This is a genomic window from Streptomyces sp. NPDC107471 (assembly GCF_055582845.1).
In genome coordinates this window covers 57,672-287,807 of sequence record NZ_JBVJPC010000004.1, presented here as the reverse complement: position 1 = coordinate 287,807, position 230,136 = coordinate 57,672, and the positions used below count along the sequence as shown (strand labels likewise).

General features: G+C 71.1%; 190 protein-coding genes, 1 pseudogene and 1 riboswitch (2 of these 192 running past the window's edge). Of the genes and pseudogenes, 64 read left to right on the top strand and 127 right to left on the bottom strand.

Annotation, left to right across the window (positions count from 1 at the left end; translation table 11 throughout):
- Both ACZ66S_RS15115 and ACZ66S_RS15110 read left to right on the top strand, forming a co-directional pair.
- A protein-coding gene (locus ACZ66S_RS15115) for a TIGR04222 domain-containing membrane protein (RefSeq protein ID WP_469901959.1) crosses the window boundary here: on the top strand, positions 1–411 show its 3' end. The gene continues 432 nt to the left of window position 1, outside the view; the window shows 411 of its 843 coding nt (coding positions 433–843); its start codon lies off the left edge, out of view; it ends in the stop codon at positions 409–411.
- A 116-nt stretch (positions 412–527) separates the two neighbouring features.
- Positions 528–2,138 (top strand): alpha/beta hydrolase, encoded by a 1,611-nt coding sequence (locus tag ACZ66S_RS15110; RefSeq protein WP_469901958.1) that lies wholly within the window; start codon positions 528–530, stop codon positions 2,136–2,138.
- Here the strand turns inward: ACZ66S_RS15110 and hemQ are convergent, their stop codons facing one another.
- On the bottom strand, positions 2,139–2,870 hold the full coding sequence (gene hemQ / locus ACZ66S_RS15105; RefSeq protein ID WP_469901957.1) for a hydrogen peroxide-dependent heme synthase: 732 nt from the start codon (positions 2,868–2,870) through the stop codon (positions 2,139–2,141).
- 5 nt (positions 2,871–2,875) lie between these two features.
- Positions 2,876–4,315, bottom strand: coding sequence for a protoporphyrinogen oxidase (hemG, locus tag ACZ66S_RS15100; RefSeq protein WP_469901956.1), 1,440 nt, complete (start codon positions 4,313–4,315; stop codon positions 2,876–2,878).
- Between the two features lie 157 nt (positions 4,316–4,472).
- Between hemG and ACZ66S_RS15095 the strand changes: the two genes are divergently transcribed.
- Both ACZ66S_RS15095 and ACZ66S_RS15090 read left to right on the top strand, forming a co-directional pair.
- Positions 4,473–5,528 carry a DUF4349 domain-containing protein gene (locus tag ACZ66S_RS15095; protein WP_469901955.1) on the top strand — a complete coding sequence of 352 codons (1,056 nt, stop codon included), beginning with the start codon at positions 4,473–4,475 and terminating at the stop codon, positions 5,526–5,528.
- Positions 5,529–5,627: 99 nt separating this feature from the next.
- Positions 5,628–7,025: an FAD-dependent oxidoreductase gene (locus tag ACZ66S_RS15090; RefSeq protein WP_469901954.1), complete on the top strand. Its 1,398-nt coding sequence runs from the start codon at positions 5,628–5,630 to the stop codon at positions 7,023–7,025.
- A gap of 3 nt (positions 7,026–7,028) precedes the next feature.
- On the opposite strand, the gene ACZ66S_RS15085 is transcribed toward ACZ66S_RS15090, so the two are convergent.
- Positions 7,029–7,349 carry a hypothetical protein gene (locus tag ACZ66S_RS15085; protein WP_469901953.1) on the bottom strand — a complete coding sequence of 107 codons (321 nt, stop codon included), beginning with the start codon at positions 7,347–7,349 and terminating at the stop codon, positions 7,029–7,031.
- Between the two features lie 135 nt (positions 7,350–7,484).
- Between ACZ66S_RS15085 and ACZ66S_RS15080 the strand changes: the two genes are divergently transcribed.
- Complete coding sequence (locus ACZ66S_RS15080) at positions 7,485–8,312, top strand: rhomboid family intramembrane serine protease (protein WP_469902398.1); 828 nt, start codon at positions 7,485–7,487, stop codon at positions 8,310–8,312.
- A gap of 1 nt (position 8,313) precedes the next feature.
- Here ACZ66S_RS15080 and hemE read toward each other — a convergent pair whose 3' ends face one another.
- The gene (gene hemE / locus ACZ66S_RS15075; protein ID WP_469901952.1) at positions 8,314–9,369 is read right to left on the bottom strand and encodes a uroporphyrinogen decarboxylase; all 1,056 of its coding nucleotides are present in this window, start codon (positions 9,367–9,369) and stop codon (positions 8,314–8,316) included.
- A gap of 116 nt (positions 9,370–9,485) precedes the next feature.
- Here hemE and ACZ66S_RS15070 point away from each other — a divergent pair, with 116 nt between their 5' ends.
- The 3 genes from ACZ66S_RS15070 (at position 9,486) to ACZ66S_RS15060 (ending at position 12,463) form a co-directional block, all read left to right on the top strand.
- The gene (locus ACZ66S_RS15070) at positions 9,486–10,154 is read left to right on the top strand and encodes a DUF3000 domain-containing protein (protein WP_469901951.1); all 669 of its coding nucleotides are present in this window, start codon (positions 9,486–9,488) and stop codon (positions 10,152–10,154) included.
- A 233-nt stretch (positions 10,155–10,387) separates the two neighbouring features.
- Positions 10,388–11,050: a response regulator transcription factor gene (locus tag ACZ66S_RS15065; RefSeq protein ID WP_007385400.1), complete on the top strand. Its 663-nt coding sequence runs from the start codon at positions 10,388–10,390 to the stop codon at positions 11,048–11,050.
- A gap of 132 nt (positions 11,051–11,182) precedes the next feature.
- Positions 11,183–12,463, top strand: a complete 1,281-nt coding sequence (locus ACZ66S_RS15060) for a ribonuclease D (RefSeq protein WP_469901950.1) — start codon at positions 11,183–11,185, stop codon at positions 12,461–12,463.
- Positions 12,464–12,508: 45 nt separating this feature from the next.
- On the opposite strand, the gene ACZ66S_RS15055 is transcribed toward ACZ66S_RS15060, so the two are convergent.
- Genes ACZ66S_RS15055 through ACZ66S_RS15045 form a run of 3 tightly spaced genes read right to left on the bottom strand, consistent with a single transcriptional unit; the run spans position 12,509 to position 15,590 of the window.
- Positions 12,509–13,339, bottom strand: coding sequence for a carbohydrate ABC transporter permease (locus tag ACZ66S_RS15055; RefSeq protein WP_469901949.1), 831 nt, complete (start codon positions 13,337–13,339; stop codon positions 12,509–12,511).
- The gene (locus ACZ66S_RS15050) at positions 13,336–14,277 is read right to left on the bottom strand and encodes a carbohydrate ABC transporter permease (protein WP_469901948.1); all 942 of its coding nucleotides are present in this window, start codon (positions 14,275–14,277) and stop codon (positions 13,336–13,338) included. The genes ACZ66S_RS15055 and ACZ66S_RS15050 overlap by 4 nt, the downstream gene beginning before the upstream one ends.
- Positions 14,277–15,590, bottom strand: coding sequence for an ABC transporter substrate-binding protein (locus ACZ66S_RS15045; protein ID WP_469901947.1), 1,314 nt, complete (start codon positions 15,588–15,590; stop codon positions 14,277–14,279). Before ACZ66S_RS15045 ends, ACZ66S_RS15050 begins: the two co-directional genes overlap by 1 nt.
- 154 nt (positions 15,591–15,744) lie before the next feature.
- On the opposite strand from ACZ66S_RS15045, the gene ACZ66S_RS15040 reads away from it, so the two are divergent.
- The 4 genes from ACZ66S_RS15040 to ACZ66S_RS15025 all read left to right on the top strand — a co-directional run bounded on the left by ACZ66S_RS15040 (position 15,745) and on the right by ACZ66S_RS15025 (position 22,595).
- Positions 15,745–18,102 (top strand): glycoside hydrolase family 2 protein, encoded by a 2,358-nt coding sequence (locus tag ACZ66S_RS15040; protein ID WP_469901946.1) that lies wholly within the window; start codon positions 15,745–15,747, stop codon positions 18,100–18,102.
- Complete coding sequence (locus ACZ66S_RS15035) at positions 18,099–19,127, top strand: LacI family DNA-binding transcriptional regulator (RefSeq protein ID WP_469901945.1); 1,029 nt, start codon at positions 18,099–18,101, stop codon at positions 19,125–19,127. Before ACZ66S_RS15040 ends, ACZ66S_RS15035 begins: the two co-directional genes overlap by 4 nt.
- Positions 19,128–19,245: 118 nt before the next feature.
- Positions 19,246–20,472, top strand: coding sequence for a thiolase family protein (locus ACZ66S_RS15030; protein WP_469901944.1), 1,227 nt, complete (start codon positions 19,246–19,248; stop codon positions 20,470–20,472).
- Positions 20,469–22,595, top strand: a complete 2,127-nt coding sequence (locus ACZ66S_RS15025) for a 3-hydroxyacyl-CoA dehydrogenase NAD-binding domain-containing protein (protein ID WP_469901943.1) — start codon at positions 20,469–20,471, stop codon at positions 22,593–22,595. Before ACZ66S_RS15030 ends, ACZ66S_RS15025 begins: the two co-directional genes overlap by 4 nt.
- Before the next feature lie 282 nt (positions 22,596–22,877).
- Here ACZ66S_RS15025 and ACZ66S_RS15020 read toward each other — a convergent pair whose 3' ends face one another.
- Positions 22,878–23,906 carry a DUF8189 domain-containing protein gene (locus tag ACZ66S_RS15020; RefSeq protein WP_469902397.1) on the bottom strand — a complete coding sequence of 343 codons (1,029 nt, stop codon included), beginning with the start codon at positions 23,904–23,906 and terminating at the stop codon, positions 22,878–22,880.
- Positions 23,907–23,976: 70 nt separating this feature from the next.
- Between ACZ66S_RS15020 and ACZ66S_RS15015 the strand changes: the two genes are divergently transcribed.
- On the top strand, positions 23,977–24,345 hold the full coding sequence (locus ACZ66S_RS15015) for an NTP pyrophosphohydrolase (protein ID WP_469901942.1): 369 nt from the start codon (positions 23,977–23,979) through the stop codon (positions 24,343–24,345).
- 155 nt (positions 24,346–24,500) lie between these two features.
- Here the strand turns inward: ACZ66S_RS15015 and ACZ66S_RS15010 are convergent, their stop codons facing one another.
- From ACZ66S_RS15010 to ngcE, 10 genes are all read right to left on the bottom strand, one after another.
- Entirely contained in the window at positions 24,501–25,931 is a 1,431-nt protein-coding gene (locus ACZ66S_RS15010; RefSeq protein ID WP_469901941.1) for an ArnT family glycosyltransferase, read from the bottom strand.
- A 72-nt stretch (positions 25,932–26,003) separates the two neighbouring features.
- Positions 26,004–27,503 (bottom strand): amino acid permease, encoded by a 1,500-nt coding sequence (locus ACZ66S_RS15005; RefSeq protein WP_469901940.1) that lies wholly within the window; start codon positions 27,501–27,503, stop codon positions 26,004–26,006.
- Between the two features lie 225 nt (positions 27,504–27,728).
- Positions 27,729–29,648: a 1-deoxy-D-xylulose-5-phosphate synthase gene (gene dxs, locus ACZ66S_RS15000; RefSeq protein WP_469901939.1), complete on the bottom strand. Its 1,920-nt coding sequence runs from the start codon at positions 29,646–29,648 to the stop codon at positions 27,729–27,731.
- A 135-nt stretch (positions 29,649–29,783) separates the two neighbouring features.
- Positions 29,784–31,106, bottom strand: coding sequence for a sugar ABC transporter permease (locus ACZ66S_RS14995; RefSeq protein WP_469901938.1), 1,323 nt, complete (start codon positions 31,104–31,106; stop codon positions 29,784–29,786).
- The gene (locus tag ACZ66S_RS14990; RefSeq protein WP_469901937.1) at positions 31,103–31,894 is read right to left on the bottom strand and encodes an ATP-binding cassette domain-containing protein; all 792 of its coding nucleotides are present in this window, start codon (positions 31,892–31,894) and stop codon (positions 31,103–31,105) included. Before ACZ66S_RS14990 ends, ACZ66S_RS14995 begins: the two co-directional genes overlap by 4 nt.
- Before the next feature lie 292 nt (positions 31,895–32,186).
- The gene (locus ACZ66S_RS14985) at positions 32,187–33,278 is read right to left on the bottom strand and encodes a sugar ABC transporter substrate-binding protein (protein ID WP_469902396.1); all 1,092 of its coding nucleotides are present in this window, start codon (positions 33,276–33,278) and stop codon (positions 32,187–32,189) included.
- Positions 33,279–33,411: 133 nt separating this feature from the next.
- Entirely contained in the window at positions 33,412–34,611 is a 1,200-nt protein-coding gene (locus tag ACZ66S_RS14980; protein ID WP_469901936.1) for an ROK family transcriptional regulator, read from the bottom strand.
- A 183-nt stretch (positions 34,612–34,794) separates the two neighbouring features.
- A complete protein-coding gene (locus ACZ66S_RS14975) occupies positions 34,795–35,718 on the bottom strand; it encodes a carbohydrate ABC transporter permease (RefSeq protein ID WP_469901935.1) in 924 nt (307 codons plus the stop codon).
- Between the two features lie 17 nt (positions 35,719–35,735).
- Positions 35,736–36,671, bottom strand: coding sequence for a carbohydrate ABC transporter permease (locus tag ACZ66S_RS14970; RefSeq protein ID WP_469901934.1), 936 nt, complete (start codon positions 36,669–36,671; stop codon positions 35,736–35,738).
- Between the two features lie 67 nt (positions 36,672–36,738).
- Positions 36,739–38,184, bottom strand: a complete 1,446-nt coding sequence (gene ngcE / locus ACZ66S_RS14965) for an N-acetylglucosamine/diacetylchitobiose ABC transporter substrate-binding protein (protein WP_469901933.1) — start codon at positions 38,182–38,184, stop codon at positions 36,739–36,741.
- Between the two features lie 408 nt (positions 38,185–38,592).
- On the opposite strand from ngcE, the gene ACZ66S_RS14960 reads away from it, so the two are divergent.
- Both ACZ66S_RS14960 and ACZ66S_RS14955 read left to right on the top strand, forming a co-directional pair.
- On the top strand, positions 38,593–42,324 hold the full coding sequence (locus tag ACZ66S_RS14960) for a GH92 family glycosyl hydrolase (RefSeq protein ID WP_469902395.1): 3,732 nt from the start codon (positions 38,593–38,595) through the stop codon (positions 42,322–42,324).
- 20 nt (positions 42,325–42,344) lie between these two features.
- Positions 42,345–44,288: an alpha-glucuronidase gene (locus ACZ66S_RS14955; RefSeq protein ID WP_469901932.1), complete on the top strand. Its 1,944-nt coding sequence runs from the start codon at positions 42,345–42,347 to the stop codon at positions 44,286–44,288.
- Here ACZ66S_RS14955 and ACZ66S_RS14950 read toward each other — a convergent pair.
- The 6 genes from ACZ66S_RS14950 to ACZ66S_RS14925 form a co-directional block, all read right to left on the bottom strand.
- The gene (locus ACZ66S_RS14950) at positions 44,282–46,291 is read right to left on the bottom strand and encodes a beta-galactosidase (protein ID WP_469901931.1); all 2,010 of its coding nucleotides are present in this window, start codon (positions 46,289–46,291) and stop codon (positions 44,282–44,284) included. The genes ACZ66S_RS14955 and ACZ66S_RS14950 overlap by 7 nt on opposite strands.
- On the bottom strand, positions 46,288–46,914 hold the full coding sequence (locus ACZ66S_RS14945) for a YesL family protein (RefSeq protein ID WP_469902394.1): 627 nt from the start codon (positions 46,912–46,914) through the stop codon (positions 46,288–46,290). Before ACZ66S_RS14945 ends, ACZ66S_RS14950 begins: the two co-directional genes overlap by 4 nt.
- 344 nt (positions 46,915–47,258) lie before the next feature.
- Positions 47,259–48,773 (bottom strand): GH39 family glycosyl hydrolase, encoded by a 1,515-nt coding sequence (locus tag ACZ66S_RS14940; protein WP_469902393.1) that lies wholly within the window; start codon positions 48,771–48,773, stop codon positions 47,259–47,261.
- Entirely contained in the window at positions 48,773–50,428 is a 1,656-nt protein-coding gene (locus tag ACZ66S_RS14935) for an ABC transporter substrate-binding protein (protein WP_469901930.1), read from the bottom strand. The genes ACZ66S_RS14940 and ACZ66S_RS14935 overlap by 1 nt, the downstream gene beginning before the upstream one ends.
- Before the next feature lie 36 nt (positions 50,429–50,464).
- A complete protein-coding gene (locus tag ACZ66S_RS14930; RefSeq protein ID WP_469901929.1) occupies positions 50,465–51,337 on the bottom strand; it encodes a carbohydrate ABC transporter permease in 873 nt (290 codons plus the stop codon).
- On the bottom strand, positions 51,331–52,311 hold the full coding sequence (locus ACZ66S_RS14925; protein ID WP_469901928.1) for an ABC transporter permease: 981 nt from the start codon (positions 52,309–52,311) through the stop codon (positions 51,331–51,333). The genes ACZ66S_RS14930 and ACZ66S_RS14925 overlap by 7 nt, the downstream gene beginning before the upstream one ends.
- Positions 52,312–52,514: 203 nt before the next feature.
- Between ACZ66S_RS14925 and ACZ66S_RS14920 the strand changes: the two genes are divergently transcribed.
- Positions 52,515–53,519, top strand: coding sequence for an acetylxylan esterase (locus ACZ66S_RS14920; RefSeq protein ID WP_469901927.1), 1,005 nt, complete (start codon positions 52,515–52,517; stop codon positions 53,517–53,519).
- On the opposite strand, the gene ACZ66S_RS14915 is transcribed toward ACZ66S_RS14920, so the two are convergent.
- The 8 genes and pseudogenes from ACZ66S_RS14915 to ACZ66S_RS14880 all read right to left on the bottom strand — a co-directional run bounded on the left by ACZ66S_RS14915 (position 53,500) and on the right by ACZ66S_RS14880 (position 65,331).
- A complete protein-coding gene (locus ACZ66S_RS14915; protein ID WP_469901926.1) occupies positions 53,500–56,772 on the bottom strand; it encodes a GH92 family glycosyl hydrolase in 3,273 nt (1,090 codons plus the stop codon). The two genes, ACZ66S_RS14920 and ACZ66S_RS14915, sit on opposite strands and share 20 nt — an antisense overlap.
- Before the next feature lie 376 nt (positions 56,773–57,148).
- Entirely contained in the window at positions 57,149–58,213 is a 1,065-nt protein-coding gene (locus ACZ66S_RS14910; protein ID WP_469901925.1) for a lytic polysaccharide monooxygenase auxiliary activity family 9 protein, read from the bottom strand.
- Positions 58,214–58,515: 302 nt separating this feature from the next.
- Positions 58,516–59,064, bottom strand: a complete 549-nt coding sequence (locus ACZ66S_RS14905) for a DUF1062 domain-containing protein (protein ID WP_469901924.1) — start codon at positions 59,062–59,064, stop codon at positions 58,516–58,518.
- Between the two features lie 89 nt (positions 59,065–59,153).
- A pseudogene (locus ACZ66S_RS14900) lies at positions 59,154–59,575 on the bottom strand (hypothetical protein); the annotation flags it as partial.
- An 82-nt stretch (positions 59,576–59,657) separates the two neighbouring features.
- Positions 59,658–61,184 (bottom strand): sensor histidine kinase, encoded by a 1,527-nt coding sequence (locus tag ACZ66S_RS14895; protein WP_469901923.1) that lies wholly within the window; start codon positions 61,182–61,184, stop codon positions 59,658–59,660.
- Positions 61,181–61,906 carry a response regulator transcription factor gene (locus tag ACZ66S_RS14890; RefSeq protein ID WP_469901922.1) on the bottom strand — a complete coding sequence of 242 codons (726 nt, stop codon included), beginning with the start codon at positions 61,904–61,906 and terminating at the stop codon, positions 61,181–61,183. Before ACZ66S_RS14890 ends, ACZ66S_RS14895 begins: the two co-directional genes overlap by 4 nt.
- 166 nt (positions 61,907–62,072) lie before the next feature.
- Complete coding sequence (acnA, locus tag ACZ66S_RS14885) at positions 62,073–64,790, bottom strand: aconitate hydratase AcnA (RefSeq protein ID WP_469901921.1); 2,718 nt, start codon at positions 64,788–64,790, stop codon at positions 62,073–62,075.
- A gap of 313 nt (positions 64,791–65,103) precedes the next feature.
- Positions 65,104–65,331 carry a winged helix-turn-helix transcriptional regulator gene (locus ACZ66S_RS14880; protein WP_469902392.1) on the bottom strand — a complete coding sequence of 76 codons (228 nt, stop codon included), beginning with the start codon at positions 65,329–65,331 and terminating at the stop codon, positions 65,104–65,106.
- 313 nt (positions 65,332–65,644) lie between these two features.
- Between ACZ66S_RS14880 and ACZ66S_RS14875 the strand changes: the two genes are divergently transcribed.
- The 7 genes from ACZ66S_RS14875 to ACZ66S_RS14845 all read left to right on the top strand — a co-directional run bounded on the left by ACZ66S_RS14875 (position 65,645) and on the right by ACZ66S_RS14845 (position 72,229).
- Entirely contained in the window at positions 65,645–65,845 is a 201-nt protein-coding gene (locus tag ACZ66S_RS14875) for a DUF4236 domain-containing protein (RefSeq protein WP_469901920.1), read from the top strand.
- 82 nt (positions 65,846–65,927) lie between these two features.
- On the top strand, positions 65,928–67,457 hold the full coding sequence (locus ACZ66S_RS14870) for a helix-turn-helix domain-containing protein (protein WP_469901919.1): 1,530 nt from the start codon (positions 65,928–65,930) through the stop codon (positions 67,455–67,457).
- Between the two features lie 263 nt (positions 67,458–67,720).
- The gene (locus tag ACZ66S_RS14865) at positions 67,721–68,116 is read left to right on the top strand and encodes a TOBE domain-containing protein (protein WP_469901918.1); all 396 of its coding nucleotides are present in this window, start codon (positions 67,721–67,723) and stop codon (positions 68,114–68,116) included.
- A gap of 189 nt (positions 68,117–68,305) precedes the next feature.
- Positions 68,306–69,127, top strand: a complete 822-nt coding sequence (gene modA / locus ACZ66S_RS14860) for a molybdate ABC transporter substrate-binding protein (RefSeq protein WP_469901917.1) — start codon at positions 68,306–68,308, stop codon at positions 69,125–69,127.
- Positions 69,124–69,987, top strand: a complete 864-nt coding sequence (gene modB / locus ACZ66S_RS14855; protein WP_469901916.1) for a molybdate ABC transporter permease subunit — start codon at positions 69,124–69,126, stop codon at positions 69,985–69,987. Before modA ends, modB begins: the two co-directional genes overlap by 4 nt.
- 551 nt (positions 69,988–70,538) lie before the next feature.
- Positions 70,539–71,666: an ABC transporter ATP-binding protein gene (locus tag ACZ66S_RS14850; protein WP_469902391.1), complete on the top strand. Its 1,128-nt coding sequence runs from the start codon at positions 70,539–70,541 to the stop codon at positions 71,664–71,666.
- A gap of 362 nt (positions 71,667–72,028) precedes the next feature.
- Positions 72,029–72,229, top strand: coding sequence for a hypothetical protein (locus ACZ66S_RS14845; protein WP_469901915.1), 201 nt, complete (start codon positions 72,029–72,031; stop codon positions 72,227–72,229).
- 70 nt (positions 72,230–72,299) lie between these two features.
- Here the strand turns inward: ACZ66S_RS14845 and ACZ66S_RS14840 are convergent, their stop codons facing one another.
- Positions 72,300–72,737: a DUF6299 family protein gene (locus ACZ66S_RS14840; protein WP_469901914.1), complete on the bottom strand. Its 438-nt coding sequence runs from the start codon at positions 72,735–72,737 to the stop codon at positions 72,300–72,302.
- Positions 72,738–72,980: 243 nt separating this feature from the next.
- Between ACZ66S_RS14840 and ACZ66S_RS14835 the strand changes: the two genes are divergently transcribed.
- A complete protein-coding gene (locus ACZ66S_RS14835; RefSeq protein WP_469901913.1) occupies positions 72,981–73,175 on the top strand; it encodes a DUF5999 family protein in 195 nt (64 codons plus the stop codon).
- A gap of 42 nt (positions 73,176–73,217) precedes the next feature.
- On the opposite strand, the gene ACZ66S_RS14830 is transcribed toward ACZ66S_RS14835, so the two are convergent.
- Positions 73,218–73,616 carry a RidA family protein gene (locus ACZ66S_RS14830; protein WP_469901912.1) on the bottom strand — a complete coding sequence of 133 codons (399 nt, stop codon included), beginning with the start codon at positions 73,614–73,616 and terminating at the stop codon, positions 73,218–73,220.
- Positions 73,613–74,929: an acyl-CoA dehydrogenase family protein gene (locus ACZ66S_RS14825; protein WP_469901911.1), complete on the bottom strand. Its 1,317-nt coding sequence runs from the start codon at positions 74,927–74,929 to the stop codon at positions 73,613–73,615. Before ACZ66S_RS14825 ends, ACZ66S_RS14830 begins: the two co-directional genes overlap by 4 nt.
- 147 nt (positions 74,930–75,076) lie before the next feature.
- On the opposite strand from ACZ66S_RS14825, the gene ACZ66S_RS14820 reads away from it, so the two are divergent.
- The 5 genes from ACZ66S_RS14820 (at position 75,077) to ACZ66S_RS14800 (ending at position 80,266) form a co-directional block, all read left to right on the top strand.
- The gene (locus tag ACZ66S_RS14820; RefSeq protein WP_469902390.1) at positions 75,077–76,669 is read left to right on the top strand and encodes an AMP-binding protein; all 1,593 of its coding nucleotides are present in this window, start codon (positions 75,077–75,079) and stop codon (positions 76,667–76,669) included.
- Between the two features lie 15 nt (positions 76,670–76,684).
- On the top strand, positions 76,685–77,497 hold the full coding sequence (locus tag ACZ66S_RS14815; RefSeq protein ID WP_469901910.1) for a PaaX family transcriptional regulator: 813 nt from the start codon (positions 76,685–76,687) through the stop codon (positions 77,495–77,497).
- Positions 77,498–77,610: 113 nt separating this feature from the next.
- Positions 77,611–78,162, top strand: a complete 552-nt coding sequence (gene cysC, locus ACZ66S_RS14810) for an adenylyl-sulfate kinase (protein WP_469901909.1) — start codon at positions 77,611–77,613, stop codon at positions 78,160–78,162.
- On the top strand, positions 78,159–79,061 hold the full coding sequence (gene cysD, locus ACZ66S_RS14805; RefSeq protein WP_469901908.1) for a sulfate adenylyltransferase subunit CysD: 903 nt from the start codon (positions 78,159–78,161) through the stop codon (positions 79,059–79,061). Before cysC ends, cysD begins: the two co-directional genes overlap by 4 nt.
- A gap of 2 nt (positions 79,062–79,063) precedes the next feature.
- Positions 79,064–80,266 (top strand): sulfate adenylyltransferase subunit 1, encoded by a 1,203-nt coding sequence (locus ACZ66S_RS14800; RefSeq protein ID WP_469901907.1) that lies wholly within the window; start codon positions 79,064–79,066, stop codon positions 80,264–80,266.
- Between the two features lie 11 nt (positions 80,267–80,277).
- Here the strand turns inward: ACZ66S_RS14800 and ACZ66S_RS14795 are convergent, their stop codons facing one another.
- Together ACZ66S_RS14795 and ACZ66S_RS14790 are read right to left on the bottom strand one after the other, a co-directional pair.
- Positions 80,278–82,554, bottom strand: coding sequence for a bifunctional salicylyl-CoA 5-hydroxylase/oxidoreductase (locus tag ACZ66S_RS14795; RefSeq protein WP_469901906.1), 2,277 nt, complete (start codon positions 82,552–82,554; stop codon positions 80,278–80,280).
- A 2-nt stretch (positions 82,555–82,556) separates the two neighbouring features.
- Complete coding sequence (locus ACZ66S_RS14790; RefSeq protein WP_469901905.1) at positions 82,557–83,384, bottom strand: enoyl-CoA hydratase family protein; 828 nt, start codon at positions 83,382–83,384, stop codon at positions 82,557–82,559.
- 306 nt (positions 83,385–83,690) lie between these two features.
- Here ACZ66S_RS14790 and ACZ66S_RS14785 point away from each other — a divergent pair, with 306 nt between their 5' ends.
- Positions 83,691–84,143, top strand: coding sequence for an ATP-binding protein (locus tag ACZ66S_RS14785; RefSeq protein WP_469901904.1), 453 nt, complete (start codon positions 83,691–83,693; stop codon positions 84,141–84,143).
- A 3-nt stretch (positions 84,144–84,146) separates the two neighbouring features.
- Here ACZ66S_RS14785 and argF read toward each other — a convergent pair whose 3' ends face one another.
- Positions 84,147–85,154: an ornithine carbamoyltransferase gene (gene argF / locus ACZ66S_RS14780; RefSeq protein ID WP_469901903.1), complete on the bottom strand. Its 1,008-nt coding sequence runs from the start codon at positions 85,152–85,154 to the stop codon at positions 84,147–84,149.
- A gap of 59 nt (positions 85,155–85,213) precedes the next feature.
- Complete coding sequence (locus ACZ66S_RS14775; protein WP_469901902.1) at positions 85,214–86,437, bottom strand: arginine deiminase; 1,224 nt, start codon at positions 86,435–86,437, stop codon at positions 85,214–85,216.
- A 122-nt stretch (positions 86,438–86,559) separates the two neighbouring features.
- On the opposite strand from ACZ66S_RS14775, the gene ACZ66S_RS14770 reads away from it, so the two are divergent.
- Positions 86,560–87,564 carry an SPFH domain-containing protein gene (locus ACZ66S_RS14770; protein WP_469901901.1) on the top strand — a complete coding sequence of 335 codons (1,005 nt, stop codon included), beginning with the start codon at positions 86,560–86,562 and terminating at the stop codon, positions 87,562–87,564.
- The gene (locus ACZ66S_RS14765; RefSeq protein ID WP_469901900.1) at positions 87,561–88,451 is read left to right on the top strand and encodes a hypothetical protein; all 891 of its coding nucleotides are present in this window, start codon (positions 87,561–87,563) and stop codon (positions 88,449–88,451) included. The genes ACZ66S_RS14770 and ACZ66S_RS14765 overlap by 4 nt, the downstream gene beginning before the upstream one ends.
- A gap of 49 nt (positions 88,452–88,500) precedes the next feature.
- On the opposite strand, the gene ACZ66S_RS14760 is transcribed toward ACZ66S_RS14765, so the two are convergent.
- From ACZ66S_RS14760 to ACZ66S_RS14750, 3 genes are all read right to left on the bottom strand, one after another.
- Entirely contained in the window at positions 88,501–91,047 is a 2,547-nt protein-coding gene (locus tag ACZ66S_RS14760; protein WP_469901899.1) for a polynucleotide kinase-phosphatase, read from the bottom strand.
- A complete protein-coding gene (locus tag ACZ66S_RS14755) occupies positions 91,044–92,522 on the bottom strand; it encodes a 3' terminal RNA ribose 2'-O-methyltransferase Hen1 (protein WP_469901898.1) in 1,479 nt (492 codons plus the stop codon). Before ACZ66S_RS14755 ends, ACZ66S_RS14760 begins: the two co-directional genes overlap by 4 nt.
- 144 nt (positions 92,523–92,666) lie before the next feature.
- The gene (locus ACZ66S_RS14750) at positions 92,667–93,590 is read right to left on the bottom strand and encodes an LLM class F420-dependent oxidoreductase (protein WP_469901897.1); all 924 of its coding nucleotides are present in this window, start codon (positions 93,588–93,590) and stop codon (positions 92,667–92,669) included.
- A gap of 216 nt (positions 93,591–93,806) precedes the next feature.
- Between ACZ66S_RS14750 and ACZ66S_RS14745 the strand changes: the two genes are divergently transcribed.
- The gene (locus ACZ66S_RS14745; RefSeq protein ID WP_469901896.1) at positions 93,807–93,977 is read left to right on the top strand and encodes a hypothetical protein; all 171 of its coding nucleotides are present in this window, start codon (positions 93,807–93,809) and stop codon (positions 93,975–93,977) included.
- Positions 93,978–94,171: 194 nt separating this feature from the next.
- On the opposite strand, the gene ACZ66S_RS14740 is transcribed toward ACZ66S_RS14745, so the two are convergent.
- The 4 genes from ACZ66S_RS14740 to ACZ66S_RS14725 form a co-directional block, all read right to left on the bottom strand.
- Entirely contained in the window at positions 94,172–94,636 is a 465-nt protein-coding gene (locus ACZ66S_RS14740) for a DUF6099 family protein (RefSeq protein WP_469901895.1), read from the bottom strand.
- 176 nt (positions 94,637–94,812) lie between these two features.
- The gene (locus ACZ66S_RS14735; RefSeq protein WP_469901894.1) at positions 94,813–95,139 is read right to left on the bottom strand and encodes a nucleotide pyrophosphohydrolase; all 327 of its coding nucleotides are present in this window, start codon (positions 95,137–95,139) and stop codon (positions 94,813–94,815) included.
- On the bottom strand, positions 95,136–96,332 hold the full coding sequence (locus tag ACZ66S_RS14730; RefSeq protein WP_469901893.1) for an AAA family ATPase: 1,197 nt from the start codon (positions 96,330–96,332) through the stop codon (positions 95,136–95,138). The genes ACZ66S_RS14735 and ACZ66S_RS14730 overlap by 4 nt, the downstream gene beginning before the upstream one ends.
- A gap of 81 nt (positions 96,333–96,413) precedes the next feature.
- Positions 96,414–96,803 (bottom strand): cell division protein SepF, encoded by a 390-nt coding sequence (locus ACZ66S_RS14725; protein ID WP_469901892.1) that lies wholly within the window; start codon positions 96,801–96,803, stop codon positions 96,414–96,416.
- Positions 96,804–97,070: 267 nt separating this feature from the next.
- On the opposite strand from ACZ66S_RS14725, the gene ACZ66S_RS14720 reads away from it, so the two are divergent.
- Entirely contained in the window at positions 97,071–98,741 is a 1,671-nt protein-coding gene (locus ACZ66S_RS14720; RefSeq protein WP_469902389.1) for a hypothetical protein, read from the top strand.
- Here the strand turns inward: ACZ66S_RS14720 and ACZ66S_RS14715 are convergent.
- A complete protein-coding gene (locus ACZ66S_RS14715; RefSeq protein ID WP_469901891.1) occupies positions 98,722–99,237 on the bottom strand; it encodes a YceI family protein in 516 nt (171 codons plus the stop codon). The genes ACZ66S_RS14720 and ACZ66S_RS14715 overlap by 20 nt on opposite strands.
- An 82-nt stretch (positions 99,238–99,319) precedes the next feature.
- On the opposite strand from ACZ66S_RS14715, the gene ACZ66S_RS14710 reads away from it, so the two are divergent.
- Positions 99,320–99,799, top strand: a complete 480-nt coding sequence (locus ACZ66S_RS14710) for a MarR family winged helix-turn-helix transcriptional regulator (protein ID WP_469901890.1) — start codon at positions 99,320–99,322, stop codon at positions 99,797–99,799.
- Between the two features lie 154 nt (positions 99,800–99,953).
- Here ACZ66S_RS14710 and ACZ66S_RS14705 read toward each other — a convergent pair whose 3' ends face one another.
- The 5 genes from ACZ66S_RS14705 to ACZ66S_RS14685 all read right to left on the bottom strand — a co-directional run bounded on the left by ACZ66S_RS14705 (position 99,954) and on the right by ACZ66S_RS14685 (position 107,290).
- On the bottom strand, positions 99,954–100,538 hold the full coding sequence (locus tag ACZ66S_RS14705) for a sigma-70 family RNA polymerase sigma factor (protein WP_469901889.1): 585 nt from the start codon (positions 100,536–100,538) through the stop codon (positions 99,954–99,956).
- Positions 100,539–100,700: 162 nt separating this feature from the next.
- Positions 100,701–101,357, bottom strand: coding sequence for a hypothetical protein (locus ACZ66S_RS14700; RefSeq protein WP_469901888.1), 657 nt, complete (start codon positions 101,355–101,357; stop codon positions 100,701–100,703).
- A gap of 66 nt (positions 101,358–101,423) precedes the next feature.
- On the bottom strand, positions 101,424–102,125 hold the full coding sequence (locus ACZ66S_RS14695) for a YcnI family copper-binding membrane protein (RefSeq protein ID WP_469901887.1): 702 nt from the start codon (positions 102,123–102,125) through the stop codon (positions 101,424–101,426).
- Positions 102,126–102,178: 53 nt separating this feature from the next.
- Positions 102,179–102,814, bottom strand: coding sequence for a hypothetical protein (locus ACZ66S_RS14690; RefSeq protein ID WP_469901886.1), 636 nt, complete (start codon positions 102,812–102,814; stop codon positions 102,179–102,181).
- Positions 102,815–102,862: 48 nt separating this feature from the next.
- The gene (locus tag ACZ66S_RS14685; protein WP_469901885.1) at positions 102,863–107,290 is read right to left on the bottom strand and encodes a molybdopterin-dependent oxidoreductase; all 4,428 of its coding nucleotides are present in this window, start codon (positions 107,288–107,290) and stop codon (positions 102,863–102,865) included.
- A 170-nt stretch (positions 107,291–107,460) separates the two neighbouring features.
- Between ACZ66S_RS14685 and ACZ66S_RS14680 the strand changes: the two genes are divergently transcribed.
- On the top strand, positions 107,461–107,907 hold the full coding sequence (locus ACZ66S_RS14680) for a Fur family transcriptional regulator (RefSeq protein ID WP_469901884.1): 447 nt from the start codon (positions 107,461–107,463) through the stop codon (positions 107,905–107,907).
- A 24-nt stretch (positions 107,908–107,931) separates the two neighbouring features.
- On the top strand, positions 107,932–110,145 hold the full coding sequence (gene katG / locus ACZ66S_RS14675) for a catalase/peroxidase HPI (protein ID WP_469901883.1): 2,214 nt from the start codon (positions 107,932–107,934) through the stop codon (positions 110,143–110,145).
- A gap of 46 nt (positions 110,146–110,191) precedes the next feature.
- Here katG and ACZ66S_RS14670 read toward each other — a convergent pair whose 3' ends face one another.
- A complete protein-coding gene (locus tag ACZ66S_RS14670) occupies positions 110,192–111,373 on the bottom strand; it encodes a pyridoxal phosphate-dependent aminotransferase (RefSeq protein WP_469901882.1) in 1,182 nt (393 codons plus the stop codon).
- Positions 111,374–111,591: 218 nt separating this feature from the next.
- Here ACZ66S_RS14670 and ACZ66S_RS14665 point away from each other — a divergent pair, with 218 nt between their 5' ends.
- Positions 111,592–112,800 (top strand): phospholipase D-like domain-containing protein, encoded by a 1,209-nt coding sequence (locus tag ACZ66S_RS14665; protein ID WP_469901881.1) that lies wholly within the window; start codon positions 111,592–111,594, stop codon positions 112,798–112,800.
- 124 nt (positions 112,801–112,924) lie between these two features.
- Here ACZ66S_RS14665 and ACZ66S_RS14660 read toward each other — a convergent pair whose 3' ends face one another.
- Positions 112,925–114,253, bottom strand: a complete 1,329-nt coding sequence (locus ACZ66S_RS14660; protein WP_469901880.1) for a class I SAM-dependent RNA methyltransferase — start codon at positions 114,251–114,253, stop codon at positions 112,925–112,927.
- Between the two features lie 69 nt (positions 114,254–114,322).
- Positions 114,323–116,368 (bottom strand): APC family permease, encoded by a 2,046-nt coding sequence (locus ACZ66S_RS14655; protein WP_469901879.1) that lies wholly within the window; start codon positions 116,366–116,368, stop codon positions 114,323–114,325.
- 383 nt (positions 116,369–116,751) lie between these two features.
- Between ACZ66S_RS14655 and ACZ66S_RS14650 the strand changes: the two genes are divergently transcribed.
- Both ACZ66S_RS14650 and ACZ66S_RS14645 read left to right on the top strand, forming a co-directional pair.
- Positions 116,752–117,423, top strand: coding sequence for a potassium channel family protein (locus ACZ66S_RS14650; RefSeq protein ID WP_359037182.1), 672 nt, complete (start codon positions 116,752–116,754; stop codon positions 117,421–117,423).
- The gene (locus ACZ66S_RS14645; protein ID WP_053848507.1) at positions 117,423–118,097 is read left to right on the top strand and encodes a potassium channel family protein; all 675 of its coding nucleotides are present in this window, start codon (positions 117,423–117,425) and stop codon (positions 118,095–118,097) included. Before ACZ66S_RS14650 ends, ACZ66S_RS14645 begins: the two co-directional genes overlap by 1 nt.
- Before the next feature lie 89 nt (positions 118,098–118,186).
- Here ACZ66S_RS14645 and ACZ66S_RS14640 read toward each other — a convergent pair whose 3' ends face one another.
- The 9 genes from ACZ66S_RS14640 to ACZ66S_RS14600 form a co-directional block, all read right to left on the bottom strand.
- The gene (locus tag ACZ66S_RS14640; RefSeq protein ID WP_469901878.1) at positions 118,187–118,960 is read right to left on the bottom strand and encodes a DUF3159 domain-containing protein; all 774 of its coding nucleotides are present in this window, start codon (positions 118,958–118,960) and stop codon (positions 118,187–118,189) included.
- 3 nt (positions 118,961–118,963) lie between these two features.
- Complete coding sequence (locus tag ACZ66S_RS14635; RefSeq protein ID WP_469901877.1) at positions 118,964–119,362, bottom strand: OB-fold nucleic acid binding domain-containing protein; 399 nt, start codon at positions 119,360–119,362, stop codon at positions 118,964–118,966.
- A gap of 46 nt (positions 119,363–119,408) precedes the next feature.
- Entirely contained in the window at positions 119,409–120,092 is a 684-nt protein-coding gene (locus ACZ66S_RS14630; RefSeq protein WP_469901876.1) for a response regulator, read from the bottom strand.
- Entirely contained in the window at positions 120,089–122,632 is a 2,544-nt protein-coding gene (locus tag ACZ66S_RS14625) for an ATP-binding protein (protein WP_469901875.1), read from the bottom strand. Before ACZ66S_RS14625 ends, ACZ66S_RS14630 begins: the two co-directional genes overlap by 4 nt.
- 869 nt (positions 122,633–123,501) lie before the next feature.
- Positions 123,502–124,194 (bottom strand): ABC transporter ATP-binding protein, encoded by a 693-nt coding sequence (locus ACZ66S_RS14620; RefSeq protein ID WP_469901874.1) that lies wholly within the window; start codon positions 124,192–124,194, stop codon positions 123,502–123,504.
- Positions 124,195–124,288: 94 nt separating this feature from the next.
- Complete coding sequence (locus ACZ66S_RS14615; protein ID WP_469901873.1) at positions 124,289–125,455, bottom strand: alginate lyase family protein; 1,167 nt, start codon at positions 125,453–125,455, stop codon at positions 124,289–124,291.
- A gap of 176 nt (positions 125,456–125,631) precedes the next feature.
- On the bottom strand, positions 125,632–126,390 hold the full coding sequence (locus ACZ66S_RS14610; protein ID WP_469901872.1) for a DUF3710 domain-containing protein: 759 nt from the start codon (positions 126,388–126,390) through the stop codon (positions 125,632–125,634).
- A 1-nt stretch (position 126,391) separates the two neighbouring features.
- Entirely contained in the window at positions 126,392–126,943 is a 552-nt protein-coding gene (gene dut, locus ACZ66S_RS14605) for a dUTP diphosphatase (RefSeq protein WP_469901871.1), read from the bottom strand.
- On the bottom strand, positions 126,940–127,524 hold the full coding sequence (locus ACZ66S_RS14600) for a PaaI family thioesterase (protein ID WP_469901870.1): 585 nt from the start codon (positions 127,522–127,524) through the stop codon (positions 126,940–126,942). The genes dut and ACZ66S_RS14600 overlap by 4 nt, the downstream gene beginning before the upstream one ends.
- Before the next feature lie 113 nt (positions 127,525–127,637).
- On the opposite strand from ACZ66S_RS14600, the gene ACZ66S_RS14595 reads away from it, so the two are divergent.
- On the top strand, positions 127,638–128,102 hold the full coding sequence (locus ACZ66S_RS14595) for a DUF3093 domain-containing protein (protein WP_469901869.1): 465 nt from the start codon (positions 127,638–127,640) through the stop codon (positions 128,100–128,102).
- A 64-nt stretch (positions 128,103–128,166) separates the two neighbouring features.
- On the opposite strand, the gene ACZ66S_RS14590 is transcribed toward ACZ66S_RS14595, so the two are convergent.
- The 4 genes from ACZ66S_RS14590 to ACZ66S_RS14575 form a co-directional block, all read right to left on the bottom strand.
- Positions 128,167–129,057, bottom strand: coding sequence for a hypothetical protein (locus ACZ66S_RS14590; protein WP_469901868.1), 891 nt, complete (start codon positions 129,055–129,057; stop codon positions 128,167–128,169).
- 13 nt (positions 129,058–129,070) lie between these two features.
- Entirely contained in the window at positions 129,071–129,367 is a 297-nt protein-coding gene (locus tag ACZ66S_RS14585) for a DUF4193 domain-containing protein (protein ID WP_314200918.1), read from the bottom strand.
- Positions 129,368–129,772: 405 nt separating this feature from the next.
- Positions 129,773–131,011 carry a sensor histidine kinase gene (locus ACZ66S_RS14580; protein ID WP_469901867.1) on the bottom strand — a complete coding sequence of 413 codons (1,239 nt, stop codon included), beginning with the start codon at positions 131,009–131,011 and terminating at the stop codon, positions 129,773–129,775.
- Positions 131,012–131,016: 5 nt separating this feature from the next.
- A complete protein-coding gene (locus ACZ66S_RS14575) occupies positions 131,017–131,670 on the bottom strand; it encodes a response regulator transcription factor (protein WP_007385219.1) in 654 nt (217 codons plus the stop codon).
- 414 nt (positions 131,671–132,084) lie between these two features.
- On the opposite strand from ACZ66S_RS14575, the gene ACZ66S_RS14570 reads away from it, so the two are divergent.
- The gene (locus tag ACZ66S_RS14570) at positions 132,085–132,249 is read left to right on the top strand and encodes a hypothetical protein (protein ID WP_176729907.1); all 165 of its coding nucleotides are present in this window, start codon (positions 132,085–132,087) and stop codon (positions 132,247–132,249) included.
- Between the two features lie 141 nt (positions 132,250–132,390).
- Here the strand turns inward: ACZ66S_RS14570 and ACZ66S_RS14565 are convergent, their stop codons facing one another.
- The gene (locus ACZ66S_RS14565; RefSeq protein ID WP_469901866.1) at positions 132,391–133,206 is read right to left on the bottom strand and encodes an inositol monophosphatase family protein; all 816 of its coding nucleotides are present in this window, start codon (positions 133,204–133,206) and stop codon (positions 132,391–132,393) included.
- A gap of 8 nt (positions 133,207–133,214) precedes the next feature.
- Positions 133,215–134,342, bottom strand: coding sequence for a ferrochelatase (locus tag ACZ66S_RS14560; RefSeq protein ID WP_469901865.1), 1,128 nt, complete (start codon positions 134,340–134,342; stop codon positions 133,215–133,217).
- A 168-nt stretch (positions 134,343–134,510) separates the two neighbouring features.
- On the opposite strand from ACZ66S_RS14560, the gene ACZ66S_RS14555 reads away from it, so the two are divergent.
- From ACZ66S_RS14555 to sepH, 3 genes are all read left to right on the top strand, one after another.
- Positions 134,511–135,749, top strand: a complete 1,239-nt coding sequence (locus ACZ66S_RS14555; RefSeq protein ID WP_469901864.1) for an MFS transporter — start codon at positions 134,511–134,513, stop codon at positions 135,747–135,749.
- Positions 135,709–137,028 carry a D-arabinono-1,4-lactone oxidase gene (locus tag ACZ66S_RS14550; protein ID WP_469901863.1) on the top strand — a complete coding sequence of 440 codons (1,320 nt, stop codon included), beginning with the start codon at positions 135,709–135,711 and terminating at the stop codon, positions 137,026–137,028. Before ACZ66S_RS14555 ends, ACZ66S_RS14550 begins: the two co-directional genes overlap by 41 nt.
- A gap of 430 nt (positions 137,029–137,458) precedes the next feature.
- The gene (gene sepH / locus ACZ66S_RS14545) at positions 137,459–138,493 is read left to right on the top strand and encodes a septation protein SepH (protein WP_469901862.1); all 1,035 of its coding nucleotides are present in this window, start codon (positions 137,459–137,461) and stop codon (positions 138,491–138,493) included.
- 59 nt (positions 138,494–138,552) lie between these two features.
- Here sepH and ACZ66S_RS14540 read toward each other — a convergent pair whose 3' ends face one another.
- A complete protein-coding gene (locus tag ACZ66S_RS14540; RefSeq protein WP_469901861.1) occupies positions 138,553–139,410 on the bottom strand; it encodes a sulfurtransferase in 858 nt (285 codons plus the stop codon).
- Positions 139,411–139,706: 296 nt separating this feature from the next.
- Here ACZ66S_RS14540 and ACZ66S_RS14535 point away from each other — a divergent pair, with 296 nt between their 5' ends.
- Positions 139,707–140,498, top strand: a complete 792-nt coding sequence (locus ACZ66S_RS14535) for a VOC family protein (RefSeq protein WP_469901860.1) — start codon at positions 139,707–139,709, stop codon at positions 140,496–140,498.
- 18 nt (positions 140,499–140,516) lie between these two features.
- Here ACZ66S_RS14535 and ACZ66S_RS14530 read toward each other — a convergent pair whose 3' ends face one another.
- The 4 genes from ACZ66S_RS14530 to ACZ66S_RS14515 are packed head-to-tail and all read right to left on the bottom strand — an operon-like array spanning position 140,517 to position 145,898.
- A complete protein-coding gene (locus tag ACZ66S_RS14530; RefSeq protein WP_469901859.1) occupies positions 140,517–141,176 on the bottom strand; it encodes a thymidine kinase in 660 nt (219 codons plus the stop codon).
- 52 nt (positions 141,177–141,228) lie between these two features.
- On the bottom strand, positions 141,229–142,422 hold the full coding sequence (locus ACZ66S_RS14525; protein ID WP_469901858.1) for an alkaline phosphatase family protein: 1,194 nt from the start codon (positions 142,420–142,422) through the stop codon (positions 141,229–141,231).
- Complete coding sequence (locus tag ACZ66S_RS14520) at positions 142,422–143,018, bottom strand: DUF5998 family protein (RefSeq protein WP_469902388.1); 597 nt, start codon at positions 143,016–143,018, stop codon at positions 142,422–142,424. The genes ACZ66S_RS14525 and ACZ66S_RS14520 overlap by 1 nt, the downstream gene beginning before the upstream one ends.
- 42 nt (positions 143,019–143,060) lie before the next feature.
- Positions 143,061–145,898, bottom strand: a complete 2,838-nt coding sequence (locus ACZ66S_RS14515; RefSeq protein WP_469901857.1) for a bifunctional acetate--CoA ligase family protein/GNAT family N-acetyltransferase — start codon at positions 145,896–145,898, stop codon at positions 143,061–143,063.
- A 197-nt stretch (positions 145,899–146,095) separates the two neighbouring features.
- Between ACZ66S_RS14515 and ACZ66S_RS14510 the strand changes: the two genes are divergently transcribed.
- On the top strand, positions 146,096–146,377 hold the full coding sequence (locus tag ACZ66S_RS14510) for an HPr family phosphocarrier protein (protein ID WP_007385204.1): 282 nt from the start codon (positions 146,096–146,098) through the stop codon (positions 146,375–146,377).
- Positions 146,378–146,504: 127 nt separating this feature from the next.
- Here the strand turns inward: ACZ66S_RS14510 and ACZ66S_RS14505 are convergent, their stop codons facing one another.
- From ACZ66S_RS14505 to ACZ66S_RS14490, 4 genes are all read right to left on the bottom strand, one after another.
- On the bottom strand, positions 146,505–147,200 hold the full coding sequence (locus ACZ66S_RS14505) for a GntR family transcriptional regulator (protein ID WP_469901856.1): 696 nt from the start codon (positions 147,198–147,200) through the stop codon (positions 146,505–146,507).
- A gap of 190 nt (positions 147,201–147,390) precedes the next feature.
- Positions 147,391–148,143, bottom strand: coding sequence for a M23 family metallopeptidase (locus tag ACZ66S_RS14500; protein WP_469901855.1), 753 nt, complete (start codon positions 148,141–148,143; stop codon positions 147,391–147,393).
- A 13-nt stretch (positions 148,144–148,156) separates the two neighbouring features.
- Positions 148,157–148,318: riboswitch (cyclic di-AMP (ydaO/yuaA leader) on the bottom strand.
- A 199-nt stretch (positions 148,319–148,517) separates the two neighbouring features.
- On the bottom strand, positions 148,518–149,906 hold the full coding sequence (locus ACZ66S_RS14495; protein ID WP_469901854.1) for a M16 family metallopeptidase: 1,389 nt from the start codon (positions 149,904–149,906) through the stop codon (positions 148,518–148,520).
- Positions 149,903–151,303, bottom strand: a complete 1,401-nt coding sequence (locus tag ACZ66S_RS14490; protein WP_469901853.1) for a M16 family metallopeptidase — start codon at positions 151,301–151,303, stop codon at positions 149,903–149,905. Before ACZ66S_RS14490 ends, ACZ66S_RS14495 begins: the two co-directional genes overlap by 4 nt.
- A gap of 320 nt (positions 151,304–151,623) precedes the next feature.
- Here ACZ66S_RS14490 and ACZ66S_RS14485 point away from each other — a divergent pair, with 320 nt between their 5' ends.
- Positions 151,624–154,077, top strand: coding sequence for a DNA gyrase/topoisomerase IV subunit A (locus tag ACZ66S_RS14485; RefSeq protein ID WP_469901852.1), 2,454 nt, complete (start codon positions 151,624–151,626; stop codon positions 154,075–154,077).
- Here the strand turns inward: ACZ66S_RS14485 and ACZ66S_RS14480 are convergent.
- Complete coding sequence (locus ACZ66S_RS14480; protein WP_469901851.1) at positions 154,074–155,162, bottom strand: CobW family GTP-binding protein; 1,089 nt, start codon at positions 155,160–155,162, stop codon at positions 154,074–154,076. The genes ACZ66S_RS14485 and ACZ66S_RS14480 overlap by 4 nt on opposite strands.
- Before the next feature lie 321 nt (positions 155,163–155,483).
- On the opposite strand from ACZ66S_RS14480, the gene ACZ66S_RS14475 reads away from it, so the two are divergent.
- Both ACZ66S_RS14475 and ACZ66S_RS14470 read left to right on the top strand, forming a co-directional pair.
- A complete protein-coding gene (locus ACZ66S_RS14475; RefSeq protein ID WP_469901850.1) occupies positions 155,484–156,035 on the top strand; it encodes a DUF6082 family protein in 552 nt (183 codons plus the stop codon).
- A gap of 150 nt (positions 156,036–156,185) precedes the next feature.
- Complete coding sequence (locus tag ACZ66S_RS14470; RefSeq protein WP_402649195.1) at positions 156,186–156,422, top strand: hypothetical protein; 237 nt, start codon at positions 156,186–156,188, stop codon at positions 156,420–156,422.
- 170 nt (positions 156,423–156,592) lie between these two features.
- Here the strand turns inward: ACZ66S_RS14470 and ACZ66S_RS14465 are convergent, their stop codons facing one another.
- Positions 156,593–157,759 (bottom strand): citrate synthase, encoded by a 1,167-nt coding sequence (locus tag ACZ66S_RS14465; RefSeq protein WP_469901849.1) that lies wholly within the window; start codon positions 157,757–157,759, stop codon positions 156,593–156,595.
- 121 nt (positions 157,760–157,880) lie between these two features.
- Between ACZ66S_RS14465 and ACZ66S_RS14460 the strand changes: the two genes are divergently transcribed.
- From ACZ66S_RS14460 to ACZ66S_RS14445, 4 genes are all read left to right on the top strand, one after another.
- Positions 157,881–159,143 carry a citrate synthase gene (locus ACZ66S_RS14460; protein WP_469901848.1) on the top strand — a complete coding sequence of 421 codons (1,263 nt, stop codon included), beginning with the start codon at positions 157,881–157,883 and terminating at the stop codon, positions 159,141–159,143.
- A gap of 52 nt (positions 159,144–159,195) precedes the next feature.
- A complete protein-coding gene (locus tag ACZ66S_RS14455; protein ID WP_469901847.1) occupies positions 159,196–160,140 on the top strand; it encodes a sucrase ferredoxin in 945 nt (314 codons plus the stop codon).
- Between the two features lie 126 nt (positions 160,141–160,266).
- Positions 160,267–161,934 carry an ATP-binding protein gene (locus tag ACZ66S_RS14450; RefSeq protein WP_469901846.1) on the top strand — a complete coding sequence of 556 codons (1,668 nt, stop codon included), beginning with the start codon at positions 160,267–160,269 and terminating at the stop codon, positions 161,932–161,934.
- The gene (locus ACZ66S_RS14445; protein WP_469902387.1) at positions 161,934–162,614 is read left to right on the top strand and encodes a response regulator; all 681 of its coding nucleotides are present in this window, start codon (positions 161,934–161,936) and stop codon (positions 162,612–162,614) included. The genes ACZ66S_RS14450 and ACZ66S_RS14445 overlap by 1 nt, the downstream gene beginning before the upstream one ends.
- A gap of 6 nt (positions 162,615–162,620) precedes the next feature.
- Here ACZ66S_RS14445 and ACZ66S_RS14440 read toward each other — a convergent pair whose 3' ends face one another.
- The 3 genes from ACZ66S_RS14440 to ACZ66S_RS14430 all read right to left on the bottom strand — a co-directional run bounded on the left by ACZ66S_RS14440 (position 162,621) and on the right by ACZ66S_RS14430 (position 165,592).
- Complete coding sequence (locus ACZ66S_RS14440) at positions 162,621–163,691, bottom strand: ABC transporter substrate-binding protein (protein WP_469901845.1); 1,071 nt, start codon at positions 163,689–163,691, stop codon at positions 162,621–162,623.
- A gap of 217 nt (positions 163,692–163,908) precedes the next feature.
- Complete coding sequence (locus tag ACZ66S_RS14435) at positions 163,909–164,787, bottom strand: ABC transporter permease (RefSeq protein WP_469901844.1); 879 nt, start codon at positions 164,785–164,787, stop codon at positions 163,909–163,911.
- Positions 164,777–165,592: an ABC transporter ATP-binding protein gene (locus ACZ66S_RS14430; RefSeq protein ID WP_469901843.1), complete on the bottom strand. Its 816-nt coding sequence runs from the start codon at positions 165,590–165,592 to the stop codon at positions 164,777–164,779. The genes ACZ66S_RS14435 and ACZ66S_RS14430 overlap by 11 nt, the downstream gene beginning before the upstream one ends.
- A gap of 161 nt (positions 165,593–165,753) precedes the next feature.
- On the opposite strand from ACZ66S_RS14430, the gene ACZ66S_RS14425 reads away from it, so the two are divergent.
- A complete protein-coding gene (locus ACZ66S_RS14425) occupies positions 165,754–166,446 on the top strand; it encodes a response regulator (protein ID WP_469901842.1) in 693 nt (230 codons plus the stop codon).
- Between the two features lie 128 nt (positions 166,447–166,574).
- On the opposite strand, the gene ACZ66S_RS14420 is transcribed toward ACZ66S_RS14425, so the two are convergent.
- The 6 genes from ACZ66S_RS14420 to ACZ66S_RS14395 form a co-directional block, all read right to left on the bottom strand.
- Complete coding sequence (locus ACZ66S_RS14420; protein WP_469901841.1) at positions 166,575–168,167, bottom strand: solute symporter family protein; 1,593 nt, start codon at positions 168,165–168,167, stop codon at positions 166,575–166,577.
- Positions 168,164–168,727 (bottom strand): DUF485 domain-containing protein, encoded by a 564-nt coding sequence (locus ACZ66S_RS14415; RefSeq protein WP_469901840.1) that lies wholly within the window; start codon positions 168,725–168,727, stop codon positions 168,164–168,166. The genes ACZ66S_RS14420 and ACZ66S_RS14415 overlap by 4 nt, the downstream gene beginning before the upstream one ends.
- Before the next feature lie 60 nt (positions 168,728–168,787).
- Positions 168,788–169,480: a response regulator transcription factor gene (locus tag ACZ66S_RS14410; RefSeq protein WP_469901839.1), complete on the bottom strand. Its 693-nt coding sequence runs from the start codon at positions 169,478–169,480 to the stop codon at positions 168,788–168,790.
- Positions 169,477–170,628 (bottom strand): sensor histidine kinase, encoded by a 1,152-nt coding sequence (locus tag ACZ66S_RS14405; protein WP_469901838.1) that lies wholly within the window; start codon positions 170,626–170,628, stop codon positions 169,477–169,479. The genes ACZ66S_RS14410 and ACZ66S_RS14405 overlap by 4 nt, the downstream gene beginning before the upstream one ends.
- Complete coding sequence (locus ACZ66S_RS14400; protein WP_469901837.1) at positions 170,625–171,149, bottom strand: DUF1453 domain-containing protein; 525 nt, start codon at positions 171,147–171,149, stop codon at positions 170,625–170,627. Before ACZ66S_RS14400 ends, ACZ66S_RS14405 begins: the two co-directional genes overlap by 4 nt.
- 746 nt (positions 171,150–171,895) lie before the next feature.
- On the bottom strand, positions 171,896–174,019 hold the full coding sequence (locus ACZ66S_RS14395; protein ID WP_469901836.1) for a DNA gyrase/topoisomerase IV subunit B: 2,124 nt from the start codon (positions 174,017–174,019) through the stop codon (positions 171,896–171,898).
- A gap of 443 nt (positions 174,020–174,462) precedes the next feature.
- Here ACZ66S_RS14395 and ACZ66S_RS14390 point away from each other — a divergent pair, with 443 nt between their 5' ends.
- The gene (locus ACZ66S_RS14390; RefSeq protein ID WP_053848812.1) at positions 174,463–174,693 is read left to right on the top strand and encodes a DUF7455 domain-containing protein; all 231 of its coding nucleotides are present in this window, start codon (positions 174,463–174,465) and stop codon (positions 174,691–174,693) included.
- Positions 174,694–174,842: 149 nt separating this feature from the next.
- On the opposite strand, the gene ACZ66S_RS14385 is transcribed toward ACZ66S_RS14390, so the two are convergent.
- The 7 genes from ACZ66S_RS14385 to ACZ66S_RS14355 all read right to left on the bottom strand — a co-directional run bounded on the left by ACZ66S_RS14385 (position 174,843) and on the right by ACZ66S_RS14355 (position 186,275).
- The gene (locus ACZ66S_RS14385; RefSeq protein WP_469901835.1) at positions 174,843–175,706 is read right to left on the bottom strand and encodes a serine protease; all 864 of its coding nucleotides are present in this window, start codon (positions 175,704–175,706) and stop codon (positions 174,843–174,845) included.
- Between the two features lie 120 nt (positions 175,707–175,826).
- Positions 175,827–177,365: an RNA polymerase sigma factor gene (locus ACZ66S_RS14380; RefSeq protein WP_469901834.1), complete on the bottom strand. Its 1,539-nt coding sequence runs from the start codon at positions 177,363–177,365 to the stop codon at positions 175,827–175,829.
- Between the two features lie 426 nt (positions 177,366–177,791).
- Entirely contained in the window at positions 177,792–178,679 is an 888-nt protein-coding gene (locus ACZ66S_RS14375) for a FadR/GntR family transcriptional regulator (RefSeq protein WP_469901833.1), read from the bottom strand.
- Between the two features lie 162 nt (positions 178,680–178,841).
- Positions 178,842–180,809, bottom strand: a complete 1,968-nt coding sequence (locus ACZ66S_RS14370; RefSeq protein WP_469901832.1) for an ABC transporter ATP-binding protein — start codon at positions 180,807–180,809, stop codon at positions 178,842–178,844.
- 40 nt (positions 180,810–180,849) lie between these two features.
- Positions 180,850–181,608, bottom strand: coding sequence for an NUDIX hydrolase (locus ACZ66S_RS14365; RefSeq protein ID WP_469901831.1), 759 nt, complete (start codon positions 181,606–181,608; stop codon positions 180,850–180,852).
- 141 nt (positions 181,609–181,749) lie between these two features.
- Positions 181,750–183,660: a glycogen debranching N-terminal domain-containing protein gene (locus tag ACZ66S_RS14360; protein ID WP_469901830.1), complete on the bottom strand. Its 1,911-nt coding sequence runs from the start codon at positions 183,658–183,660 to the stop codon at positions 181,750–181,752.
- A gap of 665 nt (positions 183,661–184,325) precedes the next feature.
- Complete coding sequence (locus tag ACZ66S_RS14355) at positions 184,326–186,275, bottom strand: DUF4192 domain-containing protein (protein ID WP_469901829.1); 1,950 nt, start codon at positions 186,273–186,275, stop codon at positions 184,326–184,328.
- A 151-nt stretch (positions 186,276–186,426) separates the two neighbouring features.
- Between ACZ66S_RS14355 and ACZ66S_RS14350 the strand changes: the two genes are divergently transcribed.
- The gene (locus ACZ66S_RS14350) at positions 186,427–188,598 is read left to right on the top strand and encodes a RecQ family ATP-dependent DNA helicase (RefSeq protein WP_469901828.1); all 2,172 of its coding nucleotides are present in this window, start codon (positions 186,427–186,429) and stop codon (positions 188,596–188,598) included.
- Between the two features lie 293 nt (positions 188,599–188,891).
- On the top strand, positions 188,892–189,524 hold the full coding sequence (locus ACZ66S_RS14345; RefSeq protein ID WP_469901827.1) for a hypothetical protein: 633 nt from the start codon (positions 188,892–188,894) through the stop codon (positions 189,522–189,524).
- A gap of 275 nt (positions 189,525–189,799) precedes the next feature.
- On the opposite strand, the gene ACZ66S_RS14340 is transcribed toward ACZ66S_RS14345, so the two are convergent.
- The 3 genes from ACZ66S_RS14340 to ACZ66S_RS14330 all read right to left on the bottom strand — a co-directional run bounded on the left by ACZ66S_RS14340 (position 189,800) and on the right by ACZ66S_RS14330 (position 191,928).
- A complete protein-coding gene (locus ACZ66S_RS14340) occupies positions 189,800–190,453 on the bottom strand; it encodes a hypothetical protein (RefSeq protein WP_469901826.1) in 654 nt (217 codons plus the stop codon).
- A gap of 68 nt (positions 190,454–190,521) precedes the next feature.
- Positions 190,522–191,223, bottom strand: coding sequence for a ribonuclease HII (locus ACZ66S_RS14335; protein WP_469901825.1), 702 nt, complete (start codon positions 191,221–191,223; stop codon positions 190,522–190,524).
- 81 nt (positions 191,224–191,304) lie between these two features.
- Positions 191,305–191,928 carry a TetR/AcrR family transcriptional regulator gene (locus ACZ66S_RS14330; protein ID WP_469901824.1) on the bottom strand — a complete coding sequence of 208 codons (624 nt, stop codon included), beginning with the start codon at positions 191,926–191,928 and terminating at the stop codon, positions 191,305–191,307.
- A 186-nt stretch (positions 191,929–192,114) separates the two neighbouring features.
- Between ACZ66S_RS14330 and ACZ66S_RS14325 the strand changes: the two genes are divergently transcribed.
- Positions 192,115–193,662 (top strand): MFS transporter, encoded by a 1,548-nt coding sequence (locus ACZ66S_RS14325; RefSeq protein WP_469901823.1) that lies wholly within the window; start codon positions 192,115–192,117, stop codon positions 193,660–193,662.
- Positions 193,663–193,951: 289 nt separating this feature from the next.
- Here the strand turns inward: ACZ66S_RS14325 and ACZ66S_RS14320 are convergent, their stop codons facing one another.
- The 3 genes from ACZ66S_RS14320 to ACZ66S_RS14310 form a co-directional block, all read right to left on the bottom strand.
- On the bottom strand, positions 193,952–194,857 hold the full coding sequence (locus tag ACZ66S_RS14320) for an ADP-ribosylglycohydrolase family protein (protein ID WP_469901822.1): 906 nt from the start codon (positions 194,855–194,857) through the stop codon (positions 193,952–193,954).
- 12 nt (positions 194,858–194,869) lie between these two features.
- The gene (locus tag ACZ66S_RS14315; protein ID WP_469901821.1) at positions 194,870–195,529 is read right to left on the bottom strand and encodes a histidine phosphatase family protein; all 660 of its coding nucleotides are present in this window, start codon (positions 195,527–195,529) and stop codon (positions 194,870–194,872) included.
- 119 nt (positions 195,530–195,648) lie between these two features.
- Positions 195,649–196,254 (bottom strand): YdbC family protein, encoded by a 606-nt coding sequence (locus ACZ66S_RS14310; protein ID WP_351990707.1) that lies wholly within the window; start codon positions 196,252–196,254, stop codon positions 195,649–195,651.
- Positions 196,255–196,402: 148 nt separating this feature from the next.
- Here ACZ66S_RS14310 and ACZ66S_RS14305 point away from each other — a divergent pair, with 148 nt between their 5' ends.
- Complete coding sequence (locus ACZ66S_RS14305; protein WP_469901820.1) at positions 196,403–196,927, top strand: TerD family protein; 525 nt, start codon at positions 196,403–196,405, stop codon at positions 196,925–196,927.
- 4 nt (positions 196,928–196,931) lie between these two features.
- Here ACZ66S_RS14305 and ACZ66S_RS14300 read toward each other — a convergent pair whose 3' ends face one another.
- The 3 genes from ACZ66S_RS14300 to nrdR form a co-directional block, all read right to left on the bottom strand.
- Positions 196,932–197,639: a DUF6215 domain-containing protein gene (locus tag ACZ66S_RS14300; RefSeq protein WP_469901819.1), complete on the bottom strand. Its 708-nt coding sequence runs from the start codon at positions 197,637–197,639 to the stop codon at positions 196,932–196,934.
- Positions 197,640–197,779: 140 nt separating this feature from the next.
- A complete protein-coding gene (locus ACZ66S_RS14295; RefSeq protein ID WP_469901818.1) occupies positions 197,780–200,680 on the bottom strand; it encodes a vitamin B12-dependent ribonucleotide reductase in 2,901 nt (966 codons plus the stop codon).
- Positions 200,681–200,842: 162 nt separating this feature from the next.
- Positions 200,843–201,421 carry a transcriptional regulator NrdR gene (gene nrdR, locus ACZ66S_RS14290; protein ID WP_469901817.1) on the bottom strand — a complete coding sequence of 193 codons (579 nt, stop codon included), beginning with the start codon at positions 201,419–201,421 and terminating at the stop codon, positions 200,843–200,845.
- A 563-nt stretch (positions 201,422–201,984) separates the two neighbouring features.
- Between nrdR and lexA the strand changes: the two genes are divergently transcribed.
- Entirely contained in the window at positions 201,985–202,764 is a 780-nt protein-coding gene (gene lexA, locus ACZ66S_RS14285; RefSeq protein ID WP_469901816.1) for a transcriptional repressor LexA, read from the top strand.
- A 150-nt stretch (positions 202,765–202,914) separates the two neighbouring features.
- On the opposite strand, the gene ACZ66S_RS14280 is transcribed toward lexA, so the two are convergent.
- The 4 genes from ACZ66S_RS14280 to ACZ66S_RS14265 form a co-directional block, all read right to left on the bottom strand.
- Positions 202,915–204,957 (bottom strand): ATP-dependent DNA helicase, encoded by a 2,043-nt coding sequence (locus ACZ66S_RS14280; RefSeq protein ID WP_469901815.1) that lies wholly within the window; start codon positions 204,955–204,957, stop codon positions 202,915–202,917.
- A 332-nt stretch (positions 204,958–205,289) separates the two neighbouring features.
- Complete coding sequence (locus ACZ66S_RS14275) at positions 205,290–206,243, bottom strand: GNAT family N-acetyltransferase (protein WP_469901814.1); 954 nt, start codon at positions 206,241–206,243, stop codon at positions 205,290–205,292.
- Positions 206,244–206,282: 39 nt separating this feature from the next.
- Positions 206,283–208,301 (bottom strand): IucA/IucC family protein, encoded by a 2,019-nt coding sequence (locus ACZ66S_RS14270; protein WP_469901813.1) that lies wholly within the window; start codon positions 208,299–208,301, stop codon positions 206,283–206,285.
- 379 nt (positions 208,302–208,680) lie between these two features.
- The gene (locus ACZ66S_RS14265; RefSeq protein WP_469901812.1) at positions 208,681–210,336 is read right to left on the bottom strand and encodes a diaminobutyrate--2-oxoglutarate transaminase family protein; all 1,656 of its coding nucleotides are present in this window, start codon (positions 210,334–210,336) and stop codon (positions 208,681–208,683) included.
- Between the two features lie 393 nt (positions 210,337–210,729).
- On the opposite strand from ACZ66S_RS14265, the gene ACZ66S_RS14260 reads away from it, so the two are divergent.
- A complete protein-coding gene (locus ACZ66S_RS14260) occupies positions 210,730–211,959 on the top strand; it encodes a trypsin-like serine peptidase (RefSeq protein ID WP_469901811.1) in 1,230 nt (409 codons plus the stop codon).
- A gap of 166 nt (positions 211,960–212,125) precedes the next feature.
- Here ACZ66S_RS14260 and ACZ66S_RS14255 read toward each other — a convergent pair whose 3' ends face one another.
- From ACZ66S_RS14255 to miaA, 8 genes are all read right to left on the bottom strand, one after another.
- Positions 212,126–212,275: a hypothetical protein gene (locus tag ACZ66S_RS14255; protein ID WP_469901810.1), complete on the bottom strand. Its 150-nt coding sequence runs from the start codon at positions 212,273–212,275 to the stop codon at positions 212,126–212,128.
- 127 nt (positions 212,276–212,402) lie between these two features.
- On the bottom strand, positions 212,403–213,899 hold the full coding sequence (gene hflX / locus ACZ66S_RS14250; RefSeq protein ID WP_469901809.1) for a GTPase HflX: 1,497 nt from the start codon (positions 213,897–213,899) through the stop codon (positions 212,403–212,405).
- A gap of 140 nt (positions 213,900–214,039) precedes the next feature.
- Positions 214,040–215,578 (bottom strand): M1 family metallopeptidase, encoded by a 1,539-nt coding sequence (locus ACZ66S_RS14245; protein WP_469901808.1) that lies wholly within the window; start codon positions 215,576–215,578, stop codon positions 214,040–214,042.
- Positions 215,579–215,964: 386 nt separating this feature from the next.
- Positions 215,965–218,148, bottom strand: a complete 2,184-nt coding sequence (locus ACZ66S_RS14240; RefSeq protein WP_469901807.1) for a RelA/SpoT family protein — start codon at positions 218,146–218,148, stop codon at positions 215,965–215,967.
- A gap of 287 nt (positions 218,149–218,435) precedes the next feature.
- Positions 218,436–219,305 (bottom strand): diaminopimelate epimerase, encoded by an 870-nt coding sequence (gene dapF, locus ACZ66S_RS14235; RefSeq protein ID WP_469901806.1) that lies wholly within the window; start codon positions 219,303–219,305, stop codon positions 218,436–218,438.
- A 77-nt stretch (positions 219,306–219,382) separates the two neighbouring features.
- Positions 219,383–219,772, bottom strand: coding sequence for a hypothetical protein (locus tag ACZ66S_RS14230; RefSeq protein WP_469901805.1), 390 nt, complete (start codon positions 219,770–219,772; stop codon positions 219,383–219,385).
- A 161-nt stretch (positions 219,773–219,933) separates the two neighbouring features.
- On the bottom strand, positions 219,934–220,437 hold the full coding sequence (locus ACZ66S_RS14225; RefSeq protein WP_469902386.1) for a hypothetical protein: 504 nt from the start codon (positions 220,435–220,437) through the stop codon (positions 219,934–219,936).
- A gap of 108 nt (positions 220,438–220,545) precedes the next feature.
- Entirely contained in the window at positions 220,546–221,484 is a 939-nt protein-coding gene (gene miaA / locus ACZ66S_RS14220) for a tRNA (adenosine(37)-N6)-dimethylallyltransferase MiaA (RefSeq protein WP_469901804.1), read from the bottom strand.
- A 183-nt stretch (positions 221,485–221,667) separates the two neighbouring features.
- Here miaA and ACZ66S_RS14215 point away from each other — a divergent pair, with 183 nt between their 5' ends.
- Positions 221,668–222,012: a hypothetical protein gene (locus tag ACZ66S_RS14215; RefSeq protein ID WP_469901803.1), complete on the top strand. Its 345-nt coding sequence runs from the start codon at positions 221,668–221,670 to the stop codon at positions 222,010–222,012.
- 24 nt (positions 222,013–222,036) lie between these two features.
- Entirely contained in the window at positions 222,037–222,318 is a 282-nt protein-coding gene (locus tag ACZ66S_RS14210) for an antitoxin (protein WP_469901802.1), read from the top strand.
- An 85-nt stretch (positions 222,319–222,403) separates the two neighbouring features.
- Here ACZ66S_RS14210 and ACZ66S_RS14205 read toward each other — a convergent pair whose 3' ends face one another.
- The 9 genes from ACZ66S_RS14205 to ACZ66S_RS14165 all read right to left on the bottom strand — a co-directional run.
- The gene (locus ACZ66S_RS14205; protein ID WP_469901801.1) at positions 222,404–223,111 is read right to left on the bottom strand and encodes a class III extradiol dioxygenase subunit B-like domain-containing protein; all 708 of its coding nucleotides are present in this window, start codon (positions 223,109–223,111) and stop codon (positions 222,404–222,406) included.
- Between the two features lie 10 nt (positions 223,112–223,121).
- A complete protein-coding gene (locus tag ACZ66S_RS14200) occupies positions 223,122–223,421 on the bottom strand; it encodes a hypothetical protein (RefSeq protein ID WP_469901800.1) in 300 nt (99 codons plus the stop codon).
- A gap of 24 nt (positions 223,422–223,445) precedes the next feature.
- The gene (gene miaB / locus ACZ66S_RS14195) at positions 223,446–224,972 is read right to left on the bottom strand and encodes a tRNA (N6-isopentenyl adenosine(37)-C2)-methylthiotransferase MiaB (protein ID WP_469901799.1); all 1,527 of its coding nucleotides are present in this window, start codon (positions 224,970–224,972) and stop codon (positions 223,446–223,448) included.
- Positions 224,973–225,029: 57 nt separating this feature from the next.
- Positions 225,030–225,704: a response regulator gene (locus ACZ66S_RS14190; protein WP_469901798.1), complete on the bottom strand. Its 675-nt coding sequence runs from the start codon at positions 225,702–225,704 to the stop codon at positions 225,030–225,032.
- Positions 225,705–225,799: 95 nt separating this feature from the next.
- A complete protein-coding gene (gene mslH / locus ACZ66S_RS14185; protein WP_469901797.1) occupies positions 225,800–227,122 on the bottom strand; it encodes a lasso peptide C-terminal Trp epimerase in 1,323 nt (440 codons plus the stop codon).
- Positions 227,119–227,850: a DsbA family protein gene (locus ACZ66S_RS14180; protein WP_469901796.1), complete on the bottom strand. Its 732-nt coding sequence runs from the start codon at positions 227,848–227,850 to the stop codon at positions 227,119–227,121. Before ACZ66S_RS14180 ends, mslH begins: the two co-directional genes overlap by 4 nt.
- Positions 227,847–228,401 carry a MauE/DoxX family redox-associated membrane protein gene (locus ACZ66S_RS14175; RefSeq protein ID WP_469901795.1) on the bottom strand — a complete coding sequence of 185 codons (555 nt, stop codon included), beginning with the start codon at positions 228,399–228,401 and terminating at the stop codon, positions 227,847–227,849. The genes ACZ66S_RS14180 and ACZ66S_RS14175 overlap by 4 nt, the downstream gene beginning before the upstream one ends.
- The gene (locus tag ACZ66S_RS14170; RefSeq protein ID WP_469901794.1) at positions 228,398–229,267 is read right to left on the bottom strand and encodes an ABC transporter permease; all 870 of its coding nucleotides are present in this window, start codon (positions 229,265–229,267) and stop codon (positions 228,398–228,400) included. The genes ACZ66S_RS14175 and ACZ66S_RS14170 overlap by 4 nt, the downstream gene beginning before the upstream one ends.
- Positions 229,264–230,136, bottom strand: the 3' portion of a protein-coding gene (locus ACZ66S_RS14165; protein WP_469901793.1) for an ATP-binding cassette domain-containing protein. 93 nt of this gene lie beyond the right edge of the window; only the last 873 of its 966 coding nucleotides appear in the window; its start codon lies beyond the right edge, outside the window; the stop codon is at positions 229,264–229,266. Before ACZ66S_RS14165 ends, ACZ66S_RS14170 begins: the two co-directional genes overlap by 4 nt.

The following is a 230,136-nucleotide window of genomic DNA, read 5'->3' as shown; positions in this document are numbered from 1 at the left end:
CAGGTGCGGCTCGCCACGCTGGCCGTCGTCGTGCTGGGCGCGCTCGCCCTGCTGATGCCCGCCCCGTCGGCGATGCCGCGGCACCTGGTCGCCCTCTGGTTCGCGCTGCCGCTCGCGCTGACCGTGAGCTGTCTGGCCATCGCGCGGATGGAGGTCCACCCGTACTCGCGCTGGGCGTCCCCGGCGGGCCAGCGACTGCTCGGCGCCCTGACCCGGCACCCCGCCGGCACGGACGAGCGGACGTATCTCACCTCGGTCGCGGTACGCGGCATCAGCGCGGTCGGCGAACCGGACCTGCGCGCCGCCTTCGCCCACCGCGAGCAGCACCACGGCCCGCACCGCGAGGAAGGGCGGGGAGAGCGGCCCGGCGGGGACGGCGCGGAGCACCGCCGCCCGGACCGGCGCGACTGAGCCCGCCCGGGGGCGCACGGAGGCATTGAGGCCGACACCGGCGGGGCGGTGCTTGCCTTCCCCCACAGCCGAACGAAACATCCCTTTTGTCGCTGACGCGCACCGAAGGGATACCGATGAGAGCTCCCGCCCTGTACACGGCCGCCGGGTCCTTGCTCCTGACCGCCCTCGCCGCCGCACCTGCCGGGGGCGCACCGGCCGCCCCGGGCGCGGCCGAACTCCACGGCACCGCCGTCGCCGCGGCCCGCGCCGGTGCGGCCGGCGTCCGCTTCGGCGCCTGCCCCGCGGCGGAGGACCTGCCCGACGGCGTCCAGTGCGGCACGGTCTCCGTCCCGCTCGACTACGCGCGCCCCGACGGCCGGCAGATCAGACTGACCGTCAGCCGGGTGCGGGCCACCCAGAAGGACCCGCGCAACAGCAAGCGCCGGGTGCCCCGGCAGGGTGCCCTGGTCTACAACCCGGGCGGCCCCGGCGCCTCCGGCATGTACTTCCCGCTGGTCGGCGCGCTGCCCGAGTGGAAGGGGCTCGCCGCGGCCTACGACCTGGTCGGCTACGCCCCGCGCGGGGTGGGCCGTTCGGCGCCGCTGTCCTGCACGGACCCGAAGCAGTTCTTCAAGGCGCCCACGCAGGCACCCACGCACCCCTCGGAGTCGTACAAGAAGGAACGCATCGCGCAGGCCAAGGCGTACGCGCGCGGGTGCGCGCAGCGGGCGGGCGCGGCCCTCCCGTACTACACCTCCCTGAACAACGCCCGGGACCTGGACGTCCTGCGGGCAGCGCTGGGCGAGCAGCGGCTGACGTTCATGGGGGCGTCGTACGGGACGTACTTCGGCGCGCTGTACGCGACGCTCTTCCCCTCCCACGTGCGGCGGATGGTGCTCGACGCGGCGGTGAACCCGGACCCGGAGCAGGTCTGGTACCGCAACAACCTGGACCAGTCGGCCGCCTTCGAGGGGCGGTGGGCGGACTTCCGGGAGTGGGTCGCCAGGCACGACGACGTGTACGGGCTCGGGACCACGGCCGACGAGGTGCTGCACAGCTACGAGAAGGCGGCCGCGCGGCTGGCCGCCGAACCGGCCGGCGGCAAGGTCGGGCCGGGACAGCTCCAGGGGGCGTTCCTGTCGGCCGGTTACTACGACGACCTCTGGCCGCACCGGGCGAAGGCCCTGTCGGCGTACCTCAAGGGCGATCCGAAGCCGCTGGTCCAGCAGGCGGGACCGCACCAGGAGGCGGCGAAGGAGGCGGAGAACGCGAACGCGGTCTACACGGCCGTCGAGTGCAACGACGCGTCCTGGCCGACGGACTGGAAGGTGTGGGACCGGGACAACACCCGGCTGGCACGGGTGGCGCCGTTCGAGACGTGGGACAACGTGTGGATGAACCTGCCGTGCGCGTACTGGCCCGCGGCCCGGCAGCAGCCGCTGGATGTGCGCACCGGGCCCGGTGAACTGCCCCCGACGCTGATCCTGGCCGCCGAGCGGGACGCGGCCACCCCGTACGACGGCGCCCTGGAGATGCACCGGCGGCTGTCCGGCTCGGTCCTTGTGACCGAGCGGGACGCGGGCACGCACGGCATCGCGGGCGGCCCGAACGCCTGCGTCAACGGGCACCTGGACGCCTACCTGCTGGAGGGCCGCCTCCCGGTGCGGCGCGCCGCCTGCGCCCCGCACCCCGAGCCGACGCCGAGGGCCGGCTCCCGGAAGGCGCCCGTCACACCCGCCCGCTGATCAGGCGAGACCCGCCACGAGGTCGCCGAGGTCCTTGCGGCGGCCCGTGTAGAACGGGACCTCCTCGCGGACGTGCATCCGGGCCTCGGACGCCCGCAGGTGGCGCATGAGGTCGACGATGCGGTAGAGCTCGTCGGCCTCGAACGCCAGGATCCACTCGTAGTCGCCCAGCGAGAAGGAGGCGACCGTGTTGGCGCGGACGTCCGGGTAGCCGCGGGCCATCTTGCCGTGGTCGGCGAGCATGCGGCGGCGGTCCTCGTCGGGCAGGAGGTACCAGTCGTAGGAGCGGACGAACGGGTACACGCTGACGTAGTCGCGAGCTTGCTCGTCCGCCAGGAACGCCGGGATGTGCGAGCGGTTGAACTCGGCGGGGCGGTGCAGCGCCATGTTCGACCAGACCGGCTCCAGGGCGCGGCCCAGCCTGGTGCGGCGGAAGAGGTTGTACGCCTCCTGCAACTGGTCGCTGGTCTCCGCGTGCCACCAGATCATGACGTCGGCGTCGGCGCGCAGCCCGGACACGTCGTAGGTGCCGCGGATCGTGACGTCCTTGGCGGCGAGCTGGTCGAACAGCTCCTGGACCTCGTCGGCGTAGCCGGTGCGGTCCTCGGGCAGCACGTCCTTCAGCCTGAAGACGGACCAGAGCGTGTAACGGATGACCTCGTTGAGGTCCTTGGCCAGCTTGCCCTTGTTCGGGACCCTGCCGGACTCGGGGGTGGGGGCGTCGTTGCTCATGGCCCCTATTCTCCCGCTCCGCCGTGCAGACTCTGCACCGGGTTGGCCGTGAGCTCCCGCACCGCGGTCAGGTCGCCCTGGATCTGGTCCACTGCCGCCCGGGCGCTCGCGATACAGGCCGGGATGCCGACGCCGTCGTACTGCGCGCCGCACACCGCGAGGCCGGGGAGCTTGGCGACGTGCTCGCGGATCCGGGCCACGCGCGCGTGGTGGCCGACCGGGTACTGGGGCAGGCCGTCGGTCCAGCGGGTGACGCGGGTCTCGAGCGGGGTGGCGTCCAGACCGGTGGCCGCGCCGAGGTCGCGGCGGGAGACGTCGACCAGGTCGGCGTCGTCGCGCTCCAGGATCTCGGTCTCGCCGTAGCGGCCGACGGAGGTGCGCAGGACCACGACGTCCGGGTTCCCTTCGGCGATCCAGCCCCACTTCTGGGAGGCGAAGGTGGAGGCCTTGATGGTGCGGCCGTCGACCGGTGGGACGAGGAAGCCGCTGCCGGCCGGCAGCGCGGTGTCGGAGCGGCGGTAGGCGAGCGTGACCAGGGCCATGGAGGCGTACTCCACGGCGTCGAGCTCGCCGGCGGCCTCGGGGGCCTCGGCCCGCAGCAGGTTCGCGGCGGCCGGGGCGGGGACGGCGACGATCACGGCGTCGGCGTGCAGGACGCGGTCCCCGGTGACGACCTTCCAGCCGCCGGACACCTCGCGACGCAGCTCGCTCACGGGGGCGCCGGTGACGATCTCGGCGCCGCACGCGCGGACCGCGTCGGCGACGGCGAGCGGGAGAGTGCCCACGCCGCCCTCGATGCCCATGAACACCGGGCCGGTCTGCTGGTTCGCGGCCGCCCTCGCCTGGATCTCGCGGACCCCCTCCGTCAGCGAGGTGTGGGTCTGCGCGACCTGGAAGAGCTGCGGGACCGCCGAGCGCATCGAGATGCGGTACGCGTCGCCCGCGTACACCCCGCCGAGGAGGGGTTCGACGAGACGGTCGACGACCTCCCTGCCCAGGCGCGCCGCCACGAACTCACCGACCGCCACGTCGTCGCCGACCTCCGTGCGGGGCAGCTCGGCGTCCTGCCCGATACGGGCGAGGCCCTCCTCGGACAACACCCCGGCGAGGGCCTCGGCGGTGCCGGGGACGCCCATGACGTGGCCCTTGGGCATGGGGCGCAGGGCCCCGCGGGTCCAGATCGAGGCGGTGGCGGTGGCGGGCGGCTGGAGGAGCTCGCCGAGGCCCACCTCACGCGCCAGTGCCACCGCCTCCGGCCTGCGGGCCAGCATCGACTCGGCGCCGAGGTCGACGCGCGCGCCCGCGATCTCGCCGGGCAGCAGCTTGCCGCCGACCCGGTCCGACGCCTCCAGCACGGTGACCTGCGCCCCGCGCTGCACCAGCCGGTGGGCGGCGGCCAGTCCCGCGATGCCGGCTCCGATGACGACGACCTGTGATCCGCTCATGGCCCCAGCCTCTCAGACCCCACCGACAGTCCACCGGCGGCCCGGTGTCCTGCACGAGTCCTGACCGTGACCGCATCGGGACCGCCCGCGTCCAACGTTCACGCCCTCTCCGGCGTCGAAGGAGCGTCAGTTGTTCACGACCCTCGGGGGGACGCCCATGCGCGCACCACGTTCACGCCGTTCACGCAGCTCCGCACGGCCCGTCCAGGCCCTGGCCGGGCTCCTGCTGGCCGCGGCCCTCGCGCTGACCGGGTGCAGCGGGGCCGGAGGCGGTGACGCCGACAGCGGCAGCCTCTCCCAGGAGGACCGGCCCGCCTCGCAGGCCGACGCGAAGGGCGCGGCCGGCGCCGAGGACGGCGCGGGCGGCGGGCGGGCCACCACGGCGCCCCAGCCGGCCACGAGCCACATCATCCGCACCGCCACCCTCACCGTGCAGGTCAAGAACGTGCCCAAGGCACTCGCCGCGGCCCGTGCCGGCACCGAGAACGCGGGCGGGTTCGTCGGCAAGGAGACCACCTCCCGGGACGAGGAGGGCCGCGAGCAGACGGAGGTGGTGCTGCGGGTGCCGGTCGCGAGGTACGACGAGGTCCTCGCCGACCTGGAGGGCGCGGGCAAGCTCCTGGAGCGCACCGCGAACGCGCAGGACGTCACCGACCAGGTCGTCGACACGGAGAGCCGGATCGCGACCCAGCGCGCGAGTGTGGCGCGGATCCGGGAGCTGATGGACAAGGCGACCAGGCTGAGCGACGTGGTGACCCTGGAGGGCGAGCTGAGCAGCCGTCAGGCCGACCTGGAGTCGCTGCTCGCGCGTCAGGCGTCCCTGAAGGACCGCACCAGCCTGGCCACCATCACGCTGTCCCTGTCCGAGTCGCCGGTCGCCAAGGCCGAGGAGGACGACGACCCCGGGGTCGTGGACGCGCTGGCGGGCGGCTGGGACGCGTTCGTGACCGTGCTGCGCTGGATCGTGGTGGCGCTGGCCGCGGTGCTGCCGTTCGTGGTGGGGATCGCGCTGCTCGTGCTGGTGTGGCTGCGGCTGATCCGGCCCCGGCTGCCGCGCCGGCCGGCCCCCGCGGGCGTCCCGACCGCCCTGGGCCCGCTGCCGACGGCCCGTCCGGTCCCCGACCCGGGACGACCACAGGACCCCGGGCTCGCTCGGGAGCCGGGACGCCCGCAGGAGCCGGGACACCCGCGGGAGCCGGGCGAGCGGGAGTGACACGCGCGGGGTGACGCACGGAGGCGACGCGGGCGCGCGGGCGACGCGAAGGGGCGGGGCGCGCGGGGCTGAAATGCCCCGCCCTCGTAGCGTGTTCGCATGAACATGAGCCGTACGCAGGGCACGAGGGAACGTCTGGTCGTGATCGGCGGCGACGCCGCGGGGATGTCCGCGGCGTCGCAGGCCCGCCGTATGAAGGGCCCCGACGAGCTGGAGATCGTGGCGTTCGAGCGGGGCCACTTCACCTCCTACTCGGCGTGCGGCATCCCGTACTGGGTGGGCGGGGACGTCGACGGGCCGGACGGGTTGATCGCCCGTACGCCCGCGGAGCACCGGGACCGGGGCATCGATCTGCGCATGCGCACCGAGGTCACGGAGATCGACGTCGCCGGGCAGCGGGTACGCGCGCGTGACCTCGACTCGGGGGCCGAGTCCTGGACGTCGTACGACAAGCTCGTGATCGCGACCGGCGCCCGCCCGATCCGCCCGGACATGCCGGGGGCCGACGCGCGCGGGGTGCACGGGGTGCAGACCCTGGACGACGGGCAGGCGCTCATCGACACGCTGGCACACACGCGTGGCCGCAGGGCGGTGGTGGTGGGCGCCGGGTACATCGGCGTGGAGATGGCCGAGGCCCTGATCAACCGCGACTACGAGGTGACGGTCGTCAACCGGGGCAGCGAGCCCATGGCCACGCTCGACCCGGACATGGGCCGCCTGGTGCACGAGGCGATGGAGGGCCTCGGCATCACCATGGTCAACGACGCCGCCGTGACCAAGGTGCTCACGGACGAGGACGGCCGGGTGCGCGCGGTGGCCACGGAGGACGCGGAGTACCCGGCGGACGTGGTGGTGCTCGGCATCGGCGTCCGCCCGGAGACGACGCTCGCGAAGGCGGCCGGCCTGCCGCTGGGCAGCCACGGCGGGCTGCTGACGGACCTCGCGATGCGGGTGCGCGGCCACGAGAACATCTGGGCCGGCGGTGACTGCGTGGAGGTCCTCGACCTGGTGTCCGGACAGGAACGCCACATCGCGCTCGGCACCCACGCCAACAAGCACGGCCAGGTCATCGGCACGGGCGTCGGCGGCGGCTACGCCACCTTCCCCGGGGTCGTCGGCACGGCCGTCAGCAAGGTCTGCGACCTGGAGATCGCCCGCACCGGGCTGCGCGAGAAGGACGCCCGTCGGGTGGGCCTCCAGTTCGTGTCGGTCACGATCGAGTCCACCAGCCGGGCCGGCTACTACCCGGGCGCCTCCCCCATGACGGTGAAGATGCTCGCCGAGCGCCGCACGGGGCGGCTGCTCGGCGTGCAGATCGTCGGCAGGGAGGGCGCGGGCAAGCGGGTCGACATCGCCGCGGTGGCGCTGACGGCGGGGATGACGGTGGAGCGGATGACGGCCCTGGACCTGGGGTACGCGCCGCCGTTCAGCCCGGTGTGGGACCCGGTGCTGGTGGCGGCCAGGAAGGCCGTGGCGAAGGTGCGGGACGGCTCCTGAGGGCTAGGCGGTCCCGTTGATCCGTTCGATGGCCTGGCGGGCCTGGTCGGCGGGCGGCCGCGGGGGCAGCGAGGAGACGGAGGCGCTCGCGGGCATCGCGGCCGGCTGCTCACCGGCCGGCTTCGCGTGCGCGGCGGGCCGAGTGGACCTGAGCCGGTTGCTCACCGCCTCGTCGAGCGTCACCGGCCGCTGCATCTGGGACGCCAGCCGCCCGGCCTCCTGACCGAGCCTGGCCACGTCCTCCCACGGCAGTCGCACCACCAGGGACAGCTCGGCCTCACCGTCGGGAAGAGCGTGCATCGGCTGCGCAGTACGGTCGTTCATCGCTGTTCCTCACGTAGTCCCCGCGGCCCGCCTTCCCCGTGCCGCGGGCGGTTGAGGAGACATACGCACGCGTGCGTGCGGGTGTTCACCGGGGCACCACCGATTCGCCGGGCCCATCGCGGGCAGTACTTCCTTGTGGTCATCCCCGTCCATGACGTGAACCCCGTGCGCCGCACCCCCGTGGTGACGTACGCGCTCATCGCCGTGAACGTCTTCGTGTTCCTGTTCACGCCCGGCCTGGCCGGCTCCATGGCGGGCGACAGCAGCCTGTCCCAGCTCTGCCATCTCCAGGCGTTCCTGGACCACTGGGCGGCGGTACCGCAGGAGTTGATCCACCATCAGATGCCGCGACTCGTCCCCACGGGCGACGTCGGCACGAGCGCGCAGGGCGCGGCGGGCTGCGTGGTGGCCCCGCCGGACTACGACAAGTCCCCCGCGCTGTCGGTCCTGACGGCGATGTTCCTGCACGGCGGCTGGCTGCACCTGCTGGGCAACATGCTCTTCCTGCTGATCTTCGGCAACAACGTCGAGGACCGCATGGGCCATGTGCGCTTCGCGCTGTTCTACGGCGTCTGCGGCTACGCGGCGTCGTACGGCTTCGCGCTCCTCAACGCCGACTCGGGCGACCCGCTGATCGGCGCCTCCGGGGCCATCGCCGGTGTCCTGGGCGCCTACCTGGTGCTGTACCCGAAGGCCAGGGTGTGGGTCCTGGTGCCGTTCCTGGTGTTCCTGCCGCTGCGGCTGCCGGCCTGGCTGGTGCTGGGCTTCTGGTTCGTGCTCCAGGCGTTCTACTCGTCCGGCGAGGGCGTCTCCGCGGCGGGCACGGTGGCGTACGCCGCGCACGTCGTCGGTTTCCTCGCCGGGATGCTGCTCGCCTGGCCGCTGAAGCCGGGCACTCCCCCGCCGCCGGAACCGCGCGGCCTGCTGTTCGGCAGGAAGGCGCGGCCCCGGCACACGTGGTGACTCAGCGGGCGGTGTGCGTGTGGACGTAGTCCACGAGGCGGGTCAGCGCGTCCGGGTCGGTGGTCGGCATGACGCCGTGACCGAGGTTGAAGACATGGCCCTCCAGGTTCGCCGCGGAGTCCAGGACCTCGCGGGTCTTGGCCTCGACCGCCGCCGTGGAGGAGAACAGGACGGTCGGGTCGAGGTTGCCCTGGAGCGCCTTGCCGGGGCCGACCCGGCGGGCGGCCTCGTCGAGCGGGACCCGCCAGTCGACGCCGACGACGTCCGCGCCGGCCTCGCCCATGAGCTTCAGCAGCTCACCGGTGCCGACGCCGAAGTGGATGCGGGGGACGCCGTACCCGGCGACCGCCTCGAAGACCTTCGCGGAGGCCGGCAGGACCGAGCGGCGGTAGTCGGCGGGGGCCAGGGCGCCGGCCCACGAGTCGAAGAGCTGCACCGCGGAGGCGCCGGCCTCGATCTGGACCTTCAGGAAGGCGGCGGTGATCTCGGCGAGACGGTCGAGGAGGTCGGCCCACAGCTCGGGGTCGCCGTACATCATCGACTTGGCGTTCTCGTACGTGCGGGACGGGCCGCCCTCGACGAGGTAACTCGCGAGGGTGAAAGGCGCGCCCGCGAAACCGATGAGGGGGGTCGGGCCGAGCTCGCGGGTCAGCAGGCCGATGGCCTCGGTGACGTAGGAGACGTCCTCGGGGGTGAGGTCGCGGAGCTGGGCCAGGTCGGCGCGGCTGCGGATCGGGCGCTCGACGACCGGGCCGACGCCCGGCTTGATGTCGAGGTCGACGCCGATGGCCTTGAGCGGGACCACGATGTCGCTGTAGTAGATCGCCGCGTCCACGTTGTGGCGGCGCACCGGCTGGAGGGTGATCTCGGCGACCAGCTCGGGCCGGGTGCAGGACTCGAGCATCGGGATGCCCTCGCGGACCTTGCGGTACTCCGGCAGTGAGCGTCCCGCCTGTCGCATGAACCAGACCGGGGTGTGCGGCACGGGTTCGCGCCGGCATGCCTTGAGGAAGGCGGATTCGTACGTGGCTGACGGCGGCGTCTCGAGTGCACTCACGTCGGAAAGTCTCGCACGGTGCGACGAGTGCCGAGTGCGCGGTGTCTGTGTGGGCATGGGGCCGAGTCAGGGTGTCTAGGCCCGCAGCACGCCCTCCTTCCCCTTAACCTTCCCGCATGGCTGCGGCACAAGGACGACTGTCGGACGACACGGGCGGAATGGACGACGCGAAGGGGAGTGACCGGGATGGGAGCGGGGCGGCTCCGCCGGCCTTCCAGGCGGCGGTGCAGGCCCTGCGCGGCAGTCGGCTGCGGCCGCAGATCGAGATCGAGCCGACACGGGCGCCCCAGCGGCTCGCCCCGCACGCGTACGCGCTGGAGGCGACCGTCGTCGACGGCGACCAGGACCTCGCCGACGGGCGGCTCGTGCTGCTGCACGACCCCGACGGCCACGACGCCTGGCGGGGCACCTTCCGGCTGGTGACGCTGGTGCGCGCGGAGCTGGAGCCGGAGATGGCCGCCGACCCGCTGCTGCCCGAGGTGTGCTGGTCCTGGCTGACCGGCGCGCTCGCGGCGCGCGGACTGTCGTACGGCGAACCGAGCGGCACCGTCACGCGGGCGAGCTCGCACTACTTCGGCGGCCTGTCGGAGCGGCCCGCGGCCTCGCAGATCGAGATCCGGGCCTCCTGGACCCCCCGTGAGGGCCTGGGCGGGGTGCCGGACACGGCGGGGCACCTCGCCGCCTGGTGCGATCTGCTGGCCCAGGTCGCGGGCCTGCCGCCGGCCGGGCCGGGCGACGCCTCCGTGGTCACGCTCCCCCAGCGGCGGGACCCCCAGGCACGCTGACCGTCCGCATCCGGGGCGGCACCCACCCACATGGAGCATCAATTTGTCGATACGGCCACTTTCAGTCAGGAGTGGCCCCTCGAACGAACCGATCCGCTCACCGAACGATCGACCGTACGTCCGAATTGCACTAATTGTTACTCACTAGATCGTGATCATTCTCTAAAGGACGCCGGGTTCGGTGCCGAAGACGTCTGTGACCTTCCAAGCCGTCCCGCACCCCAGGAGGCCCGGTGTCCGTTCTCCTCGAGCAGCCCGCAAGCCTGGTCGCCTACCGCCCGAACAAGCCCACCGCCATGGTGGTCGTGGCCGACCCGCGTGTCCGCTCCACCGTCACCCGTCACCTCTGGGCGCTCGGTGTGCGCGATGTCATCGAGGCCTCGTCCGTGGCGGAGGCCCGTCCCCGTATCGGCAGTCCCAGAGACATCTGCGTCGCCGACGTCCATCTCCCCGACGGCTCCGGCCTGACGCTGCTGTCGGAAACCCGCGCCGCGGGCTGGCCCAACGGGCTCGCCCTCTCCGCGGCCGACGACATCGGCGCCGTGCGCAACGCCCTCGCGGGCGGCGTCAAGGGCTACGTCGTCACCGGCACCCGGACCAACCTCGGGCTCCCCACCCGACCGGGAGCCGCCCCCATCGGCGCCGCCGCCGCCCGTATGCACCGCCGCCCCCCGGGCGCCCCGAGCCACCCGGGCGGCTACCGCGAGCTCTCCGGCCGTGAGGTCGAGGTCCTGCGGCTGGTGGCCGAAGGGCAGTCGAACAAGGCGATCGGCGTCTCGATGGGCCTGTCCGCCCTGACCGTCAAGAGCCATCTCGCCCGCATCGCCCGCAAGCTCGGCACGGGAGACCGCGCCGGCATGGTGGCGGTGGCCCTCCGTACCGGCATCATCCACTGAGGCTCTGCACGCCTCACAGTTCACGGACGTGAACCAGGCCTTTCACCGGGCTGACTGGTTTACGACCCCCAGGCGCCTGCCGACGGAACGTTCCGTCGGCAGGCGCTGTCCATACACGGATACCCTTGACAGGTGACCGACGCCCAAGAGACCGCAGCAGACGTTTCACTGCGAACCACCGGAGGCGCCCCTCCGGACGACGGCGGATCTTCTGTCGCGGAGGCTCCGATCCCTCTGCTGGAGCCGCGTGAGGGCATTCCGCCCGTGATCGCCGACGAGGACGCGCTCGCCGAGGTGATCGCCGCGTTCGCCGCCGGCTCCGGCCCCGTCGCCGTCGACGCCGAGCGGGCGTCCGGCTACCGCTACGGCCAGCGCGCCTACCTCGTGCAGCTCCGCCGCGCGGGCGCCGGGACCGCGCTGATCGACCCCGTGGCCTGTCCGGATCTCTCGGGTCTCGGCGAGGCTCTGTCCGGCGTGGAGTGGGTGCTGCACGCCGCCACCCAGGATCTTCCGTGCCTGCGCGAGATAGGCATGATCCCCTCACGCCTCTTCGACACCGAGCTGGCCGGGCGGATCGCCGGGTTCCCCCGGGTCGGGCTCGGCGCCATGGTCGAGGGAGTGCTGGGCTTCACCCTGGAGAAGGGGCACTCGGCCGTCGACTGGTCGACCCGCCCGCTGCCCGAGCCCTGGCTGCGGTACGCCGCCCTCGACGTGGAGCTCCTCGTCGACCTGCGGGACGCGCTGGAGAAGGAGCTCGACCGGCAGGGGAAGCTGGAGTGGGCGCTGCAGGAGTTCGACGCGATCGCCTCGGCCCCGCCGGCCGAGCCGCGCAAGGACCCCTGGCGCCGGACCTCCGGGATGCACAAGGTACGGCGGCGCCGGCAGTTGGCCGTCGTGCGGGAGCTGTGGGAGGCGCGGGACCGGATCGCCCAGCGGCGGGACGTGTCGCCGGGCAAGGTGCTCTCCGACGCGGCGATCGTCGAGGCGGCGCTCGCCCTGCCCGCCAACGTGCACGCGCTGGCCGCGCTGAACGGCTTCGGGCACCGCACGGGCCGGCGGCAACTGGAGCAGTGGCAGGCCGCCGTCGACCGGGCCAGAGCCCTGCCCGAGGTGCGGTTGCCGCAGCCCGGACAGCCGGTGACGGGGCCCCCGCCGCCGCGCGCCTGGGCCGACAAGGACCCCGCCGCGGCGGCCCGGCTGACCAGGGCGCGGGCCGCGGTGTCCGCGCTGGCCGAGACGCTGAACATGCCGCAGGAGAACCTGATCACGCCCGACACCGTGCGGCGGGTCTGCTGGGAGCCGCCCACGCAGGTCGACGCCGAGTCCGTAGGGGCCGCGTTGGCGGGGTTCGGGGCTCGGGCCTGGCAGGTGGAGCAGGTCACGCCGGTGCTGGTCGCCGCACTGTCCGCCTAGGCGACGTGAAGCCTCCTGGCGTACGGCTGGGGGTCGTTCGGGGAGTCACCTGGTCGCGCCTCTCATGAAGCCGTTGTAGATGAAGCGCTGCAAGGACAGGAAGACGATCAGCGTGGGGAGGATGACCAGGACCGCTCCCGCCGAGATCACCTCCCAGTGGGCGGCGTACGGGCCCTTGAAGCGGAACAGCGACGTCGAGATCACGCCAAGATCCTCCGAGGGCATGTAGAGGAACGGGATGTAGAAGTCGTTGTAGACGGTGATCCCCTTCACGATCACCACGGTCGCCGTCGCCGGCTTCAGCAGCGGAAAGATGATCTTCCGGTAGATCGTGAAGGCGTTGGCGCCGTCCAGGCGGGCCGATTCGTCCAGGGAGATCGGGATCGAGCGGACGAACTGCAGGAAGATGTAGATCGAGACGATGTCCGTGCCCATGTAGAGGACGATCGGCGCCCACAGCGAGTCGAACATGCCGAAGCTGTTGACGATCTGGAAGGTCGCCACCTGGGTGGTGACCCCGGGGACCAGCGCGGCCGTCAGGAAGAGCGCCACCACCAGCTTCTTGAAGCGGAAGGTGAAGCGGTCGATGGCGTAGGCGGTCATCGAGCCGATGAGGACCGTGCCGCCGACCGAGACCAGCAGGATGATCGCCGTGTTGGTGAAGGCGGAGAGCATCCCGCCGTCCTGGAAGGCCGCCGCGTAGTTGTGGAGGTTCAGCGGGTCGTCCGGGAGTTCCAGGGCGCCGCCGGTGTCCGCCATCTCCTTCTCCGACTTGAGGGAGGTCAGCAGGACGACCACGAGCGGGAGCAGGACGATTACCGTCGCCGCGATCAGCGACAGGTGGACCAGGGCGCGGGTGAGCGTGCGGCGGGTCATACGAGGTCCACCTTGTCGTCGGGGACCAGGCGTCGCTGCACCCAGGTCACCAGCAGGATGATCAGCAGGAGGACGACGGCGGCCGCCGAGGCCAGGCCCGTCTTGTTGAAGCGGAAGGCCAGGTTGACCGTCTGGATCACGAAGGTCTCGGTGCCGGTCGCGCCGCCGGTCATGATGTACGGGATCTCGAAGACGGAGAGCGAGCCGGAGATCGACAGGATCACCGTCAGCGTCAGGACCGGTTTGATGCCCGGCGCGATGATGTACCGGAACTGGTGCCAGCGGCCCGCCCCGTCCAGTTCCGCTGCCTCGTACAGCTCCCCCGGGACGGACTGGATCGCGCCCAGGAACAGGACGAAATTCAGGCCCAGGTAGCGCCAGACCGAGACGCCGGCCAGCGAGGTGTTCGCGGAGGCCGGGCTGCCGAGCCAGGCATGGTCGGTGTGCACCCCGAACAGGCTCAGCACCGAGTCCAGGGTGCCGCCGTCCTGGAAGAAGTAGAGGAACACGAACCCGATCGCGACCCCGTTGATCAGGTACGGGAAGAAGAGCACGCCCTTGAAGAAGTTCCGGAAGCGGACGTCGAAGCTCAGGACCGTGGCGAAGTAGAGCGCGAGGACGATCTGGACCGCGGAGGCGGCGAGGTAGTAGCCGCTGACCCAGAAGACCTCGAAGAGGTCGGGGCGGGTGAAGACCTCCCGGTAGTTCTCCGCGCCCGTGTAGTGCAGGACGGGGCTGACGCCGTCCCAGTCGGTGAAGCTGTAGGCCAGCATGTTGACGATCGGCGCGTAGGTGAAGGTGATCAGCAGGGCGAGCGGGGCGATCAGGAACAGCCAGGGGGTGACGCCCCGCCGGACACGGGTCCGGCGGGTGACGGAGGCCGGGGCGGGGGCGGCCGGGATCACCTCCACGGCCGCCTTCTGCGTGGTGTCCGTCATCAGGACCCCAGGTTCTTCTGGGCGTCCGTCCAGCGCTTGCTGAGGTCGTCGAGGAAGCCGTCGAGGCTGCCCTTGCGGGCCCCGCGGGCGAGGTCGACGAGGTTCTGGCGGTACTCGGGGGCGTAGATGCCCACCTCCGAGTCGCTGTCGAGCTGCTTGACCCGGGCGCCCTCGGCGTCGTCGAGCTCGATGAGCTTCACGCCCCGCTCCTCGTACGGCTTGAGCACCTCGGGCAGGGCGGCGTTCTTCAGCGGGGAGACGGCCAGGTTGTCGCGCCCGTACGTGGACTTGTCGGTGAACCAGTCGATCCAGGCGCGGGCGGCCTCCTTGTACTGGGAGTGGACGTTGACGGCCTGGTTGTAGTCCGGGGCGACGGTCGCGCAGAACTTGCCGTCGGTCTGGGCTGGGAAGGGCATGAAGCCGATGTCGTCGGGGTTCGCCCCGGCTTTCCTCGCCGCGTCCTGGAACTGGACGATCGCCCACGTGCCGAGCCACTGGGTGGCGATCTCGCCCTTGGCGGTACGGGGCTTGGACTCCTCCCAGTTGCTGGTCGTGGGGTCCTTCTCGACCAGGCCGGCCTTCACGATGTCGTGCAGCAGGGTGTCGCCGACGCGCAGGTCGGCGCCCTTCGCCCACGGGTCGCCCTCGGCGAGCTCGGTGGTGGCCCGCGGGTCGCAGTGGACGGCCCCGTCGACGTACGTCCACGAGGTGAGCGTCCAGCCGGCCGCGAAGTTGGTGTAGTACGGGATCGCGTCGGTCTTCGCCTTGATCGCCTTGAGGTCGGCGACGAACTCGGCCGGGGTGGTGGGCCATTCGGTGACCCCGGCCTCCTTCCAGATCCGCTTGTTGTAGACGAACCCCGGGGCCACACCGGCCGGGCTCTGGCCGTAGACCTTGCCGTCGACCGTGGTGTAGTCGGTGAAGCGGTACTTCCTGGCGCGCTCGGCCCGGGTGCCCAGCGAGGCGAAGAACCTCGGGTAGTCGGCCTTCTTGATGACCGCGGGGATCAGCAGGACGTCACCGTAGTTCTCGGTGTTCATCCGGATCTTGACCTCGGCCTCGTAGTTGGTGAGGGCCTCGAACTCGACCTTGACCTTCGGGTACGTCTTGTTGAACTCGGCGGCGTACTTCTTCATCGTGCCGTCCTGCACGAGGTCGGTGCGGACGGTGAGGACCTTGATGGTGCCGGTGACCTTCGACGGATCGTCGGGCGCCTCGGCGTCGGCGCCCTTCGAGGATCCGCCGGTGCCGGTGCAGCCCGGGATCAGCAGGGCGGCTCCGACGGTGAGGGCCAGGACTGTACGGCGGTTCATGTGCATCAGCTCCGTTCACGGGACGGACGAGCACGAGCGGGTTGGCTGGTTCGGAACTCTGACAACGTTTTCTTAACCGGTAAAGTCCCTATCTCGCCAACGATGCCAAAAAGCTTTCGCAGCACTGGACTTGATCGGTTTAGGGAGTGCGTTCATGCTTCAGGCCACACCGCTCACCGAGGGCTGGATCCTGCGGCACGAGGGGGGCGCCTTGCCGGCCGTCGTGCCGGGTTGTGTGCACACCGACCTGCTGGCGGCCGGGGTGATCCCGGACCCCTTCCTCGGGCGCAACGAGAGCGAGGTCGCGTGGGTGGGGCGGCGGGAGTGGACCTACGAGAGGGACCTCGCGCCCACGAACGGGCACGAGCAGACCGACCTCGTCCTCGACGGCCTCGACACCGCGGCGGAGATCCTGCTCGACGGCCGACTCCTGGGCCGGACACGGAACATGCACCGCTCCCACCGCTTCGACGTGACGGGGATGTCCGGACGGCTCGCGGTGCGGTTCGGGTCCGCCTACGCCGAGGCCGAGGCGGTGCGCGGGAAGGTGGGCGAGCGGCCGGCCGCGTATGCCGAGCCCTATCAGTACATCCGCAAGATGGCCTGCTCGTTCGGCTGGGACTGGGGGCCCACGCTGGTGACGGCCGGGATCTGGCGGCCGGTACGTCTGGAGCGGTGGTCGACGGCCCGGATCGCGCGTGTGCGGCCTCTTGTGACGGTCGAACAGGGCGCGGGCGTCGTCGAGTTGGCGGTGGACGTGGAGCGGGCGAGGGTCGAGGCGCCGCTGACGGTGGAGGCCTCCGTGGGCGGGGTGCGGGTGCGCGCCGCGATCGATGGGACCTCGGGGAGGGTACGGCTGGAGGTGCCGGACGTGCGGCTTTGGTGGCCGCGGGGATACGGTGAACAGCCGCTGTACGACGTCGAGTTGCTGCTTCTGCACGAGGGCGCGGTGCTGGACGTGTGGCGGCGCCGGGTGGGCTTTCGGACCGTCGGGCTGGACCGGTCGGCCGACGAGCACGGCACGGGGTTCACGCTCGTGCTGAACGGCGAGCGGCTCTTCGCGCGCGGCGTGAACTGGATCCCGGACGACGTGTTCCCGTCCCGGATCACGCGCGAGCGGTACCGGGAGCGGCTCGAGCAGGCGGCCGACGCGGGCGTCGATCTCGTCCGGGTCTGGGGCGGGGGGATCTACGAGAGCGAGGACTTCTACGACGCCTGCGACGAACTGGGGCTGCTGGTGTGGCAGGACTTCCCGTTCGCGTGCGCGGCCTATCCGGAGGAGCAGCCGCTCAGGGGCGAGGTGGAGGCGGAGGCCCGGGAGAACGTCGTACGGCTGATGCCGCACCCCTCGCTGGTGCTGTGGAACGGCAACAACGAGAACCTGTGGGGCTTCCGGGACTGGGGCTGGGAGGCGCGGCTCGCCGGGGACTCCTGGGGCGAGGGGTACTACCTGGGCCTACTGCCGCGGGTGGTGGCCGAGTTGGACCCCACGCGGCCGTACACCGCGGGCAGTCCCTGGTCGGGTTCGTGGGACCACCACCCCAACGACCCCGCGCACGGGACGCACCACTCCTGGGAGGTGTGGAACCGTCTCGACTACGCCCGGTACCGCGACGACGTCCCGCGTTTCGTGGCCGAGTTCGGCTGGCAGGCGCCGCCCGCGTACGCAACCCTCGCGCGGGCGCTGCCCGGGGAGGAGCTCGCGGCGGACTCCCCCGGGATGCTGCACCACCAGAAGGCGGACGACGGCAACGGTAAGCTCCGGCGGGGCCTGGAACGCCATGTCGCCTTCCCCGAGGGGGACTTCGACCGCTGGCACTACCTCACGCAGGTCAACCAGGCGCGGGCCGTGGCCGCCGGGATCGAGCACTGGCGCTCGCACTGGCCGGTGTGCGCGGGGACGGTGGTGTGGCAGCTCAACGACTGCTGGCCGGTGACGAGTTGGGCGGCGATCGACGGGGACGGACGGGAGAAGCCGCTGTACCACGAGCTGCGACGGGTCTACGCGGACCGGCTGTTGACGCTCAGGGAGGGTGTGCTGGCCGTCGTCAACCAGGCCGCCGAGGAGTGGACGGGGGCGGTGCGGCTGCGGCGGATGTCGGTCGAGGGGGCGGTGATCGGGGAAGCCCACGTGGAGTTCCGGGCGGGGCGGCGGGCCGTCGCCGAGGTGGCGGTACCGGGCGAGCTGGAGGCGGCGGGTCCGAAGGAGTTCCTGGTGGCCGACGCGGACGGGCTGCGGGCCCTGCGCTTCTCCTCCCCCGACCGTGACATCCCCTACCCCAGACCCGAGTTCAGCGTGACGGTGGCGCCGGGCGCGGTGACGGTGACGGCCCGCACCCTGGTACGGGACCTGCTGTTGCAGGCCGACCGGCTGGATCCGGCGGCCCGGGCCGATCGGGGGCTGGTGACGTTGCTGCCCGGCGAGCGGGTGACCATCGGGGTCAGCGGCTGGCAGACTCCCGACCCGGACGCCGCCCGGTCCGCCCTGTACTGCATGGAGCCCACTTCATGACGACCTCCCGCGTCACCATCAAGGACGTCGCCGCGCGCGCGGGGGTGTCCAAGGGGGCCGTGTCGCTCGCCTTCAACCACAAGCCGGGGCTGTCGGAGGCGACCCGGGACCGGATCTTCCGGGCCGCGCGGGAGCTGGGCTGGGCGCCGAACCTCACGGCACGCACGCTGGCCGGGTCGCGGGTGGACGTGGTGGGCCTGGCGATCTGCCGGCCGGCGCGGCTGCTGGGGCTGGAACCCTTCTACATGGAGTTCGTGTCGGGCGTGGAGAGCGTGCTGATCGAGCGGAACTGCTCGCTGCTGCTGCGCCTGGTGCGCACCGTGGAGGAGGAGGTCGGCCTCCAGGAGTCCTGGTGGCGGGGACGGCAGGTCGGCGGGTCGATCCTGGTCGACTTCCGGGCCGACGACCCGCGGGTGGCGGCGATCCGGACGCTGGGGATGCCGGTGGTGGCCGTGGGGCATCCGTCGTTCACCGGGGACCTCACCTCCGTGTGGACCGACGACGCCACCGCCGTGACGGAGGCCGTGCGGTACCTCGCGGCGCTGGGGCACCGGCGGATCGCCCGGGTGGGGGGCGCGGCGGCGCTCGGGCACACGGCGACCCGGACGGCCGCGTTCGACGACACGGCACGCGGGCTCGGCCTCGCGGGGGCCTGGCAGGTGACCACCGACTACTCGGGGGAGGCCGGCGGGCGGGCCACCCGGTCCCTGCTGACCGCGCCCGCGGAGGACCGGCCGACGGCGATCGTCTACGACAACGACATCATGGCGGTGGCCGGGCTGTCGGTCGCCGCGGAGATGGGGCTGCACGTCCCGCGTGACGTCTCCCTGCTCGCCTGGGACGACTCCCAGCTCTGCCGGCTCACCCATCCGACGCTCTCCGCGATGAGCCACGACGTGCACGGATTCGGCGCGGACGCGGCCCGGACACTCTTCGGGGTGATCACCGGCGAGGGGCCGGGGTCGCACCCGGTGCCCACTCCGGTCCTGACCCCACGGGGTTCCACGGCGCCTCCCGCGATGTGACCTTCGCCGCTCCCGCCTCCAGGGGTGGGCAGTCACGTTACTCATAAGTAGCATGGGTCCTGAGCGCGCGCTCAGCGCATCGCAGCAGTGCAGATCCCGCATCTGGAGGAGAGCCATCGTGCCTCGTACCGTCAGGGACGTCGTCTTCGTCGACGGCGTCCGCACCCCGTTCGGCAAGGCGGGCCCGAAGGGCATCTACCACGAGACCCGCGCCGACGACCTCGTCGTGAAGGCGATCCGGGAGCTGCTGCGCCGCAACCCCGGTCTCGACCCCAAGAAGATCGACGAGGTTGCCATCGCCGCGACCACGCAGATCGGTGACCAGGGCCTCACCATCGGCCGCACCGCGGGCATCCTGGCCGGTCTGCCGCAGTCGGTGCCCGGTTACTCCATCGACCGCATGTGCGCCGGCGCGCTGACCGCCGTCACCACGGTGGCCGGTTCGGTGGCGTTCGGGGCGTACGACATCGCCGTCGCCGGCGGTGTCGAGCACATGGGCCGTCACCCGATGGGCGAGGGCGTGGACCCGAACCCGCGGTTCGTGAGCGAGAAGCTGGTCGACGAGTCGGCCCTGTTCATGGGCATGACCGCCGAGAACCTGCACGACCGGTACCCGACGATCACCAAGCAGCGCGCCGACGAGTACGCCGTGCGCTCCCAGGAGAAGGCCGCCAAGGCGTACGCCAATGGCAAGATCCAGGCCGACCTGGTGCCGATCTCGGTGCGCCGCACCAACCCGGAGGCCGGTGAGACGGGCTGGGGCCTGGTCACCGCCGACGAGCCGATGCGTCCGGGCACGACCCTGGAGAACCTCTCCGGTCTCAAGACGCCGTTCCGCGTCCACGGCCGGGTCACCGCCGGCAACGCGGCCGGTCTGAACGACGGCGCCACCGCCTCGCTGATCGCCTCCGAGGACTTCGCGCGGGAGAACGACCTCCCGGTCAAGATGCGTCTGGTCGCGTACTCCTTCGCGGGTGTCGAGCCGGAGGTCATGGGCTACGGCCCGATCCCGGCCACGGAGAAGGCGCTCGCGCAGGCGGGTCTGTCGATCTCCGACATCGGTCTCTTCGAGATCAACGAGGCCTTCGCGGTCCAGGTCCTGGCCTTCCTGGAGCACTACGGCATCGCGGACGACGACGAGCGCGTCAACCAGTACGGCGGCGCGATCGCCTTCGGTCACCCGCTGGCCTCCTCCGGTGTGCGTCTGATGACCCAGCTCGCCCGCCAGTTCGAGGAGCAGCCCGAGGTCCGCTACGGCCTGACCACCATGTGCGTCGGCTTCGGCATGGGCGCGACGGTCATCTGGGAGAACCCGAACCACAAGGACGCCGGAGGCAGCAAGTGAGCACCACTGAGCTCTTGAAGGGTGCGGCCGAGCTGTTCCCGGACGAGGTCGTCACCCAGGCGCACGTACGCCACCTGGACCTGCCGTTCAACGCGGGGCGCTTCGCGCTCATCACGCTGGACAACGGCTTCGACCACACCAAGCCGACCACCTTCGGCCCGGCGTCGCTGGCGAACCTGAACACCGCCGTCGACCAGGTCGAGAAGGAGGCCTCGGCCGGCGAGATCGTCGGTGTCGGCATCACCGGCAAGCCGTTCATCTTCGCCGTCGGCGCCGACCTCAAGGGCGTCGAGCTGCTCAAGGAGCACAAGGACGCGCTGGCCATCGGCAAGGGCGGCCACGAGGTCTTCAAGCGCCTCGCGGGCATCGCGGTGCCGACGTTCGCGTACTACAACGGCGCGGCCATGGGCGGTGGCGTCGAGGTCGGTCTGCACTGCACCTACCGCACGGTGTCCGCGGCCCTGCCCGCCTTCTCGCTCCCCGAGGTCTTCCTCGGTCTGGTCCCCGGCTGGGGCGGCTGCACCCTGCTGCCGAACCTGATCGGCGCCGAGAAGGCCGTCTCGGTCATCATCGAGAACAGCCTCAACCAGAACAAGCAGCTCAAGGGCGCCCAGGTCTACGAACTGGGCATCGCCGACGCACTGTTCGAGGGCGCGGACTTCCTGGAGCAGTCCCTGCTGTGGACGGCGTCCGTCCTCAAGGGCGAGATCGTCATCGAGCGCCCGGCGATCGACCGCGGTGAGGCCTGGGACCAGGCCGTCGCCAAGGGCCGTTTCATCGCGGACTCCAAGGTGCACGGCGCCGCTCCGGCCGCCTACCGCGCCCTGGACATCATCGAGGCCGCGAAGAACGGTGACCTCCAGCAGGGCTTCGACGCCGAGGACCAGGCCCTCGCCGACCTGATCATGGGTGGCGAACTGCGCTCCGGCATCTACGCGTTCAACCTGGTGCAGAAGCGCGGCAAGCGTCCGGCCGGTGCGCCGGACAAGTCGCTCGCGCGTCCCGTCACCAAGGTGGGCGTCGTGGGCGCGGGCCTCATGGCCTCCCAGCTCGCGCTGCTCTTCCTGCGCCGCCTGGAGGTGCCGGTCGTGCTGACCGACATCGACCAGGAGCGCGTCGACAAGGGTGTGGGCTACGTCCACGCCGAGATCGAGAAGCTGCTCGGCAAGGGCCGGATCAACCAGGACAAGGCCAACCGCCTCAAGGCCCTGGTCACCGGTGTGCTGGACAAGGCGGAGGGCTTCTCCGACGCGGACTTCATCATCGAGGCCGTGTTCGAGGAGATCGGCGTCAAGCAGCAGGTGTTCGCGGAGGTCGAGGCGGTCGCCCCGGCGCACGCGATCCTGGCCACCAACACCTCCTCGCTCTCCGTCTCGGAGATGGCGTCGAAGCTGAAGAACCCCGAGCGGGTCGTGGGCTTCCACTTCTTCAACCCGGTCGCGATCCTCCCGCTCCTGGAGATCGTCCGCGGCGAGCAGACCGACGACGCCTCGCTGGCCACGGCCTTCGCCGTCGCCAAGAAGCTGAAGAAGACCGCGGTGCTGGTCAAGGACGCCCCGGCGTTCGTCGTGAACCGCATCCTCACCCGCTTCATGGGCGAGATCCAGAACGTCATCGACGAGGGCACCCCGGTCGCCGTGGCGGAGAAGGCAGTGGAGCCGCTCGGCCTGCCGATGTCCCCGCTGGTCCTCCTGGAGCTGGTCGGTCCCGCGATCGGTCTGCACGTCTCGGAGACCCTCAACCGGGCCTTCCCGGACCGCTTCACGGTCTCCCCGAACCTCGCGGCGGTCGTCAAGGCGGGCAAGCGCGGCTTCTACGTCTACGACTCCGGCAAGCCGGAGCTGGACCCCGAGGTCGCCGCGCTCCTCAAGCAGGGCGATGTCGTCCTGTCCGAGGAGCAGGTCCGCGAGCGCGTCCTCGACGCCGTCGCCCAGGAGATCGGGCTCATGCTCGACGAGGGTGTCGTCGCCGAGGCCCAGGACATCGACCTGTGCCTGATCACGGGCGCCGGCTGGCCCTTCCACCTGGGCGGCATCACGCCGTACCTGGACCGCGAGGGCGTCTCGGAGCGCGTGAACGGCAAGAAGTTCCTGGCACCGGGCGTGGCGTCGGTCCCGGCGTAAGCGTCCCGCGTACGACCGCGAGGAGGGCCCCCGCTTCGGCGGGGGCCCTCCGTCGTTCCCCTTGGACCGTACGGGGGCTGCGGGCGCTCAGACCTCCTGCACCGTACGGGGCTGCCGGGCGGTCAGACCTGCCGCCAGGCCGCCAGGGCCAGACCCGGCTCGGCCTTCTGCCGGGCGATCCGCAGGTCACCGTCGGGGACCCCGTGGCCACGACCAAGGGCCTCCGCCTCGGCCGGGGGCCCTACGTCGTTCCCCCGGGGGCCCTACGGGGGCGCCGGGCGGTCAGACCTGCCGCCAGGCCGCCAGGGCCAGGCCCGGCTCGGCCTTCTGCCGGGCGATGCGCAGGTCACCGTCGGGGGTCACCGTGGCCGCGACGATCCGGCCGTCCGCGTCCTCGGCCAGGGCCACGGCCGTGCCCGCCGGCACCTGCGGACCGGACTCCGTCCACCACAGGCCCGCCGACTCCTGCTCGGTCGGACACGCGGCGAAGGCGACCCGGCCCGAGGCCGAACGCTGGGCGAGCAGCGTGCAGTCGTAGCCCTCCAGGGTGCAGCGCAGCAGCGCCGCCGGGCCGGGTCCGGCCGCCGCGAGCAGCGGGGTGGGTTCCAGGTCCGGACGCCAGGCGTGCAGCATGCCCTCGGGGTCCGCGAAGAACAGGGTGGTGTGGTCCTTGGAGGTGGGCAGCGCGCTGAGCGTGCCCGGCTCCACGCGCACCGCCAGCGGGTCCGCCGCGACGGGAGGCGCCCCGGCCTCCCCCGGGACCCAGCGCAGGATGCCCGCCGGGCCGGTGCCGTACAGCTCGACGCGGCCCGACTCCCCGGTCACCGCGGTAAGTTGCTCGTGCACGTCGGTCCCGCCGAGGTCGGCCCAGGCGTTCCAGCCGCCGCGCTCCTTCTGGACGAGAGCGCGCACGCTGTCCCCGCGGTCGCGGACGAAGACATGGGCGCGGCCCTCCGCGTCGACGGCCACGGCGGGTGTGCCGGTGCGCGGGCCGGCCTTGTCGGGGTGGCCGACCGGGTTCCAGTCGAGGGCGGCGAGGTGGACGCGGAAGTGCGTGGAGTGGACGAGGCCCGCCTCCTGGGCCTTGGTGGGCCGCCAGGAGACGAGGTGCGCGTAGCCGTCGGGACCGTGTCCCACGGCGAGTCCGGGATGCAGACGCTGGTCGCCGCCGACCTTGCGCCAGGGCAGCCAGGTGTCGCCGCCCGGGCGGCGTTCCGCCCTGCACCACACCGCGTCGTCACGGGTGGCGTAGACGCCGAGTCGGCCGTCGCGGGCGCGGATGAGCCAGTCGCCGTTCACTGTACGGACCATTGACACGGGACCACTCTAATCCGGCGGTCGGCAACGGCCTCGGGTGGGCCGGGCGTGCGAGGCTGGGGGCATGAGTGACGTGCTGCTGGTCGTCGTGGATGCCGCGAATGTCGTCGGGTCGGTGCCGGACGGATGGTGGCGGGACCGGCGAGGGGCGGCGGAGCGGTTGCGGGACCGGCTGGCGGCGGACGGGGTGCCGGGGCGGGACGGGGACGTGGAGATCGTGCTGGTGGTGGAGGGGGCGGCCCGCGGGGTGTCCTCCGTGCCCGGGGTGCGGGTGGAGTCGGCGCCGGGGAGCGGGGACGACCACATGGTGGAGCTGGTCGCGGGGGCGGCGGGTGAGCGGCCGGTGCTGGTGGTCACGGCGGACCGTGAACTCCGGCGCAGGGTGGGTGAGTTGGGGGCGGAGGTGGCGGGCCCGCGGACGGTACATCCATGAGACGCGGGTGAGTGACCGCGGTTTCGTCGTGGCTGGTCACGCAGTTCCCCGAGCCCCCGGGTGGGTACGGCCGGGCATGGGTTGACCGCACCCACTCAGGGGCGCGGTGAACTGCGCGACCAGCCCCCACCGGCCCGCACCCGACGACGCACCCCCTACCCCCGCCGCACGTACAGCACCGCCCCGTCCACCGCCCCCACCTCCTCGTACCCCGCCGCGAGCAACCGCCGGAGGCCCCGCACCCGTTCCGGCGCGTACGGCTTGCCCCGGGAGTCGTCGACCACCAGGACCGCCGCTCCCGCCTCCCGCCGGAACACGGTCCACGTGCCCCGCACGGCGTACCTCTCCCCCACCCGGCCGCCGTCCCGGCCGCCGCTGTAGTTCGTGAGGAGACCCGCCGTCAGATAGCGGGTGGCCGGGGCGCGGTCGGCCAGCCAGTACGTCTCCGGGTGCATGCCCCAGATCAGCACCGGGTCGCCCGGTTCCGTGCGCGACGACACCGCCTGGGCGACGCGGCGGGCGTGGTCGAGCTCCGGACGGGGGGCCAGCACGCCCCACGTCATGAACAGCACGCACATACAGGCCGACGTGAACACCGCGGTGGCCGTGCGGTCGTACGGCACCGCGCGCAGCGCCGCCGTGGCCAGGAGCGCGGCCGGCGGGAGGAGCGGGAGGTAGTAGTGGCCGAAGAAGTGGAGGCCGAGCAGCATTCCTGCCCCGGACGCGAGCAGCCACAGCCACAGGTCCGTCGTCGGTGCGCGCCGGCCCCGTACCACAGGCACGATCAGGCCGGCGCAGGCCACCGCCACGATCCCGGTGTTGACCAGACCCCTTGCCAGGACGTGGAGTTCGGAGCCGGTCAGGGTCGCGTACGCGCCCGAGCCGGTCACCGTCCAGAACACGAAGCCCGCCGGGTCCGTGGCCAGCGCCGCGCCCAGCACCGGAAGCACCGCCCCCGCGGCCGGCCGCAGCACACCTTCGCGCCGGGCGCCCGAGGTGACGTACAGCCACAGCACCGGCAGCAGGACGGCTCCGCCCGTCTGCTTGGTGAGGAAGGCGCAGGCGACCGCCGTGCCCGCCGCGCCCCAGCGCCGCCGGTCCGCGCACCACATCGCCGCGGCCGTGCAGGGCAGCAGGAACACCTCGAAGGTGGCGGCCTGCGCGTCCTCGGGGTTCAGCCCCACGGAGACCAGCAGGTACAGGACACCGGCGGTACGGCCGGACGTGTCGCCCCAGCGGCGGCGGGCCAGCGAGGCCAGCAGGGCGGCGGTGAGGAACTGGGCGAGGACCGCGAGGACCCGCACCCCGGTCAGCGTGCCGGAGCCCGTGACCGCGAACGCGGCCTCGTAGAGCCACGGCACCAACGGCGGCTTGCGGTCGACGACCGTGTCGTAGAGCTGTCCGCCGTGCGCCAGCAGCCGTGCCTGGACGGCGAGATAGCCCTCGTCCGGGTTCCACAGGGGGCGGGTGAAGGACGGGATCCTCGTGACGCAGGCCAGGGCCGCGAGCGGGGGCAGCAGCCGGCTCCAGTACGCCCCGCGCGATCCGGGTACGGAGGGTGACGGGAGCAGGAGCTCTGCGGGCATGGGCGCACGCTATCCGGCCCCGTATCCCCTGCTGAGCAGGACATACGAGGCCGGGCAGGCGGAACGTATGTGTTACTCGGTGTGGCCGGCCGGCGTCTCCGTGCGTCGGGCGAGACGGCTGTGGGTGCGGCCGTAGAGGAAGTACACGGCGAAGCCGAGGACCATCCAGATCGCGAACCGCAGCCAGGTCTCGGCCGGGAGGTTGAGCATCAGCCAGAGGGAGGCCGCCACCGACAGGATCGGGATGACCGGCACCCACGGGGTGCGGAAGGCCCGGGGCAGGTCGGGGCGGGACTTGCGGAGGATGACCACGCCGATGGCGACGACCACGAAGGCGAACAGGGTGCCGATGTTGACCAGTTCGGCGAGTTCGCTCAGGGGCGTGAAGCCGGCGACGATCGCGATGATCACGCCGAGCAGGATCGTCGGGCGGTGCGGGGTCCGGAACTTCGGGTGGACGTGGGAGAAGAACGTGGGCAGCAGTCCGTCGCGGCTCATCGCGAAGAAGACCCGGGTCTGGCCCAGCAGCAGGATCATGCAGACCGTCGTGAGGCCGACCGCGGCGCCGAAGCTGATGAAGCCCGCGAACCAGGGGTGGCCGGTGGCCTTGAAGGCGTCCGCGAGCGGGGCCGTGATGGACAGGTCCGTGTACTTCTGCATGCCGGTCACGACGATCGACACGGCCACGTAGAGGGTCGTGCAGATGAGGAGGGAGCCGAGGATGCCGCGGGGCATGTCGCGCTGCGGGTTCCTGGTCTCCTCGGCGGCCGTGGCGACGACGTCGAAGCCGATGAAGGCGAAGAAGACGATGGAGGCGGCGGTGAAGATGCCCATCACGCCGAAGTTGGAGGGCGCCCAGCCGAACATGAGCTGGATCAGCGGCGACTGGAGACTGTCACCGGCCGGCACGTCCTGCGCCTTCGGGACGAACGGGTCGTAGTTGTCGCCCTTGACGAAGAAGGCACCGGCGATGATCACGGTCAGGACGACCGTCACCTTGATGGCCACGACGATCGAGGTCACGCGCGCGGAGAGCTTGGTGCCGAGCACGAGGATGCCGGTGAGCACCAGGACGAGCGCGGCGGCGAGGATGTCGAAGCCGAAGCCGTCGGCCCCGTCGCGGCTGCCGAGCGCGGCCGGCAGGTGCCAGCCCGCGTTGTCCAGCAGCGAGGCGATGTAGCCGGACCAGCCGACCGACACCACCGCCGTGCCCAGCGCGAACTCCAGGACCAGGTCCCAGCCGATGATCCAGGCGGGCAGTTCCCCGAGGGAGGCGTACGAGAAGGTGTACGCCGAGCCGGCCACCGGGACGGTGGAGGCGAACTCGGCGTAGCAGAGCGCGGCGAGCGCGCAGACGACGCCGGCCACGACGAAGGCCAGGGCGACCGCCGGGCCGGCGTTGTTCTTGGCGACGGTGCCGGTCAGGACGAAGATGCCGGTGCCGATGATGACACCGACGCCGAAGACGGTCAGGTCCAGCGCGGACAAGGACTTCTTGAGCGCGTGCTCTGGCTCCTCGGTATCGAGGATGGACTGCTCGACCTTCTTCGTCCGGAAGAGGGTGCTGCTCACGGGTACCTCCCACGCTGTGTCGTCCTCGACATGATCGAGAGGGGGCGTAGGTCGTATGCCCCGGCATGGCGGGATTCACGCGAACGGGCCGGTCACACCACTGTCAAGAGTGGTGCGACCGGCCCGTTCGGCCCTGTCGGCGGGCCCAGGGCCTGTCCGGCGGATCATGCCGGCGTCGCCGATCGGCACTGTTTCTTGCAGCCGGCCTGATCCGCCGGACAGGCCCTAGTCGCGGGCGGCCTCGGCCTCGGCCGGGGCGCTGTCGTACCGGCCGTCCAGCTTGGAGACCAGCCCCGTGACCTGGCGGGCGATGTCCGGCGCGGTCAGGCCGATCTCCGCCATGATCTCGGCGCGGGAGGCGTGGTCGAGGAAGCGCGGCGGGATGCCGAAGTCGCGCAGCGGGACGTCCACGCCCGCGTCGCGCAGGGCCTGCGCGATCGCCGAACCGACACCGCCGACGCGGCTGTTGTCCTCGACGGTGACGACCACGCGGTGCCGCTCCGCGAGCGGGGCCATGGCCTCGTCGACGGGCTTGACCCAGCGCGGGTCGACGACGGTGGTGGAGATGCCCTGCTTGTCGAGCAGCGCGGCGATCTCCAGGCACATCGGGGCGAGGGCGCCGACGGAGACGAGGAGCACGTCGGGCCGGTCCGTGCCGGGCTCGCGCAGGACGTCCATGCCGCCGACGGTGCCCACCGCGGGCACGGCGGGGCCCACGACGCCCTTGGAGTAGCGCAGCACGGTCGGCGCGTCGTCGACCTGGACGGCCTCGCGGAGCTGGGCGCGGAGCTGCTCGGCGTCGCGCGGGGCGGCGAGCCGGAGCGTCGGGACGACCTGCAGCATCGACATGTCCCACATGCCGTTGTGCGAGGCGCCGTCGTCGCCGGTGACGCCGGCCCGGTCGAGCACGAAGGTCACCCCGCACTTGTGCAGGGCGACGTCCATGAGGACCTGGTCGAAGGCGCGGTTGAGGAAGGTGGCGTAGACCGCGAAGACGGGGTGCAGTCCGCCGGTGGCGAGGCCCGCCGCGGACACGGCCGCGTGCTGCTCGGCGATGCCGACGTCGTAGATGCGGTCCGGGAAGGTGTCCGCGAACTTCTTCAGGCCGACCGGCTGGAGCATGGCCGCGGTGATGGCGACGATGTCCTCGCGCTCCCGGCCGAGCTTGACCATCTCGTCGCCGAAGACCGAGGTCCAGCTCGCGGCGGCGGCCTTGATGGGCAGGCCGGTGTCGGGGTGGATGGGGCCGATGCCGTGGAAGCGGTCGGCCTCGTCCTGCTCGGCGGGTTCGTAGCCGCGGCCCTTCTCGGTGAGGCAGTGCACGATCACCGGGCCGTTGAACCGCTTGGCGCGGGCCAGCGCCGACTCCAGCGCCTCGAGGTCGTGGCCGTCGATGGGGCCGACGTACTTCAGTCCGAGGTCCTCGAACATGCCCTGGGGCGCGATGAAGTCCTTGAGGCCCTTCTTGGCGCCGTGCAGGGTCTCGTAGAGCGGGCGGCCGACGACCGGGGTGCGCTCCAGGAGGTCCTTGCCGCGGGCCAGGAAGCGCTCGTAGCCGTCGGTGGTGCGCAGGGTCGCGAGGTGGTTCGCGAGGCCGCCGATGGTCGGCGCGTAGGAGCGCTCGTTGTCGTTGACGACGATGACGAGCGGCCGGTCCTTGGCGTCGGCGATGTTGTTCAGCGCCTCCCAGGCCATACCGCCGGTCAGGGCGCCGTCACCGATGACGGCGACGACGTGGTCCTCGCGTTTGAGTACCTGGTTGGCCTTGGCGAGGCCGTCGGCCCAGCCGAGCACCGTGGAGGCGTGGCTGTTCTCGATCACGTCGTGCTCGGACTCGGCGCGCGAGGGGTAGCCGGACAGGCCGCCCTTGGAGCGCAGCTTCGAGAAGTCGTGGCGGCCGGTGAGCAGCTTGTGCACGTACGCCTGGTGGCCGGTGTCGAAGAGCACCCGGTCCCTGGGCGAGTCGAAGACGCGGTGCAGGGCGATGGTCAGCTCGACCACACCGAGGTTGGGGCCGAGGTGGCCGCCGGTCTTGGAGACCGCGCCGACGAGGAAACTCCGGATCTCCTCCGCCAGCCCGCCCAGCTCCTCAAGGCTGAGCCGGTCCAGATCACGCGGTCCCCTGATACGGGTCAGCAGCGGCACCCCGTGCCTCCTTGCATTAGAGCTGATCGAGCTTTGCCGGGCGTGTCGAGTCTAATGTTCGCCGAGAACAATCTTGCCCGGCACCTCGCGGGTGCCGGGCAAGACGATCGACCTGGAGGGCGCTGCCCTGCGGTGTTATCCGCGACCAGCGGCCTTCTGAGACTTTCGGGACACCGAGTCGATGACGACCGCGCCGAGCAGAACACCACCGGTGATCATGTACTGGATCGACTGGTTCATGTTCAGCAGGTCCAGACCGGTCTGGATCGACTGGATGACCAGCATGCCCAGCAGCGCGGACCACACCGAACCGCGGCCACCGAACAGCGAGGTACCACCGATGACGGCCGCCGCGATGGCGAGCATCAGGGTGTTGCCGCCACCGGCGCTCAGCGTGGCGCTGGCGGTCTGACCGGCGAAGAACATACCGCCGATCGCCGCGAACCCACCGGAGATGGCGAACACGGTGATGCGGATCATCGGCACGTTGATACCGGCACGACGGGCCGCCTCGATGCCGCCGCCGACCGCGAAGACCTTGCGGCCGTAGGTCGTGCGACGCAGCACGAAGTCCACGATCACCAGGGCGGCCAGGAAGATCACCAGGGCGTTGGAGACACCGGCGGCGTCGTTCAGCACGGCCGCCGTGACGAAGGACGCCACCGCGAGCGCTCCGACGCGCATCAGGATCTCGCTGGTCGGCCGGAAGGGCACGCCCGCGGCCTTGCGGCGGCGCTGCTCACCGAAGTTGCCGACGAGGGTCAGGACGACACCGAGCGCGGCCAGCAGGTACGCGCCGATGATGGCCTGGTCCATGAAGAACGAGTTCTGGCCGAGCAGGTGGACCGGGCCCGAGTCGGACGGGATGTTGATGGTGCCGCTGGAGCCCAGCAGCCACAGCATCAGACCGTTCCAGCCGAGGAAGCCGGCCAGGGTGACGACGAACGCCGGAACACCGATCCTGGCGAAGAACCAGCCGTGCAGCGCGCCGACGGCGATACCGGTGAGGACGGCCAGGATCAGCGACAGCCACGGGTTCATGCCGTGTTCGACCACGAACACCGCGAACAGGGTCGACGCCAGACCGCTGACCGAACCGACCGACAGGTCGATCTCGCCGAGCAGCAGGACGAACACCAGGCCGATGGCGAGCATGCCGGTGGCCGACAGGTAGTAGCTGATGTTGGAGAGGTTGTCGGCGCTCAGGAAGCGGTCGTTCTGGAGCTGGAAGATCGTCCAGATGACGATCAGTCCGACGACGACCGGCAGCGAGCCCAGCTCACCGCCCTTGACCTTGCGCGTGAACTCGGTCCAGTAGCCCTTGAAGCCCTCTTCGCGGACCAGCAGCCGGGGGTCGACGACGGAGATCGACGCGGCGGTGGGGTCGTCGGCGGGGGCGACGGTGGTCTGCTGCCCCTTCGCCGCGTCCGCCTTGGAAACCTTGCTTGTGTCGCTCACTTCGCGGCCTCCGTGCTGCGACGCCCCGCACGACGGGTCACGGCGTTGTCCGTGGCACCGGTGATGGCGGAGATGATCTCTTCCTGACTGGTGTCCTTCACCGGGAAGGAGCCGTTGTTCCTGCCCAGACGCAGCACGGCGACCGTGTCGGCGACCGCCTTCACGTCGGCCATGTTGTGGCTGATGAGGATGACGCCGAGGTTGCGCTCGCGCAGTCGCTCGACGAGGTCGAGGACCTGTGCGGTCTGCTCGACACCGAGGGCGGCGGTGGGCTCGTCCAGGATCACGACCTTGGGGTCGCCGATCAGGGCGCGCGCGATGGCGACGACCTGGCGCTGACCGCCGGACAGACTCGCGATCGGGATGCGCACACTCGGGATGCGGATGGAGAGCGTGCTCAGCAGCTCGCGGGCCTTCTGCTCCATCGTGACCTCGTCGATGATGCCGCGGTGCAGCAGCTCGCGTCCGAGGTAGAGGTTGCCGACCACGTCGAGGTTGTCGCACAGGGCGAGGTCCTGGTAGACCGTCGCGACGCCGAGTCCCTGGGCGTCGTGCGGCTTGTTGATGCTGACCGGGTTGCCGTCCCACTCGATGACGCCCTCATCGATGGGGTGAACACCGGCGATCGTCTTGACCAGCGTGGACTTTCCGGCGCCGTTGTCGCCGACCAGGGCGACCACTTCTCCGGCGTGGACCTCCAGTTCGACATCGGTGAGGGCCTGCACCGCACCGAATCGCTTGGAGACTCCGCGCAACGCCAGCACGGGCGTAGCGGACACGTGAACCATCTCCTTCGCCGCCTGACCGGCGGGGATGCCGCGCTTGGGGTAAGGCGCGGAGGGGTTGTGCTCGGGACACTCAGGCTCGTAGCACTCGACTGACGAGTTGTGTCGTGAGCACGGATTTACTAGTCGAACATGCGCGCGGCCGATGCCTCTTGGCAACGGCTGCGTCCGCCATGATTCCGTCCGGCGCCCGCCCCGCAGCGGGGTATGAAGGCGGTGCGGGCGCCGGACAGGCTCTGTGCCTGCCTGCCGGGGCGGATCCGTCGAAGGACGCGCCCCGGTGGCTCAGCGGGACCTACTGGAGGCCGGCCTTCTTGCACGCGGCGGCGTAGTCCGCGGTGCAGATGTCGGCGACGGTGTAGAGACCGTCCTTGACGACCGTGTCCTTGATGTTCTTGACGGTGACCGAGACCGGGGTCAGCAGCTTCGCCTGGACCTTGTCACCGGAACCGCTGGTGACCTCGGTCTCGGCGAGGGACTTGATGTCCTTGCCCTGGAGCAGGTTGACCGCGAGCTCGGCGGCGTTGTCGGCCTCGCCCTTGTAGGGCTTGTAGACGGTGGCCGACTGGGTGCCGGCGACGATCCGCTGGATGGCGGCGAGCTCGGCGTCCTGACCGGTCAGCGGGATGCTGCTGATGCCGGCGCCCTTGAGGGTGTTGGCGATACCACCGGCCATGCCGTCGTTGGCGGCGTAGACGCCCGCGATGTTCTTGGCACCGAGCTGCGTGATGGCCGCGGACATCTTCTGCGCGGCGACGGTGTCCTTCCACAGGCCGGACTGCTCGTAGGCGATCTTGACCTTGCCGTCGAGGACCTTGTGCGCGCCCTCCTTGAACTGGGCGGCGTTCGGGTCGGCGTCGTCACCGTTGATCATGACGACGTTCGCCTTGGGGGTCGCCTTGGAGCCGAGGGCGTCGAGCAGGGCCTGACCCTGGAGCTCGCCGACCTTGACGTTGTCGAAGGAGACGTACGCGGAGACCGGGCCCTGGGCCAGACGGTCGTACGCGACGACCTTGACGCCCTTGCTCACCGCGGAGGCGATGGAGGACTTGATGGCGGCGGAGTCCTGGGCGGAGACGACGATGACCTTGACGCCCTTGGTCACCATGCTGCTCATCTGCTGGGCCTGCTTGGCCGGGTCGGCCGCGGCGTTGGCGTAGGAGACGGTGCAGTCGCTGCACAGCTCCTTGACCTTGGCCTCGAAGTACGGCTTGTCGAACTTCTCGTACCGCGCGGTGACGTTGTCGGGCAGGAGCAGGCCGATGGACTTGCCGCCGGCACCGGAGCTGCTGCTGTCACTGCCGTTGTCGTCGTCGCCGGCCTTGCCACAGGCGGCGACCGAGACGGCGAGCGCCGAAATCGCTACGGACACGGCGGCACGACGCATGAGCGTGTTCACTTGAGAAACCTCCCTGACGAGGCCGCGTCGTTGCGGCCGAGGTGGCTGGAAGTCAACTCGGCCGCACGTGCGACGTCAAGAAGTAAATACTTAACGAGATGGCAACGACGTCGTGCGTTCTCTAAGTGAACGCAGGCGCCGCAGCGTGCAGCGTGCCGTCCAAAAGGGTCGAATCACCCATCTCGCTGAGGGCGAGGGCGAGTGCTCCGAGCACCTCCGCGCGACCTCCAAGTGCCCCTGGAAGCACGGACAGTTGACGTGCCGCGCTGGGGATCGCGTAGCGGCCGACGGACTCCCGGATCGGTCCGAGCACCAGCTCACCGGCCTCGGCGAGATCACCGCCCAGGACGACTCGGCTCGGGTTCAGCAAGTTGCAGAGATTGGCGACTCCACTGCCGATGTGTCGGCCGACGTCGGCGATCACCCGACGGCAGCCAGGGTCTCCGTCCCGTGCGAGTCGAACGACGCCTTCCATGGTGAGATCGGTGCCGTGACTGGACTGGAGCAGCGGGAGCACATAGCGCGCGGCCGCAAACGTCTCCAGGCAGCCGCGGTTGCCGCAACGGCAGACGGGGCCGGACTCATCAAGAGTAATATGCCCGATTTCTCCCGCCGTGCCACCCGGGCCCCGATAGATCTTCCCGCTGATCACCAGGCCGGCCCCGACACCGCTCGCGACCTTGATGTACGCCAGGTCGCGCACCCCCCGGCCACTGCCCCAGACCAGCTCGCCCAGGGCGCCGAGGTTGGCGTCGTTGTCCACGTGAACGGGCACGCCGAGGCGTTCCTGGAGCTCCTCGGCGGGCTTGGTACCGATCCAGCCCGGCAGGATGGCGGAGGAGCCCAGGGAGCCCGACTCCAGGTCGATGGGCCCGGGCACGCCGAGGCCCACCCCGGCGATCTTCGTGCGGTCCACGCCGGTCGCCTCGATCAGCCGGGTGACGAGCTGCTCCGCCCGGTCGAAGCCCTGACTGGAGGAGGCGTCCACGTCCAGCGGCTCGGACTCCTCGGCGAGCACCTGGTGCGCGAGGTTCCCGACCGCGACGCGCAAATGGGTGTGCCCGAAGTCCACCCCTATGACGATGCCCGCGTCCCCGCTCAGGGAGACCGCGCGGGCCCGCCGGCCACCCGCCGACGTGGGCGTGACCTCGACGGTTCCGCCGTCCTTGAGTTCACGGACGATGTTGGAGACGGTCGCGGCGGACAGTCCCGTGGTCCGTGCGATCTCCGCCTGCGTGAGCGACCCGGCCAGCCGTACGGCCCGCACGACCCGCTCCAGGTTGGCTCGGTGCAGCGACGACTGCGACCCCGGAGTCTCCACGACGACCTCCTGCGCGCGGGACCGCATCGATGAGGCCCCGTCTATGTCCAACTAGTGAACTCTAAGCTGAGCCGTTCGGGTCGCCTCCCGTCAAGAGGTTGAACAGTATCCGGGGTGTAGGGCACACGTGAGCGCACCGTCACCGAAGCCGGGGACGGTGCGCTCACGTGCGCTCGCGGAGCGCTACTTCAAGGTCGCCGACGTCAGGCCCGCCTGCACCTGGCGCTGGAAGGACAGGTACACCACCAGCATCGGGACCATGGCGATGGTGACCCCGGCGAACAGCACCGGAAGGTCCGAGGCGTACCCCATCTGCTGCTGGAGCTGGATCAGTCCCTGGGTGAGCACATAGCGCTCCGGATCGTCACCGCTCTGCGGCTGCATCAGCACCGTGGGCAGGATGAACTGGTTCCACTGGCCGAGGGTGTTGAAGATGCCGACACTGATCAGTCCCGGCTTCGCCATCGGCAGCATCACCTGGAAGAACGTCCGGGTGTGCGAGGCGCCGTCGAGAACCGCGGCCTCGAACACGGCCGTGGGCAGCGTCCGGAAGAACGCGTGCATGAAGAAGACCGTGAACGGCATCGAGTACGCGACGTACACCAGGATCAGCCCCTGGTAGGTGTTCAGCATGTCCAGCCGCTTCACCATGAAGAACAGCGGGACCAGGGCCAGGAACACCGGGAACATCGCGCCCGCGACGAAGAAGAAGTACAGGAACCTGTTGCCCCAGAACTCGTAGCGGGCCAGGACGTAGGCGGCCATGGAACCGAGCAGCATCGTCAGCGGCACCGAGAAGACCAGCACGATGACGGTGTTCAGGAAGTAGTCGCCGATGCCCTTGTCCCAGGCCCGCCCGAAGACGTCCAGGGACCAGTTCTGCGGCCAGCCGAAGGCCGAGCCGCCGATCTGGGCGTCGGTCTTGAAGGAGCTGAGCACCAGCCACAGCAGTGGCAGCACGATCAGCAGGGCCCACAGCGCGAGGAAGCCGTGCGAGAAGGCGTTCAGGACCACGCCCTCGTTTCGCTCGCCGCCGGGGCGGGCCGGGGCGGTGCCCTGGGTCCGCTGGGCCGGGACGGCGGCGGTTTCCTTGATGGGTGCGCTCATCGTCGTATCTCTCCCGCTCAGAACTCGACGCGGTCGCGGCGGGTGGCACGCAGCATGACCACGGACAGGACCAGGGTGAGCAGCAGCATGACGACGCCCATCGCGCAGGCGTATCCGCTCTTGCCGAAGTACTGGAAGTTGCGCATCATCACCGTCGACATCACATCGCTGTGATGGTCGGGGCCACCGCCGTAGGCGCCCATGTTCTGGGTCATCGACGACACCAGCACGAACATGTCCATCGCGACAATGCCCAGATAGACCCAGGCGGTCTGCACGGTGTCCCACAGCAGCGGCAGGGTGATGCGGAAGAAGGACTGGTTGCGGCCCGCGCCGTCGATGAGCGCGGCCTCGTAGATGTCCTTCGGAATGGACTGCATCGCGGCCGAGAAGAGCACCAGATAGAAGCCGACCCCGTGCCAGACCACGGCGATGACCAGCATCCACAGCACCAGGTTGGGCTCGTTGAGCCATTCCATGGGATTCTCGGCGTCGACCAGGCCGAGTTTGATCAGGAATCCGTTCAGCAGGCCGCCGCCGTCACTGCGGTACACCGCGTTGAACAGCACCGCGACGATCGCCAGCGACAGCACCTGCGGAAAGAAGTAGACGACTTTGTAGATCTGCGATCCGGCGACTCCCCGCACCCCGCCGGCCTTGCTGCGCCCACCCGCGTTCAGCATGAACGCGAAGAACAGGGCGAGCAGAATCGTGATCACCGGGATGAAGATCAGGAACAGGATGTTGTGCCAGATGGCCTGCATGAAGACGTCGTCCTGGAACAGCGCCTTGTAGTTGTCCAGGCCGATGAACTTGAACGTCTGCGACTGCCCCTTCCAGTCGGTCAGCGAATAGCCGATCGTCTGGATGTACGGCCAGATCACGAAGATCAGGTAGAGCGCCACGGGAGCGAAGAGAAATCCCGCGACGAACCTGTACTGCCCTTTGCGCATTGGCGATTCCTGCCCCTGGTGTCCCTTCCCGGGCCGGAGTGCTCCGGCCCGGGAAACGGCGTTGCGGTCAGTCCCGGTGGTTCTTCTTGGAGGCCGGGTCCTTGGCCTGCTTGTCGACCGCGGCCTGGGCCCGCTTCAGCCACTCCTTCGGCTGGATGCGCTTGGCCATCAGCTCGTTGGACGCGGCCTCGATGGCCGCTCCCATCTCGCTGTACCACTCGGTGTACAGGTAACGGAAGGTGTCGTCACCGGCCGCCTTGGAGGCCTCGACGGTGGACTGGGTGCCCGGGCGCAGCTTCACGCTCGGGTCCACGCCGTCCTTGAGGATGGTGAGGGAGTTCGCCTCCTTGGCGAAGAGGGTCGACCACTCCTTGGAGAGCATGCGGCGCATGAACTCCTTGGCGCCCGGGAGGTTGTTGGCCTTCGACGGGATGATGAAGGGCTCACCGGAACCGGCCCGGATCGCCTCGAAGGGCAGCGAGCTGTCGGGCAGCAGGGGCATCGGCATGAACTTCATGTCGAAGTCCGCGGGCGTCTGCTTGAGCTGCTCGTTCTCCAGCCAGGAACCGCAGGTGATGAAGGCGGCCTTGTACTGGTTCCAGCGGGTCTGGGACTCGGTGTGGGTCAGGCCGTTGGTGCCGGGCATCAACAGGCCCTTCTCGACCACCTCGTAGATCGCCTCGACGCCGGCCTGGGCCGCGTCCGAGCCGACGAAGGCCTTGGGGTCGAGGTTGTCGATCGCCTTCATGGCGTCCAGACCGCCCTTCTTGGCGATCAGGTCCATGATGGCGACGTTGATGTAGTACGGGTACTTGCCCTGGTGGGCCAGGCCGCCGATGCCCTGCTTCTTGGCGTCCTGGCAGACGGCGAGGAAGTCGTCCCAGGTCTTGGGCTCCTCCCAGCCCTTCTCCTTGAAGAGCTTGCCGGAGTACCACAGGCCCCAGACCGTGTAGATGTAGTTGAGGGCGACGACCTTGCCGCCCTGGAGACCCGCGTCGAGGGTCCCCGGGATGATGAGGTCGCGGACCTTCTTGCTCGGGTCGTCGATGGCGGGGGCGTCCAGGACCTCGGCGAGGTCGAGCAACTGCCCGTTCTTGTAGAGGACGTCGACCTTGATCTGCTGGGCGCCGGAGTCGTCGACGATGTCCGGCGGGTTGCCGGCGTTGAAGCGCGGCTGGAGCTTTCCGGTGATCTCCTGGGTGCCGGTGTGGGTGGAGGTGATCCCGAGCTTCTTCTGGAAGTCGGCCTCCCAGGCCTTGGCGTAGTCGTCGCCGTAGCCGCCCTTGAAGATCACGACGTCGAGCTTGCTGCCCTTCGCCGCGCCGAAGGGGTTGTCCTTCGAGGTCGTGCCCTTGGTGCTGTCGTCACTCGAATCGTCGCCGCCGCCGCTCGCGCAGGCGGAGAGGAAACCGGTCGCGGGAACAGCGGCCAGGCCGAGTGCGGCCGACCGCTTGATCAGATCGCGGCGGCCGACACCCGCGTCACCGTGGCTGTCTGCGGAAGTGGATCCCATGCTCAAGTCCTCGCCTTCTCCAGGACTCAGGCGGTGAACCGGATCCTCCCCGGCACCGCGGTCAGGTCAAGCAGGTTCGTGCAAGAGGGGTGAATCGCCGACAGGTATAGTCCACTTCCGGCCGAGTGAGCAAGATCGAATGCAATGTTGGCCATGGGTGTTTTCGAGTTGAGACCTCGCGGAAATATGAGCGCCCTGTGCGAAGCTTGCCGGAAAAATCCGCGACATAGGCCCCGAATGCCACACCCAACACCCTTGACATCCTTGTCCACTTGGGCCCCTACTGATCCTTGCACGGATTGTGTGACAACGTTGTCCGTCCTTGTGCAGGGAGGGAACTCGCCGATGGATCGGTACAGAACTCGGCTCAGACGGAGTACGGCGGTCGTGATCACGGCCGCCTTTTGCGTGACGGTGGGCTCGCAGGGCGCGGCGGTCGCCCTGCCCGAGGCCCCCGCCCCGGCCGACGAGGGGTTCGCCTCCTCCTTCGAGGCGGGAGAGCCGGCCCCCGACTGGCTCAGCACGGTCGACGGCGGCAGGGCGTCCGGCGTCGACGGCGGTTACCGCACCGGTATCCCGGGCAATGTCACCGACCGGGTCACCGACGTCCGGGCGAGCGCCGAGAACGCCTCCGGGGGCGAGGTGAAGGAGAACCTCGCCGACAGCGAGCCGAGCACCAAGTGGCTGGCCTTCGCGTCCACCGGCTGGGCGGAGTTCGACCTGGACAAGCCGGTGAAGGCGGTCACCTACGCGCTCACCTCGGCGAACGACGCCGACGAGCGCGACCCGAGGGACTGGACGCTCAAGGGCTCCACCGACGGCAAGGACTGGAAGACCCTCGACACCCGGGCGGGCGAGAGCTTCCCCGAGCGGTTCCAGACGAAGTCGTACGCCGTCCCGGCGGACGCCGTCGCCGAGTACCAGCACTTCCGGCTGGACATCACGGCGAACCACGGCGCGGGCATCGTCCAGCTCGCCGACGTGCAGTTCTCCACCGGGGAGAGCGACGGGCCGGTCCCGCCGGACATGCTCTCGCTGGTGGACCGCAGCCCGACCGGATCGCCCACCGCGAAGGCGGGCGCCGGGTTCACCGGAAAGAAGTCCCTGCGTTACGCCGGACGGCACACGGCCGAGGGCCGGGCCTACTCGTACAACAAGATCTTCGACGTGAACGTGCGGGTCGACAAGCTGACCCGGCTGTCGTACCGGATCTACCCGTCGATGGTGGACGGCGACCGGGACTACGACTCGACCAACACGGCGGTGGACCTCGCCTTCACCGACGGCACGTTCCTGAGCGACCTCGGGGCGCGTGACCAACACGGATTCACGCTCTCGCCACGGGGGCAGGGCGCCTCGAAGGCGCTCTACGTCAACCAGTGGAACAACGTCGCCGCGCGCATCGGATCGGTCGCGGCCGGCAAGACCGTCGACCGCATCCTCGTCGCCTACGACTCCCCGAGCGGGCCGGCGAAGTTCCGCGGCTGGCTGGACGACATCACGCTGGAGCGGGCCGCGCCCGAGCAGCCCAAGGCACATCTGGCCGACTACGCGCTGACCACCCGGGGCACCAACTCCAGCGGCGGCTTCTCGCGCGGCAACAACTTCCCGGCGACGGCCGTGCCGCACGGCTTCAACTTCTGGACGCCGGTGACCAACGCGTCCTCGCTGAGCTGGCTGTACGACTACGCACGTGCGAACAACGACGACAACCTGCCGACGATCCAGGCGTTCAGCGCGAGCCACGAGCCCAGCCCGTGGATGGGCGACCGGCAGACCTTCCAGGTGATGCCGTCGGCCGCCTCCGGCACCCCGGACACCGGCCGGGAGGCGCGCGAGCTGGCCTTCCGGCACGAGAACGAGACCGCCCGGCCGTATTACTACGGGGTGCGGTTCGAGAACGGGCTGAAGGCGGAGATGGCGCCGACCGACCACGCGGCGGCCCTGCGCTTCAGCTTCCCGGGCGACGACGCGAGCGTCCTCTTCGACAACGTCACCGACCAGGCCGGGCTCTCGCTCGACAAGGACGCGGGGGTGATCACCGGGTACTCGGACGTGAAGTCCGGGCTGTCGACCGGGGCCACCCGGCTCTTCGTCTACGGCGTCTTCGACAAGCCGGTGACGGACGGCTCGTCCAGCGGGGTCAAGGGGTACCTGCGCTTCGACGCCGGCGCCGACCGGACCGTCACGCTGCGGCTGGCGACCTCGCTGATCAGCCTCGACCAGGCCAAGGACAACCTGCGCCAGGAGATCCCGGACGGCACCTCCTTCGAGAAGGTCCGGGACCTCGCCCGCGGGCAGTGGGACCGGATCCTCGGCAAGGTCGAGGTGGAGGGCGCCACGCAGGACCAGCTCACCACGCTGTACTCCAGCCTGTACCGGCTGTACCTGTACCCCAACTCCGGCTTCGAGAAGGTGGGTTCGAAGTACCAGTACGCGTCGCCGTTCTCCCCGATGCCGTCCCCCGACACCCCGACGCACACCGGGGCGAAGATCGTGGACGGCAAGGTGTACGTCAACAACGGCTTCTGGGACACCTACCGGACCACGTGGCCCGCGTACTCGCTGCTGACGCCCTCGCAGGCGGGCGAGATGGTGGACGGGTTCGTCCAGCAGTACAAGGACGGCGGCTGGACCTCGCGCTGGTCCTCGCCCGGCTACGCCGACCTGATGACCGGCACGTCCTCGGACGTGGCCTTCGCGGACGCATACGTCAAGGGCGTCGACTTCGACGCGAAGTCGGCGTACGACGCGGCCCTGAAGAACGCCACGGTCGCGCCCCCGTCCTCCGGTGTGGGCCGCAAGGGCATGGAGACCTCGCCCTTCCTCGGCTACACCAGCACCGACACCCACGAGGGCCTGTCCTGGGCGCTGGAGGGCTACCTCAACGACTACGGCATCGCCCGCATGGGCCAGGCGCTCTACGCGAAGACCGGTGAGAAGCGCTACAAGGAGGAGTCGGAGTACTTCCTCAACCGGGCCCGGGACTACGTGAACCTCTTCGACACGAAGGCGGGCTTCTTCCAGGGCCGGGACGCCGACGGCAAGTGGCGGGTGGACTCGTCGAGTTACGACCCGCGGGTGTGGGGCTACGACTACACCGAGACCAACGGCTGGGGGTACGCCTTCACCGCCCCGCAGGACAGCCGGGGCCTCGCCAACCTGTACGGCGGCCGATCCGGGCTCGCCGAGAAGCTGGACGAGTACTTCGCGACGCCCGAGACGGCCGCGCCGGAGTTCGTCGGCTCCTACGGCGGGGTCATCCACGAGATGACCGAGGCGCGGGACGTCCGGATGGGCATGTACGGCCACTCCAACCAGGTCGCCCACCACGTCAACTACATGTACGACGCGGCGGGCCAGCCCTGGAAGACGCAGAGGAACGTCCGTGAGGTGCTGTCGCGCCTGTACGTCGGCAGCGAGATCGGGCAGGGCTACCACGGCGACGAGGACAACGGCGAGCAGTCGGCCTGGTACCTGTTCTCGGCCCTGGGCTTCTACCCGCTGGTGATGGGAAGCGGCGAGTACGCCGTCGGCTCCCCGCTGTTCACCAAGGCCACGGTCCATCTGGAGAACGGCCGGGACCTGGTGGTCAGGGCCCCGGAGAACAGTGCGCGGAACGTGTACGTGCAGGGCCTGAAGGTCAACGGCAAGCCCTGGAAGTCGACTTCGCTCCCCCACTCGGTCCTGGCCAAGGGTGCCGTCCTCGACTTCGACATGGGCTCGCGGCCGTCCAAGTGGGGCACGGGGAAGAACGCGGCCCCCGTGTCGATCACCCAGGACGACGAGGTGCCGACGCCGCGTGCGGACGTGCTCTCCGGTGACGGGGCGCTGTTCGACAACACGTCGGCCACGGACGCGACCGTGACCTCGGTGGACCTTCCGGTGTCCGGCGAGGTCAAGGGGGTCCAGTACACGCTGACCTCGTCGTCGGACCGTACGAAGGCGCCGACCGGCTGGACGCTCCAGGGCTCGGACGACGGGACCACGTGGAAGACCCTCGACCGGCGGTCCGGGGAGACCTTCGCGTGGGACCGGCAGACACGGGCGTTCACCGTGAGGTCCGCGGGTACGTACGGGAAGTACCGTCTCGTCCTCGACGGTGAGGCGGTGGTCGCGGAAGTCGAACTGCTCGCCTGAGCAGACGCGTTGGGGGTCTCATGCAGGGTGTCGATCCGGCCTGGCTGCCGGACGGGGCGTTCCGGCCGATCGGCACCCGGCGGACCCTGATCCGCGGTTCGGGTCCCCTGGTGGACACGGTCCGCGGTGAGGTGGCCGCGGCCCGCGAGCGGTTCGGAGGAACCGTCTCGCGTGAACCCGGCGCCCCTGACCTGGTGTTGGAGCTGGCCGGCGACGACGGCTCCGAGGGGTTCGTGCACGGACGCCGTGACGGCTGTACGACCGTCACGGCGTCCGGCGCGCGCGGGCTGCTGTACGGGTTCTTCCATGTGGTCCGGCTCGGGGAGGCGGCGTTCCACGGCGAGGCTCAACCTGCCCTCCATCAGCCCCAGTTGGCTCTGCGCATGCTCGACCACTGGGACAACGTGGCCGTGCACCCGGTGATGGGCCAGGTGGAGCGCGGGTACGCCGGCGGGTCGCTGTTCTGGGCGGACGGGCGGGCGCGCGGGGACCTGGAGCGGGTGCGGGCGTACGGCAGGCTGCTCGCCGCCTGCGGGATCAACGCCGTGGCCGTCAACAACGTCAACGTGCACGCGGCCGAGGCGCGGCTGCTGACCGACCGGATCGGTGAAGTGGCCGCCATCGCGGGGACGTTGCGGCCGTACGGGATCCGGGTCCATCTGTCGGTGACCTTCGCCGCGCCGCTGGTGCTGGGCGGGCTGCCCACGGCCGATCCGCTGGACGCGTCGGTGCGGGCGTGGTGGGCGGAGACGACCGCCCGGGTGTACGCGGCGATTCCCGACTTCGGCGGGTTCGTGGTGAAGGCCGACTCCGAGGGGCAGCCGGGCCCGTTCGCGTACGGGCGCTCGCATGCCGACGGGGCCAACATGCTGGCCGCCGCTCTGGAGCCGTACGGCGGTACGGTCCACTGGCGGGCCTTCGTCTACGACCACCGCCAGGACTGGCGGGACCGCTCGACCGACCGGGCGCGGGCCGCGTACGACCATTTCGTGCCGCTGGACGGGGAGTTCGCGGACAACGCCGTCCTCCAGGTCAAGCACGGGCCGATGGACTTCCAGGTGCGGGAGCCGGTCTCCCCGCTGATCGGGGCGATGCCGGGCACGCGGCTGGCGGTGGAGCTCCAGGCGACGCAGGAGTACACCGGGCAGCAGCGGCACGTGTGCTGGCTGGGGCCGATGTGGAGCGAGGTGCTGCGCTTCGGGATCGGCGGCGGGTCCACGGTCGGCGAGCTGGCGCGCGGCGGGCTCGTCGCGGTGTCCAACGTCGGGGACGACCCGTTCTGGACCGGTCATCCGCTGGCGCAGGCCAACCTGTACACGTTCGGACGGCTGGCCTGGGATCCGGGCGCCGATCCGGGCCGGGTCCTCGACGAGTGGATCGGGCTCACCTTCGGGGGCGAGCCGAGGCTCACCGCGGGTCTGCGCTCGGTCCTGGGCGGTTCGTGGCGGACGTACGAGAAGTACACCGCTCCCCTCGGCGTCGGGTTCATGGTCCAGCCGGGGCACCACTACGGGCCCGGCGTCGACGGCTACGAGTACAGCCCGTGGGGCACCTACCACTTCGCCGACCGTGACGGCGTCGGAGTCGACCGGAGCGTGGCGACCGGGACCGGGTACGCCGGGCAGTACGCCAAGCCCTGGGCCGAGGTGTACGAGTCGGTGGAGACCTGCCCGGACGAGCTGCTGCTGTTCTTCCACCACGTGGCGTACGGGCACAGGCTGAAGAGCGGCAAGACGGTGATCCAGCACATCTACGACACACACTTCGAGGGTGTGGCGGAGGTGGAGGCGGCCCGGGAGGTGTGGGCCTCGCTGGCGGGTCTCGTGGCCCCGGAGCGCCACGCACGGGTGACGGAGCGGTTCGAGGAGCAGCTCCGCAGCGCCCGCGAGTGGCGTGATCAGGTGAACAGCTACTTCTTCCGGAAGTCGGGCGTGCCGGACGAGCGGGGGCGGACGATCTACTGAAGCCGCAGGACCGCCACGCCTCCCGGGTCGAGGGTCAGGGGGGCGCCGACCTCGGTCCGTCTGCCGGTGAGCAGGTCGGTGGCGGTGGAGTGGGCCTTCAACTCCGCGTTCTGCTCGGAGTGGTTGAGGAGGAAGAGCAGGCGGGTGCCGTCGGGGGCGACCCGGGTGGCCGTCTCCAGGCCCTCGTGGCCGGCGTAGGGGCCGACGAGGTCGTGGCGGGCCAGGACGCGGCGGACCACCTGGTCGACGCCCGGCTGGTCGAGGGCGGTGGCGACGTACCAGCCCTCGCCCCGCCCGTGGGCGTTGCGGGTGACGGCGGGCGTCCCCGCGTAGAAGTCGGAGCCGTAGGTGGCGACCGCCTCGGCGCCCCGGAGCCGCACGATCTCGAAGACGAGCCGTCCCCGCGAGGCCAGTTCGGGGACGGGCTGGGCGAACTCCGGTGGACGGGCGTCCCATTCGTCGATCCGGATGCCCATGAGGGGGGCGAGGGGGCCGGGGACGTCGGAGAGGAAGGCCCGGTCGTGTATGTCGACGCGGCCGGAGAGGAAGGTGGCGAGGACCGTGCCGCCGCGTTCCGCCACCGCTTCGAGGCGGGGGGCGAGGTCGCCCTTGACCATGTGCAGGGCGGGGGCGAGGACCACGTCGTACGGGGTGAGGTCGGCGGTGCGGGGGACGACGTCCACGTCTGCGCCGGCCTCGCGGGCGGCCCGGTAGTAGGCGTGGACCACCTCCTGATATCGGACCAGGCGCGAGGGGCCGTCGGAGATCTCCAGGGCCCACCAGCTCTCCCAGTCGAAGACCACGGCGGTGCGGGCGGGGGTGCGGGCGCCCAGGGAGACGTCACCCAGGAGCTCCAACTCCGCGCCCAGTGCGGCGACTTCCCGGAAGACGCGGGTGTCGTCGCGGCCCGCGTGGCCGATGACCGCTCCGTGGTACTTCTCGCAGGCTCCCCGTGAGGCGCGCATCTGGAAGTACAGGGCCGCGTCGGCGCCGTGCGCGATCGCCTGGAAGGTGGCCAGGCGCAGCTCCCCCGGTCTGCGCAGCGGGTTGACGTCCCGGCAGGCCGTCGTGGACGGGGTCTGCTCCATCAGCCAGAAGGGGGCGCCGTCCTTGAGGCCGCGCATCAGGTCGTGGGCCAGGGCGGGCCAGGTCGGCGGGGCGTCGAGGGGCGGGTAGCTGTCCCAGGAGGCGAAGTCGAGGTGGGGCGCCCAGCGGTGGTAGTCGAGGGGGCGAAACATGCCCATGAAGTTGGTCGTGACGGGGGTGACCGGGTCATGGGAGCGGATCACCTCCTTCTCGGCGAGGAAGCAGCCGAGCAGCGCGTCGGTGGTGAAGCGGAGGTAGTCGAGCGTGATGCCCTGGAAGGCGGTGTGGTCGGGGCCCCGCCAGTGCTCGGTGAGGGCGCTCGGCGGCTCGATCTCCGCGAAGTCGATGTAGCGGTGCGACCAGAAGGTCGTCCACCAGGCGTCGTTGAGGGCGTCGAGCGTGCCGTACCGGTCCCGCAGCCAGTCCCGGAAGGCGTCGGCGCACAGCTCGCAGTAACAGAGCCCGCCGTACTCGTTGTTGATGTGCCAGGCGAGCAGCGCGGGGTGGTCCGCGTACCGTTCGGCGAGCCGGTCCGCCATCGCGGTGGCGAGTCCGCGGTACGCCGGTGAGCTGGGGCAGAAGTTGTGGCGCTGGCCGTAGCGGTGCCGGCGGCCCTCGAAGTCGGTGCGGTTGACCTCGGGGTACCTGTGCGCGAGCCAGGGCGGGAGGGCCGCGGTGCCGGTGGCCAGGCAGACCCGCCGGTTCTCGGCCGCAGCCCGGTCGAGTACGCCGTCGAGGACGGTGAAGTCGTAGGTGTCCTCGGCGGGTTGGGTGAGGGACCAGGAGAAGACGCCCACGGTGAGGGTGTCGATGCCGGCCCGGTCGAACAGCCGGTGGTCGGCGTCCCAGACCTCCTCCGGCCACTGCTCGGGGTTGTAGTCGCCGCCGTAGGGGATTTTGGAGCTCGACGGGGTCATGCGGTGAAGTCCTCCTGGGTCTCGGCGATCACCGGGCCGCTGCTGTGCAGCAGGGACAGCAGCATCGGGGCGGCCAGCAGGGCGGGCAGGGCCTCGGTCAGCGCGGCGGTCCCGGCGGCCGTCAGGACGAGCAGCGAGGCGGCGCCGAGGCCGGCGCGGCGGTGGCGGAACAGGAAGTAGCCGGCGAGGCGTGCGGTGTCCCGCGCCCGGAAGGTGAACAGGGCGGTGAGGACGAGCGCGTGCGCGCCCCACAGCAGCGATCCGACGCCGACGGCCGCGAGCAGTACGGCCCACCAGGTGGGCAGGCCGGTGGCGGCGAAGTGGGTGAGGGTGAAGGCGATGACCGTGAGCCAGGCCAGCAGGGGTGTCCAGAGCTTCAGGACGGGGACGGCGTTGAGCCGCCAGCCGCGCCAGTAGGAGCGGGCGGGGTGGAGGTCGGTGAGGTCGCGGTCGCGGTGGTGGAGGGCGTACAGGGCGGCGGCCGTGGCCGGGCCGAGGGGCAGCAGGCAGACCGCGGCGAGCGGAAGGTTGGCGGGGGCGGGGCCCAGCAGGAGCAGACCCGCGAGCCCTGGGGAGGCGGCGACGAGGAGCAGGACCTCGACGGTGACGAGGGTGTGGATCAGGGCCGCGGCGCGGGAGAGGGCCCCGGTGCCGAAGGATGCGGCTGCGGGGGGCCCGGGGGCCTCCGGTCGGCGGGGCCCGGCCGGTGGGCGGCGTGCGGGGGTCCCGGTCCGTTCGTCGCGGACCGCGGCCGTACCGCCCGGTCCGGCCACGCGCACCGCGGGCCACGTCCCCGACCGGGCCGCGCGTCCGGTCGACACGGGGGTGGCCGACGCGGGAGCGGCCGAAGCGGGAACGGCCGACGCGGGAACGGGCGACGCGGGAACGGGCGACGCGGGAACGGGCGGGGTGTCGTGCGTCCCCGCCCGGCTGCGACCGGTGGTCGCCGGCGTCCGGCTGACCCCGCTCACTCCGGCCGCCTTCCCAGCAGTCGGCGTTCGTCCCACCATTCCGGGGCCTCCTCCACGACCGGGCTCACCTCGACGAGCGTGATCTCGTGGCGGGCCAGGGTCAGGTCCAGTACGGTCCGGTCCTCCTCGACGGGCAGCCGCAGGTGCTGTCGGCCGGGCTCGGCGGCCTCGTGGAGGACGTCGAGCTGGTGCCGGGCGGGTGAGCGCGGGCTGCCCATCCGCTGCCAGGCCGTGCGGGCGTTGCCGTGCTCCTCGTCGACCACGGACCGCCGTACGAACGCCTCCCGGGCGCCCGGCAGCGGTACGGACAGGCGCAGCCGGTGCCGGTCCGGGCCGGGTGTCCGGCCGCTCGCGTCGACGGGTGCCCAGGCCAGGACGGTCACCCGGCCGTCGGGGTACCGGGTGACCAGGTGGTCGGCGCCGCGGGTGAGCAGGTCGGGGCCCATGCGGGCCATGAAGGCGTAGAGGTGATACGTCGGTTTCCGCACCTGTCGGTGGGTGAGCAGACCGAAGCCGCCGTGGAAGAGCGCGGTCGGCGGGCCGGCCTCCTCGAACATGTCGCTGAAGGTCCAGTACGAGAAGGAGTCGACGTGGTCGCCGCCGCGGGCGAGGACCGGTGCCAGGTAGGCCGCGTGGAAGGCGGTGTCGTGGACCGGGTTGTCGGGCCGGTAGGAGGAGTTGAACTCTGTGATGTGCACGGGCAGTCCGGCGAGCCGGGTGCCCTTCAGCCGTGCGCGGGGCGTGGCGAACTGGTCCAGGAGGTGCTCGGCGGGTGCCAGGGTCTGGTGGACGCCGAAAGGGACGTGCTGGGCGGGGCCCGAGGTGTAGGCGTGCTTGGACACGAAGTCGACCGGGACACCGCGCTGTTCGGCGAACTCGGCGAAGCGGTCCAGCCACTCGTCCGCGCCCGGTGAGATCGCGGGACCGCCGACCTGGAGGTCCGGGTCCACGTCCTTCACCGCGGCGGCCGTCACCTCGTAGAGGCGGTGGTACGCCTTCTCGTCCGCACCCTGCCAGAAGTCGGGCAGGTTGGGTTCGTTCCACACCTCGACGGGCCAGCCCCGCACCTCGTCGAGGCCGTACCGGTCGACGAGGTGGGTGAGGGTCGCCCTGACCAGGGCGGCCCACTCCTTGTACGAGCGGGGCGGGGTGACGTTGCCCTGCCACCAGAACACGGTCTGCCGTGCCGACGCCAACCCCTCGGGCATGAAGCCGAGTTCGAGGAAGGGGCGGATCCCGAGCTCCAGGTAGGCGTCGACGACCTGGTCGACGTACGTGAAGGAGTGCCGGACCCCGCGCACGCCCTCGGGCCACTCGTACGGCCGGTGCACGCCCATGCCGTCGCTCAGCAGCCCGTGCCCCCGGATGTACCGGAAACCGATCTCGCGCTGGAGGAGTCGCAGGGAGTCCTGGTAGTCGCGGCGCAGGGCGAGTTCGATCCTGCCGGTGCCCACGCAATGGCGCCACGCCCCGGACAGGCGGCCCGAGGGTTCGACGGGGACGCGGAGGATCACCCGTTCTCCTTCTTGAACCGCTCGTAGGCCTTGTTGTGCAGGTCGACGAGTTGCTGCATGTTCTTCGCCTTCGACTCGGCGACGAACGCGTCCCATTCGGACATCGGGCGCTTGCCGAGCACGAACTGGAGGGTGTTCTGGATGGCGTGGTCCTTGAGCGGGGTGTCCCACAGGGTCGCCTGCTCCTGCTCGAAGGACTGGAGCGGGTGGGCCGGGTCGACGGGAAGCTCCTTGCGCTGGGACATGACGTCCTGGAACTTCTTCTCGTCGGGGCTGAAGTTGGAGGACACCAGCTCCCAGCTACCGCCGTAGGTGAACACGCCGTTGAAGAAGCCGTAGTCCTTCTGGAGGTCCTTCGGGGCGTCGGGATCGGAGCCCATCAGCGATATCCCGGGCTTCAGCGTGTACGTGCCGCCGGACTCGGTGTACGTGACGCCCTCGACGCCCCACTTGCAGAACTTCTGGCCCTCGTCGGAGTACCAGAGCCAGTCCACGAACTGCATCATCGCGACGAAGTCGGCGCTCTTGAGGGCCCTGCTGGAGATCATGACGCCGTTCTCCAGCCGGATGCCGCTCAGCAGGATGGGGCCGGCCGGGCCGAGCGGCACCGGGACCATCTCGATCCTCGCGCCCTTGACCTGCTTGCCCAGGTTGTAGCGGTAGTTCTGCACCAGCTCCTGCGGATTGGCGCTGATCGCGTAGGACTTCTCGGCCAGCAGCTTCTGCACGGCCTGGTCGTCCTGCTGGGTGAAGCTCTCGGGGTCGAGGAGCTTCTCGGCGACGATCTTTCTCAGGTACTCGATCATCTGCCGGTAGGCGTCCTGGGTCGCGGTGAAGACGAACTTCTGTGCCTTGGTGTCGAAGGAGATGTTGTCGTAGTTCCAGCCCGCCTTGACGCCGTACGCCTGGCCCAGGTAGTTGAACAACGCCCCGCACGGGAACGGGGTGTTGGTGCTCCATCGGTCGGTCCAGGGGTACTTGTCGGGGTACTCGGCCCTGAGCACCTTGAGGACGTCGTACACCTCGTCCCATGTCGTGGGCAGGGACAGTCCGTGCCGGTCGAGGACGTCCGTGCGGAACGACAGCGAGTAGCCCGACCGGGGTTTCTCGTGCAGGCCCGGCAGCAGGTAGTATTTGCCGTCGGACTGGCGGATGGAGTCGAGTTCGGGCTCCAGGTGCCACTTCCTCACCTTGTCCCGGAAGTTGGGCATCAGGTGCACGTAGTCGCTGACGGGCAGGATCGCGCCCGACGAGACGAACGCGACCTCGGAGGGGTGGTACGTCTTGGGGATGATGAAGGGGGCGTCGCCCGCGCCGATGAGGACGCTGCGCTTCTTCTCGTAGTCGGCCAGGGGGACGTCGAGCGGCTCGACGGTGACCCCGGTGCGCCGGGTGACCTCCTTCCAGAACAGCCAGTTCTTCTTGAGCGGGTAGACCGGGTTGTCGTTGTGCAGCAGGGAGAAGGACAGCGCCTTGGTGGCCTTGAACCGCTGGCCCGCCCGGTACTCCTTCATCGCGCCGTTCTGCTTCTTGGCAAGGTCCTTGGAGTCGCCTCCGTCGTCGCCGCTGCCGCAGCCGGTGAGACCGGCGAGTCCGATGAATCCGGCGGCCGCCAGGATCTGACGCCGTGACAGCGATCCGGTGTTCTCCACGGAGACTCCTTTGGTCCGTTGGGATGTGACGGAAAGTCAGCCCTTGACCGCGCCGAGCATCACACCCGAGACGAAGTAGCGCTGGACGAACGGGTACACGCAGATGATCGGCAGCGCGGTGAGCACGATCGTGACCGCCTGGATGCTCGCCCCGACCTGGCTGAGCTCCGCGGTGCCGGCGCCCGCGTTGCCGCCCCCGGTGGCCCCGGCGATGAGGTTGCGCAGATAGACGGTGACCGGCATCAGGTCGGAGTGGTCCATGTAGAGGAACGCGCTGAACCAGGAGTTCCAGAAGGACACCGTGTAGAAGAGCACCATGGTCGCCACGACCGCCTTCGACAGCGGCAGCACGACCCGGAAGAGGATGCCGTAGGTGCTCAGGCCGTCGATCTGCGCGGCCTCCTCCAGTTCGGTGGGCAGGCTCTCGAAGAAGGCCTTCATCACCAGCAGGTTGAAGACGCTGATCGCGTTCGGCAGCGCGATGGCCCAGACGCTGTTCTTCAGCCCGAGCTCGGTGACCAGGATGTAGTTCGGGATCAGGCCGCCGGTGAAGAACATCGTGAACACGGCGATGCCGACGAGCACCCCGCGCCCCCTGAGGTGCCTCTTCGACAGGACGTAGGCGTAACAGGTCGTCAGGACCATGGCCACGGCGGTGGAGACGACCGTGTAGAGGACGGTGTTGCCGTAGTTCCGCCAGAACATCGAGTCCTGGAAGACGATCCGGTACGTGGTGAGGTTGCACCCCTTGGGCCACAGGGTGACTTCACCGGCGCGGATCTGCCGTTCCCCGCTGAAGGACCGCGCGACGATGTTGACGAAGGGGTACAGGGTCACGATCACCACGAGGGAGAGGACGACCCCGTTGACGCCCTGGAAGACCCGGTAGGAGCGGCTCGGCCTCACCACAGGCTGGTTCCCACCGTGCGGCGCGAGAGCGTGTTGGCGGAGGTGATGAGGACCAGGCCGATGATCGCCTCGAACAGTCCGATCGCGGCCGCGTAGCTGAAGCTGTTGGACTCGACGCCGGCCCGGTAGACGTACGTCGAGATCACGTCGGCGGTCGGGTACGTCAGCGGGTTGTACAGCAGCAGGACCTTCTCGAAGCCGACCGCCATGAACGTGCCGACGTTGAGGATCAGCAGCGTGATCATGGTGGGGCGGATGCCGGGCAGGGTGACGTGCCAGATCTGCTTCCAGCGGTTGGCGCCGTCGATGCGCGCGGCCTCGTACAGGTCCTCGTCGATGGTGGTGAGCGCGGCGAGGTAGAGGATGGTGCCCCAGCCGGCGGTCTGCCAGATCTCCGAGCCGACGTAGATCGTGCGGAACCAGCCGGGTTCCTGGATGAAGCGGATCTCGTCGTGGCCGAACCAGCCGAGGGCGTGGTTGACCGGCCCGTCGGTGGCGAGCATCTGAAGCGTGAGGCCCGCGACGATCACGATCGACAGGAAGTGCGGGAGGTACGACACCGACTGCACGAACCGCTTCAGGGAGCGCCGGCGGACCTCGTTGAGCAGGAGGGCGAGCACGATCGGGACGGGGAAGCAGAACACCAGGGTGAGTCCGCCGAGCCACAGGGTGTTGCGGAACACCTGCCAGAAGGTCGGGTCGCTGAGGAACATGCGCACATAGCGCAGGCCCACCCAGTCCTCGCCGAACATCGAGCCGCCGGGCTCGAAGCGCCGGAAGGCGATCACGTTGCCGATCATCGGCAGGTAGCGGAAGACCAGGAAGAACAGCAGCGGCAGGACGGCCAGCGAGTAGAGCTGCCAGTCACGGCGCAGGGTCCGGCGCCATCCGCTGCGCCGCACGGGACGGGTGGGGGCCGCGCGCCGGGCTTCGGCGCTGGACGGTGGAGAGGCCGACTTGACGGATGTGCTCATGCTCGGTCCTCTCAGACGGAGACATGGAACCGAAACTTTCGAGCTCTTACCGGTAACTTCGCGGCAACTTAAAGGGAGCGAGAAAGCGCTGTCAATGGGGCAGGCAGCAGATACCCGGGGCAGCGGCGGGGTAGAACAGGGAGGCCGAATCCCGGCCCCCTCCGCAAGTTTCACTACTTGGACCGACTCATGCGAGGTGTCCCGTGCCTGCGTTCGATCTGCCCGTCGCGGAGCTGGAGCACTACCGTCCCGATGTCCAGGAACCCCCGGATTTCGACGAGTTCTGGCGTGACACCCTGAAAGAGGGCGCGCAGACCGACGTGTTGGCGTCGGTGCGCCCGGTGGGGAACGGACTGCGGCTGACGCGGACCTGGGACATCACCTTCCGCGGCTTCGGCGGCGATCCGGTGCGCGCCTGGTACAGCAGACCCGCCCAGGTGCCCGGGCCGCTGCCCGCGGTCGTCGAGTACGCCGGCTACGGCCGGGGGCGCGGACTCCCCCACGAACGGCTGACCTGGGTGAACGCGGGATACGCGCATCTGCTGATGGACAACCGCGGCCAGGGCGACCAGTACGGCAACGGCGGCGCGACCCCCGACCCGCACGCCTCGGCGCCGGGCGGCCCGGGTCCCGCGGTACGGGGTCTGCTCGACCCGCGCGCCTCGCACTACCGACGGCTGATCACGGACGCGGTGCGTGCCGTCGCGGCGGTGCGGGCGCTGCCGGACGTGGACGGCGAACGCGTCGCGGCCGTCGGCAACAGCCAGGGCGGCGGGCTGGCGCTGGCCGTCGCGGGACTGGTGCCCGACCTGGCGGCCGCCTTGGTCACCGCGCCCTTCCTGTGCGGCATCCGGCGCGCCCTGGACCTGACCGACGCGAGTCCGTACGGCGAGATCGGCGCGTATCTCTCCGTGCACCGGGGCGTGGAGGAGGCCGCGTACCGCACGCTGTCGTACCTGGAGGGCGTCTCGTTCGCGCGGCGCGCTGCCGCACCGGCCCACTTCGGGACCGGGCTGCGCGACACGGTGTGCCCGCCGAGCGGGGCGTACGCGGCCTTCAACCGCTACGGCGAACTGAGCGGCGTGGACCCCCTGAAGGAGATCCACGCCTACCCCTACAACGGCCACGAGGGCGGCGACGCGGTGCACGTGCGCCGCCAACTCGACTGGTTGGCCGCTCTGTTGGGGGTCAGTCGGTCGCCAGCGTGAACACGTGCAGGTCCGTGTTCCGCGGCAGCGTCACGCTCGCGATCTTCTTGCCCTCCGGCGCCGAGAACGGCTTCGTGGCGAAGACGTACGTGGCCACCGGGTCCCGGTCCGCGCCCGCCACGTTGCGGTAGGCGGCGCGGGCGACGACCTCGTTGCCGTACTGGACGGTGCCGCCGCCTCCCCCGACGGTCCAGTCGGTGAAGGCGAGTTCGACCGTGCCGGTGCTGCCGTCGGTGTACGTGACGCCGGCCTGGGTCTGCTGGTTGCCGTTGACCGCGCTGCCGACGAACGACAACCGGCCGACCGGCGACTCCAGTTGGAGGGTCCGGCCGGATCCCGTGGCGTTGTCGGGGCGGCCGCTCGGCGAGTTCGGCCAGGTGAAGGCAAGGCCGCCCACCGTGCCCTGCTTGCCCGGGGCGAGGCCGACCGCCTCCAGCGCCTGGCGGGAGTAGCTCCAGCCGCCGCCGTCGTAGTCGGCCTCGTCGTGGTCGCCCGAGTCGTCCGAGATCCCGGTGTTGTCGTACGCGGCGAGCAGGGAGCCGGGCGCGGCCACGGTGAGGGACACCGGCTGCTCGTACGCGGTGCCGTCCGAGGTGACGGCGACCGTGACGTCGTAGAACCCCTGCGCGGTGCCCTCGGTGGTGCTCAGGGTGATCTCCTGGGAGCCGTCGGACACGGTGCCCTCGGCGGGGCTCGCGGTGATGCCTTCCGGGGTCTCGACGCGGAAGCGGACCTCGGGGCCCGTGCCGTCGCCGCTCATCGACAGCGCGCGGACCCCGACCTTGGTGCTGCCGCCCGGGGCCAGGGTCGCCGCGGTCGGCCCGACGCCGATCTGGTACGGCTGCTCGCCCGCGCGGAAGGACGGCGGGGCCGCGTCCGCTCCCCAGGCCGGGGCGGGCTCGGTGGAGAGGCTGTAGTCGAGCCGGCCCCCGTCCCGCACGAAGGACGCGGGCAGCCAAGCCGCCTGACTGGCACGGCCGTTCACCTTGAGGGAGTGGACGTACGGGGCGTCGCCGGCCGCTCCCTCGGCGCGGACGGAGATGTCGTTGCCGGTGGGCCGGTCGATCTCGATCCGCGGGAACAGCGGCGAGGAGAGGACGAGTTCGGACCGGGACGGCACCTGCGGGTACATGCCGAGGGCGGAGAAGACGTACCAGGAGGACATCGCACCGAGGTCGTCGTTGCCGGGGATGCCGCCGGGCCGGGTCGACCAGAGCTGCCGCATGGCGGCGCGGACGGTCTCCTGCGTCTTGTACGGAGCGCCCGCGTAGGCGTACAGGTAGGGGACGTTGATCGACGGCTCGTTGTCCAGCTCGGACTTGTCGCCGCCGTTGCCGGTGAAGGCCCAGTCGCCCTTGTCGTCGTGGAAGAAGGAGTCGAGGCGGTCGAGGGCCTTGGCGCGGCCGCCCATCGCGGCGAACAGGCCGGCAGGGTCGTGCTGGACCATCCAGGTGTACTGGGCCGCGGTCCCCTCGACGAAGCCGTTGCCGGTGCCGGGGGTGAAGCCGGTGACCCAACTGCCGTCCGCCTTGCGGTTGGCGATGTACCCGCCGGTCGGGTCGGCGGCGATGTTGAAGTTGTTCTGCCACCACTGGGATCTCTTGGTGAAGTCCGCCGCCGTGTCCTTCTCCCCTGCCGCGCGGGACAGTTGGGAGAGGGCGAAGTCGGCGCCGGACATCTCCAGGGTCTCGGCGGCGCCGCCCCAGGCGTTGGATACGGACGGCATGTAGTGCAGCTTCAGGTACTTGTCGAGGGAGGGGCGTTGACCGACGGACAGCACCGGCTTCCCGGCCGACGACAGGTCCTGTTCGGTGGGCACGGTGGCGGCCTGCACGAGGGAGTCCAGCGCGCCGCGCAGATCGAAGTCCGTACCGCCGAAGGCCCGGATGCCGGCCAGCGCGATGGGTGAGGGGTCGCCGTTCATGACGTGGGTGCCGCTCGCGCCGTGCAGCCAGCGGTCCCAGACGCCGCCGTTCTGCCGGGCCAGTTCGTACAGGGACTGCGCCACGTCAGAGCCGGTGCGCGCGTCGAGCAGGGTCAGCAACTGCACCTGGCCGCGGTAGACGTCCCAGCCGGAGAAGGTGCCGTACTGGGCGCGGTGGCCGCGGGCGACGGTGTGCACCTTGTCGTCGCTGCCCCGGTACCGCCCGTCGGCGTCTCTGATGACGTTGGGGTGCAGGAGGGCGTGGTAGAGCGCGGTGTAGAAGGTGGTGCGCTCGTCCTCGGTGCCGCCGCCGACGCGGATCGCCCGCAGCCGCTCACGCCAGGCGCGGCGAGCCGCGTCGCGCACGGCATCGAAGGAGCGCCCGCGCGGGTTCTCCGCGGCGAGGTTGGCCTCGGCGCCCGCCCGGCTGACGTACGAGATCCCGATGCGGACGCCGACCTGCTCGGTGCCGGGTGCGAACCGGACGTATCCGCCGGCCCCCTTGCCCGCGACGGGCTGCCCGCCCTGGGAGAAGCCGCCCGTGCCGCCGGATGCCTTGACGGACCCGGGGGCGAGCCTGTCGTCCTGCCAGGTGCCGGTGGCCGCGAAGGGACGGTCGAAGTGGGCCGTGAAGTGCAGGGTGTAGTAGGCCTTTTGGCCTTCCGGGTCGAGGTAGCCGCAGAAGTTGCCGGAGGTGACCGAGCCGGAGACCGTCCGGGTCGCCGGGTCGATCTCGACCGTCGAATCGGTCGAGCCCACCTCGGAGTTGGCGGTGCGGACCAGCAGCGAGGCGGGCTTGTCGGCCGGGTAGGTGAACCGTGCCGAGCCGGTGCGGGCGGTGGCGGCGAGGTCGGCGGTGACGCCGGAGGCGAGACCCACCTTGTAGTGGCCGGGTTCCGCGGTCTCGTCGGCATGGCTGAAGTCGGACGCGTACACGGCGTCCTTGGTGTCGCTCGCCGGGGACGAGGTGACCTCGCCGGCGAACGGGAAGAGCGGGATGTCGCCGCTGCCGCCCGCGCAGCCCGTGCCGGACATGTGGGTGAGGCTGAAGCCGCGGACGCGGGTGGCGCCGTACAGGTAGCCGCCGGGGGCGGCGGTGCGTGTCGCGTCGCCGCGGGTGTTCTCGGGGCTGAAGGAGAACATGCCGAACGGGGTGACGGCGCCGGGAAAGACGTTGCCGCCGTTCTCCGTGCCGATGAGCGGGTTCACATAGGCGGTCGGGTCGCCGACGAGACCGGGTGGCGAAGCGGCGGGTGCCGCGAGGGCGGGTGTGGCGCCGGTGGCCGCGAGAACGGCCGCCAGCAGCAGGGACGTAGGACGGAAACGCATGACGCGGCCCCTCCATCTTCGGACGGGTCGCGCACCACAGGTCGCACAAGCCGCAGGGACAGTAACGTGCGCCACGGGTATCACGGAAGGGTGCGTACCACGGACGGGACGCGCGAGGCCGTCGCCCGGGCGGTCCAGCCTTTTCCCCAACCTATTTGACATCGTTGTCCGTTGGCGGGGTAGAGTCATGTACAGACCACTCGACAACGTTGTCGCGCGTCGCGTCGTCACAAGCCATGCACCATCCGCGTCGGTCACCACCCCCCTGCGCCGACACGGCTCGCGGACCCGGTGGCGCACAGCCCCACCGGGTCCGCCCTGAGCGGAAGGTCCGAGCGTGTTCTGACGGCGGCGAGCGTGTTCCGACGACGGTGACTCAGCCGACCCGGCAGGGAAGGGTCGTGGCCGTGTCACCCCCGGAGCCGGTCACGACGTATCCGAACGTCGCGCTCTGCCCCGGACTGAGCGAGCCGTTCCAGTTGGCGTTGTGGACCATCACGTCCTGGCCGGTGTAGGTGGCGTTGCCGTTCCAGAGGCTGTCGACCTTCTGGCCGCTCGGGAGGGACCAGTCGACCATCCAGCCCAGCATCGGGACGTCACCGGAGTTGGTGACGGTCACCTCGGACTGGTAGCCGCCGCTCCAACTGCCCGTCGTCCTACGGGTGGCCGTGCAGGTGCCGGGCACCGGCTCGGTCGGGTTGCCCGGCTCGTGGATGCCGGTGACCTCGCCGTTGCCGCCGTCGAAGACGACGTCGGAGCAGGAGTAGAAGGTCTCCGCGCTGTCGGAACGCTGCCAGACCATGTAGATGATGTGGCGGCCGGACTTGCCGGCCGGAAGCTGGCCGGTCCAGGAGTAGTTGGCCTCGACCGTGCCCGGGCTGCCGTTGAGCGGCGGGTGGTCGACGCTGAGGAACGGCTGGGCCTCCATGTCGTCCCAGGTGAGGGTCTTCTTCGGGTCGAAGCCGTCCTTGGTGACGTAGACGTAGAACCAACCCGGGTGTGCGGCCCAGGCGTTGTAGGAGAAGTCGACGGTCCTGCCCGCGGTGAGGTGGGTGAGCGGCCAGTCGTCGCGGGGGGCGTTGAAGCCGGTGAAGTTGGTGTTGCCGCCGCTGCAGAGCTCGCCGTCCGGCACGAAGCCGCGGGTGCGGCCGGCGCCGTCCGAGCGGAGCACGGAGAACCAGTTGTAGAACGGGGTGGTGCCGCTGACCGCCTGCGCGTTCTTGCAGGCCGGGTTGACCGGCTTGATCTCACCGGTGTCGGTCAGTGCGTCCTGCCAGCACAGGAAGGTGCGGCTGGCGGGTTTCATCGGGGTGCCGTGGGCCTCGGCCCTGCCGCCGGCCGTGAGGACCAGGCTGAGGGCGGGGATGGTGGCCAGGAGGGAGACGAGGACAAGGAAGAGGGCTCTGGGGCGGGTCACCCTCGATAATTTTGTCAGGATCATGACAATCCAGTCCGTTCCTTGAGGGTACGGGCCGTGCGGGTGTCTGGGTGCCGTGGGACGGGTGCGGTGCGGGTTCGTTGCCGTGGGATGGGAGCGGCATGCGGGCGGGTTCCGGTCCGTCCGCATGGGAGCGCTCCCACCCCACGTGTTGCGGAAGGTAGCGCGAAGTGGGGCGGGTGTAAACAGGGGGCGGGGGTTTGGGGGCGGGGGTCGGGGGCGGGCGGGGGACCTTCCTCACTCCTCGGGGACGGCCTGTCGGCACCTGGGGCCCAGTCAGGTGGGCCCCAAGTGCCGTGCTGGGCTCAGCGTTTCAGTGTGAACGTGAACGCGTCGGAGAGCCTGGAGTTCAGTCGGACCGCCGAGACCAGTCGGCCCTCGGTGATCAGTCGCTCGACCTCGGCCCGGGAGAGGCCGCAGCCTTCGGCGATCAGGCGTACCGGACGGACCGGGATGCGTGCCGTGAAGCGGACCGAGACATCGATCACCTCACGGTCCAGATGGTCCGATCCGCCGGTGTCGAGACGCCAGGCGCCGGCCCAGTCCAGGGCGGTGCGGTTGCGGCGCCGCACGGCCGGGTCCTGGAGCAACTCTGCCGCGAGAGCAGGGGCGTTGGCGTGCATCCGGTCCAGCAGTTCAGGTCGTACGGAACGCACGTGCGCCCGCTCCAGGACGGCGAGCTTCGCCGTTTCCCCGCAGCCGGTGCAGAGCACGAGGAGCCATGCGTCGAGGAGCTTGTGGTTCGCGTTGACACGGAACTTGCCGTTGGGCCGGAAGCGTTCCGACCCGCATGTGTGGCAGCGGCGGAGGACGAGCGGCAGGCAGGTGGGCATGACCACCCAGTTGGTGAGCACAGAAGTACACCGGTTTCAGTGAGAAGACCGCAGCAAAAAGCAGCGCGGCGCACAGGTGCGACGCGCGACCGATCAGCGCTTGGGGGGTCTCACACGGTGTACAACGGCACGTCCTTGCCTGGGCGACTGGGTCCGGCAGCACGGTAATGGCGTACGGCGGCGTTGATCCACTGGTTTTCGGCGACGGTGGCGGAGGCCGGCGGAGGCGCTGCACCCCCGTCATGCCGGGCCTTGGGCCCCCTCACTCGACATCCGTCCCCATCCCCATCCCCGCCTGCCACGCCCCCGGCCGCATCCCTGTCGCCGAGGAGCCGTTCGGCCTCCAGGACGAGCCGGTCGACGAGTACGCCTTCGCTCTGTGGCCGGTGGCCTGCTGCACGGCTCTCGAGAGGGTGCGGGGCGCGTACCCCAGTTCCCGGGCGTAGTGCCCGGCGTCGTGATGCTCGCGGAAGTGCGCTTCGACGGCGGAGCGGAACAGCCGGAACACCGGGTGGGCGGGCGGGACTTCGGCGCTCCGGCCTCGGCGGTGGCCGGGGTAAGTCGCCGTCACCGTACGGGACTTCGTCGTCGTACGGAACACGCGGGAAAGGGCGTCACACCGGTGCCCCGTTCCCGGAGACCGCCCGCTTCTCCACCCCCGTCTCCAGGGCCGCCGGGAGGTCGATCGTGAACTCGGTGCGGCCCGGGACGCTGTTGACCTGGATGCGGCCTCCGTGGGCCGCCGAGATCGCCGCCGCGATGGCCAGGCCCAGGCCCGATCCGCCCGAGCCGGCGTCGGCGCGGGAGCGGGAGGTGTCCGCCCGGGTGAAGCGTTCGAAGACCGTGGGGAGGAGGGCCGGGGGGATGCCGGGGCCGTTGTCGCGGACGCGGATCACGCAGCGCCCGTCCGCGGACTCCACCGACGCCGTCACCCGCGTACCGGCCGGTGTGTGCATCCTCGCGTTGGCCAGGAGGTTGGCCACGACCTGGTGCAGCCGGGCCTCGTCCCCGATCACCGACACCGGTGCGTCCAGGCTCAGTTCGAGCTGCCAGTCGTGGCCGCCGCCCGCCGCCCGCGCGTCCCACACGGCCTCCGCGACCAGGGCCGCCAGGTCCACCTCCGCGGAGTGCAGGGGGCGGCCCTCGTCGAGCCGGGCGAGCAGGAGCAGGTCCTCCACGAGGCCCGTCATGCGGGCCGACTCGGCCGAGACGCGACGCCAGGCCAGAACCGGCTCGACGCGGTCCGTGCCGCGGTTCATCAACTCGGCGTACCCGGCGATCGAGGCGAGCGGGGTCCGCAGTTCGTGGCTGGCGTCGGCCAGGAAGCGCCGCATGCGTTCCTCGCTGCGCCGCATCCGCTCCTCGCCGCGCTGCCGCTCGGCGAGGGAGGACTCCACGTGGTCGAGGAGGTGGTTGAGCGCGGCGCCGACCTGGCCGGCCTCGCTGCCGGGGTCGGTGTCGCGCTCGGGCACCCGGGTCAGGGCGGTGACCTCGCCGCGTCCGAGCGGGGCGCGGGAGACCTCGGCGGCGGTCGCGGCGACCCGGCCGAGGGGGCGCAGTTGCCGTCGTATGACCACCGCGCACACGCAGCCGGCTACGGCGAGTCCGGCCACCGCGACGCCCGCCTCGATCAGCACGAGTCCGCTGATCGTGTCCTGGACGTCGTCCATGGGCAGGCCGGCCAGGACCCGGACGTCCCCGTCGACGCGGACGGTGACCCGGTAGGTGCCGAGGCCCGGCACGGTCCGGGTGTGCGTCGCCCCGTCCGCCCCGATCCCGGCCAGGGCGGTGCGCTGGTCGGTGCTGAGTTCGCGGGTCGGGGCGTCCTGGACGACGACGGCCGCGGAGACGATGGCGCCGTCCTCGTCGAGCCGGGCGGAGAGCATCCCCGCGGGCTGTCCGCTCTCCTGCAGGAAGGTCAGGTCGTCCCCGAGGCCGGGGTGCAACGAGGCGCCGCCCAGGGCCCGTTCGGCGGTGTTGCGGACACGGTCGTCCAAGCTGCCCATCAGGTAGGCGTGTTGGAAGAGGGTCGTGGCCAGGCCCATCGCGACACAGACGACGACGAGCGTGGCGCTGACGAAGACGAGCAGGCGGGTGCGGAGGGACCGGGAGCGCATCCTCGTGCGCGGGCGCCGGCTCATCTCCCGTCCTCCGCGGCCCTGATGGCGTAGCCGAGGCCGCGCACGGTGTGGATCATCGGTGCCCGCCCTCTGTCGATCTTGCGGCGCAGGTTGGAGATGTAGACCTCGACGAGGTTGCCGCCCCCGTCGAAGGAGCCGGTCCAGACGTGGTCGAGGATCTGTGCCTTGCTCAGGACCTGGCGCGGGTGCCCGAGCAGCAGACTGAGCAGGTCGAACTCCTTCGCGGTGAGCTGGACGGGCACGCCCGCCCGGCGCACTTCGCGGGTGTCCCCGGTCAGGACCAGGTCGCCGAGGACCCGCACGGAGTCGTCGGTGCGGCCGCGCCCGGACCCGGCCCGGCGCAGCAGTCCGCGCAGCCGCAGGACGACCTCCTCCAGCGAGAACGGCTTGGTGACGTAGTCGTCGGCGCCGGCCTCCAGACCGTCGAGCCGGTGTTCCAGGGAGTCGCGGGCGGTGAGCATGAGGACGGGCAGTGCCGGGTTCTCAAAGCGCAGCCGGCGCAGCACCTGGAGGCCGTCCAGGTCGGGCAGCATGCCGTCGAGCACGACGGCGTGGGGTGCGCAACTGCGGGCCGTACGAAGGGCGCTGCGCCCGTCGAGCACCGGGTAGGGGCGCCAGCCCGCCTCGGTGACGGCGACGGACAGCACTTCGTTGAGCGCGGGCTCGTCGTCGACGATGAGCACGCGTACGTGGCCGGTTCGGGACCCGGTTGCGCCAGTCATGTACCGATCGTGTCCCCGGCCGCTGAGGGAACCCTGTGTTCCACCTGAGGGTGGGTGATGACCGGCGAAGGCGGGGGTACGGCGAAGGGCCGCGCCCCCGTCACCGGGAGCGCGGCCCTCAGAAGCCCGACTGAGCTCGCAGGAACCCTCGGAAGCCCGAGGGGGCTTACTTGCGGATCAGGCTGCGCAGCACGTACTGCATGATGCCGCCGTTGCGGTAGTAGTCGGCCTCACCGGGGGTGTCGATGCGGACGACCGCGTCGAACTCGACGCCCGTGTCGGTGGTGACCTTGACCGTGCGCGGCGTGGTGCCGTTGTTGAGCTCCTCGACACCGGTGAAGGAGAAGGTCTCCTCGCCGGTCAGACCGAGGGACTGGGCGGTGGCGCCCTCCGGGAACTGCAGCGGCAGGACGCCCATGCCGATGAGGTTCGAGCGGTGGATGCGCTCGTACGACTCGGCGATGACGGCCTTGACGCCGAGGAGCGCGGTGCCCTTGGCGGCCCAGTCGCGGGACGAGCCGGAGCCGTACTCCTTGCCGGCCAGGACGACGAGCGGGATGCCCTGCTCGATGTAGTTGCGGGAGGCGTCGTAGATGAACGACACCGGACCGCCGTCCTGGGTGAAGTCGCGGGTGTAGCCGCCCTCGGTGCCCGGCGCGATCTGGTTGCGCAGGCGGATGTTGGCGAACGTGCCGCGGATCATGACCTCGTGGTTGCCTCGGCGGGAGCCGTAGGAGTTGAAGTCACGACGCTCCACACCGTGCTCGGTGAGGTACTTGCCGGCCGGGGTGTCGGCCTTGATGGCACCGGCGGGCGAGATGTGGTCCGTCGTCACCGAGTCGCCCAGCTTGGCCAGGACCCGCGCGCCGGTGATGTCGGAGACCGGGGTGGTCTCCATCGTCATGCCCTCGAAGTACGGGGGCTTGCGGACGTAGGTCGACTCGGCGTCCCACTCGAAGGTGTTGCCGGTCGGGATCGGCAGCGCCTGCCACTGGGCGTCGCCCGCGAAGACGTCGGAGTAGGACTTGTTGAACATGTCCTCGCCGATGGCGTTCGCCACGACGTCGTTGACCTCGGCCTCGGAGGGCCAGATGTCCTTCAGGAAGACCGGGTTGCCGTCCTGGTCGACACCGAGCGCGTCCTGGGTGATGTCCACCTTCATGGAACCCGCGAGGGCGTACGCGACCACCAGCGGCGGGGAGGCCAGGTAGTTCATCTTGACGTCGGGGTTGATCCGGCCCTCGAAGTTCCGGTTGCCGGAGAGGACCGAGGTGACCGCGAGGTCGTGGTCGTTGACGGCCTTGGAGACCTCCTCCGGCAGCGGGCCGGAGTTGCCGATGCAGGTGGTGCAGCCGTAGCCGACGAGGTTGAAGCCGACCTTGTCGAGGTAGGGGGTGAGCCCCGCCTTGTCGAAGTAGTCGGTGACGACCTTGGAGCCCGGGGCGAGGGTGGTCTTGACCCACGGCTTGCGGGTCAGGCCCTTCTCCACGGCCTTCTTCGCGACGAGCGCCGCGGCGACCATGACGTACGGGTTGGAGGTGTTGGTGCAGGAGGTGATGGCCGCGACCGTCACCGCGCCGTGGTCGATCTCGTACGTCGAGCCGTCGGGGGCGGTCACGGTGACCGGGTTGGACGGGGCGCCGTTCGGGGCGACCGCCGGGGCGTCGGAGGCCGGGAAGGACTCCTTGCCGGACTCGTCGACGTCGTCGACGTAGTTGCGGACGTCCTGCTTGAACTGCTCGGCGGCGTTCGCGAGGACGATACGGTCCTGCGGGCGCTTCGGGCCGGCGATGGAGGGCACGACCGTGGAGAGGTCGAGCTCCAGCTTCTCGGAGAAGTCCGGCTCGGCCTTCGGGTCCAGCCAGAGGCCCTGCTCCTTGGCGTACGCCTCGACGAGCGCGAGCTGCTGCTCGGAGCGGCCGGTGAGCTTGAGGTACTTGATGGTCTCGTCGTCGATCGGGAAGATCGCGGCGGTCGAGCCGAACTCCGGCGACATGTTGCCGATGGTGGCGCGGTTCGCGAGCGAGGTGGCGGCGACGCCCTCGCCGTAGAACTCGACGAACTTGCCGACCACGCCGTGCTTGCGGAGCATCTCGGTGATGGTCAGCACGAGGTCGGTGGCGGTGGTGCCGGGCTTGAGCTCACCGGTCAGCTTGAAGCCGACGACGCGCGGGATGAGCATGGAGACCGGCTGGCCGAGCATCGCGGCCTCGGCCTCGATGCCGCCGACGCCCCAGCCCAGCACGCCGAGGCCGTTGACCATCGTGGTGTGCGAGTCGGTGCCGACCAGGGTGTCGGGGTACGCCTGGCCGCCTCGGACCATGACCGTGCGCGCCAGGTGCTCGATGTTCACCTGGTGGACGATGCCGGTGCCCGGCGGGACGACCTTGAAGTCGTCGAACGCGGTCTGGCCCCAGCGCAGGAACTGGTAGCGCTCGCGGTTGCGGCCGTACTCCAGCTCGACGTTCTGCGCGAACGCGTCGTGGGTGCCGAACTTGTCCGCGATGACGGAGTGGTCGATGACCAGCTCGGCCGGGGAGAGCGGATTGACCTTCGCCGGGTCGCCGCCGAGCTCCTTGACGGCCTCACGCATGGTGGCGAGGTCGACGACACAGGGCACGCCGGTGAAGTCCTGCATGATCACGCGGGCCGGCGTGAACTGGATCTCCTGCGACGGCTGGGCCTGGGAGTCCCAGTTGCCGAGGGCGCGGATGTGGTCGGCGGTGATGTTCGCGCCGTCCTCGGTACGGAGCAGGTTCTCCAGGAGAACCTTGAGGCTGTACGGCAGGCGGGCCGAGCCCTCCACCTTGTCCAGCCGGAAGATCTCGTACGACTCGTCGCCCACGCTCAGCGTGGCGCGGGCGTCGAAGCTGTTCGCCGACACGACAGTCTCCTTCATTTTTGTGCGCTTACCACCGCATCCTGCCGCCACGCCGTCTTGGCCGATCCGCTAAGGTAAGGCTAAGTTAGGTACGCCTTACTGCCAGACCCAGCGAAAGCGTGCGACTGCGGTACGCCTCGGCAGATATCTCGATGTCGAGATAACTCTAGTACATGAGGCCGGGATGGTCATGCCCGGCCTCGCCGCCCTGTCGCCCGGGACCGGTCAGCCCCCACTCGGCCTGGCCGCATTCAGGCGCAATGTCGGACATCCGACCTGGCCGCACTCCTCCTACGGAAGCCGACCGCGACGCCCGTCACGCTCGGGTGCGGCTGTCGTACGCGTGCCGCGCGGCCGCGATGACCGGTCGGTTCCGGCCGGCCCACGCCGCCAGGGCCTCCAGCGGTGCGCGGATCTCGTCGATCAGGGTCGTGGTGGCGTATTCCACACGGGGCGGAGCATCGGGGTGAACGGTCCGGGTGACGAGCCCGTTCCGCTCCAGGTTGCGCGGGGCACAGCCGACCCCTGGCACGGACCGATGCATGAGGTCGCCGCGCATACCGGGAGCGAGTTCTTCTCCGTGCCCGGTGCCGATCACCATGGCGGCTGGGTTCGCGCCGGCGAGATCCTGCCCCGGCCGCCGGCCTTCCTGGCCGCCGACGGATGGTGAGCAGGTGGGTCAGTCGGGCGGGCCGGGAGGGTCTCCCTGTCGCAGCGGTCGCTGTTCGCGCCGCGCCGAGATGCCCCAACTGGCCCACCACAACAGGTCGGTGCGAAGCCGGTAGCCATCTCTGCGCCGAGCCGGGGTATGCGAACGACGTCGAAAGCACGCGACCGAACTTCAAGGGGAGGACCCCATGCCGCTCACTTTCCGCAAGAGTTTCCGGATTCTTCCCGGGGTGCGGCTGAACATCAACCGGCACTCCTGGTCCATCACGACCGGTGGCGGCAGCCACGGGCCGAAGCACACGCACAGCAGCACGGGACGTCGTACGACATCGGTTGATTTGCCCGGACCCTTCGGATGGCGCAAGACCCGCACCGCCAAGCGCCACTGACCTTCCCTCAGGCCCGTCCGGGCTTTTCCCCCGAACGGACCCCCCGGAATGCGCCATCTCATATCTGAGATAGCCTCACCGCATGGCAGACGACTACCTCGTACGTATCGGCAAGCTCATCCGTGACGCCCGACAGCACCGGGGCTGGACACAGTCGCAGCTTGCCGAGGCGCTCGGCACCAGCCAGAGCGCCGTCAATCGCATCGAGCGCGGCAACCAAAACATCAGCCTTGAGATGATCGCCCGTATCGGTGAAGCACTGGACAGTGAAATCGTCTCTCTGGGCTACGCGGGCCCGATGCATCTGCGTGTGGTCGGCGGTCGTCGGCTCTCCGGCGCGATCGACGTCAAGACGAGCAAGAACGCGTGCGTGGCCCTGCTCTGCGCCTCGCTCCTCAACAAGGGGCGCACGGTGCTGCGCAGGGTCGCCCGCATCGAGGAGGTCTACCGCCTCCTGGAGGTGCTGAGCTCCATCGGGGTGCGCACCCGCTGGATCAACGGCGGCGTCGACCTCGAACTCGTGCCGCCCGCCGAGCTGGACATGAACGCCATCGACGCCGACGCCGCCGTCCGCACCCGCTCGATCATCATGTTCCTCGGCCCGCTGCTGCACCGCATGGACGGCTTCCGGCTGCCCTACGCCGGCGGCTGCGACCTCGGCACCCGGACCATCGAGCCGCACATGATCGCCCTGCGCCGGTTCGGCCTGGACGTCGCCGCGACCGAGGGCCAGTACCACGCCCGGGTCGACCGGCAGGTCCGCCCCGACCGCCCGATCGTGCTGACCGAGCGCGGCGACACCGTGACGGAGAACGCGCTGCTCGCGGCCGCCCGCCACGACGGCGTCACCGTCATCCGCAACGCCTCCTCCAACTACATGGTCCAGGACCTCTGCTTCTTCCTGGAGGCCCTGGGCGTCGAGGTCGAGGGCATCGGCACCACCACCCTCACCGTGCACGGTGTGCCGCACATCGACGTGGACGTCGACTACTCCCCCTCCGAGGACCCGGTCGAGGCGATGAGCCTGCTGGCCGCGGCCGTCGTGACGGAGTCCGAGCTGACGGTGCGTCGGGTGCCGATCGAGTTCCTGGAGATCGAGCTCGCGGTCCTGGAGGAGATGGGCCTCGACCACGACCGCACACCGGAGTACTTCGCCGACAACGGCCGCACCCGCCTCGTCGACCTCACGGTCCGCCCCTCCAAACTGGAGGCGCCGATCGACAAGATCCACCCGATGCCGTTCCCCGGCCTGAACATCGACAACGTCCCCTTCTTCGCGGCCATCGCGGCCGTCGCGCAGGGCCAGACCCTCATCCACGACTGGGTCTACGACAACCGCGCGATCTACCTCACGGACCTGAACCGGCTGGGCGGCCGCCTCCAACTCCTCGACCCGCACCGGGTGCTGGTGGAGGGCCCGACCCGCTGGCGCGCCGCCGAGATGATGTGCCCGCCGGCCCTGCGTCCCGCCGTCGTCGTCCTGCTGGCGATGATGGCGGCCGACGGCACCTCCGTGCTGCGCAACGTCTACGTCATCAACCGCGGTTACGAGGACCTGGCCGAGCGGCTCAACTCGGTGGGGGCGCAGATCGAGATCTTCCGGGACATCTGAGCGGCAGCGGTCCGCCTCGCGGTGCAGGCGGTTGGCAGGGGCGGGGCGGGCTGCGGATCCGGGGCGGGGCGGCCTGCAGATCCGGGGCCGGGCTCCGGGTCCGGGGTCCAGGGTCCGGGCTGCGGGTCCGGGCTCCGGTCCGGCCGCGGCCGGATGGTGGCCGCTGTCCCGCCGGTCCCTGCCGGACGGGCCGCGCCGTACTCGGTCCCTCCCGGATGGGCCGCGCCGTACTCGGGTGCGGCCCATCGCCTATCTTGGCGCCTATGCAGTCCTACACCATCGGCCAGGCCGCCCGGCTGCTCGGCGTGAGCCCCGACACCGCGCGGCGGTGGGCCGACGCCGGGCGGGTGCCCACGCACCGGGACGAGGGCGGGCGACGCCTCATCGACGGCAGGGACCTGGCCGCCTTCTCCGTGGAACTGGCCAAGGGCGAGGGCGGCGAGGAGAGCCTCTCCCACACCTCCGCCCGCAACGCCTTCCCCGGCATCGTCACCGCCGTCAAGCTCGGCGATGTCGCGGCCCAGGTCGAGATCCAGGCCGGCCCGCACCGACTGGTGTCGCTGCTGACCCGCGAGGCCGTGGAGGAACTCGGGCTGGAGGTCGGCGTGGAGGCCACGGCCCGGGTGAAGTCGACGAACGTACATATCGACCGCACCTGAGCAGGACTGCCGCTCCGGCACCGGACCGTGCCTTCCCGTACGAACGCACATGCCAGCCTGCCGGATCAGGTTTCCGGCTCATGCGATGCGACAGGGGACTTCTGCCTGGCATCTGCGTCAGTATGATCGACGTACGCGGCCTTTCGGGGCCGAAGCGTGAGCATGAGGACCTGAGGGAGCGGACCTGTGATGACCCCTACCGCGCGTCGGTACCGTCGGGCCCTGCGGACGGCCGGTGCCGGCGCGGGTGCCGCGGCGCTGCTGGCCCTGAGCGCCTGCTCGTCCTCCGACCCGGACTCCTCGAAGCCGTCGTCCGCGTCCGCGTCGGACCAGCTCTCCGGCACGGTGACCGTCTTCGCCGCCGCCTCCCTCCAGGAGAGCTTCACGGCGCTGGGCAAGCGGTTCGAACAGGTCCACCCCGGCACGAAGGTCACCTTCAGCTTCGGCGGCAGCGACTCACTGGCCGCGAGCATCACCGGCGGCGCCCCGGCGGACGTGTTCGCCTCGGCGAGCCCCAAGACGATGAAGGTCGTCACCGACGCCGGGGACGCCTCGGGCACGCCCGCCACCTTCGTGCGCAACCAGTTGGAGATCGCCACCCTGCCCGGCAACCCGGACAAGGTCGGGTCGCTGAAGGACCTCACGGACAAGGACCTGAAGGTCGTGCTGTGCGCCAAGGAGGTGCCCTGTGGCGCCGCCGCGCAGAAGGCCCTCGACGCGAGCGGGCTCAGGCTCACCCCGGTCTCCTACGAGCAGGACGTCAAGGCCGCGCTGACGAAGGTCGAGCTGAAGGAGGCCGACGCGGCCGTCGTCTACCGGACCGATGTGCGGGCGGCGGGTGACAAGGTGGAGGGCGTGGAGTTCCCCGAGTCCGCCGACGCCGTCAACGACTACCCGATCGCCCTGCTCAAGGGCACGCGGAACACGGCCGCCGCGAAGGCGTTCATCGCCCTCGTACGGTCCGCCGAGGGCCAGAAGGTCCTCACCGGGGCCGGGTTCCTGAAGCCGTGACCCCGTCGGACAAGGCCGCCGCCGCGCCCGAGACCCTCCGGGGCGGGCCGCGGCGCCGGCGTGTCCGCACGCCCCGCGGCGGTCGCGGTGTTCCGCTGCCTCTGCTCGTGCCCGCGCTGCTCGGGCTGGCGTTCCTGACCGTGCCGCTGATCGCGCTTCTCGTACGGGCCCCCTGGCGCGGCATGCCCGAACAGCTCACCGGCGCCGCCGTGTGGCAGGCGCTCCAGCTCTCCCTCGTCTGCGCCACGGCCGCGACCGCGGTGAGCCTGGTGATCGGGGTCCCGCTGGCCTGGCTGCTGGCCCGCGTCGAGTTCCCCGGGCGCGGACTGGTCCGCGCCCTGGTCACGCTGCCACTGGTCCTTCCGCCGGTCGTCGGCGGTGTCGCCCTGCTCATGGCGCTGGGCCGCAACGGCGTCGTCGGGAGGTGGCTGGACGCCTGGTTCGGGATCACGCTGCCCTTCACCACGGCCGGGGTCGTGGTCGCCGAGGCGTTCGTGGCGATGCCCTTCCTCGTCATCAGCGTGGAGGGCACCCTGCGGGCCGCCGACCCGCGCTACGAGGAGGCGGCGACGACGCTGGGCGCCTCCCGCTTCACCGCGTTCCGGCGGGTCACGCTGCCGCTGATCGCGCCGGGTGTCGCCGCGGGCGCCGTACTGGCCTGGGCGCGGGCGCTGGGCGAGTTCGGCGCGACGATCACCTTCGCCGGCAACTTCCCCGGCCGCACCCAGACCATGCCGCTCGCCGTGTACCTCGCCCTCCAGAGCGACCCGGAGGCGGCCATCGCCCTCAGCCTGGTCCTGCTGGCCGTGTCCGTCGCGGTCCTGGCGGGCCTGCGCGACCGTTGGATGGCCACGGGATGACGGGGACGGGTGGGGGCGGGGCGGCCGGGGATGGGGAGCACGCGCGGCGCGACCCTCGTGACGGCGAGGGAGCCGGGGGCGGGGAGCCCACGTGGGACAGCCCGCCTGACAGCGAGAGGGCCGGGGGCGGGGAGCCCACGTGGGACAGCCCCTCTGACGGCGAGAAGGCCGGGGACATGGAGCCCACGTGGGACAGCCCCCATGACGGCGAGACGACCAGGGGCGGCGAGCCCCCGCGGGAGGGACCTCGTAACGGCGAGACGGCCAAGGGCAGCAAACCCACGTGGGACGACCCCCTCGACGACGAGACAGCTATGGACGGCAAACCCACGTCGAACGGCCCCCGCGACGGCAAGACGACCACGGGCGGCGAGCCCCTGCGGGAGGGTCCTCGTAACGGCGAGACGGCCAAGGGCAGCAAACCCACGTCGGACGGCCCCCGCAAGGGCAAGACGGCCACGGACGGCAAAGCCACCTGGGACAGCCCACACGACGGCAAGACGACCCGGACCCCCGACGGCTTCGAGGCGACCCAAGACGGTGACCGCCCCATGACCAGCGGGCCCCACCCCACCGCCTCCACCTCCTCCACCCCCGCCGACGCAACCACCGACCCTGTTGCCCCCGTCGCCCCCACCGCGACCGGCCTGGACGCCCGCCTCGTCGTGGACCGTGGCACCTTTCGGCTCGACGTGTCCCTGGCCGTCGCCCCCGGTGAGGTCGTCGCCCTGCTGGGTCCGAACGGTGCCGGGAAGACCACCGCCCTGCGCGCCCTCGCCGGTCTCACACCCCTCACCGACGGCCGTCTACGACTGGACGGCGCCGCGTTGGAGCACAAGCCTCCGGAGTCCCGCCCGGTCGGCGTCGTCTTCCAGGACTACCTCCTCTTCCCCCACCTCACCGCCCTCGACAACGTCGCCTTCGGCCCGCGTTGCCAGGGCGCGACCAAGCGGCGGGCACGGGAACAGGCCGCCGAGTGGCTGGACCGTATGGGTCTCGCGGCCCACGCGGGCGTCAAACCACGGAAGTTGTCCGGCGGTCAGGCCCAACGCGTGGCGCTGGCCCGCGCGTTGGCCACCCGCCCCCGGCTGCTGCTCCTCGACGAGCCGCTGGCCGCCCTCGACGCGCGCACCCGCCTGGAGGTCCGTTCCCAACTCCGGCGCCACCTGGCCGAGTTCGAGGCCGTCGCCGTGCTCGTCACGCACGACCCGCTGGACGCCATGGTCCTCGCCGACCGGCTCGTGGTCATCGAGCACGGCGAGGTCGTGCAGGAGGGCGTCCCGTCCCACATCGCCCGCCATCCGCGCACCGACTACATCGCCCAGCTCGTCGGCCTGAACCTCTACCGGGGCGAGGCCGACGGCCACACGGTCCGGCTCGAAGCCGGGCCCGAGCTGACGACCACGGAGGACCTCACGGGGCCCGTGTTCGTGGCGTTCCCGCCGAGCGCCGTGACGCTCTACCGCGAACCCCCGGCCGGCGCGAGCGCCCGCAACCACTGGCGGTGCGAGGTGGCCGGTCTGGAGACCCACGGCGACCAGATCCGGGCCGACCTCACGGGCGAGCTCCCCCTCGCGGCGGACCTCACGACGGTGGCCGCCGCGGAACTGGACCTGCACCCCGGCGCGGAGGTCTGGGCGGCGGTCAAGGCGGTGCAGACGCACGCGTATCCCGTCTGAGCACGGGGCCACCCTGGGGCGGGGGCCGGGCCGAGCCGGGCCGGGGGGCCGAGCCCGGGGGCCGAGCCAAGCCGGGGGGGGCCGAGCCGGGCTGGGGGGGCCGAGCCCGGGGGGCCTGGCCGAGCCGAGGGGCCTGGCCGGACCGAGGAACCTGGCCGGACCGGGGGGGCCGGTCTCCCGTACGCCGAAAGGCGGGACCTCCCAGGAGGTCCCGAGCCGAGTGCCTCCCAGATGATCACCGCTCCGGGCGTCACCCGAACGGCCGACCGAACAGGCCGCCCGCTCCTGCCGTTCCTAGCCTGAACGGGTGCGGGGTGCGCCGGCCCCACCCCCGGCCGGCCACCGGCCCGCAGGAGGAGACCATGACGCACACCCCACCCGCACTGCGGTGCGTGAGCCGCCACTCCGGTCCGCGGGACGGGGAGGAGTGCGGGGCCCGCGCCCGTTTCGAGATCGCCTGCCACGCCCGGCCACCGCTGATCGTGTGCCCGCAACACCTGGGCCCCGCCCTGCTGTTGGCGGAGGGCGTGCTGTGGCCGCCGGAGATCACACTCGTACGGTGACCGCTGCGGGCGAGCCCCGCCGGTGCGACCAGGCGTCGCCCGGCCGACCGGCACGGACGGGCGTCCCGGCTCAGCCCTTCGTCAGCGTGATGTCCCGCTGCTGGGCCGCGTGGAAGCGGGGCAGCGGCAGGCCGCCCTGGAGGCGGAGCTCCATGAGGGTGGCCTCGACACGGGCCGCACCCGGCTCGAGGACGTCCGAGGTGGGCTTGCCCGTGTTCTGCCACGTGTGCTCCACGCCGTCGCACACCGCGCGGGTCCCGCCGATGCCGTGCCGGACCGAGGGGGAGCTGCCGCTCACGGAGGAGCTCACGAACACCGGGCCCGAACCGGCGGTGCAGCGGTAGGTGCCGGACAGGGTCACGGTGCCGTCCTCGGCGATACGGCCGAGGGGGTCGACGGTGACGGTCTCGGTCGCGTCGGCGCTCGCGGGCAGGGCGGGCACGGCCAGCAGGAACAGCGCGGCGCCGGCAGCGGCGGCGAGAGCGGGGCGAAGGGGGCGGACGGGCATGGGGGGTACCTCCCGGATGAGTGGAGTGGGGGCCTCCACTGCTACCGGGAACATCCTCGGAGAGCCGTGATCGTCACCCCTTCGGTGGCGAGTCCGCACCGAGCGTCGTGGAACCGTCCGAGAGTTGTCCGCGTGTTGTCACGCTTCATGTCGGGCCGTTCCGATGAGTTCGGTACGGGCGCATGGTCTACCCATACGGATACGGACCCCATACGGACGGTCCACCGAATGTGGAGGTGCGCCATGTGTTCTCACCGCTCTTCGTGCGCTGCGTCCGACAGCACCACCGCGCACATCGTCGCCGCCCACCCCGAGCAGGGCTGGAACCTGCTGTGCAACGGCGCGATCGTCTTCGACGACACCGGCGAGCTGCTCCCCGACGGTCGCGTCGTCGCACCGCACCGGGTCCTGACCGAACAGCTTGCCGTCGCCGCCTGATCGAGCTGCGCGCGCCCCACGCTCCACGGGGCAGCGGCGACGCTAGGGCAGCACCGCGAAGCCGTCGAGTTCCACCGCCGCCTGGTCGTCCCACAGCCGCACGACCTCGACGACGGCCATGGCGGGATAGTCCCGTCCCGCCAACTCCCGCCAGATACGGCCCAGTTCACGGGCATGGGTACGGTAGGCGGTGATGTCGGTGGCGTAGACGGTGACCCGCGCGAGGTCGGCCGGGGTGCCGCCGGCGGCCGCGAGGGCGGTGAGCAGATTGGTGAGCGCCTTCCCGAACTGCTCCGGCAGGGTCTCCCCCACCACTTTGCCGTCGGCGTCCAGAGCCGTCTGCCCCGCGAGGAAGACGAGCCGTGAGCCGGTCGCGACGACCGCGTGCGAGAACCCCGTGGGCGGGGACAGTTCGGGCGGATTGATGCGCTCGGCGCTCACGACACCTCCAGGTCGGCGTACAACTCCTTGGCGATGATGCCCCGTTGGACCTCGCTCGCCCCTTCGTAGATGCGCGGGGCGCGCACCTCCCGGTACAGGTGCTCCAGCAGATGACCGCGTCGCAGGGCCCGTGCGCCGTGGAGCTGGACCGCGGTGTCGACGACGTACTGCGCGGTCTCGGTGGCGAGCAGCTTCGCCATCGCCGCGCGCTTCGGCACGTCCGTGGCGCCTTCGTCGTACGCCGTCGCCGCCGCGTAGACCATGAGGCGGGCCGCGTCCGTGCGCAGGGCCATCTCGGCGACCGTGTGGGCCACGCTCTGGAGGTCCTTCAACTTGCCGCCGAAGGCGTCCCGACGGGAGGTGTGGGCGAGGGTCGCGTCCAGCGCCGCCTGTGCCATGCCGACCGCGAAGGCGCCGACGCTGGGCCGGAAGAGGTTCAGGGTGCCCATAGCGACCCGGAAGCCGCGGTCGACCTCGCCGAGGACGTCGTCGGCGCTCACCGGCACGGCGTCGAAGGCGAGGGCGCCGATGGGGTGCGGGGAGAGCATGTCGAGGGCGGTACCGGTGAGTCCGGGCCGGTCGGCGGGCACGAGGAATGCGGTCACTCCGCGGGCTCCGGCTCCGGGGGTGGTCCGCGCGAAGACGGTGTAGAAGTCGGCTTCGGGGGCGTTGGAGATCCAGCACTTCTCCCCGGTGAGCCGCCACCGGGAGGGACCGTCGGACTCGGCGACGGGGTCACCGGCGGATGACGCGCCCGCCGACCGCCCGCCCGAGGACGCCCCGCCCTCCCGGCCCACCCGCAGCCCCGAAGCCGCCTCCCTGTCCACCCGCAGCCCCGATGCCGCCTGCCCGTCCACCCGCAGCCCCGGTGCCGCCTCCCCGTCCGCCAACAACCCCGATGCCGTCTCCCCCTCCGCCCGCAGCCCCAGTGCCGCCGCGTCCGACCCGGCCCCCGGCTCGCTGAGCGCGAACGCGGCCACCGCGCTGCCCTCGCCGACCGCCGGCAGCCAGCGGTCCCGCTGGGCCGGGGTGCCGTGGGCGTGGACGGGGTGGGCGCCGAGGCCCTGGAGGGCGAGGGCGGTCTCCGCCTCCGTACAGGCGTGGGCGAGGGACTCGCGCATTAGGCAGAGATCGAGGGCACCGGAGGTGAACAGCCGCTCCAGCAGGCCCAGTCGACCGAGTTCGGCGACCAGCGGCCGGTTCACATGACCCGGCTCGCCCTTCTCCGCGAGGGGGCGCAGCCGTTCCGCGGCGAGGGCGCGCAGCTCCGCACACCGGGCGGTCTGTGACGGTTCGAGCGAGAATGCGGGCATCGCCGGTCCTCTCTCGTCGACAGGGCCCTCCGACGATATCGCGTGCCGTTGACTGTCGTCACCAACACGATACGCTCCTTGTGCGAGCCCACCATCGACGCCCACAAGGCGGCCCACGCGGCCCAGAAGGCAAGGGGGCGACCCGCCATGAACGTCTCGGCCCATGTCGACACCTTCGCGCGCGACCACCTCCCGCCCCCGGACCAGTGGCCGGAGCTCCGCTTCGACCTGCCGGAGCTGCGCTACCCCGATCGGCTGAACTGCGCCGCCGAGCTGCTGACCGGCCCGCCCGACGACCGCCCGGTCTTCCACACCCCGGCCGGGGACACCTGGACGTACGGCGCGCTGCGCGCCCGTGTCGACCGGCTCGCGCATCTCCTCACCGGCGACCTCGGGGTCGTCCCCGGGAACCGGGTGCTGCTGCGCGGCCCGACCACGCCCTGGCTCGCGGCCTGCTGGCTGGCCGTGCTGAAGGCGGGCGCGGTCGCCGTGACGGTGCTGGCCCAGCAGCGCCCGCACGAGCTGGCCACGATGTGCGAGATCGCGCGCGTCGAGCACGCCCTGTGCGACATACGCTCCGTGGACGACCTCGCCAAAGCCGAGATACCGGGACTGCGGATCACGACGTACGGCGGCGACTCCCCCGACGACCTCCTGAACCGCGAGGCGCCCGGGACGCCGTACCCGGCCGTGGAGACCGCGGCCGACGACGTGGCGCTGATCGCCTTCACCTCCGGGACCACCGGGCGCCCCAAGGGCTGTATGCACTTCCACCGGGATGTGCTCGCCATAGCCGACACCTTCTCCAAGCATGTGCTGCGGCCCCATGTGGACGATGTGTTCACCGGCAGTCCCCCGCTGGGCTTCACCTTCGGTCTCGGCGGTCTGGTGATCTTCCCGATGCGGGCGGGCGCGAGTTCCCTGCTGCTCGAACAGGCCCATCCGAAGCAGTTGCTGCCGGCGATCGCCGAGCATCGCGTCTCCGTCCTGTTCACCGCCCCCACCGCCTACCGCGCCATGCTCGACGAGCTCGACGCGTACAACGTCTCGTCCCTGCGCCGCTGCGTCTCGGCGGGTGAGAACCTGCCCGCGGCCACCTGGCGGGCCTGGCGGGAGCGGACCGGGCTGCGGATCGTCAACGGCATCGGCGCCACCGAGCTGCTGCACATCTTCATCTCCGCGGCCGACGAGGAAATCCGGCCCGGGACGACCGGGGTGCCGGTCCCCGGATGGCAGGCACGCGTGGTCGACGAGACCGGTCACGAGAGGCCCGACGGGGAGCCCGGGCTGCTCGCCGTACGCGGCCCCGTCGGCTGCCGCTACCTCGCCGACCCACGCCAGCGCGGGTACGTGCGGGACGGCTGGAACATCACCGGCGACACCTACGTCCGCGAGAGCGACGGGTACTTCCGCTATGTGGCCCGCGCGGACGACATGATCATCTCGGCGGGGTACAACATCGCCGGACCGGAGGTCGAGGACGCCCTGCTGCGGCACCCGGACGTGATCGAGGCAGCGGTCGTGGGCAGGCCGGACGAGGCACGCGGTCAGGTCGTCGTTGCCTTCGCCGTCCTCAAGGAGGGCGCCGAGCGCGACGCCGAGGCGCTGCGCGCCTTCGTCAAGGGCGAACTGGCGCCCTACAAATGCCCGCGCGAGATCGTCTTCCTGGACGCGCTGCCGCGCACGGCGACCGGCAAGCTCCAGCGGTTCAGGCTGCGCACCGATGGTGACCAGCAGTGATCCACACGACCTAAGATGATCAACGTGTCCGACCAGCATGCACCACGGTCTCTCATCGTCACGCTCTACGGAGCCTACGGCCGCTTCATGCCGGGGCCCGTGCCCGTCGCCGAGCTGATCCGGCTGCTCGCCGCGGTCGGCGTGGACGCCCCCTCCGTACGGTCGTCGGTGTCCCGCCTCAAGCGGCGCGGGCTGCTGCTGCCGGCCCGCACGGCACAGGGCTCGGCGGGGTACGAACTGTCGCCGGACGCCCGCCAACTGCTCGACGACGGCGACCGGCGCATCTACGCCGTGACCCCGCCCGCGGACGAGGGCTGGGTGCTCGCGGTGTTCTCGGTGCCCGAGTCGGAGCGCCAGAAGCGGCACGTGCTGCGCTCCCGGCTGGCCGGCCTCGGCTTCGGCACGGCGGCGCCCGGGGTGTGGATCGCCCCGGCGCGGCTGTACGAGGAGGCCCGTCACACCCTCAGGCGGCTGCGGCTGGACCCGTACGTCGACCTGTTCCGCGGCGAGCACCTGGGTTTCGCCGCCACCGGCGAGGCGGTCGCCCGCTGGTGGGACCTGGCCGAGATCGCCAAGGAGCACGAGGCGTTCCTCGACCGCCACGCGCGCGTGCTGCGCGACTGGGAGGGCCGGGCCGACACCCCGCCCGAGGAGGCCTACCGCGACTACCTGCTGGCCCTCGACTCCTGGCGCCACCTCCCCTACGCCGATCCCGGTCTGCCGGCCCGGCTGCTCCCGGAGGACTGGCCGGGCGAGCGGGCGGCGGCGGTGTTCCGGGGTCTGCACGAGCGGCTGCGGGACGCGGGGGCCGCGTTCGCCGGGCTGTGATCCCAGACACATCCGGGTCCCCTAAGACAACCCTCAGGTTCCTCTGTCCCTCTTCTCAAGTTTCTTACCTAGCGTCCCCCGGGTCGTCGTGAGAAAGAAGAGGACCGTTGCGCATGACCACCACGGCAAGGGCTCGGGGAGCCACCGTCTGGCTGACGGGACTGCCGAGCGCGGGCAAGACGACCATCGCCCGTCTGCTCGGTGACCGGCTGAGGGCGGCGGGACACCGCGTGGAGGTCCTGGACGGCGACGAGATACGCCGCTTCCTCTCCGCCGGCCTCGGCTTCTCCCGCGAGGACCGCCACACCAACGTCCAGCGGATCGGCCTGGTCTCCGAGGTCCTCGCCCGCAACGGCGTGCTGTCCGTCGTCCCGGTGATCGCGCCGTACGCCGACAGCCGCGAGGCGGTGCGCAAGCGGCACGACGCGAGCGGGACGCCGTACGTCGAGGTGCATGTGGCGACACCGGTCGAGGTGTGCAGCGAACGGGACGTGAAGGGGCTCTACGCCCGCCAGGCCGCGGGCCGGCTCACCGGGCTGACCGGGGTGGACGATCCGTACGAGCCGCCGACGGACCCCGCGCTGGTGCTCAGGACGCAGGACCAGACGCCCCAGGAGTCGGCCGACAGCGTGTACGCGGTGCTGGCGGAGCGGGGGTTGGTGTGACCGGCTCGGGTCTCTCCCATCTGGACGCGCTGGAGTCCGAGGCGGTGCACATCCTCCGTGAGGTGGCGGGTGAGTTCGAGCGGCCGGTGATCCTGTTCTCCGGCGGCAAGGACTCGATCGTCATGCTGCATCTCGCGCTCAAGGCCTTCGCGCCCGCGCCCGTGCCCTTCTCCCTCCTGCATGTGGACACCGGACACAACTTCCCCGAGGTCCTGGAGTACCGCGACCGTGTGGTCGCCGCCCACGGGCTGCGTCTCCATGTGGCCTCCGTACAGGACTACATCGACCGGGGTGTGCTGCGCGAACGCCCGGACGGCACCCGCAACCCGCTCCAGACCCTCCCGCTCACCGAGAAGATCCAGTCCGAACGCTTCGACGCGGTGTTCGGCGGCGGACGCCGGGACGAGGAGAAGGCCCGGGCCAAGGAGCGGGTGTTCTCGCTGCGCGACGAGTTCTCGCAGTGGGACCCGCGCCGCCAGCGCCCCGAGCTGTGGAACCTGTACAACGGCCGCCACGCGCCGGGTGAGCACGTCCGCGTCTTCCCGCTGTCGAACTGGACCGAGCTGGACGTCTGGCAGTACATCGCCCGGGAGCGCATCGAACTCCCCGGGATCTACTACGCCCACCACCGCGAGGTCTTCCGACGGCACGGCATGTGGCTGACGGCCGGTGAGTGGGGCGGCCCGAAGGACGGCGAGAGCGTCGAGAAGCGGCAGGTCCGCTACCGGACCGTCGGTGACATGTCCTGCACGGGTGCCGTCGACTCCGACGCCGACAGCATCGAGAAGGTCATCGCCGAGATCGCCGCCTCCCGGCTCACCGAACGCGGTGCCACCCGCGCCGACGACAAGATGTCCGAAGCGGCGATGGAAGACCGCAAGCGCGAAGGGTACTTCTAGTCATGACCGTGGACACGCTCCGGTTCGCGACCGCCGGTTCGGTCGACGACGGCAAGTCGACCCTGGTGGGCCGGCTGCTGCACGACTCCAAGTCGGTCCTCGCCGACCAGTTGGAGGCCGTCGAGCGGGCCTCCGCGAGCCGCGGCCAGGAGGCCCCCGACCTCGCGCTGCTCACCGACGGCCTGCGCGCCGAACGCGAGCAGGGCATCACCATCGACGTGGCCTACCGCTACTTCGCCACCCCAAGGCGGCGGTTCATCCTCGCCGACACCCCCGGCCACGTGCAGTACACCCGCAACATGGTCACCGGCGCCTCCACCGCCGAACTGGCCGTCGTCCTGGTCGACGCCCGCAACGGAGTCGTCGAGCAGACCCGCCGGCACGCAGCGGTGGCCGCTCTGCTGCGCGTGCCGCACGTGGTGCTCGCGGTCAACAAGATGGACCTGGTCGGGTACGAGGAGAAGGACTTCGACCGGATCGTCGAGGACTTCGCCGGACACGCGGCCGAGCTGGGGCTGCCCGGGTTCACCCCGATCCCCGTCTCGGCCCTCGTCGGCGACAACGTCGTGGACCGCTCGGCCCGCATGGACTGGTACCGCGGCCCGGCGCTCCTGGAGTTCCTGGAGAATGTCCCGGTCGGAGCCGAGGCGGCCGACGCCCCGATTCGCTTCCCCGTCCAGTACGTCATCCGGGACGGCGAGGCCCGCCACTACGCGGGCCAGTTGGTGTCGGGATCGCTGCGGGTCGGCGACCGGGTCACCGTGCATCCGTCCGGCGAGACCTCGGAGATCACCGGCATCGACGTGCTCGGCTCCGCCGAGGACACCGCGCGGGCACCGCAGTCCGTCAGTGTCCGGCTCGCCGACCAGCGGGACGTCTCGCGCGGCGACATGATCACCTCGGGGGTCGACGTGCCGGCGCTCACCCGGGAGGTCCGGGCCGCCGTCTGCCACCTGGCCGACCGCCCGCTGAGGGTCGGTGACCGCGTCCTGGTCCGGCACACCACCCGGACCGTGAAGGCGTTGGTCCAGGACCTCGGCGGAGCCGCCGAGTTGACCGTCAACGACCTGGGCCGGATCACCCTGCGCACCGCGGACCCGCTCGCCCTCGACGACTACGCGGTCTCCCGGCGCACCGGGGCGTTCCTCCTGATCGACCCCGCGGACGGGTCGACCCTGACCGCGGGCATGGTCGACCTCTCCTGAGTTGTGGTCCCTCAAGTCCCCAGCGTGAGCCGGGGTTTGGGGGCGTCAGTACGTCCGGTCTGCGGCCGCCGGCTGCCCGCGCGGTACGGCTCGGGCCAGACGACACCGGGACCGTCGTACCCCTGCTCGGCGGCCGCGTGCAGGGTCCAGTGCGGGTCGTAGAGGTGCGGCCGGGCCAGCGCGCACAGGTCCGTGCGCCCGGCGAGGATGAGTGAGTTGACGTCGTCCCAGGAGGAGATGGCGCCGACCGCGATCACCGGGAGGCCGGTCTCGTTGCGGATCCGGTCGGCGTACGGCGTCTGGTACGAGCGCCCGTACTCCGGCTGTTCCTCGGCCACGACCTGCCCGGTCGAGACGTCGATCGCGTCGGCGCCGTGCGCGGCGAAGGCGCGGGCGATCTCGACCGCGTCCTCGGCCGTGTTGCCGCCCTCGGCCCAGTCGGTGGCGGAGACGCGGACGGTCATGGGCCGTTCCTGCGGCCAGACCTCCCGGACGGCGTCGAAGACCTCCAGCGGGAACCGCAGGCGCTTGGCGAGCGAGCCGCCGTAGGCGTCCGTGCGCCGGTTGGTGAGCGGGGAGAGGAATCCGGAGAGCAGGTAGCCGTGGGCGCAGTGCAGTTCGAGGAGGTCGAACCCGGCGCGGGCGGCGCGCCAGGCGGCCTGGGTGAACTGCAGCCGGATGTCGGTCAGTTGGGCGCGGCTGAGTTCGCGCGGGGTCTGGTTGGCGGGCGTGTAGGGGATCGGGGACGGCGCCACGAGCGGCCAGTTGCCCTCGGGCAGCGGTTCGTCGATGCCCTCCCACATCAGCTTGGTCGAACCCTTGCGGCCGCTGTGGCCGAGCTGCACGCCGATGGCGGTGCCCGGGGAGCGGGTGTGCACGAAGTTCGTGATCCGCTTCCACGCCTCGGCCTGCCTGCCGTTGTAGAGGCCGGTGCAGCCGGGTGTGATGCGTCCCTCGGGCGAGACGCACACCATCTCGGTCATCACCAGTGCGGCGCCGCCGAGGGCCCGGGCGCCCAGGTGGACCAGGTGGAAGTCGTCGGGGACGCCGTCGGTGGCGGAGTACATGTCCATCGGCGACACCACGACCCGGTTGCGCAGGGTCAGCCCGCGCAGCCGGAACGGGGTGAACATCGGGGGCGTGTCCGGCGGGCAGCCGAACTCGCGCTCCACGGCTCCGGTGAAGCGGGGGTCGCGCAGGCGCAGGTTGTCGTGGGTGACGCGGCGGCTGCGGGTGAGCAGGTTGAAGGCGAACTGGCGGGGCGGCTGGTCGAGGTACAGGCCGAGGTTCTCGAACCACTCCAGGCTGGCGCGGGCGGCGCGCTGGGTGGAGGCGACGACGGGTTTGCGCTCCGTCTCGTAGGCCGCCAACGCCTCTTCCAGGGACGGCTGTTCGTCGAGGCAGGCGGCAAGGGCGAGGGCGTCCTCCACCGCGAGCTTGGTGCCGGAGCCGATGGAGAAGTGGGCGGTGTGGGCCGCGTCGCCGAGCAGCACGGTGTTGCCGTGCGACCAGTGTGCGTTGACCACGGTGCGGAAGGTGGTCCAGGTGGAGTTGTTGGAGCGCAGCGGGCGGCCACGCAGCGCCTCCGCGAAGATCTTGGCGCAGCTCTCCGTCGACTCCTGCACGGGAACCTCGTCGAAGCCGGCGGCCCGCCAGACCTCCTCGCGCATCTCGATGATCACGGTGGAGGCGTCGGACGCGTAGGGGTAGCCGTGGAGTTGCATCACGCCGTGTTCGGTCTCGGCGATCTCGAAGCGAAAGGCTTCGAAGGGGAAGTCGGCGGCGAGCCAGATGTAGCGGCAGTGGTGCGGGGTCACATGGGGGCGGAACACATGGGCGTGGGCCGCGCGGGTGGTGCTGTTGACTCCGTCGGCGGCGATGACGAGGTCGTGCGTCTCCGCCAGGCCGGCCGGTGCCTCCGTGCGGAAGCGGAGGTCGACGCCGAGGGCGCGGCAGCGGTCGTGCAGTATCCCGAGGAGTCGCCTGCGGCCGAGGGCGGCGAAGCCATGGCCTCCGGAGGTGTGCCGAACGCCCCGGTGCACGATGTCGATGTCGTCCCAGCGGACGAAGTCCTCGCACAGGGCCTCGTAGACCTGTGGATCCGCGTGCTCGATGCCTCCGAGGGTCTCGTCGGAGAGCACCACCCCGAAGCCGAAGGTGTCGTCCGGGGCGTTGCGTTCCCACACGGTGATCCCGCGCCGGGGGTCGAGCCGCTTCAGGAGGGCCGCCGCGTACAGGCCGCCGGGGCCGCCGCCGATGACCGCGATGCGCCGGACGGAGGTCGACATGGTCACCGCCCCTTCCATTTCGGCGGCCTCTTCGCCGTGAACGCCGCGTGGAACTCCCGGTAGTCCTCGCCGTTCATCAGCAGGGCCTGGGTCGAGGCGTCCAGTTCCACCGAGGCCGCCAGCGGCATGTCCAGCTCGGCCGTCAGCAGCGCCTTCGTCTGGGCGTACGCCAGCGCCGGGCCCTCGGCCAGGCGCCTGGCGAGGGCCTGGGCTGCCTCGTCGGCGCCGCCCTCCGGTGTCAGTTCGCTGATCAGGCCGATCCGTTCGGCCTCGGGGGCGCGGACCGGTTCGCCGAGCATGAGCAGACGGGTGGCGTGGCCGAGGCCGACCACGCGGGGCAGCAGATAGGCAGCGCCCATGTCGCCGCCGGACAGGCCGACGCGGGTGAAGAGGAAGGCGAAGCGGGCCGAGGGGTCGGCCACCCGGAAGTCGGCGGCGAGGGCGAGGACCGCGCCCGCGCCCGCCGCGACCCCGTGCACGGCCGCGATCACCGGGAAGGGGCACTCCCGTACGGCCCGCACGACCTGGCCCGTCATCCGGTTGAAGTCGAGGAGCTGGGCGGTGTCCATGGCGAGGGTGGCGCCGATGATCTCGTCGACGTCCCCGCCGGAGCAGAAGCCGCGGCCCTCGCCGGCCAGGACCAGGGCCCGGACGGAACGCTCCCGGGACAGCTCGGCGAGCAGGTCGCGCAGGTCGGCGTAGGCGCCGAAGGTGAGCGCGTTGAGCTTGTCGGGGCGGGCGAGAGTGACCGTGGCGACACCTTCGGCGAGGTCGACACGCAGGTGCTGCCAGTCGGGGGTGCGGGCGGCGGAGCCGGTGAAGGGGCTCATGTCCGTGCGGCCTCCTCGTGCTCGGGCGGGGTGCGAGGTTCGAGGTGCGCTCTGCCCTTCGAAGCTATCACTCATCTTTGACTGTCGTCACGAGTGCGCGATAGGGCAGGCGGATGTGACCCGGCCCCGTCACATCCGTCACGGCTCGTCGACAGAGCGGCAACGGCGGGATCAGCCGTGCGAGGCAAGCCGTTGCTACGGGTAAGCCGCCTGCCAACGGGGCCGAAGGTCCCGCGCGGTGCCCGCCCGACGACCCGTCCGGCGGCGCCGTACCATTCATATGGTTGAAAGCAGGACAGCCTGCTCATGAACGGACCCGCCTTGCAAGATCGCCCCTCAGCCTCCGCCTCCTGGCGCATCGCGCTGCCGCATTCCGCCGCGGCCGTGCCCGTGGCGCGCGCTCTGGTGCGCACCGCGCTGGCCGAGCTGGAGCACGGGGCGGACTGCGACACCGCGGAGCTGCTCACGGCCGAGCTGGTGGCCAACGCCGTGGAGCACACCGCCGGCGACACCCCGATAGAGCTGGTCGTGGAGCTGCTGCCGACCGGCTGCCAGGTCGAGGTGCACGACCCGGACCCGGCGCCCCCGGGCCACCTGACCCACCCGGACACCGGGGAACCCGACCCCTGGCAGGAGCACGGCCGGGGACTGCTGCTGATCAGGGCGCTCAGCTCGTCGTGCGGTCACCGCCCGACCGAGACCGGCAAGGCGGTCTGGTTCCGGCTGCCGGTGGTGCCGCCCCAGTGGCACCCGGCGTGAGACTCAGGCCAGCGTCGCGACCAGCACGGCCTTGATCGTGTGCAGCCGGTTCTCCGCCTCGTCGAAGACGACCGAGTGCGCCGACTCGAACACCTCGTCCGTGACCTCCAGGGACTCCAGTCCGTGGGTCTCGAAGATCTCCTGCCCCACCTTCGTGCCGAGGTCGTGGAAGGCGGGCAGGCAGTGCAGGAACTTGACGTCAGCGTTCCCCGTGGCCCGCAGCACGTCCATGGTCACCGCGTACGGCGACAACGCGGCGATCCGCTCGTTCCACACGCCCTTCGGCTCCCCCATGGAGACCCAGACGTCGGTGGCGACGAAGTCCGCCCCCCGCACGCCCTCCTCCAGTGACTCGGTGAGGGTGATCCGCGCCCCGCTGTCCACGGCGAGCGCCCGGGCCCGCTCGACGACCTCCTGCGCGGGCCAGTAGGTCTTCGGCGCGACGATCCGTACATCCATCCCCAGCAGCGCACCGGTGACCAGGTACGAGTTGCCCATGTTGAAGCGCGCGTCGCCCAGGTAGGCGAACGCGATCTCCCGGACCGGCTTCGCGGTGTGCTCGGTCATCGTGAGCACGTCGGCCAGCATCTGCGTGGGGTGCCAGTCGTCGGTGAGGCCGTTGTAGACCGGCACACCGGCACAGGCGGCCAGCTCCTCCACCTTCTGCTGGCTGTCCCCGCGGTACTCGATCCCGTCGTACATGCGGCCGAGCACGCGCGCGGTGTCCCGCACGGACTCCTTGTGCCCGATCTGCGAGCCGGACGGGTCGAGGTACGTCGTGGAGGCGCCCTGGTCCGCGGCGGCGACCTCGAACGCGCAGCGGGTGCGCGTCGAGGTCTTCTCGAAGATCAGCGCGATGTTCTTCCCGTTCAGGTGGCGGGTCTCGGTCCCGGCCTTCTTGGCGGCCTTCAGCTCGGCGGCCAGCTCGACGAGGCCGAGGAACTCCTCCGCCGTGAAGTCGAGCTCCTTGAGGAAGTGGCGCCCGGCGAGGGCGGTGGGGACAGTCGCCATGGGGGCGCTCCAGAGGGACGGGAACAGGATGCTGGAAGTCTATACGATATTCAGCATTTCTATACAGCCGCCCGCTCCACCGGGCAGCTCATGCAGCGCGGCCCGCCCCGCCCCCGCCCCAGCTCGCTGCCCGGGATCTCGATGACCTCGATGCCCTGCTTGCGCAGATGGGTGTTGGTGGTGGCGTTGCGCTCGTAGGCGACGACGACGCCGGGCTCCACCGCGAGGACGTTGCAGCCGTCGTCCCACTGCTCGCGCTCGGCCGCGTGCACGTCCTGGGTGGCGGTCAGCACCCGGATCTCGCTCAGCCCGAGGGCGGCGGCGATCGCGCGGTGCATGTGCTCCGGCGGGTGGTCGGTGACCTTGAGCTCCTTGTCGTCGACGCCCGGTTCGATGGTGTACGACCGGAGCATGCCGAGCCCGGCGTACTGGGTGAAGGTGTCCCCGTCGACCATCGTCATCACGGTGTCGAGATGCATGAAGGCCCGCCGCTTCGGCATGTCGAGGGCCACGATCGACTGCGCCGAGCCCTCGGCGAACAGCTTGTGCGCGAGCATCTCGACGGCCTGGGGCGTGGTGCGCTCGCTCATGCCGATGAGGACGGCGCCGTTGCCGATGACGAGGACGTCACCGCCCTCGATGGTGGACGGGTAGTCGGCCTGCCCCTCCGACCAGAGATGGAACGTCTCGTCGCGGAAGAGCGGGTGGTGGCGGTAGATCGCCTCGAAGTGGACCGTCTCGCGCTGGCGGGCGGGCCACTTCATGGCGTTGACGGAGACCCCGTCGTATATCCAGGCGGAGGTGTCCCGGGTGAACAGGTGGTTGGGCAGCGGGGCGAGCAGGAAGTCGTCGAGGTCCATGACATGGAAGCGCACGGAGGTCGGCTCCGGGTGCGCGTCCAGGAACTCCCGCTTGGTCATGCCGCCGACGAGGGCCTCCGCGAGCTCCCCGGCGGGCAGTGCCTCGAAGGCGGCCCGCAGGTGGTCGGTGGCCAGCGGGCCGTACTCCTTCTCGTCGAAGACGTGGCCGAGCACGAGGGACCGGGCCGCCGGGACCTCCAGGGCCTCGGCGAGCAGGTCGCCGAAGAGGTGCACGGCGACACCGCGGTCGCGCAGCACGTCCGCGAACCCGTCGTGCTCGGCGCGCGCCCGGCGCACCCACAGCACGTCGTCGAAGAGGAGTGCGTCCTTGTTGCTGGGGGTGAGCCTTTTGAGCTCGAGATCCGGCCGGTGCAGGATGACGCGGCTGAGCCGCCCGGCCTCGGAGTCGACATGGAATCCCATGCCTCCATCCTGACCAACGGGGGGCCTGTTGACGCCCCCGTCCGCCCGGCTTTCTGTTCTCGTCCCCTTGACGACAACGCATCGGCCCAGTTATCGTCTGACAGACGAAAAGAGGGGGTTCGATGGCCGACATCACCCGGCGCCTCGGCTGGCGCCACCTGCGCGGTGCGCCCACGGCGCACATCCGGCACCACCGCGGCGGCACCCTGCTGCACGACGGTCCCGGACTCAGCTTCTGGTTCCGCGCACTGACGGCCGCGCTCTCCGAGGTCCCCGTGGACGACCGCGAGTTGGCGATGACCTTCCACGCCCGTACGTCCGACTTCCAGGACGTGGCGGTGCAGGCGACCGTGACCTACCGGATCGGCGACCCGGCCCTCGCCGCCGCCCGACTGGACTTCTCCATCGACCCCGACACCGGGGTGTGGCGGGGCGCGCCCCTGGAGCAACTGGGCACCCTGCTCACGGAGACGGCCCAGCAGCACGCGCTCGACGTGCTGGCCCGCACTCCCCTGTCGTCCGCCCTGGTCGACGGGGTGACGGCAGTCCGTGAGCGGGTCGCGGCCGGCCTGGACGCCGAGCCCCGGCTGCCGGCCACCGGCATCGAGGTGGTCGCCGTCCGCGTGATGGCCCTGAGACCCGAGCCGGAGGTGGAGCGGGCCCTGCGTACCCCGGCCCGCGAGCAGATCCAGCAGGAGGCCGACCGGGCGACCTACGAGCGGCGGGCGGTCGCCGTGGAGCGCGAGCGGACCATCGCCGAGAACGAACTGGCCAGCCAGATCGAACTCGCCCGCCGCGAGGAGCAGTTGGTCGAGCAGCGGGGCACGAACGCCCGCCGGGAGGCGGAGGAGCACGCGGCGGCGGACGCGGTGCGCGCCGAGGCGGAGGCCACGCGTTCGGTACGGCTGGCCCGCGCGGAGGCCGAGGGAGTGCGCGCGGTCGGCGACGCAAAGGCACAGGCACAGGCCGCCTGGCTGAAGGTGCACGGGGACGTCGAGGTCGCCACCCTGCACGCCCTCACCGGGACCCGGCTCGCGGAGAACCTGCCGAACATCGACAGCGTGACGATCTCCCCCGACGTGCTGACGGGGCTGCTGGCCAGGCTGGGCGCGCGGGAGCCGGAGTGAGTCTCGCGCCCCGCGCCGTCCTGGTCCACCGCACCACGGAGTACGCGGAGCTGGTGGCCCACCACGGCACCCACGGCCAGGCCGCCTTCTTCCTCTCCTCCCGGGGCCGGGACATCGCGGAGGTCGCCGAACGCCACGAGCGGACCCGCCGGGCGCTCGCCGAGGTGACCGCCGCGATCCCGCTGACCTGGCGTCAGGCGCGGGTGGAGCGAGGCGACCTGGACCGCTTCCTGTTCGCCCCCGAGGACGTCGTGATCGTCGTCGGCCAGGACGGACTGGTGGCGAACGCGGCCAAGTACCTGTCCGGCCAGCCGGTGCTGGGCATCGACAGCGAGCCCGGCCGCAACCCCGGTGTCCTGGTACGGCACCGGCCGCGGGACACGGCGAAGCTGCTCGCGGCGAGCGGTGCGGGCGCCGACGAGCTGACGATGGTCGAGGCCGTCGCGGACGACACCCAGCGCCTCGTCGCCCTGAACGAGATCTACCTGGGCGCCGCCGGTCACCAGACCGCCCGGTACCGCCTGGGCCTGGAGGGCGACGGGGGTGTCGTCGAGGCCCAGGCGTCCTCGGGAGTGCTGGTGGGGACGGGGACCGGAGCCACGGGCTGGCTCCGGTCCGTGTGGCAGGAGCGGGGCGGTGCCCTGCGGCTGCCCGCCCCGACGGAGACCCGCCTGGTCTGGTTCGTCCGCGAGGCCTGGCCCTCCCCGGCCACCGGCACCTCACTGACCGCCGGTGAGCTCCCCGCCCCCGCCCGCCTCCGCCTCACCGTCGAGTCCGAGCGCCTGATCGCCTTCGGCGACGGGATGGAGGGCGACTCGCTGGAGCTGACGTGGGGACAGACCGTGGAGGTGGGGGTGTGCGGGGAGCGGTTGCGGCTGGTGGGGTAGGGGATGACGGTGAGGGTGAGGGGTGACCGGTGGGTCACCCCTCGTCGACTCAGAGCCTCGGGTCGACCGGCTCCGACTCCAGGGCCAGCACCCCGAACACCGCCTCGTGGACCCGCCACAGCGGCTCGCCCTCCGCCAGCCGGTCCAGGGCCTCCAGGCCGAGGGCGTACTCGCGGATCGCGAGGGAGCGCTTGTGGTTCAGGAACCTCTTGCGCAGCCGGTCGAGGTTCTCCGGGCGGGTGTACTCGGGGCCGTAGATGATCCTCAGGTACTCCCGGCCGCGGCACTTGATGCCGGGCTGCACCAGTCGGCCCTCCGTGCTGCGGACCACCGCGCCGAGCGGCTTGACGACCATGCCCTCGCCGCCGCGGCCGGTCATCTCCAGCCACCAGTCGACGCCCGCCCGCACCGACTCCGGGTCGCCTGTGTCGACGTAGAGGCGCCGGGTGGTCTGGAGCAGGCCCGTGCCGTCGTGCTCCACCAGGCGGTCCAGCAGGGCCAGTTGCTCGTCGTGCGGGAGCCCGGCGAGGCTGCGGCCCTGGACCGCGAGGACCTGGAACGGTGCCAGGCGGACGCCGTCCAGGCCGTCGGTGGTCCAGCAGTAGCGGCGGTACGCGTCGGTGAAGGCGCCGGCCGCGTCGGCTCGTTCCTGCTGGCGGGCCAGCAGGTCCGACACGTCCACGCCCCGGCCCGCGGCGCCCCTGAGCGCGGCCAGCGCACCCGGGAACACCGCGCCGGACGCGGCGCCGACGGCCGCGTACTGCGACCTCAGCAGTCCGGCGGCCTTCAGCGACCACGGCATCAGCTCGGCGTCCAACAGGAGCCAGTCGGTGTCGAGTTCGGACCACAGGCCGGCCTCGCCGATCGCCGTCCGCAGCCGGTCGAGGATCGTCTCCGTCACCGACTCGTCGTCGAAGAAGGGCCGTCCGGTACGGGTGTAGAGCGAGCCCGTCGGTCCGCCTTCGACGCCGAAGCGCCCGCGGGCCGTCTCCGCGTCCCGGCACACCAGGGCCACCGCCCGCGAGCCCATGTGCTTCTCCTCGCACACGACCCGCTCGACCCCGTCCCCGGCGTACTGCGCGAACGCCTCCGCCGGGTGCTCCAGGTAGCCCTCGACACGGCTGGTCGCCGTCGGGGCCATGGTCGGCGGCAGGTACGGCAGCAGCCGCGGGTCCACCGCGAAACGGCTCATGACCTCCAGGGCCGCGGCCGCGTTCTCCTCGCGGACCGCCACCCGCCCCTGGTGCCGGGTCTCGACCGCCCTGCGGCCGTGCACGTCGGCCAGGTCGAGCGGCCGGCCGTCGTGCCCGCCGGGCGCCTCCGACCTCAGCGGCTTCACCGGCTCGTACCAGACCCGCTCCGCCGGTACGTCGACCAGCTCCCGCTCCGGCCAGCGCAGCGCCGTGAGCTTGCCGCCGAAGACCGCGCCGGTGTCCAGGCAGATGGTGTTGTTGAGCCAGGTCGCCTCCGGGACCGGGGTGTGGCCGTAGACCACGGCGGCCCGGCCCCGGTAGTCCTCCGCCCACGGGTAGCGCACCGGCAGCCCGAACTCGTCGGTCTCCCCCGTGGTGTCGCCGTACAGGGCGTGCGAGCGGACCCGGCCGGAGGTGCGGCCGTGGTACTTCTCCGGCAGACCCGCGTGGCAGACGACCAGGCGGCCGCCGTCGAGGACGTAGTGGCTGACGAGTCCGTCGATGAACTCCCGCACCTCGGCCCGGAACTCGTCGGACACGGCCTCCATCTGCTCGATGGTCTCCGCGAGGCCGTGGGTGTGCTGGACCTTGCGGCCCTTAAGGTAACGGCCGTACTTGTTCTCGTGGTTGCCCGGCACACACAGCGCGTTGCCCGACGTGACCATGGACATCACGCGGCGCAGCACCCCGGGACTGTCCGGGCCGCGGTCGACGAGGTCGCCGACGAAGACCGCGGTACGGCCCTCGGGGTGAACGCCGTCGACATAGCCCAACTTGCCCAGCAGCGACTCCAGTTCCGAGGCGCAGCCGTGGATGTCGCCGACGATGTCGAAGGGGCCGGTGAGGTGGGTCAGGTCGTTGAAGCGCTTCTCGGTGACGACGGTGGCGTGCTCGATGTCCTCGACCCCGCGCAGGACGTGCACCTTGCGGAAGCCCTCGCGCTCCAGGTGGCGGATCGAGCGCCGCAGTTCTCGGATGTGCCGCTTGATGACCCGGACCGGCATGTCGGCCCGGTCGGTGCGGCCCGCGTTGCGCTCGGCGCACACCTCCTCGGGCACGTCCAGGACGATGGCGATCGGCAGGACGTCGTACTGCTTGGCCAGGTCGACGAGCTGGCGCCGGGAGTCCGACTGCACGCTGGTGGCGTCGACGACCGTGCGGCGGCCTGCGGCCAGGCGCTTGCCCGCGATGTAGTGCAGGACGTCGAAGGCGTCCTTGGTGGCGCCCTGGTCGTTCTCGTCGTCGGAGACCAGGCCCCGGCAGAAGTCCGAGGAGATCACCTCGGTCGGCTTGAAGTGCCGGCGGGCGAAGGTGGACTTGCCGGAGCCGGAGGCGCCGACGAGGACGACGAGGGAGAGGTCGGTGACGGGGAGCACCCGTCCCCTGGTCTGTGTCTCGCTCATGCGGCCTTCGCCTCCTTCTCGGTCCTGATCACGGCTGTGCTCAATTCAAAAACGGCCATCTGCGTGGGTGGTCCGACTTCGGGGTCGTCCGGTCCCACGGGCACGAACTCCACGTCGTAGCCGTGGCGTTCGGCCACCGCCGCCGCCCAGGCGTGGAACTCCGCGCGGGTCCACTCGAAGCGGTGGTCGCCGTGCCGGACGTGCCCGGCCGGGAGGGACTCCCAGCGGACGTTGTACTCGACGTTCGGGGTCGTCACGAGGACGGTCCGGGGGCGGGCCGCGCCGAACACCGCGTACTCCAGGGCGGGCAGCCGGGGCAGGTCGAGGTGCTCGATCACCTCGCTGAGCACGGCCGCGTCGTACCCCTTGAGCCGCTTGTCGGTGTACGCGAGCGAGCCCTGGAAGAGCCGCACGCGCGAGGCCATCCGCTCCCCCATGCGGTCCAGCTTGAGCCGCCGGGAGGCGATGGTCAGGGCCCGCACCGACACGTCGACGCCGACGATCTCGGTGAACGCCGGGTCCTTGAGCAGCGCCTGCACCAACTGGCCCTGTCCGCAGCCGAGATCGAGGACGCGGGCGGCACCGGCGGCGCGCAGCGCCTCCATGATGGCCTCGCGGCGCTGCACGGCGAGCGGGGTCGGCTTCTCCTCGGTCTCGGTCTCCGCCCCGACGGCGTTGTCGATGTCCTCGACCTCCGTGTCGTCGGTCTCCGCGAGCCGCACCAGCTCCAGGCGTTCCATCGCCTCGCGCGTCAGCGACCAGCGGCGGGACAGATAGCGGCTGGTGATCAGTTGCTGCTCCGGGTGCTCGGGCAGCCAGCCCTCGCCGGCCCTGAGCAGCTTGTCGACCTCGTCGGGGGCCACCCAGTAGTGCTTGGCGTCGTCGAGGACCGGCAGCAGGACGTACAGGTGGCGCAGGGCCTCGGCGACGGTGAGCCGCGTGGACTCCAGTTCGAGGCGGACGTAGCGCGAGTCGCCCCACTCCGGGAAGTCGGCGTCCAGCGCCACCGCGTCGACGGTCACGGTCCAGCCGAGCGGTTCGAACAGCCGCCGTACGAGACCCGGGCCGCCGCGGGCCGGGAGCGCCGGCACCTCGATGCGCAACGGCCGTGGCTGCGCGGGCAGTTCGGGCCTGGCGTGGCACACCCCGCGCATCGCGCTGGAGAAGACCGCGCTCAGCGCCACCGCGAGCAGCGAGGAGGCCGCGTAGGGGCGGTCGTTGACGTACTGGGCGAGCGCCGCGTCCGGGGCGCCGCCGCGTCCCTTGCCCTTGCCGCGCCTGACCAGCGCCACCGCGTCGACCTCCATCAGCAGCGCCGCCGTGCAGCGCTGATCGTCCGCCTCGGGATACAGGACGTGCGCCCTGCCGTAGGAGGTGGAGAACGCCTGCGCCTTGTCGGGATGCTTGTGCAGCAGGAAGCCGAGGTCGGTGGCGGGACGTTCGGAGGTGCCGGTGGTACTGATCGTCAGAAACATGCGTGTGGCCTCTCAGGCCGGTGGACGGGACAGGGTGCCGTGCGCGCGAAAGCCCCCGAGAACGGTGATCCCGGGGGCTCGGCAGGACGACCTCCTCAGCTTGGCACAGTCGGTCCCACCAGCGCCTTCGATTAAGGGAGGCGGTTACGGGAGCTGCGGGCGCACCTGCGCGGAGATCAGCTCCAGGTGGTCCAGGTCGTCGAGGTCGAGGATCTGGAGGTAGATCCGGCTGGAGCCCACGGCGGCGTAGCGGCCGATCTTGTCGACGACCTCGGCGGGGGTGCCGGCCAGGCCGTTGGCCTTGAGCTCCTCGACGTCACGGCCGATCGCCGCGGCGCGGCGGGCGACCTCCTGGTCGTCCTTGCCGACGCAGGCCACGAGGGCGTTGGAAAAGGTGATCGCGTCGGCCGCGCGACCCGCCTCCCGGGCGGCGGCACGGACCCGGCCGAACTGGGTCTCGCTGTCCTCGACCGAGCCGAACGGCAGGTTGAACTCGTCGGCGTAACGGGCGGCGAGACGCGGGGTGCGGGTCGCGCCGTGGCCGCCGATCAGCACGGGGATCCTCTGCTGGGCGGGCTTGGGCAGCGCGGGCGACTTCGTGAGCTCGTAGTGCTCGCCGTGGAAGTCGAAGGTCTCGCCCGGCTCGGTGGCCCACAGGCCGGTGACGATGGCGAGCTGCTCCTCCAGGCGGGGGAACTTCTCCTTCGGGAAGGGGATGCCGTACGCCTTGTGCTCCTCCTCGAACCACCCCGCGCCCAGGCCGAGTTCGACGCGGCCGCCGGACATCTGGTCGACCTGGGCTACCTGGATGGCGAGGACGCCGGGCAGCCGGAAGGTGGCGGCGGTCATCAGGGTGCCGAGGCGGATCCGCTTGGTCTCACGGGCGAGGCCGGCGAGGGTGATCCAGGCGTCGGTGGGGCCGGGGAGACCGTCGGCGTCGCCCATCTTCAGGTAGTGGTCGGAGCGGAAGAACGCGTCGAAGCCGAGGTCCTCGGTGGCCTTGGCGACGGTGAGCAGGGTGTCGTAGCTCGCGCCCTGCTGGGGCTCGGTGAAGATGCGGAGATCCATGACTCCATCCTGCACGCAGGGGTGAGCCGCGGCCTCACCGGTCCCTGCCGCCTCCGCCGTCCCCGGGCGGGTGAAATTCGGGCCCCGGCGCACGCGAGGCGCGGCGGTGCCAGTGACCGGGCCCTTCGGTGATCGTTGGCTCGGGCGGAGCCGGCCTGTCGTCGCCGGTGCGTCATCCGTCACCCGTGTGTGGGTCCTTGGGCCGAGGAGGCCGTCATGTCCGAAGAAACCGTGCCGCTGACTGCGGGGGCCGGGCAGCCGAAAGGGCTGTTGCAGCAGATGGAGGAGCTGATGGCGGCACTGAACGCGGATCTGTCGGCGTTGGACGCGGATCTTCAGGGGGCCGGGGGTTCGCCACGGGCGGTGGGTGAGGAGGAGGTCGGCTGAGGTTCTGGGGTCGTGCGGCTGCTGATGCCTTGTGGCTGGTCGCGCGGTTCCCCGCGCCCCTGAGCGGGTGCAGTCGAACCGTGCTCGGTCGCACCCGCCTGTCCAGGGGCGCGGGGCCGTGACATCAGCGGCTTTGCCGCGGGGCGCGCCCGGCCCCCACGCGCCCAGCCCCCACCGGGCCGCGGCCGAAGAACTCACCCCGCCGCCGGCAACTCCTCCCCCCGGTCAGCGAGTCTTCGCAGCATCTGCAGGACCCGGTCCCGCGACTCGTCCGCCGCGTCGATCGCCTCCATGCACTGCCAGTACGTCGTCTCGTCGTCCGCCGCGCAGGCCAGGCCGACCAGGGCTATGCCCACCTCGCCGAGGAGGCCGCCGAGGCACAGGAGGGCCTGCCGGGCGTCGCCGAGGTCGGTGAGCTGGGCGGCCCGCAGCTCCGCCATCTCGATGTCGGGGCGCTCCAAGACCCCGCAGCCCCGGCCCGCGAGCTCGGTCAGCCCCAGGGCCTCGCCCCGGAGTTCGGGCGGCCCGGCGACCGCGAGGCGGCTCCCTATCGCCTGGGCCAGGGCCTGCGCCTGCCACACCTCCGCCATGACCTGAGGCGCCTCGCCGCCCCCGGCCAGGGCACGCCTGCTCGTCACGATGAGCCGCACCGCGTCCATCGGCTGCCCCCGTCTGTCACGACGTCCCCGGGCCCGTCCGCCCGAACTCCCTTGTCCACTACCCAGAGTGAGGTCGCTCGGAACGAAAAACCAGAGGTAGACGGAAATCTGTGGACAACAAATCGATTTCGGTCGCGATTTTCGTCACGGAGAGTGAAAGAGGACGGAATCCTTCCTCAGGGTGCGGGGAACCGCCGTTCGTTGCGGTCGATCTTCGCGGCCAGCGCGGCCAGCGCGTCGACGCCGAGCACCTCGCAGAGCTGGAGCAGATACGCGAGCACGTCGGCGATCTCGTCCGTGACGCGGTGCGCGGTGTCGGGGTCGGCCATGACCCGGGCCGACTCCTCCGGGGTCAACCACTGGAAGATCTCGACCAGTTCGGAGGCCTCCACGCTGAGCGCGGCGACGAGGTTCTTGGGGGTGTGGTAGGGCTGCCAGTCGCGCGCCGCCGCGAAGTCGGCCAGCCGGCGCTGCAGTTTCGCCACGTCGAGGGGTTCTGTCACGGCTCCAGGTGTACCACCGTGACCCCGTCCGTCCCGGTGGCCCACGAGGCGTCGCTCACCGCGCCGACGAACCGGATGTGGCCGCGGTCGCACATCCGCACGGCCAGTCGCAGGAGTTCGGCGCGCTGCCGCGGGTCCAGGTTCCGGTCGAGGTTGTCGGCGAGCACGGTGAGCGTCTGCATCGCCGCGGGCACCTCGCCGACCGGGTCGACCTCCAGCACTCCGGGTCCGGTCAGCAGCACCAGCGCGAGGGCGAGGTACCGCAACTCGCCGTCGCCCAGCCGCCCGAGCTCCGTCCGGCCGCCGTCCCCGCGGTCGAGCAGCGCCCGGACCGTCCCGCCGGGCAGCGTCTCGGCGAGCACGTCGGCGACCGGTCCCGCACATCCGGCGTGCACCGCGGCGACGAGCTGGGCGTGCCGTCGGCCGCACTCCGCGCGGGTGCGCCCCAGGACGTCCGCGAGGTTGTCGCAGCCGCCGAGCAGCCGTCCGGAACCGGTCGGGACGGGCAGCCGCATACGGCCGGGCCGTGGGTCGCAGCCGAACACGGAGCGCAGGGCGACGACCATCTGCTCGGCGGCGGCGAGGACGCGCCGCTGTCCGTCCGTCTTGCCGGCCACGCGCAGCGGCAGCAGCGGGGTGCCGAGCCGGTCGTCCGGGAGGGGCGCGCGGGTGACCGGCGCGCTGCCGGCGGTGTGCCAGGCGGCCTGCACGGCCCGGCGGGAGGGATCGCGCAGGGCGGTCTCCAGCAGGACGAGTCCGCCGGACGTCAACCGCTCCCCCACGATGCGCAGTTCGGGCTCGGCCTGGACGGCGACATCGAGCCGGACCGGCCCCTCGGGCCCGTCGGCCGTGCAGCCGATCCGGAAGCCGCGGCGGCGCTGGGCGTCGGGGCGGGCCCGGTCGGGGACACAGGCCGCGGGCCGGGGGAACGCCTCGGCGAGGCTCGCGCCGCCACCGAGCCGGGCGAGCGCCTCGTACGCCCTGAGTGCGCTCGTCTTGCCGCTCCCGCTGGGTCCGGCCAGCAGGGTCAGCGGCCCGAGCGGCAGTCCGGCCCGCCGGTGCCCGGCGTAGGCGGAGAGTCGCAGTTCGGTGAGGCAGGGCCGGTCGGGGCGGTACCCGTCGCCCTGCGACAGCTCCGCGAGCGGAGGAGCCGACTGGGCCGGCACGACGGAGGAGGCGGGGGACGCGCGCATATCCGGACCGTAGGGCTCCGCCACCGGACGAACCGTTCCTGCGCCGCGGCCTTCCTACGAACGAGCGAACCTCCCCCGGGCTCAGACCCCCGGCATCCCCGCGCTCTCCATCAGCCCGGTCACCTCGGTGCCGGCCGGAGTGAGCAGGAACACGTTCCGGTCCACCCGGTGCATACCGCTGGCCAGCCCGAACACGACACCCGTGCTGAAGTCGAGGACCCGCTTGGCGACCTCGCCCTCCGCGCTGGTGAGGTCGAGCAGGACGGGGATGCCCGCCATCAGGGTCTCGGCGACCTCGCGGGCGTCCGCGAAGACGTTGATCCGCAGGACCACGAACCGGCGCCGCGCCTCGGTCGCGGCCTCCGGCACGGACCGGTGGTCGACCGCGGACGGCCACGCGTCCCGTCCCCGCAACGGAACGACCTGGGCGAGCCCCTCCCACTGTTCATCGGTGACGTCGTACCTGTTCACCGGCTCCCCCCGCTCCGACTCGCCTTCAATGCCTGCACCAGCCAATTCTTACGCCAAGTCACCCGTTCGGCCCAACAACGACACGGTCCGCGACCGCGTCGGCGGACACGTCACACCCCCGCCGGGCGGGACGAAAGGGTCTTACCCGCCTCACACCGGACTCTTGGCCTCCGTCCGCGCCCCCCTCACCGGCCCCGATTAGCGTCCGGTGCCGTGCTCCTGGCAGATACTCGGCTGTCGGCACCCGGCCGGCCGACCCGGCCCGAGGTGTCCCCCGTCCCGGAACCTCCCACGCAGTGGCATCGCGTCCTGACGCTGCTCGCGGACGTCAGCCTCTTCATCGGTACCCGCGAGGTGTGGACGCAGGCGGCCACCCACCGGCCGGCCGTCGCCGAGGTCATCTCGGTCTGCTACGCCTCGATCCTCGTCTGCGGGGTCCTGGCCCTGGTGGTGCGCGACCGGCGCGCCCTCGCCCGCGTGGACCTCGGCGTACTGGTGACCGGACTGGCGCTCGCCCTGTGCACGTTCGTCCTGTTCCACCGCGGCTCCGACGAGTCGGTCCTCACCGCCCAGGCGGCCCGCGACCTGGTCGCGGGGCACGGCGTCTACGGCCGCCCCTGGCCGTGGCTCTTCGGCGGCCACGGCATCGCGCTCACCCCGACCGTCACGGGCGGCTACGACTACACGTACGGCTATCCGCCGCTCGCCCCGCTGCTGACCGCGCCCCTGCTGTGGCTCGGCCACGGCGGTCTGCCCGCCATAGCGATGAGCACGGGGGCGCTGCTGGTCGGCACGGTCGTGCTGTGGTGGCTGCTGCCCGTGCCGTGGCGGTCGGTGGCGACCATGACGTGCCTGGGCTTCTCGACGGTCACCATGTACGGCCGGCTCGGCTACCCGGCGATCCTGGCCCTCGCCCTGCTGGTGCCGGTGGTGGTGCGCTGGCCCCGGATCGGCCGGGGCGGGCGGCTCGGGGCGGCCGGGACGGCACAGGCCGCCTGTCTGGGCGCGGCCTGCGCGGCACAGCAACTGCCGTGGTTCCTCGCGCCGTTCCTGCTCGCCGGGATCCACGCGGTGCGGCGCGGCGAACTCGGCGCGCGGGAGGCCCGCCTGGTGGTGCTGCGACTCGCCGGGGTCGCCGCCACCGTATGGCTGCTGATCAACGCGTACTTCGCCGTGAGCCGGCCGGTCGCGTGGCTCGAGGGGATCGCGCTGCCGCTCGTCCAGGGCGCGGTGCTGCACGGGCAGGGCCTGGTGGGGGTGTCGCTGTACCTCACCGACGGCAGCGACCGGCTCGACTGGTACGGGTACGCGAGTCTGCTGCTGCTCGCCGGTCTGCTGGCGCTGTTCGTGCTCTTCGTGCGCCGCCTCGGTCCGGCGGCGACCGTGCTGCCGTGGCTGGCCTTCTGGCTGGCGACGCGTTCGCAGGACGGCTACTACCTGATGATGACCCCGCTGTGGCTGGCGGCGGCGGTCACCGCGCCCGCGTCCGAGTTCGCGGGGGCCTGGCAGCCGTTCGCGCGCCGGCTCTCCGGTCCGCACCGGCGTCCGGCACGGATCGCCGCGGCCGTCCTGCTGCTGGGCCCGGCACTGGCGAGCGCGGCCCTCGCGGCCACCGGGTCACCGCCCCTGCGCATGGAGGTCACCTCGGTGCGTCACGACGTGCGCGCGCTGTCCCGGCTGACCCTGCGGGTCACCAACACGGGTGACGACGCCCTCACGCCCCACTTCACCCTCACCCGGGGCCAGGGCATGTACCCGTACTTCTCGGTGCTGCGGGGGCCCGCCACGCTGCCCGCCCACGCGACAGCGACCTACGAACTGCGGCCGCCCGAGGGGACGTACGCGCTCCCGAAGCCGGGGCAGCGGGTCCGGCTCCGGGTGTTCACGTCCTCGCCGCAGACACTGTCGAGCACCTACGTCACGCTGCCGACCGCTTGAAGCGGAGCGTGGCGGTGACGGTGGTGAGGCCGCGGATCATGCCGAGCTGGTTCCAGCCCAGGCCGAAGTGCTCGCGGTCCACCGAGAACTCGGCGTGCAGCGTGAGCGCGTCGGCGCTCGCGTCGGCGAGCCGGGCGGTGAAGGACTGGGGGCGGCTGATGCCGCGCGCGGTGAGCTGACCGATCACGTGCACCTGGTCGCCGTCGTGCAGTTCGGCGCTGCGCACCGCGAAGGTGAGCTCGGGGTGGTTGTCGACGTCGAAGAAGTCGGAGCCGCGCAGATGGGTGTCGCGCTTGGCGTTCTTGGTGTCGAGGGAGGCGGCGTCGAGGGTCACGGTGCCGACGGCGGACCCGTCGGGCCGGACCTCGCCGTGCCCGTCCACGGTGGCGAAGGTGCCCTTGACCGTGACCAGGCCCCACATCGTCCGATGCCTGAAGGCGACGGTGGTGGCGGTCCGGTCGAGCTGCCAGGTCCCGGTTTCGACGGCGACGGTCATGATCCCTCACTTCTGTAGTTCAAATTTGGATGACAGCACGCTAGCCTATAATCCAAATTTGAACAACAGCTACACTCGAAGCATGGCCGATCCCACCGAATGTCCCGCCTCCACCGGTGGGCTCCTGCCTCCTGAGCTGCACGCATGGATGCTGATGCTGGCCGCGACGGGAGCCGTCGAGCAGGAGCTGCGCTCCGTCGTGAAGGAACACCTCGACGTCTCGCACGACGAGTTCCTGGTCCTGTCCCTGCTCGCCGCGGACCCCGGCCAGGCCCTGCGCATGACCCGGATCGCGGAACTCCTGGGCCGCCCGAAGACCCGGCTCACCTACCAGATCGCCTGCCTCCAGCACGCGGGGCTGGTCACCCGGCGGTCGGTCTGCGGTGACAAGCGGGGCATCGAGGTCGCCCTCACCGAGAAGGCCCGGGGCCTGCTCAAGGAGGCCTCCGACGCCCTCGCCGAGACGGTCAAGGAGGCCTTCGGACGCTTCATGGGCCCCGCCCAACGCCAGGCGCTGTGCTCCCTGATGCCGGACTTCGCCGAGGAGTCGGCGGCGGAGTAGTTGCCGGGTCAGGGCGGAACGGGAACGGGTGCCGCGCGAGCCCCGATCGGCGCGGCCGCGCCCCGCACTCCCGAGACGGCGGCGGTGGCCGCGGCCCCTGGTCCTGTCCCGGACCGGCAAGGGGCGCGGGGAGCCGCCCGGTCGGGCCGGGGTCTCAGACCGCCAGTTCCGCCAGGGCCGACCTTGCCCGTGCCACCCGGGACCTGACCGTCCCCACCGGGCAGCCGCTCACCAGGGCCGCCTCCTCGTACGACAGCCCCAGCATCTGCGTGAGGACGAACGCCTCCCGCCGCTCGGCCGACAGCGCCCCCAGCAGGTCGAGCAGCGCTATGCCGTCGTCGAAGCCTGGCACGTCCCGGGGCTGCGCCCGCTCGACCGCGGCCTGCCAGTCCGGACCGTCGTACCGGCGGGGCCGGGCCGCGGTGTGCCGGAAGCCGTCGATCACCGCGCGGCGGGCGATGGACAGCAGCCAGGTGCGCGCCGAGGACCGTCCCTCGAACCGGTGCAGGCTGCCCAGCGCCCGCAGGAACGTGTCCTGTGCCAGGTCGTCAACGGCCTGGGGGTCGGCGCACAGGTGGGAGACATAGCGCAGGACGTCACGGTGCAGGGCACGGACGAAGCGGTCGACGGCGTCCGCGTCACCGGCGCGGGCGGCGAGGGCCCAGGCGGTGGCGGAGGCGTCGGCGGACTCCCGTCGGGCGCGGAGGTCGGCCGGGACGGGCGGGGCGGAAGTGATCACCAGGTGTCCTTCTCGGGTCAGCCGTGATCCGGACCACCGCCTGTGCGCACGGGGGCGAGGAGGGGCCCGGTGAGGGGATCCGGCCGTACGGCGCCGACACGGGCGTGGGCGTACGGCCGGGGACCGGGCCGCGCAGGGGCGGCCTCGGTGCACTGGCTGTCGTCAGACGACAGCGATCCCCACGGGCGGACCGCGATGACTGATCGCGTGGACGAGAAGGAGAAGCCGCGGCGCCCGCCGCGAGCGGGGCCGGCGCACCCGCGGACGCGGGCGGTGCGGGGTGGCGGGCAGGGCGAGCAGCAGCCGCAGCGGGGCGACCAGCCGGGCCGCGAAGGCCCGCAGGACGCGGAACGCGGCCCGCTCGCCGTACGCCAGCCAGAGCCCGGTGAGGAGCGCGGCGAGCAGATGGGCCGCGTACATCCCGAACGGCACGAGGAAGGAGAGCGCGTCGACCCCCGACGACGTCCCCATAGGTGCCGCGTCGAGGGAGTCCATGCCGCTCATGTGCATGGACTCCATGTGCGCTCCCCCCATGTCGGGGGCCACCGCACCGGGCTGCGCCGCTGAGGACTGGGCGAGGGAGAACGCCGAGTGGAGGGCCGTCTGGGCGGCGACCACGACGGCCACGATCAGCGGCAGCCCGCGTTCACGGCCGGCCAGGCACCAGCCCGCGCACCCCGTCGCGACCAGGCCCGCGGCCAGTGTCCGGCCTGGCACGTCGGCGCCGGACATGAGGACGTGGCCCAGGGCGGCGAGCAGCACACAGACGGCCGCGAACACCGCGGCCCGTACTGTGCGGGCACACCACCCTGCTGTCATGGCGCCTCATCCTCCCATCCGGGCACCGGTCTTCACCTGTGGGTACGGAAATCCGCGGGCGCCCGCTCACCGTGCACGGCGGCTCCGTACGACGGCGAAGGCACCGGCCGCCGCCGCCAGCACGCCCACGACCAGCCCGGCGACGCCGAGTCCGCGGGCCGTGGAGTCGCTCGCGGCGGCCTCGGTGGTGGCCGCGGGCGTCCTCGTGGCGGCGGACGTGCCGGCGCCCGGGGTGAGCTTCAGGACGGGCGCCGGGTTCTCCGGGTCCGCGTCGCCCGGGGCGGCCTCCTCGATCCAGCGGACCACCTTCCCGTCGGAGTAGGTCTGGAGGGTCTTGAAGGGCAACCGGGCGGTGTCGTCGGGCAGTTGGCCGAAGGCGACGTCGAAGTCCTCGTACCGGCCGAGGCCGATCCGGCCGCCGGTCCAGGTGATCTCGGAGACCGCGTCGGTGACGGTGCCGTCGTCCGTCCTGACCGGTGTCCTGAGCCGGGTGTCGGTGACCTTGGCGGTCCAGCCGTCGTGCGGGGAGACGAGCACGCCCAGGAGGGGGTGGTCGGTGGGCAGGAAGAGCTGGACCTTCGTGGTGCTCGCGGTGTCGCTCTCGTCGGGCACGCGGAAGGTGAGGGCCCCGTCGGTGGCGCCCTTGGCGTAGCTGTCGGGGTGGACGGTGACGTGCGCGGAGGCGACGCCCGCGGCGGTGAGGACGGCGGAGGCGGCGAGGGCGCTGCCGAACCCCGCGCGGCGCAGGGCGGTGCGTGTCGTGGACATGGGTGAGGGATCTCCGTACTTCCGTACTGACGTACTGGGGAAGGGGTGTCGGGTCAGATCGCGTACGGGATCGGGGTGGGCGGTCCGCGCCGGTGGACGGTGTGGCGGAGCCGGAGGGGCCTCGGCGCGCGGGCGCCGCTCGCGGTGACCGGCCGCACCGGGGCCGGGGCGAGCGACCCGCCGTACCCCTGCCACCAGGCCGCGAGGCCGGGCAGGAGCGTGACCGCCCGCCGCAGGAGGGACCACAGGGCGGCCTCGCCGCGTCGGAGCCACCAGGTCAGCAGGAGGGCGGCCGAGACGTGCGCGGCGGTGGCGTGCGGGGTGAGGGCGTGGGTGTGCCGTGCCGCCATGGGGGCCATGCGCAGGCCGTGCAGGGCCATGGTGTGCGCAGCCGACATGTGCTGCATGGCCATACCTCGCGGTGTCCCCCTGGAGCGCGTGCGAGCCGCGCCGAAGGCCAGATGCAGCCCGCCCTGGGAGGCGAGCGTGGCCGCGCCGATGGCCCCGAGCGACCGTTCCCGGCCGCCGAGCAGCCATCCGGCCGCGAACACCGGCACGAACCCGGCCGCCTGCGTCCACACCGGCGGTGCCATGCCGGTCGCCAGCGCGTGTCCCCCGGCGGCCAGCAGCACGCACAGCGCGGCGAACACCGCCGCGCGCAGGCTCCGGACCGAAGGGGACGCCCTCATGGCGACCGATACTCCCACGCGTGGTCCGGCACCCGTCCGGGGGTCCGGTCAGTAGATGTCCCGCACATAGCGCTTGTCGGTGGCGAGTTGTTTCACGTACGCCGCCGCGCCCGCCTCGTCCAGCCCGCCGTGCAGGGCGGCGATGTCCCGCAGCGCCTGGTCGACGTCCTTGGCCATGCGGGCGGCGTCGCCGCACACGTAGAAGTGCGCGCCGTCCTGGAGCCAGGACCACAGCAGCGGGCCGTGTTCGCGCATCCGGTCCTGCACGTAGACCTTGGCGCGCTGGTCGCGGGAGAAGGCCGTGTCCAGACGGGCGAGGGTGCCGTCCGCGAGGAAGCCGGTGAGCTCGTCCTCGTAGTAGAAGTCGGTCGCCCGGTGCTGTTCGCCGAAGAACAGCCAGTTCGGGGCCCGGTGGCCGAGAGCCCGGCGCTGTTCGAGGAAGCCGACGAAGGGCGCGACGCCGGTGCCGGGGCCGACCATGACCATGGGCGTGGCGGAGTCGGCCGGCGGGCGGAAGTGCGGGGAGCGCTGCACGTGGACGGGCACCGGGGTGTCCGGGGCGGCGTCGGCGAGGAAGGGTGAGCAGACGCCCTGGCGAGGTCGGCCGTGCAGGTTCTCGTAGCGCACGACGGAGACCGTCAGCGAGACGAGGTGCGGGTCGGTCAGCGGGCTGGACGATATGGAGTACAGGCGCGGCTGGAGCCGTCCGAGGGCCTGCGCCCACTCCTGCGGACCGGCCCGCACGGCGTACTCCGTGATCACGTCCACGGCCTGTCTGCCCCAGGCCCACCGGGCGAGCTCGTCCTTGTTGTCCGGACGCAGGAGCTTCTTCAACTCCCGTGGGTCCCGGGTGCGTTCGGCGACGAACCGGAGCAGGCCGGGGGTGATCCCGGTGATGTCGAGATGGCGCCGGAACGCCTCGCCCAGCGCGACCTCGCCCACTCCGTCCACGTCCACCGCGGCCCCGGCGTCCAGACCGGTGACCGCGAGCCACTCCTCGACCAGGTCGGCCGAGTTGAGCGGCCGGATGCCGAGGGCGTCGCCCGCCTCGTACAGCAGTGGGCTCCCGCCGTCGCGGGTGTCGAAGGTGCACCTGCGGACCTCCTTGCCGGCGCCGGGCAGGCTCAGCAGACGGTTGCCGGTGAGACGGGCGAGGACCGGAGCGGCCCTCCTCGCCCGGGAGGTGGGTACGGAGGGCGCCGGGACGGTCGGCCGGCGTACGGCGGGAGCGGCCTCCTCCGCTCCGGGCGCCGGAGTGTCGGTCAGCGCCGTCAGCACCTGGTCCAACCAGCCGTACGCCGCGTCCTCGAAGTCCGGTTCGCAGTCCGTGCGCGGGGCCAGCCGCAGCCCGCCGAGTTCGTCGAGACGCTGGTCGAGACGGCGGCCGTGCCCGCAGAAGTCGCCGTACGACGAGTCGCCGAAGGCCAGTACGGCGTACCGGCGGCCCTCCAGACGGGGCGTGCCGGGGTCGGCGAGGCTCTCCCAGAAGCCGCTGCCGTTGTCGGGGGCGTCGCCGTCGCCGAAGGTGCTGGTGATCAGCAACAGGTCGGCCCCGGGAGGCAGTTCGCCGAGGTCGGCCTCGTCCATGCCGAGCAGGGAGGCGCGGTGGCCGACGGTGCTGAGCCGCTCGGCGGTGGCACCGGCGAACTCCTCGGCGTTGCCGGTCTGCGAGGCCCACAGGATGACGACCTCGCGACGCGGGACGGCGACCGGGGAGGGGGCGGTCGGCAACAGCGCGGTCGAGGGCCGGGTGGCTGAGGAAGATGTGGCCGAGGGCTGTGTGATTGGGAGAGGTGTGGCCCCGGGCTGTGTTGCCGCTGCCCGTGAGTACATCCCGGCGAGTGTGCCGTTCACCCACAGGGCGTGCTCGGGGCTGAAGGGCGCGTCGGGCGGCAGGACCGGTACGCCCGGGGCGCCCGTGGGGATGCCCGCGAGGAACCCGACCAGGTACTGACGTTCCTGTGCGCTGAGCACGGGAGGCGGGGCGGGATCGAGCCCGAAGACACCCGCGGCAGCCGTGGCCGCGGCCGTGGCGACGAGGGCGTGGGCGTGGGGCTGGGCCCCCTCCGTGGCCACCGGCGTCGAGGAGGGCACGGCAATCACACCCGCGGCACCCGAACCCACCGCCACCCCCGCTCCGGCCTCCGCTCCGACAGGCGCCCGCGCCACCCCGTCCCCGGTCCCGGCTCCGGCTCCGGCTCCGGCCGCGCCAGACGCCCCTACCGCCCCCGCCTCACCGGGCACCCGTACCGCCCCTGCCCCAAGCCCCGCCCCCGCCCCCCGCACCGCCACCGGCCCGGCCACCCGGGTCAGCGACACCGCGCACACCTTGAACTCCGGCTGGAACGACAGCGGATCCACCGCGTCGCTCGTCACCGCGTTGACGCTCAGGTACTCCCCGAACAGGTCGTTCCAGTGGAAGGGCGCGAAGCAGCACCCCGGCCGCACCCGGTCCGTCACCACGGCGGGCAGCACGGCCCGCCCGCGCCGCGAGGCCACCTCGACGGAGTCGCCGTCGACCACACCGAGAGCGGACGCGTCGCGCGGATGCAGTTCCACGAACGGCCCGGGGTTCAGCTTGTTCAGCTTCGCCACCCTCGCCGTCTTGGTGAGCGTGTGCCACTGGTGCTGGAGCCGCCCGGTGTTCAGGACGAAGGGGTAGTCGTCGTCCGGCATCTCGGCCGGCGGGAGGTGCGGACGGGCGTGGAACACGGCACGGCCGCTCGCCGTGGGGAAGCGGAGCGTCCCGTCCTCCCCCACGTACCGGATCGGATTGCGGTCGGGCCCGTCCTCGCTCGCCGCCGGCCACTGCACCGGCGTCCGCCGCAGCCGCTCGTACGAGACCCCGCGCAGGTCCCATCCCGTCCTCGGGTTCCAGGCCCGCTTGATCTCCTCGAAGACGTCCTCGGCGCTGTCGTACGAGAACGCCTTCTCGTAGCCCATCTCGCACGCGACGGCGGCGATGATCCGCCAGTCGGACGTCGCCTCGCCGGGCGGGTCGGCCACCGCCGGGGTCAGGGTGAGGTTGCGCTCGCTGTTGACGAAGACGCCCTCGCCCTCCGTCCACAGCGCGCCCGGGAGCACGACGTCGGCGTACGCGTTGGTCTCGGTGTCGGCGAAGGCGTCCTGGGTGACGACGAACTCGGCGGCTTCCAGGCCCTCTATGACCGTGCGGCGGTTGGCGACGGAGGCGACCGGGTTGGTGCAGATGATCCAGCAGGCCCTGATCTCGCCGTCGGCCATCTTCCGGAACATCTCGACCGTGCCCTTGCCGACGCCGTCGGCGCGCAGGGTGTCCGGGGGCAGCTCCCACAGGTCCTCGACGAAGGCCCGCTCCTCGTCGACGAGGACGGAGCGCTGGCCGGGCAGGCCGGGGCCCATGTAGCCCATCTCGCGGCCGCCCATCGCGTTGGGCTGGCCGGTGAGGGAGAAGGGGCCGCTGCCGGGCCGGCAGACGGCGCCCGTGGCGAGGTGGAGGTTGATCAGGGCGTTGGTGTTCCAGGTGCCGTGGGTGGACTGGTTGAGCCCCATGGTCCACAGGCTCATCCACTCGCCGGCCGCCCCGATCAGCCGGGCCGCCTCCCGGATGTCCTCCTCGGCGAGGCCCGTCATCGCCGCCACCGCGGCGGGCGGGTAGTCGGCGAGGAACTCCGGCATCGCCTCCCAGCCCTCGGTGTGGGCCGCGATGAAGTCCGGGTCGGTGTCGCCGTTCGCGTGCAGCAGGTGCAGCAGGCCGTTGAGCAGCGCGAGGTCGGTGCCCGGCTCGATCTGGAGGAACAGGTCGGCCTTCGCGGCCGTGGCGGTGCGCCGCGGGTCGACGACGATCACCTTGGCGCCCGCCGACTTCACGCGCTCCATCATCCGGAGGAACAGGATGGGGTGGCAGTCGGCCGTGTTGGAGCCGATGACGAAGAAGAGATCGGCCTTCTCGAAGTCCTGGTACGAGCCGGGCGGGCCGTCCGCACCGAGGGAGAGCTTGTAGCCGGTGCCCGCGCTCGCCATGCACAGCCGGGAGTTCGACTCGATCCGGTTGGTGCGCAGGAACCCCTTGGCGAGCTTGTTCGCCAGGTACTGGGCCTCCAGGCTCATCTGCCCGGACACATAGAGGGCGACCGCGTCGGGGCCGTGCTCGTCCACGATCTCCCGCAGCCGCCGGGCGGTACGGCTGATCGCCTCGGCCACCGGGGCGGGCGCGGCCTGCGCACCGCGCTCGGGACGCACCAGGGCCGTGGACAACCGCCCCGGTGCCGCGAGCAGGTCGGCGGTGGTGGCGCCCTTGGTGCAGAGCCTGCCGTAGTTGGCGGGGTGCTCCTTGTCGCCGGACGCCTTCAGGACCGTACGCCGTCCGTCCGGGCCGGCGCCGATGTCGAGGACCAGGCCGCAGCCCACCCCGCAGTACGAGCAGACCGTCCGCACCACGGGCACGCCTCCTGAGCTCAGCCGATTCGATCTCCGCCGACCGTACGAAATGCCCATTACACGGATGTCTCCCGAGCCGTTCACCAGGGGTTACACCGCCCGCACACCGGACCGGGGAGTGTTGTGAGCGCGTGTACGCGTGCCGCACGGCCGGATCCAACGCGCCACAGACTTGGAACGGTTCCATTTCTTGAACCATTCGTGTTTGTGGGGGTAGGTTGGTCCCCATGACCGCCCCCCAGCCTCCGAACACCGCCGATGAGCTGCGCGGTGCCGGCCTGCGGGTGACGGCCGCGCGCGTCGCACTGCTCGAGACCGTCCGGGCCGGTGACCACCTCGCGGCCGACGCGATCGCCACGGGAGTGCGCGACCGCCTCGGCCACATATCCCTCCAGGCCGTGTACGAGGCCCTGCACTCGCTCACCGCGGCAGGCCTGGTGCGCCGCATCGAGCCGCCCGGCAGCCCGGCACGGTTCGAGGGACGCGTCGGGGACAACCACCACCACCTGGTCTGCCGGTCGTGCGGGGCCGTCGTCGACGTCGACTGTGCCGTCGGTCACGCGCCCTGCCTGACAGCTTCCGACGACCGCGGCTTCTCGATCGACGAGGCCGAGGTCATCTACTGGGGCCTGTGCCCCGCCTGTTCCGCCCAAGGGCTTACTTCAGCACCGTGATCCACCCAGTTCGGAAGGACTGACATGTCTGAGAACCACGACGCAATCGTCACCGACCCCAAGCCCGAGGGCACTGGCGGCTGCCCGGTCGCGCACGGGCGCGCCGCGCACCCCACCCAGGGCGGCGGCAACCGCCAGTGGTGGCCGGAGCGCCTGAACCTCAAGATCCTCGCCAAGGACCCGGTCGTGGCGAACCCGCTCGGCGCGGACTTCGACTACGCCCAGGCCTTCCAGGCCCTCGACCTGGACGCCGTGAAGCGGGACATCGCCGAGGTGCTCACCACCTCGCAGGACTGGTGGCCGGCCGACTTCGGCAACTACGGCCCCCTGATGGTCCGGATGGCCTGGCACAGCGCCGGCACCTACCGCATCAGCGACGGCCGCGGCGGTGGCGGCCGTGGCCAGCAGCGCTTCGCGCCCCTGAACAGTTGGCCGGACAACGGCAACCTGGACAAGGCCCGCCGTCTGCTGTGGCCGGTCAAGAAGAAGTACGGCCAGTCCATCTCCTGGGCCGACCTCATGATCCTCACCGGCAACGTGGCCCTGGAGACCATGGGCTTCGAGACCTTCGGCTTCGCCGGCGGCCGCGCCGACGTCTGGGAGGCCGACGAGGACGTCTACTGGGGCCCCGAGACCACCTGGCTCGACGACCAGCGCTACACCGGCGACCGTGAGCTGGAGAACCCGCTCGGCGCCGTCCAGATGGGCCTCATCTACGTCAACCCCGAGGGCCCCAACGGCAACCCGGACCCGCTGGCCGCGGCCCGCGACATCCGTGAGACCTTCCGCCGCATGGCGATGAACGACGAGGAGACCGTCGCCCTCATCGCCGGTGGTCACACCTTCGGCAAGACCCACGGCGCCGGCCCCGCCGACCACGTCGGCAACGACCCCGAGGCCGCCGACATGGCCGACCAGGGCCTGGGCTGGAAGTCCACCTACGGCACCGGCAAGGGCGGCGACGCCATCACCTCCGGTCTCGAGGTCACCTGGACCACCCGCCCCACCCAGTGGACCAACGACTTCTTCGACATCCTCTTCGGCTACGAGTGGGAGCTCACCCAGAGCCCCGCCGGCGCCAACCAGTGGGTGGCCAAGGACGCGCAGGCGATCATCCCCGACGCCCACAGCGACTCCAAGAAGCTCCCCACCATGCTCACCACCGACCTCTCGCTGCGCTTCGACCCGATCTACGGCGAGATCTCCAAGCGCTTCCACGAGAACCCGGACCAGTTCGCGGACGCCTTCGCCCGCGCCTGGTACAAGCTGACCCACCGTGACCTGGGCCCGAAGTCCCTGTACCTCGGCCCGGAGGTGCCCGCCGAGACGATGCTGTGGCAGGACCCGCTGCCGCAGGCCGAGGGCGAGGCCATCGACGCCGCCGACGTGGCGGCCCTGAAGGTCAAGATCCTGGAGACCGGCCTCACGGTCGGGCAGCTCGTCTCCACCGCGTGGGCGTCCGCGTCCACCTTCCGCGGCAGCGACAAGCGCGGCGGTGCCAACGGCGCCCGCATCCGCCTGGAGCCGCAGCGCGGCTGGGAGGTCAACGACCCCGAGCAGCTCGCGCAGGTGCTGCGCGTCCTGGAGGGCGTCCGGGCCGAGTTCAACACCGGTGCGAAGAAGGTCTCCCTGGCCGACCTGATCGTCCTCGCGGGCGCCGCGGCGGTCGAGAAGGCCGCCAAGGACGCCGGCTACGCCGTGGACGTCCCCTTCACGCCGGGCCGCGTGGACGCGACCGAGGAGCACACGGACGTCGAGTCCTTCGCCGCGCTGGAGCCGACCGCGGACGGCTTCCGCAACTACGTCGGCAAGGGCAACCGTCTGCCGGCCGAGTACCTGCTGCTCGACAAGGCGAACCTGCTCACCCTGAGCGCCCCCGAGATGACCGTCCTCGTCGGTGGTCTGCGCGTCCTCGGCGCCAACCAGGGCGGCACCGTGCACGGTGTCCTCACCGACCGTCCGGGCGTCCTGACCAACGACTTCTTCGTCAACCTGCTCGACCTGGGCACGACGTGGAAGTCCACCTCGCAGGACCAGACGCACTTCGAGGGCCGCGACGCGGAGACGGGCAAGCTGAAGTGGACCGGCACCCGTGCCGACCTGGTCTTCGGCTCCAACTCCGAGCTGCGCGCGCTCGCCGAGGTCTACGCGAGCGACGACGCCAAGGAGAAGTTCGTGAAGGACTTCGTCGACGCGTGGGTCAAGGTCTCGAACCTGGACCGCTTCGACCTGGTCTGAGCGTCTGAATGAGACAGGGGCCGGTCCGTGCGGACCGGCCCCTGTGTCATGCCCGGGAGAGCCCGGCGACGAATTTCCCGAGCCGCGCGATCCCCTCGCGCAGTTCCCCGGCCGAGGCCGCGTAGGACAGCCGGACATGCGTGTCGGCGGTGCCCACCCCGAAGTCCCGCCCCGGCGTGAGCGCGACGTGCGCCTCCTTCAGCGCCCGCCCGCAGAACTCCCACGAGGTGAGCCCGGTGCCGCTGACGTCGAAGTAGACGTAGAACGCCCCGTCGGGCGGCACGGGCACCGGCAGCCCGATCTGCGCGAGCCCGTCGAGGACGAGGGCCCGCCGGCGCCCGAACTCGGCCCGCCGCTCCTCGCACACGGCGAGCGACTCGGGCGTGAAACAGGCGAGCGCGGCGTACTGGGCCGGGGTGGAGGCGCAGATCATGTAGTTCTGGGCGAGCCGCTCCAGGGCGGGCACCAGCACCTCGGGCACCACGCACCAGCCCAGCCGCCAGCCGGTCATCCCGAAGTACTTCGAGAAGCTGTTGATGACCACAGCGTCCCGGTCGTACGACAGCACACTGCGCGGCGGCCGCCCGTGCTCGTCGTGGTCGCCGAGGTCGAGGTAGATCTCGTCGACGATCCGCCAGGCGTCCCGTTCCCGGGCGAGCTCGCTGATCGCGGCCAGCTCGTCGGCCGGCACCGAGGTACCGGTCGGGTTGGAGGGGCTGGCGACCATGATCCCGCGGGTGCGGTCCGTCCAGTGCGACCGCACGGAGGCCGTGTCCAACTGGTACCTCGACCCGGCGCTGGTGGGCACGAGCGTGACCCGCGCCCCGAAGCTCTCCGCGATCTGCCGGTTGCAGGGGTACGAGGGGTCGGCGATGAGCACCTCGTCCCCGGGATCGACGAGGGCCGCGGCACCCAGCACCAGCGCGGCCGAGGCCCCGGCGGTCACGACGACCCGGCCCGGATCGACGTCGACGCCGTGCCGCTCACCGTAGAACCGCGCTATGGCCAGGCGCAGTTCGGGCAGTCCGAGCGCCCCGGTGTAGCTCATGGGCCTGCTGCCCACGGCGTCCCGCATCGCGTCGACGACGGCCGGCGGTGCTCCGAAGTCCGGCTCCCCCAGGCTGAGTTTGACGACGTGCCGTCCCTCGGCCTCCAGCGCCGCGGCATACTTGCCGAACTCCATGGCGTAGAACGGCGCGACGGATCGGGCGCGTTGCGAGATCCTCATGCGGGGGCCTCCAGAGGGTCATGTGGTCGAGGGCTCCACAGGGGCCACGCTCTCGTGCGGTGCGTCAGGCGGCATCGTGCCGCGTGCTTCGGCGACATCGTGCCGCAGGAACCCGTGGCCTGGGTAATCGTGTGCCACGGCGCCGGCCGGGAAGGTGGTTGTTCGGGCTCGCTCGGCAGCCCGTGACTTCCCGCTCGCGACCCGTTCGGAGACTCGGCGTGACACTCGGCGGCAGACCCGCACCTCTCGCACAGGACGACACCCCCGACCTCGCGGCGCGCAAGCAGCGGCTGCGCCGCCGGCTGGAGCGGCTGATCGGCGTGGCCGCGACCGAGGGCAACGACCTGGTGCCCTTGCGCAACGGCGACCAGATCTTCCCCGCGATGCTGGGGACGATCCGTTCGGCCCGGCACACCATCGACATGATGACGTTCGTGTACTGGCGGGGGCAGATAGCCCACGACTTCGCCGCCGCGCTGGCCGAGCGTGCCCGCGCGGGGGTACGGGTCCGCCTGTTGCTGGACGGCTTCGGCGCCAAGGAGATCGAGCGGGGGCTGCTGGACCTCATGAGCGAGGCGGGCGTGCAGGTGGCCTGGTTCCGCAAGCCCGCGTGGCTGTCGCCGTTCAAGCAGAATCACCGCTGCCATCGCAAGGCCCTCGTCGTCGACGAGGACATCGCCTTCACCGGCGGGGTCGGCATCGCGGAGGAATGGTGCGGCGACGCGCGCAATCCCGCCGAGTGGCGGGACACCCATGTCCAGGTGCGCGGTCCGGCCGTCGACGGCATCGCGGCCGCGTTCGCGCAGAACTGGGCGGAGTGCCACGACGAACTCTTCGACAGCCGTGACCGCTTCACGGAACACCCGCAGGCGGGCTCGTCGGTGGTGCAGGTGGTCCGGGGCTCCGCGAGCATCGGCTGGCAGGACATGCAGACCCTCATCCGGATCATGCTCAGCTCCGCCGAGGAGCGCTTCCGGCTGGCCACCGCCTATTTCGCCCCGGACTCCTACTTCATCGACCTGCTCTGCGAGACCGCCCGTCGCGGCGTGCGGGTCGAGATCCTGCTGCCCGGTCCCCACACCGACCAGCGCGCCTGTCTGCTGGCCGGTCAACACCACTACACCCGTCTGTTGCGCGCCGGTGTGCGCATACACCAGTACCAGCCGACCATGATGCACGCCAAGATCATCACCGTGGACTCGGTGGCCTCCCTCATCGGTTCCACCAACTTCAACCGCCGGTCCATGGACCACGACGAAGAGGTGATGCTCGCCGTCCTGGACGAGGAGTTCACCGCCACCCTCGACCAGGACTACGAGGCGGACCTCGAACGCAGTGAGGAGATCGACCTCGACCGGTGGAGAAGGCGGTCCGTCCTGCGCCGCGTCGAGGAAGCCGCGGTCATCCCGATCCGACGCTTCCTGTGAACGACGGCGTGCCGACCACTGCGGACGCAGCGTCGCGCCCTTGCTGAGGACGAGCGCCGTCCCGGCGTCACGACATCGCCCGTGACGCCCGCACCGCAGCTCCTGCACACGAAAGAACCGCAGGTCAGGAGCCCTTGGCGGCAGGCTCCAGGATGGCCACGCACTCCATGTGGTGGGTCATCGGGAAGAGGTCGAAGACCCTGAGGGTCCGCACCCGGTACCCGCCGTCGCGGAAGTAGGCCAGGTCCCGGGCCAGCGCGGCCGGGTCGCAGGCGACGTACGCGATGCGCCGGGCGCCCAGGGACGACAGGTGCTCGACCGTCTTGCGGCCCGCCCCCGCGCGCGGCGGGTCGAGCACGACGAGGTCGACCTCGGTGATGCCGGTGCGCGGCAGGACGCTCTCGACCTTGCCCTGCTCGATGCGGACCCGGTCGAAGGCGGCGAGGTTGTGCCGGGCGTCCTCGACCGCGCGCTTGCCGGACTCGATGCCGAGGACCGCGCCCTTGTCGCCGAGGCGGTCGGCCAGTGCTCCCGCGAACAGCCCGACACCGCAGTACAGGTCGAGCGCCATCTCGCCCTTGCGCGGCAGCAGACCCTGCATGACCGCCTTGACCAGGGTGTCGGCGGCCTGCGGGTGGACCTGCCAGAAGCCGCCGCTGCCCACCCGGTGGGTGCGGCCGTCGGCCCGCTCGCGCACGAAGGCACGGCCGTGGACGCGGTGGATGCCGCCGTCCTTCTCCTCGACGCGCATCACGGAGACCGGCTTGTCGAGCTCGACCAGGGGAAGACGGGCGCCGGGGCGGGGCTCCAGGATGACCATGCGGTCCTGGGAGCCGGTCGCGGCGATCGCCTCCACGGACGCCATCCCGGACCAGTCGCGCTCCTCGATGCCGAGCTCGCTGACGCCCGGCGCGGCGATCATGCAGTGCTCGATCGGCTCGACCTCGTGCGAACGGTGGCGGCGCAGACCGGCGTTGCCGTCGGCGTCCACCGCGTACTGCACGCGGGTGCGCCAGGCGGGCACCTCGCCGGCCGGCAGCTTGTCGCCCTCGGCCGGCATGACCGTGCCGTCCCAGCCGGCCTCCTCGGGGGTGAGACCGGCGAGCCGCTTGAGCTGCTCGGCGACCACCTCGCCCTTCAGGCGCCGCTGCGCCCCCGGCTTGGCGTGCTGCCAGTCGCAGCCGCCGCAGCGGCCGGGCCCGGCGTAGGGGCAGGGCGCCTCGATGCGGTCCTTGGACGCCTCCAGGACCGTCACCGCGTCGGCGCGCAGGAACCGCGCGCCCTCCTCGCCCTCGGTGACCCGGGCCACGACCCGCTCGCCGGGCAGTGTGTGCCGGACGAAGAGCACCTGGCCGTCCTCCGTGCGGGCGATGCAGTGCCCGCCGTGGGCGACCGGGCCGACCTCGACCTCGAACTCCAGCCCCACCAGCGATTTCTTCGGTTCTGCCTGCATGGCGGGGTGACTCCACAACGTCAAGGGAAGAGGCGGGACGACAACCCGCCAGGACAACAGCCCACCAGTCTACTTCGGCGCCGACGGCTCCTTCGCCCGCTCGGCCGGACCGCGCCGCACCGAACCCGGTGCGTTCCACTCCTGCCGCCTGCGGGCCCGCAGCTTCGCCGCCTCCGAGGACTGGAGCTGGTAGGGCACCGAGGTCACCATGACGCCCGGCGTGAACAGCAGCCGGCCCTTGAGCCGCAGCGCGCTCTGGTTGTGCAGCAGGTGCTCGTACCAGTGGCCGACCACGTACTCGGGGATGATCACGGCCACCGCGTCGCGCGGCGACTCCTTCCGGAGCCCCTTCACGTACTCGATGATCGGCCGCGTGATCTCGCGGTACGGCGAGTCCAGCACCTTCAGCGGTACGTCGATCCCGCGCCGCTCCCACTCCGCGCGCAGCGCCTTGGTCTCCGCCGGGTCGACGTTGACGCTCAGGGCCTCCAGGGAGTCCGAGCGCATCAGCTTGGCGTAGGCCAGTGCCCGCAGCGCAGGGCGGTGGATCTTGGAGATCAGGACGACGGAGTGGACGCGGGACGGCCGCAGGCTGTCGTCGCTCGGGCCCTCGGGCGCCGCGATCTCCTCGGCCACCCGGTCGTAGTGCTTCCGGATCGCCGTCATCGTCGCGTAGAAGATGCACATGCCGAGCAGGGCCACCCAGGCGCCGTGGGTGAACTTGGTGACCAGGACGACGACCAGCACGAGCCCGGTGAAGAAGGCGCCGAAGGCGTTGATCGCGCGGGAGCGGATCATGTGGCTGCGCTTGGCGGCGTCCTTCTCGGTCGCCAGGTGGCGGTTCCAGTGCCGGACCATGCCGGTCTGGCTGAGCGTGAAGGACACGAACACGCCGACGATGTAGAGCTGGATGAGCCGGGTCGAGTCGGCGCCGTAGATCCACACCAGGAGTCCGGCCGCGCCGGCCAGCAGCACGATGCCGTTGGAGAAGGCGAGGCGGTCGCCGCGGGTGTGGAGCTGGCGCGGCAGGTAGCGGTCCTGGGCGAGGATCGAGCCCAGCAGCGGGAAGCCGTTGTAGGCGGTGTTCGCGGCGAGGAACAGCACCAGCGCGGTGGCCGCGGCCAGCACGATGAACAGGAAGCTGCCCTTGCCGAAGACGGCCTCGGCGACCTGGGAGATCACCGGGTTCTGGACGTAGTCGGAGCCGAGGGCGACGCCGTTGTGGATCAGGTCGACGGCCGGGTTCTCGGCCATCCGGACCTTGGTGACCATGGCCAGCGCGATGATCCCGCAGAACATGGTGACCGCCAGCAGGCCCATCGCCGCGAGCGTGGTCGCCGCGTTCTTCGACTTGGGCTTGCGGAAGGCGGGCACACCGTTGGAGATCGCCTCGACACCGGTGAGCGCGGCACAGCCGGAGGAGAAGGCGCGCAGCATCAGGAAGACCAGGGCGAAACCGGCCAGACCCTGCTGCTCGGCCTTGATGTGGTAGTCCGCCGTCGGCGCCCGCATGGTGTCACCGAGCACCAGGCCGCGGAACGCTCCCCACGCGATCATGATGAAGACGCCCGCGACGAAGACGTAGGTCGGGATCGCGAAGAGCGAACCGGACTCCTTGACGCCGCGCAGGTTCATCAGGGTCAGCAGGATGATCACGCCGATCGCGCAGAACACCTTGTGCTCGACCACGAAGGGGATCGCGGAGCCGAGGTTCTCGATGCCGGAGGCGATGGACACGGCGACCGTGAGGACGTAGTCCACGAGCAGGGCGCTGGCGACCGTGAGGCCGGCCTTGGGACCGAGGTTGGTGTTGGCCACCTCGTAGTCGCCGCCACCGCTCGGGTACGCGTGCACGTTCTGCCGGTAGGAGGCGACCACGGTGAACATCAGCACGACGACCGCGACGGCGATCCAGGGGCTGAAGTGGTACGCCGACACACCCGCGATGGACAGGACCAGCAGCACCTCGCCGGGCGCGTACGCCACGGAGGACAGCGGGTCGGAGGCGAACACGGGTAGGGCGATGCGCTTCGGCAGGAGCGTTTCCCCGAGCCGATCACTGCGCAGTGCGCGCCCGATCAGAATCCGTTTGGGCACGTCGGTCAGTTTGGACACAACAGAGAAGCGTAGGCGTTCGAACGGGCGGACAACCACCCGGCACCCCGCATCTGCTCTCCGGGTGAAATCGGGGGCCGCCCGGCTACGGATTCCGTGGGCCGCCGGATACGCATGCCTATATGACAGGACCCCGCCCCCCTGACCGCCTCCGGAGGTTCCGTGCACACGACCGCAGAGCTGATCGGCGCCGCCGCGACCCTCCTCGGCCTCGGATTCCTGACTCTTGCGAGCGTCCGCAGCATCAGCCGCCGTTGATCGGAACGAAGTATTGGGCAACCGTGCACGGGGGTGCCGTCGTCCTACCGCGCGTGTGTAGCTTGGGCCTCTGTCTGAGACCCTGATGTGGCTGAGCAGTAACTATTGACACCGGAAGGACGGTCGTGCACATCGTCATCATGGGCTGCGGGAGAGTGGGTTCCGCTCTCGCCCAGACCCTGGAGCAACAGGGGCACACGGTCGCCGTGATCGACCAGGACCCCACCGCCTTCCGACGACTGGGCTCCGGTTTCGGCGGTCGTCGTGTCACCGGAGTCGGCTTCGACCAGGACACCCTGCGCGAGGCGGGCATCGAGGAGGCCGGCGCCTTCGCCGCGGTCTCCAGCGGCGACAACTCCAACATCATCGCCGCCCGCGTGGCCCGCGAGATGTTCGGCATCGAGAACGTCGCCGCCCGCATCTACGACCCCCGGCGTGCCGAGGTCTACCAGCGCCTCGGCATCCCGACGGTGGCCACGGTCCGCTGGACGGCGGACCAGATGCTGCGCCGGCTGCTGCCCTCGGGCGCGGAGCCGCTGTGGCGCGATCCCACCGGTGGCGTCCAGTTGGCCGAGGTGCACGCCTCGACCGCCTGGGTCGGCCACAAGATCAGCAGGATGCAGGAGGAGACGGGCGTCCGCGTCGCGTTCCTCACCCGCCTCGGCGAGGCGATTCTGCCCACCTCGCAGACGGTGCTGCAGGAGGGCGACCTGGTCCACGTGATGATGCGCACGGACGACATCGAGAAGGTCGAGGCGTCCTTCGCCGAGGGCCCCGAAGAGGAGGGCGGTCACTGATGAGGGTCGCCATTGCCGGTGCCGGCGCGGTCGGCCGCTCGATCGCGGGCGAGCTGCTGGAGAACGGCCACGAGGTCCTTCTCGTCGACAAGGCGCCGACCGCCATCTCGGTCGAGCGCGTCCCGCAGGCGGAGTGGCTGCTCGCCGACGCCTGCGAGATCACCTCCCTGGACGAGGCCGCGCTCCAGCGCTGCAACGTCGTGATCGCCGCGACCGGCGACGACAAGGTCAACCTGGTCGTCTCCCTGCTGGCGAAGACAGAGTACGGCGTCCCGCGGGTCGTCGCCCGGGTGAACAACCCGAAGAACGAGTGGCTGTTCAACGAGTCCTGGGGCGTGGACGTCGCCGTCTCCACCCCGCGCCTGATGTCCGCCCTGGTCGAGGAGGCGGTGAGCGTCGGCGACCTGGTCCGTCTCCTCCGCTTCAGCCACGGCGACGCCAACCTCGTCGAACTGACCCTGCCCGAGGAGTCGGCCCTTGCCGGCACCACGGTCGGCGACGTGGAGTGGCCCGAGGACACCTCCCTGGTCACCATCATCCGGGGCACCCGCGTCCTGACCCCGTCCCAGGAGGACTCCCTGGAGGCGGGCGACGAGCTCCTCTTCGTGGCCGCCCAGGCCCGCGAGGAACAGCTCGAGGACCTGCTGTCGGTACGCCGGGAGGAAGCCTCCTAGGCGGTACGACGACGGAGGGCGCCCCGCGTGTGCGGGGCGCCCTCCGTCGTCGTGAAGCGGCCGTCGTGCACCGACCGTCGTGGAGCTTCTTATGCCTCGCGCCGGTGCCGTCCGCCCGCGGCCTCGGTGTCCCCGCGCTCCGCCGCCTCCGCGGCCTGCGCGGCCTTGCGCTCCTCCTCGGCCTTCTCCTCGGCCTCCATCTCCGCGAACACGTCGATCGGAGCCGGCGCCTTCGCGAGGAAGACCCAGGTCAGCCATACGGCCAGCAGGAAGGGCGGGATCTTCAGGGCGACCAGGACCCAGCCGAGCTGCGCGGTGTCGGCCCACCAGTACAGCGGGAAGAGGATCGCGCACTTGGCGAGCAGGATGCCGCCCCAGGCGTAACTGGCCTTGGCGTACGCCTTCTTGCGGCCGGGGTTGCGGGTCCGCCAGGAGAGGTTCTCCTTGAAGACCGGGCCGAGGATGAGCCCCATCAGCGGCACACCCGCGAGCGTGGTGACGACGTACGCCAGACCCAGGCCCAGGGTGTAGAGCATGCCGGGCAGGTAGAAGTTCTTGGCGTTGCCCGTCATCATCGCGAAGACGACACCGAAGGCGACGCCGAAGACCCCGCTGAAGGCGTGCTTGACGGTGTCCCGCATGACCAGGCGGACCACGACCAGCAGCAGCGACACCGCGAGCGCGGCGATCGCCGACAGGTGCAGGTCCTTGTTGATCGTGAAGATCGTGACGAAGAGCAGGCCCGGCAGTACCGTCTCGACCATGCCCCGGACGCCGCCGAACGCCTCGAACAGGGCGGCCTCGGTCACCGCCCGAGCATCGTCGGCCTGAGTGTCTTCGGTCGGCTTGTCGAGAGACGTCACCGGCTACTCCCGTCCCACGGGTCGGAGTTCGTATTTCGGATTGAACAGCACCCGGCGGCCCCGGCTCATCGAGATCCGCCCGGAGGCGATCAGCTTGCGCCCCGGTTCTATCCCGACGATGGAGCGCCGGCCGAGCCACACCACGTCGAGGGCGGCGGACCCGTCGAACAGCTCGGCCTCCAGGGCCGGGACGCCCGCGCGCGGACGCAGGGTGACCGTGCGCAAGGTACCAGTAACGGTCACGATCTGACGGTCGTGACAGTCACCGATCCGGGTGCAGCCCGCGGTCGCGGTGTCCTCCCGCAGCTCCTCGGACTCCAGATCCTCCTGCGACGAGGAGAGCCGGTCGAGCATGCGCCGGAACCGGCCCACCGGCTTCTCGGAACGGGGAACAGCACTCATATCCGAAAGCGTACCGGGGTGCGCGGACAGCGTTGTACCCGCAGCACTAGCGTTCGAACCGGTATCCCCGGCCGGGTTCCGTGACGAAGTGCTTCGGATGCGAGGGATCCGCCTCCAGCTTCCGCCGGAGCTGGGCCATGTAGACCCGCAGGTAGTTCGTCTCCGTCCCGTACGACGGCCCCCAGACCTCCTGGAGGAGCTGCCGCTGGCCGACGAGCCGGCCACTGTTGCGGACCAGCACCTCCAGCAGGTGCCACTCGGTCGGGGTGAGACGCACGTCCCTGCCCTGCCGGCGGACCTTCTTCGCGGCCAGGTCCACCGTGAACTCGCCGGTCTCCACCAGGACGTCCTCCTCGCCGCCCCCCGCGGGCTCGGCGCGCCGCACGGCGGCCCGCAGCCGGGCGAGCAGCTCGTCCATGCCGAAGGGCTTGGTGACGTAGTCGTCGGCGCCCGCGTCCAGCGCCTCGACCTTCTCGTCGGAGGAGTGCCGGGCGGACAGCACGAGGATCGGCACCCTGGTCCAGCCGCGCAGGCCCCTGATCACCTCGACGCCGTCCATGTCGGGCAGGCCGAGGTCGAGGACGACCACGTCGGGGTGGCGGGCGGCGGCGAGCTCGAGCGCGGTCGCGCCGTCGTGCGCCGCGTCCACCTCGTACTTGCGCGCCTTGAGGTTGATCACGAGGGCGCGCACGATCTGCGGCTCGTCGTCGATGACCAACACCCTGGTCATGTGGCCTGCCTTTCGGGTTCTGCCGCCGCGACGGGGTCGGCGGGGAGTGCCGCACGCGTGCGTGCCGCCCGGAGCGTCAGCACCATGGTGAGGCCGCCCCCGGGCGTGTCCTCGGCGTTGAGGGTGCCGTTCATGGCCTCCGCGAAGCCCCGGGCCACGGCGAGCCCGAGCCCCACACCGGCGCCGCGCGGGGCGTCGCCGTAGCGCTGGAAGGGCGCGAAGATGCGCTCCTTGGCCTCGTCGGGGACGCCGGGGCCGCGATCCACGACCCGTACCTCGACCCGGTCGGCGATGGCGCTAGCGGAGACCCGGACGGGAGTGCCGGGCGGGCTGTACTTGACGGCGTTCTCGACCAGGTTGGCCACCGACCGCTCCAGGAGCCCCGGGTCGACGGCGACCATCGGCAACGTCTCCGGGACGTCGAGTTCCACGCTGCCGTCGGGCACTCCGCCGAGGGCCATCGGCACCACCTCGTCGAGGTCGATCTCGCGGATGATCGCGGTGACCGTGCCGGTCTGGAGGCGGGACATGTCGAGCAGGTTGCCCACCAGGTGGTCGAGCCGGTCGGCGCCGGCCTCGATGCCCTCCAGGAGCTCGGCCTGGTCCTCCTCGGACCACGCCACGTCGTCGGACCTGAGCGAGGAGACGGCCGCCTTGATCCCGGCGAGCGGGGTCCGCAGATCGTGCGAGACGGCCGCCAGGAGCGCCGTACGGATGCGGTTGCCCTCGGCCAGGGTGCGGGCCCGGTCGGCCTCCTCCCGGAGCCTGCGGCGGTCCAGGACGACGGCGGCCTGGGCGGCGAAGGCGGCCAGTACTCGGCGGTCCTCGGCGGGCAGCACCCGGCCGGTGAGCGCGAGCGCCATGTGGTCGCCCACCGGCATATCGACGTCGGCGTCCTCCGGCCGCTCCACGGGCGGTCCGAGCCCGGCCCGCCCGGCGCAGGTCCAGGGCGCGACGTCGCCCGCCCGCTCCAGCAGGGCCGCCGACTCCATGCCGAAGGTCTCGCGCACCCGCTCCAGGAGCTCCTCCAGGCCGGTCTCGCCGCGCAGCACGTTGCCGGCGAGGAAGGACAGGATCTCCGACTCGGCGCGCAGCCGGGCGGCCTGGTGGGTGCGGCGGGCGGCGAGGTCGACGACGGAGGCCACCGAGACGCCGACGCCCACGAAGACCACGATGGCGACGATGTTCCTGGGGTCGGCGACGGTCCAGCGGTGCAGGGGCGGTGTGTAGAAGTAGTTCAGCAGCAGCGAGCCGACCGCGGCCGAGGCGAGGGCGGGGAACAGGCCGCCGAGCAGGGCCGCGGCGACGACGACCGCCAGGAACAGCAGCATGTCGTTGGCGAGGCCGAGGTCGACGGTGGTGAGGAGGACCGTGAGGACCGCCGGGCCGGCCAGTCCGACCAGCCAGCCCCACAGGATCCGGGCCCGCCCGAGCCGCGCGCCGCGCGCGACGGGCAGTCCGCGCCCCTTGGCGACCTCGTCGTGGGTGACGATGTGCACGTCCAGGTCGGGTCCGGACTCGCGGGCCACGGTCGCGCCGACGCCGGGTCCGAAGACGTACTGCCAGGTCCTGCGGCGGGAGGAGCCGAGGACGATCTGGGTGGCGTTGACGCCGCGCGCGAAGGCGAGCAGCGCGGCGGGTATGTCGTCGCCGACCACATGGTGAAAGGTTCCGCCAAGATCCTCGACGAGGGTCCTCTGGACGGTCAGTTCCTTGGGCGAGGCGGAGGTCAGCCCGTCGCTGCGGGCTATGTAGACGGCGAGCACCTCGCCGCCTGCGCCCTTCTCGGCCAGGCGCGCGGCCCGCCTGATCAGCGTCCGCCCCTCCGGCCCGCCGGTCAGCCCGACGACGATCCGCTCCCTGGAGCCCCAGATCGTCGAGACCCGGTGCTCGCTGCGGTACTGCTGGAGGTACTCGTCGACCCGGTCGGCCACCCACAGCAGCGCGAGCTCCCGCAGGGCGGTGAGGTTGCCGGGGCGGAAGTAGTTCGACAGGGCCGCGTCGACCTTGTCCGGCTGGTGGATGTTGCCGTGCGCCATGCGCCGCCGCAGCGCTTGGGGCGACATGTCGACGAGCTCGATCTGGTCGGCCCGCCGCACGACCTCGTCCGGCACGGTCTCGGGCTGCCGCACCCCGGTGATCGACTCGACGACGTCGCCGAGCGACTCCAGGTGCTGGATGTTCACCGTCGAGACCACGTCGATCCCGGCCGCGAGCAGTTCCTCCACGTCCTGCCAGCGCTTGGCGTTGCGGGCGCCGGGGGCGTTGGTGTGGGCGAGCTCGTCCACCAGCGCCACGGCGGGGGCGCGGCGCAGGACGGCGTCCACGTCCATCTCGGCGACGGCACCGGCCTCCCGGCGCGTCACCTGCTCCAGCCCGCGCAGCATCGCCTCGGTCCGCGGCCGCCCGTGGTGCTCCACGAAGCCCACGACACAGTCGGTGCCCCGCTCACTCCTGCGGTGCGCCTCGGCCAGCATCGCGTACGTCTTCCCGACGCCCGGCGCCGCACCGAGATAGATCCGAAGCTTGCCGCGTCCCATGTCCCCATCGTCTCCGGTCACCACCACCTACCCAGCGACCTTACGACCGCCCACGGCACGGGGGTGCCCCGGAAGGGCCCGACGAGCGGTCCTTGACGGAACTCTGACGGGGGGTGTGACGGGGGTCTCGGCAACCGCCGAACGCTTCGGGTCCCGACACCTGGCGGATCGACGTGGTGCCACGACCGGACCTCGACGAGGCGCTGAAGGCGAGGGCTTCACGGCGACGCCGACCGCCCACCAACGGCCTCGACGGCCCGTCCCACCCGGGGTACGACGAAGTCATGAACGGCGCCAGGCACTTCGGGGCTCCCGACCCTCCGGCCCGCTCCCAGGCGCCGCCAAGTGCGTCACGGCTCGCGATCACACCGGCCGCCGCCAACGACCTCGACGGCCCCTCCCACCCGGGCTACGACGAAGTCATGAAAGCCGCCAGGCGCTTCGGGGCTCCCCGTGACACCGACCCACCCGCCCGCCCCAGGGGCCGCCAAGTCCGTCGCGGCTCGCGACACACCGGCCGCCCGCAACGGGCTCGACAGTCGGCTCGTCCTCGTGACGCCGAACGGAGTCCGGTGAGGCGCCCGGCGCCCGGTCACCGCACGGCGGCACCCCTGCAAAGGGGGGCGTCCCGGACGCCGGCTTGCCACTCCACCCGTGGCGGGCTTCCCGACCCCGCGTGCCACGGGACCGGCTCCGACTGCTCCCCGTCCCCCGTCCTCGACGTCCTGCCTGGGCAGGATCCCCTTCCCCAGCGCTACGGCCATGACCGCGGCCGCCCACAGCCTGCGAGCCCCTCGACCGCACCGGCGCGCCCACCTCTCCCCCGTGGCCCCGCACTCAGGCCGAACGCGCGCCCCGACTGCCGCGTCTCACGCCCCCACGATCTCCCCGTCCCCCAGCTCCAGCACCCGGTCCGCCAGGTCCAGGAGGGTCGCGTCGTGGGTGGCGACCAGCGCCGTGACGTTCTCGCTGCGGACGACGGCCCGGAGCAGTTCCATCACCGCGTGGCCGGTCTCCGCGTCCAGTTGGCCGGTCGGCTCGTCGGCGACGAGGAGGGAGGGTTTGTTGGCCAGCGCCCGGGCGATGGCGACACGTTGCTGCTGGCCGCCGGAGAGCTCGCCGGGCCGCTGCTTGGCGTGGTCCGCGAGGCCGACCAGGGCCAGCAGCAGCTCGACGCGCTCCTCACGCGCGCGTGCGTCCATCCGCCGCAGCCGCATCGGCACGCCCACGTTCTCGGCCGCGGTGAGGATCGGGATGAGCCCGAAGGACTGGAACACGAAGCCGATGCGGTCCCGGCGCAGGGCCAGCAGCCCGTCCTCGTCCAGCCCCGCGATGTCGACCCCGTCGAGCTCGACCCGCCCCCGGTCGGGCCGGTCGAGCCCGCCGACGATGTTGAGGAGCGTGGTCTTCCCGGAACCCGAACGCCCCTTGAGCGCGACGAGTTCACCGCGCGGCACCTCGAAGGAGACCCCGCGCAGCGCGTGCACCGCGGCGGCCCCCTCGCCGAACGACCTGTGGATGTACTCGACCCGCACCATGGTCTCGGTGACCACCTGAGTCATGTGTCCTCCCCCGTGAAACCGCGAGACCGCCGAACCCGCGAACCCGCGAAACCGGGCGCCAGTATCACCGTCCGACGCCCGGCCTTCAACAGCTTCAGCTCGGGTTGTCCCCGTGTGTGAGGGTCTCCCAGGCCACGAAGAGGTTGTTGCTGCCCGCCGGACGGTTCCGCTCGGTCAGCGTCTGGGTGTTGGTCATGGCCACCCCGAGCCTGTTGTGCAGCGCGTTGTACCCGACCTCGGTGACCGGCCCGAGCCCCAGCTTCAGCGACCCGCCGCACAGCCAGCTCGGCGCGGCCGTCCCCAGCTCGTACTTGGACTGGAACCCCAGCGCCTGCCGCAGCCGCTCGCCCACGTCCGTGCCGTACAGGTCCTCGCCCTGGATCCGGCTCGTCTCCGCGACGTGCGAGATCGCGGAGATGCCGTACCCGGTGTGGGTGAAGTCGCGGCAGGTCTCCTGGGTGAGCCCGGTGACGAAGGTGGACTGCCCCTGCCAGTAACCGACGATCTTGTCCCGGGTGTTGAGGTTCTGGCTCGGCACGGTCTTCGGCAGCTCACCGTCGGAGGCGAGGTACACATAGGCCGCGGTACGGGTGCGGAACTTCGCCATGGCCTTGTCGTACGACGTCTTGTCCTCCAGGAAGACGGAGATGCCGACGGCCGCCTCCATCATCGACAGCTCCCAGTTGCCGTTGGAGTTCGAGCCGTTGATGACCTCGGGGAGGTAGACGTTCCGGAGCATGGTCGCGAAGCGTCCGGAGTTCGCCCAGCCCCCGCTGTACGTGTACTTGATGATCTCGGCGGCCTTGGGCCAGGAGGAGCCCGCCCAGCCGGTCTGGAGGGGCGCGTTGCTGTTGGTGTGGTCCGTGATCACGGCCGACCAGGCATCCATGAGCTGGATGGACTTCTTGGCGTACCGCTCGTCCCGGGTGATGTACCAGGCGAGCGCGTCGGTGTAGGCCGCGATCGCGTCCTCGCGCTCGTCGGTGCAGCCGTAGTTGGGGTTCGAGTACGACCCGCACTCGACGACGGCCCGCGGCTTGGGCGTGCGGTTCAGGTCGGCGTACTTGCTCGCCAGCATGGCGTCGAAGGCGCCCTTCCAGGGCTGGGCACCCGCGTTCACCTTGCTGCGGGTGAAGTCCAACTGCCCCTGGGAGACGGTGACTCCGGGATGGACGAAGGTGGCGGGCGCCGCGTCGGCGGGGACGGCGAGAGCACCGGCGGCGAGGGCCGCGACGGCGGCCAGGAGAGCGGTTCTACGCATACGTGGGGGGCCTTCCGTTCTCGTATATGAACGCGAAGCGCCTTTGTGAACAGACGCGTTGAGCCGAGAAGGTAGGTACAGACCAATCCCGCGTCAAGAGGCCGCGCACGAAAACGCCCCCGGGCATACGGAAGGGCCGCACCCCGTGACGGGGTGCGGCCCTCGATGTCGTACGCCTAGCGGACCTCGGTGATCTCCGGTCCGCGCTGGAGCTGGCCCATCCCGCCGGAGAAGCGGGAGCCCTCTTCCTGCTGCTGGACGCCCTCGGGGACCATCTGGGCGTCGTTCGGCAGCTTGAGGACGATCGGGTCGCGAGGCGCCATCGGGCCCTCGCCACGGACCACGACCGTGTCCCGGAAGATCTGCTCCAGGAGCCCGGCCGCCTGCGGCTGCACCGCGCCCTGGCCCGAGATCACACCCCGCAGGAACCAGCGCGGGCCGTCCACACCCACGAACCGCACGACCTGGAAACCACCCGTGCCGTCCGGCAACTGCACCGGCACCTGGGCACGCAGCTCCCAGCCCAGCGGACCCTCGACCTCGTCGATGATCCCGCCCTGCTGGGTGATGCCCGAGCCGATCTCCTCGCGCACCTCGCCCCAGATGCCCTCGCGCTTGGGCGCGGCGAAGGCCTGGAGCTGGATGGCGCTGTCGCGCAGCACGACGGTGGCCGCGACGATCGCGTCGCCCGCGACCTCGACCCGCAGCTCCATGCCGTCGACGCCAGGAACGAAGAGACCGCCCAGGTCCACGCGGCCCTCGGCGGGGTCGCGCACCTCGGTGCTGTCCCAGGGCCCGTCGGGCCGCGGCTCCGGCTCCAGCCGTACGCGCTCGCGCTCCACGTCGTCCGCCTCAGTGTCGACGCTGTCGACGACCTGCTCGGCCTCGCCGGCCGCGTCCTCGGCGGCACCCTTCTTGTTGCGACGTCCGAACACGTCACTGTCCTTCCCGGTCGGATACGACCGATGCGTATCGATTCCCACCCGTTGTGCCGCCAGCGGCGGCCTCAGCGCCTGTATCGCCCCCGTCGCCCACGGCGGCGTGACCGCCGGTGGACCCGAAGCCCCCCTCGGCCCGCGCCGACTCGGGAAGCTCCGCGACCTCCTGGAAGCGGACCCTCTCGACCTGCTGGACGACGAGTTGGGCAATCCGGTCGAAACGCTCGAACCGCACCGACTCGTGCGGGTCGAGATTCACCACGATCACCTTGATCTCCCCACGGTACCCGGCATCAACCGTCCCCGGGGCATTCACGAGAGCGACACCGCAGCGGGCGGCGAGACCGGATCGTGGGTGCACGAAGGCCGCGTACCCCTCCGGCAGCGCCACAGACACCCCCGTGGGCAGTACGGCCCGTTCGCCGGGCTTCAGTTCACGGCTCTCGGTGGTCCGCAGATCGGCCCCCGCGTCACCGGGGTGCGCGTACGACGGAAGCGGTACGTCGGGGTCGACGCGCCGGATCAGCACGTTCAGGGGATCACGGCTCACGGGTTCACCTCGAAGGCACGGGCACGCCGGACCTGGTCCGGGTCGTCCATGGCGGCCCGGATCTCCTCCGGACGGCCGTTGTCGATGAAGTGGTCGACCTTGACCTCGACGAACAGGGCGTCGGCACGGACCGCGACGGGCCCCTCGGGGCCGCCGATCCGGCCGGTCGCCGTCGAGTAGATCTTCCGGCCGGCCACCGCGGTCACCTCGGCCTCCAGGTACAGCACCGTGCCGACGGGCACCGGCCGTACGAAGTCGGTCTCCAGGCGCCCGGTCACGGCGATCGTGCGCAGCAGCCAGTTGAGCGAGCCCAGGGTCTCGTCGAGGGCGGTCGCGAGCACACCGCCGTGCGCCAGGCCGGGAGCGCCCTGATGGGCGGGGCGCACGGTGAACTCGGCGGTGACCGACACCCCCTCGCCGGCCCGCGCCTCCAGGTGCAGCCCGTGGGACTGCTCCCCGCCACAGCCGAAGCACTGGCCGTAGTGCGCACCGAGCAGCTCACCGGGCGCGGGGGCGTCCGGGTGTCGCACAGGTTGCGACGCGTCGGCGGGAGGCTGGAGAGCCGGGGAAGTACCACTCACAGGCGCAGACCTTACCCGCCCGCCCGTCTCCCGCCGCCACCCTGCTTGACAGCGCTGCGCGCCGACTCCCCCTGGCATCGGAGCTCCCAGGACACCGTGCCAAGCTTGGTTTCATGCAGCCCTCCGCCGCCCCGTACGACGAACGCCTCACCGCCCCCCGCTCCTGGTGGCTGATCTCCTGCCTGGTCGGGGTCTCCTTCGCGTTGATCCTGCTCCCCTTCGGGACGCTTCCGCTGCTCGGCGGCCTGGTCGGCGGCACCGCCGCGGCGGCGGTCGTCGCCAGCTCCTACGGCTCGCTGCGCATCCGCGTGGTGGGTGACTCGCTGATCGCGGGCGAGGCGAAGATCCCGGTGTCAGCGCTGGGCGAGGCGGAGATCCTCGACCCGGAGGAGGCGCGCGCCTGGCGGACCTACAAGGCCGACACCCGCGCCTTCCTGCTGCTGCGGGCCTACATCCCGAGGGCGCTGAAGGTGGAGGTCACCGACCCGGACGACCCGACGCCGTACCTGTACCTGTCGACGCGCGAGCCGGAGCGGCTGGCCGAGGCGCTGCGGACCGCTCGCACGGCTGCCGCCTAGAACGTTCGTGCAGGGCTTCACCCGACCTCAGGAAAGGTGAAGCCCCCGACTTCTCACGGAAGTCTTACTTCTCCAGCGGATTCTTCGGGAGCTCCAGCGCCGGCAGTGCGGGCAGTTCGCTCCAGGGCACCTGGGCCCTGCGCAGGTCCTTGCGGATCCGCTCGGCGAGCCTTCTGGTGTCCCGGCGGTTCATGACCGCCCCGACGGCCGCGCCGACCAGGAACGGCATGAGGTTCGGCAGGTCCCGGATCATCCGCTTCATGATCTGCTGCCGCAACTGCTGCTTCATCTGGCTGTTGAGGGCACCGCTCACGGTCGACGGCTTCTTCACGTCGATCCCGCGCTCCCCCGACCAGGAGTTCAGGTACGCGGTGCTGCGCTCCTTGAGGTTGCCGGGCGGTCGTAGGCCGTAGACCTCGTGGAGTTCGGCGATCAGCTTCAGCTCGATCGCGGCGACGCCGGTGATCTCGGCGGCCAGTTCGGTCGGCATCGCGGGCGGCACGGGAAGCATCGCCGCGGCGCCCACCCCCGCTCCGACCGTCGCCGTGGCGCTCGCGGCGCCCGTGACGAGCTTGTCCGCGAGCTCCTCGGGTCCCAGACCGGGGAACTGACGGCGGAGGGTCGCGAGGTCGCGTACGGGGATACGCGGGGCGTTCTCGATGATCCGGTCGGCGAGGTACGCCAGGCCCGCCCTGGCCCGGCTGCCGCCCTTGCGGACCCCTTCCCGGGCCCTGTCCCGGATCGCCGCCACCCGTCGTCTCGCGACGGGCGCGGGCGCCCCGGTCGATCCGGTCGTCGCCGGGAGGTCAGCCCGGCCGGCGACCGGTTCGAGCGAGGCTCCCGGATCGGCGGAGCCCCGCTCGTCGTCACGCGCGCGGTGGGGGCCGTCGGACGGCCCCTGGTCCGCTCCCCGTCGGGGAGAGCGGCGCTTCCAAGGAGGGGTCGAGCCAGTCATGCCCGACCCGTCCTCAGTCGCAGTCGCGGCAGATCGGCTGGCCGTTCCTCTCGCGGGCCAGTTGGCTGCGGTGGTGCACCAGGAAGCAGCTCATGCAGGTGAACTCGTCCTGCTGCTTGGGCAGTACCCGGACGGCCAGCTCTTCGTTCGAGAGGTCCGCTCCGGGCAGTTCGAGGCCTTCCGCGGCCTCGAACTCGTCGACGTCCACTGCGGAGGTCGACTTGTCGTTCCTACGCGCCTTGAGCTCTTCAAGGCTGTCCGAGTCGACGTCGTCGTCGGTCTTGCGTGGGGTGTCGTAATCCGTTGCCATGTCGCTCTCCCCCTCTGGGTGTCTGCGGTGTCTCCAGCGCACGTAACGCGTGAGAGGCCGGACTTGTGCCCGACCCGAGGCGGAGATTTTGCCTCACATCAAGGTCTGTTACTCAATCGACACCCAACCGGACTCCTCTTGAGTGATCGGGTTGGATGGCGAACGGGACCGTACACGGTCCGAATCCCGCACTTCAAAGGCGTCTCACCGTGTACTTCCCGTGATCAGGACCCCTGAAAACCCGGATTTTCCCGGCTTTCCGACAGGGTGCATGATCACGGAGAGTGGATTGCTGGAAATTCTGCCTTGTGATCGATCACACAGGGGGCAGTCCTCCAAGTGCCCAGAAAATTCCGCGCAAAGCGAACATCCCTGTATGTCGGTCTCCGTGCGGGGGCCATGATCTCAGACCGGAAGGGTGACTCGCATCACGAGCCCACCCCCTTCGCGCGGCTGAGCGGTGATGTGCCCGCCGTGCGCCCGCGCCACGGACCGCACGATGGACAGCCCGAGACCGACGCCCTTGTCGCTGCCGGTGCGGTCGGCACCACGCAGCCGCTTGAAGGGCTCGAAGAGATTGTCGACCTCGTACGCCGGCACCACGGGGCCGGTGTTGGTCACGGTGAGCACCGCCTGGCCGTGCTGGACCTCCGTGGTCACCTCGACCCAGCCGTCCTCGGGCACGTTGTAGCGCACGGCGTTCTGCACCAGGTTCAGGGCGATGCGCTCCAGCAGGACGCCGTTGCCCTGGACGACCGCCGTCTTCTGCTCGCCACGGATCGCCACGCCCTTGGCCACCGCCTCGCCGTGCACCTGGTCGACCGCCTGCCCGGCCACCTCGGCGAGGTCCACGGGCTTGCGCTCGACGATCTGGTTGTCGCTGCGGGCGAGCAGCAGCAGGCCCTCCACGAGCTGCTCACTGCGCTCGTTGGTGGCCAGCAGGGTCTTGCCGAGCTGCTGGAGCTCCACCGGGGCACCCGGATCGGACAGGTGCACCTCCAGGAGGGTGCGGTTGATCGCGAGCGGTGTCCGCAGTTCGTGCGAGGCGTTGCCGACGAAGCGCTGCTGGGCCGTGAAGGCCCGCTCCAGGCGCTCCAGCATGTCGTCGAAGGTGTCGGCCAGCTCCTTGAGCTCGTCGTCCGGACCGTCCAGCTCGATGCGGCGGGAGAGGTCCGAGCCGGCCACCGCGCGGGCGGTGCGCAGGATCCGGCCCAGCGGCGACAGGACGCGGCCCGCCATCGCGTAGCCGAAGGCGAAGGCGATGATCGCGAGGCCGAGCAGGGCCAGCAGGGAACGGCTCAGGAGGTCGTCGAGGGCGTGCTGGCGCTGGTCCTTGACGCAGGCGTTGATGGCCTTGTTCATGACGTCGGGGGTGCCGCTCGAAGGCAGGTTGCGGCAGATCTCGCTGCTGACATTGCCCGCGGTGATCTCGAAGGGCAGTTTGCTGCCGACGTTCAGCGCCTGGGCGGCGACCAGGTAGATGATCGACAGCAGCAGGATGCCCGCGATCAGGAACATGCCGCCGTACAGCAGCGTGAGCCGTATGCGGATGGTCGGGCGCAGCCAGGGCAGCGGCGGCGCCGGCCTCCGGGGGTCCCAGGTGGGCTTGGGGGGCGCCTGGGGAGGCGCGGGGGTCGAGGCCACGGGTATCAGATCCGGTATCCCGAGCCGGGGACCGTGACGATCACCGGGGGTTCGCCCAGCTTGCGGCGCAGGGTCATGACGGTCACCCGCACGACGTTGGTGAAGGGGTCGGTGTTCTCGTCCCAGGCCTTCTCCAGGAGCTGCTCCGCGGAGACGACGGCGCCCTCGGAGCGCATCAGCACCTCCAGGACGGCGAACTCCTTGGGCGCGAGCTGGACCTCCTTGCCGTCGCGGAACACCTCGCGGCGGTTGGGGTCCAGCTTGATGCCGGCACGCTCCAGGACCGGCGGCAGCGGCACGCTGGTGCGGCGGCCTAGGGCACGCACGCGTGCCGTCAGCTCGCTGAACGCGAAGGGCTTGGGCAGGTAGTCGTCGGCGCCGATCTCCAGGCCCTCGACGCGGTCGCTGACGTCGCCGGAGGCCGTGAGCATCAGCACGCGCGTGGGCATGCCGAGTTCGACGATCTTGCGGCAGACGTCGTCGCCGTGGACCAGGGGGAGGTCGCGGTCGAGGACGACCACGTCGTAGTCGTTGACGCCGATGCGCTCCAGGGCGGCCGCACCGTCGTACACGACGTCGACGGCCATGGCCTCCCGGCGCAGTCCGGTGGCCACCGCATCGGCGAGCAGTTGCTCGTCCTCGACGACGAGTACGCGCACGTCGCTTGTCCTTCCTGTGTCCACCCGCGTAGCGCGCTCCGGGCACGCGCGGGCAGGGATTCGGGTGAGTGTTGGCCTCCATCCTGCCCTTTTCGGCCATAAGTCGGCTGTAAGGCGGGTGAGGGGCGACTGAAAGACAGGTGTGGGAGCGGGAATGCGGGATTTTCTCGCGTGGTTGAGGTTTCCGTCGAAACGAGCGGGGGGAGGACGGCTTTACACCCCGCGATCACGCTCTGCATGTGCCGTACCACCATGCGGCACGGTGCGATCCGCTTCCGCAGAGCGGGCGTGGGTGTCCGGCACCGTCGCCGCCCGGCCAGGGCAGCGCTGGGCACCTGCAAAGAGACGTGATCGCCCCTCCCGACGGCACACCCCCGTGCCACCGACCCACGACCCAGGACGAGGGGGCGCAGCATGGACGCATTCACCGCAGGACTTCTGCAGCGCATAAGGGCGACCGAGACCGACCTGACGCGGGCTCGTGACGAGGGCGACGACTTCCTCGTCGAGGTGGAACAGGGCGAGCTCGACGACCTGCGCCGCCTCGCCGCCGAGCACGGTGTGGAGGTCGGCGCCTAGCGTCTGATCGGCTTCGCGGCACGACGGCTTCACGCACAACGGCTTCACGCATGACAGCGGGCCCCCGGCGAATCCAGCGCCGGGGGCCCGCTGCGTCGGCGTACGAGTTCGTTCACCTCGTGTTCGCCCGGAGTCGGTCCGTCAGTCGTGCCAGGCGCCGAAGTCCTCCAGGAGCTGCTGGAGGGGCTCGAAGACCCCCGGGGTACCCGCAACGGTGAGCGCCGGGTTCGGGCGCTCTCCGGGGCGGCCACCGGTCAGGACGCCCGCTTCCCGGGCGATGAGGTCGCCCGCCCCGTAGTCCCAGGCGTTCAGGCCCCGCTCGTAGTAGCCGTCCAGGCGGCCCGCGGCCAGGTCGCACAGGTCGACCGCCGCCGAGCCGCCGCGGCGGATGTCCCGCAGCAGGGGGATCAGCTTCTGGGCCACCGCGGCCTGGTGGGTGCGGACCTCGGTGACGTAGTTGAAGCCCGTCGACACCAGGGCCTGCTCCAGGGGCGGCGCCGGGCGGCACTCCAGCCGGCGCTCGCCCTCCCACGCGCCCGTGGCCCAGGCACCCTTGCCGCGGACCGCGTGGTACGTCTCGCCGCGCATCGGCGCCGCCACGACCCCGACCACGGTCTCGCCGTCCTGCTCGGCGGCGATGGAGACGGACCAGGTCGGCAGTCCGTACAGGTAGTTGACCGTGCCGTCGAGGGGGTCGATGACCCAGCGGATGCCACTGGTGCCCTCGGTGGAGGCGCCCTCCTCGCCGAGGAAACCGTCGTCCGGACGGTGCCCGGAGATCAGGTCCGTGATCAGCTTCTCCGCCGCGATGTCCATCTCGGTCACCACGTCGATGGGGCTGGACTTGGTCCTGGCGACCGCGAGGTCGGCCGGGCGGCCGTCCCTCAGCAGGGTGCCGGCGCGACGGGCCGCCTCCTGGGCCAGGCCGAGCAGTTCCTCGTGCAGGGGGTCGGTCACGGAGCTCCTCACGCGTACGGGCTGTCGACGCCCGCGGCGGCGGGCTTGGGGGCGCGGGCCGGGCAGCAGCCGACCGGGCAGAGGTTGTGGCTGGCCCCGAGGGCGCCCAGGGCGCAGGGGGTGACCTCCTGGCCGCGCTCGACGGCGGCGCGCTCCAGGACGAGGTCGCGGATCGCGGCGGCGAACCTCGGGTCGTCGCCGACGGTCGCCGAGCGGCGCATCGACAGACCGAGCTCCTCGGCCTTGGCCTTGGCCTCGGTGTCGAGGTCGTAGAGGACCTCCATGTGGTCGGAGACGAAACCGATGGGCGCGATCACGACGGCCGGGACGCCGGACGCGTGACGCTCCTCCAGGTGGTCGCAGATGTCGGGCTCCAGCCACGGGATGTGCGGGGCGCCGGAACGCGACTGGTACACGAGCTGCCAGGGGTGGTCGACGCCGGTGCGCTCCCGGACGGCGTCCGCGATCAGCCGCGCGACCTCCAGGTGCTCCGCGACGTACGCGCCGCCCTCGCCGTGGCCCTCGACCGGACCCGAGGTGTCCGCGGACGCGTCCGGGATCGAGTGGGTCGAGAAGGCGATGTGGGCGCCGTCGCGCACCTCCTCGGGGAGCTCGGCGAGGGACTGGATCACCCCGTCGATCATGGGCTCCACGAAGCCGGGGTGGTTGAAGTAGTGCCGCAGCTTGTCGATCCTCGGCAGCTCCAGGCCCTCGCCCTCCAGGGTGGCCAGCGAGTCGGCGAGGTTCTCGCGGTACTGGCGGCAGCCGGAGTAGGAGGCGTAGGCGCTGGTGGCGAGGACCAGGATGCGGCGGCGGCCGTCGGCGGCCATCTCGCGCAGGGTGTCGGTGAGGTAGGGCGCCCAGTTGCGGTTGCCCCAGTAGATCGGCAGGTCCAGGCCGTGCTCCGCGAAGTCCTTGCGCAGGGCGTCCAGCAGGGCGCGGTTCTGGTCGTTGATGGGGCTGACCCCGCCGAACAGGAAGTAGTGCTGCCCGACTTCCTTCAGGCGTTCCTTGGGGATGCCGCGCCCCCGCGTCACGTTCTCCAGGAACGGAACCACGTCGTCCGGGCCCTCGGGGCCTCCGAACGAGAGCAGGAGCAGGGCGTCGTAGGGGGTGGCGTCGAGCGCGTCTCGCATGGGTCGATCCTGTCATCCGGTACTGACAGCCGGGAAACGGCGGGGTGGCCGACCGGGTTCCCCGCCGCCCGGCCGGGTGCGTCGGCGCCCCTCACCCGTAAGCTGTATGAGGCGCATTCGCGCCTTACCGCTACACGAGCCGCTGCTCGTCGGCCGACCGGAGAGCCTGTGCCCAGCCCTTACCGCGCCCTGTTCGCCGCTCCCGGCTCCAAGGGTTTCTCCACCGCGGGCTTCGTCGGCCGGATGCCGCTGTCGATGATGGGCATCGGCGTGGTCACGATGATCTCCCAGCTCACCGGCCGGTACGGGCTCGCCGGCTCGCTGTCGGCGACCATCGCGCTGGCCGCCGCGGCGATCGGGCCGCAGGTCTCCAGGATGGTGGACCTGCACGGCCAGCGGCGGGTGCTGCGCCCGGCGACCCTCGTCGCACTGGTGGCGTCCGCCGGGATGCTGCTCGCCGCGCACTTCGGCTGGCCGGACTGGGTGCTGTTCGTGTGCGCCGTCGGCATCGGCTCGGTGCCGAGCCTCGGCGCGATGATCCGCGCGCGGTGGGCGGCCCTGTACCGGGGCACCCCGCAGTTGCACACCGCGTACTCCTTCGAGTCGGTGGTCGACGAGGTCTGCTTCATCTTCGGGCCGATCATCTCCATCGGCCTGTCCACCGCCTGGTTCCCGGAGGCGGGCCCGCTGCTCGCCGCCTGCTTCCTGGCGGTGGGCGTGTTCTGGCTGACCGCGCAGCGGGCCACCGAGCCGGCCCCGCACCCGCGCGAGCAGGACGGCGGCCGGACGGCCCTGCGCTCGCCGGGCCTCCAGGTCCTCGTGGCCACCTTCGTGGCGACCGGGGCGATCTTCGGGGCGGTGGACGTGGTCACCGTGGCCTTCGCCGACGAGCAGGGCCACAAGGCGGCCGCGAGCCTCGTGCTCGCCCTCTACGCGGCGGGGTCGTGCGTGGCGGGCCTCGTCTTCGGGCTGCTGCACTTCGGGGGACGTCCCGAACCTCGCTGGCTGCTGGGCATATGCGCGATGGCCGTGAGTATGATCCCCCTCCTACTGGTCGGAAACTTGCCGTTTCTGGCCGTGGCGCTGTTCGTTGCGGGCCTGTCCATCGCTCCCACGATGATCACGACGATGTCCCTGATCGAGCAGCACGTACCACGCGCGCAACTGACCGAGGGCATGACCTGGATCAGTACCGGGCTCGCGGTCGGGGTCGCGCTCGGCTCCTCCGTGGCCGGCTGGGTGATCGACGCGGCCGGGGCACGTGCCGGGTACGGGGTTCCGGCGGTGTCCGGGGCCGTCGCGGTCGCGGTCGGTTTCCTGGGGTACCGCCGGCTCAAGAGGCCGGTTCCACGTCGGGGAGGCAGCGTTGAGCACGGCAGCGAGCGCGAAGAACGGCACGTGGCGTAACTGGGGCGGCAATGTCGCCGCGCGTCCCGCGCGGGAGGTCACGCCCGCCTCGGTCGACGAGCTGGCCGCTGCCGTGCGCGAGGCCGCCGAGGACGGCCTCCGGGTCAAGGCCGTCGGCACCGGGCACTCCTTCACCTCGATCGCCGCGACCGACGGTCTGTTGATCCGCCCTCAACTGTTGACCGGCATCCGCAACATCGACCGGGACGCCATGACCGTCACCGTGGAGGCCGGCACCCCGCTCAAGAGGCTCAATGTGGCTCTCGCGCGCGAGGGGCTGTCGCTCACCAACATGGGCGACATCATGGAGCAGACGGTCTCCGGGGCGACCAGCACCGGCACCCACGGCACGGGCCGCGAGTCGGGCTCGATCGCCGCCCAGATCAGGGGCCTGGAGCTGGTCACCGCCGACGGCTCGGTGCTCTCCTGCTCCGAGAAGGAGAACCCCGAGGTCTTCGCGGCCGCCCGCATCGGCCTGGGCGCGCTCGGTGTCGTCACCGCGATCACGTTCGCCGTCGAGCCGGTCTTCCTGCTCACGGCCCGCGAGGAGCCCATGAGCTTCGACAAGGTCACCAGCGCCTTCGACGAACTCTGGGCCGAGAACGAGCACTTCGAGTTCTACTGGTTCCCGCACACCGGCTCCACCAACACCAAGCGCAACAACCGCAGCGCGGGGCCCGAGAAGCCGGTGCCGCAGCTCCAGGGCTGGTTCGAGGACGAGTTCCTCTCCAACGGCGTCTTCCAGGTGGCCCAGTGGGTCGGCCGCGCGGCGCCGGGCACGATCCCCTCGATCGCGCGGATCTCCAGCAGGGCGCTGTCCGCCCGGACCTACACGGACGTGCCGTACAAGGTCTTCACATCGCCGCGCCGGGTGCGGTTCGTGGAGATGGAGTACGCCGTCCCGCGCGAGGCCGTGGTCGGGGCGCTGCGCGAACTGAGGGCGATGGTCGACCGCTCCGGGCTGCGGGTCAGCTTCCCCGTCGAGGTGCGCACCGCGCCCGCCGACGACATCACGCTGTCGACCGCCTCGGGCCGGGACAGCGCGTACATCGCCGTCCACATGGTCAAGGGGACGCCGTACCAGGCGTACTTCACGGCCGCGGAGCGGATCTTCACGGCGCACGAGGGGCGCCCGCACTGGGGCAAGGTGCACACGCGCGACGCCGAGTACTTCGACGGCGTCTATCCGCGCTTCGGCGAGTTCACCGCCCTCAGGGACCGCCTCGATCCCGACCGGCGTTTCCAGAACGACTACTTGCGCAGGGTGTTGGGGGAATAGGCGCGCGGTCCCCGGACGTCTGCGCGAAGCCGGCCGTTCCGTTTCCGGCGATTCCGTGAACTACGCCACTTCCAAGATCCCGAAACCGCTCAACGAACGGCCGGACGGCGTTTCTTGAACGAAGTTGAGTGGCGCGCCAATCCACGCACGTGGCCCAAATGGAGTACTGTTGCGAGCCCTGGGTCCGGTCTCCCGCCAGGGCGTCCGTGGCCTTCAAGGGCGGCCGGGAGGGGGCTAGTTGCACAGGGTGACGGAGTTGGTCACTTAGCGTTGCGAATAGGTAACCGTGCCATAACGGCGATCCAGGGCCCGTGCCCGACACGCCGGGCAACTCGGCAAGGTTGTGGCAGGCTGCACCCGGGCAGGCCACACTCGACTAGCGGAAGCAGCGACGCACGTGACGTCGGCAGGCACCACCCGGGAGGTCCCCATGCCCGAACTGCGTGTCGTGGCCGTCTCCAATGACGGCACACGGCTGGTGCTGAAGGCTGCCGACTCAACGGAGTACACGCTTCCGATCGACGAGCGGCTGCGCGCGGCGGTGCGCGGCGACCGTCCCCGCCTCGGGCAGATCGAGATCGAGGTCGAAAGCCATCTCCGTCCCCGCGACATCCAGGCGCGTATACGCGCGGGTGCCACCGCGGAAGAGGTAGCCCAGCTCGCAGGCATCCCCGTCGACCGTGTGCGGCGCTTCGAGGGCCCCGTGCTCGCCGAGCGCGCCTTCATGGCCGAACGGGCCCGCAAGACCCCGGTCCGCCGGCCCGGCGAGAACGCCGGACCGCAGCTCGGCGAGGCCGTGCAGGAGCGACTGTTGCTGCGCGGTGCCGAGAAGGACACCGTCCAGTGGGACTCGTGGCGTCGTGACGACGGCACCTGGGAGGTCCTGCTGGTCTACTGCGTCGCGGGCGAACCCCACTCGGCGAGCTGGACCTACGACCCGCCCCGGCGGCTCGTCCAGGCCGTCGACGAGGAGGCCCGCTCGCTGATCGGCGAGTCCGAGGACCTCGGCGCGCCGGAGCCCAGCTTCCCGTTCGTGCCGCGTATCGCACGGCTGCCGCGCGACCGTCCGCTGGACCGTGCCCTGGACCGGCCGAGCCTGCCCCCGGCCGAGCCCGCCGAGGAGACCGTCAGTGAACGGGACTCGCTGACCAGCCTGTTGGAGGCGGTGCCGAGCTTCCGGGGCGACATGGTCGTACCGGAGCGGCCCTCCGAGACGGCGAGCATCGAGGAGCCGCCCGCCCTGGAGGAGGAGCCCGAGGTGGAGGAGCCGCCGGCTCCCGCGGCCTCGGCCGGTTCCGCCTACGCGGACGTCCTCATGCCGCGTTCGGTGGCCAGCCATCGTGACCGCCTCATCGGCGCGACCGACCGGCAGGCCGAGGCCGACGGTGTCCGCCCGGGCCGCAGAGCGGCGGTCCCGAGCTGGGACGAGATCGTCTTCGGCACCCGGCGCAAGAAGCAGGAATAGTCGGTCCTACGGCTGTGAGGGCCCGCCTCGGACAGGAGGCGGGCCCTTCCGCTGTCCGCCTACTGGGGGTCCGGGCCCACGGCGACCGGTCGCTCCGGGTCCGAGGACCACTCCGACCAGGAGCCGACGTACAGCGCGGCCGGGATGCCCGCGACCGCCAGGGCCAGGACCTCGTGGGCGCCGGAGACGCCGGAGCCGCAGTAGACGCCGACCTCGGTGCCGTCGGTGGCACCGAGGGCCTTGAAGCGCGCGTTCAGTTCCTCCGCGGGCAGGAAGCGGCCGTCCGGACCGACGTTGTCCGTGGTGGGCGCGGAGTGGGCGCCCGGGATGTGGCCGCCGACGCGGTCGATCGGCTCCACCTCGCCGCGGTACCGCTCCCCCGCGCGCGCGTCCAGCAGCACTCCGGAGCGGGCCAGCGCCGCGGCCGCATCGGCGTCGAGCAGACCGGCCGCCGCGGGCACCGGCACGAAGTCGCCCTCGGCGAGGGCCGGGCCCGGCACCGAGGACCGCAGCGGACCCCGCCAGGACGGCAACCCGCCGTCGAGGACTCGCACGTCCGGGTGACCTGTCCAGCGCAGCAGCCACCACGCGCGGGCGGCCGCCCAGCCCTGTCCGCCGTCGTACACGACCACCGGCTTGTTCGAGGAGACGCCGGCCCGGCGCATGGTGGCGCCGAACTCCGCGAGGTCGGGCAGCGGGTGCCGGCCGCCGGTGCCGGCCGATCCGGCCAACTCCCGGTCCAGGTCGACGTAGACCGCGCCCGGGATGTGCCCGGCCGCGTACTCGGCGCGGCCGTCGAAGGACGGTGCGCCGGCTGCCTTGGCCATGCTCAACTGCCAGCGGACGTCGAGCAGGACGGGCGGATTGGGGCCCGTCAGATCGCTCGCGAGTTCGGATGCGGAGATGATGGCGTTCATGGCCACCATCCTCGCGCACGGGGTGGCCGCGTCGTCCATGTCCGGCTACTCTGCTCCGCCGGACAGGCCCGGTCACGAGGCGTACGGGAACGGGCACATGCTGTACCGCCGATCGACATCAGTCGGCCGCGCGCGGCCACGGTCAGGCAGCCGTGCGAGCGGCACCCTCCCGACACGGGAGGCCGCATGGCGGCGCGCCCGGAGCGCGCGGGAGCGCGGGTGGTGCGAGCATCGGCACGGAGGTCCGGACCACGGACACGACACGGCCACCACGAGTGGCCGAGGAGAGAGTGACGATGACCGAGGCAAGGGGGTCGGCCGCCCCGCCCGCTCGGCACACGCCCGGTACGCCCTGCTGGGTGAGTCTGATGGTGCACGGCATGGCCGCGACCCAGGAGTTCTACGGATCGCTGTTCGGCTGGGAGTTCGTGCCGGGTCCGCAGCAGCTCGGGCCCTATGTCCGGGCCCTGCTGGACGGCCAGGAGGTGGCCGGGATCGGCCAACTGCCGCCCGACCGCCAGTTGCCGATCGCCTGGACGCCCTACTTCGCCTCGGACGACATCGACCTGACGGCCGAGTCGGTGCGGCTGTGCGGCGGCACGGTGGGCGTGGGCCCGCTGGACGCCGGGGACGCGGGGCGTCTGGTGATCGGCTCCGACCCGGCCGGTGCCGTCTTCGGCGTGTGGCAGGCGGCGGCCCACCTGGGCACGTCGGTCGCCGGGGTGCCGGGCACGCCCGCCTGGCACGAGCTGCTCACCTTCGAGACGGTGAGCGTCACCAAGTTCTACGAGACGGTGTTCGGCTGCGAGGGGGAGCCGGTGGTCTCCGCCGACTTCGACTACGTCACCCTCCACAGCGGCGGCCGCCCCGTCGCCGGCCTCCACGGCGTCGGCCACGCCCTCCCCCGCGACCGGGGGCCGCACTGGATGACGTACTTCGAGGTGGCAGACGCGACCGCCGCGACCCGCCTCCTCGTCGAGCTGGGCGGCCATGTGCTGCGCCCGCCGCACGACAGCCCGCACGGCCGGGTGGCCACGGTGGCGGATCCGGAAGGGGCGCGTTTCTCGTTGATCGAGAACCCGCGCTGAGACCCTGACGGCCTCGGGTCAGAAGCCCGCCCCGCCCGACGGGACCGGCAGGACGTCCGGGGAGAGCGCGGCCGCGCGTGCCGTACCGGCCGTCATACGGCGGCGGTGGTGCCGGCGGCACAGGACCTCGTAGCCGATGTCGTCGGCCTGGTTGACGTCGCCGACGACCACCTGGGCACCCTCGACGACCATCTCGCCGTTGACCGTGCGGGCGTTGTGCGTGGCCCGGGCCCCGCACCAGCACAGGGCCTCGACCTGGAGGACCTCGACCCGGTCGGCCAGTTCCACCAGGCGCTGGGAGCCGGGGAACAGCTTGGAGCGGAAGTCGGTGGTGATACCGAAGGCGTAGACGTCGAGGTCCAGGTCGTCGACGATCCGGGCGAGTTGGTCGATCTGCTCCGGCACCAGGAACTGCGCCTCGTCCGCGATCACGTAGTCCGCTCGGCCGCCGCGGGAGAGGTGGTCGACGAGGTAGGCGTAGAGGTCCTGGCCGTCCTCGACCTCCACCGCGTCCGTGACCAGACCGAGCCGTGAGGAGAGCTTGCCCTCGCCGGCCCGGTCGTCCCGGGTGAAGATCATGCCGGTCAGGCCACGCGCCGAACGGTTGTGCTCGATCTGGAGAGCCAGCGTGGACTTCCCGCAGTCCATGGTTCCGGAGAAGAACACCAGCTCGGGCATGGGAGGTCGAGCACCTTTCGGTTCTGTGCGGGGCGGGGCGGCCGGGTCGGCCTCAGGAGCGTACTTCGAGCAGCGGTACCAGTTGCTCGGCGGGGGTCATCGAACCGTGGTTGCCGACCATCGCCGACTCCTTCGGCTCCCGCTCGGAGGCGATGAGGAGGACGTCGTCGCGGGCGGCGGCGACCACGTCGCCGATCCGGTCGTGCACCCGCTCGTCGACGTGGTCCGGCGGTCCGAACCAGCCCGCCGCGATGGCCTCGTCCCGGGAGGCGACCCAGAACTGCTCGCCGAGGACCTCGCGCCAGCAGGTCAGCACGTCGCCCGCGGCACCGGGCACGGCGTAGACATGGCGGGCCCGGCCCTCGCCGCCCAGCAGGGCGACCCCGGCGCGCAGTTCCCAGTCCTCGTCGAAGTCGATGCGGTGCTGCTCGTCGAAGGGGATGTCGACCATGCCGTGGTCGGCCGTGACGTACAGCGCGCTGCGGGGCGGCAGTTGCTCGGCGAGGCGCTGGACCAGACGGTCGACGTACATGAGCTGGCCGCGCCAGGTGTCGGAGTCGACGCCGAAGCGGTGGCCGGCGCCGTCGACCTCGGCGTAGTACGTGTAGACCAACGAGCGGTCCCCGGCGGCGAGTTCCGCGGCCGCGAGGTCCATGCGCTCCTCGCCGGACAGCCGTCCGTGGAACGTTCCGCCGCTGAGCGCGACCTTGGTCAGCGGGGTGTTCTGGAAGGTGGGCGAGGAGACCTGGGCGGCGTGCACCCCGGCCTGGTCGGCGAGTTGGAAGACGGTGGGGTACGGCTGCCAGACCTGCGGCTTGGTCCACGGCTGCCAGCGGAGCTGGTTCATCAGCTCGCCGGTGTCCGGGTTGCGCACGGTGTAGCCCGGCAGGCCGTGGGCGCCGGGCGGACGGCCGGTGCCGACGGAGGCGAGGGAGGTCGCGGTGGTCGCCGGGTAGCCGGTGGTCAGCGGACGGCCGGTGCCGCCGCGCGAGCTGGCCAGCAGGGACGTCATGAAGGGCGCCTCGTCCGGGTGCGCCCTGAGCTGCTCCCAGCCGAGCCCGTCGATCAGGAAGACGCAGTTCCGGTCGGCGGGGGTGAGCTCGCGGATCGCGGCGGTGGTGCCCGGTACGGCCATACCCGCGGCGAGGGTGGGCAGCAGGTCGGCGAGCGACCCGGTGCCGTACTCGGGGACGGGCGCGGTGTCGAGGGCGAGGGGTTCGGGATGGTCCCAGGCGTGCTGCACCATCAGCGGGTGACGTCCGCGGTCGCCTCGGAGATCGCCTGGGCGAAGACGAGCGCCTGGCGCACGGTGTCCGGGCCGTCCCCGGCCTCGCTGACCCGCAGGCTGAGGTCGTCGGCCGTGGAGCTGCCGGTGTAGCCGTGGTCCGCCTCGCAGTTGGGGTCGCCGCAGGCGGCGGGCTCCAGGTCGATGCGGGAGACGGCGCCCCAGCCGATGGTCAGCACGACCTCGCGGGGCAGGGTGCCCGGCTGGTACTGCTCCGGGTTGGCGACGACCCGGCTGACCACGACCGACGAGATCCGGCCGAGCTTCACGGACTCCGTGGAGGTGGTGGCGTACGGCGTCGGGGACGTGCTGTCCGCGGCCTGTTCGTCGGTGTGGCTGACGATGAAGCGGTTGCCGGTGAGGACGAGCACGGTCACGTGCCGCCGCACCTCGTTCTGGTCGAACGTCGTCTCCTGGTGGACCAGGTACGACCGGATGGTGTCGCCGCCCACGGCGGCCTCCACCGCCTCGGCCACGAGGGCCGGGTAGTAGCCGCTGCGCTCGATCGCCGCACGCAGCCCCTGGGTCGTCGTACTGGTCTTGGCCATGACGTCCATCCTACGGTGGCGCACTGACTGCGAGGCACCGATCGCCCCCGCTCAGTACGCGGGGAGCGTCCGCGGGCCGAGGTCGTCGCGGGCGGGCGGCGGCGCGAGCCGTACGGAGGCGCCGAGGACGCTCAGGCCGCGCGGGGCGACCACGACCGGCTCCAGGGTGACCGCGACGACCTCGGGGTGGTCGTCGACCAGCCGGGACACCCGCAGCAGGAGCTCCTCCAGCGCGGGTGTGTCGACCGGGGTGGAACCGCGCCAGCCGAACAGGAGCGGGGCGGTCCGGATGGCCCGGACCAGGCTCGTGGCCTCCCGGTCGGTGACCGGGATCAGCCGGTGCGCGGTGTCGTCGAGCAACTGCGAGGCCGCCCCGGCCAGCCCGAAGGAGAGCACGGCGCCGGCGGCCGGGTCGATGACGGCCCGGATCACGGTGTCCACCCCGCGCGGTGCCATGCCCTGCACCACGGGCCGCAGTTCGTCGGGCGCGCCGAAGAGCTCGGTCAGCTCGGTGTACGCCCGCCGCAACTGCTCCTCGTCGGCGAGGTCGAGGCGGACGCCGCCGAGGTCGGCGCGGTGGCGCAGGTGCGGGGCGGTGGCCTTGAGGGCGACCGGGTAACCGAGGGTGTCCGCGGCCCGGACGGCGGCGTCGGCGGTGCCGGCGGGCAGGGCGCGGTGGACCTGGATGCCGTACCGGGCGAGCAGCTCGCAGGTCTCCTCGGTGCCGAGGGTGAGGCCCTGCCCGCGCGTGAGCAGGCCGTCGATCAGGGCGGCGGCGCCCTTCTCGTCGATGTTCTCGTACTCGGGCACCTTGCCGGGCTCGGCGGCCTCCCGGCGCCACTGGGCGTACTGCACGACGTCGGCGAGGGCCCGCACCGCGCGCTCGGCGGCGGGGTAGGCGGGGATGAGGCGGTCGCTGTTACCGGCGGCGGGCGGTTCCGCCGGGGGCTGGGTGGCGCGCAGCCGGTCCAGGGCGCGGAACGGATGGTCGGCACGGATTCTCGGCGGTCCCGCGACGGCCTGGGGTGCGGTGCTGGCCGCCGCCGACAGGGCCTCCGCGAGGCCGCCGAGCTCGACGTGGACGACGAGGACCGGCTTGCCGGGGACCTGCTCCGCCGCGGACCTGAGCGCCTCGGCGAGGGCGGCGTCGCCGGCGGACCCCTCGCCGACCGCCGGGATGGCCGTCACGATCACCGCGTCGCTGGAGTCGTCGGCCAACGCACGCGCGAGGGCCGCGTGGAAGTCCTCCGGCGCGGCGGCGGTGGTCAGGTCCAGCGGGGGCGAGGGGGTCAGTCCTTCGGCCACGCAGGCGTCGTAGGTGAGCAGGCCGAGCGATTCGGAGTTGCCGAGGATGGCCACCTTGGGTCCGGTGGGCAGGGGCTGGCGGGCCAGCAGGAGGCCGGTGTCCACGAGTTCGGTGATGGTGTCCACGCGGATCACGCCGGCTTGGCGGAGCAGCGCGGACACGGTGGCGTGCGGCAGGCGCGTGGCGCGGACGGCGTGGCCCTGCGGGGCGGTGCCGGAGCCCTGCACGACGACCAGGGGCTTGGCCGCCGCCGTGCGCCGGGCGAGGCGGGTGAACTTGCGGGGGTTGCCGATGGACTCCAGGTACATGAGGACGACGTCGGTGTGGGGGTCGTCGTACCAGTACTGGAGGACGTCGTTGCCGGAGACGTCCGCGCGGTTGCCAGCGGAGACGAAGGTGGAGACGCCGGTCACGCCGGTGACGCCACCGCCGCGCCGGTGCAGTCGGGACAGCAGGGCGATGCCGATGGCGCCGGACTGGGCGAACAGGCCGATCCGGCCGGGCCGGGGGGTCTCGGGGGCCAGTGAGGCGTTGAGCCGGACGTCCGGGGAGGTGTTGATGACGCCGAAGGCGTTCGGGCCGATGATCCGCATGCCGTACGCGCGTGCGTGCCGTACGAGTTCGCGCTGGCGCTCGCGTCCTTCGGGGCCGCTCTCGGCGTACCCGGCGGAGAGCACGACGAGTCCCTGCACGCCGTGGGCGCCGCACTCGGCGACGACCTCGGGGACCTGCTCGGCCGGTACGGCGACGACGGCGAGGTCGACGGGGCCGTCGACGTCCCGCACCGAGCGGTGCGCGGGGATGCCGTCGACCTCCTTGGTCTCCTCGGAGAACGCCTTGTTCACGGCGTACAGGCGGCCGGTGAAGCCGTAGTCCCGGATGTTGCCGAGCACGCCGCGGCCCACGCCGCCGGGGGCGCGTCCGACGCCGACCACGGCGACGGAGCCGGGGGTGAGCAGCCGCTGCACGGACCGCGACTCGGCGCGCTGCTCGCGCGCGTACTGCACGGCGAGCGAGCGGTCGGTGGGCTCCAGGTCGAACTCCAGGCGTACGACGCCGTCCTCGAAGCTGCGCTTCTGGGTGTACCCGGCGTCGGTGAACACCTTGATCATCTTGACGTTGGCGGGCAGCACCTCGGCGGCGAAGCGCCGGATGCCGCGCTCGCGGGCGACGGCCCCGATGTGTTCGAGCAGGGCGGAGGCCACACCGCGGCCCTGGTGGGCGTCCTGGACGAGGAAGGCGACCTCGGCCTCGTCGGCGGGGGCGGAGGCGGGCATGCCGTCGGCGCCGATGCGGTCGTAGCGTACGGTGGCGATGAACTCGCCGCCGATGGTGGCGGCGAGCCCCACCCGGTCCACGAAGTCGTGGTGCGTGAAGCGGTGGACGTCCTTGGCGGACAGGCGTGGGTAGGGCGCGAAGAAGCGGTAGTACTTCGACTCGTCCGAGACCTGCTCGTAGAAGCTGACCAGGCGATCGGCGTCGTCGACGGTGATGGGCCGGATGCGCGCGGTGCCGCCGTCGCGCAGCACCACGTCGGCCTCCCAGTGGGCGGGGTACTCGTGCCGGTCCGACGCGCTCTGCATGGGCCCCAGAGTACGGCTCGCGTACGACAACGGCGCGAGGCAGTCTGTGGAGAACGCGCGGGAACGCACAGGGACGGAAGTCGGGCCGAGGCCGCGGTCCGACGTCTCACCCCGGGAGGACTCCAGGTCCGCTCCGGAGACGCTTCACGTGTGGGAAACTGGTCTAGACAACCCTGAACACCGAAGGGCAGCATCACATGGCTGAGCGCCGCGTCAACGTCGGCTGGGCCGAGGGCCTTCACGCCCGCCCCGCTTCCATCTTCGTCCGGGCCGCCACGGCCGCAGGCATCCCGGTGACGATCGCCAAGGCCGACGGCAACCCCGTCAACGCGGCCTCCATGCTGGCCGTTCTCGGCCTGGGCGCGCAGGGCGGCGAGGAGATCGTCCTCGCCTCCGACGCCGAGGGCGCGGACGCGGCTCTCGACCGGCTCGCGAAGCTGGTCGCCGAGGGGCTCGAGGAACTTCCCGAGACCGTCTGAGCACGGGTGTCCTGAAAAGCACGGAGGGGCTCGTCCGAATTATCGGGCGGGCCCTTCGCTTTATCCTTTTGCGGGCAGCGGAAATAACGCCCCTCGAATTACTCCCTCTTTGTATACGGTGCCCGTGTTAATGCCGCACGCCCGTCACGTTTACAGGATGTTGCGAGGTCCTCACACGGTCCGCGCGGGCCTGCCCGGACGTGAACCGCAAGCGGTGCGCCGCGCCCGAGCGCTCGGTGTGCAGCGCGGTGACCGCCCGCGCGCGGTCGCCGTCCCCGCGGGCCACCGCGTCCACGATCGCGCCGTGCTCCGCCCAGGACTCCACGGGGTCGGCGGGCGCGTCCACGACGTACATCCAGGCGATCTTGTGCCGCAACTGGGTCAGCAGCGAGGTCAGTGCCGGGCTGCCGGAGGCCTGCGCGAGCGTCTCGTGGAACCAGCCCCCCAGGGAACGCAGATCGTCGCTGTTGCCCCGCCTGGCCCGCTCCTGGCCCAGCCTGACCAGGCCGCGCAGCACCTTCAGATGGGCCTCGGTGCGCCGCTGGGCGGCCCGGGAGGCACCCAGCGGTTCCAGCAGCATGCGCATCTCCAGGAGGTCGGCGCCCTCCTGCTCGGTCAGTTCGGCCACGCATGCGCCCGCGTGCCGCCGCGTCACCACGAAGCCCTCGGCCTCCAGGGTGCGCAGGGCCTCGCGGACGGGGACACGGGAGACGCCGTAGCGGCGGGCGAGCAGTTCCTCGGTGAGCCGGCTCCCGCGCGCGTGGACACCGGCGACGATGTCGTCCCGGATCGCCGTGCATACCGAGTGCGCCGGAATACGCATGTCCGACCTCCGTCTTAATCCCCGTGAAACGTCGCCGATTGACGTGTGTTCAGTGACTCTATTGCAAAGGGCGGGAATTTCCGACGGCGGACCGGAATCCAGGTATATTTTTTGGACAACGGGGTGCCGGAAACGACGAAACCCCGGCTCGCGGAGCCGGGGGCGTCGCGGAGGGATCGCGCGGTGGACGTCAGACGTTCACGCCGTGCGAGCGCAGGTAGGCGACGGGGTCGATGTCCGAGCCGTACTCGGGGCTGGTGCGCGCCTCGAAGTGCAGGTGCGGGCCGGTGACGTTGCCGGTCGCGCCGGAGAGGCCGATCTGCTGGCCGGGGGTGACGGACTGGCCGACCGAGACACCGATGGACGACAGGTGGCCGTACTGGGTGTACGTGCCGTCGGCCATCCTGATCACGACGTTGTTGCCGTACGACCCGCCCCAGCCCGCCTCGACGACGGTGCCGCGGCCGACCGCGTGGACCGAGGTGCCGCTGGCGGCGTGGAAGTCGACACCGGTGTGGCTGCCGGAGGACCACAGCGAGCCGCCGCTCTTGTAGCCGGTGGAGATGTAGGAGCCGGAGATCGGGGCGACGAAGGCGTTGAGGCGCCTGCGCTCGGCCTCGCGGGCGGCGCGCTCCTTGGCCTCGCGGATCTCCTTGGCGCGCGCCTCGGCCTTGCGCTTGGCCTCGGCGGCCGCCTTCTTCTGCGCGGCGGCCTGCGCCTGGGCCTCGGCCTGGGCGTCGAGCTGGGCCGCGAGGGAGTCGCCGACGGAGACGACGGGCATGAGACCGGTCTGCTCGACGGAGTTGTCGGCGGCGAGCGCGGGGGCGGCGATGGTGCCGATGACGCCGGTGGTGGCGAGGGCCGCGACACCCGCCGCGCGGGCGGTGGTGCGCTTCATGCGGCTGGGACGACGGTGCTTCCCGGTGGCGCAGGTGAACGCCATGTGGTGGCTGGTCCTTTCCTTCCTTCTCGCCTACCGGGTTAGCTGACGGGTTCGGAGCAGGAAGGTCTCCTACGGGCCCCCTCGCGGTCGCGCGGGCGTCCGATTCACCCCAGGGACTGTGTGGGTCCCCGGCTCCCCTGGCTCGCGCCGTACGGGGACTCGGCGATGACTGTCCGGTGCCGCGGGCGCGGCGCAGTGCCTGACGGACAGCCCGGAAGACGCTAAGCGGGGCTGCTTTCAAGACCCAAACGAATCAGGGTGTTTGTAGCGCATCCCACAGGGCAGACAGGCAACCTCCCACCCAATTCGGACATCAAGGGGCCCTGGTGACGCCGTCGTCACCAGGGCCCCTCCCCGCGCGTGCCGTTGCTCGGCTACTCGGCGCTCACGACCTTGACCTCGCCGATGCCGAGGGCCTCGACGGGCTCCTTGATGGCCGCCGCGTCGCCGACCAGGATCGTCACCAGCCGGTCCACCGGGAAGGCGTTCACGACGGCCGCGGTGGCCTCCACGGTGCCGGTCGCGGCGAGCTGCTGGTACAGGGTCGCCTGGTAGTCGTCGGGCAGGTGCTGCTCGACCTGGTCGGCCAGCGTGCTCGCGACGGCCGCGGCCGTCTCGTACTTGAGCGGCGCCACGCCCACGAGGTTCTGCACGGCGACATCGCGCTCGGCGTCGGTGAGTCCGCCCTCGGCGAGCGTGCGCAGCACCTTCCACAGGTCGTCCAGCGCGGGACCGGTGTTCGGCGTGTCGACCGAGCCGCTGATGGCGAGCATCGCCGCGCCCGAGCCGTCCGGGGCGGACCGGAGGACCTGCCCGAACGACCGTACGCCGTAGGTGTAACCCTTCTCCTCGCGCAGGACGCGGTCCAGGCGGGAGGTGAGGGTGCCGCCGAGGCAGTACGTGCCGAGCACCTGCGCGGGCCACACGCGTGCGTGCCGGTCGGCGCCGACACGGCCGATCAGGAGCTGGGTCTGGACGGCTCCGGGGCGGTCCACGACGACCACCCGGCCGGTGTCGTCGGCGGTCACCGGCGGCACGGGCCGCGGCTGGGCCGGGGAACCGGTCCAGGCACCGAGGGTGTCGGCGAGCAGCGCGTCCAGGTCGATGCCGGTGAGGTCGCCGACGACCACGGCGGTCGCGGTGGCGGGGCGCACGTGCTTCTCGTAGAAGGCGCGTACGGCCGCGGAGTCGATGTTCTCGACCGTGTCCTCGGTGCCCTGGCGCGGGCGCGACATGCGCGAGTCCGCCGGGAACAGCTCCTTGGAGAGCTCCTTGGCGGCACGGCGGGACGGGTTGGCCAGCTCGTGCGGGATCTCGTCGAGGCGGTTGCGGACGAGCCGCTCGACCTCGCTGTCCGCGAAGGCGGGCGCCCTGAGCGCGTCGGCCAGCAGACCGAGTGCCTTGGCGAGGCGGGAGGCCGGCACTTCGAGGCTGAGGCGGACGCCGGGGTGGTCGGCGTGCGCGTCGAGGGTGGCGCCGCAGCGCTCCAGCTCGGCGGCGAACTCCTCGGCCGAGTGCTTGTCGGTGCCCTCGGAGAAGGCCCGCGCCATGATCGTGGCGACGCCGTCCAGACCGGCCGGTTCGGCCTCCAGGGGTGCGTCCAGGAGCACCTCCACGGCGACGACCTGCTGGCCGGGGCGCTGGCAGCGCAGCAGGGTCAGGCCGTTGTCGAGCGTCCCGCGCTCGGGAGCGGGGAAGGCCCAGACCTTGGGCTCGCCCGCCTGCGGCTGCGGGTGGAACTCCATCGCGGCGAGCTCGCTCACTTGGCCGCCTCCTCGTTGTCGTCGCTTGCTTCCACGGTCGCCGCGGCCTGCGGGTCCTCGGCGGCCTCCTCGGCGCTGTCGGCGATCTCGGCCGGGGCGACCGGCTCGTAGACCAGCACCGCGCGGTTGTCGGGGCGCAGCCTGGCCTTGGCGACCGCCTGCACCTCCTCGGCGCTCACCTCGAGGACGCGCTGCACGGCGGTCAGGGCGAGCTGCGGGTCGCCGAACAGGACGGCGTACCGGCACAGTTCGTCGGCGCGGCCCGCGACGGTGCCGAGCCGGTCCAGCCACTCGCGCTCCAACTGGGCCTGGGCGCGCTCCATTTCCTCGGCCGTGGGGCCCTCCGCGGCGAACCGCGCGAGCTCCTCGTCGATGGCGGCCTCGATGACCGGCACCTCGACGTCACCGGAGGTCTTCACGTCGAGCCAGCCCAGGGAGGGCGCACCGGCCAGGCGCAGCAGGCCGAAGCCGGCCGCGACGGCCGTACGGTCACGCCGTACGAGCCGGTTGTAGAGGCGGGAGGACTCGCCGCCGCCGAGGACGGTGAGGGCCAGGTCGGCCGCGTCCGCCTCGCGGGTGCCGTCGTGCGGCAGCCGGTAGGCGGCCATCAACGCGCGCGCGGGGACCTCCTCCTCGACGACCTCGCGCAACTGCTCGCCGATGATCTCGGGCAGGGAGCCGTCGCGTGGGGCGGGCTTGCCGTCGTGCGAGGGGATGGAGCCGAAGTACTTCTCGATCCAGGCGAGGGTCTGCTCGGGGTCGATGTCGCCGACGACCGACAGGACGGCGTTGTTGGGCGCGTAGTAGGTGCGGAAGAACGCGCGGGCGTCCTCCAGGGTGGCCGCGTCCAGATCGGCCATCGAACCGATCGGGGTGTGGTGGTAGGGGTGGCCCTCCGGGTACGCGAGCGCGGTCAGCTTCTCGAACGCGGTGCCGTAGGGGACGTTGTCGTAGCGCTGCCTGCGCTCGTTCTTGACGACGTCGCGCTGGTTCTCCATCGACTCGTCGTCGAGGGCGGCCAGCAGCGAGCCCATGCGGTCGGCCTCCAGCCACAGCGCGAGCTCGAGCTGGTGGGTCGGCATGGTCTCGAAGTAGTTGGTGCGCTCGAAGCTGGTGGTGCCGTTGAGCGAGCCGCCCGCGCCCTGGACGAGCTCGAAGTGCCCGTTGCCGTGCACCTGCTTCGAGCCCTGGAACATCAGGTGCTCGAAAAGGTGAGCAAGGCCGGTACGCCCCTTGACCTCGTGGCGCGAGCCGACGTCGTACCAGAGGCACACCGCCGCGACCGGGGTCAGGTGGTCCTCGGAGAGCACCACGCGCAGCCCGTTGGCCAGGCGGTGCTCGGTCGCTGTCAGGCCCCCGGTGCCTGCCTGGTCTGTGGCCGTGTGACCCATGGGCATGTACGTCCCTTCGATCGCGGTCGCGGTCGTGGAAACCGCGGTTTTCCTGCCGGTCCTGCCACTGTATGCAAGCGTGCGTACCCTCGGCGAAGTTCCCGGAGCGCGTACGCCCACAGCGGATCGCGTAGCCTGCGGGCAACCGTGAGGGAGGCGCTGCGCGGTCCCCGGGCCGGGCGGCACGGCCGGGCCCTGCCCGGACTGTCAGTGCCGCGGTCCACAATGGTCCGCGTCAGATCCCGTTCACGCTTCAGCAAGAGTGAGCCAAAGGGCCGAAGTGAGCGACCCGTAGGCGAGCGACCAGAAAAGAGGAGCCGGCAGCGATGGCCCGCCGCAGCACGAAGACCCCGCCGCCCGACGACTCGTACGAGGAGCGGATCCTCGACATCGACGTCGTGGACGAGATGAAGGGCTCGTACCTCGAGTACGCGTACTCGGTCATCTACTCCCGCGCGCTCCCCGACGCCCGCGACGGCCTCAAGCCGGTGCACCGGCGCATCGTCTACCAGATGAACGAGATGGGCCTGCGCCCCGACCGCGGCTACGTGAAGTGCGCGCGTGTCGTCGGCGAGGTCATGGGCAAGCTGCACCCGCACGGCGACGCGTCGATCTACGACGCCCTCGTGCGCATGGCCCAGCCCTTCTCGATGAGCGTGCCGCTGATCGACGGCCACGGCAACTTCGGCTCGCTGGGCAACGACGACCCGCCGGCCGCCATGCGGTACACCGAGTGCCGCGCCGCCGAGGCCGCGAGCCTGATGACGGAGTCGATCGACGAGGACACGGTCGACTTCGCCCCCAACTACGACGGCCAGGAGCAGGAGCCGGGCGCGCTGCCCGCCGCCTTCCCCAACCTCCTGGTGAACGGCGCCTCGGGCATCGCGGTCGGCATGGCCACCAACATGGCGCCGCACAACCTCAACGAGGTCATCGCGGCCGCCCGCCACCTGATCCGCTACCCGAACGCGGATCTGGACGCCCTGATGAAGCACATCCCGGGCCCCGACCTGCCCACCGGCGGCCGGATCGTCGGCCTCTCGGGCATCCGGGACGCCTACGAGACGGGCCGCGGCACCTTCAAGATCCGCGCCACGGTCTCGGTGGAGACGGTGACCGCCCGCCGCAAGGGCCTGGTCGTCACCGAGCTGCCCTTCACGGTCGGCCCGGAGAAGGTGATCGCCAAGATCAAGGACCTGGTCGGCGCGAAGAAGCTCCAGGGCATCGCCGACGTCAAGGACCTCACCGACCGCGCCCACGGCCTGCGCCTGGTCATCGAGATCAAGAACGGCTTCGTGCCGGAGGCGGTCCTGGAGCAGCTCTACAAGCTGACACCGATGGAGGAGTCCTTCGGCGTCAACAACGTGGCGCTGGTCGACGGGCAGCCCCTCACGCTCGGCCTCAAGGAGCTCCTCGAGGTCTACCTCGACCACCGCTTCGAAGTGGTGCGCCGCCGCAGCGAGTTCCGGCGCACCAAGCGGCGCGACCGGCTGCACCTGGTCGAGGGCCTGCTCACCGCCCTGGTCGACATCGACGAGGTCATCCGCATCATCCGCTCCAGCGACAACTCCGCGCAGGCCAAGGAGCGGCTGATCGAGCGCTTCTCGCTGAGCGAGATCCAGACGCAGTACATCCTGGACACGCCCCTGCGGCGCCTGACCCGGTTCGACCGCATCGAGCTGGAGTCCGAGAAGGACCGTCTCAACGCCGAGATCGCGGAGCTGACCCGGATCCTGGAGTCGGACGCCGAGCTGCGCAAGCTGGTCTCCGCCGAGCTGGCCGCGGTCGCCAAGAAGTACGGCACCGAGCGGCGCACGGTCCTGCTGGAGGCCGGGGCGACGGCCCCGGTGGCCGCCGTGCCGTTGCAGGTGGCGGACGACCCGTGCCGGGTCCTGCTCTCCTCGACGGGGCTGCTGGCCCGTACGGCGAACGGCGATCCGTTCCCGGAGGAGGCCGGCGGCAGGCGCGCCAAGCACGACGTGATCGTCTCGGCGGTGCCGGCCACCGCGCGGGGCGAGGTCGGCGCGGTGACGTCGGCGGGCCGCCTTCTCCGCCTGAACGTGATCGACCTGCCGCAGCTCCCCGAGTCGGCCGCCAACCTCTCGGGCGGCGCCCCGCTGGCGGAGTTCGTCTCCCTGGAGGACGGCGAGACACTGGTGTGCCTGACCACGCTGGACGAGTCCTCGCCCGGTCTGGCGCTCGGCACCGAACAGGGCGTCGTCAAGCGTGTGGTGCCCGACTACCCGTCCAACAAGGACGAGTTGGAGGTCATCACGCTCAAGGACGGCGACCGGATCGTCGGCGCGGTGGAACTGCGCACCGGCGAGGAGGACCTGGTCTTCATCACCGACGACGCCCAGCTCCTGCGCTACCAGGCCTCGCAGGTCCGTCCGCAGGGCCGGCCGGCGGGCGGTATGACGGGCATCAAGCTCACCGAGGGCGCGAAGGTCATCTCCTTCACCGCGGTGGACCCGGCGGTGGACGCGGTCGTCTTCACGGTCGCGGGCTCGCGCGGCACACTCGACGACTCGGTCCAGACGACGGCCAAGCTGACGCCGTTCGACCAGTACCCGCGCAAGGGCCGTGCCACGGGCGGGGTGCGCTGCCAGCGGTTCCTGAAGGGCGAGGACTGCCTGTCCCTGGCCTGGGCGGGCGCCGTCCCGGCCCGCGCCGCGCAGAAGAACGGCACCCCGGCCGACCTCCCGGAGATCGACCCGCGCCGCGACGGCTCGGGCGTGTCCCTGGCGAAGACGGTGTCGGTGGTGGCGGGCCCGGTCTAGGCCGGTTCCCCGGGTTCCTCCTCGGTCCCCTGTACGTAACGCAGGACGCCCCACATGCCGGCCTCGTCGGTGTGCGGGGCGTCCTGCTGTGCCCCCTTGCACGCCTCCAGCTCCTTGCCGAGGGCGGACGTGTCGATGCCGGAGCCGATAAGGACGAGCTGGGTACGGCAGGCGTCTCCGGACGGCCAGGGCTCTGGGTAGAACCGCAGGAAGCGCCCCACGGCGTGTACGGCGTAACGGTTGCGGACGTCGTACGGTCCGAAGTCGACGTACCCCTTGATCCGGTAGAGCCCTTCGGGCCGGCTGTCGAGGAAGCCCATGAGCCGGCGGGGGTCGAGGGGCGTGTCCGAGGTGAAGGACAGGCTGTCGTAGGCGGAGTGCAGGTGGCCCGCGTGGTCGTGACCGTCGTGATCGTGGTCCTCGGGGTCGTGCAGGTCGTCGAAGGAGAGCTGTCCGACGCGTTCCTCGCCGGGCCGGCAGTCGAAGAGGAACTCGGGGTCGACACGGCCGTAGGTGGCCGGCACGACGGCGGCACGGTCGACGAGGGACCGGACGACCGCGAGAACGCGCTCGGCGTCCTGGGGAGCCGCCCGGTCGAGCTTGTTGACCACGACGAGGTCGGCGAGGCCGAGGTGGCGGTCGAGCTCGGGGTGCCGGGCGCGGGTGTCGTCGAACTCGGCGGCGTCGACGACCTCGACGAGCCCGCCGTAGACGATGTGGGGCTGCTCGCTGGCGAGCACCATGCGGACGAGTTCCTGCGGCTCGGCGAGCCCGCTGGCCTCGATGACGATGACGTCGATGCCGGAGTCGGGGTGCGCCAGCTTGGCGAGGTACCCGTCGAGTTCGCTGACGTCGACGGCGCAGCACAGGCAGCCGTTCCCGAGGGAGACGGTGGAGTCGCCGAGCGCGCCGGCGACGGCCATGGCGTCGATCTCGATGGCGCCGAAGTCGTTGACGACGGCTCCGATACGGCTGCCACCGCTGCGGTGGAGGAGATGATTGAGGAGCGTGGTCTTGCCGGAACCCAGGAATCCGGCGAGCACGACGACCGGGATCTGCCGGGGGCTCCCGCTCGGCTGACTCAACGTACGACCTCTTTCGCGCTGCTGCGTGCACCGGATCGCGGTCCCGGCGCACGTACGAGGTGTGAATGCCGGACCAGGATACGAGCCGGAACAATCCCCTCGAAGTGAACGATTGTTAGCAGCACTTGCGGGGCAGACGTTGGGGAAGGCGCCGGTTCGTGCGACCCTCACTTCCCTCCGTGCGCCTCCTCTCCGCCTCCCCCGCCGATCAGAGCCGCTCGGCACCCTGGGAGACGGCAAGCGCCGCCCACCGCTCGCCGGTCCCCATCAGTCGACCCGCACCCCGACGACCGGCGGACGGCCGTTTGGATCGGGGATGACATGGCCACACAGAAGTCTGGGAAGCCGGGGCTCGATTCCGTGCTCGCGGCGGGGGCCGCCTTCACCGCCGGAGTGCTCACCACGCTGACCGCACGACGCCGACGGCACAAGGGGTCGCGGCGCGGCCCGGAGCAAGCCGACCGGACCGACGACGCATTCCGAGCCGCCCTGGTGGACTACCAGAGGCTGCAGCTCGGCCTCCTGGAGCGCGCCATCGACGATCCCGAACTGGCCCAGGTGTTGAGCACCTTCGAGGTGGAGTCGCCGACCCACCTCCGGCAGCATCTGTTCGCGAACGCCCTCTACTCCAACGCTCTGTTCGGTTACCGGATCGGCGTCGCGAGTCTGGAGGAACTGCACGGCCACTTGCGGGTGCTCTGCCGGAGCGCGCTCTTCCGCAGGTACTGGGAGTCCACCCGCCCGCACCGCGCGAGCCTCAAGGACGACTCCGAAGAGGGACGCATCGGCCGGATGGTGGACAACCTCATTCGCGATCTGGACGAGGCCGACACGGAGGAGTGGTGGGTGGTGGGTGAACCTCCCGTCGGATGAGCCCAGTTGGGGCAAGGATAAAAGCCCGGGGAGCAGATCCGTTTGGCGTAGACCGTCTCAACAGATGGACACTCGGTGTGACAACAGGGGGCTGCGGTGGGGCTAACCTGTCCCCCGCCCAACACCCACATCGTGAGAACGGGGACCCCCTTGAGAATCGTGCGTCGCATTGGTGCCTCTCCCAGGGAACGCGGGAGCATGAGCGGCGACACCTGTCCCGACATCTTCGAGCTCAGTGACGGCAACTTCGCCGTGATCGGGACCGAGGCCACTGCGGCGCTCGACGGTCAGCTCCCTCCCGACGCGGCACGCGCCGACTACGAGCGGATCGTGGTGGTGAGCCGGGAGACCCTGCTGCGCGCCAAGGCCGACATCCCGGACGCGTGAGTCCCGCCCAGGGCACTTGAGTCACCCTCACTCGTGCCCCGCGGAATCCTCGCCCCGCCGCACCCATCGACGAGCGACACCGGGGCCCCTGCGAGCAGATCGCCGACCCGCCCACTGCTCATGTCCTTCTGTGAGCCCGGCGCCAGAACGGCACCGGGCCTCATGCACGCCTAGGCCATCACCGGCACCGCCACCGGCGCCTCCGCCCCCACATACCGCGCCACCGGCCGGATGATCTTCGAGTCCGCCGCCTGTTCCAGGATGTTGGCGCTCCACCCGACCACCCGCGCCGCAGCGAACGTGGGCGTGAACATCTCCCGCGGCAGCCCGCACAGCTCCATGACCACGCCCGCGTAGAACTCGACGTTGGTGTGGAGCTCCCGCCCCGGCTTCAGCTCGGCCAGGATCGCCTCCACCTGTCGTTCCACCTCGACGGCGAAGTCCACCCGGGGTCCGCCGAACCGCTGGGCGACCTCCCGGAGCATCCGGGAACGCGGGTCCTCCGTGCGGTAGATCGCATGACCGAAGCCCATGATCCGTTCACCGGCGAGCACGCGTTCGCGGATCCAGGGGTCTATCCGGTCGGGCGTGCCGATCGCGTCCAGGGTGTCCAGGGCCCGACTCGGCGCTCCCCCGTGCAACGGCCCGGACAAGGCCCCTACGGCCCCCACGAGACAGGCCGCCACATCCGCCCCCGTCGACGCGACGACCCGTGCCGTGAAGGTTGATGCATTGAAACCGTGATCAATGGTTGAGATCAAGTACTGCTCGACCGCCCGCGCCCGCTGCGGTTCCGGCTCCGAACCCGTCAGCATGTAGAGGTAGTTCGCCGCGTAGGAGAGGTCCTCCCGCGGCTCCACCGGCTCCAGCCCCTTGCCCAACCGGTGCAGCGCGGTCAGCAGCGTCGGCACCGCCGCGGCCGCCACGAGCGTGTCCCGGCGCCGCTCCTCCGGGTCGATGTCGTACACCGGCCGGAACCCCTTCGCCGCCCCGAGGAGCGACAACGCGGTGCGCATTCCGGCCAGCGGCCCCGACCTCCCGCTCGCCGCCGCGATCGCCGGCAACGCCGCCCTGACCTCCTCCGGCAGCCGCCGCAGCCCCGCGGTCACGGCCCGGAACGCCACGGCCTGCCCCGCGTCCGGCAGTTCACCGTGGACCAGAAGGTGCCAGACGTCCTCGAAGCCACGGGTCTGCGCGAGCTCGACGGCCGAGTACTGGCGGTAGTGATAGAACCCCTCGCGCCCCCGGACGTCCCCGACCTCGGTGTCGGTGACGACGACACCGGCGAGCCCTCGCGGTACCTCGACAAGTGTGGTTGCGGACCTGTTGACCGACATGATTCCTCCCTGGACTTGATTCGACTGTCCATGATTGACTCATTTCCTGTCAATATTGATTCAATCAATGTGAAGTCAACATCGTCTGTCAACCCTTCGGCTGCGGATACGGTGACCTCTTATGCGCGATCAAGACCCCCTCCCGGGCCCCGCCGAACACCGGCTCAGCACCAAGGAGGCCGCCGAACTGCTGGGCGTGAAACCCGAGACCGTCTACGCCTATGTGAGCCGCGGCCAGCTCAGCAGCCGACGCGTCCCCGGCGGCCGGGGCAGCACCTTCGACGCCAAGGAGGTCGAGGCCCTGGCCCGGCGCAACCGCCGGGAGAGCGGCGGGAGTCCGGGCTCCGGCGGTGAGCTCTCCGTACGGACCCGGATCACGTTGATCGACCGGGACCGCTACTACTTCCGGGGCGTGGACGCGACGGAACTCGCCGCGCGTCACTCCTACGAAGAGATCGCCGAATGGCTGTGGACCGGACGCATGCAGCCCGGCGTCACCTTCACCGCCCCCGAGGCCACGGTCGACACGGCCCGCCGCGCGGTGGACGCGCTGCCCGAACACACCGGCCCCACCGACCGGTTGCGGGTCGCCGCGATCGCCGCAGCGGCGGCCGACCCGCTGCGTTTCGACCTGTCCGAGGAGGCCGTGCTCGGCACCGCGCGGACCCTCATCCCCACTCTGGTCGCCGCCCTGCCGCCCGTGCTGCACGACCACCGCCGTGACGACGCCCGGCTGGCCCCCCGGCTGTGGTCGCGCCTCACCGGACACAAGCCCGACGAGGCGTCCCTGCGCGTCCTGGACACCGCGCTCGGACTGCTCGTCGACCACGACCTCGCGGCCTCGACCCTCGCGGTGCGCGTCGCCGCGTCGGCGCGTGCGCACGCCTATGCGGCCGTGTCCGCCGGACTCGGCGTCCTGGAGGGCCCCCTGCACGGCGCGGCAAGCGGGCTCGCCCACAAGCTGCTGCTCGACGTGCTCGAACTCGGCGACGCGGCCCCCGTGATCGCGGAGGAGCTGCGGGCCGGCCGCCGCATCCCGGGCCTGGGTCACCGGCTCTACCCGGGCGAGGACCCACGCGCGCGTGCCCTGTTCGCGCTCCTGGAGGAGATCCCCCGGGCCGAGCCCGCCCTCCTCGCGGCCCGCGACATCGTGGCCACCACCGCCCGCCACGCCCCCCTGCACGCCAACGTGGACCTGGCCCTCGCCGTGTTCACCGCCTCCTCCGGGATGCCCGCCACGGCCGGCGAGACGGTCTTCGCCGTCGCCCGGACGGCCGGCTGGATCGCCCACGCGCTGGAGGAGTACGGCGAACGCCCGCTGCGCATGCGCCCGAGCGGCACGTATGTGGGCCCGAAGCCACCCCAACCCCTGCCGGAACGCTGAAACGGACCCGGCCGGAAGTCGCCGCGCGCCAAGTCAGGTTAGGCTCACCTCTGTGGGTACCTGCTCAACGGTCTCGCACGACCTCGACGAGCCCGTTTCCGGAACCGCGGCCATCGCGCGGACCTGGCTGCTGCTGGAGCAGCCCGGCCCCTGGGGCGCCAAGGCGCTCACTTCGAGCCACCTGGACCCCGCCCTGGGCCGAGCCCTGGAGACCGCGGCGACGGGCACGGACGTGCGCGTCGCGCTCATCCGCCGCCCCGGTCGGCACGCCGACAGCGGAACCCCCACCACCCGGCAGGTGTACGCCGCCCACACGGCTCCCGGCAACGTATGGCTGCGCAGTGCGACGACCCGCGATCCGCGGGACCTCCTCCACCTGGATCTCGCCGCACTCGGCAGCGGGGACCACGGCAGCTTCGACGCGGCCCTCGGCGGCCGTCCGCACACCGGCGACCCGCTCGCGCTCGTCTGCACCAACGGCAAGCGGGACCGCTGTTGCGCCCTCCTCGGCCGTCCGCTCGCCGCGGAACTGGCCGCCTCGGGCGTCGAGGGCGCCTGGGAGGTCACCCATCTGGGTGGTCACCGCTTCTCTCCGACGCTGCTGGTCCTGCCGCACGGCTACGCCTACGGCCGCGCCGAGGCCCATGCCGTCAAGGAAGTCCTCCACAACGTCCAGGAGGGCCGGATCGTGGTCGACGGATGCCGCGGCAACTCCGCATGGGAACGCCCCGGCCAGGCGGCCGAGCTGGCCGTCCGCACGGCGGTGGGCGAATACGCGGCCGAAGCCCTGACCGTCGTACGCACGGACGGCGCGGCCCCGCACTGGGAGGTGACCGTCGCCCACGTCGACGGCCGCCACTGGCGCGTCCTCGTGGCCCAGACCGCCGCCCTGCCGCCGCGCCCGGAGAGCTGCGGGGCGTCGGTGCTCGGCTCGCCCGCGCGGATGGACGTGGTCGCGGTGCGCGAGCTGAGCACCTCGACGGCGCTGGCGTGCTGACCGGACGCTCGCGCGGGTGCGTCCCCAGCACTGTCTCCGGCCCGTACGGCTCATCAACGGGTTGATCAAGAGATCCATGCCACACCCCCTACGGTGGATCCGGGGCCTCCCCGTACCGTCATGGGTATGAGCCGCACTCCCCCCGCCCGCCGCCTGCGCCTCGGACTGCCCCGCCGGGTGTTCTCGCAGGTGCTTCTGATGCAGTTGGCGATCGCCGCGGGAGTGGCGGTGCTCGCGACCGGTCTGTTCCTCGCGCCCCTGAGCAACCAGCTCGACGACCAGGCGATGCGCCGTGCGCTGGCCATCGCCCAGACCACCGCCGCCGAGGCGCAGATCGCCGAGCAGGTCAAGGACACGCCCCCACTGCCCGGTGGCCCCGTCCAGCGGGAGGCCGAGAGGATCCGCAGGGCGACCGGGTCCGAGTACGTCGTGGTGATGGACTGGCGAGGCGTCCGCTGGTCGCATCCCACCCGCAGCGAGGTGGGCAGGATCGTCTCCACCGACCCGGGCCAGGCCCTGGCGGGCAAGGAGATCATGCAGATCGACAGCGGCACCCTGGGCCGTACCGCCCGCGGCAAGGTGCCGCTGTACGACAGCGAGCACAAGATCGTCGGAGCGGTCTCCGTCGGTATCGCCTACGACAGTGTGCGCGCCCGGCTGATCCACGCGATCCCGGGGCTGTTCGCGTACGCAGGCGGGGCCCTCGCCGTCGGTGCGCTGGCCGCCTGGCTCATCTCCAGGAGAGTGCAGCGGCAGACCCGTGACCTGGCCTTCTCCGACATCTCGGCGCTGCTCGCCGAACGCGAGGCCATGCTGCACGGCATCCGGGAGGGCGTCGTGGCGCTGGACCGCGCCGGACGCATCCGTCTGCTCAACGACGAGGCCAGACGCCTGCTGGGCATCGGCGACGAGGCCGTCGGCCGCTCCCCCGACGAGGCGCTCGGGGACGGTCGTACGGCCGACGTCCTGGCCGGACGTGTCGCGGGCACCGATCTCGTCACCGTGCGGGGCCAGCGGGTGCTGGTCGCCAACCGCATGCCCACCGACGACGGCGGTGCCGTCGCCACCCTGCGCGACCGCACCGAGCTGGAGCAGCTCGGCCGGGAGCTCGACTCGACCCACGGCCTCATCGACGCCCTGCGCGCCCAGGACCACGAGCACGCCAATCGCATGCACACGCTCCTGGGGCTGCTGGAGCTGGAGATGTTCGACGACGCCGTGGAGTTCGTCGGGGAGGTCGTCGGCGACCACCGGGCCACCGCGGAGCAGGTCACCGAGAAGATCGAGGACCCGCTGCTCGCCGCGCTGCTGGTGGGCAAGGCGACCGTCGCCGCCGAGCGCGGGGTCGCCCTGTGGGTCTCCGACGGGACCCGGCTGCCGGACCGGCTGGTCGATCCGAGCGGCCTGGTGACGATCGTCGGCAACCTCGTGGACAACGCCCTGGATGCCGTCGCCGGCGCACCGCACGCGCGCGTGGAGGTCGAGCTGCGCACGGAGGGCCGTACCGCCGTCCTCAGGGTGCGGGACACCGGACCCGGCATCCCGGTGGAACAGCGCGAACTGGTCTTCACCGAAGGCTGGTCGACCAAGGAACCGCCCGCCCACCGGGGACGCGGCCTCGGGCTCTCCCTCGTACGCAAGCTCGCCGAACGCCAGGGGGGCAGCGCGGTCGTCGGCGAGGCCGGTGGCGGAGGCGCGGAGTTCACCGTCGTACTGCCGGACGCACTGGCCGAGCCGCAACCCGCGCTCACCGCCCCACCGACCGGGCGGGCCGCCACCGAGGAGGAGTCGTGATGATCGAGGTCCTGGTCGTGGACGACGACACCCGCGTGGCGCGCGTCAACGCCGCCTACGTCGAGAAGGTGCCCGGCTTCCGTGTGGCGGGCGAGGCGCACAGCGCCGCGGACGCACTGCGCCAGATGGAGAGCCTCCCCCATGTCGACCTGGTCCTCATGGACCACTACCTGCCCGACGAGACGGGCCTGGAGGTCGTCCAGGAGATGCGCCGGCGCGGCCACCAGACCGACGTGATCATGGTGACGGCCGCGCGGGACGTGACGACCGTGCAGGCGGCGATGCGCCACGGGGCGCTGCAGTACCTGGTGAAACCGTTCGCCTTCGCGGGTCTCAGGGCCAGGCTGGAGGCGTATGCCGAGCTGCGGCGCACCCTGGACGGCGGCGGGGAGGCGGAACAGGCGGAGGTCGACCGCATCTTCGGTGCGCTCTCGTCACCGGCGGAGCCGGATCTGCCCAAGGGGCACTCCCCGACCACGGTGGAGCTCGTCCGCAGGTCTCTGATGAACGCCGAAGGGCCGCTGTCGGCGCAGGAGATCGCCGACCGGACCGGGGTGAGCCGGCAGACCGCCCAGCGCTACCTGAAGCTCCTGGAGCGCACGGGGCGGGCCCGGCTGACCCTCAAGTACGGCGACGCGGGCCGCCCGGAACACCGTTACGTGTGGGCGACCCGCGCGTGAGGAGACTCAGCCTGCGTTCTGCGCGGCCTTGTCGACGAACTCGGTCGTGTACGTCTTGTCGAGGTCGACGTCGGCGTTCTGGATGTTGGGGTTGAACGCCTTGAGGACCTTCTCGACGGTCTCGGGACCGTTCTTGGGCATCACGCCGTCCTTGGTGAACATCGGCAGCGTGTTCTTGATGGCGACCGCGTACAGGAGCTTGTTGCCCTGCGAGTAGTCGGCGGGCATCTTGTCGGCGATCTGGGTCGCGCTGTGGGTGGACATCCACTTGAGCGTCTTGACGAATGCATTGGCCAACTTCTGGACGGTGTCCTTGTGACCGTTGACCCAGTCCGTCTGCATGTACAGGCTTGACGAGGGATACGGTCCGCCGAGCGCCTCGTCCGAGCCCTGGGGCGTGCGCATGTCCAGGAGGATCTTGCCGGCCTTCTTGTCCAGGATCGTCGCGACGGTCGGGTCGGTCGTCATGCCGCCGTCGATCGAGCCCTGCTGGAGCGCCGAGATGAAGGTCGGTCCCGCGCCGACGGCGACCGGGGTGAAGTCGCTGACCCTCACGCCGTTCTTGACGGCGAGGTACTTGGTGAGGAAGTCGGTCGAGGAGCCGAGGCCCGTGACGCCGAGCTTCCTGCCCTTGAAGTCCTTGGGCGAGGTGATGTCACCGGCCGCCTTGGTGGAGACGATCTCCACCTCGCCGGGCGCGTGCGAGAACTGCACGACCGACTCCACGTCCTTGCCCTTCACCTGGAGGTCGAGGGTGTGGTCGTAGAAGCCGACGGCCCCCTGGACCTGGCCGGAGACGAGCGCGGTCTCGGCCTGGACGCCGGCGGGCTCGCTCAGCAGCTCCACGTCGAGTCCCTCGGAGTCGAAGTAACCGAGCCGCTGGGTCAGCATCGCGGGCAGGTAGATGACCTTGTCGAGGCCACCGACCATGATCTTGACCTCGGTGCCCTTGCCGTCCCCCTTGCTGCCGGAACCGGCCGACGCCGTGCCGGCGGCGTCGTTGGCACAGGCGGTGAGCGAGGTGAGGGCGAGCAGGCCGGCGGCGGCCAGAGAGGTGTATCTGGCGGTCTTGCGCATGGGTTTCACGTCCTTGGGAGGGCGGTACGGGCGGGCGGGAGCCCGGAAGACGGAGGCTGTCTGAGGGGGTGACCTAGGGGGGTGAGGGCTGGGAAGGCGGGAGACCCAGGGGGCCGGAGCTGGGACGGAAGCCGGGGAGGGCGAGGGCTGGGACGGCCGGCCGGGGAAGGCCGGAACTGGGACGGAAGCCGGCCGGGGAGGGGCCGTCGCAGGCGGCTCAGCCGTCGGAGCTCGTCGGCTTCCAGCGGAAGATGCGGCGCTCGGCGAAGGTGAGCAGCCCTTCGGCGAGGAGTGCGACGACGGCGAGGATGACCATCGCGGCGTAGACACCGGCCGCGTTGAACGTGCCCTGCGACTGGGCGACGAGCAGGCCGATGCCCTTGGTGGCGCCGATGTACTCGCCGACGATCGCGCCGATGAGGGCGAAGCCGAAGCTGACGTGCAGGCTGGTGAAGATCCACGAGGTCGCGGACGGGACGACGACCTGGAGCGTCACCCTCCGGTCGCTCGCGCCGAGGATGCGGGCGTTGGCCACCAGGTTGCGGTCGACCTCGCGAGCGCCCTGGAAGGCGTTGAAGAAGACCGGGAAGAAGACCAGGACGACGGCCGAGGCCACCTTGGAGGCCGGTCCAAGTCCGAACCAGATCACGAAGATGGGCGCGAGGACGATCCTCGGTATCGAGTTGAGCACCTTGATGTATGGACCAAGTACATCGGCCAGCAAGGTGATCCGCCCCAGCGCGATACCGAACACCACACCGGCCACCACGCCTACGATCCAGCCCAGCAGTGCCTCGTAGAGCGTGTACCAGATCTGTTCGCCCAGTGATCCGAGTGCGGTCCCGTGCGTCACCCAGGTCCAGATCTGGTCCCAGATCTTCGAGGGCATGGAGAAGTTGAAGGGATCGATGACCTCGGCCCGCGAGAGCACTTCCCACAGGCCGAGGACGGCCACCAGGAGCAGGACACGGGACGCGCCGACGACGATCCGGCGTCTGCGGGCGGCACGCGCGCGTGAATGCGCGCGGTCGGTCTTGGCGCCGGGGTCTGCCATGGCCGGCGCGACCTGGGTCTCGGGCAGGACGTCAGGCGACATGGGCGGCGCTCCTCTCACGCGTGATGCGGACCTCTTCGCCGAGGGACTGCCAGATCTCGCGGTAGATCTCGATGAACCGCGGCTCCAGACGTACCGACTCGACCTTGCGCGGCCTCGGCAGGTCGATCTCGAAGACCTGCTTGACCGTGGCGGGCCCGGCCGTCATCACGACGACCCTGTCGGCCAGCGCGATGGACTCCTCCAGGTCGTGGGTGACGAAGACGACGGAGGCGCCGGTGCCCTCCCACAGTTCGAGGAGTTCGTCGGACATCAGGGCCCGGGTCTGCACGTCGAGCGCGGAGAACGGCTCGTCCATGAGCAGGATCTCGGGGTCGTTGACGAAGGTCGCGGCGAGCGCGACCCGCTTGCGCTGACCTCCGGAGAGCTGATGGGGGTAGCGGTCCTCGAAGGCCGCGAGTCCGACCCTGGCCAGCCATTCCCGCGCCTTCTGCCTGGCCTCCGCCTTCGGCACCCCGCGGAAGCGAGGGCCGGCCATGACGTTGGACAGGACCGTGCGCCAGGGGAAGGTGGCGTCCTGCTGGAAGACGAAACCGACCTTGTCCCCGACTCCCCGGACCGGCTCCCCGACGACCAGGACCTCGCCCTCGGAGGGCTCCTCCAAGCCGCTGACCAGCGTCAACGTGGTCGACTTGCCACAGCCCGTGGGCCCGACGACCGCCACGAACTCCCCACGCCGCACCGTGAGGTCGAGTCCACTGACGGCCGTGTGCAGACCCCCCGACGGGGTCCGGAATGTCTTGCTCGCGCCCCGCAGTTCGATGGCGGGGCTGGTGTCTGCGCTCATGGCCGGGGACGGTAGATGTGGCCTGTGCCACGGCATCAGTCTTCTGGGCACATGCCGTTCTTTTGCCTGCAACAGCCTGTTGTGCTCGTTTAGCGCGCGCTACAACAGCGGAGCCGAAACACGGGCGTGAGGCCCGCCAGGCCTTGAGGGAAAGAGGCCCGATGATTGACGTCCTGGTCGTGGACGACGACTTCCGCGTCGCCGAGATCAACGCGAAGTACGTGGGGAAGGTTCCCGGCTTCCGGGTCGCCGCCCGCGCCCACAACGCGGCCCAGGCACTGGCCAGCGTGCAGCGCGGAACCATCGACCTGGTCCTGCTGGACCACTACCTGCCCGACCAGACGGGACTCGAACTCGTCCACCGCATGCGGGAACAGGGCCACGGCACCGACGTCATCATGATCACGGCAGCCGGCGACGTGACGACCGTCCAGACCGCGATGCGCCTGGGCGCCCTCCACTACCTGGTCAAGCCCTTCACCTTCGCGGCCCTGCGCACCCGCCTCGACTCCTACGCCGCCCTGCGCCGCACCGTCGACCGGGTCGGCGGCCACGGCATCGCCGGCCAGGAACAGGTCGACCGGATCTTCGGCGCCCTGCGCACCACCCCGGCCCCTGCCTCCCCCGGCCTGCCCAGCGGCCACTCGGAGCCGACCACGGACCTCATCTGCCGCGTCCTGCACCACGCCGGCCACCCCCTCTCGGCCCACGAGGTCGCCGCGGAGACGGGCCTGAGCCGCTCCACCGCCCAGCGCTACCTCCGCCACCTCGAACAGGCCGGCCGCCTCCGCCTCACCCTCAGATACGGCGACACGGGCCGCCCGGAACACCGGTACGCGTGGGTGACGCCGTAGCCGAACAGGGCGCCGTAGCCGATCAGGACGGGGCGTTCCGACGACGGGTACCGCATGCCAACGCGGCCGTAGGTCGAGGGGTCCGCACAGCGAAGGCGGTTGTACGACGACCACGAGGGCGCCGTCCGCTACACAGCTCCCGCCCCCGTGAGCGACCGTACCTCCGTCTCCGCGTGCTTGGCCTCGTCGGCGACTTCCGCCGAGGTGACCGTGCCGAGCCAGCCCGCGACGAAGCCCAGCGGGATGGAGACCAGACCGGGGTTCTGCAGCGGGAAGTACTGGAAGTCGACGCCCGGGAAGAGCGACTCGGGGCTGCCGGACACCACGGGCGACAGCAGCACCAGGGCCATGGCCGGGATCAGGCCGCCGTAGACGGACCAGACGGCACCCCGGGTGGTGAACCCGCGCCAGAACAGCGAGTACAGCAGCACCGGCAGGTTCGCGGACGCGGCGACGGCGAAGGCGAGGCCCACCAGGAAGGCGACGTTGAGGTCGCGGGCCAGCAGGCCGAGGGCGATCGCGATCACGCCGATCCCCACGGCGGCGGTCCTGGCCACGGCCACCTCACTGCGCGGCTTGGACCGTCGGCGCCGTAGCGAGGCGTACAGGTCATGCGCGACGGAGGCGGACGAGGCGAGGGTGATCCCGGCGACCACGGCGAGGATCGTCGCGAAGGCGACGGCGGCGACGATCGCGAACAGAACCGTTCCTCCGGTGGAGTCCGCTCCGCCGCCCAGGTCGAGGGCCAGCAGGGGGACCGCGGTGTTCCCGGCGGCGTTCGATCCGCGGACCGTCTCGGGCCCCACGATCGCCGCGGCCCCGAACCCCAGCACGATCGTCATCAGGTAGAAGCCGCCGATGAGCCCGATCGACCAGACCACCGAACGCCGTGCGGCGCGTGCCGTGGGCACGGTGTAGAAGCGGGACAGGATGTGCGGCAGCCCTGCCGTGCCGAGCACGAGCGCGAGTCCCAGGCTGATGAAGTCGAGGCGGGCGGTCCAGCCACCGCCGTACTTCAGTCCAGGGGCCAGGAACGACCGGCCGTGGCCGCTGCGCTCCGCCGCCGTGAGCAGCAGTTGGTCGATGTCGCCGTGGAACCGCACCAGCACGAGCACGGTCAACGCGACCGTCCCACCGAGCAGCAGGACCGCCTTGACGATCTGGATCCAGGTCGTCGCCCGCATCCCGCCCAGGGACACGTAGATCACCATGAGAGCCCCGACGGCGATGACCGTCCAGGACTGGGCCGCCTCGCCGGTGCCCCCGAGCAGCAGCGCGACCAGGCTGCCCGCGCCCACCATCTGGGCCACCAGATAGAGAACGGACACCGTGACCGACGAGGTTCCCGCCGCGATCCGCACAGGCCGTTCACTCATCCGCGCGGCGACCACGTCGGCGAGCGTGAACCGCCCGCAGTTGCGCACGAGTTCGGCGACGAGGAACAGCACCACCAGCCAGGCCACGAGGAAGCCCACCGAGTAGAGCATCCCGTCGTACCCGAAGAGCGCGATGAGTCCGGAGATGCCCAGGAAGGACGCGGCCGACATGTAGTCACCCGCGATGGCAAAACCATTCTCCATCGGCGAGAACAGCCGCCCGCCCGCGTAGAACTCCTCCGCGGAACCGTGCCGGTGGCGGCTCACCCATGTCGTGATCCCCAGTGTGACCGCGACGAACGCGCTGAACAGCAGCAGCGCCAGAGTCTGGTGGTCTCCCGTCACGAGGACGCACCGCCTCGGGCCGTACGGGTCAGTTCCTGGGTGTCCCACCGCAGTTCGAGAGCGGCCCGGTCCCGGCGCAGCCTCGCGTGCCGGGCGTAGGCCCAGGTCAGCAGGAAGGTGGTGAGGAACTGTCCGAGTCCCGCGAGCATCGCCACGTTCACCGCGCCGGCCACCGGTCGTGCCATCAGCCCCGGCGCGCTCGTCGCCGTCACGACGTACGCCACGTACCAGGCGAAGAACCCGATGCCCGCCGGCACCACGAACCTCCGGTACCGGCTGCGCACCTCCTGGAAGGCGGCGCTGCGCTGCACCTCGAGGTAGACGTCGGCCGCCGCCGCTGCCCGCTCCTCGCGCACCTCACGTGCCGTCGCGACCGGGACCACGGATGTGCCGTCACCTGCCGTCTCGCCCCAGCCGGAGGCGAGTTCGTCGTACCAGGGGTCGTCGTACCGCACCCCGGCGGACGCCTCGGCACGGGCCACGTCGTGACCGTCGTGGTTCTCGGCCGAACTCTCGGCATCACCCCCGCTTCCGCGGGGACGAGCGTTGCTTGACTGCATGCCCAAGGATGGACAGAACGGGAAGATCCCCGACTCTTCTTCCCGGTGCACTTCACCCCATCAGGTGACTCCTCCCATCGGTGGCCTTACAAGCCCCTTCGCATAGGCATAACGCACCGCCTGCGCACGGTCCTTGATGTTCGTCTTGGCGAAGAGGTTGTTGATGTGGGTCTTCACCGTGGCGGTGGAGACATGCAGTTCGCGGGCGATCTCCTGATTGGTCAGCCCTTCGGCGATCAACGCCAGCACCTCGACCTCCCGGGCGGTGAGCCCGTCGGGCGCCTCCGCGGGGACCGGCTGCGGGGGCTCGGGGTCCGACAGCCGCTCCAGCAGACGCCGTTGGACGCTCGGCGACAGCCCGGCGTCCCCCGAGAGCACGCTGTGCACGGCCCGCACGATCTCGTCCCCTCCCGCGTCCTTGGTGAGATAGCCGCGCGCCCCCGCCTTGAGCGCGGGGAACAGCGACTCGTCGTCCCCGAACGTCGTCAGCACCACGACCTGCGTCCCCGGATACTCGGCCCGGATCCTCCGGGTCGCCTCCACCCCGTCGCAGCGCGGCATGCGCAGGTCCATCAGCACCACGTCCGGGGCGAGTTCGGCGACGAGCGCCACCGCCTCCTCGCCGTCCCCGGCCGCGCCCACGACCTCGATACCGGGCAGCAGACCGAGCAACATCACGATGCCCTCGCGGACCACGGTCTGGTCGTCCGCGACCACCACCCGCGCGGGCTTCGTCTCCTCCCCCACCGTCATACCGGCACCTTCAACGTCACCACGAACCCTTCGTCGTCCGGCCCGGCGTCCAGCGAACCGCCCAGCAGTTCGGCACGCTCCCGCATCCCCAGCAGACCGTACCCGCCGCCACTGGCGGTGAGTTCGCCCGGCGAACCGCCCGAGTCCCGCACGACCAGCGTCACCTGTTCCTCGCCGTACTCCAGCCGCATCCGCACCTTGGCCCCCGGCGCATGCTTGCGGACGTTGGTCAGGGCTTCCTGCGCGACCCTGCGCACCGCCTGCGACGCCTCGACCGGCAGGGGTCTGCGCTCACCCGAAATGGTGGCCTCGGCTCCGTCGGCCGTCCCGACGAGCTGGCTCAGGAACTCCTCCAGCGGGGTCATGTCCCCCCGAAGAGCCGACAGCGCCTGCCGGGTCTCCGCGAGACCGTCCCGGGCCATGCCCCGGGCGGCCACCACCCTTTCGAGGATCTGGTCCCGGTCCGCGCCTCCCTCGATCAGCAACCGGGCCGCCTCCAGGTGCACGAGCTGGGCCGAGAGACTGTGCGCCAGCACGTCGTGGATCTCCCGGGCGATCCGGGCCCGCTCCGCGAGTGCCGCCGACTCCGCCTCGGCCGCCCGTGCGGCCCGCTCCTGGTTGAGCAGCCGTTGGGCATTGCCACGGGCCTCCGCGTCCAGCCGCAGGACGTAGCCGGCCAGGGCGAGTCCCGCGGTCGTGGCCAGGGTGGTCAGCCACACGTCGTCATTGACGGCGGCGTAGAGCGCTAGGGCGACCACCGTGACGGGCAGGGCGGCGGCGATGGGCAGCCGTTCCAGAGCGGTGACGGCGCAACCGCACCACAGGACGAGGGCGGCGACCCCGAATCCGGCGGCCTGGGCGGCGACCGCGATCGCCAGGAGGACACTGAAGAGTGCCAGGGAGGGCCAGAGCCGGTGTGCCAGTGTGGTGCGGAAGAGTGCCCAGGCGACGCCGGCGGAAAGGAGGATTCCCGCCACTGCTCCGACGATGCTCCAGCCCCGCACATGGCTGCTGTTGAAGGCACCCCAGAGGAGCATGGCGAGCACGAGGGACCTGGTGACCCAGCCGAGCAGACGCCGAGGACGCGTCGCCGCCTCACGCGCGAGCGCCTCCCGGGAGGGCCAGCGGGTCCAGGCGTTGTCCGTCACACACGTTCCTTCCCCGTGGACCGGACCATGGGCTCACCGTACGCCGGGGCGGGTGAGGGGGCAGGCTGCAGGTAGTGCGCTCGCCGGACGAGGGTCCCGGAACGCACGAGCAGGGTTGCCGCCAGGGCGAGCAGCAGTGCGGAGGAGTCCTGGTGGACACCGATCGCCGCACCGAGCGCGAAGAGACCGACGCGCAACGCGATGCCGACGGCCCAGACGGCTCCGCTCGCCTTGGTGCTCTTGCTCCACACCGCGCCGTCCGGCTCCGTCCATATCCGGCTCGTCCAGGCCCAGCCGGCACCTATGGCGAGGCCGGTGAGCAGTTCCGCGATGAGCAGGGTGAGCGATGCCGTGCGGTGGTGGGCGTCCACGAGCCCCGGCTCGCGCAGTGCCACGACAGCAAGGACGGCGGGGAGCAGCCAACAGCGCCGGTCGGTGTCGATCCGGCTCGCCCGGAACTGCCGGGCGATCACCACGACCACAGCGACCACGATCAGCAACGCGTCGACGAGCCCGGACATCACAGCCTCCGTGAGCGAGGAAGGGTCTGCCGGCAGCGGATGCCGCCGACACCTTCGAAGCTACGGAAATCCGCAGGTGGGGAGAACGGAGCCGAGGTGGATCACGGGTGGATTTCCCGGCGGGCGGACGCTCCACCCACGGGTGGAGAGCCGCGGCACCTGGGCCTGCTGGGAAGCGAGGGTCGGCTGCCGGGCGAGATCTCCGGTGCGCGATCGATGATCTGCTCGGGGATGGGTGCGCCGGGGGCGGACTCCCTGCCCGTGCCCACCCGGCACCCGGCACCCGGCACCCGGCACCCGGCACCCGGCACCCGGCACCCGGCACCCGGAAGATGCTGCTGCCGCTGGGCGGGGCGTTTCGCTGCGATTCATGCGAGTCCTCGGTGCCACCACCGTCAGTCGCGCTTGACCACTGCCAGCCGCGCGCCTGACTGCCATCAGCCACCGTGCATGACCACCGCCGGCCGCGACGAGTGCTGCCCGTGGCTGACCACCGCAGCCTGTGGCCCGGGAGAGAGCAAAAGCGGGGCCCGCCTCGGCAGACCGGCGAAGATCGCAGGACTGTGCGAACGCGGGTAGCCGACTCGGCCGGCCGACACGGACCGGGACTGGTCGGGCACCGGCCCGACGTAGCGCCGAAGCCCCGTCGGAGACCGGCCCAATGTGAAGTCGGGCCCAGCACCAAAGCACCGAAGCACCGACCCGACCTGAAGCCGGGGCCCGTCAGAACCGACCCCGGCCCACCCCTACGCGTCGATACGCGACCGGTCCAGCGTGGCCGCCGAGCCCGAGATGAACTCCTTCCGCGGCGCCACATCGTTGCCCATCAGCAGATCGAAGACCTGTTCGGCGGCCTCGAGATCGGCGAGGTTGATCCGCCGCAGGGTCCGGTGCCGCGGGTCCATCGTCGTCTCGGCCAACTGGTCGGCGTCCATCTCGCCGAGACCCTTGTACCGCTGGATGGAGTCCTTGTAGCGGACCCCCTTGCTCTGGAACTCCAGCAGCTTCTCGCGCAGCTCACGGTCCGAGTACGTGTAGACGTACTTGTCCTGCCCCTTCTTCGGCTGGACGAGCTCGATGCGGTGCAGCGGCGGCACCGCGGCGAACACCCGGCCCGCCTCGACCATGGGCCGCATGTAGCGCTGGAACAGGGTGAGCAGCAGGCACCGGATGTGGGAACCGTCGACGTCAGCGTCGGTCATCATGATGATCTTGCCGTAGCGGGCCGCGTCGATGTCGAAGGTCCTGCCGGACCCCGCTCCTATGACCTGGATGATCGCCCCGCACTCGACGTTCTTGAGCATGTCGGTGACGGACGACTTCTGTACGTTGAGGATCTTGCCGCGGATGGGCAGCAGCGCCTGGAACTCGGAGTTCCGGGCGAGCTTCGCGGTGCCGAGCGCGGAGTCGCCCTCGACGATGAACAGTTCGCTGCGGTCGACGTCGTCGCTGCGGCAGTCGGCGAGCTTGGCGGGCAGCGAGGAGGACTCCAGAGCCGTCTTGCGGCGCTGGGCGTCCTTGTGCTGGCGGGCCGCGATACGCGTGCGTGCGGCGGCGACCGCCTTCTCCATGACGACCCGGGCCTGGGCCGCGGCGTCCCGCTTCGTGGACGTCAGGAACGCCTTGAGCTCCTTGGTGATCACGGTGTTCACGATGCGGCGGGCCGCCGAGGTGCCGAGCACCTCCTTGGTCTGGCCCTCGAACTGCGGCTCGGCGAGACGCACGGTGACGACCGCGGTCAGGCCCTCCAGGGCGTCGTCCTTGACGATGTCGTCCTCGGCGACGCGCAGCAGCTTCTTGGCGCGCAGCACCTCGTTCATCGTCTTGGTGACGGCCTGCTCGAAGCCGGCGACATGGGTGCCGCCCTTGGGCGTGGCGATGATGTTGACGAACGACCGCAGGGTCGTGTCGTAGCCGGTCCCCCAGCGCATCGCGACGTCCACGCCGAGTTCGCGGGTGACCTCGGTGGGTGTCATCTGGCCGTGGTCGTCGAGGACCGGGACGGTCTCCTTGAAGGTGCCCTGGCCGGAGAAACGGAGGACGTCGTTGACCGGCTTGTCGGTGGCCAGGTACTCGCAGAATTCGCTGATGCCGCCGTCGAAGCGGAACGACTCCTCGCCCTTGCTGCCGCCTTCGCCCAGGCCGTACTCGTCGCGGACGACGATGGTCAGGCCCGGCACCAGGAACGCGGTCTGGCGGGCGCGCTGGTGGAGGTTCTCCAGGGAGAGCTTGGCGTCCTTGAGGAAGATCTGCCGGTCGGCCCAGTACCGCACGCGCGTGCCGGTCCGGGTCTTGGGGATCTTCTTCGCCTTGCGCAGGCCGCTCGAGGCCTCGAACTTGGCGTCGGCGCCGTTCCCCGCGAAGGCACCCGGCACACCGCGCCGGAAGCTGATCGCGTGCGTGTTGCCGGCACGGTCGACCTCGACGTCCAGCCGCGCGGACAGGGCGTTCACCACGGAGGCGCCCACGCCGTGCAGACCGCCGGAGGCCGCGTACGAGCCGCCGCCGAACTTGCCGCCGGCGTGCAGCTTTGTCATGACGACCTCGACGCCGGACAGGCCCGTCTTGGGCTCGACGTCGACCGGGATGCCCCGGCCGTTGTCCCGGACCTCCACGGAGGCGTCGTCGTGGAGGATCACATCGATGTGGTCGCAGTACCCGCCCAGGGCCTCGTCGACGGAGTTGTCGATGATCTCCCACAGGCAGTGCATCAGGCCACGGCTGTCGGTCGATCCGATGTACATACCCGGGCGCTTGCGTACGGCCTCGAGCCCCTCGAGGACGAGCAGGTGCCGCGCGGTGTAGTTGGAACCGTCCCGGTCTGCTCCTGCCAGCAGAGCTGTGGACGGCACGGACGTCTCGGCGGTCACGCGGTTCGCTCCTCGCTGAATTTCAGATGGGGCCCTTGTGGGTAAGGGCGCGGCTTCGGTAGCCGCCATGAGGGTACCGAGGCCTGGTAGAGCCGTTGTAACGCCACCCTCGTGTGGAAACACAGAGTAGTCCAGAGTCGCATGCCTGTTCGATCCCTCGATGGGGTGAAGTACATATCACGTTCCCTTACAGGCATGAACCATTTAGGCTCCGGGCACGTCCTCATGAACAACCGGCAACCCAGCCGGGAGGACCGACCCCTGACCGACAGCGCGAAACCGTAAGACACACAGACACGCAATACGGCACATTCGCCGCCAGACCGGCAGCAGCCAGCCGTCCGGAAAATTTCTCTCTGGGAGAAGCCTCGAGCGGGAACGTTTTGGGGCTGGTTGGATGTTGACCCTGGTACGACAGCTCGTCGAGCTAGAGAAGAGGCGACGTGACTACTGTTCTGACCCCCGCGAGCCCGCTGACGGCCGCTGACCGCTGCGACCGCTGCGGCGCCCAGGCGTACGTGCGCGTCGTCCTGCTCAGCGGCGGAGAGCTGCTCTTCTGCGCCCACCACGGTCGCAAGTTCGAGCCGGAACTCAAGAAGATCGCCGCTGAGATACAGGACGAGACGGAGCGGCTCACGGCCGTTCCCGCATCCGCCTCAGAAGAAGAGCGCTGACACTTCGCGTCCACGACGAGCCAGCGCCGGCACAGGCCGGCACAAGGGCGGTTGCCCCTGGTCCCAGGGGCAACCGCCCTTGCTCATGGCTCTACGAGGACGCTCAGCGCCTCATGGCTGCGTAAAACACCCAGGTCCGCCAGACGCTGTCAGGCGGTCCCTCGGCCTCCCGGGGCCGCATTGCGACCCTCTCGGTCCAGAGTCCGCAGGGCCTCGGACACACGGGCGTAGACACCAGGTCGGCCCGCTCGTCCGCAGCCGCTCCCCCAGGACACCAGCCCGATCAGTTTGCCCCGGGCGACCAGTGGTCCACCGCTGTCCCCCTGACAGGCGTCACGGCCACCCCGGTCCTCCCCGGCGCACAGCATGCTGTCGGCGCGGAAGGTACCGTCGGCGCCGCCCGGATAGGCCGCCTCGCAGTCCGCGTCGGCCAGCACGTGCACGCGTGCGGCCCGCAGACTGCGCGCGTAGTCGCCGCCGCCCGTGCTGTCACCCCAGCCGTACACCGTGGCCTCGGCTCCGGCCTCGTACGCGGCGTCGCCGGCGGCCGCCATGGCGAGGACCGCGCTCTCCGGCAGCGGCTCGGCGAGGGTGATGACGGCGAAGTCCCCGGCGTTGCTCTGCGGGTCGTAGCCGGGATTCACCCAGGCCTGGCGTATGGCGATCTCCTTGCCCTGGGTCGAGAGCAGATCCGTACGGCCCGCGATGACGCGGAAGTCCCCGACCTGCTCGGGCGGGGCCCCGAGGACGTCCTCACCCATGCAGTGGGCCGCGGTGAGCACTGTGGTGGGGCCGACGGCGACACCGCCGCAGAACTGCCCGGCGCGCGTACCTCCGAACCGGTCACGGCTGGACAGGGCCACCGTCCAGGGTGCCTTGGAGACGTCGACCGGGAATCCTCCGACGACGATGCTGTCGGCGGCCACGGGGGCGGCCGACGCCAGCGGTATGGCCGCCGCCAGGGCCGCCAGAACCAGCGGCCGGGCCAGCGCGCGGGCAAGGGGGTGACGCATGCATGCTCCTCACTCCGGGTGGTGATCGGAAACCCAGAGTCATGCAGGGCGCCTGCGCGCGCAGCTCGAAGGCCCGGCCCCCAGGAGGGGACCGGGCCTTCGACGTCGTACGGCTACGACCTAGTCGAGGTAGTCGCGCAGCACCTGCGAACGCGACGGGTGACGCAGCTTCGACATGGTCTTCGACTCGATCTGGCGGATGCGCTCACGCGTGACGCCGTAGACCTTGCCGATCTCGTCGAGGGTCTTCGGCTGACCGTCGGTGAGACCGAAGCGCATCGAGACGACGCCCGCCTCGCGCTCGGACAGGGTGTCGAGGACCGAGTGCAGTTGCTCCTGGAGGAGCGTGAAGCTGACCGCGTCGGCCGGGACGACGGCCTCGGAGTCCTCGATGAGGTCACCGAACTCACTGTCGCCGTCCTCGCCCAGCGGGGTGTGCAGCGAGATGGGCTCGCGGCCGTACTTCTGGACCTCGATGACCTTCTCGGGGGTCATGTCGAGTTCCTTGGCCAGCTCCTCCGGGGTGGGCTCGCGGCCCAGGTCCTGGAGCATCTGGCGCTGCACGCGCGCGAGCTTGTTGATGACCTCGACCATGTGCACCGGGATACGGATGGTGCGGGCCTGGTCGGCCATGGCGCGGGTGATCGCCTGACGGATCCACCAGGTGGCGTACGTGGAGAACTTGTAGCCCTTGGTGTAGTCGAACTTCTCGACCGCGCGGATCAGACCGAGGTTGCCCTCCTGGATGAGGTCCAGGAAGAGCATGCCGCGGCCGGTGTAGCGCTTGGCCAGGGAGACCACCAGGCGGAGGTTGGCCTCCAGGAGGTGGTTCTTGGCGCGGCGGCCGTCCTCGGCGATGATCTCGAGCTCGCGCTTGAGCTTGGGGGCGAGCTTGTCGGCGTTGGCGAGCTTGTCCTCGGCGAACAGACCGGCCTCGATGCGCTTGGCGAGCTCGACCTCCTGCTCGGCGTTGAGCAGCGGGACCTTGCCGATCTGCTTGAGGTAGTCCTTGACCGGGTCAGCGGTGGCACCGGCCACGGCGACCTGCTGGGCCGGAGCGTCGTCCTCGTCGTCGTCGGAGAGGACGAAGCCCTTGTTCTCGGCCCCCTCCTCTTCCTCTTCGCCGGGCTTGATCTCTTCGAGGACCTCTTCCTCGACGGCCTCGGCGTCATCCTTCTTGGCGGTCGTCTTCTTGGCCGCCGCCGTCTTCTTGGTGGCGACGGTCTTCTTCGCGGCCGCCTTCTTGGTCGCGACGGCCTTCTTCGCGGCGGGCTTCGCGGGCGCCTCGCCCTCGACTGCGGGCTCAGCGGCGGGAGCCGCCGGGGTGGCGGTGGCGGTGGCCTTCTTCGTGGTCACCGTCTTCGCCGCGACCGTCTTGGTGGCGGTGCGCTTGGCCGGACTCTTCGCTGCGACGCTCTTTCGGGTGCGCTTGGGCTCCGCGGCACTGACCATCAGCGTCACACCCTCTTCCTCGAGGATCTGGTTGAGGCTGCGCAGTACGTTCTTCCACTGAGTGGCCGGAATCTGGTCAGCTTCGAAGGCCCGACGCACGTCATCGCCGGCGATCTGCCCCTCAGCCTTTCCCCGCTCAATGAGAGCCATGACAGAGACGGACTCGGCGATCTCCGGCGGGAGCGTACGGGATGTGCTGGCCGACACGAACAACCTCTCGGAACGTTGGAAACGGCTTCCGGCCCCGTCCACAGCGGACAGGAGCCGACCACCGGCCTGGGAGTGGCCGACGGCGCGGGCGGGGGGCCGGGAAGATGCACAGCGCCTGAAACGGCGTCCGTATTCCTTCCGCGGCTGTCACCTCTTAGGTCATCGCGCTGTTCCCGCGAGCGTTACGCCCAATCTGCGTGGCCCGAGTCACACCCCGTAAGCAATCAAAAACGGTCAGACGTGGGCAGACGAGGTCACCCGTCTGGCCGGACCAGCAGAGCGCTCGACACCGTCACCGCGCCGCACCGTCGGACCCCGCAGGATCCGTGGAGATCCTGCGGGGTCCGACGGGGGCGGTTCGGCGGCCGAACGATGGCACAGGAGGGGAAGGCCACCCTCGACCGCGCCGCCCGCGGTGCGCGGTCAGTGCTCGCGCGGTGCCGGCACCACACGCTCCACCTCGGGATGGACGGTGAGCAGTTGCCGCATGGCCGCCTCGGCCGCCGCGGCGTCGCCGGTGGCGAGAGCGTCGACGATCCGGCCGTGGTGCGCCAAGGACGACTCGTTCGGCCGGTCACAGCCGGTGACCGGGCTGCCGGACACCTGGAGGGCGGCCGACACGATCCCGGAGAGGTGCTCCAGCATGCGGTTGCCCGCGAGCTGGATGAGCAGGGAGTGGAACTCGGCGTCGGCACGGGAGAAGGTGAGCGCGTCACCCTGGCTCATGGCGTGCCCCATGATCTCGACCATGTCACCGAGGCGCTGCTGCACGTCCTCCCGGCCATGGCCCGCGGCCAGGCGCGCGGCGAGCGGCTCGATCGTCCAGCGCAGCTCGCTCAGCTCGCGGCGCTGGTCGTCGCGCTGCGGCCCGAAAGCCCGCCATTCGATGATGTCCGGGTCCAGGAGGTTCCAGTCGCTGACGGGACGCACGCGCGTGCCGACGTTCGGGCGGGCACTGACCAGGCCCTTGGCCTCCAGGACGCGGAGCGACTCGCGGACGACGGTGCGGGAGACCTCGAAACGCTGGCCGATCTCCTCGGGGACCAGCGGCCGGTCGGCTCCCAGGTCACCGGAGACGATCATCTGGCCGAGCTGCTGGACGAGTTGGCCGTGCAGCCCGCGCCCGCGGCTGCCGGCGGCCCGTCGGCCCACCCGGCCCAGCTCCGGGTCCGAGCCGTCCCAGACGGGGACTCCGACGCGGCCTGCGGCCGGGGCCTCGGCGTAGGGGTAGCGGTCGAGATCGCCCGGGCCGGCCAGACCGGAGTCGGCGGAGCGGGCGGCGGTCATCATGGTGTGCGCAAGGGTACTCACGGATCCTTTGTCGGCGCCGCCCCCAACTCCCTTGAGGTCTTTGGTGAAAAGCACACGAAAGGGTGATCGCTCACCCCGTCGCAATTGACGCCTTATCGGAAAGAAATGCGCTTTCCTCGGGAAGTTGTGCGCAGGTCGGGACCGGAAGCGCGCGGACGGTCGTCATCGGACCCTGCTCCGCAGGGTGGTGAGCAGATATGCGCACAGCAGAGCGGTCAGGGACAACGTCAGTGCGCCGCCCACGGGTTGGGCGATCACCCGCACGACCGCGGCGAGATAACGCTCTCCGCCGAAGGGCCATTGCAGCAGGAACACCTCGCGCAGCCGCGCGGGAAACCCCGCCGCAGCTCGCACGGACGCCCCTTCCAACGCTTTGTCCACGAGGGGTACGACGAGAACGGGCACGGCGACCACAGCGGCGAGCCCGGCTGTGGTTGACCGGAAGAGGCCGGCGGCCAGGACACCGGCCCAGGCGCATCCGACGACGAGCCCGAACCAACTCGCGCTCAGCGACAACCAGTTTGCGGGAACTTCCGCGAGTTCCCGTCCGTAGACGAGGTAGAGCACTTCGGCGTCGCAGCCCACTGTGAGGAAGGCCAGCCCCAGCGCGGTGACGGCGGCGACCACGAGTTTCGCGGTGAGCAGTCCCAGCCGGCGGGGGACGGTGCCCCGGTCCGTGGCCAGGGCGGGGTGGCGGAACTCGTCGCCGAAGGCGAGCGCACCGAGCAGCCCAGCCCCGAGCGCAGCCGGAGGCAGGGGCAGCTCCCTCGGCCACGCGGCCAGCAGACGCGCCTGCGGCGTGTGACCGACCCGTGCCAGGAGTACGGCGGTGAGGGCGGACGTGACGAGTACGGCCGCGCCGGTGAGGAACCCGGTACTGATCCCCACCGCCCGGCGCAGTTCGTACCGCAGGGGTCGCAAGGGGCTGGGAGCGGACCTGACGGAGATGGGGGGCGGGAGGGGGGGTAGGGGGGCGGCGGGGGGCCTGGAAATGGTGGTGAGACTCGCAGCCACGCCCTCTGTCTCCACGGTCGGGCCGCTGTGGGCCTCTGGGCCGTCGTACCCCTCCTGGTCGCTGCGCGCGCCCGGGCCGTCGGGCACCACCAGGCCATCGGGCGTGTGCGAGTCGGTCTGCGAGGGGAGGCCGCCGCGCGCTCGGCCCCCCTGTGCCGCCATCCCTGTCCCTCCGGCAGTCCCGTCGCTCATGGCGGCCTGAGTCGGGTGAGAGGGCTCCCCGGGGAACGATGCCCCGCCCGGCCCCATGTCCCCGACCTCATCGGCGAGTTGGTGGACCAGAACGCCGTGTCGGAAGGCCGTCTCGCCGACCTCGGCGCATGTACTGCCGTACACGGAAAGACGGTTGCCGCCTTCCCGGACGACTTCGACGGAGCGCTGAGTCGTCCGGGCCTCCTTGGCAAGCAGGGCGGCGAGGCGGACGGCGTGGGGCGTGCGGACGGCGACACGGGGGCGGAGCCTGGTGCGCGCGAACTCCGAGGCGGTCTGGTCCGCGACGAGCCTGCCCTGTTCGAGCGTGATGACGTGGTCTGCGGCGCGCGCGGCCTCTTTGGGCTCGGACGTGGTGAACAGAACGGTGCCGCCCTGGCCGGCGTGCGCTCGGAGCATGCCGTGCAGCCACTGGCTCTCACGCGGGGACAGCCCGTCGGTGGGGTCGTCCAGCACGAGGGTGTGCGGGTCCGACAACAGGACGCAGGCGAGGCCCAGGCGGCGATCCATGCCCCGGGACAGGGTGCCGAGCCGCTCGTCGCGCAGGCTGACCAGGCCCACCATTTCGAGTACTTCGTCGGCACGCCGGACCGGTACGCCTGCCGCGGCACACAGCATGCGCAGATGACCGCGGACGGTGCGCGCGGGATGGCCGGGCACCTCGCCCATGAGTACGCCGACCTCGCGCGAGGGGTGCGCGATGCGATGCAGGGGGCGGCCTCTGAAGTAGGTGAGTCCACGCCCCTGTTGGAGTTCGAGCATCAGTCTGAGCGCTGTCGTCTTGCCCGCCCCCGTCGCTCCGAGAAGCGCGGTGACGCGGCCCGAACGGGCTTCGAAGGACACGTCGTCGACCGCGGGCGGAAAGTCCTTGCGGGAATTGCTGGTCAGTCCGAACGCCTGGATCACCCGTAGCAAGATAGCGGGTTATGTCCGGTTTTCCGGGCTGTCACACTTCGGGGCGCAACATCGGGGGGTTGAGAAGAGTGGCACCGCCGGCCCGGAAGAGCTGAGCGGGGCGGCCGCCCTGGCGGGTGGTCGTGCCGCCGGTGGGGACCAGGAAGCCCGGCGTGCCCGTCACCTTGCGGTGGAAGTTGCGTGGATCGAGCGCAACGCCCCACACCGCTTCGTAGACGCGACGCAGCTCGCCGACCGTGAACTCGGGCGGGCAGAACGCCGTGGCCAGCGACGAGTACTCGATCTTCGAACGGGCGCGCTCCACTCCGTCCGACAGGATCTGCGCGTGGTCGAAGGCGAGCGGCACGACCGGCTCGCCGTCCCGGCCGTAACCACCCTGCTGCAACAACTCTTCGACGGGCGCCCACCGGGCGTTGCTGGCGTCCCCGCCGGCCCGGGGTGCGGGCAGGTCGGGGGCGAGGGCGAGGTGGGCGACGCTCACCACGCGCATCCGGGGATCCCGCTTGGGGTCGCCGTAGGTCGCGAGCTGCTCCAGGTGTGCTCCGTTGTCCTGCACGGGAACGGCCGGGTCATGGGCACGCAGCCCCGTCTCCTCGGCCAGTTCGCGCGCGGCGGCCTGCGCCAGATCCTCATCGGCCCGCACAAAACCGCCGGGAAGCGCCCAGCGCCCCTGGAACGGCGGCTCACCCCTGCGTACCGCGAGCGCGCACAGGGCGTGACGGCGCACGGTCAGTACGACCAGGTCCACGGTGACAGCGAAGGGCGGGAAAGCTGACGGGTCGTAGGACATGCGGCGATCATAGTCGTCTGCCTGACGATAAACACTCCATTCGGCAGTCGCATCGGGGCCCGCGCTCCCGCCACCCGAACAGGTCCCGCCTTACCCTGCCTGCCGTTGCCGGAAGGGGTGCCGAACAGGTGTCGCGCGAGGTCAAGCGCCCAGTTGCAGTCCTTCGGCAGCCTCCTCGACCATGGCGAGCCCGAGTCTGCTGACCCGTACCGAGAACGGAGCCCCCGCGATCCTCAGTCCGGTCAGACCGATCTCGCCGAGAGGCGCGCTGCGCACGGGACGCAGTGTCACCGTCCCCGCCGGGACGTCCGGTCGGATTCCGGTGAGGGAACTCAGGAGCAGCACTCCGGAGGCCGCGGCCGTGGCAGCCGGACGACAGGCCGCCGGGTGGGGAAGGGGAGCGCTCCCGTCGGTGCGTTGCTCGCCCGCGAACATCTCGGGAAGCCGGTGACCGAAGGCCTCGGCCGCGGCCAGCAGACCGCGCAGGAGCGAGCCGGCCTCCTTCTCGTATCCGGCGGCGCCGAGGCCCACGACGCCGATCGCTGTCTCGTGGACTCTCACGGCACCCGTGCGATGGCCGAACGGGTTGTAGCCCGCCTCTCTCGTGCCGAGGCCGCGCAGCCCCCAGCCCGAGTCCATGGCCGGGCTTCCGAGCAACCGGGCGAACTGCTCGATCTGCACCCTGTCGAGCAGGCAAGGTGCCTGCTCGCCCCCGCCCCGCAGGCCGGTGTCCAGGAGATGGACGGCCGCGGCGCCCAGGTGCGGAACGAGACGTCCGTCGGGGGCTCGCGCTGCCGCCGGCCGGCCACCGCTGCGGTCGTCGATCCAGAAGTCCTTGCGGAAGGCCGTGCGCAGTTCGCCGGCCCACTGCCGCAGGGCAGCTCCGCCAGGTCTGTCGAACGCGTCGAGCAGGTCGGCACCGAGGACGGCCGCACGATGCGCATGCGCCTGCGTCTCGCAGCGGACAGGGCCGCCGGGCTGCGGGTCGCAGAGGTATGCGCCCTCCCCCACGGCTCCCCGCAACCAGGTCAGGCACCGCTCGGCCGCGGGCAGCAGCTCTTCCACCTCCTGCGGCGAGAGCCCCCAACGGAAGGCCTCGGCGAGGAGAGCGGGGAAAAGCAGGGTTGCCTCGGTGCCCGTACAACCAGGAGGAAGGTGCGCGCCGGCGTCCCGGCGCGGCCCGGGGATCATGCCGGACTGCGCTGTCTGTCCGCGGAGTTGGGTGCGCGCGAGGGTGCGCAGCGTCCCGGCGGCGAGGCGGGTGCCGAGCGGCAGTGTCATCCGGGCCGCGACGAGCGCGTCGGCCGGAGCGAGGCCACAGCGCCAGGGGGCTCCGGCAGCGAGGTGAGTGTCGGTGGGGTGTGCCGGGTCGCGCAGGAGTAGGGACTGGAGATCGTCGATGCTCGTGTGCAGGAGCGGCTGGACGGCGGCGTGATCTCCCGTCGCGCGGGCGGACGCCAGCGGACTGGTCGCCGCGCGTCCCACAGCCCGGACCGGGCCCGCACCCTCCGGACGCACCCGTAGTTCCAGGTTGACCGTGCCGCCTGGAGGCAGGTCGAACTCCCAGCGGAGCAGGCCCGCTGACGCGAGCGCGTCGGTGGGTGGTGGGTCGGCGGTGACCGACGCTCCGCCGGCCGCGCAGGACCAACGCAGCCCTGAGTCGTGGACGATCGCGGGCAGCTCCGGTCCCGCGCGACCCGATGCGATCGCGCCCAGGTCGGCCAGGTCCGTGCCGAGTGCCACCTCCACAGGTAGTCGCAAAGGTCGAGCTGCGGCGCTGTGCAGCGTGACGCGTTCGGTTCCGTCCGCGTGGCGGGTTCGCTCCACGACGACGTCAGGGTCCGGGCCTCCGCCGTGGGAGACCCGCGCGGTGGCCACGAAACGCGCGCGATCCGCCGCGGTCGGTCGAGCCTGGACCGCGAGTGGCTCCCGGCCGGCGACCCGGACCTGACACCGGGAGAGCACACGTCGGCCCGCACGGTAGAAGCCCTCCAGCCCCTGTCCCGTCAACTGCCCCTGCTCCGTGGAGATGGCGAGGCCCGGAAGCGCCACGCTGATGATGACGGAGTGAGCCGGGGGAAGTTCTGCCGGCCCCCTGGGAGCCGAGGAGGATTTCTGTGGGGGCGCTTCGGACGGGACGGGTGAAGGTGATCGGGCAGGACGATTCGCCGTCGGGGGCGGAGTCCTGCCCTGCCTCGACCATGTGGACGGACGGCTTACGGGCCGTGTCGGCGGAGACGGTTCACGCTCCCACGACAGCGAAGGAGCGGTGTCCTTCCTGTCCGGTCCCTGGGGCAGGTTTCGGCGGTGTTCCGAGGCCGTCGCGGTGTGCTGGGTGCCGGTAGGGAACCTCGGCTCGGGCCTGCCAGTGTCCGTGGCCCGCGGTGGCGAGCCGACGGTTCCTGGCCACCCCGTCGTCGGCGCGTCGAGGGCGGGCAGGCCGTCGTCGGTGGAGGGCGGAGTCGGCTGATGCAAGGGGCGCTTCCTCTGCGCTCTGCGCGGCTCGGTCGTGTCAGCCGCTCGGTGCGGGGCTCCTGAAGGACATGGGCGGTGCGGCGGTACGGTCCGGTTGGGGGTTCCGCCACTCAGGTGAACGGGGTGGGCCTGTTCAGGGTCACGCCCCCGGGCCCGGAAGCCGACCGAATGGCGGCGGCCGGGAGCATTCAGCCGACGGCACAGGCGTGACCACCCGCGCGTGACCCTCTTCCAGCAGTCACTCATCCCTCCTCCTCGGCGGCACCGCCCCCGGACCGCGTGCCCTCAGGCCGGCGTGCGTCGCCCTTGCCCGTGGTGCGGCGGACAGCACCGGGCCGTGTACCGCGGGCAGCTCGCGAGCGAGGGCGGGCCTCCTCGGCGCAGGGCTCACGGCCCTCCGCATTCGCGGATCGGGAACCGGCATCGGTGCGAGCGCCGGGGTGTACGCGCTTGCGTCGGCGGGAGGTTGTGGTGGGGGGTGGGGTCGGCGAGGTGCGTGAAAGTGCGTCCCCCTGACTCGTGTCAGCGCCAAGCGAGGACGCCTCCTGGCTCCCGTCTGACGCCTCCTGGCTCCCGTCAGGACCGGCCGCGTTCGGCCACGTCATGTCCTCGGTCATGTCCGCCTCCGCGTCCGCGCTCTGATCGGCCTCCGGCCGCGCGCGCAGATCGCCCTCCTCGCGGCTCTTCCGTTCCGCGCGCAGGCAGCGGCGGATGGCTTCCGGGTCGAGCCCCTCGTTGCAGGCCTGGTGCAGGAGCCGAGCGAAGAGGTAGCTGGGGTCTGCGCCGAGGGCCATGGCCAGCGCCTCCCTGGCCTCGATCTCGTCGCCCGAGGACCAGGCGACCCAGCCGGCGAGGGTGAGTGGCGCAGCCGCGTGCTCGCCGTAGGGTCCGACGCACCGGCGGGCCAACGCGCGCCACAGGCGCAGGGCGGGTCCGGCCTCCTCCGCCTCCATCCACTCGGCGGCATGGTCCCGGGTGGTGCGGTCCTGCAAACCGAGGATGAGTTGCGCCGCGTCGTCGTGCTCGAGCAGTTCATCGTCGCGCAGGTCGGAGCGGAGCTGGCCCGATACGGGCGCCGCCTCGGCGAAGCGTGCCATGGTGCGCCTGGCCAGGTGCAGTGTCGCCTCGGCCACGGCTGCCCGGCCAGCCGCGTCGAACATCTTCGGCACGAGGGCCATGCCGGCGGTGTCCAGGGCGATCTCCTGTTCCAACGCGGCCGCCGTCTCCCAGGGCTGCAACCTGGCCCGCAGCTCGCGCAGTGTGCCGCGTACCTGCAGTCCGGCGTACGTGGCCGCGGCGGCGAGCACCGACGTGCCGGGCAGGCCCATGGGGAGCCCCTCCACGGGGCAGCAATCCTGGCTGGGACAGCAGTACGACCAGTAGCGGCTGTCGGAAATGCACAGCGCCTCGATTACAGGGACGTCGAGTCGGCCGCACTCCGTGCGCAGCAGCCCGGCGAGTGGCGCGAGCCGCTCGGTGATCTGCCTGCCCGTCTCACCGGGTGCCGGTTCCTGGCAGAGGTAGGCAACCATCTGCTCGGGGCGGCCGCCCCTGCGCTCGCTGCCGGTGATCAGGCCGTGCGCGAGCTGCCGGGCCACGGCCGGCCAGTCGTCCTTGTTTGCCGGAATACCCAACCGGGCCCGTCCCCCGAACCGCCCGCGGCCGCCCCTGTCGTGCAGCGCGACCAGGACGATGCTGTCCTCGGGTCGATATCCGAGCAGGTAGGGCAGGGCGTCCGCCAGTTCGCCCGGTGTCCGCAGGGTGACCTGGTGCTCGGCACCATGTGCGTCGAATCCGACCCGGTCTCCGATCCCCGGCCCACTGCGGCTGTCCGACCCGTGGCTGTCTCGCCCGTCGCTGTTCAGCCCGCTGCTGTTCCGCTCTTCGTCCCCGCTCCGCCCATGCCCGTTCTGTCCGCCGCCGCTAGCCCCACGCCCTGCGCCGTCCCTCCCGCCACCGTCCCGCCCGTAGCTGTCCGGTCCTCCGCCGTTCCGCCCGTAGCTGTCCGGTCCGCCGCCGTTCGCTCCACCGCCACTACGCCCGTCACGTCCGGGAACCCGACTCTCGTCCTTGCCAACACGCCCGTCATGTCGAGGGACCCGGCCCTCACCGTCACCGCTCCCCCCGCCGCCGATCCGTCCGCTGTTGTTGCCGTTTGCGGCGGGTCCCGTCATTTCGCTGTGGTTCGTCATGCGCAGACGATCTCGCGAAACTCAGCGTTCCGTTTGGGCCTGTGGATAAGTCCGATCAGGGCCACGACAAGCCACAACGGCTTCCGCCCCGTCGTCCACAGCCGGACCGCCGAGCCGCCCCGTTGTCGGAGGCGTCCTGTTGTATGGAGGCATGACGCACATGAGCAAGACGGAGCTGCGCGAGGCCGCCGACCGGATTCTCGTCCGGCTCGTCGGGGACAGCACCGGATCGGCGCGGCTGCGCGAGGACCAGTGGCGGGCGATCGAGGCGCTGGTGGCCGACAAGCGCCGGGCCCTGGTCGTGCAGCGCACGGGGTGGGGCAAGTCCGCGGTGTACTTCGTGGCGACGGCCCTGCTGCGTGAGCAAGGCGCCGGGCCGACCGTGATCGTCTCTCCGCTGCTCGCGCTCATGCGCAACCAGGTCGAGGCCGCCGCCCGGGCCGGCATCCACGCCCGGACCATCAACTCCTCCAACCCCGAGGAGTGGGAGACCATCCGCGCCGAGGTCGCCGCGGGCACGGTGGACGTGCTGCTCGTGAGCCCCGAGCGGCTCAACAACCCGGACTTCCGCGACAACGTCCTGCCCGAACTGTCCGCCACCACCGGCCTCCTCGTCGTCGACGAGGCACACTGCATCTCCGACTGGGGCCACGACTTCCGCCCCGACTACCGCCGGCTGCGCACCATGCTCACCGACCTGCCGGCCGGGGTCCCGGTGCTGGCCACCACCGCCACGGCCAATGCCCGGGTCACCGCTGACGTGGCGGAGCAGTTGGGTACCGGCACCGGCTCGGACGCGCTTGTCCTGCGCGGTCCGCTCGACCGGGAGAGCCTGAGCCTCGGCGTGCTGCAGCTCCCCGACGCGGCCCACCGGCTGGCCTGGCTCGCGGATCATCTGGACGACCTGCCGGGCTCCGGCATCATCTACACGCTGACGGTGGCCGCGGCCGAGGAGATCACCGCCTTCCTGCGGCAGTGCGGACACACCGTCGCCTCGTACACGGGAAAGACGGAGAACGCCGAACGCCAGCAGGCCGAGGAAGCCCTACTGGCGAACAAGGTCAAGGCGTTGGTGGCCACCTCCGCGCTCGGCATGGGGTTCGACAAGCCCGACCTCGGCTTCGTCGTCCACGTCGGCTCGCCCTCCTCCCCCATCGCGTACTACCAGCAGGTCGGCCGCGCCGGACGAGGCGTGGAGCACGCCGAGGTGCTGCTCCTGCCCGGCCGCGAGGACGAGGCGATCTGGTCCTACTTCGCGTCCGTCGCGTTCCCGCCCGAGGAAGCCGTACGACGCACCCTGGACGCCCTCGCGCGCGCGGACCGCCCGCTGTCGCTGCCCGCGCTCGAACCGCTGGTGGAGCTGAACCGCACGCGCCTGGAGATCATGCTCAAGGTGCTGGACGTGGACGGCGCGGTCCACCGGGTCAAGGGCGGCTGGATCGCCACCGGAGCGCCCTGGTCGTACGACTCCGAGCGCTATGCCTGGGTCGCCAAGCAGCGCGCAGCCGAACAGCAGGCCATGCGCGACTACGCCACCACCACGAGCTGCCGAATGGAGTTCCTGAGGCAGCAGTTGGACGACGAGCAGGCGGCTCCCTGCGGCCGCTGCGACAACTGCGCCGGGCCCCGTTTCACCACCGACATCTCCCCTGCCGCCCTGGACACGGCGGGTGGTTCGCTCTCCCGCGCGGGTGTCGTGGTGGAGCCCCGCCGCATGTGGCCCACGGGTCTCCCGGCCATCGGCGTGGATCTGAAGGGCCGTATCCCGACCGGCGAACAGGCTCTGCCGGGCCGGGCTCTCGGGCGACTGTCGGACATCGGATGGGGCAACCGGCTCCGGCCGCTGCTCGCACCGCAGACTCCGGACGCTCCCGCCCCCGACGACGTGGCGAACGCCGTCGTGACCGTCTTGGCCGACTGGGCCAAGTCACCGGACGGCTGGGCCTCCGGCGCCCCGGACGCGCCGACCCGCCCAGTCGGGGTGGTGACCGTTCCCTCGCGCAGCCGGCCGCACTTGGTGCACTCACTCGGAAATCGGATCTCCGCCGTCGGACGCCTCCCCTACCTGGGCTCCCTCGCGTACACGGACCACTCCGACGACCTCTCCCTGCCCCGCACCAACAGCGCCCAGCGACTGTGTGCCCTCCATGGGGCCCTCGTCGTGCCTCCGCCGCTGCGGGAGGCGCTGCAGGCGGCGGACGGCCCCGTACTGCTCGTCGACGACATGACCGAGACTGGCTGGACCCTCGCGGTCGCCGCCCGGCTGCTGGTGCGGTCAGGTGCGCAGGGGGTGTTGCCTCTGGTGCTGGCCGTGCGCGGTTGAGCGCGCAGCGGAGGCGCCGGCGCCTCCTGCGCGCCCCGATTTCGGCCACCGGTCATCAAGCTCGGACGGCCCAGGCGTCGCCCGGCAAAACACTGGGTAGTGATATATGCGACGAACCGTCTGATTCGGGTCGGCGGGCCCAATTGCTCGTTGCCGCAACCAAGTTCGACAGGAAGAATTGAGGTCCGCTCCCCGCACGGCCTCGTCCGTTGACCGGTAGGGCTCTGCTGCGGTGCGCGCTCCCCCGAATCCGACCCCGCCCGCCGTATGGGCGCGTAGCCGAAGGGAGGACCGTGACCTTCGGATTCGCTCCGTCCTCCGCGGCGTCCACGTCGTCAGCCGACCTGTCCGCCGCATCCGCCAACCCTCTGGCCCGTCTGCTCGAACCCGCCGAGTGGGCCGAGGCCGGCATCCCGCTGCTGCGCAACCCGCGCGAGGTCGTCAGCGGGCTGCACTCGCGGCACCGCCCCAAACCGGCGACGGCGATCGTGGCGGTCCTCGATCCGGACGAACGGCTGCGCGCGAGCGCCTCGTTCACGCGTCGCCCGGCACCGGCCGACGGCTGGATGTTCCGGAACACGCTGCTGTCCCAGTTGCGCCGGGTGATCCCGCACGATCTGCGGCGCCGCACTCCCGTACGGACCGCCGTGCTGCTCTACTGCCGTGAGGGCGACGCACGTTGGACGGAGGAGGACGGCGCGTGGATGTGGGGTCTGCGTGACGCCTGCACCCTGCACGGGCTGCGCTGCGGGGCGTACATCACGCTGACGCGCGACGGATGGCAGGTGCTCGGCGAGGGACGCGGCGGACGCCGGCCGAACGCGGACTCGGCGCCGGAACCCTTTGCCACGTCCGAGTCACCGCCTCTGCTGCCGCGCACCGGCGGCGCCGCCTCGGAGGTCCTGCGCCGCGTCGCGGCCCGCTGAGCCCGAGACCGGCGGATCACCGTTCCCAGGCCGTACGTCGGTGACGTACGGCCCCCGGTGCCTTGATCACGTACGGCACCCGACGAGCCGGGCGCGGGGGTCTCTGGATGGCGCGGCGACAAGCCGGACGCCGCCTCCTGGAGCGAACACGGCGGGTTGGAGTCCGAATCGACGGCCCGATCAGACGCGGGCATGCCTAAGGACTCGCCGTGCAGGTGCCGCGCGAGCGGCACCTTTCCTCACCCCCCGGGGCCACTGGCCCCACCGGCACCGGCTCAGACGCCGACGCCCAGCACCGAGTTGATCTGCTGCGGGTCACCGCAGACGATCAGCAGGGCACCTGCCCGGGCGTGGGCCAGAGGCAGCGCCTCGGCGACAGCCGCGGCGGAACCCCCGTTGACGGCGACGACGACCACGGGACGGGACACGGCACGCGAGGCCGCGGTGGCGTCCGCGTAGAACACGTCGTCACCGGCGTCGTGCTGGGCCCAGTAGGCGGCTTCGCCGAAGGACAGCTCATGGGTGGCCCACGGATGCTGGTCGCCGGTGGTGATCACCAGCACCTCACCGGGGGCACGGCCCGACTCCAGCAGGAGATCGACGGCTTCCTCGGCAGCGTCGAGCGCACCGGTGGCCGAAGCCGGGATGAGCTGGATCTGCGGGGCCGCCGGAGCCGGGACCGGAGCAGGGGCGGGGGTGACGGGGGCTGCGGGGCCCGGCACTGCGGGCTTGGCCACGGCCACGTCATGAGGCGTCCGCTGCACCGGCGGCCCGGGCCGCAGAGGGCCGGGACGACCGGGGCGCGGCGGAGCCACAGGACGTGGACCGGGTACGGGACGAGGGGTCGGCGCGATGCGGCCACTGGCCGGAGTGGCGCGGGGACCCTGGGCACTCTCGTGAATCTGAGGCTCCTCGGGAATGAGAGGCATGGGCTGATTTTTATCAAACGGTGGTGCGGCTCGCGTCAGCGGGTGGCACATCAGTGCGAGCGGAATCGTCAGAAATCGAAGCCGAGCTGGCCCTCGATTGCCGGAACGCTTCCCTCCGCCCAGCTACGGGCCTTCTTGAGGTGCCGCCACTGGGGCAGCGCATCAAGATACGCCCACGACAACCGGTGGTACGGGGTGGGGCCCCGTACCTCCAGCGCGGCCTTGTGCACGGGTGAGGGATACCCGGCGTTGGCCGCGAAACCGAAGTCTGCATGGTCGATACCCAGTTCGGCCATCATTTTGTCGCGCTGCACCTTGGCGATCACCGAGGCCGCCGCGACGGCCACACAGGACTGGTCGCCCTTGATCACGGTCCGGACCTTCCAGGGCGTCCCGAGATAGTCGTGCTTCCCGTCGAGGATCACTGCGTCCGGCCGGACCGGTAGCGCCTCCAGGGCGCGCACGGCGGCGGTCCGCAGGGCGGCCGTCATGCCCAGGTCGTCGATCTCCTCCGGAGTCGCGTGACCCAGGGCGTACGACGTCACCCATGTCCGCAGTATCTCGGCGAGTTCGGTGCGGCGCTTGACGCTGAGCAGCTTGGAGTCGGTGAGGCCTTGGGGCGGTCGGCGCAGTCCGGTGACCGCCGCGCAGACGGTGACCGGGCCGGCCCAGGCACCTCGGCCCACCTCGTCGACACCGGCGATGATCTTCGCTCCGGTCGTGGCACGAAGAGAGCGCTCGACGGTGTGAGTAGGCGGTTCGTACGGCATGGCGCCCTTAGCGTACGCCGCTCGGATCACCCGGCGACACCCCGGTTCCCCTGACGGCGCCGAGAGGTCCAGGACAAGCGCTCATCGCCCGTCCGGCCGCAGCAGCGGCAGCACGAACTGGTCGATCATCTCTTCGAGATCCTGGTCGCCCCATTCGCTACCGCGCATCTTGGAGCGATACATCATCATGGCGGGGATGGCGTCGAAGACATAGTCGTTCGTCGCGTCAGGACGCACCTCGCCCCGCTCTACTCCACGGGTGATGATCTCGCGGAGCAGCTTGACGCTCGGCTCCACGACTCCGTTGAAGATCACGGCATGGAAGCGCTCAGCCTGCGCCTGGTCGCATTCGTGAATGACGGATCGCAGTGCGAAGCCGGGGCGCGAGAACATCGCCTCGCGTGCCAGGCGGCACAGCTCGAGCAGGTCCTCGCGCACACCGCCGAGGTCAGGCACTTCCTCGAAGCGCGGCAGTCCGGCTCGCAGGGCGTCCGCGACGAGATCCTCCTTGGACGGCCAGCGACGATAGACCGCGGCCTTGCCAGTCTGGGCTCCGGCGGCGACGCCTTCCATCGTGAGGCCGTTCCAGCCGACCGTGCCGAGCTGCTCCAGGGCGGCGTCGAGAATCGCACGCTCCAGCACGGCGCCGCGCCGACGGGGGGAGGCCGTCTGAGCGGGGGCGGCCGTCCAGCGCGAGGTAACCATCTGAGTGTCTCCAGCGAACAGGGAAGCGGGGATTGCGGGGAGGGGCGGAACGCCGCGCAGCGACAAGGGGGGACACGCGCGCGCCAACAAACTTAAGTGAACGCTTGCGTTCACTACTCGGGACTCACTACCGTTGACGCAACAGTGAACGCGACCGTTCACTAACGCGCTCGTGGGGGACCCATAGTGACAACCTCTCAGTTGATCAAAGATCAGAAACCAGGTGCGGCCCGCCGGGAAGGACGCCCCGGAATCGCGCTCGCCGTCATCGCGGCCTGCCAACTCATGGTGGTCCTCGACGCGACGATTGTGAACATCGCGCTGCCGCACATTCAAGACGCTCTCCAGTTCAGCACCACCGACCTCACATGGGTCGTCAGCGCCTACACGCTCACCTTCGGCGGCCTGCTGCTTCTCGGCGGCCGCGCAGGTGACATCCTCGGGCGTCGCCGGGTCTTCATGACCGGCATCCTGCTGTTCACCTTCGCCTCGCTGCTCGGCGGTCTCGCCCAGGAGCCCTGGCAACTGCTGGCCGCCCGTGTTCTGCAGGGCGTGGGTGGCGCGATAGCCTCGCCGACCTCGCTGGCGCTGATCACCACCACGTTCCCCGAAGGGCCCGAGCGGAACAGGGCCTTCGGTGTCTTCGCCGCCGTCTCCGCGGGCGGTGGCGCCATAGGCCTCCTCGCGGGCGGCATGCTCACCGAGTGGCTCGACTGGCGCTGGGTGCTCTTCGTCAACGTGCCGATCGGCGTGCTGATCGCGGTGCTCACCCCGCTGTACATCAGCGAGTCCCAACGGCACAGCGGCCGCTTCGACATCGCGGGCGCCCTGACCTCCACAGGAGGCATGGCCCTGCTGGTCTACGGCTTCATCCGCGCGGCGGACGAGGGCTGGCGCGACAACCTGACCCTCGGGTCCTTCGGCGTAGCCGTGGTGCTCCTGCTCGCCTTCGCCTTCATCGAGTCGCGCGCCAAGGAGCCGATCACCCCGCTGCGGATGTTCGCCGACCGCAACCGCTCGGGCACGTACATCATCATGCTGAGTCTCGCCGCCGCGATGTTCGGCATGTTCTTCTACATCGTGCTCTTCGTCCAGAACGTGCTGGACTACACCCCGATCGAGGCCGGTCTCGCCTTCCTGCCCGTGACGGTCGTCATCGCGCTGGGCGCGGGCCTGTCGCAGCGGTTTCTTCCGGTGCTCGGCCCCAAGCCGTTCATGCTCACCGGTTCGGCACTCGCCCTGACCGGACTCGCCTGGCAGTCGCTCATCAGCTCCGACAGCTCCTACGTCGGCGGGGTGCTCGGCCCCATGCTGATCTTCGGCTTCGGCATGGGTCTGAACTTCGTGACCCTGACGATCACCGCGGTCTCCGGTGTCGCCCAGCACGAGGCCGGCGCGGCCTCCGGACTGCTCAACACCACACAGCAGGTGGGTGGTTCGCTCGGTCTGTCCATCCTGACGACGGTGTTCGGGTCGGCCAGCAGGGACGAGGCGGAGAAGCAACTGCCGCACTTCATGGCCGACGGTTCGGCGGAGCAGAAGGCGGAGTTCGCCAAGACGCACCAGCTCCCCGCCCCGTGGGGACACGAGGTGCTCGCCCAGGGCATCTCCTCGGGCTTCGTGGCGGCCGCCTCGATGGCCGTACTCGCCCTCGTCAGCGCCTGGTTGGTGATCAAGGTCCGCAAGAGCGACCTGGAGGCGCTCGCCGGCACGGCGGGCCCGGGCATCGGCTGAGGGAGCCGGTTTCCCGATGAGCCGTGGATGGCCGGACCATGTCCGAGGGGTCGACGCCGAGGACGACGGTCCGGCCATCCGCGTCAGAAGGACCATGTGCAGCAGAGGGAACAGCGCCGACCACCCCATCACCACACCCCGCCCCTCTCGTGTGCCTTACTGCGTACCGACCCGTTCGTCGCACAGCGACTGTCATGACAACGAGCGGCCGATTACGCAGAGTTCCCGACATGCACGGAGAGTTTCGACGACGTGATCGGGGTCGGTCGGTGCAGGGCAGGACGGGCTGCTACTCCGACACCTGCAACCACTCCGGAAACGCCTCGGTCCGCCGCACCCAGTCGGTCGGCGGCGTCCCCGCCTTGCCCCCGGCGATCACACCGCCCACGATGGCGCAGGTCGTGTCCACGTCGCCGCCGACCTGGGCGGTCGTCCAGAACGCCTCCTCGTAGTCGCCCAGGGACCGGGCGGCCGACCAGAGGGCGAACGGCACGGTGTCGTGGGCCGTCGTACGGCGCCCGCAGCCCAGCACGGCCGCCACGGTGGTGGCGTCGCCGTAGTCCAGCATGTCGCGGGCCCGCCGCAGCCCCGCACCGACCGCACTCTTCGGGACGAGTGCGATGACACCGTCCAGCAAGGCGGCGGGGCTCGGCGGTCCGCCGGGGCCGGCGGCCAGCGCAGCGGCAGCGGCGACGGCCATGGCACCGACGACGGCCTCCCGGTGCTGATGCGTGGGGTAAGCCGAGATCTCGGCCTGGTGGGTCGCCTGCTCCGGATCGTCGGCGTAGAAGGCTCCGAGCGGTGCGATACGCATGGCGGCGCCGTTGCCCCAGGACCCCTGCCCGTTGAAGAGGGCCGCGGCGAGCTCACGCCAGTCACCGCCCTCGCGGACCAGGCGCAGGAGTCGGTTGACGGCGGGCCCGTAACCCCGGTCGAAGTCATGGTGGTCGGCGAAGGACCGGGCCAGGGCGTCCTGGTCGATGCGGTGGTGTGCGGCCAGCACGGCCACGACCGAGCAGGCCATCTCGGTGTCGTCCGTCCACTGCCAGTGGCCGGGAGGCAGCTCGCGGTTCTTCAGCAGGGGGTAGTTCACGGGCACGAAGAACTGCGAACCCAGCGCGTCTCCCACGGCCAGGCCACGCAGACTGGCCAGGGCGCGGTGCAGGGGTTCCTGGGGTGCGGAGTCAGCGGTCATCGGTCTACCACTCTAATCGGTGATGCCGTACGGCTCCGGCTCCCGCCAGCGATTGAAGGGCCGGTCAAGTGCGTATTTGCCGTCGTCCCCGAGAACGAGCATCCGCATCTCGGCGTTCCCCGGATTCGACAGCGACTCGAACTCGGCGACCGTCCAGTGGAACCAGCGCATGCAGAACAGCCGCATGGCCAGGCCGTGCGTCACGATCAGCACGTTCGGCGGATGGTCGGGCGCCTCGAAGCTGCGGAACAGGCTCTCCAGGAAGCCGCCGACGCGGTCGTACACGTCGGCCCCGGACTCGCCCTGGGCGAAGCGGTAGAAGAAGTGCCCGTAGGCGTCGCGGTACGCCTTCTGGAGGCGTACGTCGTCACGGTCCTGCCAGTTCCCCCAGTCCTGCTCCCGCAGCCGGGGCTCCTCGCGTACGCGTATGAGCTCGGGGTCCAGGTGGAAGGCGCGGAGGGTCTCGTGTGTACGGCGGTAGGGGGAGACGTACACGCTGACGCGTTCGCGGCCCAGCACCTCCCGCAGCCGTTTCCCGGTCTCCTCCGCCTGCTGCCAGCCCCGTTCCGTCAGGGCGAGGGCGTGGTCGGGCTCGCGTTCGTACACGGTGTCATCAACATTGCCCGTTGACTCCCCGTGCCGGACAAGGACGATTCGCCGTGGTCGTGCCATGCCAAGACCCTAGATCGGGAGAGGGCGTATCGAGCAGTCGTACGGGCTCCATACGGCGTAGGTCACACATTTCCCGCACCATCGTCCACCCGCAGGCGCACTTCTGGTGAGTCGGAATTTCAAACTGTCCAGGCCGGTTCGAGGTCCAGGATGTCACCCGTGAGGGCGGCGACGTCGGCCTCGGTCTGGGCCCGCAGGGCGAGCCGCTCCACGCGTTCGGTGCGGTACTTGCCGTGCTCGGCGGCCGACCGCCACATCGAGAGCACCAGGAACTCGTTGCCCGGGGCCTCGCCGAACAGGCCCCGGATCATGCCGGGCGAACCGGCCATCGCCGGGTTCCAGACCTTCTCCTGCATCAGGGTGAAGTGCTCCGCGCGCTCCTCATGGACGCGGCAGTGGGCGAACCGCACCAGATCGGCGTCGGTGAAGCGGGGCTCGAAGCCCGTCTTCACGTCGAAGCGGTAGTCGAACAGCTTGACCTGGATGTCCTTGAACGTGCCTGACTGGGCCGCCGCGAGCCGGTCGTGGGAACGCGCCATGAAGGAGTCGTAGAAGGAACGGCTCTCCCAGAAGGAGAAGATGTGCGCCACACCCTGCCGCCCCCGGCTCCAGCCTCCGCCCTGTCCCCGAAACCCCGGCTCTCCCAGAAGCCCCGCCCACTTTCGCTGCCCCCGCTCGAACCCGCGGCGGTCCACCACGGTGCAGCGAATCCACTTGACCAGCACCGCGCCATGGTAAGGCCACGGGGCGTGGCGCCGGTCACGCTCGGCGGCAGAGGCGACCCACGAGTGTCGGACGCGCGTGGCAGGATGGACAACCGGTCTTGCCTGACCGGCAGTTCGGGCCCTGGGCGCTGGGGGAAGGGGAAATCTGGTGAGCGGCATCAACAAGGGGATCCGCAAGGTCGAGGTCTCGCTCAAGTGGGATCCGAGTCCAGCGGGTCAGCCGGCCACCGACCTGGACATCGTCGCCGCGACCTACGTGGCGAGCGATCCGCACGGTGATCCGGCCTATGTGGTGCACTTCGACAGCCGTTCACCCGACGGCACGATCTATCTCAACCGGGACAGCAAGGACGGCAAGGGCTTCGGCTGGGACGAGGTCATGACCCTCGAACTCGACCGGCTGGACGCCCGGTACACGCGCGTGGTCGTCGGCACCGTCATCCAGCAGCGCTCCGCGCACCGCACCTTCGTCGGCGTGATCAATCCGGGCCTGCGCATACGCGAGGGCTACACGGTCCTGGCCGAGGACGACTTCGGCGGCGTCCTCGGCGCCACGGCCGCGAAGGTCGCGGAGTTCGTGCGCCAGGAAGACGGCACCTGGGACTTCCACCCGGGGATCAGCGGTTTCGAGGAGGACCCCGCGACGTTCACCCGGAGCATGGGCCGGGCGTGACGCGTCAGCCGGCGGTCCGGCCCGGGACCGTCGGCAACACCGTCTCGGCGACGCGGAACAGCGCGAGGTCGTCGGGCAGGACGTCGTCCTGACGCCATATGGAGACCGCGTAGTAGCCGCCGCCGTCCTCGGTGTCCTTGGCGACCAGCAGGCTGCGGGCGATGCCGCCGGGGCCGGTGTCGACCTTGCCGCCACCGAGGTTGAACTTGAGGGCGATGGTCCGGTCCGAGTAGAGGACCGCCGGGTGCCCGCCCACCGTCCTCTTCTCCGCCGAACTCCCCAGGAAGCCGGCCATCTCGACCACGGGGACGTCGTCGTCGGACGTCGAGAGCTTCACGGAGTAGGTGGAGAGCTGGACCTCCGCCTCAGGTGTGACGGTCTTGGTGCCGTCGGCCCAGTCGCCCACGCTCTCGTTGCCGCTGGCGTTCATCGCGTACTCGGTCGGCGTGCCCAGCAGAGTGGGCAGGTCCGCCCGGTTCAGCGCCATGCACAACTGCACGCCTGAGACGGGCTTCGACGGCCGGGCGTCGTCCGACGTGTGGCACTCGGCCGGCTCCGGGTCACTGGACTTCTGCTGAAAGGTCCCTGACAACAGAAGAGCGGCGAGCCCTCCGACCAACACCAGCGCCGCCAGGGCCTGTCCCCACTCGTTCGGCGCCTTCTCGGACTGTCTCACGCCCTGCGCCACATCGGCGGCCTGCTGCTCTGCCATGTTCCCCGTGTCCCCCACCCTGCCGTTCGCGCCGGTCGTGCGCTGGGGGAGCCTAACGTGTGATCTTCCGGTGGAGAAACGGAAAAGCCGAAGGCGGTGCGGTCGAGGTCCGACCGCACCGCCCTGGTGGCTAACTCAGATCAGCTACAGCCGCTGGTCGAACCGCAGCCCTCGCAGATGTAGCAGGAACCGGCCCGCTGCATCTTCGTACCGCAGGAGAAGCAGAGCGGGGCGTCGGCCTGGATGCCCAGTTGCATCTCCACCAGCTCGGCGCTGGTGTGAGCCTGCTGCGGGGCGGGCTTGGCCGCCTCGACCTCGGCCTTCGGCGTGGCGACCGCCTTCAGCTCCTGGGTCCGCGGCGCCGACTGGGCCAGACCCTCGACGTCGACCTCCTCCTCGGTCGGCTCGTAGGAGCCGGTCTCGAGGTGGCGCTGACGCTCCTCGGCGGAGTGGATGCCGAGCGCGGAGCGGGTCTCGAAGGGCAGGAAGTCGAGCGCCAGGCGGCGGAAGATGTAGTCGACGATCGACTGCGCCATCCGCACGTCCGGGTCGTCCGTCATGCCGGCCGGCTCGAAGCGCATGTTGGTGAACTTCGAGACGTACGTCTCCAGCGGCACGCCGTACTGGAGGCCGACGGAGACCGCGATGGAGAACGCGTCCATCATGCCCGCGAGGGTGGAGCCCTGCTTGGACATCTTCAGGAAGACCTCGCCGAGACCGTCGTCCGGGTAGGAGTTGGCGGTCATGTAGCCCTCGGCGCCGCCGACCGTGAAGGACGTGGTGATGCCGGGACGGCCCTTGGGGAGGCGCTTGCGGACCGGACGGTACTCGATGACCTTCTCGACCGCCTCGCGGATGGTCGCCTCGGCCTTCTCCGTGACCTCGGTCTTCTCCTTCTCCTTGGTCTTCGCGGAGAGGGGCTGGCCGACCTTGCAGTTGTCGCGGTAGATGGCGAGCGCCTTGACGCCCATCTTCCAGGCCTCGAAGTAGACCTCTTCGACGTCCTCGACGGTCGCCGACTCCGGCAGGTTGACCGTCTTGGAGAGCGCACCCGAGATCCACGGCTGGATCGCGGCCATCATGCGGACGTGACCCATCGCGGAGATGGAACGCTCGCCCATCGCGCAGTCGAACACCTCGTAGTGCTCGTGCTTGAGGCCGGGGGCGTCGATCACATTGCCGTGCTCGGCGATGTGGGCGACGATCGCCTCGATCTGCTCCTCCTGGTAGCCCAGGCGGCGCAGGGCCTGCGGGACCGTGCCGTTGACGATCTGCATCGAGCCGCCGCCGACCAGCTTCTTGAACTTGACCAGCGCGAGGTCGGGCTCAAGACCGGTGGTGTCGCAGGACATCGCGAGACCGATGGTGCCGGTCGGGGCGATGACGGACGCCTGGGCGTTACGGAAACCGTTCTTCTCGCCGAGGCGCAGCACGTCCTGCCAGGCCTCCGTGGCGGCGGCCCAGATCGGCGTGTCCAGGTCGTCCATACGGACGGCCTTGGTGTTCTCGTCGGAGTGCTGCTTCATGACCCGCAGGTGCGGCTGGGCGTTGCGGGCGTAGCCGTCGTACGGGCCGACGACCGCGGCGAGTTCGGCGGAACGCTTGTACGACGTGCCGGTCATCAGGGAGGTGATGGAGCCGGCGAGGGCACGGCCGCCGTCGGAGTCGTAGGCGTGGCCGGTCGCCATCAGCAGGGCGCCGAGGTTGGCGTAGCCGATGCCGAGCTGGCGGAACGCGCGCGTGTTCTCGCCGATCTTCTGGGTCGGGAAGTCAGCGAAGCAGATGGAGATGTCCATCGCGGTGATGACGAGCTCGACGACCTTCGCGAAGCGCTCGACCTCGAAGGACTGCTTGCCCTTGCCGTCGTCCTTCAGGAACTTCATCAGGTTCAGCGAGGCGAGGTTGCAGGACGTGTTGTCCAGGTGCATGTACTCGCTGCAGGGGTTCGAGCCGTTGATACGGCCGGACTCCGGGCAGGTGTGCCAGTGGTTGATGGTGTCGTCGTACTGGATGCCCGGGTCGGCACAGGCCCAGGCGGCCTCTGCCATCTTGCGGAACAGCGCCTTGGCGTCGACCTCCTCGATGACCTCGCCGGTCATGCGGGACGTCAGTCCGAACTTGCCGCCCTGCTCGACGGCCTTCATGAACGTGTCGTTCACGCGGACCGAGTTGTTGGCGTTCTGGTACTGGACGGACGTGATGTCGTCGCCGCCCAGATCCATGTCGAAGCCCGCGTCGCGCAGGGCGCGGATCTTCTCCTCTTCCTTCACCTTGGTCTCGATGAAGTCCTCGATGTCGGGGTGGTCGACGTCGAGGATGACCATCTTGGCGGCGCGACGCGTGGCGCCACCCGACTTGATCGTCCCTGCGGAGGCGTCGGCACCGCGCATGAAGGAGACCGGACCCGAGGCGTTGCCGCCCGAGGACAGCAGTTCCTTGGAGGAGCGGATGCGCGAGAGGTTAAGGCCGGCACCGGAGCCGCCCTTGAAGATCATGCCCTCTTCCTTGTACCAGTCGAGAATCGACTCCATGGAGTCGTCGACGGACAGGATGAAGCAGGCGGAGACCTGCTGCGGCTGGGGCGTGCCGACGTTGAACCACACAGGGCTGTTGAAGCTGAAGATCTGGTGCAGGAGGGCGTACGCCAGCTCGTGCTCGAAGATCTCCGCGTCGGCGGGCGAGGCGAAGTACTTGTAGTCCTCGCCGGCCTTCCGGTAGGTCTTCACGATGCGGTCGATGAGCTGCCTGAGGCTCACCTCGCGCTGAGGGGTGCCGACGGCACCGCGGAAGTACTTGCTGGTGACGATGTTGACCGCGTTCACCGACCAGAAGTCGGGGAACTCGACGCCACGCTGCTCGAAGTTGACCGAGCCGTCGCGCCAGTTGGTCATGACGACGTCACGAAGCGCCCATTCCACCTCGTCGTACGGATGCACGCCGGGGGTGGTGTGGATGCGCTCGATGCGCAGGCCCTTGTTCGCAGTCGCCTTGGTGCCCTTGGCGCGGGAACTCCGTGCCGGACCGCTCGCCGTCTCTGTCATGCCGCCTCCCTGTACGGGCGTAAACGCCCTGAAGTGCCCCGTTGTTCCCGTGGCACGGTGTTCTGTCTGGTATTGCGGGCACCCACTCACTACCGCCCGCAACAGATCCTGGTTCGCCGCCGTCCGGCCGGCCCGGGGTGCTGGCCCGGTCCGGCCCGCCGATCAGTCGGCGGCGCGGGCGGGCTCGGGGACTTGAGCAGTCCCTCCGGGCCCGCGCTCGTCTTCTTGGCTCCCCGCGGCGGCCTCGTCGCCGCCCTCAGCCGCTCCGCGGTCCTCGTCGTCCGCGGCGGGGGGTCCCGTGTCTTCCCTCAGTTCCGCGATCGCCGCCTCGAAGTCCTCGAGCGAGTCGAACGCCCGGTAGACGGAGGCGAATCGCAGATATGCGACGAGATCGAGCTCCTGCAACGGGCCGAGTATGGCCAGCCCCACGTCATGGGTGGTCAGCTCGGCGCTTCCGGTGGCCCGCACCGCCTCCTCGACCCGTTGGCCGAGCTGGGCGAGCGCGTCCTCGGTGACAGGCCGTCCCTGGCACGCCTTGCGCACACCGTTGATGACCTTGGTACGACTGAAAGGCTCGGTGACCCCGGACCGCTTGACCACCATCAGCGAGCACGTCTCCACGGTCGTGAAACGACGGGAGCAGTCCGGGCACTGGCGGCGCCTGCGAATCGACGTGCCGTCGTCGGTCGTACGACTGTCGACGACGCGGCTGTCGGGGTGCCTGCAGAAGGGGCAGTGCATGAACTCCCAACCTCCTCACAGCAGACTCAATAGCCTCGCTGAGCCCCATGGGCCCCTCGAAGCAGCCCCAAGCATAGGCGATCGCTGCGGGCGTGGAGACCCGGGGGACCACAACTTCTGGGCTGCTGTAGCAATCCAAGCACTACATGTAGGGATTGGCACGGCATACACGCCGTACACCCCGTGTCGCGCCCGTATTGGCATGTGCCATAGGGCCGGTCCCGGCGCCGGGCTAACACGACGCACAGCCGTATCCCTGCGACGCATGCGGAGATACCGTGGGCGCCACAAGGAGGGGACGTGGGATTCCCGCACAGATGGGAGCCGGTACCGGGCCCGCGGGGCACCGGGTGGCAGACTGGGGCAACAACCGGCGAGGTCGCCATCCGGCGGTGAAGAGTACAGCAATGGGCCCTTTTGTTCGGCAGGCGGCGCGTTAGCCATACACCCAGACACATGATCGCGTCAGGCGCTTCGCGATTTTTCACTCGAACGTGTGTTTGGCGCAACCTTTCGAAAGCAACTACCGTTGTCCAGCAGGGAGACCATCGAGAGGGGCCGACGTGACCACGACCGCAGACAGTGCCACCATCACTGCCCAGGACCGTACCCAGGGCCGACTCGAGCCGGTGCATGCGATGAACGAAGCCGCGAATCCCGAGGGGCACAAGCGCTCCCTGCCGGGCCGACCGCCAGGCATCCGGGCCGACAGCTCGGGACTCACGGACAGGCAGCGCCGGGTGATCGAGGTCATCAGGGACTCCGTCCAGCGGCGCGGCTACCCGCCGTCCATGCGGGAGATCGGCCAGGCGGTGGGCCTGTCCAGCACCTCGTCCGTCGCACACCAGCTCATGGCACTGGAGCGCAAGGGCTTCCTGCGCCGCGACCCGCACCGCCCGCGCGCGTACGAGGTGCGCGGCTCGGACCAGGGCGCCTCGGTGCAGCCCACGGACACCGCGGGCAAGCCCGCCGCGTCGTACGTCCCGCTGGTGGGACGGATCGCCGCCGGTGGCCCGATCCTCGCCGAGGAGTCCGTCGAGGACGTCTTCCCTCTCCCCCGGCAGCTCGTCGGTGACGGTGAGCTCTTCGTGCTGAAGGTCGTCGGCGACTCGATGATCGAGGCCGCGATCTGCGACGGCGACTGGGTCACCGTCCGCCGCCAGCCCGTCGCCGAGAACGGCGACATCGTGGCCGCGATGCTCGACGGCGAGGCCACCGTGAAGCGCTTCAAGCGCGAGGACGGCCATGTCTGGCTGCTCCCCCACAACTCCGCGTACGAGCCGATCCCGGGCGACGACGCGACGATCCTCGGCAAGGTGGTCGCGGTTCTGCGGCGCGTCTGAGCACCGCGGAAGGCCTCGCCGATCAAGACCGGGCCCCGGAACCCCTGCGCCGGTTCCGGGGCCCTGCGCTGTCCGGCGCCGTGACGGGCCGCCGCGCATCTCCTGTGGGCCTGACCCGACACGGGTCAGGCCCACAGGCGTTCACCCGCGCTACGCCTGGGCCTTCTCGGCTTCGGCGGCAAGCTCCGCCTGGGCCTTCTCCGCTTCCTCGGCGACCTCAGCCGCTTCCGTGACCTTCGCCGCGGCATCGATCGCAGCCAGCGACTTCCGCACCTGGTTACGGTCCGTGGTGTACCAGAAGTCAGGCAGTGACGCCTTCAGATAGCTGCCGTAGCGCGCTGTCGCCAGCCGCTGATCCAGTACGGCGACCACGCCACGGTCTCCCGACGCGCGTACGAGGCGGCCGGCGCCCTGGGCCATGAGCAGGGCGGCGTGCGTGGCCGCGACGGCCATGAAGCCGTTGCCGCCCGCCTCCTCCACCGCTTTCTGGCGGGCGCTCATCAAGGGGTCGTCGGGGCGCGGGAACGGGATCTTGTCCATCACGACGAGCTGGCAACTGGGGCCGGGCACATCGACGCCCTGCCACAGTGACAGCGTGCCGAAGAGACAGGTCTTGGGGTCGGCCGCGAAGTTCTTGATCAGTTCGCCGAGGGTCTCCTCGCCCTGGAGGAGGATGGGGTACTCCGGAATTCGGGAGCGCAGTTCCTCGGCGGCGAGTTGTGCGGCCCTCATGGACGAGAAGAGCCCCAGGGTGCGGCCACCGGCCGCCTGGATGAGCTCCGTGAGCTCGTCGAGCATGTCCACCCGGTCGCCGTCCCGCGCGGGGCGCGAGAGATGCTTGGCGACGTAGAGGATGCCCTGCCTGGGGTAGTCGAACGGCGAACCGACGTCGAGGCCCTTCCACTTCGGCAGGTCCTCGCCCTCGGTCCCTTCCGGAGCGAGCCCCAGGGACGCCCCTACGCCGTTGAAGTCGCCACCCAGCTTCAGGGTCGCCGACGTCAGGACCACGGAGCGGTCCGCGAACAGCTTCTCCCTCAGCAGGCCTGACACCGACATGGGGGCCACCCGCAGGGAGGCTCCGAAGCGGTCGTGGCGCTCGTACCAGACGACGTCCCACTCCGAACCGTTGGTGATCCGCTCCGCCACGTCGTGCACCGACTCCACGGAGGCCAGCGCCTGCTTGCGGACCGCGTCCTCGTCCTGGACCGACTTGTCGCGTGTCGCGCCGATCGCGGAGATGACTGTACGGGCGGCGTCCCGCAGGGCCATGAGGGCATAGCCGAGGTCCTCCGGGATCTCCTCCAGCCGGCCGGGCAGCGCGAGCTCCATCAGCCGCTCGAAGCCCTCGGCAGCGGTCTGGAGCTGGTCGGCCGCCTTTTCGTTGACCAGCTTGGCGGCGCGGCGCACCGCACGGTTGACCTGGCCCGGGGTGAGCTCGCCGGTGGCGACACCGGTGACCCGGGAGACCAGCTCGTGCGCCTCGTCGACGATCAGCACCTCGTGCTGGGGCAGGACGGGGGCGCCTTCGATGGCGTCGATCGCGAGCAGCGCGTGGTTGGTGACGACGACCTCGGCGAGCTTGGCGCGCTCGCGGGCCATCTCGGCGAAGCACTCGGCGCCGTAGGCGCACTTGGTCGCTCCCAGGCACTCGCGGGAGGACACGGAGATCTGCGCCCAGGCGCGGTCCGAGACACCCGGCGTGAGGTCGTCGCGGTCACCGGTCTCGGTGTCCTGCGACCAGTCCCGAAGCCGAATCAGGTCCTGGCCCAGCTTGCTGGTGGGCGCGGCGGCCTCGAACTGGTCGAAGAGGCCCTCCTCCTCGTCCTGCGGAACGCCTTCGTGGAGGCGGTGCAGACACAGATAGTTCGACCGGCCCTTGAGCATCGCGAACTCCGGGCGACGACGCAGCAGCGGGTGCAGCGCGTCGACGGTGCGCGGCAGGTCGCGCTCGACGAGCTGTCTCTGCAGGGCCAGGGTGGCCGTCGCGACGACGACCCGCTCCCCGTGTGCGAGCGCGGGCACGAGGTAGCCGAGCGACTTTCCGGTACCGGTGCCGGCCTGCACCAGCAGGTGGGAACCGTCGTCGATCGCATCCGCGACGGATTCGGCCATGGTCACCTGGCCGGGGCGCTCCGTACCGCCGACGGCAGTGACGGCAGCATGCAGGAGTTCGGGGAGTGAGGGCTTCGTCATAGCGCGACCACCCTACGGCTCAGCACTGACAAAGGGGTGATCAAAGCGGGGAGAGGGGTGCGGAGTGGGGTGTGAAGAGATGCTGGGACGAGGGGCGGGATCAGGACGGACCTCCTCGGAGAGGGGACGGCGGAGGTCGGGATCGACTCGCATCGGTTCGAATCTGCTGGCATCGGTTCGGATCGGTTCGCGCCGGCTCAGATCGAGTCGACTTTGACCGGGTCAGGTCCGCCGAGGATGGGTCGGGACCGGCTGAGGAAAAAGTTTCGCTGCGGGTGGGAACCGACTCGGCACGAGCGGTGTACCAAAAGTGATTGCACGATGACGCGTTGCTACATCAAATCGCGCAGGGACCGGTCTCGGATCATGAGGGCCGCCCGCTTGGCGGGCAGGTCCACCTCGGCAGAGAAGCGGAAGCCTGCGCCCAGAAAGGCGGTGACGGACGGAATGTTCCGAAGGTCGGGTTCCGCGACGACGCGGGCACAGGCAAGTCGCTTGTCGAGTACGAGATCGGCTACGGCTCTGAGCAGAGTGCTGCCGAGACCGCGCCCCCGGTCGGAGACCGTACCGACGAGGAGATGGATACCGGTGTCGTGCGGTCTCGCCGGATAGTGGCGGGCCAGCGGATCCAGGTCTGCGCGGTAGATCTCCCAGTAGCTCATCGGGGTGCCGTCCAGCACGCCCAGGCAGGGAACGCTGCGTCCGTCGGCGTCCAGTTGGGACCGCAGGTGCTCCTCCGTCACGTTCTGGGGCCCGGCCAGCTCCCAGAACGCGGCCACGGCTGGGTCGTTCATCCAACGGCAGACGAGGGGAAGGTCGCGCTCGACGCGTACGGGGACGAGGTGGAACACGCCCGCGGGGGTGTTGATCGCCCCCCACTCGGCGACTCCGTCCACCAGGTCGTAGCTGTTCGTGGGGGGTGATGCGGGGGGTGTGGTGCCGTTGTGTCGGCTCTGGTGCCCGTATCCGTATCCGTACCCGTACCGGTGGTCGGTTCCGGTGTCAGAGTCGGCGTCACCTGTGCCCGAGTCGGTGCCGGCATCTGCGTCCGCGTCCCCGTCTGAGCCGCCGGTCTCGATGAGCGCGATGAGTTCGTCGGGCAGACGCAGTTCCAGTGTGTCCTCGTGGTCGGTGCTCCGGTCAGCGCGCTGGTCGGTGCTGCCGTCCCCCGTGTCCCCGTGGTCGCCCCGGGCGGTGTCTTCCTCGCCCGGAGCGGGGCAGGTTCCGTCGCCGACGTCGGGCACGGGGGTGGAAACGGCGTCGGCGGTCGCGTCAGTGGGAGACACGGGGGCGCTCCTCTCAGAAGGCGGGGCGGGTCATGTTCCTCAGGAGTGAAGGGGGTTGGCGATGGTGACGTAGACGGACTGGGTGTCGACCGGGCCGACAAGTTCGTCCAGACCGTGCACACGGGTGAGCAGGTTGGCCTTGCAGCGCAGGACGGGCGAGTCGAGCAGGTGACCGGGAAGAGAGGTGCGCAGTGGGGAGGGGCCGGAGGCGGCGTCGCCGAGGAAGCGGCGGAAGGCGGCGAGCAGCAGCCGCTCGTCGGCCAGGTGCTGGGACCCGAAGGCACCGATGAGGCCGAGGACGTTGTTGATCGCGAGGTAGTAGGCGAAACGCTCGTCTGTGACCTCGTCGGAGACGAAGGTGTCGCTGTGTGTGCCGATGCCGGGCAGCCGGGCGTCGAGTTCAGCCCGGCGGGACTCACGGAAGTAGTAGCCCTGGTTGTCGCGGTAGCGGCCGCCGGCGGGCCAGCCGTCGCCGTCCAGCAGGACCAAGGTGTTCTGCTGGTGTGCCTCCAGAGCGATCCCCGCCTCACCGTCGAGCCACAGCACGGGACGGACGACGTGTTCCAGATAGCGCAGGAACCACTCGGCGGCGACCGCGCCTCGCGGACGGCCGGTGCGGGCGGCGAGGCGGGTGACGATCTCGGCCAGTCGGGATCGCCAGGCTGGCCGGTCCGTCTCCCAACGTGCCGTGTCCGAGCGGCCATTGTCCGCACGGTCCCAGTCCGGACGACCACTGCCCGGACGACCGCTGCCCGGACGACTCCTGACCGGACCGCCCTCCGTGGCGCCGGCTCGGGCGACAGGGCGTGGTGAGACGAGCCCGGCGATGCAGGTGACGTCATGGGAAGGGGTGAACGGGTTGTGCCGGATCACTACGTCGATCCCGGGGACGGGAGTGCCGTCAGGTCCGTCGACGGCGAGCCAGGCCGGGTCGCGGACGATGTCGAACGCCGGATGCGCCGCCTGCCACTCCTTGGACAGACCGCTGCGAAGGAGCCGGTGCACCTCGACACCGCGGTGGAGTTCCTTGCGGAGGTTCTCGCGGCGGGAGTTGGTGATGCGCAGGCCCAGGGAGAGCTTGAGCATGGCGGGGGTGCCGGAGCGGTGGACAGTGCGTACGGAGGAGGTGGGATGCCAGGGGGAGCCGTGGACGCCCAGGTCCTGGAGCAGTCCGTTGTCGAAGAGTGCGGCGGACTCGGGGCGGTGCCGGACCTCGCGGAGTTGCCAGGGGTGCAGTGGCAGGGCCGTGTGTCCGTCGGGCAGTGAGAGGTCGGGGTGGGCGAGTCGCTGGGTGAGTTGAGCGGCGGCGACGGGACGGCCGCGCTCGGTCCAGGCCGAGTCGGTGGCGAGGAGGGAGGGGTCGACAGCCAGCCAGTGCAGGCGGAAGGAGCCGCGCAATTCGGGTGAGTACAGGGCTGCTTCGGCTTCGGAGAGACCTTCGCGGCTCTTCGGGGCCGGGTGCAGAGGGTGGCCGAGGACGAGTGCCTGTTCGGCGCTGAGGAAGAGGTCGGGGCTGTCGTCGGGGTCCTTGCGGCGTTCGCTGACGAAGGTGGCGGTGCGGCGAACGGAGTCGGCGACGCGGGCCACGAGTTCGGCACCGCCTACGGAGGCGGGGGTCTCTGTTCCCAGCGACTCGCGGGTGAGCAGTGCGGCGACGGTGACCGCGTCGGCCGGCGGGGCCTGGTCGGGGGCGTCGGCGAGGCGAGGGTGGCCGAAGCGGTGCCATCCGGTCGGGGACCAGTAGTGGACGGGGGTGAGGAGAGACGTGCCACTGGCGGGGAGGGGGATGCGGAGGATGCCGTCGGCGGGGGCGGGCAGGTCGGTCTCGCGGACCCAGCAGCGGAGCAGATTCTCCACGGCCGCGGCTTCGGCTGCGGTGTGCGGGTCGGAGTGGTTCAGGGGGTCGGTGGTGTCACCGCGCAGAAGTTCTCGTTCCGGCGGCCCGCCCTGGGACGGGGTGTGGGCGGGACGGGAGGGGCGTTGCGGGGAGGGGAACGTGTCGGAGTTGCTGCGCGGGTGCGCGGGGGTGGAGTTGTGGGGGGTGGGGGTGGTGTTCAAGTTCGGTGTTCCTCGGGGTGGTTCTGCTTTGGGGTTGTGCCTTGGGGTTCTGGCTCAGTTGCTGCTGTCTCGCGGGGGGCGGGTCGACGTTGTTCTGTCGGGGATGGTCAGGAGGTTCCTTGCGGGACCTGCTGGAGGACTGCAGTCCTTCGGATGCGAGGGGTGGTGGTCACGGCTGCGGGGGGCCGGGGCGACATCTGGCTTCTGGCCTGGCCCCGACTCCGGTACCGGGCTCGACTGTCTCCAGAAAGGCGGCTCCAACTCAGTCGCGATCTCGGCCGCCCACCCGGACCACATCTCCGACCCCGGCCCCGGGTGTGGCAGTCACGCCGACTTCGGGAGGAGAGGTGACTCCGGTGGCAGGCGGGACTGCGGTCGGCTATCCCGCCCCCGCGCCCCGGTCCCAACCTCGGTGCTCCCGCTGCCTCCCCTCGCCGCGGCTGTGGCTGCGGGCCACCGTTGCCACAGCCGCGGCGAGGCGGTCGAGGACGGCGTTCGCCTGTTCGTCGGTGATCGTCAGGGGCGGGAGCAGGCGGACGACGCTCGCGTGACGACCGCCGAGTTCGACGATCAGGCCGCGTCGGAGGCACTCCCGTTGGACGGCGGCGGCAAGGTCCGGAGAAGCTGGGCGAGGGCTGGGGATGAATCCAGGCACCGCCGAAGCGCCAGTCCTACCCGGCCCGAGCGTGCCCGCCGCGAGATCGCCGATCTCATCGAACTCAAGGGCTGCACCTGCCTCATCAGCCCCACCAAGGCCACCAAGGCCGCCGAGCCCGCTCAGTCCACCGAGCCCACTGGCCCCGGCAGGGCCACCCGAACCAAGGAGCCCCCGGCCCTGCTCAACATGCGGCGCGTCCTCCGCACCCCCCGCCTCCACCATCTCCACCCCGATCATCAGCCCCCGCCCCCGCACCTCACCGATCACCGGGAACTCCCGTGCCAGCGCCTGGAGTTGCTCCAGCATCCGCGCCCCCAGCGTGGCCGCCCGTGCCGTGAGGTTGTTCTCGCGGACGTAGGCCATCGTGGCCGTGCCCGCGGCCATGGCGAGTTGGTTGCCGCGGAAGGTGCCGGCGTGGGCGCCGGGTTCCCAGACGTCGAGGTCGTCGCGGTACACGATGACGGCGAGCGGAAGGCTGCCGCCGATGGCCTTGGAGAGGACCATCACGTCGGGGGTGATGCCGCTGTGCTCGACGGCCCAGAAGGCGCCGGTGCGGCCGACCCCTGTCTGGACCTCGTCGGCGATGAGCGGGATCGAGCGGTCGGCGGTGATGCGGCGCATGCGACGCATCCATTCGTCCGGGGCCGGAAGGACCCCGCCCTCGCCCTGGACGGGTTCGAGGATCATCCCGGCGGGCAGCGGCACCCCGGATTTGGGGTCGTCGAGGACGGACTGCGTCCAGCGAGAGGCGAGTTCGGCGCCGCGGGGGCCACCGACGCCGAAGGGGCAGCGGTAGTCCTGTGGGTAGGGCAGCCGGACGACCCGGCCGCCGGAGGAGTCACCGGATGCTTCGAGGGAGCCGGTGGTCATGCCGTGGTAGGCGCCGGTGAAGGCGAGCAGGCCGTCGCGACCGGTGGCGGCGCGTACGAGCTTGAAGGCGGCCTCCACCGCGTCGGTGCCGGCCGGTCCGCAGAACTGGACGCGTGCGTGGTCGGCGAGTCCCTGAGGGAGGGTGCGGAACAGTTCGGTGATGAAGGCGTCCTTGACGGGGGTCGCGAGGTCGAGGACCTGGAGGGGGGCGTCCGAGTCGAGGACCTTGCGGATGGCCTCCAGGACAACGGGGTGGTTGTGTCCGAGGGCCAGGGTGCCGGCGCCCGAGAGGCAGTCGAGGTAGCGGCGGCCGTCGGCGCCCTCGATGGTCAGCCCGCGTGCGCGGACGGGGACGATCGGGAGGGCGCGGGCGTAGGTGCGCGCCGCCGACTCGCGGGCCGCCTGGCGGCGCAGGATCCCCTCGTGCGTGGAGCGGGCCGGCGACGGTTCCGCGTCGGCGGTGGGCTCCGCCGTGGCCTTTCCGGATGCGGTCTCGGTCACGGCCATGGTTCTCCCGTCGTCGCGCTGTGCAGGGGCAAGCGGTTCCCTCGCGGACTCGCCCGCCCCGACATACGGAGCCCCGTGACCCTTTGCTCGACTTCCCGGCACATCGATGCCCCGACTGTCGGGAGAACGCCGGGGTTTGGGGCGTGGGGGACCGAGCCGTCCGCCGGCAGCGACCCCCACCGCTACCAACCCCGGACTGTGCAGCGGGTTACGGGTTGTCCGAAGATCTTTGACGTGACGAAACTGTTGCGGTTCCGTCGGAAGTCCCCCATAGCGGGCGCATAGTGTGTGATGGCGTTCCAAGGCGCGGTGCCGGGAGGCGAACTCGTGGGGCGTCGGCGGGAAGTGCCCGGTTCCGGTGCCGGGTTCGTCCACACCAGGGGGAGGCAGAGGATGCGATCCGAACCGCTGTCGTTGAGGGCTCGCGACGAAGGCGGAAGGGGTGCGGGTCGCAGGACCTCCCCCGTGCTGGCCGCCTTGGCCCTGGCCTCGGTGCTCGCGCTGACCGCCACGGGCTGCGGCTCGGGTGGTCCGGACGCGAACGCGCAGGCCTCGGCCTCCGCCGCGTCCGAGGGGGACGGCAAGATCACGATCCCGGACGACATCAGGGACCGGCTCAAGGAGCACGGGATCGATGTCGACCAATGGAAGGGCGGTGCCTGGAAGGACTGGGACAGGGACGACTGGCTGCGCGAGGCCCAGGACTACATCAACCCCATCATCGAGGGCCTGTGGGACCCGGAGCGGATGCGGGAGGCAGAGGATCCCGACCGCGGTGTCCAGGAGAGCGACCTCTCGGGAGACCAGGGGGTGACCGATCCGGAGCCGGCACCGGTGGACGCGAAGGCCGTGTCGCCTACGTACCACGACAGGGTCGCCGAGGCGGGCAAGGTGTTCTTCGACTCCCCCGAAGGCACGATGGTCTGTTCGGCGACGGTCGTGGCGGACCCGGCCGCTCCCGGCAAGTCCAACTTGGTGTGGACGGCGGGGCATTGTGTGCACGCGGGCAGGAGTGGCGGCTGGTACCGCAACGTCGCGTTCGTGCCGTCGTACAACGACCAGGCTCTCAGGGCCGAAGAGTTGGCCGGTGCGACCGAGGAGGAGCTCGCTCCCTACGGCGTCTGGTGGGCCGACTGGGCGGGGACCTCGGACCAGTGGATCGCGCAGGGCGGCCCGACCGGCGGGGACGGTGCACCGTACGACTTCGCGGTCATCCATGTGACGCCGGAGGAGGGCGGTACGGGCAAGTCGTTGGAGGAGACGGTCGGTTCGGCGCTGCCGGTGGACTTCGCCGCGCCGGCGGTGCGGCAGGTGGAGAGCATCACGGCCAGTGGGTATCCGGCGGCGGCGCCGTTCGACGGGGAGACGCTGTACCAGTGCGAGGACAGGCCGGGACGGTTGTCGATCAACGCCTCGAATCCGACGATGTACCGGATCGGCTGCACGATGACCGGTGGTTCGTCCGGCGGCGGTTGGGTCGCGACCGGTGCGGACGGCGAACCGGCGCTGGTGTCCAACACCTCGATCGGCCCGGTGAACGCGGGCTGGCTGGCCGGACCCCGGCTGGGTGAGGTGGCGGAGGGCGTGTACGAGGGAGTCAGTGCGAAGTTCGCGGGACACTGACGGCTTCCGTTTCGCCGTCATAACCCGGCCGAGTGCCCCGTCCGCCGTCAGTACCCAGCCGAGCACCCCGTCCGCCGCCAGCACCCGGCCGAACGCCCCATCCACCATCAGCACCCAGCCGACCGCCCCGTCCGCCGCCAGCACCCGGCGAGCACCCCGTCCGCCATCAGCGCCCAGCGAGCACCCCGTCCGCCGCCAGCACCCGACCGACAGCCCCATCCGCCGCCAGCACCCAGCCGAGCACCCCGTCCGCCGCCAGCACCCGGCCGAACGCCCCATCCACCATCAGCACCCAGCCAAGTGCTCCGTCCGCCATCAGCGCCCAGCGAGCACCCCGTCCGCCGTCAGCACGCCGCCGAGCGCGCACGCCGGTGACCGGACTGAACACGCCGAAGGCCCGCCCCCTGTAGCAAGGGGCGGGCCTTCCAGCAGTGCTACGGGACTCAGGCCACAACCGGTGCCGGCACGTACGGGGCGAGTTCCGCGGCCAGTTCCTCGTGGACCCGCACCTTGAGCAGGGTGCCCTCCGCCGTGTGCTCCTCGGAGATCACCTCGCCCTCGTCGTGGGCGCGGGCGACGAGCTTGCCGTGGGTGTACGGCACGAGCGCCTCGATCTCGACGGACGGCCTGGGCAGTTCGTTGTCGATCAGGGCGAGCAGCTCGGTGATGCCCTGGCCGGTACGGGCCGAGACCGCGATGGAGCGCTTCTCCATCCGCATCAGCCGCTGGAGGGTCAGCGGGTCCGCCGCGTCGGCCTTGTTGATCACGACGATCTCGGGCACGCCGGTGGCACCGACGTCCCTGATCACCTCGCGTACCGCGGCGAGCTGCTCCTCCGGGGCCGGGTGCGAGCCGTCCACCACGTGCAGGATCAGGTCGGACTCGCCGACCTCCTCCATGGTGGAGCGGAACGCCTCGACCAGGTGGTGCGGCAGGTGCCGTACAAAACCGACGGTGTCGGCGAGGGTGTACAGCCGGCCGCTCGGGGTCTCCGCCCGGCGGACGGTGGGGTCCAGGGTCGCGAACAGGGCGTTCTCGACCAGGACGCCGGCGCCCGTGAGGCGGTTGAGCAGGGACGACTTGCCGGCGTTGGTGTACCCCGCGATGGCTACCGAGGGCACCTTGTGGCGCTTGCGTTCCTGGCGCTTGATCTCGCGGCCGGTCTTCATGTCCGCGATCTCCCGGCGCATCTTCGCCATCTTCTCGCGGATCCGGCGCCGGTCCGTCTCGATCTTGGTCTCACCGGGACCACGGGTGGCGAGACCGCCGCCCTTGCCGCCGCCCATCTGACGGGACAGCGACTGACCCCAGCCTCGCAGTCGCGGCAGCATGTACTGCATCTGCGCGAGCGCGACCTGCGCCTTGCCCTCTCGGGACTTGGCGTGCTGGGCGAAGATGTCGAGGATCAGGGCCGTACGGTCGATGACCTTGACCTTGACGACGTCCTCGAGGGCGATGAGCTGGCCGGGGCTGAGCTCGCCGTCGCAGATGACGGTGTCCGCGCCGGACTCGACGACGATGTCGCGCAGCTCCAGGGCCTTGCCGGAACCGATGAAGGTGGCCGCGTCGGGCTTGTCGCGGCGCTGGATGACGCCGTCGAGCACGAGTGCGCCCGCGGTCTCCGCGAGGGCGGCGAGCTCCGCGAGGGAGTTGTCGGCGTCCTGCACGGTCCCCGTGGTCCAGACGCCGACGAGGACGACCCGCTCCAGACGGAGCTGGCGGTACTCGACCTCGGTGACGTCCTCGAGTTCGGTGGAGAGGCCGGCGACACGGCGAAGGGCCGCGCGCTCGGAGCGGTCGAACTGGTCGCCGTCCCGCTCTCCGTCGATCTCGTGGCTCCAGGCGACGTCCTCTTCCATCAGGGCATCGGCCCGAAGACCTTCGGCGTATGTGTGCGCGAGGCGCTGCGTGTCCTGGGAAGGGGATGAAGAGGAGGTCATTGGATCCTTACGTCGATGGGGATACCGATTCGGCGGTCAAATATGACAACGCACGAGCGTCCCGGGAGATTCCCGCGCCCGCGCCCCGTGCCGCGCCGACCTGAAGATGGTCGCACGGCACGGGGCGTCTCGTCATCGCCTTATTTCACCGGTGCCGCGGCGGGTGCCACGGCCTTCCAGTCCGGGTGGCCGGGCATGGGCGGGGTCTTCTCGCCGTAGAGCCAGCCCTGGAGGAAACCGCCGAGGTCGCGTCCGGAGATCTCGGAGGCGAGGTGCACGAAGTCGGCGGTCGACGCCGTGCCGTCGCGGTGTTCCTGCACCCAGGATCGTTCCAGGCTCTCGAAGGCACTGCGGCCGATCTCCTGGCGCAGGGCGTAGAGGACGAGGGCGGCGCCGTCGTAGACGTTCGGCCGGAAGATGCTGATCTTCTGGCCGGGCTTGGGGGGCTTGGGCGCGGCGGGCGGGCCGCCGGCGGCGCGCCAGCGGTCGGAGGCGCCGTAGGCGGCCTTCATGCGGGCGTCGAGGGTGCGGCCCGCCTTCTCCTCGGCGTACAGGGCCTCGTACCAGGTGGCGTGTCCCTCGTTGAGCCACAGGTCGGACCAGGCGCGGGGGCTGACGCTGTCGCCGAACCACTGGTGGGCGAGCTCATGGACCATGATCGACTCGACGTACCACTTGGGGTAGGCGGGCTCGGTGAACAGGTCCTTCTCGAAGAGGGAGAGGGTCTGGGTCTCCAGCTCGAAGCCGGTGTCGGCGGCGGCCATGAGGATGCCGTACGTCTCGAAGGGGTACGGCCCCACCCTGTGCTCCATCCACGCGAGCTGGGCCGGGGTCTTCTTGAGCCAGGGTTCGAGCTGGGCGCGGTCCTTCGCGGGCACGACGTCCCGGACGGGCAGTCCGCGCGGTCCTTCCCGGTGCAGCACGGCGGAGCGGCCGATGGACACCTGTGCGAGTTCGGTGGCCATGGGGTGCTGGGTGCGGTACGTCCAGGTGGTCGTCGGGCCGACGCGTTCCACGCCTGTGGGCAGTCCGTTGGCCACGGCCGTGTAGCCGTCGGGGGCGGTGACCCGGATGGTGAACAGCGCCTTGTCGGAGGGGTGGTCGTTGCAGGGGAACACCAGGTGGGCGGCGTCGGCCTGGTTGGCCATGGCGAGCCCGTCCACGGTGCGCACCCAGCCGCCGTCCCGGTCCGCGGCGGAGACGGGGTCGCTCGTGTGCCGGACGGTGATGCGCATCCAGCTACCGGCGGGCAGCGGTTCCTCGGGGGTGACGACGAGGTCCTCCCCCGCGCCGGTGAAGGTCGCGGGCCGTCCGTCGACCTGCACCGACCGGACCTCGCCGTGGGCGAAGTCGAGGTTGACGCGGTCGAGGTCGGCCGTCGTCCAGGCGTCGATCGTGGTGACGGCCGTGAGCGGCTTGCTGTTGTTGCCGGAATAGGCGAAGGAGAGGTCGTACGACGCCACGTCGTAACCGGGGTTGCCGAGGTGCGGGAAGAGGCGGTCCCCGACGCCGAGCGGCGTGGCGGGGGCGCTCGCGGCGAGCAGACAGACGGAGACGGCGGAGGCGAGCAGCGCGGCCGCCTTGTGCCGTCGGGCACTCCCGGTACGGCGGCCGGGGGCCTCGGGGGCTGGGCGGTCGACGTGGGCGGGGTCGGCGTGCGTGCGGGAGGTGAGCGGCATGCATCACCGCTACCAGCGCGCACGTGCCCCACGGCGACGACGCGCGACCGGCCCACTCGAACGGGGTCCTCCGGTCACGTCGAGGGGACGCGGACGGTTCTGTGACGGTGTGCACGCGCGCGTGGGGCGGTCGAGGGCGCTTCGCGCGCGGGCCGTGGGGTGTGGCCCAGAGGGTGTCCGGGCGCGGGCCTCCCTAGGTCGGACGGTGTGCCAACTGTGTCGTGCGGATGCGGCCCATGCGGTACGGGCACGATCCTGGACGCGCGCCCTCTTTGAGGCGTCGGCAGGCGTCTGGTCGGGGGCCTTGAGGCGTCGATAGTCAGGCGGCTCTGCCCAGCCTCAGCCTCTGGGCCGGCCCTTGCTGAAGCGCGGGCCAAGGACTTCCCTCACACCCCAGGCCCCTGCGCCCGGCTGACGTCATACACGCCTGCCACATTGCGCATCGCCCTCATCAGGGCCGGGAGCTGGGCCGCGTCCGGGAGTTGGACCGTATAGGTGTGGCGGACGCGCTGCTGGCTGGGGGGTTCGACGGTCGCGGAGACGATCTCGGCGCCCTCGCCGGCCATCGCCTCGGTGAGGTCGGCCAGGAGGTGCGGGCGGCCGAACGATTCGGCGAACAGCGTGACGCGGCACCCGGCGGTGTCGCCCCAGCGCACGCCGACCTCCCTGCGCCCCGTGCCCTTCATACGGGCCACCGCGGCGCACTCGACGCGGTGCACGGTGACCACTCCCCCGCGCACGGCGAAGCCGGTGATCTCGTCGGGCGGTACGGGCGTGCAGCAGCCGGCGAGCCGTACGGTCGCGTCGGGCTGGTCGACGAGGGCGACGGCGGCACCGGCCCGGTCGTCGGGGGTCTGCGGCTCGGCGCTGCTCCGACCCGCGCTGTCGGGTGTGTCGGCGGCCGACGGCTCCGCGATCGCGGGGCGGAGGGGGCGCGCGGCCTCAGGCGCAACGCCGACCGTCGCGCTCCGCTCCGGTGTCTCGTGCGCGGGGTGGGTCGCGATCCACCGTTGGATGGCGATCCGCGCGGCGGGGGTGTGGGCGTGCTCCAGCCACTCCGTGGAGGGCTCGGCGGCCGGGTCCTGGCCCATGAGGAGCTGGACGGTGTCACCGTCCTTCAGAACGGTGCTCAGGGTCGCCAGGCGGCCGTTGACACGAGCACCCAGGCACGCGTGCGCGTCCTCGCCGTACTGCGCGTACGCGGCGTCCACGCAGGTCGCCCCCTCGGGCAGGCCCAGGGTGCCGCCGTCCGGCCGGAACACGGTGATCTCGCGGTCCTGGGCGAGGTCCTCGCGCAGGGTGGACCAGAAGGTGTCCGCGTCGGGCGCGGCGGCCTGCCAGTCGAGGAGCCGGGAGAGCCAGCCGGGCCGGGTCGGGTCCACCCGCTCGCCGTCGGCCGAACTGGGCTCCTCCGCGGGACCCACGTACGGGTTGCCGAGCGCCACCACACCGGCCTCGGCGACCTTGTGCATCTGGTGGGTGCGGATGAGGACCTCGACGACCTGGCCGTCGCCGCGGGCCACGGCGGTGTGCAGCGACTGGTACAGGTTGAACTTCGGTACGGCGATGAAGTCCTTGAACTCCGAGACGACCGGCGTCATACAGGTGTGCAGTTCACCCAGGACGCCGTAGCAGTCCGCGTCCTCGCCGACCAGGACCAGCAGCCGGCCGAAGTCCGCGCCCCGCAGCCGGCCGCGTTTGCGGGCCGTCCGGTGCACGGAGACGAAGTGCCGTGGCCGGATGACGACTTCGGCCTGGATACCGGCCTCGCGCAGCACCCCCCGCACCTCTTCGGCGATCTCGGCGAGGGGGTCGTCCGCGCGGGAGGCGTTGTCGACGATCAGCTCACGCGTGTGCTCGTACTCCTCGGGGTGGAGGATGGCGAAGACCAGGTCCTCCAGTTCGGTCTTGAGGGCCTGGACGCCGAGGCGTTCGGCGAGCGGGATGAGGACGTCGCGGGTGACCTTGGCGATGCGGGCCTGTTTCTCGGGGCGCATCACGCCGAGGGTGCGCATGTTGTGCAGCCGGTCGGCGAGTTTGATCGACATCACGCGGACGTCGTTGCCGGTGGCGACGAGCATCTTGCGGAAGGTCTCGGGCTCGGCGGCGGCGCCGTAGTCGACTTTCTCCAGCTTGGTGACGCCGTCGACGAGGAAGCGGACCTCCGCGCCGAACTCCTCCCCGACCTGATCGAGCGTCACCTCGGTGTCCTCGACGGTGTCGTGGAGCAGGGAGGCCGTGAGGGTGGTGGTCTCGGCGCCGAGTTCGGCGAGGATCAGGGTCACGGCGAGCGGGTGGGTGATGTACGGCTCACCGCTCTTGCGCATCTGGCCGCGGTGCGAGGACTCGGCCAGCACCCAGGCGCGGCGCAAGGGTTCGAGGTCGGCGTCGGGGTGGTGGGCGCGGTGGGCCTCGGCGACGTGACTGATCGCGTCGGGCAGCCGGTCGCGGGCGGCGGGGCCGAGCAGCGCGGCACGGCCCAGGCGGCGCAGGTCGATGCGCGCCCGCCAGCGGGCGGCCGGGCCTGTTACCGGACCTGGGGTCGCGGGGTTCGTCGCCTCCGCACTCATGGGCACCTCCGGCTGCGTGGACCGGCGGACGGGGTGCCCCATGGCGGACACGGCTCAGGGGATGGCATCTGTCCCCCGTCCGGGCCGGTGCTTGATGCTACCGAGCCCATCACGCCCGGCTGACCGCCTCTCGGCGAGCGTGAAACGGATCACCCATTCGAGCGAAGGTTTGTAGGTTTACGATTTCGCGCCACCTGTCCTGCGACGGACTGCGGTTCTGAATCGCACAAAGGGTCGGAGGCTGCGGTTCGATGCCTCCGGGGCCCTGATCATTGCGATTCATATGGTCAACGACCCGCGTTTTCAAGCCAGTCGGCGTCGATCTCGCCCTCGGCGACGATCACCGCGGGGCCGGTCATCTCGATCTCGCCGTCGGTCCGCTCGGTGATCACCAGGGTGCCGCCGGGCACGTCGACGGTGTACGTCGCCGGGGTGCCGGTGGCCGCCGGGTCGGTGCCGTCCCTGCGGGCCGCGGCGACGGCGACAGCACACGCGCCCGTGCCGCAGGACCGGGTCTCGCCCGCCCCGCGCTCGTGCACGCGCATGGCGACGTGGTGGGGGCCGCGGTCGACCACGAACTCGACGTTGACCCCGCTCGGGTAGGCGGAGGCCGGGCTGAAGGGCGGCGGGGAGTACAGGTCGCCGGCGTGGGCGAGGTCGTCCACGAAGGCCACGGCGTGCGGGTTGCCCATGTTCACGTTCCGTGCGGGCCAGCTCCGGTCGCCGACGCTCACCGTGACGTCTCCCTCGGGGAGCAGCGCCCTGCCCATGCCGACGGTGACGTCGCCGTTCTTCGCGATGTGCACGGTCTTCACTCCCCCGCGCGTTGCCACGGCGAGGTCGCCCTCGGTGGCGTGGCCGGCGCGCTGGAGGTAGCGGGCGAAGACGCGTACGCCGTTGCCGCACATCTCCGCGATCGAGCCGTCGCCGTTGCGGTAGTCCATGAACCACTCCGCCTCGCCGGCCATGTGCGTGGCCTCGGGGTGCGCGGCGGACCGTACGACGTGGAGCAGGCCGTCACCGCCGATGCCGGCCCGGCGGTCGCACAGGGCGGCGACGGTGGCGGGGGGCAGGTCGAGGGCGTTCTCGGGGTCCGGGACGATCACGAAGTCGTTCTCGGTGCCGTGGCCCTTGAGGAAGGCGATCCGGGTGCGCATTCTTCGATCGTAAGGGAGCGCGGCTTTTCGACCACGGGGTGGTGGGGCTGCGGACGCGGCGCCGGTGCGATAGCGGATCACGCGTCCGACAGTCCCCGCATGCCCACGTCCGGCGGCCCCACCGCAGACAGACTCGCCTCCGCCAGGTATACGTCCGCCCAGCCCACGTCCGGCACACCCGCGGGGTCCGACAGAGCCACCGGAGTCAGACCCGCCTCCGCCAGGCACACAGCCGCCCAGTCCACGTCCGTCAGACCTACGCCGTACGCCAGACTCGCGCCGTCCGGCCCCACCGCGGTCAGACCCACGTCCGCCAGGTACACGTTCGCCAAGCCCACGCCCGTCAGACCTACGCCGTCCGGCAGACTCGCGCCGTATGGCAGGCCCACCGCAGACAGACCCGCCTCCGCCAGGTATACGTCCGCCCAGCCCACGTCCGACACACCCGCGACGTCCAACAGAGCCACCGGCGTCAGACCCCACGTCCGCCCAGCCCACACCCGTCAGACCCACGCCGTACGACAGACCCGAGCCGTCCGACAGACTCACCACCGTCAGACCCGTGCCCGTAAGACCCGCCGCGTCCACTGGACCCCCGTTTCACCGCGCCCCGTGCGCCAGGCTCGGGTCAGCGCAGTCTTGCCACCCGCCACACGGCGAGTACGACCACCACGGCCACCAGCAGCACGTAGCCGGTCACGACCCGCCAGTCCGCGCGGCGGCCGGATCCGCGCTGGGGGAGCCCCGGCCACGTGTAACCAACGCGGCGCGCGGCCATCATGCCCCAGCCGGCCGCGCAGAAGCAGATGAGCAGGCCCAGCATCGCGATCACCGCTCCGCTGTCGCCGAAGTCGAAGGCCAGGGGGAAGGCGAACATCAGGGAGCCGACCGCGGCCAGCGAGACGATGGGAGCGAGCTGCCAGATCCGCAGGCGCCGCTGGGGGCGCAGCTCGACCTCGACCTCCTCGCCGCCCGGGAACATCTCCCCGGGCTCGGGGCCGTCGTCGGTCACACCGCCCTGGGTGTCGTCGGGCCCGTCGGGGCTCAGACGCTCCGCGTCCTGCTCCGGTTCACCGCTCTCGGCGGTGAGGGGCTCGGTGCCTTGTGCGGTGTCGCGAGGGCCGGCCTCCATCGCCACGCGCCCTCCCAACTCGGACTCCACTTGGTCGATCGAAGCTCGATGATGGCACGGCGCCGGAGGCCGGGATGACGGCCGGAGCGTCCCGATGCCAGGACGTGATCAGGCTGTAACCGGTCGTTCGAGCAACGCCAGTGCGAGCTGCGGAAGTTCCGTGAGGTGTTCCGCGGCCCCACTCAACCAGTGCACCCGCGGGTCGCGCCTGAACCATGAATCCTGACGGCGCGCGAAGCGTTTCGTGGCACGGACCGTCTCGGTCCGCGCGTCCTCCATCGTGCACTCCCCCGAGAGCGCCGCGAGCACCTGCTGGTATCCCAGCGCGCGGGACGCCGTGCGCCCCTCACGCAACCCTCGCGCCTCCAGCTCCCGGACCTCGTCCACGAGGCCCGCCTCCCACATCCGGTCGACCCGGCGCGCGATGCGCTCGTCGAGCTCGGGCCGGGCGACGTCGACGCCGATCTGGACGGTGTCGTAGACCGAGTCGTGGCCGGGGAGGTTGGCGGTGAAGGGTTTGCCGGTGATCTCGATCACTTCGAGGGCCCGGACGATACGGCGGCCGTTGCTGGGCAGGATCGCCTGCGCCGCCCCGGGGTCGGCGGCGGCGAGGCGGGCGTGCAGCGCGCCGGAGCCGCGCAGCACGAGTTCCTCCTCCAGCCGGGCCCTGACCTCGGGGTCGGTGCCGGGGAACTCCAGGTTGTCGACGGCCCCGCGGACGTACAGTCCGGAACCGCCGACGAGGATCGGCCAGCGGCCCTCGGCGAGCAGTGCGTCGATCCGGGCGCGGGCCAGCCGCTGGTACTCGGCGACGGACGCGGTGACGGTCACGTCCCAGATGTCCAGCAGATGGTGCGGGATGCCCCCGCGTTCCTCGGGCGTCAGCTTGGCGGTGCCGATGTCCATCCCTCGGTAGAGCTGCATGGAGTCGGCGTTGACGACCTCGCCTCCCAGTCGCTGGGCGAGGAAGACGCCCAGATCGGACTTTCCGGCCGCAGTGGGTCCGACGACGGCGATGACGCGGGGGGCGGGGGGTGCGCTGCTCACCGCCCCAGTCTCGCAAACCTCGGAGCACCACCTCGAACGAGTTACGTGACGGCGCGCATCCGGCGTCGTTGCCAGTTGCGTGGTGTCCGCCGCCCTGTTTCCGGAGGCGGCGATCCGGACGGCGCGAACGGGCGCTCCGGATGACGCGGGATTTCCCCCGCACGAGTAACGTATGGAGTGGATATGGGCGTTTTCGCACGACTTCTCCGCAGGTCCAAGGCCTCGGAGGAGGCGTCAACCGCCGAGCAGCAGGCCGACGTTCCGACGGCCGAGCCCGCGGCGGAGGAGGCGGCAGAAGCGAAGGGATCGACCGGCGCCGAGGCCGGTCCTTCGGCCGAGGCCGGTGCTGCGACCGAGGCCGGGGGCGAGCCCCGGGCCGAGGTCACCGGGACCGCGGAGGCCGAGGGCACGGACGGGTCGACGGCACAGGCCGGCGAGGACGCCGCCGCCGAGGGCGTCGAGATCCCCAAGCAGCAGTCCGCCGACGAGGCGGCCGATCACGAGGCCGGTGACGGCGCCCGCACGTAACTGTCCCGCGTGGGAAGGTGAACGATGGGTCTCCTGGACAATTTGAAGGCCAAGCTCAACCCGGCCAAGGACAAGGTCTCCGACCTCGCGCAGCAGCACGGGGGCAAGATCCAGCACGGTCTCGACAAGGCCGCGAAGGTCGTGGACGAGAAGACCAAGGGCAAGTACAGCGACAGGATCCAGACCGGCACGGGCAAGGCCAAGGACGCCATGGACCGCCTCGCGCACCACGACGGCACACCGGGACCGGCGGACGGCAGCACGCCGCCGGCCTCACCGCCGCCGACCTCGCCGCCGGCTTCCTGAGCGGAACTAGAGCACGGCGCATCGGCGGACGGCCGCGGGGCGACACGCTCCCGGCCGTCCGCCGTTTCACGGGCCCCCACGGCCCTCAGGACCAGGTCGCCACCACGTACCCCACGCCGTACGGCGCGTCCTCGTACAGGAGGGAGCCGCCGAGGTCCGCGTCCTCCGCCGCGCCCGCGAGGACCTGCCAGCAGGCCCGGCCGGAGGCCTTCAGCGCGTACGCCAGGTCGGTGTCCAGCGCGCGCAGGGCCGCCACGTCGGCCGCGCCCAGCGCACGCGCCACCTCCGCGTCGAAGGGGGCCGCGCGCTCGTCGAGGTAGCCCGGCGCCTTGAGCGTGCGGCAGGTGCTGGCGTCGCCCATCACCAGCAGTGCCACCCGCTCGGCCCGGCCGGCGATGTCCCTCCCGGTCTGGATACACCGCTCGGGCTCCAGGGGTTCCCCCACTCCGAGTCCCTCGATCGGGGCGTCCGCCCAGCCCGTGCGCTCCAGCAGCCAGGCGGCGACGGCGAGGGAGGGCGGGAGTTCGCGCTCGGACTCCGCGTCCCGGCCCAGACGTACGTCGAGATCCACACCGAAACCGCGGAACGACCCGCGGCTGCCCTCCGGGAACACTCCTCGCCCGCTGAGCTCCGCGGGCCCGACGACCACGAGGAGGTCGGGCCGTGAGGCGGCGAGCACAGCCAGCGCGTCCGTGCACGCTGTCCGCGCGGAGTCCAGCTCGGGCGCGGCGCCCGCGGCGATGTCGGGCACGAGGAGGGGCGGACACGGGCAGACAGCGGCGGCGACGAGCATGATCGGGAGCCTACCGCCAAGGGCGCTTCTGTTCGGCGGTCGTGCTCCACACCAGTTCGGCCAGCCGGTACGTGGCGAGGTACGTGCTCACCACGCCCTTGATCCGGGCGTAGTAGGCGTCCCCGTCACCGATCCGATAGACCTCGCGGCCCTGCTGACGCAGCCTCTTGCGCGGCGAGTGGGTGCAGGCGATCTCGTAGAGACGGGCCCGGGCCCGGTCTCCGGTGTCCTCGAAGCGCGTCACCTCCTCGCAGGTGGAGTTGTCGACGCCGTCGTCGCCGTACTGGACGACCACCACCCATTGCGCCATGCCCGCCCCCTCGTCGATGTGCGCTCAGTGCGCCGTGCAGCCGCCCGTCGCCGCCGGCAGCGGCTGGGGGACCCCGATCTTCGGGAGGCCGAGCAGGACACCGGCCGGCTTGGCGGCCTCGGCCGCGTTCCGCTTCTCCCAGGCGTCACCCGCGCGCGTGCGGCGCACGTCGAGGACGGCGCCTTCGGCGAGGAGGTGGTGGGGAGCGGCGTAGGTGATCTCGACCGTGACCACGTCGCCGGGGCGGACGTCCTGGTCGGGCTTCGTGAAGTGGACCAGGCGGTTGTCGGGGGCGCGGCCGGAGAGGCGGTGGGTGGCGCCGTCCTTGCGGCCCTCGCCCTCGGCGACCATCAGCTCCAGGGTGCGGCCGACCTGCTTCTTGTTCTCCTCCCAGGAGATCTCCTCCTGGAGGGCGACGAGGCGCTCGTAGCGCGACTGCACGACCTCCTTGGGGATCTGTTCCTCCATGGTCGCCGCGGGGGTGCCGGGGCGCTTGGAGTACTGGAAGGTGAAGGCGTTCGTGAAGCGGGCCTCGCGGACCACGTGCATGGTCTGCTCGAAGTCCTCCTCGGTCTCGCCGGGGAAGCCCACGATGATGTCGGTCGAGATCGCGGCGTCCGGCATGGCGGCGCGGACCTTCTCGATGATCCCGAGGTAGCGGTCCTGGCGGTAGGAGCGGCGCATCGCCTTGAGGACGGTGTCCGAGCCGGACTGCAGGGGCATGTGGAGCTGCGGCATGACGTTCGGCGTCTCGGCCATGGCCGCGATCACGTCGTCGGTGAAGTCGCGGGGGTGCGGGGAGGTGAAGCGGACGCGCTCCAGGCCCTCGATCGAGCCGCACGCGCGCAGGAGCTTGCTGAACGCCTCGCGGTCGCCGATGTCGGAGCCGTACGCGTTGACGTTCTGGCCGAGCAGCGTGATCTCGGAGACGCCCTCGCCGACCAGCGCCTCGATCTCGGCGAGGATGTCGCCGGTGCGGCGGTCCTTCTCCTTGCCGCGCAGCGCCGGGACGATGCAGAAGGTGCAGGTGTTGTTGCAGCCGACGGAGATCGACACCCAGGCCGCGTAGGCGCTCTCGCGCCGGGTCGGCAGCGTGGACGGGAACGCCTCCAGCGACTCGGCGATCTCGACCTGCGCCTCCTCCTGCACGCGCGCGCGTTCCAGCAGGACCGGCAGCTTGCCGATGTTGTGGGTGCCGAAGACGACGTCCACCCAGGGCGCCTTCTGCACGATGGTGTCGCGGTCCTTCTGAGCGAGGCAGCCGCCGACGGCGATCTGCATGCCGGGCCGCGAGGCCTTGCGCGGCGCGAGGCGGCCGAGGTTGCCGTAGAGGCGGTTGTCGGCGTTCTCCCGGACCGCGCAGGTGTTGAAGACGACGACGTCCGCGTCCCCGTCGGAGCCCTCGGGGGCGGGCACGTATCCCGCCTCCTCCAGCAGGCCGGACAATCGCTCGGAGTCGTGGACGTTCATCTGGCACCCGTAGGTGCGCACTTCGTACGTTTTCGGAGATGAAACGTCCACTGCCGGGCTCCGGTCGCTGCTGATGGTCATGGGTCAAGGGTAGGCGCTCGCGGAAGCCGCGAGACCCGGCCGCCGGCCCGGACGCGCTCAGGTGGGCATGCCCCGCTCGGCCAGGCCGCTCTCGTAGGCGATGATCACCAACTGCGCGCGGTCCCGGGCGTGCAGCTTGGCCAGCAGGCTTCCGACGTGGGTCTTGACCGTGGGCATGCTGATGACGAGGCGCTCGGAGATCTCCTGGTTGGACAGCCCGTTGGCGATCAGGACGAGGACTTCCTGTTCCCGGTTGGTCAGGCCGATGAGCCGTGGGGCGGGGCGGGCCGTCTCGCCGCGCCGGGAGAAGTCGGCGATGACGCGCCGGGTGACGCTCGGGGCCAGCACGCCCTCGCCCGTGGCGATGACCCGGATGCCGTTGACCAGGTCGGACGGTGAGGCGTCCTTGAGCATGAAGCCGCTGGCGCCCGCCTGGAGCGCCGGGTAGACGTACTCGTCCATGTCGAACATGGTCAGGGCCAGCACCCGGACACCGGAGAGCGTCTCGTCGGAGCAGATCTCCCGGGTGGCGGCGATGCCGTCCATGACGGGCATCCGCAGGTCCATGAGGACGACGTCCGGGGTGAGGGAGCGGGTGAGGCGGACCGCCGCGGCGCCGTCCCCCGCCTCGCCGACGACCTCCATGCCGGGCGTGGAGTCGACCAGGACCCGGAAGCTCCCGCGCAGCAGCGCCTGGTCGTCCGCGATCAGGACCCGGACCGCGTCGGCCATTGCGTGATCCTCGATCCTCGTCCGCTTGCGGGGGTTGACGGTATACGCCACTTTAGCGGGGTTCCCTCACCAACTCGACTGCGCTGTACGGCCCTTCACTCCAGGTCCAGCAGCAGCTCCCCGGTGCCGTCGTCGGACGTCGTGACCTTCGTACCGTACGGCTGGGAGAGCTGAGCCATGTCGGTGAGGGTCTTCTCGGCCTCGGCGGGGCCGGCCAGCCGGGGGCGGCCGCGGTGGTGGACCGGCCGGCCGAAGCCGAGGTCGACGGGGTGCAGCCGGGCCGCCGTCAGGGTGCCGTCGTCGAAGGTGAGGACCGGCACGAGCGACTGCCAGTAGCGGCGGTGCGGGGCGAACAGCCGGGTGCCGTGGCCGCTGAGCCGGTCGTAGTAGCGGCCGGGGGTGGGCGGCCGTTCCGTGGTGACCTTGGCGTAGTCCTCGGCGGAGACGCGGTCGGCCAGTTCGATCTGGCTGACGATGTTGCCCAGGCTGTAGAAGATCGGCCGGTTCCGGTAGACCTCCACTCCCCGCAGGAAGTGCGGCCCGTGTCCGACGACGGCGTCGGCGCCCTCGTCGATCATCCGGTGGGCGAACGCGCGCAGGAACTCGCCCGGGGTCTCGGGCGTCGGGCCGGGCTCGTGGGAGTGCACGCTCACCACGACGAGGTCCGCGCGCAGCCGGGCCTCGCCGACCCAGCGGGAGATCTCGTCGAGGTCGCGCGGATCGCACTCGGTCGTGAAGCCCGGCGCGTCCGCCGTGCGGAAGCGGGTGCCGAACAGGGCGAGCCGGTCGGGGGCGAGGAGGGCGGGGTCGATTCCGAGCAGGGAGCGGGCCTCGGCCCGGCGGGCCCGCAGGCCCGTCTCGGCGTCGATCGTGCGCAGCACCTCCATCTGGGCGGCCGTCACCAGCATGGTCGCGGTGTGCCGCAGTGGGTTGAGGCCGGGGCGCCCGGGCAGCTCCGGTGACGGGTCGGCCGCCTCCTGGCCGGGCAGGAACGTCGTGGTGCAGGAGATCAGCGCCAGGCTGCCGCCGGGCCGGTCGGTGTAGACGGGCCGGCGCGCGGAGGTGAGGTCGGCGCCGATGCCGGCGTACGGGATCCGCCGCTCCCGCAGCAGGTCCACGGTGCCGAGCACGCCCTCCGTTCCCATGTCCATGGCGTGGTTGTTGGCGCAGCCCAGCACGGAGAACCCGGCGGCCGTGATCTCGTCGAGCACCGCGGAGTCCGCGATCAGACAGCCGCCGCCGGCCGCGTTGTGCACGGGGTGTCCGCGTCCGTCGCTGGGGACCACCTCCAGGTTGGTGACGGCGAAGTCGGTGCCCCGCAGGAGCTCGCGGAGCCGTCCGGCGTCCGGGTCGGAGGTGATCAGCCCGCCGCGGGTGACCATGCAGTCGCCGGAGAGGGCCACGGTCAGCCGGGTCATCCTCGGGCCTCCGCGACCTCGCGGGTCAGCGCGGCGCCCGGATCGGAGCCGGTGACGTCGACACGGCGGCCGTCCACCGTGACGGTCGGCGTCAGGGCCACCTTGCGGGAGGCGGCGAGGTCGGAGACGTACTGCACCCAGGGCCGGTACCGGGCGTCCTCGACACAGCGCGCGAAGGACGCCTCGGTGATGCCGGCCTCCTTGCCCGCGGCGATGAGCTGGGCCTCGCTGAGTCCGGGACCCTGTTCGGCGGGCTGCTGGGCGAACAGGACGGTGGAGTACTGCTCGAACTTCCCCGCGTCGGCCGCGCAGGCCGCCGCTGCGGCCGCCCGCGTGGAGTAGCCGGCGGGTTCGCTGCGGTCGTCGAGGAAGGCCACCGGGTGGTGGACGACGCTCACCCCGCCGCGCGCACGCAGGCTGTCGAGGGCCGAGTTCAGGGCCCTTTCGGTACGGCGGCACTCGGGGCAGAGGTAGTCGAGGTAGACGTCGACGCGTACGGCTCCGGTGGCGGCGCCTAGGCCCGACTTGTCGGCGGCGACCCCGGCCGGCACCCGGCTCGGCGCCTTGTCGGGGGCGGTGTTGTTGGCGCGGACCAGGCCCGCGCCGACGAGCGCGGCGGCCACGACCACCACCACGGCCACCAGCGACACCACCCACGTCCGCCGCCGCCGCTGCCGTCGGTGCACCATCTCGCGCACCATGGTGTCCGTCGTGCGTGTCTCCGTCATGCTTCTCTCTCCTTCGGGTCCAGGACCCAGGCGTCCAGCGCGCAGGGGGTGCGCGGGTTGCGGATCAGGAGGGCGGCCGCGCCGAGCAGCACCAGGTCGCGCGCGATGTCGAGCGCGTAGCCGCGTTCGGCGCCGTCGGTGAGCGTGCCCCCGCCGCCGAAGCACCCGCAGTCGATGGACATGCCCCGCGCCCACACCGAGGCGATGGCCGTCGCGTAGACGACCAGCAGGACGGCCGCGCCCACCGCCGCGATCCTGGTCGCCAGCCCGGCCGCGAGCAGGAGCGCGATCGCCAGCTCGACGAACGGCAGGACACCGCCGACGAGTTGGGCCTGGTCGTCGGGGACGATCCGGTAGAGGGCGACCGTGCGTCCGGCCTCCGTGAGGTCGCCGACCTTCACCAGGGCGGCGTAGGCGAGGACCGCCGCCAGGGCCAGCCGCGCCGCCAGCCGGACCAGGCCCGCCCGGGTCCGGGCCGCGGGCCGGGTGCCGGCCGTTCCCGTCGTACCCGTCGTGGGCGCGTCGACCGTGCGCTGTCCTTGCCCGTTCATGACGTACGGGAGAAGCGGTAGCCCGCGAAGCCGAGCGCGACCGCGGTGAGGGCGGCCATCATGCCCAGTTCGGCGGCGACGGGCGGGTGCCAGCCGCCGATCACCAACCGGGTCTGCTCCGAGGTGAGCACGCTGGGCCCGGGCAGGGTGCGGCGGACCGCGTCGACGCCGTACGTCAGCGGGTTGAGCTTGACGACGGTGTCGAGCCAGCCGGGCAGACCGTTGGGCGGGAACATCGCGCCGGAGAAGAACATCAGCGGCATCAGGCTCAGGTTCACCGCGACCTGGAAGGTGTCCACCTGCCGGATGGTGACGGCCGCGAGCAGTCCGAGGGAGGTGAACATGAGGGAGACCAGCAGGAGTTCGAGCAGCACGACCAGCAGCATGGGCGTGTAGCGGATGCCGGCGATGCCGCCGACGGACAGCACCATGAGGCCGTAGACGGCGCCCGTGGTGGCGCCGCCGAGGGCGAGGCCGAACACGATGGCGGCGCGCGGGAACGGGGCGACCAGCATCTGGCGCAGCACTCCGAGCCTGCGGTCCCACACCAGGGAGATGCCCACCGCGATCGCCGGGGCCTGCACGGACATGACCAGCGTGCCCGGGAAGAGGTAGGCCCGGTAGTCGTTGAGCTGGGCCTTGCCGAGGCTGGACGACGCCGCGTCGAGACCGGTGCCGAGGACGACGAGGAACAGCAGGGGCGTCACGAGCCCCATGGCCAGCCGTACGGGGTTGTGCCGCAGCCGGGTCATCTCCCGCCGCCACAGCAGCACGACGGGGCGGGCGGGGTGGCGGGACCGTTCGGCCGGCGGTGCCACGGCGGTGCGGTCGTCGAGTGCGGCCGGTGCGGTGCCGGTCCGGGTCATCGCAGTCCCTCCCCGAGGTTGCCGAGCGTGCGCGGGCCGGTCGCGTTCTCCCGGATGGCGAGCCCGGTGTGGTGCAGGAAGACGTCGTCGAGCGTGGGCGGGTCGACGGTCACCTCGCGTACCGTCACGCCGAGTCCGGTGCACAGGCGGGGCACGAGGGCGGCGGCGCGCTCGACCCGGAACAGCAGGCCGTCCGGGGTGGGCTCCGCCGAGAGGCCGAACCGCTCCCTGAGGGCCTCGGCGGCGCGCCTGTCGTCCTCGGTGCGCAGGGCGACGAGGTCGGCCCCGATCACGGACTTGAGGTCGGCGGGGGTACCCTCGGTGACCACCTTGCCCCGGTCGACGATCGCGATCCGGTCGCAGTGCTCGGCCTCGTCCAACTGGTGGGTGGTGACGAAGACGGTGATGCCCCGCTCGCGCCGCAACTGCTCCAGGTGGTCCCAGACGGCGGCGCGGGTCTGGGCGTCCAGGCCGGTGGTCGGCTCGTCGAGGAACAGCACCAGGGGCTCGGCGAGCAGGCCGCGGGCGATCTCCAGACGCCGGCGCAGACCGGTGGAGAACTGCCGTACGGGCACCTTGCGGCGTTCGGACAGGTCCATCAGGTCGAGCAGGGAGGCGATGGCCTTGCCCCCGGCACGGCGGGACAGGCCGCACAGGTCGGCCTGGAAGCGGAGGTTCTCGGCGGCGGTGAGGTCCAGGTCGAGGGTGGACTCCTGGAAGACGATGCCGATCCGGCGGCGGACCTCGGCGGGCCGGGCGGCGACGTCGAAGCCCGCCACCTCGGCGCGGCCCGCCGTAGGGCGCAGCAGGGTGATCAGCATGTTGATGGTGGTCGTCTTGCCCGCGCCGTTGGGCCCGAGGAAGCCGTA

What these genes read in the sequence shown, in the direction of transcription:
- ACZ66S_RS14215 (WP_469901803.1), top strand. Translation starts at nt 221,668, where the DNA reads ATGGGCGTTTTCGCACGACTTCTCCGCAGGTCCAAGGCCTCGGAGGAG.
- ACZ66S_RS14685 (WP_469901885.1), bottom strand. Translation starts at nt 107,290, where the DNA reads ATGGGCATTTCGTACGGTCGGCGGAGATCGAATCGGCTGAGCTCAGGA.
- ACZ66S_RS14880 (WP_469902392.1), bottom strand. Translation starts at nt 65,331, where the DNA reads ATGCATCGGTCCGTGCCAGGGGTCGGCTGTGCCCCGCGCAACCTGGAG.
- ACZ66S_RS15015 (WP_469901942.1), top strand. Translation starts at nt 23,977, where the DNA reads ATGAGTGACGTGCTGCTGGTCGTCGTGGATGCCGCGAATGTCGTCGGG.
- ACZ66S_RS14330 (WP_469901824.1), bottom strand. Translation starts at nt 191,928, where the DNA reads ATGGTTACCTCGCGCTGGACGGCCGCCCCCGCTCAGACGGCCTCCCCC.
- ACZ66S_RS15085 (WP_469901953.1), bottom strand. Translation starts at nt 7,349, where the DNA reads ATGAACGACCGTACTGCGCAGCCGATGCACGCTCTTCCCGACGGTGAG.
- argF (WP_469901903.1), bottom strand. Translation starts at nt 85,154, where the DNA reads ATGGCGACTGTCCCCACCGCCCTCGCCGGGCGCCACTTCCTCAAGGAG.
- ACZ66S_RS15020 (WP_469902397.1), bottom strand. Translation starts at nt 23,906, where the DNA reads ATGGTCCGTACAGTGAACGGCGACTGGCTCATCCGCGCCCGCGACGGC.
- ACZ66S_RS14500 (WP_469901855.1), bottom strand. Translation starts at nt 148,143, where the DNA reads ATGGCGTTCACCTGCGCCACCGGGAAGCACCGTCGTCCCAGCCGCATG.
- ACZ66S_RS14245 (WP_469901808.1), bottom strand. Translation starts at nt 215,578, where the DNA reads ATGCCGCTCACCTCCCGCACGCACGCCGACCCCGCCCACGTCGACCGC.
- ACZ66S_RS14170 (WP_469901794.1), bottom strand. Translation starts at nt 229,267, where the DNA reads ATGACCCGGACCGGCACCGCACCGGCCGCACTCGACGACCGCACCGCC.
- ACZ66S_RS14850 (WP_469902391.1), top strand. Translation starts at nt 70,539, where the DNA reads ATGACCAGCGGGCCCCACCCCACCGCCTCCACCTCCTCCACCCCCGCC.
- ACZ66S_RS14615 (WP_469901873.1), bottom strand. Translation starts at nt 125,455, where the DNA reads ATGCGTAGAACCGCTCTCCTGGCCGCCGTCGCGGCCCTCGCCGCCGGT.
- ACZ66S_RS14660 (WP_469901880.1), bottom strand. Translation starts at nt 114,253, where the DNA reads ATGCAGGCAGAACCGAAGAAATCGCTGGTGGGGCTGGAGTTCGAGGTC.
- ACZ66S_RS14445 (WP_469902387.1), top strand. Translation starts at nt 161,934, where the DNA reads ATGATCGAGGTCCTGGTCGTGGACGACGACACCCGCGTGGCGCGCGTC.
- ACZ66S_RS14755 (WP_469901898.1), bottom strand. Translation starts at nt 92,522, where the DNA reads ATGTTTCTGACGATCAGTACCACCGGCACCTCCGAACGTCCCGCCACC.
- ACZ66S_RS14415 (WP_469901840.1), bottom strand. Translation starts at nt 168,727, where the DNA reads ATGCAGTCAAGCAACGCTCGTCCCCGCGGAAGCGGGGGTGATGCCGAG.
- ACZ66S_RS14175 (WP_469901795.1), bottom strand. Translation starts at nt 228,401, where the DNA reads ATGAACGGGCAAGGACAGCGCACGGTCGACGCGCCCACGACGGGTACG.
- ACZ66S_RS15095 (WP_469901955.1), top strand. Translation starts at nt 4,473, where the DNA reads ATGCGCGCACCACGTTCACGCCGTTCACGCAGCTCCGCACGGCCCGTC.
- ACZ66S_RS14490 (WP_469901853.1), bottom strand. Translation starts at nt 151,303, where the DNA reads ATGCCCATGGGTCACACGGCCACAGACCAGGCAGGCACCGGGGGCCTG.
- ACZ66S_RS14475 (WP_469901850.1), top strand. Translation starts at nt 155,484, where the DNA reads ATGGCCACACAGAAGTCTGGGAAGCCGGGGCTCGATTCCGTGCTCGCG.
- ACZ66S_RS14840 (WP_469901914.1), bottom strand. Translation starts at nt 72,737, where the DNA reads ATGCCCGTCCGCCCCCTTCGCCCCGCTCTCGCCGCCGCTGCCGGCGCC.
- ACZ66S_RS14595 (WP_469901869.1), top strand. Translation starts at nt 127,638, where the DNA reads ATGCAGCCCTCCGCCGCCCCGTACGACGAACGCCTCACCGCCCCCCGC.
- ACZ66S_RS15045 (WP_469901947.1), bottom strand. Translation starts at nt 15,590, where the DNA reads ATGAACCGCCGTACAGTCCTGGCCCTCACCGTCGGAGCCGCCCTGCTG.
- ACZ66S_RS14350 (WP_469901828.1), top strand. Translation starts at nt 186,427, where the DNA reads ATGACGCACATGAGCAAGACGGAGCTGCGCGAGGCCGCCGACCGGATT.
- ACZ66S_RS14425 (WP_469901842.1), top strand. Translation starts at nt 165,754, where the DNA reads ATGATTGACGTCCTGGTCGTGGACGACGACTTCCGCGTCGCCGAGATC.
- ACZ66S_RS14180 (WP_469901796.1), bottom strand. Translation starts at nt 227,850, where the DNA reads ATGACGGAGACACGCACGACGGACACCATGGTGCGCGAGATGGTGCAC.
- ACZ66S_RS14205 (WP_469901801.1), bottom strand. Translation starts at nt 223,111, where the DNA reads ATGCTCGTCGCCGCCGCTGTCTGCCCGTGTCCGCCCCTCCTCGTGCCC.
- ACZ66S_RS14715 (WP_469901891.1), bottom strand. Translation starts at nt 99,237, where the DNA reads ATGACCGTCGCCGTCGAAACCGGGACCTGGCAGCTCGACCGGACCGCC.
- ACZ66S_RS14745 (WP_469901896.1), top strand. Translation starts at nt 93,807, where the DNA reads ATGTCCGAAGAAACCGTGCCGCTGACTGCGGGGGCCGGGCAGCCGAAA.
- hemQ (WP_469901957.1), bottom strand. Translation starts at nt 2,870, where the DNA reads ATGAGCAACGACGCCCCCACCCCCGAGTCCGGCAGGGTCCCGAACAAG.
- ACZ66S_RS14795 (WP_469901906.1), bottom strand. Translation starts at nt 82,554, where the DNA reads ATGTCGACCTCCGTCCGGCGCATCGCGGTCATCGGCGGCGGCCCCGGC.
- ACZ66S_RS14190 (WP_469901798.1), bottom strand. Translation starts at nt 225,704, where the DNA reads ATGGCCGACGCGGTCCGGGTCCTGATCGCGGACGACCAGGCGCTGCTG.
- ngcE (WP_469901933.1), bottom strand. Translation starts at nt 38,184, where the DNA reads ATGGGATCCACTTCCGCAGACAGCCACGGTGACGCGGGTGTCGGCCGC.
- ACZ66S_RS14625 (WP_469901875.1), bottom strand. Translation starts at nt 122,632, where the DNA reads ATGGGACGCGGCAAGCTTCGGATCTATCTCGGTGCGGCGCCGGGCGTC.
- ACZ66S_RS14630 (WP_469901876.1), bottom strand. Translation starts at nt 120,092, where the DNA reads ATGACCAGGGTGTTGGTCATCGACGACGAGCCGCAGATCGTGCGCGCC.
- ACZ66S_RS15055 (WP_469901949.1), bottom strand. Translation starts at nt 13,339, where the DNA reads ATGACCCGCCGCACGCTCACCCGCGCCCTGGTCCACCTGTCGCTGATC.
- ACZ66S_RS14970 (WP_469901934.1), bottom strand. Translation starts at nt 36,671, where the DNA reads ATGCGCAAAGGGCAGTACAGGTTCGTCGCGGGATTTCTCTTCGCTCCC.
- ACZ66S_RS14985 (WP_469902396.1), bottom strand. Translation starts at nt 33,278, where the DNA reads ATGCGTCGTGCCGCCGTGTCCGTAGCGATTTCGGCGCTCGCCGTCTCG.
- ACZ66S_RS14435 (WP_469901844.1), bottom strand. Translation starts at nt 164,787, where the DNA reads ATGTCGCCTGACGTCCTGCCCGAGACCCAGGTCGCGCCGGCCATGGCA.
- ACZ66S_RS14800 (WP_469901907.1), top strand. Translation starts at nt 79,064, where the DNA reads ATGACCGTGGACACGCTCCGGTTCGCGACCGCCGGTTCGGTCGACGAC.
- ACZ66S_RS14515 (WP_469901857.1), bottom strand. Translation starts at nt 145,898, where the DNA reads ATGCAGAGCGCGTCGGACCGGCACGAGTACCCCGCCCACTGGGAGGCC.
- ACZ66S_RS14910 (WP_469901925.1), bottom strand. Translation starts at nt 58,213, where the DNA reads ATGATCCTGACAAAATTATCGAGGGTGACCCGCCCCAGAGCCCTCTTC.
- ACZ66S_RS14710 (WP_469901890.1), top strand. Translation starts at nt 99,320, where the DNA reads ATGGCCGATCCCACCGAATGTCCCGCCTCCACCGGTGGGCTCCTGCCT.
- ACZ66S_RS15035 (WP_469901945.1), top strand. Translation starts at nt 18,099, where the DNA reads ATGACGACCTCCCGCGTCACCATCAAGGACGTCGCCGCGCGCGCGGGG.
- hflX (WP_469901809.1), bottom strand. Translation starts at nt 213,899, where the DNA reads ATGACCTCCTCTTCATCCCCTTCCCAGGACACGCAGCGCCTCGCGCAC.
- ACZ66S_RS14950 (WP_469901931.1), bottom strand. Translation starts at nt 46,291, where the DNA reads ATGACCCCGTCGAGCTCCAAAATCCCCTACGGCGGCGACTACAACCCC.
- ACZ66S_RS14955 (WP_469901932.1), top strand. Translation starts at nt 42,345, where the DNA reads ATGCAGGGTGTCGATCCGGCCTGGCTGCCGGACGGGGCGTTCCGGCCG.
- ACZ66S_RS14280 (WP_469901815.1), bottom strand. Translation starts at nt 204,957, where the DNA reads ATGACGAAGCCCTCACTCCCCGAACTCCTGCATGCTGCCGTCACTGCC.
- ACZ66S_RS14590 (WP_469901868.1), bottom strand. Translation starts at nt 129,057, where the DNA reads ATGACTGGCTCGACCCCTCCTTGGAAGCGCCGCTCTCCCCGACGGGGA.
- ACZ66S_RS14730 (WP_469901893.1), bottom strand. Translation starts at nt 96,332, where the DNA reads ATGCGCGCGTCCCCCGCCTCCTCCGTCGTGCCGGCCCAGTCGGCTCCT.
- ACZ66S_RS14530 (WP_469901859.1), bottom strand. Translation starts at nt 141,176, where the DNA reads ATGCCCGAGCTGGTGTTCTTCTCCGGAACCATGGACTGCGGGAAGTCC.
- ACZ66S_RS14560 (WP_469901865.1), bottom strand. Translation starts at nt 134,342, where the DNA reads ATGCGAGACGCGCTCGACGCCACCCCCTACGACGCCCTGCTCCTGCTC.
- ACZ66S_RS15070 (WP_469901951.1), top strand. Translation starts at nt 9,486, where the DNA reads ATGGCTGCGGCACAAGGACGACTGTCGGACGACACGGGCGGAATGGAC.
- ACZ66S_RS14535 (WP_469901860.1), top strand. Translation starts at nt 139,707, where the DNA reads ATGACCGAGGCAAGGGGGTCGGCCGCCCCGCCCGCTCGGCACACGCCC.
- ACZ66S_RS14440 (WP_469901845.1), bottom strand. Translation starts at nt 163,691, where the DNA reads ATGCGCAAGACCGCCAGATACACCTCTCTGGCCGCCGCCGGCCTGCTC.
- ACZ66S_RS14570 (WP_176729907.1), top strand. Translation starts at nt 132,085, where the DNA reads ATGGACGCATTCACCGCAGGACTTCTGCAGCGCATAAGGGCGACCGAG.
- hemG (WP_469901956.1), bottom strand. Translation starts at nt 4,315, where the DNA reads ATGAGCGGATCACAGGTCGTCGTCATCGGAGCCGGCATCGCGGGACTG.
- ACZ66S_RS14460 (WP_469901848.1), top strand. Translation starts at nt 157,881, where the DNA reads ATGCGCGATCAAGACCCCCTCCCGGGCCCCGCCGAACACCGGCTCAGC.
- ACZ66S_RS14300 (WP_469901819.1), bottom strand. Translation starts at nt 197,639, where the DNA reads ATGGCAGAGCAGCAGGCCGCCGATGTGGCGCAGGGCGTGAGACAGTCC.
- ACZ66S_RS14450 (WP_469901846.1), top strand. Translation starts at nt 160,267, where the DNA reads ATGAGCCGCACTCCCCCCGCCCGCCGCCTGCGCCTCGGACTGCCCCGC.
- modA (WP_469901917.1), top strand. Translation starts at nt 68,306, where the DNA reads ATGACCCCTACCGCGCGTCGGTACCGTCGGGCCCTGCGGACGGCCGGT.
- cysC (WP_469901909.1), top strand. Translation starts at nt 77,611, where the DNA reads ATGACCACCACGGCAAGGGCTCGGGGAGCCACCGTCTGGCTGACGGGA.
- ACZ66S_RS14845 (WP_469901915.1), top strand. Translation starts at nt 72,029, where the DNA reads ATGACGCACACCCCACCCGCACTGCGGTGCGTGAGCCGCCACTCCGGT.
- ACZ66S_RS14365 (WP_469901831.1), bottom strand. Translation starts at nt 181,608, where the DNA reads ATGTCCTACGACCCGTCAGCTTTCCCGCCCTTCGCTGTCACCGTGGAC.
- ACZ66S_RS14355 (WP_469901829.1), bottom strand. Translation starts at nt 186,275, where the DNA reads ATGACGAACCACAGCGAAATGACGGGACCCGCCGCAAACGGCAACAAC.
- ACZ66S_RS14465 (WP_469901849.1), bottom strand. Translation starts at nt 157,759, where the DNA reads ATGTCGGTCAACAGGTCCGCAACCACACTTGTCGAGGTACCGCGAGGG.
- ACZ66S_RS14785 (WP_469901904.1), top strand. Translation starts at nt 83,691, where the DNA reads ATGAACGGACCCGCCTTGCAAGATCGCCCCTCAGCCTCCGCCTCCTGG.
- ACZ66S_RS14835 (WP_469901913.1), top strand. Translation starts at nt 72,981, where the DNA reads ATGTGTTCTCACCGCTCTTCGTGCGCTGCGTCCGACAGCACCACCGCG.
- ACZ66S_RS14520 (WP_469902388.1), bottom strand. Translation starts at nt 143,018, where the DNA reads ATGGACGTCATGGCCAAGACCAGTACGACGACCCAGGGGCTGCGTGCG.
- ACZ66S_RS14295 (WP_469901818.1), bottom strand. Translation starts at nt 200,680, where the DNA reads ATGACAGAGACGGCGAGCGGTCCGGCACGGAGTTCCCGCGCCAAGGGC.
- ACZ66S_RS14410 (WP_469901839.1), bottom strand. Translation starts at nt 169,480, where the DNA reads ATGACGGTGGGGGAGGAGACGAAGCCCGCGCGGGTGGTGGTCGCGGAC.
- katG (WP_469901883.1), top strand. Translation starts at nt 107,932, where the DNA reads ATGTCTGAGAACCACGACGCAATCGTCACCGACCCCAAGCCCGAGGGC.
- ACZ66S_RS14790 (WP_469901905.1), bottom strand. Translation starts at nt 83,384, where the DNA reads ATGAGCCCCTTCACCGGCTCCGCCGCCCGCACCCCCGACTGGCAGCAC.
- ACZ66S_RS15050 (WP_469901948.1), bottom strand. Translation starts at nt 14,277, where the DNA reads ATGACGGACACCACGCAGAAGGCGGCCGTGGAGGTGATCCCGGCCGCC.
- dapF (WP_469901806.1), bottom strand. Translation starts at nt 219,305, where the DNA reads ATGCGCACCCGGATCGCCTTCCTCAAGGGCCACGGCACCGAGAACGAC.
- ACZ66S_RS14750 (WP_469901897.1), bottom strand. Translation starts at nt 93,590, where the DNA reads ATGGATCTCCGCATCTTCACCGAGCCCCAGCAGGGCGCGAGCTACGAC.
- ACZ66S_RS14775 (WP_469901902.1), bottom strand. Translation starts at nt 86,437, where the DNA reads ATGGGATTCCATGTCGACTCCGAGGCCGGGCGGCTCAGCCGCGTCATC.
- ACZ66S_RS14400 (WP_469901837.1), bottom strand. Translation starts at nt 171,149, where the DNA reads ATGTCCGGGCTCGTCGACGCGTTGCTGATCGTGGTCGCTGTGGTCGTG.
- ACZ66S_RS14875 (WP_469901920.1), top strand. Translation starts at nt 65,645, where the DNA reads ATGCCGCTCACTTTCCGCAAGAGTTTCCGGATTCTTCCCGGGGTGCGG.
- ACZ66S_RS14915 (WP_469901926.1), bottom strand. Translation starts at nt 56,772, where the DNA reads ATGCGTTTCCGTCCTACGTCCCTGCTGCTGGCGGCCGTTCTCGCGGCC.
- ACZ66S_RS14255 (WP_469901810.1), bottom strand. Translation starts at nt 212,275, where the DNA reads ATGGCGGACGGAGCACTTGGCTGGGTGCTGATGGTGGATGGGGCGTTC.
- ACZ66S_RS14700 (WP_469901888.1), bottom strand. Translation starts at nt 101,357, where the DNA reads ATGACAGCAGGGTGGTGTGCCCGCACAGTACGGGCCGCGGTGTTCGCG.
- ACZ66S_RS14695 (WP_469901887.1), bottom strand. Translation starts at nt 102,125, where the DNA reads ATGTCCACGACACGCACCGCCCTGCGCCGCGCGGGGTTCGGCAGCGCC.
- ACZ66S_RS14265 (WP_469901812.1), bottom strand. Translation starts at nt 210,336, where the DNA reads ATGGCCGTGACCGAGACCGCATCCGGAAAGGCCACGGCGGAGCCCACC.
- ACZ66S_RS14760 (WP_469901899.1), bottom strand. Translation starts at nt 91,047, where the DNA reads ATGAGCGAGACACAGACCAGGGGACGGGTGCTCCCCGTCACCGACCTC.
- ACZ66S_RS14585 (WP_314200918.1), bottom strand. Translation starts at nt 129,367, where the DNA reads ATGGCAACGGATTACGACACCCCACGCAAGACCGACGACGACGTCGAC.
- nrdR (WP_469901817.1), bottom strand. Translation starts at nt 201,421, where the DNA reads ATGCACTGCCCCTTCTGCAGGCACCCCGACAGCCGCGTCGTCGACAGT.
- ACZ66S_RS14225 (WP_469902386.1), bottom strand. Translation starts at nt 220,437, where the DNA reads ATGGAGGCCGGCCCTCGCGACACCGCACAAGGCACCGAGCCCCTCACC.
- ACZ66S_RS14510 (WP_007385204.1), top strand. Translation starts at nt 146,096, where the DNA reads ATGGCTGAGCGCCGCGTCAACGTCGGCTGGGCCGAGGGCCTTCACGCC.
- ACZ66S_RS14635 (WP_469901877.1), bottom strand. Translation starts at nt 119,362, where the DNA reads ATGAGTGCTGTTCCCCGTTCCGAGAAGCCGGTGGGCCGGTTCCGGCGC.
- ACZ66S_RS14740 (WP_469901895.1), bottom strand. Translation starts at nt 94,636, where the DNA reads ATGGACGCGGTGCGGCTCATCGTGACGAGCAGGCGTGCCCTGGCCGGG.
- ACZ66S_RS14895 (WP_469901923.1), bottom strand. Translation starts at nt 61,184, where the DNA reads ATGAGCCGGCGCCCGCGCACGAGGATGCGCTCCCGGTCCCTCCGCACC.
- ACZ66S_RS14505 (WP_469901856.1), bottom strand. Translation starts at nt 147,200, where the DNA reads ATGCGTATTCCGGCGCACTCGGTATGCACGGCGATCCGGGACGACATC.
- ACZ66S_RS14430 (WP_469901843.1), bottom strand. Translation starts at nt 165,592, where the DNA reads ATGAGCGCAGACACCAGCCCCGCCATCGAACTGCGGGGCGCGAGCAAG.
- ACZ66S_RS14925 (WP_469901928.1), bottom strand. Translation starts at nt 52,311, where the DNA reads ATGAGCACATCCGTCAAGTCGGCCTCTCCACCGTCCAGCGCCGAAGCC.
- ACZ66S_RS14320 (WP_469901822.1), bottom strand. Translation starts at nt 194,857, where the DNA reads ATGACCGCTGACTCCGCACCCCAGGAACCCCTGCACCGCGCCCTGGCC.
- ACZ66S_RS14990 (WP_469901937.1), bottom strand. Translation starts at nt 31,894, where the DNA reads ATGGTTCACGTGTCCGCTACGCCCGTGCTGGCGTTGCGCGGAGTCTCC.
- ACZ66S_RS15090 (WP_469901954.1), top strand. Translation starts at nt 5,628, where the DNA reads ATGAACATGAGCCGTACGCAGGGCACGAGGGAACGTCTGGTCGTGATC.
- miaB (WP_469901799.1), bottom strand. Translation starts at nt 224,972, where the DNA reads ATGACCATCAGCAGCGACCGGAGCCCGGCAGTGGACGTTTCATCTCCG.
- ACZ66S_RS14525 (WP_469901858.1), bottom strand. Translation starts at nt 142,422, where the DNA reads ATGGTGCAGCACGCCTGGGACCATCCCGAACCCCTCGCCCTCGACACC.
- ACZ66S_RS14870 (WP_469901919.1), top strand. Translation starts at nt 65,928, where the DNA reads ATGGCAGACGACTACCTCGTACGTATCGGCAAGCTCATCCGTGACGCC.
- ACZ66S_RS14680 (WP_469901884.1), top strand. Translation starts at nt 107,461, where the DNA reads ATGACCGCCCCCCAGCCTCCGAACACCGCCGATGAGCTGCGCGGTGCC.
- ACZ66S_RS14670 (WP_469901882.1), bottom strand. Translation starts at nt 111,373, where the DNA reads ATGAGGATCTCGCAACGCGCCCGATCCGTCGCGCCGTTCTACGCCATG.
- mslH (WP_469901797.1), bottom strand. Translation starts at nt 227,122, where the DNA reads ATGACCCGGCTGACCGTGGCCCTCTCCGGCGACTGCATGGTCACCCGC.
- ACZ66S_RS14200 (WP_469901800.1), bottom strand. Translation starts at nt 223,421, where the DNA reads ATGGCGCAATGGGTGGTGGTCGTCCAGTACGGCGACGACGGCGTCGAC.
- ACZ66S_RS15040 (WP_469901946.1), top strand. Translation starts at nt 15,745, where the DNA reads ATGCTTCAGGCCACACCGCTCACCGAGGGCTGGATCCTGCGGCACGAG.
- ACZ66S_RS14645 (WP_053848507.1), top strand. Translation starts at nt 117,423, where the DNA reads ATGAGGGTCGCCATTGCCGGTGCCGGCGCGGTCGGCCGCTCGATCGCG.
- ACZ66S_RS14335 (WP_469901825.1), bottom strand. Translation starts at nt 191,223, where the DNA reads ATGCCGTACGAACCGCCTACTCACACCGTCGAGCGCTCTCTTCGTGCC.
- ACZ66S_RS14210 (WP_469901802.1), top strand. Translation starts at nt 222,037, where the DNA reads ATGGGTCTCCTGGACAATTTGAAGGCCAAGCTCAACCCGGCCAAGGAC.
- ACZ66S_RS14690 (WP_469901886.1), bottom strand. Translation starts at nt 102,814, where the DNA reads ATGAGGGCGTCCCCTTCGGTCCGGAGCCTGCGCGCGGCGGTGTTCGCC.
- ACZ66S_RS14340 (WP_469901826.1), bottom strand. Translation starts at nt 190,453, where the DNA reads ATGCCTCTCATTCCCGAGGAGCCTCAGATTCACGAGAGTGCCCAGGGT.
- sepH (WP_469901862.1), top strand. Translation starts at nt 137,459, where the DNA reads ATGCCCGAACTGCGTGTCGTGGCCGTCTCCAATGACGGCACACGGCTG.
- ACZ66S_RS14240 (WP_469901807.1), bottom strand. Translation starts at nt 218,148, where the DNA reads ATGAGTGCGGAGGCGACGAACCCCGCGACCCCAGGTCCGGTAACAGGC.
- ACZ66S_RS14890 (WP_469901922.1), bottom strand. Translation starts at nt 61,906, where the DNA reads ATGACTGGCGCAACCGGGTCCCGAACCGGCCACGTACGCGTGCTCATC.
- ACZ66S_RS14975 (WP_469901935.1), bottom strand. Translation starts at nt 35,718, where the DNA reads ATGAGCGCACCCATCAAGGAAACCGCCGCCGTCCCGGCCCAGCGGACC.
- ACZ66S_RS14315 (WP_469901821.1), bottom strand. Translation starts at nt 195,529, where the DNA reads ATGGCACGACCACGGCGAATCGTCCTTGTCCGGCACGGGGAGTCAACG.
- ACZ66S_RS14865 (WP_469901918.1), top strand. Translation starts at nt 67,721, where the DNA reads ATGCAGTCCTACACCATCGGCCAGGCCGCCCGGCTGCTCGGCGTGAGC.
- ACZ66S_RS14385 (WP_469901835.1), bottom strand. Translation starts at nt 175,706, where the DNA reads ATGCGTCACCCCCTTGCCCGCGCGCTGGCCCGGCCGCTGGTTCTGGCG.
- ACZ66S_RS15010 (WP_469901941.1), bottom strand. Translation starts at nt 25,931, where the DNA reads ATGCCCGCAGAGCTCCTGCTCCCGTCACCCTCCGTACCCGGATCGCGC.
- ACZ66S_RS14620 (WP_469901874.1), bottom strand. Translation starts at nt 124,194, where the DNA reads ATGACTCAGGTGGTCACCGAGACCATGGTGCGGGTCGAGTACATCCAC.
- ACZ66S_RS14260 (WP_469901811.1), top strand. Translation starts at nt 210,730, where the DNA reads ATGCGATCCGAACCGCTGTCGTTGAGGGCTCGCGACGAAGGCGGAAGG.
- ACZ66S_RS14770 (WP_469901901.1), top strand. Translation starts at nt 86,560, where the DNA reads ATGGCCGACATCACCCGGCGCCTCGGCTGGCGCCACCTGCGCGGTGCG.
- ACZ66S_RS14825 (WP_469901911.1), bottom strand. Translation starts at nt 74,929, where the DNA reads ATGCCCGCATTCTCGCTCGAACCGTCACAGACCGCCCGGTGTGCGGAG.
- ACZ66S_RS14485 (WP_469901852.1), top strand. Translation starts at nt 151,624, where the DNA reads ATGGCCCGCCGCAGCACGAAGACCCCGCCGCCCGACGACTCGTACGAG.
- ACZ66S_RS14540 (WP_469901861.1), bottom strand. Translation starts at nt 139,410, where the DNA reads ATGAACGCCATCATCTCCGCATCCGAACTCGCGAGCGATCTGACGGGC.
- ACZ66S_RS15110 (WP_469901958.1), top strand. Translation starts at nt 528, where the DNA reads ATGAGAGCTCCCGCCCTGTACACGGCCGCCGGGTCCTTGCTCCTGACC.
- ACZ66S_RS14820 (WP_469902390.1), top strand. Translation starts at nt 75,077, where the DNA reads ATGAACGTCTCGGCCCATGTCGACACCTTCGCGCGCGACCACCTCCCG.
- ACZ66S_RS14815 (WP_469901910.1), top strand. Translation starts at nt 76,685, where the DNA reads ATGATCAACGTGTCCGACCAGCATGCACCACGGTCTCTCATCGTCACG.